Source organism: Lacrimispora xylanolytica (assembly GCF_026723765.1).
Classification (GTDB): domain Bacteria; phylum Bacillota; class Clostridia; order Lachnospirales; family Lachnospiraceae; genus Lacrimispora; species Lacrimispora xylanolytica.
In genome coordinates, this window is sequence record NZ_CP113524.1 from 1,434,043 (window position 1) to 1,664,728 (window position 230,686).

The 230,686-nt window shown below is 41.2% G+C and carries 212 protein-coding genes (2 of these 212 running past the window's edge); 175 read left to right on the plus strand and 37 right to left on the minus strand.

Going from position 1 to position 230,686, the window contains the following annotated elements; all coding sequences use genetic code 11:
• Together OW255_RS06790 and OW255_RS06795 are read right to left on the minus strand one after the other, a co-directional pair.
• Positions 1-225, minus strand: the 5' portion of a protein-coding gene (locus OW255_RS06790) for a M56 family metallopeptidase (RefSeq protein ID WP_268116098.1). The gene continues 885 nt to the left of window position 1, outside the view; only the first 225 of its 1,110 coding nucleotides appear in the window; the start codon lies at positions 223-225; the stop codon falls past the left edge of the window.
• A gap of 1 nt (position 226) precedes the next feature.
• On the minus strand, positions 227-619 hold the full coding sequence (locus tag OW255_RS06795) for a BlaI/MecI/CopY family transcriptional regulator (RefSeq protein ID WP_024836681.1): 393 nt from the start codon (positions 617-619) through the stop codon (positions 227-229).
• A 340-nt stretch (positions 620-959) separates the two neighbouring features.
• Here OW255_RS06795 and OW255_RS06800 point away from each other — a divergent pair, with 340 nt between their 5' ends.
• The 4 genes from OW255_RS06800 (at position 960) to OW255_RS06815 (ending at position 5,927) form a co-directional block, all read left to right on the plus strand.
• The gene (locus OW255_RS06800) at positions 960-2,000 is read left to right on the plus strand and encodes a DUF6765 family protein (RefSeq protein WP_024836680.1); all 1,041 of its coding nucleotides are present in this window, start codon (positions 960-962) and stop codon (positions 1,998-2,000) included.
• Positions 2,001-2,430: 430 nt separating this feature from the next.
• Complete coding sequence (locus OW255_RS06805; RefSeq protein ID WP_268116101.1) at positions 2,431-3,930, plus strand: radical SAM/SPASM domain-containing protein; 1,500 nt, start codon at positions 2,431-2,433, stop codon at positions 3,928-3,930.
• 19 nt (positions 3,931-3,949) lie between these two features.
• Positions 3,950-5,263, plus strand: a complete 1,314-nt coding sequence (locus tag OW255_RS06810; protein WP_024836678.1) for a radical SAM/SPASM domain-containing protein — start codon at positions 3,950-3,952, stop codon at positions 5,261-5,263.
• Between the two features lie 316 nt (positions 5,264-5,579).
• A complete protein-coding gene (locus OW255_RS06815) occupies positions 5,580-5,927 on the plus strand; it encodes a cupin domain-containing protein (protein WP_024836677.1) in 348 nt (115 codons plus the stop codon).
• A 139-nt stretch (positions 5,928-6,066) separates the two neighbouring features.
• Here the strand turns inward: OW255_RS06815 and OW255_RS06820 are convergent, their stop codons facing one another.
• Together OW255_RS06820 and OW255_RS06825 are read right to left on the minus strand one after the other, a co-directional pair.
• Positions 6,067-6,792: a hypothetical protein gene (locus tag OW255_RS06820; protein WP_268116102.1), complete on the minus strand. Its 726-nt coding sequence runs from the start codon at positions 6,790-6,792 to the stop codon at positions 6,067-6,069.
• Between the two features lie 379 nt (positions 6,793-7,171).
• Entirely contained in the window at positions 7,172-8,053 is an 882-nt protein-coding gene (locus tag OW255_RS06825; protein WP_268116104.1) for a LysR family transcriptional regulator, read from the minus strand.
• Between the two features lie 201 nt (positions 8,054-8,254).
• On the opposite strand from OW255_RS06825, the gene OW255_RS06830 reads away from it, so the two are divergent.
• Positions 8,255-9,286, plus strand: a complete 1,032-nt coding sequence (locus OW255_RS06830) for an epoxyqueuosine reductase (RefSeq protein ID WP_268116105.1) — start codon at positions 8,255-8,257, stop codon at positions 9,284-9,286.
• Positions 9,287-9,401: 115 nt separating this feature from the next.
• Here OW255_RS06830 and OW255_RS06835 read toward each other — a convergent pair whose 3' ends face one another.
• A complete protein-coding gene (locus OW255_RS06835) occupies positions 9,402-10,235 on the minus strand; it encodes an HAD family hydrolase (RefSeq protein WP_268116106.1) in 834 nt (277 codons plus the stop codon).
• 225 nt (positions 10,236-10,460) lie between these two features.
• Between OW255_RS06835 and OW255_RS06840 the strand changes: the two genes are divergently transcribed.
• From OW255_RS06840 to OW255_RS06855, 4 genes are all read left to right on the plus strand, one after another.
• Positions 10,461-11,420, plus strand: coding sequence for an N-acetyltransferase (locus OW255_RS06840; RefSeq protein WP_268116107.1), 960 nt, complete (start codon positions 10,461-10,463; stop codon positions 11,418-11,420).
• 103 nt (positions 11,421-11,523) lie between these two features.
• On the plus strand, positions 11,524-12,366 hold the full coding sequence (locus OW255_RS06845) for a hypothetical protein (protein WP_024836671.1): 843 nt from the start codon (positions 11,524-11,526) through the stop codon (positions 12,364-12,366).
• A 628-nt stretch (positions 12,367-12,994) separates the two neighbouring features.
• Complete coding sequence (arr, locus tag OW255_RS06850) at positions 12,995-13,420, plus strand: NAD(+)--rifampin ADP-ribosyltransferase (protein WP_268116581.1); 426 nt, start codon at positions 12,995-12,997, stop codon at positions 13,418-13,420.
• A gap of 38 nt (positions 13,421-13,458) precedes the next feature.
• Complete coding sequence (locus OW255_RS06855; RefSeq protein WP_024836669.1) at positions 13,459-13,809, plus strand: DUF2200 domain-containing protein; 351 nt, start codon at positions 13,459-13,461, stop codon at positions 13,807-13,809.
• Between the two features lie 133 nt (positions 13,810-13,942).
• On the opposite strand, the gene OW255_RS06860 is transcribed toward OW255_RS06855, so the two are convergent.
• Together OW255_RS06860 and OW255_RS06865 are read right to left on the minus strand one after the other, a co-directional pair.
• Complete coding sequence (locus tag OW255_RS06860; RefSeq protein WP_024836668.1) at positions 13,943-15,100, minus strand: macrolide family glycosyltransferase; 1,158 nt, start codon at positions 15,098-15,100, stop codon at positions 13,943-13,945.
• The gene (locus OW255_RS06865) at positions 15,090-15,731 is read right to left on the minus strand and encodes a TetR/AcrR family transcriptional regulator (RefSeq protein WP_024836667.1); all 642 of its coding nucleotides are present in this window, start codon (positions 15,729-15,731) and stop codon (positions 15,090-15,092) included. The genes OW255_RS06860 and OW255_RS06865 overlap by 11 nt, the downstream gene beginning before the upstream one ends.
• Positions 15,732-16,033: 302 nt before the next feature.
• On the opposite strand from OW255_RS06865, the gene OW255_RS06870 reads away from it, so the two are divergent.
• The 15 genes from OW255_RS06870 (at position 16,034) to OW255_RS06940 (ending at position 29,041) form a co-directional block, all read left to right on the plus strand.
• A complete protein-coding gene (locus OW255_RS06870; RefSeq protein WP_268116110.1) occupies positions 16,034-16,975 on the plus strand; it encodes an ACP S-malonyltransferase in 942 nt (313 codons plus the stop codon).
• Between the two features lie 14 nt (positions 16,976-16,989).
• Positions 16,990-17,730: an SDR family NAD(P)-dependent oxidoreductase gene (locus tag OW255_RS06875; RefSeq protein ID WP_024836665.1), complete on the plus strand. Its 741-nt coding sequence runs from the start codon at positions 16,990-16,992 to the stop codon at positions 17,728-17,730.
• 20 nt (positions 17,731-17,750) lie between these two features.
• Complete coding sequence (locus tag OW255_RS06880) at positions 17,751-18,143, plus strand: acyl carrier protein (RefSeq protein ID WP_024836664.1); 393 nt, start codon at positions 17,751-17,753, stop codon at positions 18,141-18,143.
• 1 nt (position 18,144) lies between these two features.
• On the plus strand, positions 18,145-18,597 hold the full coding sequence (locus tag OW255_RS06885; protein WP_024836663.1) for a hotdog family protein: 453 nt from the start codon (positions 18,145-18,147) through the stop codon (positions 18,595-18,597).
• Positions 18,598-18,623: 26 nt separating this feature from the next.
• On the plus strand, positions 18,624-19,880 hold the full coding sequence (locus OW255_RS06890) for a beta-ketoacyl-[acyl-carrier-protein] synthase family protein (RefSeq protein ID WP_268116112.1): 1,257 nt from the start codon (positions 18,624-18,626) through the stop codon (positions 19,878-19,880).
• Positions 19,870-20,286, plus strand: coding sequence for an ApeI family dehydratase (locus tag OW255_RS06895; RefSeq protein ID WP_024836661.1), 417 nt, complete (start codon positions 19,870-19,872; stop codon positions 20,284-20,286). The genes OW255_RS06890 and OW255_RS06895 overlap by 11 nt, the downstream gene beginning before the upstream one ends.
• Positions 20,256-21,305: a beta-ketoacyl synthase N-terminal-like domain-containing protein gene (locus OW255_RS06900; protein ID WP_268116113.1), complete on the plus strand. Its 1,050-nt coding sequence runs from the start codon at positions 20,256-20,258 to the stop codon at positions 21,303-21,305. The genes OW255_RS06895 and OW255_RS06900 overlap by 31 nt, the downstream gene beginning before the upstream one ends.
• Positions 21,302-22,342 (plus strand): 3-oxoacyl-ACP synthase III family protein, encoded by a 1,041-nt coding sequence (locus OW255_RS06905; RefSeq protein ID WP_024836659.1) that lies wholly within the window; start codon positions 21,302-21,304, stop codon positions 22,340-22,342. The genes OW255_RS06900 and OW255_RS06905 overlap by 4 nt, the downstream gene beginning before the upstream one ends.
• Positions 22,330-23,079, plus strand: a complete 750-nt coding sequence (locus tag OW255_RS06910) for an SDR family oxidoreductase (RefSeq protein WP_024836658.1) — start codon at positions 22,330-22,332, stop codon at positions 23,077-23,079. Before OW255_RS06905 ends, OW255_RS06910 begins: the two co-directional genes overlap by 13 nt.
• Before the next feature lie 25 nt (positions 23,080-23,104).
• Entirely contained in the window at positions 23,105-24,754 is a 1,650-nt protein-coding gene (locus tag OW255_RS06915) for a PEP-utilizing enzyme (RefSeq protein ID WP_268116115.1), read from the plus strand.
• A complete protein-coding gene (locus OW255_RS06920; RefSeq protein ID WP_268116116.1) occupies positions 24,729-25,229 on the plus strand; it encodes a 4'-phosphopantetheinyl transferase family protein in 501 nt (166 codons plus the stop codon). The genes OW255_RS06915 and OW255_RS06920 overlap by 26 nt, the downstream gene beginning before the upstream one ends.
• Positions 25,226-26,398 carry a beta-ketoacyl-[acyl-carrier-protein] synthase family protein gene (locus OW255_RS06925; RefSeq protein WP_268116117.1) on the plus strand — a complete coding sequence of 391 codons (1,173 nt, stop codon included), beginning with the start codon at positions 25,226-25,228 and terminating at the stop codon, positions 26,396-26,398. Before OW255_RS06920 ends, OW255_RS06925 begins: the two co-directional genes overlap by 4 nt.
• Positions 26,395-27,258: a beta-ketoacyl synthase N-terminal-like domain-containing protein gene (locus tag OW255_RS06930; protein ID WP_268116118.1), complete on the plus strand. Its 864-nt coding sequence runs from the start codon at positions 26,395-26,397 to the stop codon at positions 27,256-27,258. The genes OW255_RS06925 and OW255_RS06930 overlap by 4 nt, the downstream gene beginning before the upstream one ends.
• Positions 27,259-27,291: 33 nt before the next feature.
• The gene (locus OW255_RS06935) at positions 27,292-28,233 is read left to right on the plus strand and encodes a PEP/pyruvate-binding domain-containing protein (protein ID WP_268116120.1); all 942 of its coding nucleotides are present in this window, start codon (positions 27,292-27,294) and stop codon (positions 28,231-28,233) included.
• Positions 28,234-28,324: 91 nt separating this feature from the next.
• A complete protein-coding gene (locus OW255_RS06940) occupies positions 28,325-29,041 on the plus strand; it encodes a LytTR family DNA-binding domain-containing protein (protein ID WP_268116121.1) in 717 nt (238 codons plus the stop codon).
• Between the two features lie 26 nt (positions 29,042-29,067).
• On the opposite strand, the gene OW255_RS06945 is transcribed toward OW255_RS06940, so the two are convergent.
• A complete protein-coding gene (locus OW255_RS06945) occupies positions 29,068-29,667 on the minus strand; it encodes a TetR/AcrR family transcriptional regulator (protein WP_268116122.1) in 600 nt (199 codons plus the stop codon).
• A gap of 348 nt (positions 29,668-30,015) precedes the next feature.
• Between OW255_RS06945 and OW255_RS06950 the strand changes: the two genes are divergently transcribed.
• The 5 genes from OW255_RS06950 (at position 30,016) to OW255_RS06970 (ending at position 33,341) form a co-directional block, all read left to right on the plus strand.
• Positions 30,016-30,666: a GNAT family N-acetyltransferase gene (locus OW255_RS06950; RefSeq protein WP_024836650.1), complete on the plus strand. Its 651-nt coding sequence runs from the start codon at positions 30,016-30,018 to the stop codon at positions 30,664-30,666.
• 406 nt (positions 30,667-31,072) lie between these two features.
• Positions 31,073-31,564: a pyridoxamine 5'-phosphate oxidase gene (locus tag OW255_RS06955; protein ID WP_024836649.1), complete on the plus strand. Its 492-nt coding sequence runs from the start codon at positions 31,073-31,075 to the stop codon at positions 31,562-31,564.
• Positions 31,565-31,591: 27 nt separating this feature from the next.
• Entirely contained in the window at positions 31,592-32,065 is a 474-nt protein-coding gene (locus OW255_RS06960; protein WP_035317645.1) for a GNAT family N-acetyltransferase, read from the plus strand.
• A 20-nt stretch (positions 32,066-32,085) separates the two neighbouring features.
• Positions 32,086-32,511, plus strand: a complete 426-nt coding sequence (locus OW255_RS06965) for a VOC family protein (protein ID WP_024836647.1) — start codon at positions 32,086-32,088, stop codon at positions 32,509-32,511.
• A 326-nt stretch (positions 32,512-32,837) separates the two neighbouring features.
• Positions 32,838-33,341 (plus strand): nitroreductase family protein, encoded by a 504-nt coding sequence (locus OW255_RS06970; RefSeq protein WP_268116125.1) that lies wholly within the window; start codon positions 32,838-32,840, stop codon positions 33,339-33,341.
• 124 nt (positions 33,342-33,465) lie between these two features.
• On the opposite strand, the gene rsmH is transcribed toward OW255_RS06970, so the two are convergent.
• Entirely contained in the window at positions 33,466-34,515 is a 1,050-nt protein-coding gene (rsmH, locus tag OW255_RS06975) for a 16S rRNA (cytosine(1402)-N(4))-methyltransferase RsmH (protein WP_024836644.1), read from the minus strand.
• Between the two features lie 277 nt (positions 34,516-34,792).
• On the opposite strand from rsmH, the gene OW255_RS06980 reads away from it, so the two are divergent.
• Complete coding sequence (locus tag OW255_RS06980; protein WP_024836643.1) at positions 34,793-35,392, plus strand: acetate uptake transporter; 600 nt, start codon at positions 34,793-34,795, stop codon at positions 35,390-35,392.
• A gap of 57 nt (positions 35,393-35,449) precedes the next feature.
• Here the strand turns inward: OW255_RS06980 and fdhD are convergent, their stop codons facing one another.
• The 3 genes from fdhD to OW255_RS06995 are packed head-to-tail and all read right to left on the minus strand — an operon-like array spanning position 35,450 to position 38,352.
• A complete protein-coding gene (fdhD, locus tag OW255_RS06985; RefSeq protein ID WP_268116126.1) occupies positions 35,450-36,256 on the minus strand; it encodes a formate dehydrogenase accessory sulfurtransferase FdhD in 807 nt (268 codons plus the stop codon).
• 27 nt (positions 36,257-36,283) lie between these two features.
• Positions 36,284-37,618, minus strand: coding sequence for a sensor histidine kinase (locus OW255_RS06990; protein ID WP_024836641.1), 1,335 nt, complete (start codon positions 37,616-37,618; stop codon positions 36,284-36,286).
• Positions 37,615-38,352: a LytR/AlgR family response regulator transcription factor gene (locus tag OW255_RS06995; RefSeq protein ID WP_024836640.1), complete on the minus strand. Its 738-nt coding sequence runs from the start codon at positions 38,350-38,352 to the stop codon at positions 37,615-37,617. Before OW255_RS06995 ends, OW255_RS06990 begins: the two co-directional genes overlap by 4 nt.
• Positions 38,353-38,569: 217 nt before the next feature.
• Here OW255_RS06995 and OW255_RS07000 point away from each other — a divergent pair, with 217 nt between their 5' ends.
• From OW255_RS07000 to OW255_RS07225, 48 genes are all read left to right on the plus strand, one after another.
• Positions 38,570-38,713, plus strand: coding sequence for a cyclic lactone autoinducer peptide (locus tag OW255_RS07000; RefSeq protein WP_268116127.1), 144 nt, complete (start codon positions 38,570-38,572; stop codon positions 38,711-38,713).
• Between the two features lie 61 nt (positions 38,714-38,774).
• The gene (locus tag OW255_RS07005) at positions 38,775-39,305 is read left to right on the plus strand and encodes an accessory gene regulator B family protein (protein WP_268116128.1); all 531 of its coding nucleotides are present in this window, start codon (positions 38,775-38,777) and stop codon (positions 39,303-39,305) included.
• Positions 39,306-39,420: 115 nt separating this feature from the next.
• Entirely contained in the window at positions 39,421-41,475 is a 2,055-nt protein-coding gene (locus OW255_RS07010; RefSeq protein WP_268116129.1) for an aldehyde ferredoxin oxidoreductase family protein, read from the plus strand.
• 23 nt (positions 41,476-41,498) lie between these two features.
• The gene (locus OW255_RS07015; RefSeq protein WP_268116130.1) at positions 41,499-41,996 is read left to right on the plus strand and encodes a hypothetical protein; all 498 of its coding nucleotides are present in this window, start codon (positions 41,499-41,501) and stop codon (positions 41,994-41,996) included.
• Positions 41,997-42,009: 13 nt separating this feature from the next.
• Positions 42,010-42,813 (plus strand): sugar phosphate nucleotidyltransferase, encoded by an 804-nt coding sequence (locus OW255_RS07020; RefSeq protein ID WP_024836636.1) that lies wholly within the window; start codon positions 42,010-42,012, stop codon positions 42,811-42,813.
• Complete coding sequence (locus OW255_RS07025; protein WP_268116131.1) at positions 42,746-43,954, plus strand: nucleotide disphospho-sugar-binding domain-containing protein; 1,209 nt, start codon at positions 42,746-42,748, stop codon at positions 43,952-43,954. The genes OW255_RS07020 and OW255_RS07025 overlap by 68 nt, the downstream gene beginning before the upstream one ends.
• A gap of 22 nt (positions 43,955-43,976) precedes the next feature.
• Complete coding sequence (locus OW255_RS07030; protein ID WP_268116132.1) at positions 43,977-44,945, plus strand: 3-oxoacyl-ACP synthase III family protein; 969 nt, start codon at positions 43,977-43,979, stop codon at positions 44,943-44,945.
• Between the two features lie 27 nt (positions 44,946-44,972).
• Positions 44,973-45,191 (plus strand): hypothetical protein, encoded by a 219-nt coding sequence (locus OW255_RS07035; protein ID WP_268116133.1) that lies wholly within the window; start codon positions 44,973-44,975, stop codon positions 45,189-45,191.
• A 33-nt stretch (positions 45,192-45,224) separates the two neighbouring features.
• Positions 45,225-46,157, plus strand: coding sequence for a GNAT family N-acetyltransferase (locus tag OW255_RS07040; protein WP_268116134.1), 933 nt, complete (start codon positions 45,225-45,227; stop codon positions 46,155-46,157).
• Positions 46,158-46,182: 25 nt separating this feature from the next.
• Positions 46,183-46,602, plus strand: coding sequence for an SRPBCC family protein (locus OW255_RS07045; RefSeq protein ID WP_155857735.1), 420 nt, complete (start codon positions 46,183-46,185; stop codon positions 46,600-46,602).
• Position 46,603: 1 nt separating this feature from the next.
• On the plus strand, positions 46,604-48,343 hold the full coding sequence (iorA, locus tag OW255_RS07050) for an indolepyruvate ferredoxin oxidoreductase subunit alpha (protein WP_334308254.1): 1,740 nt from the start codon (positions 46,604-46,606) through the stop codon (positions 48,341-48,343).
• A 17-nt stretch (positions 48,344-48,360) separates the two neighbouring features.
• Positions 48,361-48,963: an indolepyruvate oxidoreductase subunit beta gene (locus OW255_RS07055; protein ID WP_024836629.1), complete on the plus strand. Its 603-nt coding sequence runs from the start codon at positions 48,361-48,363 to the stop codon at positions 48,961-48,963.
• Positions 48,953-49,813 (plus strand): hypothetical protein, encoded by an 861-nt coding sequence (locus OW255_RS07060; protein WP_024836628.1) that lies wholly within the window; start codon positions 48,953-48,955, stop codon positions 49,811-49,813. The genes OW255_RS07055 and OW255_RS07060 overlap by 11 nt, the downstream gene beginning before the upstream one ends.
• Positions 49,814-49,835: 22 nt before the next feature.
• Positions 49,836-50,138, plus strand: coding sequence for an acyl carrier protein (locus OW255_RS07065; protein ID WP_024836627.1), 303 nt, complete (start codon positions 49,836-49,838; stop codon positions 50,136-50,138).
• Between the two features lie 5 nt (positions 50,139-50,143).
• On the plus strand, positions 50,144-50,881 hold the full coding sequence (locus tag OW255_RS07070) for an enoyl-CoA hydratase/isomerase family protein (RefSeq protein WP_197029658.1): 738 nt from the start codon (positions 50,144-50,146) through the stop codon (positions 50,879-50,881).
• 61 nt (positions 50,882-50,942) lie between these two features.
• Positions 50,943-51,323: an acyl-CoA thioesterase gene (locus tag OW255_RS07075; protein ID WP_326498157.1), complete on the plus strand. Its 381-nt coding sequence runs from the start codon at positions 50,943-50,945 to the stop codon at positions 51,321-51,323.
• Positions 51,324-51,327: 4 nt separating this feature from the next.
• Positions 51,328-51,945, plus strand: coding sequence for a hypothetical protein (locus tag OW255_RS07080; protein WP_268116138.1), 618 nt, complete (start codon positions 51,328-51,330; stop codon positions 51,943-51,945).
• Entirely contained in the window at positions 51,945-52,649 is a 705-nt protein-coding gene (locus tag OW255_RS07085; RefSeq protein ID WP_268116582.1) for an enoyl-CoA hydratase/isomerase family protein, read from the plus strand. Before OW255_RS07080 ends, OW255_RS07085 begins: the two co-directional genes overlap by 1 nt.
• 17 nt (positions 52,650-52,666) lie before the next feature.
• On the plus strand, positions 52,667-53,779 hold the full coding sequence (locus OW255_RS07090; RefSeq protein WP_024836622.1) for a 3-oxoacyl-ACP synthase III family protein: 1,113 nt from the start codon (positions 52,667-52,669) through the stop codon (positions 53,777-53,779).
• A gap of 15 nt (positions 53,780-53,794) precedes the next feature.
• Positions 53,795-55,192, plus strand: a complete 1,398-nt coding sequence (locus OW255_RS07095; RefSeq protein ID WP_268116139.1) for a B12-binding domain-containing radical SAM protein — start codon at positions 53,795-53,797, stop codon at positions 55,190-55,192.
• Positions 55,193-55,199: 7 nt separating this feature from the next.
• On the plus strand, positions 55,200-56,306 hold the full coding sequence (locus OW255_RS07100; protein ID WP_268116140.1) for a 3-hydroxyacyl-CoA dehydrogenase family protein: 1,107 nt from the start codon (positions 55,200-55,202) through the stop codon (positions 56,304-56,306).
• Between the two features lie 9 nt (positions 56,307-56,315).
• Positions 56,316-57,542 carry a beta-ketoacyl-[acyl-carrier-protein] synthase family protein gene (locus OW255_RS07105; RefSeq protein WP_268116141.1) on the plus strand — a complete coding sequence of 409 codons (1,227 nt, stop codon included), beginning with the start codon at positions 56,316-56,318 and terminating at the stop codon, positions 57,540-57,542.
• Between the two features lie 2 nt (positions 57,543-57,544).
• Positions 57,545-58,546, plus strand: a complete 1,002-nt coding sequence (gene rfbB / locus OW255_RS07110) for a dTDP-glucose 4,6-dehydratase (protein ID WP_268116142.1) — start codon at positions 57,545-57,547, stop codon at positions 58,544-58,546.
• A gap of 14 nt (positions 58,547-58,560) precedes the next feature.
• Positions 58,561-58,803, plus strand: coding sequence for a hypothetical protein (locus OW255_RS07115; protein WP_268116143.1), 243 nt, complete (start codon positions 58,561-58,563; stop codon positions 58,801-58,803).
• A 5-nt stretch (positions 58,804-58,808) separates the two neighbouring features.
• Positions 58,809-59,507, plus strand: a complete 699-nt coding sequence (locus OW255_RS07120; protein ID WP_024836616.1) for a 4'-phosphopantetheinyl transferase family protein — start codon at positions 58,809-58,811, stop codon at positions 59,505-59,507.
• The gene (locus tag OW255_RS07125; RefSeq protein ID WP_268116145.1) at positions 59,504-60,373 is read left to right on the plus strand and encodes an NAD-dependent epimerase/dehydratase family protein; all 870 of its coding nucleotides are present in this window, start codon (positions 59,504-59,506) and stop codon (positions 60,371-60,373) included. The genes OW255_RS07120 and OW255_RS07125 overlap by 4 nt, the downstream gene beginning before the upstream one ends.
• Complete coding sequence (locus OW255_RS07130; RefSeq protein ID WP_024836614.1) at positions 60,370-61,002, plus strand: PIG-L deacetylase family protein; 633 nt, start codon at positions 60,370-60,372, stop codon at positions 61,000-61,002. The genes OW255_RS07125 and OW255_RS07130 overlap by 4 nt, the downstream gene beginning before the upstream one ends.
• Positions 61,003-61,029: 27 nt before the next feature.
• Complete coding sequence (locus OW255_RS07135) at positions 61,030-61,188, plus strand: hypothetical protein (protein ID WP_155857733.1); 159 nt, start codon at positions 61,030-61,032, stop codon at positions 61,186-61,188.
• The gene (locus OW255_RS07140) at positions 61,178-62,131 is read left to right on the plus strand and encodes an ACP S-malonyltransferase (protein ID WP_268116147.1); all 954 of its coding nucleotides are present in this window, start codon (positions 61,178-61,180) and stop codon (positions 62,129-62,131) included. The genes OW255_RS07135 and OW255_RS07140 overlap by 11 nt, the downstream gene beginning before the upstream one ends.
• A gap of 11 nt (positions 62,132-62,142) precedes the next feature.
• Complete coding sequence (gene moaA / locus OW255_RS07145; RefSeq protein WP_268116148.1) at positions 62,143-63,123, plus strand: GTP 3',8-cyclase MoaA; 981 nt, start codon at positions 62,143-62,145, stop codon at positions 63,121-63,123.
• A 56-nt stretch (positions 63,124-63,179) separates the two neighbouring features.
• The gene (locus tag OW255_RS07150; RefSeq protein WP_268116149.1) at positions 63,180-64,073 is read left to right on the plus strand and encodes an ABC transporter substrate-binding protein; all 894 of its coding nucleotides are present in this window, start codon (positions 63,180-63,182) and stop codon (positions 64,071-64,073) included.
• A gap of 14 nt (positions 64,074-64,087) precedes the next feature.
• Positions 64,088-64,750, plus strand: coding sequence for an ABC transporter permease (locus OW255_RS07155; RefSeq protein ID WP_268116150.1), 663 nt, complete (start codon positions 64,088-64,090; stop codon positions 64,748-64,750).
• Positions 64,734-65,402 (plus strand): ATP-binding cassette domain-containing protein, encoded by a 669-nt coding sequence (locus tag OW255_RS07160; RefSeq protein ID WP_268116152.1) that lies wholly within the window; start codon positions 64,734-64,736, stop codon positions 65,400-65,402. The genes OW255_RS07155 and OW255_RS07160 overlap by 17 nt, the downstream gene beginning before the upstream one ends.
• Positions 65,390-66,619, plus strand: a complete 1,230-nt coding sequence (locus OW255_RS07165; RefSeq protein ID WP_268116154.1) for a molybdopterin molybdotransferase MoeA — start codon at positions 65,390-65,392, stop codon at positions 66,617-66,619. The genes OW255_RS07160 and OW255_RS07165 overlap by 13 nt, the downstream gene beginning before the upstream one ends.
• Positions 66,620-66,647: 28 nt before the next feature.
• Positions 66,648-68,558: a molybdopterin biosynthesis protein gene (locus OW255_RS07170; RefSeq protein ID WP_268116155.1), complete on the plus strand. Its 1,911-nt coding sequence runs from the start codon at positions 66,648-66,650 to the stop codon at positions 68,556-68,558.
• 55 nt (positions 68,559-68,613) lie between these two features.
• Complete coding sequence (moaC, locus tag OW255_RS07175) at positions 68,614-69,108, plus strand: cyclic pyranopterin monophosphate synthase MoaC (RefSeq protein WP_268116156.1); 495 nt, start codon at positions 68,614-68,616, stop codon at positions 69,106-69,108.
• A gap of 22 nt (positions 69,109-69,130) precedes the next feature.
• A complete protein-coding gene (locus OW255_RS07180; RefSeq protein ID WP_268116157.1) occupies positions 69,131-70,063 on the plus strand; it encodes an MOSC domain-containing protein in 933 nt (310 codons plus the stop codon).
• Between the two features lie 239 nt (positions 70,064-70,302).
• A complete protein-coding gene (locus OW255_RS07185; protein ID WP_268116158.1) occupies positions 70,303-71,148 on the plus strand; it encodes a YwqG family protein in 846 nt (281 codons plus the stop codon).
• A 35-nt stretch (positions 71,149-71,183) separates the two neighbouring features.
• Entirely contained in the window at positions 71,184-71,636 is a 453-nt protein-coding gene (locus OW255_RS07190; RefSeq protein WP_268116159.1) for a metallophosphoesterase family protein, read from the plus strand.
• 72 nt (positions 71,637-71,708) lie between these two features.
• Positions 71,709-71,909 carry a YwbE family protein gene (locus OW255_RS07195; protein WP_024836602.1) on the plus strand — a complete coding sequence of 67 codons (201 nt, stop codon included), beginning with the start codon at positions 71,709-71,711 and terminating at the stop codon, positions 71,907-71,909.
• 389 nt (positions 71,910-72,298) lie between these two features.
• Positions 72,299-73,051: a LytR/AlgR family response regulator transcription factor gene (locus tag OW255_RS07200; protein ID WP_024836601.1), complete on the plus strand. Its 753-nt coding sequence runs from the start codon at positions 72,299-72,301 to the stop codon at positions 73,049-73,051.
• A complete protein-coding gene (locus OW255_RS07205; protein WP_268116160.1) occupies positions 73,048-74,394 on the plus strand; it encodes a sensor histidine kinase in 1,347 nt (448 codons plus the stop codon). Before OW255_RS07200 ends, OW255_RS07205 begins: the two co-directional genes overlap by 4 nt.
• Positions 74,395-74,633: 239 nt before the next feature.
• On the plus strand, positions 74,634-75,146 hold the full coding sequence (locus tag OW255_RS21065; protein WP_416861721.1) for an accessory gene regulator ArgB-like protein: 513 nt from the start codon (positions 74,634-74,636) through the stop codon (positions 75,144-75,146).
• Between the two features lie 5 nt (positions 75,147-75,151).
• Positions 75,152-75,289, plus strand: a complete 138-nt coding sequence (locus OW255_RS07210; protein ID WP_081752307.1) for a cyclic lactone autoinducer peptide — start codon at positions 75,152-75,154, stop codon at positions 75,287-75,289.
• Between the two features lie 83 nt (positions 75,290-75,372).
• Positions 75,373-77,178 (plus strand): ABC transporter ATP-binding protein, encoded by a 1,806-nt coding sequence (locus tag OW255_RS07215; RefSeq protein WP_024836598.1) that lies wholly within the window; start codon positions 75,373-75,375, stop codon positions 77,176-77,178.
• Between the two features lie 72 nt (positions 77,179-77,250).
• Positions 77,251-77,388, plus strand: a complete 138-nt coding sequence (locus OW255_RS21070) for a lachnocin family radical SAM-modified peptide (RefSeq protein ID WP_197029657.1) — start codon at positions 77,251-77,253, stop codon at positions 77,386-77,388.
• A 137-nt stretch (positions 77,389-77,525) separates the two neighbouring features.
• Positions 77,526-78,848, plus strand: a complete 1,323-nt coding sequence (locus OW255_RS07220) for a lachnocin radical SAM maturase (protein WP_024836597.1) — start codon at positions 77,526-77,528, stop codon at positions 78,846-78,848.
• Between the two features lie 49 nt (positions 78,849-78,897).
• Positions 78,898-80,562 (plus strand): S8 family serine peptidase, encoded by a 1,665-nt coding sequence (locus OW255_RS07225; RefSeq protein WP_024836596.1) that lies wholly within the window; start codon positions 78,898-78,900, stop codon positions 80,560-80,562.
• A 139-nt stretch (positions 80,563-80,701) separates the two neighbouring features.
• Here the strand turns inward: OW255_RS07225 and OW255_RS07230 are convergent, their stop codons facing one another.
• From OW255_RS07230 to OW255_RS07250, 5 genes are all read right to left on the minus strand, one after another.
• Positions 80,702-83,290, minus strand: coding sequence for an ABC transporter permease (locus OW255_RS07230; protein WP_024836595.1), 2,589 nt, complete (start codon positions 83,288-83,290; stop codon positions 80,702-80,704).
• Positions 83,287-83,973, minus strand: a complete 687-nt coding sequence (locus tag OW255_RS07235) for an ABC transporter ATP-binding protein (protein ID WP_024836594.1) — start codon at positions 83,971-83,973, stop codon at positions 83,287-83,289. The genes OW255_RS07230 and OW255_RS07235 overlap by 4 nt, the downstream gene beginning before the upstream one ends.
• Positions 83,974-84,053: 80 nt before the next feature.
• On the minus strand, positions 84,054-85,043 hold the full coding sequence (locus OW255_RS07240; protein ID WP_024836593.1) for a sensor histidine kinase: 990 nt from the start codon (positions 85,041-85,043) through the stop codon (positions 84,054-84,056).
• Complete coding sequence (locus tag OW255_RS07245) at positions 85,030-85,716, minus strand: response regulator transcription factor (RefSeq protein WP_268116163.1); 687 nt, start codon at positions 85,714-85,716, stop codon at positions 85,030-85,032. Before OW255_RS07245 ends, OW255_RS07240 begins: the two co-directional genes overlap by 14 nt.
• Before the next feature lie 156 nt (positions 85,717-85,872).
• Positions 85,873-86,757, minus strand: a complete 885-nt coding sequence (locus tag OW255_RS07250) for a LysR family transcriptional regulator (RefSeq protein ID WP_268116164.1) — start codon at positions 86,755-86,757, stop codon at positions 85,873-85,875.
• A gap of 170 nt (positions 86,758-86,927) precedes the next feature.
• On the opposite strand from OW255_RS07250, the gene OW255_RS07255 reads away from it, so the two are divergent.
• The 5 genes from OW255_RS07255 (at position 86,928) to OW255_RS07275 (ending at position 91,733) form a co-directional block, all read left to right on the plus strand.
• Positions 86,928-87,470, plus strand: coding sequence for a flavodoxin family protein (locus OW255_RS07255; protein WP_268116165.1), 543 nt, complete (start codon positions 86,928-86,930; stop codon positions 87,468-87,470).
• Positions 87,471-87,643: 173 nt separating this feature from the next.
• On the plus strand, positions 87,644-88,426 hold the full coding sequence (locus OW255_RS07260) for a TIGR00266 family protein (RefSeq protein WP_268116167.1): 783 nt from the start codon (positions 87,644-87,646) through the stop codon (positions 88,424-88,426).
• A gap of 295 nt (positions 88,427-88,721) precedes the next feature.
• Positions 88,722-89,192 (plus strand): flavodoxin domain-containing protein, encoded by a 471-nt coding sequence (locus OW255_RS07265; RefSeq protein ID WP_268116168.1) that lies wholly within the window; start codon positions 88,722-88,724, stop codon positions 89,190-89,192.
• Between the two features lie 78 nt (positions 89,193-89,270).
• Positions 89,271-89,720 (plus strand): YaiI/YqxD family protein, encoded by a 450-nt coding sequence (locus OW255_RS07270; protein WP_268116169.1) that lies wholly within the window; start codon positions 89,271-89,273, stop codon positions 89,718-89,720.
• 162 nt (positions 89,721-89,882) lie between these two features.
• On the plus strand, positions 89,883-91,733 hold the full coding sequence (locus tag OW255_RS07275; RefSeq protein WP_268116171.1) for a glycoside hydrolase family 3 protein: 1,851 nt from the start codon (positions 89,883-89,885) through the stop codon (positions 91,731-91,733).
• Positions 91,734-91,819: 86 nt separating this feature from the next.
• Here OW255_RS07275 and OW255_RS07280 read toward each other — a convergent pair whose 3' ends face one another.
• On the minus strand, positions 91,820-92,161 hold the full coding sequence (locus OW255_RS07280) for a winged helix-turn-helix transcriptional regulator (protein WP_024836583.1): 342 nt from the start codon (positions 92,159-92,161) through the stop codon (positions 91,820-91,822).
• Positions 92,162-92,315: 154 nt separating this feature from the next.
• Between OW255_RS07280 and OW255_RS07285 the strand changes: the two genes are divergently transcribed.
• The 6 genes from OW255_RS07285 (at position 92,316) to OW255_RS07310 (ending at position 95,851) form a co-directional block, all read left to right on the plus strand.
• Positions 92,316-92,642 carry a cupin domain-containing protein gene (locus OW255_RS07285; protein WP_268116172.1) on the plus strand — a complete coding sequence of 109 codons (327 nt, stop codon included), beginning with the start codon at positions 92,316-92,318 and terminating at the stop codon, positions 92,640-92,642.
• 44 nt (positions 92,643-92,686) lie between these two features.
• The gene (locus OW255_RS07290; RefSeq protein ID WP_024836581.1) at positions 92,687-93,067 is read left to right on the plus strand and encodes a VOC family protein; all 381 of its coding nucleotides are present in this window, start codon (positions 92,687-92,689) and stop codon (positions 93,065-93,067) included.
• Positions 93,068-93,073: 6 nt separating this feature from the next.
• Positions 93,074-93,484 (plus strand): iron chaperone, encoded by a 411-nt coding sequence (locus OW255_RS07295; protein ID WP_268116174.1) that lies wholly within the window; start codon positions 93,074-93,076, stop codon positions 93,482-93,484.
• Between the two features lie 230 nt (positions 93,485-93,714).
• Positions 93,715-94,653 (plus strand): phosphotriesterase family protein, encoded by a 939-nt coding sequence (locus OW255_RS07300; protein WP_268116175.1) that lies wholly within the window; start codon positions 93,715-93,717, stop codon positions 94,651-94,653.
• A 33-nt stretch (positions 94,654-94,686) separates the two neighbouring features.
• On the plus strand, positions 94,687-95,226 hold the full coding sequence (locus OW255_RS07305; RefSeq protein ID WP_268116177.1) for a GNAT family N-acetyltransferase: 540 nt from the start codon (positions 94,687-94,689) through the stop codon (positions 95,224-95,226).
• Between the two features lie 28 nt (positions 95,227-95,254).
• Positions 95,255-95,851 carry a hypothetical protein gene (locus OW255_RS07310; RefSeq protein WP_268116179.1) on the plus strand — a complete coding sequence of 199 codons (597 nt, stop codon included), beginning with the start codon at positions 95,255-95,257 and terminating at the stop codon, positions 95,849-95,851.
• 78 nt (positions 95,852-95,929) lie between these two features.
• Here the strand turns inward: OW255_RS07310 and OW255_RS07315 are convergent, their stop codons facing one another.
• Positions 95,930-96,532: a lysozyme gene (locus OW255_RS07315; RefSeq protein WP_268116180.1), complete on the minus strand. Its 603-nt coding sequence runs from the start codon at positions 96,530-96,532 to the stop codon at positions 95,930-95,932.
• Between the two features lie 258 nt (positions 96,533-96,790).
• On the opposite strand from OW255_RS07315, the gene OW255_RS07320 reads away from it, so the two are divergent.
• The 4 genes from OW255_RS07320 (at position 96,791) to OW255_RS07335 (ending at position 104,671) form a co-directional block, all read left to right on the plus strand.
• The gene (locus OW255_RS07320) at positions 96,791-101,656 is read left to right on the plus strand and encodes a leucine-rich repeat protein (RefSeq protein WP_268116182.1); all 4,866 of its coding nucleotides are present in this window, start codon (positions 96,791-96,793) and stop codon (positions 101,654-101,656) included.
• Between the two features lie 152 nt (positions 101,657-101,808).
• Positions 101,809-102,651 carry an AraC family transcriptional regulator gene (locus tag OW255_RS07325; protein WP_268116183.1) on the plus strand — a complete coding sequence of 281 codons (843 nt, stop codon included), beginning with the start codon at positions 101,809-101,811 and terminating at the stop codon, positions 102,649-102,651.
• A gap of 12 nt (positions 102,652-102,663) precedes the next feature.
• Positions 102,664-103,593 (plus strand): transglutaminase-like domain-containing protein, encoded by a 930-nt coding sequence (locus OW255_RS07330; protein WP_268116184.1) that lies wholly within the window; start codon positions 102,664-102,666, stop codon positions 103,591-103,593.
• A gap of 142 nt (positions 103,594-103,735) precedes the next feature.
• Complete coding sequence (locus OW255_RS07335) at positions 103,736-104,671, plus strand: helix-turn-helix transcriptional regulator (protein ID WP_024836574.1); 936 nt, start codon at positions 103,736-103,738, stop codon at positions 104,669-104,671.
• A 29-nt stretch (positions 104,672-104,700) separates the two neighbouring features.
• Here OW255_RS07335 and OW255_RS07340 read toward each other — a convergent pair whose 3' ends face one another.
• The gene (locus OW255_RS07340) at positions 104,701-105,357 is read right to left on the minus strand and encodes a flavodoxin family protein (RefSeq protein ID WP_024836573.1); all 657 of its coding nucleotides are present in this window, start codon (positions 105,355-105,357) and stop codon (positions 104,701-104,703) included.
• Between the two features lie 109 nt (positions 105,358-105,466).
• Between OW255_RS07340 and OW255_RS07345 the strand changes: the two genes are divergently transcribed.
• The 18 genes from OW255_RS07345 (at position 105,467) to OW255_RS07430 (ending at position 127,390) form a co-directional block, all read left to right on the plus strand.
• Positions 105,467-105,814 (plus strand): winged helix-turn-helix transcriptional regulator, encoded by a 348-nt coding sequence (locus OW255_RS07345; protein WP_024836572.1) that lies wholly within the window; start codon positions 105,467-105,469, stop codon positions 105,812-105,814.
• Positions 105,815-106,349: 535 nt separating this feature from the next.
• Positions 106,350-108,044 carry a collagen-binding domain-containing protein gene (locus OW255_RS07350; protein ID WP_024836571.1) on the plus strand — a complete coding sequence of 565 codons (1,695 nt, stop codon included), beginning with the start codon at positions 106,350-106,352 and terminating at the stop codon, positions 108,042-108,044.
• An 813-nt stretch (positions 108,045-108,857) separates the two neighbouring features.
• Positions 108,858-109,643, plus strand: a complete 786-nt coding sequence (gene motA, locus OW255_RS07355) for a flagellar motor stator protein MotA (RefSeq protein WP_024836570.1) — start codon at positions 108,858-108,860, stop codon at positions 109,641-109,643.
• Positions 109,644-109,654: 11 nt separating this feature from the next.
• Positions 109,655-110,440, plus strand: coding sequence for an OmpA family protein (locus tag OW255_RS07360; RefSeq protein ID WP_024836569.1), 786 nt, complete (start codon positions 109,655-109,657; stop codon positions 110,438-110,440).
• Between the two features lie 207 nt (positions 110,441-110,647).
• The gene (locus OW255_RS07365) at positions 110,648-111,613 is read left to right on the plus strand and encodes a glycosyltransferase family 2 protein (RefSeq protein ID WP_024836568.1); all 966 of its coding nucleotides are present in this window, start codon (positions 110,648-110,650) and stop codon (positions 111,611-111,613) included.
• Positions 111,600-113,138 (plus strand): glycan biosynthesis hexose transferase WsfD, encoded by a 1,539-nt coding sequence (gene wsfD, locus OW255_RS07370; RefSeq protein WP_268116186.1) that lies wholly within the window; start codon positions 111,600-111,602, stop codon positions 113,136-113,138. Before OW255_RS07365 ends, wsfD begins: the two co-directional genes overlap by 14 nt.
• Before the next feature lie 54 nt (positions 113,139-113,192).
• Positions 113,193-114,056: a diguanylate cyclase domain-containing protein gene (locus OW255_RS07375; protein ID WP_024836566.1), complete on the plus strand. Its 864-nt coding sequence runs from the start codon at positions 113,193-113,195 to the stop codon at positions 114,054-114,056.
• The gene (locus OW255_RS07380; RefSeq protein ID WP_268116188.1) at positions 114,049-115,650 is read left to right on the plus strand and encodes a DUF2334 domain-containing protein; all 1,602 of its coding nucleotides are present in this window, start codon (positions 114,049-114,051) and stop codon (positions 115,648-115,650) included. The genes OW255_RS07375 and OW255_RS07380 overlap by 8 nt, the downstream gene beginning before the upstream one ends.
• Before the next feature lie 41 nt (positions 115,651-115,691).
• Complete coding sequence (locus OW255_RS07385) at positions 115,692-116,993, plus strand: glycosyltransferase family 2 protein (protein WP_268116190.1); 1,302 nt, start codon at positions 115,692-115,694, stop codon at positions 116,991-116,993.
• A complete protein-coding gene (locus OW255_RS07390) occupies positions 116,938-119,259 on the plus strand; it encodes a cellulose biosynthesis cyclic di-GMP-binding regulatory protein BcsB (protein WP_268116191.1) in 2,322 nt (773 codons plus the stop codon). Before OW255_RS07385 ends, OW255_RS07390 begins: the two co-directional genes overlap by 56 nt.
• A gap of 22 nt (positions 119,260-119,281) precedes the next feature.
• Positions 119,282-121,258 (plus strand): glycosyltransferase family 39 protein, encoded by a 1,977-nt coding sequence (locus OW255_RS07395; protein WP_268116192.1) that lies wholly within the window; start codon positions 119,282-119,284, stop codon positions 121,256-121,258.
• The gene (locus tag OW255_RS07400) at positions 121,255-122,865 is read left to right on the plus strand and encodes a TlpA disulfide reductase family protein (RefSeq protein WP_268116193.1); all 1,611 of its coding nucleotides are present in this window, start codon (positions 121,255-121,257) and stop codon (positions 122,863-122,865) included. The genes OW255_RS07395 and OW255_RS07400 overlap by 4 nt, the downstream gene beginning before the upstream one ends.
• A 23-nt stretch (positions 122,866-122,888) precedes the next feature.
• Positions 122,889-123,992: a non-hydrolyzing UDP-N-acetylglucosamine 2-epimerase gene (gene wecB / locus OW255_RS07405; RefSeq protein ID WP_268116195.1), complete on the plus strand. Its 1,104-nt coding sequence runs from the start codon at positions 122,889-122,891 to the stop codon at positions 123,990-123,992.
• Between the two features lie 185 nt (positions 123,993-124,177).
• Complete coding sequence (ppnP, locus tag OW255_RS07410; protein WP_024836559.1) at positions 124,178-124,495, plus strand: pyrimidine/purine nucleoside phosphorylase; 318 nt, start codon at positions 124,178-124,180, stop codon at positions 124,493-124,495.
• A 128-nt stretch (positions 124,496-124,623) separates the two neighbouring features.
• Positions 124,624-125,235, plus strand: coding sequence for a DNA-3-methyladenine glycosylase (locus OW255_RS07415; RefSeq protein WP_268116197.1), 612 nt, complete (start codon positions 124,624-124,626; stop codon positions 125,233-125,235).
• 132 nt (positions 125,236-125,367) lie between these two features.
• The gene (locus OW255_RS07420; RefSeq protein ID WP_024836557.1) at positions 125,368-126,273 is read left to right on the plus strand and encodes a DUF2935 domain-containing protein; all 906 of its coding nucleotides are present in this window, start codon (positions 125,368-125,370) and stop codon (positions 126,271-126,273) included.
• A gap of 179 nt (positions 126,274-126,452) precedes the next feature.
• Entirely contained in the window at positions 126,453-126,779 is a 327-nt protein-coding gene (locus tag OW255_RS07425; RefSeq protein WP_024836551.1) for a PadR family transcriptional regulator, read from the plus strand.
• Positions 126,776-127,390: a DUF2812 domain-containing protein gene (locus tag OW255_RS07430; RefSeq protein WP_268116200.1), complete on the plus strand. Its 615-nt coding sequence runs from the start codon at positions 126,776-126,778 to the stop codon at positions 127,388-127,390. The genes OW255_RS07425 and OW255_RS07430 overlap by 4 nt, the downstream gene beginning before the upstream one ends.
• A gap of 28 nt (positions 127,391-127,418) precedes the next feature.
• Here the strand turns inward: OW255_RS07430 and OW255_RS07435 are convergent, their stop codons facing one another.
• Positions 127,419-128,396: a phosphotransferase enzyme family protein gene (locus OW255_RS07435; protein ID WP_268116201.1), complete on the minus strand. Its 978-nt coding sequence runs from the start codon at positions 128,394-128,396 to the stop codon at positions 127,419-127,421.
• Between the two features lie 202 nt (positions 128,397-128,598).
• On the opposite strand from OW255_RS07435, the gene OW255_RS07440 reads away from it, so the two are divergent.
• The gene (locus OW255_RS07440) at positions 128,599-129,102 is read left to right on the plus strand and encodes a pyridoxamine 5'-phosphate oxidase family protein (protein WP_268116202.1); all 504 of its coding nucleotides are present in this window, start codon (positions 128,599-128,601) and stop codon (positions 129,100-129,102) included.
• Between the two features lie 90 nt (positions 129,103-129,192).
• Here the strand turns inward: OW255_RS07440 and OW255_RS07445 are convergent, their stop codons facing one another.
• Complete coding sequence (locus OW255_RS07445) at positions 129,193-130,023, minus strand: MerR family transcriptional regulator (RefSeq protein ID WP_268116203.1); 831 nt, start codon at positions 130,021-130,023, stop codon at positions 129,193-129,195.
• Positions 130,024-130,147: 124 nt separating this feature from the next.
• Between OW255_RS07445 and OW255_RS07450 the strand changes: the two genes are divergently transcribed.
• The 17 genes from OW255_RS07450 to OW255_RS07530 all read left to right on the plus strand — a co-directional run bounded on the left by OW255_RS07450 (position 130,148) and on the right by OW255_RS07530 (position 156,654).
• Complete coding sequence (locus OW255_RS07450; RefSeq protein WP_268116204.1) at positions 130,148-132,223, plus strand: FAD-dependent oxidoreductase; 2,076 nt, start codon at positions 130,148-130,150, stop codon at positions 132,221-132,223.
• 17 nt (positions 132,224-132,240) lie between these two features.
• Complete coding sequence (locus tag OW255_RS07455; protein WP_268116205.1) at positions 132,241-132,924, plus strand: NADH-ubiquinone oxidoreductase-F iron-sulfur binding region domain-containing protein; 684 nt, start codon at positions 132,241-132,243, stop codon at positions 132,922-132,924.
• Positions 132,925-132,946: 22 nt separating this feature from the next.
• Positions 132,947-134,398: an FAD-dependent oxidoreductase gene (locus tag OW255_RS07460; RefSeq protein ID WP_268116206.1), complete on the plus strand. Its 1,452-nt coding sequence runs from the start codon at positions 132,947-132,949 to the stop codon at positions 134,396-134,398.
• Positions 134,399-134,600: 202 nt separating this feature from the next.
• Complete coding sequence (locus OW255_RS07465) at positions 134,601-136,532, plus strand: sensor histidine kinase (RefSeq protein WP_268116207.1); 1,932 nt, start codon at positions 134,601-134,603, stop codon at positions 136,530-136,532.
• Positions 136,529-137,593: a response regulator gene (locus OW255_RS07470; protein ID WP_268116209.1), complete on the plus strand. Its 1,065-nt coding sequence runs from the start codon at positions 136,529-136,531 to the stop codon at positions 137,591-137,593. The genes OW255_RS07465 and OW255_RS07470 overlap by 4 nt, the downstream gene beginning before the upstream one ends.
• 207 nt (positions 137,594-137,800) lie before the next feature.
• Positions 137,801-143,362 (plus strand): S-layer homology domain-containing protein, encoded by a 5,562-nt coding sequence (locus tag OW255_RS07475; RefSeq protein WP_268116210.1) that lies wholly within the window; start codon positions 137,801-137,803, stop codon positions 143,360-143,362.
• 336 nt (positions 143,363-143,698) lie between these two features.
• Positions 143,699-144,871 carry an NAD(P)-dependent malic enzyme gene (locus tag OW255_RS07480; RefSeq protein WP_268116211.1) on the plus strand — a complete coding sequence of 391 codons (1,173 nt, stop codon included), beginning with the start codon at positions 143,699-143,701 and terminating at the stop codon, positions 144,869-144,871.
• A 47-nt stretch (positions 144,872-144,918) separates the two neighbouring features.
• Entirely contained in the window at positions 144,919-145,908 is a 990-nt protein-coding gene (locus OW255_RS07485) for a 2-keto-3-deoxygluconate permease (protein ID WP_331485815.1), read from the plus strand.
• 174 nt (positions 145,909-146,082) lie between these two features.
• Positions 146,083-147,711 (plus strand): ATP-binding protein, encoded by a 1,629-nt coding sequence (locus tag OW255_RS07490; protein WP_268116212.1) that lies wholly within the window; start codon positions 146,083-146,085, stop codon positions 147,709-147,711.
• A complete protein-coding gene (locus OW255_RS07495; RefSeq protein ID WP_268116214.1) occupies positions 147,683-148,357 on the plus strand; it encodes a response regulator in 675 nt (224 codons plus the stop codon). Before OW255_RS07490 ends, OW255_RS07495 begins: the two co-directional genes overlap by 29 nt.
• A gap of 35 nt (positions 148,358-148,392) precedes the next feature.
• Positions 148,393-149,190 (plus strand): aminoglycoside phosphotransferase family protein, encoded by a 798-nt coding sequence (locus OW255_RS07500; RefSeq protein ID WP_268116215.1) that lies wholly within the window; start codon positions 148,393-148,395, stop codon positions 149,188-149,190.
• A 438-nt stretch (positions 149,191-149,628) separates the two neighbouring features.
• Positions 149,629-150,987, plus strand: coding sequence for an aldehyde dehydrogenase family protein (locus OW255_RS07505; protein ID WP_268116216.1), 1,359 nt, complete (start codon positions 149,629-149,631; stop codon positions 150,985-150,987).
• Between the two features lie 12 nt (positions 150,988-150,999).
• Positions 151,000-152,115, plus strand: a complete 1,116-nt coding sequence (locus OW255_RS07510; RefSeq protein ID WP_268116219.1) for a 4-hydroxybutyrate dehydrogenase — start codon at positions 151,000-151,002, stop codon at positions 152,113-152,115.
• Between the two features lie 69 nt (positions 152,116-152,184).
• Positions 152,185-153,633 (plus strand): 4-hydroxyphenylacetate 3-hydroxylase family protein, encoded by a 1,449-nt coding sequence (locus tag OW255_RS07515; RefSeq protein WP_268116220.1) that lies wholly within the window; start codon positions 152,185-152,187, stop codon positions 153,631-153,633.
• A gap of 41 nt (positions 153,634-153,674) precedes the next feature.
• Positions 153,675-154,991 carry an acetyl-CoA hydrolase/transferase family protein gene (locus OW255_RS07520; RefSeq protein WP_024836531.1) on the plus strand — a complete coding sequence of 439 codons (1,317 nt, stop codon included), beginning with the start codon at positions 153,675-153,677 and terminating at the stop codon, positions 154,989-154,991.
• Positions 154,992-154,995: 4 nt separating this feature from the next.
• The gene (locus tag OW255_RS07525) at positions 154,996-156,309 is read left to right on the plus strand and encodes an acetyl-CoA hydrolase/transferase family protein (protein ID WP_268116221.1); all 1,314 of its coding nucleotides are present in this window, start codon (positions 154,996-154,998) and stop codon (positions 156,307-156,309) included.
• A gap of 21 nt (positions 156,310-156,330) precedes the next feature.
• Entirely contained in the window at positions 156,331-156,654 is a 324-nt protein-coding gene (locus tag OW255_RS07530; protein ID WP_242842221.1) for a hypothetical protein, read from the plus strand.
• Between the two features lie 70 nt (positions 156,655-156,724).
• Here OW255_RS07530 and OW255_RS07535 read toward each other — a convergent pair whose 3' ends face one another.
• Positions 156,725-157,012, minus strand: coding sequence for a NifU family protein (locus tag OW255_RS07535; protein ID WP_268116224.1), 288 nt, complete (start codon positions 157,010-157,012; stop codon positions 156,725-156,727).
• 91 nt (positions 157,013-157,103) lie between these two features.
• Here OW255_RS07535 and OW255_RS07540 point away from each other — a divergent pair, with 91 nt between their 5' ends.
• The 21 genes from OW255_RS07540 (at position 157,104) to OW255_RS07640 (ending at position 179,600) form a co-directional block, all read left to right on the plus strand.
• Positions 157,104-157,994 carry a LysR family transcriptional regulator gene (locus OW255_RS07540; protein ID WP_024836527.1) on the plus strand — a complete coding sequence of 297 codons (891 nt, stop codon included), beginning with the start codon at positions 157,104-157,106 and terminating at the stop codon, positions 157,992-157,994.
• 20 nt (positions 157,995-158,014) lie between these two features.
• Positions 158,015-158,740 carry a MaoC family dehydratase gene (locus OW255_RS07545; RefSeq protein ID WP_268116227.1) on the plus strand — a complete coding sequence of 242 codons (726 nt, stop codon included), beginning with the start codon at positions 158,015-158,017 and terminating at the stop codon, positions 158,738-158,740.
• Between the two features lie 6 nt (positions 158,741-158,746).
• Entirely contained in the window at positions 158,747-158,983 is a 237-nt protein-coding gene (locus tag OW255_RS07550) for an acyl carrier protein (protein WP_024836525.1), read from the plus strand.
• Positions 158,984-159,002: 19 nt separating this feature from the next.
• The gene (locus tag OW255_RS07555; protein WP_326498147.1) at positions 159,003-160,079 is read left to right on the plus strand and encodes a LuxE/PaaK family acyltransferase; all 1,077 of its coding nucleotides are present in this window, start codon (positions 159,003-159,005) and stop codon (positions 160,077-160,079) included.
• Positions 160,069-161,280: an acyl-CoA reductase gene (locus OW255_RS07560; protein WP_268116229.1), complete on the plus strand. Its 1,212-nt coding sequence runs from the start codon at positions 160,069-160,071 to the stop codon at positions 161,278-161,280. The genes OW255_RS07555 and OW255_RS07560 overlap by 11 nt, the downstream gene beginning before the upstream one ends.
• Entirely contained in the window at positions 161,267-162,682 is a 1,416-nt protein-coding gene (locus tag OW255_RS07565) for an AMP-binding protein (RefSeq protein ID WP_268116230.1), read from the plus strand. Before OW255_RS07560 ends, OW255_RS07565 begins: the two co-directional genes overlap by 14 nt.
• 35 nt (positions 162,683-162,717) lie before the next feature.
• Positions 162,718-163,899: an acetyl-CoA C-acetyltransferase gene (locus tag OW255_RS07570; protein ID WP_268116585.1), complete on the plus strand. Its 1,182-nt coding sequence runs from the start codon at positions 162,718-162,720 to the stop codon at positions 163,897-163,899.
• Between the two features lie 36 nt (positions 163,900-163,935).
• Positions 163,936-164,712, plus strand: coding sequence for an enoyl-CoA hydratase-related protein (locus tag OW255_RS07575; protein WP_268116231.1), 777 nt, complete (start codon positions 163,936-163,938; stop codon positions 164,710-164,712).
• A gap of 43 nt (positions 164,713-164,755) precedes the next feature.
• On the plus strand, positions 164,756-165,595 hold the full coding sequence (locus OW255_RS07580; protein WP_268116232.1) for a 3-hydroxyacyl-CoA dehydrogenase family protein: 840 nt from the start codon (positions 164,756-164,758) through the stop codon (positions 165,593-165,595).
• A gap of 19 nt (positions 165,596-165,614) precedes the next feature.
• Positions 165,615-166,904, plus strand: coding sequence for a nickel-dependent lactate racemase (gene larA, locus OW255_RS07585; protein WP_268116234.1), 1,290 nt, complete (start codon positions 165,615-165,617; stop codon positions 166,902-166,904).
• A gap of 36 nt (positions 166,905-166,940) precedes the next feature.
• Positions 166,941-168,368 (plus strand): FAD-binding oxidoreductase, encoded by a 1,428-nt coding sequence (locus OW255_RS07590; protein ID WP_024836517.1) that lies wholly within the window; start codon positions 166,941-166,943, stop codon positions 168,366-168,368.
• A 31-nt stretch (positions 168,369-168,399) separates the two neighbouring features.
• Positions 168,400-169,536 carry an acyl-CoA dehydrogenase family protein gene (locus tag OW255_RS07595; protein WP_024836516.1) on the plus strand — a complete coding sequence of 379 codons (1,137 nt, stop codon included), beginning with the start codon at positions 168,400-168,402 and terminating at the stop codon, positions 169,534-169,536.
• 17 nt (positions 169,537-169,553) lie between these two features.
• On the plus strand, positions 169,554-170,330 hold the full coding sequence (locus OW255_RS07600) for an electron transfer flavoprotein subunit beta/FixA family protein (RefSeq protein WP_268116236.1): 777 nt from the start codon (positions 169,554-169,556) through the stop codon (positions 170,328-170,330).
• Positions 170,331-170,342: 12 nt separating this feature from the next.
• Entirely contained in the window at positions 170,343-171,326 is a 984-nt protein-coding gene (locus tag OW255_RS07605; RefSeq protein WP_268116238.1) for an electron transfer flavoprotein subunit alpha/FixB family protein, read from the plus strand.
• Between the two features lie 34 nt (positions 171,327-171,360).
• The gene (locus OW255_RS07610) at positions 171,361-172,902 is read left to right on the plus strand and encodes an L-lactate permease (RefSeq protein ID WP_268116239.1); all 1,542 of its coding nucleotides are present in this window, start codon (positions 171,361-171,363) and stop codon (positions 172,900-172,902) included.
• Positions 172,903-172,919: 17 nt separating this feature from the next.
• Positions 172,920-173,708 carry an electron transfer flavoprotein subunit beta/FixA family protein gene (locus OW255_RS07615; protein WP_024836512.1) on the plus strand — a complete coding sequence of 263 codons (789 nt, stop codon included), beginning with the start codon at positions 172,920-172,922 and terminating at the stop codon, positions 173,706-173,708.
• Between the two features lie 11 nt (positions 173,709-173,719).
• Positions 173,720-174,913, plus strand: a complete 1,194-nt coding sequence (locus OW255_RS07620; protein WP_268116241.1) for an electron transfer flavoprotein subunit alpha — start codon at positions 173,720-173,722, stop codon at positions 174,911-174,913.
• A 2-nt stretch (positions 174,914-174,915) separates the two neighbouring features.
• A complete protein-coding gene (locus OW255_RS07625; protein WP_024836510.1) occupies positions 174,916-176,319 on the plus strand; it encodes an FAD-binding oxidoreductase in 1,404 nt (467 codons plus the stop codon).
• Between the two features lie 91 nt (positions 176,320-176,410).
• Positions 176,411-177,241, plus strand: coding sequence for an alpha/beta hydrolase (locus OW255_RS07630; protein ID WP_268116243.1), 831 nt, complete (start codon positions 176,411-176,413; stop codon positions 177,239-177,241).
• 143 nt (positions 177,242-177,384) lie between these two features.
• Positions 177,385-177,450 (plus strand): hypothetical protein, encoded by a 66-nt coding sequence (locus OW255_RS20970; RefSeq protein ID WP_268116586.1) that lies wholly within the window; start codon positions 177,385-177,387, stop codon positions 177,448-177,450.
• Positions 177,451-178,091: 641 nt separating this feature from the next.
• Complete coding sequence (locus OW255_RS07640; RefSeq protein ID WP_268116244.1) at positions 178,092-179,600, plus strand: S8 family peptidase; 1,509 nt, start codon at positions 178,092-178,094, stop codon at positions 179,598-179,600.
• Positions 179,601-179,874: 274 nt separating this feature from the next.
• Here OW255_RS07640 and OW255_RS07645 read toward each other — a convergent pair whose 3' ends face one another.
• The 6 genes from OW255_RS07645 to OW255_RS07670 form a co-directional block, all read right to left on the minus strand.
• Positions 179,875-180,795, minus strand: coding sequence for a hypothetical protein (locus OW255_RS07645; protein WP_268116245.1), 921 nt, complete (start codon positions 180,793-180,795; stop codon positions 179,875-179,877).
• Between the two features lie 126 nt (positions 180,796-180,921).
• Positions 180,922-182,469: a DUF5605 domain-containing protein gene (locus tag OW255_RS07650; protein WP_268116246.1), complete on the minus strand. Its 1,548-nt coding sequence runs from the start codon at positions 182,467-182,469 to the stop codon at positions 180,922-180,924.
• A gap of 105 nt (positions 182,470-182,574) precedes the next feature.
• Positions 182,575-183,459 carry a carbohydrate ABC transporter permease gene (locus OW255_RS07655; RefSeq protein ID WP_024836505.1) on the minus strand — a complete coding sequence of 295 codons (885 nt, stop codon included), beginning with the start codon at positions 183,457-183,459 and terminating at the stop codon, positions 182,575-182,577.
• A 1-nt stretch (position 183,460) separates the two neighbouring features.
• Positions 183,461-184,282, minus strand: a complete 822-nt coding sequence (locus OW255_RS07660; RefSeq protein WP_286131059.1) for a carbohydrate ABC transporter permease — start codon at positions 184,280-184,282, stop codon at positions 183,461-183,463.
• A gap of 133 nt (positions 184,283-184,415) precedes the next feature.
• On the minus strand, positions 184,416-185,771 hold the full coding sequence (locus OW255_RS07665; protein WP_024836503.1) for an ABC transporter substrate-binding protein: 1,356 nt from the start codon (positions 185,769-185,771) through the stop codon (positions 184,416-184,418).
• A gap of 50 nt (positions 185,772-185,821) precedes the next feature.
• Complete coding sequence (locus OW255_RS07670) at positions 185,822-187,783, minus strand: alpha-glucuronidase (protein ID WP_268116247.1); 1,962 nt, start codon at positions 187,781-187,783, stop codon at positions 185,822-185,824.
• Positions 187,784-188,088: 305 nt separating this feature from the next.
• Here OW255_RS07670 and OW255_RS07675 point away from each other — a divergent pair, with 305 nt between their 5' ends.
• The 3 genes from OW255_RS07675 (at position 188,089) to OW255_RS07685 (ending at position 190,507) form a co-directional block, all read left to right on the plus strand.
• Complete coding sequence (locus OW255_RS07675) at positions 188,089-188,913, plus strand: AraC family transcriptional regulator (RefSeq protein ID WP_024836501.1); 825 nt, start codon at positions 188,089-188,091, stop codon at positions 188,911-188,913.
• A 2-nt stretch (positions 188,914-188,915) separates the two neighbouring features.
• Entirely contained in the window at positions 188,916-189,449 is a 534-nt protein-coding gene (locus OW255_RS07680) for an AAA family ATPase (protein WP_035317636.1), read from the plus strand.
• 77 nt (positions 189,450-189,526) lie between these two features.
• Entirely contained in the window at positions 189,527-190,507 is a 981-nt protein-coding gene (locus tag OW255_RS07685; protein WP_268116249.1) for an ABC transporter substrate-binding protein, read from the plus strand.
• 70 nt (positions 190,508-190,577) lie between these two features.
• Here OW255_RS07685 and OW255_RS07690 read toward each other — a convergent pair whose 3' ends face one another.
• A complete protein-coding gene (locus OW255_RS07690; protein ID WP_268116259.1) occupies positions 190,578-192,866 on the minus strand; it encodes a helix-turn-helix domain-containing protein in 2,289 nt (762 codons plus the stop codon).
• 231 nt (positions 192,867-193,097) lie between these two features.
• Here OW255_RS07690 and OW255_RS07695 point away from each other — a divergent pair, with 231 nt between their 5' ends.
• The 6 genes from OW255_RS07695 (at position 193,098) to OW255_RS07720 (ending at position 199,265) form a co-directional block, all read left to right on the plus strand.
• Positions 193,098-194,051, plus strand: a complete 954-nt coding sequence (locus OW255_RS07695; RefSeq protein WP_268116260.1) for an ABC transporter permease — start codon at positions 193,098-193,100, stop codon at positions 194,049-194,051.
• A gap of 16 nt (positions 194,052-194,067) precedes the next feature.
• Positions 194,068-194,931 (plus strand): carbohydrate ABC transporter permease, encoded by an 864-nt coding sequence (locus tag OW255_RS07700; protein WP_024836497.1) that lies wholly within the window; start codon positions 194,068-194,070, stop codon positions 194,929-194,931.
• Positions 194,932-194,978: 47 nt separating this feature from the next.
• Entirely contained in the window at positions 194,979-196,631 is a 1,653-nt protein-coding gene (locus OW255_RS07705; protein ID WP_268116262.1) for an extracellular solute-binding protein, read from the plus strand.
• Between the two features lie 42 nt (positions 196,632-196,673).
• Complete coding sequence (locus tag OW255_RS07710) at positions 196,674-197,768, plus strand: Gfo/Idh/MocA family protein (RefSeq protein ID WP_268116264.1); 1,095 nt, start codon at positions 196,674-196,676, stop codon at positions 197,766-197,768.
• Between the two features lie 5 nt (positions 197,769-197,773).
• On the plus strand, positions 197,774-198,940 hold the full coding sequence (locus OW255_RS07715; RefSeq protein WP_268116266.1) for a Gfo/Idh/MocA family protein: 1,167 nt from the start codon (positions 197,774-197,776) through the stop codon (positions 198,938-198,940).
• A 103-nt stretch (positions 198,941-199,043) separates the two neighbouring features.
• Positions 199,044-199,265 (plus strand): sulfurtransferase TusA family protein, encoded by a 222-nt coding sequence (locus OW255_RS07720; RefSeq protein WP_024836493.1) that lies wholly within the window; start codon positions 199,044-199,046, stop codon positions 199,263-199,265.
• On the opposite strand, the gene OW255_RS07725 is transcribed toward OW255_RS07720, so the two are convergent.
• Positions 199,255-200,154, minus strand: coding sequence for a LysR family transcriptional regulator (locus OW255_RS07725; protein WP_268116267.1), 900 nt, complete (start codon positions 200,152-200,154; stop codon positions 199,255-199,257). The two genes, OW255_RS07720 and OW255_RS07725, sit on opposite strands and share 11 nt — an antisense overlap.
• A gap of 238 nt (positions 200,155-200,392) precedes the next feature.
• On the opposite strand from OW255_RS07725, the gene OW255_RS07730 reads away from it, so the two are divergent.
• The 4 genes from OW255_RS07730 to OW255_RS07745 are packed head-to-tail and all read left to right on the plus strand — an operon-like array spanning position 200,393 to position 203,158.
• Entirely contained in the window at positions 200,393-201,085 is a 693-nt protein-coding gene (locus OW255_RS07730) for a YeeE/YedE thiosulfate transporter family protein (protein WP_268116268.1), read from the plus strand.
• A 25-nt stretch (positions 201,086-201,110) separates the two neighbouring features.
• A complete protein-coding gene (locus tag OW255_RS07735; RefSeq protein WP_024836490.1) occupies positions 201,111-201,338 on the plus strand; it encodes a sulfurtransferase TusA family protein in 228 nt (75 codons plus the stop codon).
• Positions 201,339-201,366: 28 nt separating this feature from the next.
• Positions 201,367-201,915 carry a YeeE/YedE thiosulfate transporter family protein gene (locus tag OW255_RS07740; protein ID WP_268116270.1) on the plus strand — a complete coding sequence of 183 codons (549 nt, stop codon included), beginning with the start codon at positions 201,367-201,369 and terminating at the stop codon, positions 201,913-201,915.
• Between the two features lie 16 nt (positions 201,916-201,931).
• Entirely contained in the window at positions 201,932-203,158 is a 1,227-nt protein-coding gene (locus OW255_RS07745) for an FAD-dependent oxidoreductase (RefSeq protein ID WP_268116271.1), read from the plus strand.
• An 80-nt stretch (positions 203,159-203,238) separates the two neighbouring features.
• Here the strand turns inward: OW255_RS07745 and OW255_RS07750 are convergent, their stop codons facing one another.
• Positions 203,239-205,737, minus strand: coding sequence for a glycosyltransferase family 2 protein (locus OW255_RS07750; protein ID WP_268116273.1), 2,499 nt, complete (start codon positions 205,735-205,737; stop codon positions 203,239-203,241).
• Between the two features lie 429 nt (positions 205,738-206,166).
• On the opposite strand from OW255_RS07750, the gene OW255_RS07755 reads away from it, so the two are divergent.
• Genes OW255_RS07755 through OW255_RS07765 form a run of 3 tightly spaced genes read left to right on the plus strand, consistent with a single transcriptional unit; the run spans position 206,167 to position 215,024 of the window.
• Complete coding sequence (locus OW255_RS07755) at positions 206,167-211,971, plus strand: glucoamylase family protein (RefSeq protein ID WP_268116275.1); 5,805 nt, start codon at positions 206,167-206,169, stop codon at positions 211,969-211,971.
• 5 nt (positions 211,972-211,976) lie between these two features.
• Entirely contained in the window at positions 211,977-214,370 is a 2,394-nt protein-coding gene (locus tag OW255_RS07760; protein ID WP_268116277.1) for a glycoside hydrolase family 94 protein, read from the plus strand.
• A gap of 36 nt (positions 214,371-214,406) precedes the next feature.
• The gene (locus OW255_RS07765; protein WP_024836484.1) at positions 214,407-215,024 is read left to right on the plus strand and encodes an HDIG domain-containing metalloprotein; all 618 of its coding nucleotides are present in this window, start codon (positions 214,407-214,409) and stop codon (positions 215,022-215,024) included.
• A gap of 84 nt (positions 215,025-215,108) precedes the next feature.
• On the opposite strand, the gene OW255_RS07770 is transcribed toward OW255_RS07765, so the two are convergent.
• Both OW255_RS07770 and OW255_RS07775 read right to left on the minus strand, forming a co-directional pair.
• Complete coding sequence (locus tag OW255_RS07770) at positions 215,109-216,056, minus strand: FAD:protein FMN transferase (protein ID WP_268116278.1); 948 nt, start codon at positions 216,054-216,056, stop codon at positions 215,109-215,111.
• 1 nt (position 216,057) lies between these two features.
• Positions 216,058-216,996 carry a LysR family transcriptional regulator gene (locus OW255_RS07775; protein WP_268116279.1) on the minus strand — a complete coding sequence of 313 codons (939 nt, stop codon included), beginning with the start codon at positions 216,994-216,996 and terminating at the stop codon, positions 216,058-216,060.
• Positions 216,997-217,169: 173 nt separating this feature from the next.
• Here OW255_RS07775 and OW255_RS07780 point away from each other — a divergent pair, with 173 nt between their 5' ends.
• The 5 genes from OW255_RS07780 to OW255_RS07800 all read left to right on the plus strand — a co-directional run bounded on the left by OW255_RS07780 (position 217,170) and on the right by OW255_RS07800 (position 224,751).
• On the plus strand, positions 217,170-217,769 hold the full coding sequence (locus OW255_RS07780; protein ID WP_268116281.1) for an NADPH-dependent FMN reductase: 600 nt from the start codon (positions 217,170-217,172) through the stop codon (positions 217,767-217,769).
• A gap of 14 nt (positions 217,770-217,783) precedes the next feature.
• Positions 217,784-220,207, plus strand: a complete 2,424-nt coding sequence (locus OW255_RS07785) for a flavocytochrome c (protein ID WP_268116283.1) — start codon at positions 217,784-217,786, stop codon at positions 220,205-220,207.
• 209 nt (positions 220,208-220,416) lie between these two features.
• Positions 220,417-221,784, plus strand: a complete 1,368-nt coding sequence (locus OW255_RS07790) for a jacalin-like lectin (RefSeq protein WP_268116285.1) — start codon at positions 220,417-220,419, stop codon at positions 221,782-221,784.
• A 229-nt stretch (positions 221,785-222,013) separates the two neighbouring features.
• The gene (locus tag OW255_RS07795; protein ID WP_024836479.1) at positions 222,014-222,289 is read left to right on the plus strand and encodes an ArsR/SmtB family transcription factor; all 276 of its coding nucleotides are present in this window, start codon (positions 222,014-222,016) and stop codon (positions 222,287-222,289) included.
• A gap of 38 nt (positions 222,290-222,327) precedes the next feature.
• Positions 222,328-224,751, plus strand: a complete 2,424-nt coding sequence (locus OW255_RS07800) for a CoA-disulfide reductase (protein WP_268116287.1) — start codon at positions 222,328-222,330, stop codon at positions 224,749-224,751.
• Between the two features lie 80 nt (positions 224,752-224,831).
• Here OW255_RS07800 and OW255_RS07805 read toward each other — a convergent pair whose 3' ends face one another.
• Positions 224,832-225,104, minus strand: coding sequence for a GNAT family N-acetyltransferase (locus OW255_RS07805; protein ID WP_024836477.1), 273 nt, complete (start codon positions 225,102-225,104; stop codon positions 224,832-224,834).
• Between the two features lie 163 nt (positions 225,105-225,267).
• Between OW255_RS07805 and OW255_RS07810 the strand changes: the two genes are divergently transcribed.
• The 3 genes from OW255_RS07810 (at position 225,268) to OW255_RS07820 (ending at position 228,612) form a co-directional block, all read left to right on the plus strand.
• Positions 225,268-226,104, plus strand: a complete 837-nt coding sequence (locus OW255_RS07810) for a hypothetical protein (protein WP_024836476.1) — start codon at positions 225,268-225,270, stop codon at positions 226,102-226,104.
• 136 nt (positions 226,105-226,240) lie between these two features.
• Positions 226,241-226,858: a gluconate 2-dehydrogenase subunit 3 family protein gene (locus OW255_RS07815; RefSeq protein WP_024836475.1), complete on the plus strand. Its 618-nt coding sequence runs from the start codon at positions 226,241-226,243 to the stop codon at positions 226,856-226,858.
• Between the two features lie 29 nt (positions 226,859-226,887).
• Complete coding sequence (locus OW255_RS07820) at positions 226,888-228,612, plus strand: GMC family oxidoreductase N-terminal domain-containing protein (protein WP_268116289.1); 1,725 nt, start codon at positions 226,888-226,890, stop codon at positions 228,610-228,612.
• Positions 228,613-228,709: 97 nt separating this feature from the next.
• Here OW255_RS07820 and OW255_RS07825 read toward each other — a convergent pair whose 3' ends face one another.
• Positions 228,710-229,408 (minus strand): AAA family ATPase, encoded by a 699-nt coding sequence (locus OW255_RS07825; RefSeq protein WP_268116291.1) that lies wholly within the window; start codon positions 229,406-229,408, stop codon positions 228,710-228,712.
• Positions 229,409-229,514: 106 nt separating this feature from the next.
• The gene (locus OW255_RS07830; RefSeq protein ID WP_268116292.1) at positions 229,515-230,399 is read right to left on the minus strand and encodes a DUF2935 domain-containing protein; all 885 of its coding nucleotides are present in this window, start codon (positions 230,397-230,399) and stop codon (positions 229,515-229,517) included.
• A 147-nt stretch (positions 230,400-230,546) separates the two neighbouring features.
• Between OW255_RS07830 and msrB the strand changes: the two genes are divergently transcribed.
• A protein-coding gene (gene msrB, locus OW255_RS07835; protein WP_024836471.1) for a peptide-methionine (R)-S-oxide reductase MsrB crosses the window boundary here: on the plus strand, positions 230,547-230,686 show its start. Its footprint extends 811 nt past the window's final position; 140 of the gene's 951 nt are visible here — the first part of the coding sequence; the start codon lies at positions 230,547-230,549; the stop codon falls past the right edge of the window.

The following is a 230,686-nucleotide window of genomic DNA, read 5'->3' on the forward strand; positions in this document are numbered from 1 at the left end:
ACTACCTATCATGTTGATAGTAGGCAGTATATTTTTTGAGGCTAGTGTATATGTGAAAGGGAATTCAAAAGGTATGAGCATCTTTCCAATAATTAAAAGTGTAATCGTCCAGATTGGAATTCCTTTTTTAAAATATAAGATTTCTGGCCGCTTTAGAAGAGGCAATATTAGTAGAGATGCAAGACTACAAAACATACTATTTGTTAAAATCAGAGAGAATGACATATTAATCGTCCTCCAGTTCCTTTTTGCGTTTAATAATATCCTCTAATTCATCTAATATGGTAGTATCATCATTTTTTACAATATGATCTATAAAATTTAACGTTGAAAAGTTAAGAGTATTTGCACGCATAGTTTGCAATTGGTATGCGGCATATTGTTCAGCACTTATTATAGGGATATAGCTTCTTGTAAGAACAGTTCCGCTATATACAATATCATCAACCTTTATATACCCCTTTTTTAATAAGTTTCTCATAGCTGCTTGAACTGTATTAATACTTAATCCGTTACCGCTTTCAGCAATAGCGGAAGAAGTCATAGATTTGCCAGTATGCCAAAAAATAGACATTATTTCTTTCTCTTTTTCACTTATTTTTGGTAACTTGGTTTCCATAATTTTCAAATAACTCCCGTCTGCTACATATAAGTAATATGTTTTTGTATTGTTAGTGTAACTTACATTATATTGGTATTTCGATACTGTGTCAATATATTATTCTTTACTATATCTCGAATTATTAAAAAAGTATTATCTTGCAGTTATAGAGGTTGACAACGAGAGATAAAGATGATATTATAATGCAAAGACAGTAAAAAAATACGGTATAAATAAAAAAATACAATAGAGTTATTACAATGAGGATAACTTAATGTACTGACAAGAATGCGCCATTAGTTTAAAAGACTTTTGGATAGCTATAACATAACCTAATATTATGGAGGTCAGAAAATCAATGAATATAAATTTTCATTATTTTGCAGTTAAAGTTCTTGCAGTAAAAGCTGGTTTTAATACCGATGACGCCCAAACAATTGCTAAATATTCACAATTTGTTGATGATTTTGTACTAGACGGCGTAAGAAACTATCAATATGTTCCCGAATTCGCCAGGTACCTTGCAACACAATCGGGAGAATACTGGCGTTTTAACAATGTGAGAACAGGCTTTGACACATTACAATCCGTAGATTTGTCAGGCAATGCAAGGTTGCAAAAGAGCATGTTGATTCCGTTTCACTTTATTACGGAAAAACCGCTAACAAATATTGATAAAAGTAACAGGAAAAATTACCGTACTAGACCTGTAAAGATGGATACTCCATCATTATTACAGGACTTATTAAAGAATGCCCGGAAAGAATATCTCCTATTACCTGCTCACAGTACTTTAATAAAAATATCTATTTTAATACATACTTTCGCCGATTCATACGCACATCAACTTTTTTCTGGTTTTAATGGGTGGGAAAATACCTCGTACATAATACAGTGTTTAGATAATAACGACAATTCTGATAAAACAACTTCTTATAAACCACAGGTTAGTGCCTCATTGCCCCATATTGGACACGCCAATTTATTGACTGCTGCAGATGACAGTAATATCACCTTTAGTATGCTACTAAAAAACTCAGAAACTGAAAGTTATCCGTACTCCTATCGTTATACAAGAAGTAATACGGAGGAATATTTAATTGCTGCAAGAGAAATATTAAATTATCTTCTTAGTATAAGAGGAAAGGATCAAATAGATGATGCAGATTGGAATACCTTTTCACCACTTTTGAAAAGGGGTCTGCTAGCAACGGAGAAAACCAATGTTGAGGTATTAAAATCCCATTGGAGAAATATTTTCCCCGATATCACCTTCTATTATGTAAAGGATGAATTATATTATATTGAATCAGGCTCACAACGGCAGAATGAAGATTTCTTTTATTATAACGTGTTTGCCGATGAAATAAGACGGCAGGTTGATTCTTCAATCACTTAAATCTGGCTCTATTAGCTAATTTCATGCATAAGTATTCCTGATTTATATCAGATTCTATACGATGCATTTAATTAAGATTTTAGGAAAGGAAGTGATTACATGATGAAACAGGAACATAGTACTGATTTGGTACAGGAAGTAAAAGATCTTCTTGTATGCAACAAAGTTGATTCAAACCTTATGGCAGATAATGACAGTGATTCATTTTCAGCATCCTGCCCTACATGCATTGCCTGCACTTGCATGATTTGTGTGTAATAGTACTTACAGCAAGGAAAACGACTTATTCTTACAATAAGTCGTTTTCTGCTTATGGCTACTTCATTGATGTATGAGCTAGTAGAGCCACATGTTAATATAATTAAATGCAATGAAATGTCCGCATGATGATGAAAAATCAATGCTTAATAAATATCCTTAGGAGGAAATTATGGTACAGGAAACATCACCGATCCGTTTTAAAGAATATGTTGCAATAAGAAATGATTTTATTTTAAAAAAAGACGAGGATCAAATTATTCTCTATCCCTTGGATTTTATAGAATCAAAATTCATTACGATCAACCCTTTTTATGGTTTTGTTCTTTCCTTGTTAGATGGAACCCGTAAATTTTCAGATGTTAAAGCAGATTTTAATCAATATTTCCCCAATTGTGAGCAGGATCTAGAAGACCTTTTAACGAGTCTGGATACTACCATTCGGAAATATCCGACACAATCAGGTATTGGAAAAGATGGACTTTATCTTATGTCCGATGAACCAATTACTCAATCATGTAGTTATGATCCAAGAGAATTTATTGTTTCCGCAGATAAATTTCGAGATCGTTCTTCGGATATTAGAAATAAAAAACGTCTTAAGACGCCTATCTGCCTCATGGCTTTTTTTACGGACCAATGTCAGACTAACTGTATTTATTGTTATGCTCACAGAAAAAGAGAACCAGAAATGTCCCTGGAGAATTGGAAAAAGATTATACAGCAAATGAAGGCATTGGATATTAAGCTTATTTCCCTTGATGGAGGGGATGTGATAGCCAGAAAAGACGGCATTGATTTCTTAGAGGAATTAGTAAAAAATGACATTCTATTTTTGTTATCCACTAAAGGCCATTTTACAAAAGAGCATGTTAGACGTTTAATGGATGCTGGTTTTAAGAATAAAGTCAGGTACGTGGGTGAGCGGAAAGTTCAGCTAAGCGTAGATGCATGGGATGATGAAAAAGTGAAGGTAATTACAGGAAATCCCAATTTCAAAAAAAATATAACGGAAACCTTTGATAATTTTATGGAAGTAGGCATTTCACCCAAGGTTAAGGGGGTCCTTATGCCTTATAATGTTGACCAAATGTATAAAATAGTTGAATTTTTCTATGCAAGAGGTGCAAGGCGATTTCAATTTGTAAAGTATGCCCGATCCTTCTTTAGGCATAAGGATGAATATTTTATGAATGAAGAAGCAATTAATGAGGCTAAAATCCAACTTGAGAAAATTCATTCCCAGTTCCCTGATATCGATATCAGTGATGATCTAAATCAAATGGATTTAGGCGGTAACTGGTCACTGGATCTTAAAAAGCAGGTGTGGACAAACCGTTCCGGCTGTGGGGGTGGTTGGACTATGCTTGGTATAGCTCCCAATGGGCGAGCCATTCTTTGTGAGCAAATGAAACAGGAAGAATCCTATTACGTAGGAGACTTAAACCGCCAAACTATCATGGAAGTATGGAACGGAAAAGAAATGCTTGATTTTATTTATCCCCCAAGAGATAAATTTAAGAATACCATCTGTGAGACCTGTGACGAATTTGAACCCTGTCACTGGGAAAAGGGGTATTGTTATCGTAATGCATTCTTTTCGTATGGCACTGTATATGACGCTCCTCCAAACTGCTACAAACAAATGAAACTTGGGTTAAGGTTAAATTAACAAAAGGGGGGTATGTAAAATGACAATCAGTGACCAGATAACATGGAAATGCTCTGCCTTTACCAGTATTTATAAGGTAAAGGATAATGTACTTCTATTTTCAAGCATTAACGGAAAATTATTAAAATTCACACCAAAACAATTTACTGTAATACAGGAAATTTTTGATTCGGTGAAAGAAACAGGGACTGCCAGTCAGAAAGAATTGATAGAGCTTCTTGCGTCACAAGCATTTCTAGTACCTGCAGATTTTGATGAAATAGAAGCGGAGCATCAGAAATACTTAGAAAATATCCATAATAATAAACGTCTGGTCTTGGTACTATCACCGACTATGAGATGTAATTTTTCCTGCTCTTACTGTTTTGAGAAAAACGCTGTAAAAGGCAATGACATGTCTGCTGGCACTCAGGAAAAGTTAATAGGACTTGTCAAAGATAAATTAGTGAAAGGGGGACTATTGGAGGTTCAATGGTTTGGCGGAGAGCCTTATATGGCTTTTCAGACGATAGAAAATTTAACAAAGCATTTTCAGCAAATATGTAATGAAAAAAATGCTATGTATGATGCAGGTATCATTACTAACGGCTCTTTGCTTAATCTTGATAATATCAGCCGATTAAAGCACTTACATATTACGAATATGCAGATAACATTAGATGGAACTCCAGAAACCTTTGCAAGGCATAAAGGAATTTCCCTTGAAAAAGGAATTCAATTTTATGACAGAATTTATACTCAAATTCCATATCTGATAAAGCAGTTAAAACATCTTTGTGTTAGAATTAATATTGACCGGGATAACTATAAAGAGGCTTATTATGTCGTTGATGAGTTGAAAAAACATGATTTAGTTGATGATCGGATCGATTTAAGGTTGGGACTTTTAGAGGGTAAAAACGGCATTGTAGATTGTATTCCTCACTCTTGTTTAACTACCGAAGAATACCTGGAATTTGATCTGGATTTTAAAGAATATATATTTAAACAGGGATTTACCGTCTACAGCTATCCGATGCCACAGCTATACCCCTGCGCTACTGTTACGGAAAACAGCTACTCGATTGACCCATCCGGTAATATCTACCATTGTGTGCCAGAGACTGGGCAAGGTCCGGATGTAAAAGCAACACTGGATCACATGGATGAATATCAGCCAAATGAATACCAGGGATTTGATCCATGGAATATTACGGACTGTAAGACTTGTTCCTTGCTGCCGATTTGTCTGGGGCGCTGTCCAAGACGGCAGATATACGAGAAACCATATAAATGCCTGACTAAATTTAAATTTGATGAGAGACTTCTGCTTTACTCCAATTGTCAGAGGTAATAGTAAAATGGCATCATTAATAAATTGAATAATATTTTATATTGGACTTGTGTCTACGTTATTGACACAAGTCCATTGTATAATAAAGGAAAGATATATGTATTTTGTTAAGTTATTTATACATTCCTATATGAATATCGTCATTCAACATTTATTAATAGAAAAAGCCGAGAACGCCCCGTGATGTGTGAATAATATTAAACCTAACTCAGATATAATTTGTGAAATGTTTTTATTTGCATGAAGTAAGTTATTTATTGTATACTATAGTTGGAATACTCTAAAAAATAAACTTAAGTTAAAGGAGGATTTACCTATGAACAAATATGTTTTTAATGATTATTTTCATGAGCCAGAAGGAAAAATAGCAAAAAGAATGCTATACAAAAGCAATGATGTGATTGCCTTTGTTCTAAACATAGCAAAAGGAGAAATACTACCAGGACACACCCATATGGAATCAACTCTATTCTTACAGGTCATGGAGGGCAATGCTAAGGTTGTCACGGACGGTAAAGAGACCTCTTTACAGGTAGGTGAATTAATGCAGGTTGATGGTCAGGAAAGCTTGCAGGTCATAAATATAGGCGACGATGTGCTGCGCCTTTATGTCACTATTTCTCCGATGGGCTCAGAAGCTTTTGCTACAGATGCTAATGTTTAGTGATATCCCTGCAATCATTAGAATAACCTATACGTAAAAAAGCCGGCTCTTTATCGGCTTCATGTATCATTAAAATTTATGAAAGGCCAGATGAGAAGAGGATTCTTTTCATCTGGCCTTAGTTATTTGTTGAGTTAAATTATCTTACCTTATTATAGATTACCAAACTACCGCTGTTGTTATCATCTGGAAGTAATACAGGCTTTCCATCTCTTTTACCTAATTCAAAGGTAGCAGTATAGGTACTTTTTCTATCATTATTAGTATGATCTATTAAATTGACAGTTATTGTAAATATATTATTTGTGATAGCAACGCCATTACTAAAGTCACCATTTATAGTGTAAAAATTGGAAAGAGGATTATAGTTTCCATATATCTTTCCATTTTCAATTTTAGTAATTGTAAGTTCCTCGAACCATTCAAATTTTCCTGTTTCATCATAAGAACCATCACTAAATGTACCAATAAATTCACTGTATTCGGAATTGGTGCTATTATTATTTATAATCAATCCGGTTTGATCCACTTTTTTTCCGTCAGGAGTTGTAGTATTTACATACATTGCTCCATCTGAACCTACATAGTATTTTCCATCGATCCATACGTCACGAGCCATTTCCCCATTTGCATTACAATAATACCATTTTCCACTTATAGAAACCCAACCAGTACTCATATAACCGTCTTGATTGAAATGATACCATTTGTTATCTACTTTCTGCCAATTATTGATAGTATAACTTCCGTTGCCGTTATCATACCACCAACCGTGTCCTGTTTGTTTCCATTCCCCTGCGAGTGAAACAATTGTGCTGCTTAGAGCAAATGTAGCTGTCATTAATACAACCAAAAACTTTTTCATGCATTTTCTCCTTTAGTAAAAATTTAGTAATATTATAACATACTTTTAAAAAAAATGCCATAAATATAGCGAATACAAATCTTAATAAAAAGAAGTTGGAAAACTATAGATAAAGTACATAAAAAATGAATATTTCAAAAGATTGAAATAAAATAATTGACAATTAATCCAAGTGATTGCATTCCCCTACGAATATACGGAGTGGTTGACAAAAATTGGATTTGTAGATATAAGAAGTGTGGAGCTTCCTTCTACGGCAAGTAATGGGATTCTTATTAGACGTAAGCCATAGATTATATCAAAATTTAAGTTTGAGCATTAAGATAAGGCAGCCCGGTCACATGACATTATGTCCAGGCTGCTATTTCTTATATAACAATTATTTTGCCGTACAAAGATCTATAAAAGCCTGCATCAGTGGACTGATCCATTTGTTTTTATGATAACCGCAGACAGCAGAAACCTGTACATTGAATAAATCTGTGGGTATCTCCACCAGTTCTCCGCGGTCAAGTTCCTCCTGTACGGAAAATTTGGGCAGAAACGAGATACCGACAGAGCTCTTAACCAGATTTTTAATCGTAGGGATACTCCATAATTCTATGGTGTGATCTAAAAGAATAGATTTTTCACGTATGTATCGTTCGAAAAGTTGTCTGAAAATGCTATTAGGTTCATTAATTATAAATGAAATTGGAATTTTCTGATCGGGTGTTATAAAATCCGGATAACGATTTTTTGTTTCAGGGGAAGCCACTAATATGATTGGAAAGGTCCCCATTGGGATAGTGATCAAATTGGATCCATATCCACTTACATTTTCGTAAAATACCCCAATATCCAGAGTTCCATTGATAAGCTCATCACGAATATCGTAGCAATTCATGGAACGCAGAAATAAACGGGCATTGGGAGCCTGCTGATGAAATTCCTTGAGAATTGGCGGCATTTTATAGCATAACTGGGTTTCTGCAATACCTATCTGCAAATCTCCCTGACATTCTGCAAGATCATTTTCAAAGTAACGCATTTTATTGACGGATGTAAGAACATCATTTACATATGGTACGAGCTGCTTTCCAGCTTTTGTAAGCATCATGCGCCTGCCGATTTTTTCAAACAATTTCGTTGATAATTCCTGCTCCATCTGTCCCATCTGAAATGTAATAGTAGATTGGGTATAATTAAGTTTTGCTGCGGCCTTTATGAAACTGCCTTCTTCTACAATTGTTTTAAAGGTATAAAGATATTTAAAGTCCAAAGTAGTCACCTCACTAATAGTTCAATTATATTGAATTATAAATACAAATATATCAATTTGAATGAATCATATATGAATGATATCATATCACTAAGAAAGAATAAATGCAATTAAGCATTTCTTATAGAAGCTGGAAACTATGATGATTACAAATGAAGTTTGATATGGGTAAAATAGAATAGGGGAGGATATAAATCTAAAATGGATAAAAAAGCACAGTTAATACATAAAAAGGCTCTTGAGCTTGGTTATGAAAAATGCGGTATCATCCCGGTGGAAATGATGTCTGGATACGAAGAAAAGTTTCATGAACGGACACAAAAGATACCAGGGTCCCAACCCTTTTATCAAGGTCAGGAGCGCCTTTTAAAATTCAAAGAGGAGTATCCTTGGGCAAAATCAATCGTGATTCTGGTAAAACCATATTCTAAATACGAGGTGCCAGAATCATTGAACGGACACATTGCAAAACATTATTTAATGGATACCCGTGTGAATGAAAGTACAACGGAATTTCAAAACAGCATTCTGCTGGAACAATATATGCAGGAGTTGGGAATGCGTACAGCGGTCAACCGAAAGTTTGGAATCGTTGGGGTGCGTTGGGCTGCTTTACAGGCTGGGTTAGGAATCATTCGACGTAATAACTTTTTCTATACAGAATCAGGCTCATGGATTGGTTTGGAAGCATTTCTAGTGGATTGTGAAATGGAGCTGATTGAAGAGACGAAGCTGAAACCTTGTCCTCCAAACTGTGACCGCTGCATGAAAGCCTGTCCGACCCAATCGCTTTGCGAAGCGTATGCCATGAATCCTTTAAAATGTGTCTCTTTTCTAACAACATTTGGGGGAAGAGATCTATTAAATGAGCCTTTGGCTGCAGAGTTTGGGGATTGGATTTACGGCTGTGATATTTGTCAGGATGTTTGTCCCATGAATCATGGAACATGGGGAGGCACCGAAAAATTCCCTAAGTTAGAAGAACTAGCAGACGTAGTAACGATAGAAAACATATTAAACATAGATGAGGAGATCTATAAGGAGAAAATTCAACCTAAATTCTTTTACCTTGCCCCTGATGAGCTATGGAAATGGCAAGTAAACGTACTAAATTACATGAATAATCATTTTGATCAAACATATATTTCAGCTATTTCAGAGGCACGCAATAGTAAATATCCAAAAGTGAAGGAAATGGCAGCTGCCATATGTTTGAAAAGAGAAATTTCTTAAAAAAGATTTATTACAATTCTTCTCAAGCCAGCACCTCAAATGTCTGCTTTCGTTCAGTCCACATTTGAGGTGCTTTTTGCCGCAGCGGGTCCTTTCTATCGAGCAATCTGGTCTCTTAAATCAATTTCAACTTGATAAATGCCTGATACAGTCCATCCTGATCTACATCATCCGTAATATAATCAGCCATTTCTTTAATTTCATTTCCTCCGCTGCCCATTGCAACGCCATAAGAGCAGTATTGTAGCATTGGTATATCTATCTTTGCGTCGCCAAAAGCTATCGTGTCTGAAAGATCAGCCTGTAAAAAGGTTAGTAAATGCTTGATTGCATTGGCTTTACTGATCCCTTTTGTGCTCAAATCTCCAAACAGAGCTTCTTCCCCCTTCCCGCCCCATGTGCCTGATTCCAAGTCAGGAAAATGTTCTTTCGTATCCAGGAAATCTTGATAGGAGTCCAAAACGTAACTGACTTTATTAACATCACTGCGATAAAGTTCTCCGCCGAATATCATATCAGGGAAGACATCCCGAACGGTCAAGTGATTTGTGTCTTCTTTTCCTTTTCTTTTGGAATATTCCTGAATCGTCACCTCTGCTCTGGTTTCAAATGCTTCACTAGCAAAAAGTCCATTGTTACTTTCTAAATAGAATTCAAGTCCCCGAAGATGTAACCAATCCACAATATTTTTGCATTGTTCCTTTGTAATCATCTGATGCATTATGACATGACCATGATCTTCCACATAGCTTCCATTTCCGCCGATCATACCATCCAGGCCTATATCCCAGATATCCTGATATACTTCTGCTTTGCTGCGGCCTGTACTTATATAAACCTTATGACCATTTTCTCTGGCTCTTCGGATCGCTTCTACAGCTGACTGAGGTAGATTGTTTTCGTAATCCACCAATGTTCCGTCTACATCTATGAATATTATTTTTCCCATTATTAATCTCCTTTATCGTAATTAGTATTGCGTCTCCTGAAAATACTCCACATCGGTTTAAAATAACCGATTTTACGAGAAATGGCAAGTGGTATCATATATAATGTTGATCGTACTTGATTTAATATCACAAATTATTTTTAAAGAAAGGCAGTGATATATGATACAATGTGTGAAAGGAATAAGTAAAATTTGTATTGGAATTTGTTTAAGGGGGATATGATAATGAAATACAGGTTTGATTTTTATAAGAAAGAATATTTTGACGATATTGAGGAGTTGATTTTAAATTCATATCAATGGGAGAATCCCACTTTTGGTCTGAGCCGACTGGAATTTACCAATGGATTGCACCCATCTTTTTTACGTTATTCAAATGTGTGGGAGCGAACCGTTGGCGTGTATTTTCTTGATAATACCATCTTTGCCTGTGCAATGAATGAAGGCAATGATGATGGAACCGTCTTTTTTCTATTTAGAGAGAAGAAGTTTGCCCAGGATAAAGAACTGCTAAATGATATGATTCATTTTGCCAAAACAACCATGTCATGTGTGGAAGATAAGAATAAAATCAAACGTTTTGTTCGTATCCTGATTCCAGAGTGGAACGTTACTCTGTCAAAGCTGATTTTAGAGGAAGGTTTTGTAAAAGAAGAGTGGGGAGAGCGGATACGCATTCGTACATTTGATCCGTATCCATATCCTGTTAAGCTTCCAGAGGGATATCGATTTGCTGATGGAAACGAAACACCTGCATTTTATTTAGCAAATGTACATATGGCATCATTTAACTATAGCATTCGTGAGGTGCCGGATTGTGCAAAAGCATTTTTTGAAATGCGCAAAGAAAAGCATTATGATCCATACCTGGATCTTTGCATTTTAGATCCTCAAAACAGACCTGTAGCTATGGCAATCATATGGTATGATAAGAGAATGCCCTATAGTGAATTAGAACCACTGGGAGTTGCTTTTTGGGAACGGAGAAAAGGATTGGCGACTGCGTTATTAAATGAGGCTTCCAATCGTGTTATGGAAAAATATCCGGATTGCAAAGGCATGACTGGTGGAGATCAGCCATTTTACGAGGAAACAGGTTATTATGTGACGGACCATGTACCTGCATATCGCTATGATATGGAAATATATCCATCCTGGGATGAGAGATCAAGGAAGAAGATATGAAATGACATAAATGTCCCCGCCATCGCATAAAATGATAAGGTGAGTTATTGAAAGATTGTCCAAATTAAATATCTTACAGTATTAAAATGTGGAGGTTGGTTCAATGATAAGGAAAACCAAAAGCTTTAAAGTATTAACTACAGTTGCTATGGTCAGCTGTATGCTATGGGTAAGTGGTTTCACTGCGAAAGCACAAACTGTAAATGAAACAGAGCCGAATGATAGTATGGAAACGGCACAACTTATCCAGGCGAATTATGAGACAGCTGCCCAGGTTGCCAGCGGCAGCAGACCGAACCAATATGTAGTAAAGGGAAATACAAGTAAAACAGATGAAGACTGGTATAAGGTTTATTTAAATGCTGGGATACAATACGTTACCTGTAACGATAATCCATTTGATTATGAAATATATAATTCTGATGGTAATTTAGTAACTTCAGGTACATATATTAAGAGTCGGTTATTTCCAATCGGATATCCTTTTAACGTATCCTCAAACGGATTTTATTATGTTAAAGTCAAAGGTATGACATCTGCATCTTCAAGCTATATATTATTGGTTGGCGGACCTACTTATTCAGTCGCAAGCTGTACTGTCTCATTAGGAAGTATCAATATGAGTGGCAGGGATGTTACAGTGCCCTTTGATTTGCGGTCAAAGGATACGATACCGGAAGGTTCCGTCGTATACACCATATCAATGAGTGGGGTAAAAAGCACTTCTGTCAATGGAATTACAGTAAAAAATCTATCGAAAAGCAGTACGGTTTCTTTGAACAACTATTCATGGGATAAGAACGGCCTTGTTTCATTGAATATGCCGCTAAAAAGCAGCTGGCAAGTAATTTATAAATATAATAAAAATACAACTTTTACACCAAAGATTAATTTGTTTTTTGCATATCCGGTAACATCAATGTATGTAAATGATATACAATTTTAGAGGGATGAATAGTTAGGCCCCCCAGAAAGGTTATTTGATATAGGGTGTCTTAGAGGATTAAATGTTTGTGAAGACCTTCAAACTGATGTATAATAATATAACTCAGTTTGAAGGTTTTATTTATGACGAAAATAACAGATAAGCATTAAAACATCCCATATTTGTTAATATAAAACAGTTGTAAATCAATCATGACAGGAATGATTGCTTACAGCTAAACCAAGTGATATGAAAATGAAATTAACGAAAGGTCAAATAACAGAAGGCAATCATGTACAGAATATAAGAAGAGAGGTATGATAAAATGAAGATCCAATTTGATCCAAGCAATAACATTGTTAAATTATGTATGATAGGAATGGGTATGGAAGACAACGGTAAACTCAAAGAAGCAGGTGAATCCTTTCGTAAAGCATGGAGTGAAGCAACCAATGACTTTGAACGATTTATTTCAGCGTATTATGTAGCCAGGCACCAATTGGATAATTTAGAGAAATTGAAATGGTTTGAAACATCTTTGCAGTTCGCCTTAAAATGGAAGGATGAAAGCGCTAAAAGTGCCTTCCCGGCATTATATCAAAACATTGCAAAATGCTATGAGGATATGGGCGATTTAGATAAGGCAAAAATGAATGAGCAGCTATCAAAAGTGCATGAGGCTCCCCCCACTGATAAAGGTCCCTTTTATCATGGAACAAAAGCAGATTTACAGGTCGGTGATTTATTGACACCAGGAGGAGAATCCAATTATAAACCCGAATTAAAGATGAACCATATCTATTTTACTGCTCTTTTAAATGGAGCAGGGCTTGCAGCTTCCTTAGCAAAAGGAGAGGGAAGAGAACGAATTTATATCGTGGAACCAACCGGGGAATTTGAAAATGACCCTAATGTTACAGATAAGAAATTCCCTGGCAATTTGACACGTTCTTACCGCTCATCAGAGCCTCTTAGGATTGTAGGAGAAGAAACAGAATGGTTAAAGCAGACCCCGGAGCAAGTGCGTCAATGGCGTGAAAAGCTGGCTAATAGCAAAGGGGAAATCATTAATTAAGGATATGTTAAGCAGAAAGAGAAAGGGAGAGTAACATCATGACAAATGAGCGTGTATATCAAATGGCGTTTTCCTCTGTCTATCCGTTGCTTGTTAAAAAGGCAGAGCGAAAAGGGCGTACCAAATCAGAAGTTGATGCCGTGATTTGCTGGCTGACGGGCTATGAGATTTCCAGCTTGCAGGCACAAATTGAAAAGGATATTAGTTACGAAACCTTCTTTTTGGAAGCCCCTCAGATAAACCCCAATGCAGTCAAAATCACAGGTGTGATTTGTGGTCATCGTGTTGAGGAGATTAAAGACCCGCTCATGCAGAAAATCAGGTGGCTTGACAAACTGGTGGACGAGCTGGCAAAAGGGAAATCAATAGAAAAGATTCTTAGAAATTAAATCACAATGCATGGACCGCAGTTTTTCATTGAAACCATCGTTTATATATAAGCCCTTTTTATCTTTGAACGAAAATCAATAATGAAAATACTGCGGTTTTGGCATTTAACTAATAAGCTTGCTTAAAAGTGTATCAACCTAAATATTCCAGGATTTCTTCTGCGATCTGATTGTTGCCACCGGCATGAAGCATGCTTTTTTGATAGATTTGAATGCTTTTTTGATAGGAATCATCATTTAATATACGCAATGCATTATCTGCCAGGATTTCAGGAGTCAGATGTTTTTTTGACAGTGTTTTCCCCATGTGCAGGGTCTCTATTTGTTTTGCCACTGCAGGCTGGTCGTTTCCCACTGGGATTACAAGCATAGGAACTCCATAATAAATCGATTCGTTGACACTATTCATTCCGCCATGTGTGATAAATACACTTGTTTGTTTTAAAATTTCTAACTGGGGTACAAAGGGATAGATAAAAATGTTATCAGGGATGGAACCTAGCTTTTCTGCTTTCACAAGCGATCCGATTGATATAATTACAGTCACAGGTTTATCCTTGAATGCCTGAATACATTTTTTAAAAAAGGATGTGGAATTATTTAAAAGTGTGCCTAGAGAGATATAAATTAAGGGAGAGCGCAGCTCGGGGAAATGAAAGGATGGATCAATCGGCCTGTCACTGATTGCTGCTCCTATGTATTTATAATGAAATGGATCAAATTCTTCAGAAAAAATTTGAAATTCTTTGATTGTGTAGGTGAAGTTTAAAGGGGGAGCATTGTCGACCATTTCTTTTGCAATGCTGTTATAGCGCAGATGAAACTTTTTTTGAAGTCTCCTAGAAAGCAGGCTGCATAAAAAAGGATGCCGGAAAATACAGGTCATATACCATCCCCCTGTTTGACCAAAATAATGGAGAACGTGCTCATTTAAGGAGAAGGTGGAAAACAGCCGGAATGCCGGGATTCCCAGTTCATCAGCCAGAGACTTGCCAGGTAAAAATAACATTTCATAAATAAGACAATCATAATCACGGCCAATTCGTTTCACTGTTTGATAAGCAGAGCCCCAGCTTTTCAGCTCTTTTTGAGAGGGGGATAATGTTTCAGGATAATCATCATAGGGGATAAAGTGAGCCCCTGTTTTTTCCACCTTTGTCTTCCAGTCAGGAGCCTGTACATAGGTGACTTCATGCCCTAAGCTGATTATGACTTTTGCGAGTCCAAGGGTGGGGTTGGTATGACCGGAAAAGGGCAGGTTGACCATTAGGATTTTCTTTTTACTGTTCATAATATTCTTTTAACCTTTCTTTTATTATTTTTTCACTGGTCTCACTAATGAGAGGTGTCTCGAATTTTTGCAGCATTGTCACAATAAACTGGATTCTATGATATACTTCAATATATGTGCTGTTGACGATGATAGGATCCAGCCAAATATCAAATAGAAGTATAAATATTTCTGCCACCTCTTTGGGATACCTGCAGTTAAATTCCGAGGACGCGTTTCCCTGACGAATTATCTCTTCCACGTATTTACTTAAAACATTGATGGAATTTCTTAAGGTATCCAATAAAGCATAAGGAACCTTTTCCGCCCAATGATTTTGGGTTAGATTAAAAAGAGTGTCATCCCTCTGTAATTCTCTTACAAGCAGGTCAATTTTTTCTACGGAATTCAAATCCCTGTTCTCAACTAATCTCTCAAACAAAATTTTTATAGCCTCTTTTCTTTGAGCAATGATATATTCCATAATTTCCTGCTTGCTGTTAAAGTGATGGTATAAAGCGCCCTTAGATAATCCGGTAGATTTCATAATATCCATCATGGTCGTGTTTTCAAATCCCTTTTGGGAAAACAGGACGGTGGCTGTTGTTGTGATCTTCTGTTTTGTAATGCTGGCTTTGACTATTCTTGACATCTATTTTTACCTCTAAAAAAGACCGCTGGTCGGTTTTTGTAATTGTATCAAAACGAATAATATTTGTCAACTAAAACATGCAATAATGATAAAAAAACAATGAAGACTTAATATAAATAAAAATAACAAATATTTATGTGTAATTAAAGTGGACAAAAAACGACAGAAAGTGGACATTTTTTTAAATTTGTTCATTTTTATGCTTTAATCCATAACAGATAAAATAATCTATCAAATAAAAGAACAGGATTTGAAGTATTCGGTAAGGAATACTCTGTGAGAGAGAAAGGAGGATATGGATCATGAAGTTTGCAATGTTATTTCCGGGACAGGGTGCTCAATATGTTTCTATGGGAAAAGGACTCTATGAAAAGTTCGATTGGGTAAAAAAGATTTACCAGGATATCAGTAATCGCTTTGCATTGGACCTTTACAAGTTGAGCTGCGAAAGCGATTTGGAATATCTGACGAGAACGGATCATGCTCAGATAGCCATATTTGTGGTCAGTTACATAAACTATCTTGCTTTTTTAAATGAATTTAATATCAGGCCTGCATACATGGCTGGTCACAGCCTTGGCGAATTTACTGCGCTTGCAGCATCAGGGGCATTATCTTTTGAAGAATCCCTGGAATTAGTACTTGAAAGAGGAAGACTCATGCAGGTAGAGGCAGATAAATCCCAGGGCGGAATGCTTGCAGTAAAAGCAAGCTATGATAATGTAAATCTTATATGCAACGAATTTATGGAACAGCATCATTCTAAAATCAGTATATCTAATTACAATTCAGCAAATCAAATCGTATTGTCTGGTGACTCGGATACCTTAAATATAATAGAAAAGACATTGGAATCGAATGGTATATTAACGACCAGATTGAATGTTGGTGCTGCATTTCACAGCAGTTATATGGATATGGCATCTAGCGAGTTCTCATCCTTATTATCAAACATAAACTTTTCAACTCCCAATTGTGAAGTGATTTCAAATGTCAGCAGTCTTCCGTATCGAGGAGATATTTATAGTCTGTTGTCAAAACAGATGGTTTCCACTGTCCGGTGGCATGAAACCATAAAATATCTGGAAGGGGAGGGAGTAGATGTTTACATAGACTTAGGCCCAAAGAGCATTTTAAAAGGCATGATGAAAAGAAGCCTGGGTAAGGGGAAAGTTTATTCCTATGAAGATGAGGAAGACAAAGTCTTACTAAATCAAATTTTAAACAAGCAGGAGCAATCATAGGGAAGAGGTGAATTATGAATAAGGCAGCAGTCGTAATTGGAGGTTCCGGTGCCATTGGAAGTGAAATATGTAAGCGGCTTGTAGGAGAAGACTATCAAACCTATTTTACTTACCTGAAAAATAAGGATACTGCCATTGCATTAGAGCAGGCATTTCCCGGTTATCTTCATGGCATTCCCTGTAATATCCGCAATCATGAAGAGGTGGAATTGTTAATAGACAGGGTGAAAAAGGAATGTGGCAGAGTTGATGTTTTAATTAATTGTGCAGGAATTTCAGGAGAAAGTCTTTTTGTGAACAAAAGTATCGATGAATGGACAACTGTTTTGGAAACGAATCTGTTCAGCATATTTTATTCCTGCAGAGCAGTGGTCCCAATTATGCTGGAGCAGTATGAGGGAGTGATAATCAATGTATCTTCTATCCTGGGTACCTTTGGCATTCCCGGAATGGAAGACTATTGTGCCTCTAAAAGCGCTATGATCGGATTTACACAATCACTTGCTTCAGAGGTGGCACGCTTTGGAATACGGGTCAATTGTATAAGTCCAGGAATGATTGATACCCAGATGTCAAAAGGGGCTCAAAAACAAATTGGGAAAAGTGTTAAAAAATTAATTCCCTGCAAGGAATTTGGCTCTGCTGAAAATGTTGCAGATTTAATGGGATTTTTAATTTCTGAGAAAGCAAGTTACATTACTGGTGAAAATATACTGGTTGGCGGTGGTCTGGGAAGAACACTTCCAGTCAGTTAATAAGAAAGGTGGATAAAGCGATGGAGAACAAGGAATTATTTGACATGGTACAGGAGACGGTTGCAGAGGTACTTGATGTTGAGAAGGAGGAAATCAGTGAAATAACAAGACCTGTTGTTGATCTGGATGCAGAGTCTTTGGATTTGCTGGATATTTTGTTTAAGTTAAGCCGTCAGACTGGTAAAAAGGTAACGATGCAGGTGATTCAAAAAGATGTAAGAGGTGGCCTGACAGAAGATGAATTTATAGATGAGGCAGGATATATTACCAGGGAGGGAGTAGAAAAAATAAAGGCTGCGATTGGAGATGACAATATTCAGGCTGAAAATATTACGTCAAAAGAAGTATTAAGGCTGATTGATATTAAATATATTATGAAAATTTTTAATGAAACCCCGGCTGGAGAAGTGTAACATGCGGTTTCATCTGATTGATAAATTAATCTCCTTTACGGAGTGGAAAGAAGCTTCAGCATTAAAAAATGTCACTTATGGAAACCCGGAATTTATAAATGAGAATCATTACATGGATGATACCCTTTTGCTGGAGAGTATGTTCCAGTGTGCCGCATGGCTGATTGTTATATCATCCGGTCAAAAATTAAGACCAACCATAGTAACGGCAGAAGGATACCAGATATACGAGCATGCCTCTCCGGGCGAACAGTTGATCATTACCATCACCATTGAGGATTATAATGCAGAGTACGCTACCATTCGTGGAGAAGTTTATAAAAAAGATAAGTTATGTGTGACTTTAAAGAATGCCATATTAAAGCTGGTTGATACCTGGGAGTTAGAGGATCCGGAAATAACCAAAAAGTATATAAAGTACTTAACTCAAAAAAGAGGGGATGTTGGAATATGACATCCCTTTTTTAGAAAGGCGAAACTATGATAGCAAAGGAAGATAGAAAAGTAGTCGTTACGGGAATGGGTATGATTACACCGATTGGCAATAATGTGGAGCAATCCTGGAGGAATTTATTAGAGGAACAGTCGGGGATAGAGCGAATCACATTATTTGATACGAAAGGATTCTCCTGTAAAATTGCTGGACAGGTAAAGGATGAGACTTATCATACTGATTTGCCATATAGCAGAGGCACATATTTTGGACTGGCTGCATCAAAAGAAGCGCTTGAGGATGGGAATGTGATCAATGATGCAGATATACTTGATGAGATGGCTGTTTTTCTTGGCAATTCAGGAGCAAGAACCGGGCTTGATGAGTTTTCAGGAGAGTTTAAGGCCCGAAATTTAAAAGAGTTAACTTTAAGAAACTTAAACAGTGACCGCCAGTTTGATAAAAGCAGATATTCAGCTGCCGCAGAAACAATAGCCAAGGAATTTAAACTATACGGCGGCTGTTACTCCATTACTACAGCATGTGCATCAGGCACTCAGGCAATTGGCATGGCTTATGAAAGCATCAAAGCGGGAGAAAATACGGTTGTGCTGGCAGGAGGGTGCGATGCCATGATAACGGAGATTGATTTAATGGGGTTTTGTATGTTGGGAGCTGTAACAAGCGAATACAATGAAAAACCATCAAAGGGAAGCAGACCCTTTAATAAAGACAGAAGCGGTTTTGTTCTGGGAGAAGGTGCAGGCATGTTGATTCTTGAAGAAAAGAAACATGCTTTGGATAGGAAAGCTAAAATCTATGCTGAAGTTGTGGGGTTTGGTAATGCCATTTCCGGCTATAGTATTCTGGATACGCCTCCCAATGGCGAGAATCTTGCACAAGCTATGGAAATTGCCTTGGCTGAGGCTGGAATCAACAAAAAACAGATTGGGTATATCAATGCTCATGGAACCTCAACACGTGACAATGATTCCTCAGAATCCGCAGCTGTAACCAGAGTGTTTGGTGAAGATACCATGAATATTCCTATAAGTTCTACAAAGGCCTCCACCGGTCATTTAATCTCTGGTGCTGGAGCCATAGAAGCTATCTTTTCCATTATGGCTTTGAAGGATCAATGTCTTCCACCAACCCTGAATCTTGAGGATATAGACGGAAAATGTTCCCTATTACATATTCATAAACCATTAAAAAGCACCATTGATTACGCCATGTCAAACTCTTTGGGGTTTGGAGGGTCCAATGCAAGTGTCATTTTCAGGAGGGCGGAGAATGAGCTTTAAAATGGTTGATAAAATCTGCGAAGTCAGCTATTCCAGCATAAAGACTATAAAGCTGCTGTCAATCGCCGAGCCTGTATATGAAATACATTTTCCTTTTTTTCCAGTACTTCCTGCTGTGCTCTTATTAGAAAATGTCAAACAGAGTATTGATTTATTTATAAGAAATAATGAAGAAGAAAAGATATGTTTATTTCAGGGAGTCAAAAAGTTGAAGGTATATAAAGCCCTGTACCCTGGAGATGGAATTTTCACGGAAGTATTCTTAATCAGTAAAGCTGAGGATTGCTATGTGTTTGATGCAACTATTTATCATAATGAAACGATAGCAGCTAAATTAAAAGAAGTTAAAGTTGTTGTGGAAAAGGAGAAAACTGCATGGGAAAAAGAGTTGCAATCACAGGTCTAGGAGTCAGCCTTAAACCAGCCCCTTCTGAAAATGAAAAAGCCTTTAAAAACAGAAAAATAAAAAAATTATTATCTAGAGGAGAAAAAATCTTTTGCCGTTCAGCCGTGGATGCCGTTCTTGATTCCGGAATTCTGGAAACGGATACTGCAAATGAAAAAAGAGGAATATTTCTTGGTACAACAAAAGAGTCATCCTCCAGAACGGAGCTGTTAAATGTTTTAAAGAGCATTTATGATGGAGAAATCAGACATAAAGAGTTTGCAGAAGCCGTGGCAGAAAATATGTCTCCTCTTTTTGTAATTAAATCTCTGCCCAATGCCTGTCTTCATTATGCCGCAGAGGAATTTGGCATAAGAGGAAGTAATTCTTTATTTATAACAAATGGAGCAGCAGGTTCTCAGGCAATCGCAGCCGCATATCACACGATACTTAGGGGTGACTGCATCTGGTGCCTGGCTGGTGGATTCGATTCGCACCTGGATGATGAAGAAGCTTATAATTTTAAACAATATGGATTTAAAGTGGATACCATAGGCGAAGAAAAAAGCAGTGAGGGATTAGGAGAAGGAGCAGGTACCTTTATTTTGGAAGATTATGACCATGCTGTTTCAAGAATGGCAAAGATATATGGTGAGATTATCGGACATGGTGAGACTTTTTTGGATCTCGATCAGGAAGAGACAGAGAATATCAGAGTTTTAAAAAAGGGGATATGTAAAAGCCTGGCATCTGCTCATGAAGATGTTACTAACGTTGCATTTATTCATGCCGATGGCCTGACCTATAAAAATTATAATGTGATTGAGGAAGCAGCCATAAAAGATATCTTTCACGACATACCGCAGATAAATTCAAAAAATCAGATTGGAAATCTGCTGGGGGCAGCACCTATGGTAGAGATTGCCGAGGATCTGAGTGGAAAGGAAATAGATCAAAACAGATCACAGGTATTTATGAAACTATCTGCTGGTTTTGGGGGAGAAGTATCAATCATTGTGTTAAGGAGGAATGGGCTATGAATTCAAAAATATCAGGAGTAGGTTCTTATTTTCCAGGTACTGCTATATCAAATGAGTTATTGACCAAAAGGTATGAAATAGATCCCTGGCTTTTAAAAGAATTAGGAGTGGAGAACCGGTTTTGGGCCTCTGATCCTGAGAGTCTTATTTTAAATGAGACACAAAGTGAGATGATGGCAAAGGCGGTAGAAGAGGCAATTGCTGATTCACAGATTCAAAAGGAAGATATTGATCTGCTGATTACCACATCCACGGTTCCGGATTATACCCTGCCAACAACTGCCACTCTGGTACAGGAGCTGTTAGAAATCAAGAAGTGTAATGCCCTGGAGATTCATTGCGGCTGTGTTGGAGCCCTTCAGGCAATTGATATTGCAAATTGTTATATTAAATGCGGGAAAGCCAAAACAGTGGTTATTGCAGCAGGGAATCTAATGAGCACCTATTGGCTTCGGGAATGGAAAAATAAAGAAATAGAGGGGATGGCAGATCAACTGAATATGGCGATGTTTTCAGACAGTGCCAGCGCCATTGTAATCCAAGAATCCAAAGAAGAAGGAATTTTATATAGTTTTTCAGAAAGCGTTGGCAGTGGAATTGAGAAGGGGATTTTTCTGGATATGGGCGGAGCAGTATATCCAGGAGACCAAGTGGATTTTTCCGAGAACCGGCATAAATGGAGTCAAAGGCCTAAACTGATTAAAAAACATGGCAGTGCTTTATCAAAGAGTGCAATGGAAGAGCTGGCAGAAGGGACGGGCCTGGCAATAAAAGATTTAAAGTGGATTATTTTTCCTCAGGCGAATCCTTCCTTACTGTTAAATGATATAGAAGCATTGAAATCCAGCGGATTTCCAGTAGAAAAAATCAGATATAACGTAAATAAAGTAGGAAATAGTGCAACTGCATCACTGTTTCATGTTCTATATGAGATCGATCAAAACGGGGAGCTGGCATACGGAGACAAAATAGCCATAATTGGAGGGGAAGCTTCCAAATGGATGTATGGGGGCGTGTTGATCGAATGGAAAAAATAGCACTTGTTACGGGAAGCTCCAGAGGAATCGGGAAAGTAATTGCTGAAAAACTACTGTTAGAAGGCTACACGGTGTATCTTCATTATTGCATGAATGAGGAAATAGCAAAGAATACGTATATGGATTTTTTGAAACGGGATCTGAAAGCAAAGCTGATTTGTTCTGATATATCAAATGAAGAAGAAATAAAACAGATGTTTCAAACAATTCAGGAAGAATCGGGATATTTAGATGTACTCATAAACAATGCAGCAACTGGAGTCCATAAGAACATTACAGATATCAGAAAGAGAGATTGGGATTTTACATTTGAGGTAAATGCAAGAGGAACATTTCTCTGCAGTAAATATGCAGTTCCTTTGATGAAAGCAGGTACTAAAGGTTATAAAGCAATTGTGAATATCACCAGTACGGGAAGCCAAAGATTTATTCCAGGATATTCTCTTATAGGAGGAACCAAAGCCTACATAGAAAATCTTACGAAGTATCTGGCATGTGAATTATCCGGCTATGGAATTAACGTAAATGCGGTTTCAGGAGGCTTGGTTGAAACAGACTCTTTAAACTATTTTCAGGACAAAAAGCTGGTAATGGAAGAATTTATAAAGAGAGTTCCAGCTGGACGCATGGTTTTACCGGAGGACATTGCAAATTTGGTATTAGTTCTATGCGATTCAAAGTCTGAGATGATAAGAGGGCAGACGATTATCGTAGACGGAGGGGCATCTTTGGTTTGAAACTAAAACCCAGGAGGAGATGAATATGAAATACAATGGCAAAAACAAAAATGAATTATACACGGGAGGCAAAAGCTATCCCGGAAAAAAGTCTCCATTTGATGTCTGGACAAGGGGAAATGTAGCGGAAGCATTTCCCGATATCATGACACCCCTAAGCTGGTCGCTGTGGGGAGAGACTATGAATGAATTGTTAAGAAATGCTTTTCGGTATTATTCGTTTTCATCAGAGGTGAAAGAAAAATGCTTTATTATGCTGAAAAATGGGAAGCTTTACTACAATATCGGATTGGTCAATCTTTATATGAAACGAATAGGCCTCTTCTCTATGGATGAGATTGTTGGTGGAGAAACCGCATATAAAGAGAAGAAGCAAAAGAGACGAATTCATTGGCTTAAGTTTATGGTTCATTTACCCGGCAGTATAAAAGCGGAAAAAAACAACGGGAAACTGGAAGCAGAATCCCGTCTAAAATGGAGAGAGTTTTATCGCTATCATAAGAAATGGGCTGAATTGGATTATAATTCTATGAATTTAGATGAGCTTTTTCATTTATTCAATGAAAGAATTGTCTATGGAAAAGCAAACATGCATTTACATACGGATGCGACAACCGCAGCATTTTCTAAAATGGCAATGCTCCAATGGAAGCTTAAGAAAAATGGCTATGATGATTCAAGCTTATTAAAGCTGGTAAATGATATTGAAGGGATTGAGATGGCAGAGATCAACCAGCATATGGAGCTTTTAAAAAATATGATTGAGCCATTGGAACAAAAGCAGCAGATATTGGAATGTCTAAAAGGTGAAAACTGGAAACAATCCTTGATGGATTCAGGCTTTACACAGGTCTGCATTTTTATAGAGGAAAATCTTATCGGCAATTATGGTCACCGGGGAAAGAATGAGCTTGAAATAAAAGAACCATACTGGGCTGAAAATCCGCGTATGCTTTTAAATATGATAATTGAAAGATGTGAAAATAAAGAAGCAGGCAGGACAAGAGAACAGGAAAAAATAAATGTAGAGGATAAGAAGTTCGGGAAATTAATCGAGCAGTCCAGAACCTTTACCATGCTGAGAGAAAATAATAAACATTACTTGTATTTTATCATTGCAGAGATTAAAAGAATCATAAGAGTCATAAATACAAAATTATGCAGCACCATACCCCAAATGGAGCAGGACGACATTTATTTTATGGAATATGAGGAGCTGGGCCGGCTGATTGGGGATATTTCTGAATTTGAGAAAATAAAGGCAAATGTTATCGTAAGAAAGAAGATATACTCTGAGTTTCTGGTAAAATGTGACGAGCCTGAAACAAAAACACCAGGAAAGAAAGTTCTTCGAGGAATACCGGCCTGCTATGGACGGGTAACGGGAAGGGTTAAGGTAATAAATCATAATTATGCCGGGGATATAAAAAAGGGAGATATTATTGTGATAAAATCCCTTGATATTAGCTGGACTCCTTTGTTTTCCGTTGCAGGAGGCCTGGTTACTGAACTGGGAGGAATCTTGTCACATGCAGCTATTATAGCAAGAGAATACAATATACCTACTATCGTTAATGTAGAGAATGCTACTTCAATCCTAAAGAATGGAGACCAGATCGTATTAGACGGAGAAACTGGAGTAATCCATTATGATAAAACTATTTCTACTTCATAAAAATGTGTATTCCCATCAGACGGTCCTCTGTATTGTTCAGTCTATCAATGCCAGGGGAATGGTGATTTATAATAAGAAAGGACAGGCTGTCATTAAACAGGCAGATCTTTTTCTTAGTATTTCTCATTCCGGCGAATGGGCGGTAATCGGTGTAGGAGCAGAGAAGATTGGAATTGATATCCAGCATTATAAAGCCAAGAGCAGAGATTTTATAGAATATGTAACTGGTGAAACGGACATATCAGTGCCGCTGTTTAGTAAAATATGGTCCATTAAGGAAAGCTTTGTTAAATGGCTGGGCACTGGCTGGATTGGAATAGAGCCCAATGAGATTTACATAGACTTTAATTTGCAAAAGGTATACAGCAAAACAGAGACAGCCTATTTTATTACCTCTGAGATATTTGAATCTTATGTTGTTTGTATATGCAGTGAATTATCATCTATTCTGAAAGAAAGGATCATGTTTGAATGAGTAATCGTGTCTTTATAACGGGAATGGGTATGATATCACCCCTTGGTGATGATGTGGAAGAGAACTGGAAGAACCTGATACAAAGAACAAACCACTTTATGCCCTATCAGCTGTTTAAAGGAAAGGGCAAAAAGATGGAAGAATTCTATGTTGGAAGGGTTTCGTGCAGTTTCGAACAGGAAAAATACAGTAAATTAGCGGAAGACGCTTTGGTTCAGGCAATTAAGGATTCAGGAATCAACCCGGAGAAAAATCCTGGGAGATGCGCATTGATTATAGGCAGCAGCATAGGAAACAGCGAATACATATCTCAAAACACATCTGATCGGTACGGCAGGCTTAATTTAGACGAAGTATTACCTGAAGTTCTTGCTCATAAATTGGCTGATAAATATTTTGTGAATTCCATTGTAATGGTGATAAACAGTGCCTGTTCCTCCGCTTCAAATGCAATAGGGAAAGCATACCGGCTGATTAAAAACAATAGGATTGACTGCGCTTATGTCATCGGTATTGATGCGGTGCTTTCAGATATAGGTCTGGCCAGCTTTTCTGCATTAGGGGTACTTAGCACTGATGAATCAATGAGACCGTTTGATGTACATCATAACGGATTTATCCTAAGTGAAGGATCCGGAGCTTTAATATTGCAGCGAGAAGATCACATGAAAGAAGAGCATTTAAACACTTGTACAGAAATTATCGGGTATGGTTCCAGTTGTGATGCATATCACATCGTTGCTCCTGATATAAAAGGAGAGGGAGCTGCATTGTCTATGAAGAAGGCACTAAAGGATGCAGGTATAAAATCCGTAGAAGTAGACTATATCAATTGCCATGGGACCGGAACGAAGTTAAATGATGAATCGGAATACAATGCAATGGAATTGGTTTTCAATCATTCGGTCTATGCAAGCTCAACCAAAGGAATGACAGGTCATTTACTGGGCGCTTGCGGAATCATTGAAACAATTTTTTCCTGTCTGTCAATAAAACATAGCTTGATTCCGGGAACCGTGAATTTAAGAGATCCCATAAAAAACAATTACATTCGATTGGTATCTGAAAATCTGCAGACAAAGTTAAATGTTGTAATGAATAACACCTTTGCCTTTGGAGGACAGAATGCGTCTCTGATATTAAAGAAGTGGGAAGGAGAATCTATTTGAATCGTATATTTATTAAAGATATCGTCTGCCTTTATCCGGACGCGGTCAGTGATTGCATAGATACAGATTTGTATCTGCTTCCCAGGGAGAAAAGAAAGCTTGACCGGTATTCTCAAATATCCTTAGCAATCTCCAAAAAGATACATGAATGTAACCCGGATTTTTTTGAACATGGTGAAGATATTTCTGTTTTATCAGCAACCTGTTTTGGGGCAATGAATACAATCACCGATGAAGTCGCAAGATACCATGATACAGGACTGGTATCACCTGTTTTTATCACGAAAATACTTTCCAATATGCAAGCTGCCGTTATTGCAATTGCATTGCAGCTGAAAGGTGCTAATTATACGGTATCAACAGGAGTAAACTCATCCTGCGATGCTGTGATAGACGGATATGAGCTAATCATGGAAAACAGAGAAGGCCGCGTAATGGTTGTTAGCAGTGATTCCTGTGATAGCGAATTTGGAGAAGCGGTACATAGAAATTACTCCCAGGATGATGTGAAAGGCTTTGGCGAGTGCGGGGCTGCATTACTGCTGGACACACAGTCTGGAGATGGGGCCTTAGGGGAAATCACAGATATACAGAGAGGTATTCTTCATCAGAACGAAAACATTTTTAAAAGGTTAGATATAGAGGTTGAGAAGAAGGAGAAAGGAAGTCATGGTATCTACCTTAGAGAATCCAGGAAGCAGATTACTGATCTCCCGTTTTCCTCTGGTTCCCAAACAATTTTTGATATAAAAAAAGGAATTGAGTATTGCAGAGATAACAAGGAGAAGGAGTTTATTGTATATACCATTTCTAAGAAAATGATATATAGTGCAATTACCATTCAATGCGTCCCCAATTAATTACTTTTAGGATAATGAGGAGATTTATGACGTATGTATGTTAGGAACTTAAAAGAGTTAAATATTCGTGACAATATAAATGTTGGTGGCAAGGCTGCAAACCTGGGAGAATTATATTCGTTAAAAATAAATATTCCAATGGGATTTTGCATTACCTACAATGCATATGAAGACTTTATCAAGGAAAACGGAATTAATGAATCAATAAAGCATTATCTAAGTGAAAATTTGAATGGAAAGATGTCTCTGGAAGAGTGCAGCAATTACATCTTAGAAAGTTTTTTACATGGAAACATCCCCATTCATATAAAAATAGAGATTATCAGGGAATACAGAGCTCTGGGAAAAAAGGCATGTGTAGCAGTCAGATCCTCGGCTAATGTGGAAGATAGGAAGGAGGCAAGTTTTGCAGGGCAGCAGGATACATTTTTAAATATCTCCGGAGATTTTAATGTGTTTCAACATATAAAAAAATGCTGGGCATCCCTCTGGTCACCGAGAGCAATCGATTACAGAAGGAAAAATAATTTTGATGATCATCATATTCAAATGGCGGTTCTTATACAGAAGATGATTTCTCCTGATGCAGCAGGCGTTGTCTTTACCTGTAATCCAATGAATGATCAGAAAGGAGAAGTGCTGGTCAATTCAACATACGGCTTGGGCGAGGCAGTTGCTTCCGGTACAGTTTCTCCAGATACATATGTTTATGATATGAACAAAAAAAGAATTATTTACAGACAAAAAGGAGGAAAAGAATATAGGTTTATTAACTCTGATAATGGTATAAAAAAGGTACTTAACAACAGGAAATTTAAGCAAACATATTCTTTAAATTATCTGAATGTTTTAAGACTCGTTAAGGTATGCAAAAAGATCGAGGGGAGATTTGGCTGTCCTCAGGACATCGAATGGGGAATTGTAAATGGAAAAATATATATTGTACAATCAAGACCGATAACGAATATAAGATAAATGAGAAAATTACAATAAGATAAGGAATTTTTACATGCTGCTAATTATGAAGATAAAACAGGATAACCTATAACCTACGGAGGTGAATAGGATGAATATTGGGTTTTATACAAAAGATGTTAGTTTCATGAGCTCGATCAATAAAGTGATACATTCCCTAATCAAATCTAAATATTCCCCGTTGGAACTAAATGTCTGGGAGGATATTAAGAGCGCACTTTTCCTGATCGACGAGGAGTATTGTGATGGCTTTATCATAGATATTACCAATAATACCAAGGAAGAGTCATGTGGATTTATATCAAAGCTCATGCATCAGTATCCTCATACAAAGATAATTGTTTTAATTGATAATCTGGATTGTATCGACTGGTTCTTAAAATATAAAATATTTAAATATATGTCCAAAAAGAACATAATAAAGGAATTGGAAACCATACTTTCCATTTTGCATCATAGTGTTGCTGGTAGAAAAAACAGAACACTTGAATTAGTTACGAAAAAAAGATATGATAAAATTTATTTCAATGATATTTTATATATCAACCGGGAAGGTAAAAATGTAAACATATTTACTGCGGACAATCGCTGCGTGACTTATCGTATGAGTTTACTGCACATTTATGAAAAATTAGACGAAAAGACCTTTATCTATGTTGATAAAGGCTGTATCGTGAACAGCTCGTTTGTAAGTGAGTTTACGGCTCAGCAGTTGCAGTTGATCAATGGCACTAAATTACCTGTCAGCAGAGATGGGATTAAAAGACTATCAAAGCTGCTTCAATTTGATCATGTTTTAACCAATTAGATATCATAAGTCTCATTCGTCAAGTATTACTTGAATGCGGCATCCATTTTCTGCTTTTTCATAACAAAATATTCCATATTTCTATCGATCTCAGCGATTATCTCTATCACCTGATTCATAGGATATGTGAAATTAGATTCTACCCATTTGCTGATGATAGCAAGGCAGCCCTGAACATGATAGCGGACTTTAAATTTCAATTCTTCGCTGATTTCAGAATGCTGCCATTCCTTACACCAGGTTTCCATGCATTTTTCCTCCAATAAATCATTTAAACGGGTCACAAAGCTTCCTTCCCCGTTTGTACCAAACAACATATGGCATATTTGCTTATTCTCCATAATGTATTCAAATATAATTTTATAAAAATGAACAGGAGGCTGGGAATAGTTTAGCATAATCAAATCATTGAGCTCTGTAACTACCTCCTCCTCCATTTGTTCGTAGAGATCGTAGATGTCTTTATAATGGGCGTAAAAGGTGGCTCTGTGAATATCCACCTTATCCGTTAATTCCCGGACTGTTATATTACGAAGGCCTTTATGCACCATTAATTCAGCAAGACCGTTTCTCAATGCTTTCTTTGTTTTTTTTACTCGTCTATCATCTTTCTCAATCCCAGGCATAACTGAATCCTTCTTTCCATAATTTTTGTTATTATATTGAATCGATGAACCTCATCATAGTGTAATGAAGAAAAACGACTCTAGTATAATTATAATACACCCGTATAGCTAAAACAATCCTGTTTCCATCATGGAAACGGTATTTTTTATATCCTCAGCTATTACACACCTATTTCCGACACTTTCGTATTATTCTGCCGTTTAACAGACATTTAACGATGCAATTGAATATAGAAAAGCGACTATAATTAGAATATCATACATATGTAAAGATAAATAATAAAGCATTTATTAGCAGAGGGAATGGTTTGATCAATTTCAGAAAAATAATCGATAGGAGGAAAAAGAATGATACGTTATAGAAGACCGAAATATGAAGAATTAAAAGATATCGCAAGAATGTGCGCCTTAACATTTAGTGATTATCCCATTTGTAATGATATAAAAAGTGGGTTCCCCAATTTAGATACCTTTCTAGACTTTATGAATGATGTGTATTATGTTTATATCAGGGCTTATTTTAGAAAGAGCGAGTTTTTTGTAGGTGAGGATAATGGGAAAGTGAGGAGCTTTGCTGTTTTGGTACGCCCACGCAGTTCTAAGGTGGGGCTGGTGGATTACTTCCGATCCGGTGCACACTTGTTATTAAAAAAAGTCAGCCTGCCAAGACTGTTAAGTTTTTTAAATGTTCTTGAACAAGGGCACAAACCGTGCAGTGGAATTAAGGAGCACTCCTGGCTCCTGGAGTCATTAGCAGTAGACAGATCCTTAAGAGGCCAGCAATTGGGGTCTAGAATGCTGAATGAATGTATTATACCATATATAAAAGATCATAGCATTGGTAACAAACCAGAAACATTTCTTACATTTACAAATACGGAAAGAAATAAAAAGTTTTATATAAAAAATGGGTTCTCCGAATTCGATTACAAAACCATACCGATGAAAGATTCGTCGATTGGTAATTGGAGTTTCCGTATGACCATTAACCCTGGCTGATAAATCATATTTCTTTGTCATATATATTACCAAAGCTGATAATGAGTTCTATCTAAAATAGTATTTAAATGCTCCTATTAAGGTAATCGAGTGAATGAATAAAGCTAGTCACTTAATTGGGAGCATTTTTACGCAAATATTTGGATAAAAATTGAATTTATTCTTGTAAGTATTTAAAAGCTGTAGTACAATAGAAACAGAACATACATTCGATGTTGGAAAAACCATTCGATCAATCATAGATACATAATGATTTCCTTTCAATTTAAGTAACGCAAACCACCCATACAAAACAGACCCATAAGAAAACTGCTGATAGTAATATAAAATTAATAAGTGGAAAATCGAAAATCTCATTCAGTTAGGGTAGATTTTCAGGTTATATTATTTTAAGGAGGGTATAAAGGTGAGCAAGTATGAAGAAGGATTAAACGTAATTGAGGAGAGGTGTGGCAACGGAAAAGATAATATCATATCACTTTCGACCATTGCAATGGAGCCAAGCGCAGATGGCGCTCCCCGCCCATATATTCGTGATGTGGATGCTTATTACGAAGATGGTGTATTCTATACTGTTACATGGGCAAAATCAAAGAAAATGCAGCAGATAGCGAAGAACCAGGAAGTTGCATTTTCTGTTTGCGGCCAATGGTTTTCCGGCAATGGTATTGGTATAAATTTAGGCTGGGTCTTAGATCCCAATAATGCTGAGATAAGGTCTAAGCTTCGTAAAGCATTTGCCGATTGGTACGACGCTGTAAATAATGAAAAGGATGAAAGCTGCATTATTTTAGCCATTAAAATTACAAGAGCTATAGCCATTAAAGATCATGGTGCTGTTTGTTACCACATGGACTTTGTGCATAAAGTGGAAACTGCAGAAGGAAAAATTATATAAGATAGCAAGAGAGAACGGAGTATTAAGATGTTTATTGAGAATCCAGGCAGAACGGAACAATTAATCAAGGAACTGGTTGTTATATGGGAAGCATCTGTAAAAGCAACGCATATCTTCCTGAAGGAAGAAGAACGGATTTCCTTGCGCCCATATGTACAAGAAGCTCTCAAAGAGATAGATCAGTTAATTGTGGTATATCAAGGTGAGAAGCCCTTAGGCTTTATGGGAATCGAAAACCAAAAAGTAGAAATGTTATTTTTGGAACCCGCTTGCATTGGACAAGGAATAGGAAAGAAGCTTATCACAAAAGCCATAGAAGAATATGGAGTATCATATGTAGATGTGAATGAGCAAAATCCTCATGCCGCCGATTTCTATAAGCGTGCTGGTTTTGTTGTATTTGAGCGCACAGAAAAAGATGAGATGGGGAATCCCTTTCCCATTTTAAAAATGAAGCTTGGATCAATAATGAAAACGATTGGTGTTAAAAGTAAAAATTAATAATATTGGAGGTTTTTCGTATGGACGATGGATTAAAAATCAAGATGTATTCTTTTACTATGGATTGCAAAGACCCACATGAATTAGCAGCGTTTTATGGGGCACTGCTCAAGTGGGAGACAATGGCCATTGATGAAGGGTGGGCATGTGTATATGCTCCAGGTACGAATCAGGGAGCATATCCGGGTATACTGTTTCAAAAAAATCCGGAATACAAACCACCGGTATGGCCAGATGAGCCTGAAGCCCAACAGCAGATGGCACATTTAGACTTTGCCGTGAATGATTTGGAAAGGGCAGTTCAACACGCGCTCCTGTGTGGAGCATCGGTCGCAAAAGAACAATTTTCCAATGAGTGGACCGTTATGATTGATCCCGCAGGACATCCTTTTTGCTTATGCCAGATGAAATCAGTTATGGAGAGTTCCCATTTTGCGTTGTTATAAAAAGTTAAAATCATAGTATTTTTCATTGATTTTAAAATTGTTAGTAAATTAATATCGTTGTTCTAGAAAAAGGGGTATCCTCTATGGAAGAAGATATCTCTTTTTTGTATTGAAAAGAATGAAAGCGGCATTTACAAAAATCATAGTGAAACATAAATGATTCATAATACGCCAACCATCTGATTTTTCGATTGCATAGATAAAAATAATTGGTTTTACCTATGATTCTTAACATGATATGATGATATCAGATGTCAGGAATCATAACCAGTACTTATTATTATTGTTGTTGTAATATAGAAAAACAGAGAATGGGAGGTATAACTGTGAAAGAAATATTCAACCGAAGAAGCATTCGGAAATTTAAAGACTTACCTGTGGAGAAAGATAAAATAGATAAACTGTTACGGGCAGCGATGCAGGCGCCTTCTGCATTAAACCAACAGCCATGGGAATTTATTGTAGTTGAAGATAAAACAGCTTTACAAAAACTATCCAAAGCTATGCCAGACGCGAAGCCAGTAAGTAACTCCGGATTAACACTTATTTTGGCAGCGAATAGCGAAACATTCAGATATGAACCGGATTGGGAGCTGGACATGAGCGCTGCGGCTCAAAATATATTATTGGAAGCCGTCTATTTGGAACTGGGAGCAGTGTGGATGAGCATTTCATCAGTGGATACTGCGATAGATTACGTACGAGAGATGTATCAACTACCAGCCCATATAAAACCTTTTTCATTCATTGCAATCGGTTATCCAGAGAACCAACAGAATCAATTTATAGATCGATACCGTAAAGAAAAAGTCCATTATGAAACGTGGTAATATTGTGATTGATGGCGTTATAATTCATGGACTTAGCGGAGAATACAAAAGAGCAAGCATAATAAGTGTGCTGATACTTATTATGCTTGCTCTCTTTTATTAAAAACAATAGATTGGCTTTACATTATGCTTTGATTGCCCAACGTAATTTCGCACATTTTGCACGACTATTGAAACTGCATTCGGCTGCTGATGGGCGAATGGGCTCAGGAGCGATTTCTTTATAAAGACCTTCACGATAGAAGCGCTGGAACGATTTTTTGACCAGCCGGTCTTCTCCGGAATGAAACGTAAGAATGGCAACTCGTCCACCCTCAGCCAAAGCAGAGGGTAACTTTTCCAAAAATTCATACAACACTTCGTATTCTTTGTTAACATCAATTCGAAGTGCCTGAAAGCATCTTTGACATGATTTTTTGATTGCAAGATCCTTATCTTTTTCAGGAATGAATTTAAGGGCATCCTGTATGATTTGTTGCAGCTGGCTTGTTGTAATAATCTCTTTTCCTTTTTTTATTGCAAATACGATGGCACGAGAAATCTCTGCAGAATAAGGCTCGTCTGCATTCTCCAACAACATTCCCTGTAATTCGTCTTGGGAAATGGTTTTCAGCCGATCCGCGGCAGAGATGCCTTTGGAAGGGTTTAACCGTAAGTCCAAAGGTCCTTCTGTTTTAAAAGAAAACCCCCGATCGGGATTATCAATCTGCATGGAAGAGACACCTAAATCGGCCAGCACAAAGTTAAGAGGACCAGATTCGGAAACGATCTGATCGATATTGGAGAAATTCGTATTTCTGATGGTTAATATTTCCGGGCCATATCCTAATCGTTCCAAACGCTCCTTTGTTCTGGGCAACTCGATAGGATCTTCATCGGTGGCATACAAGTGTCCCTTTGAATCTAAACATTTAAGCATTTCTAAGGTATGACCACCATAACCTAAGGTGGCATCCATACCAATTTGTCCCGGAGTTATTTGTAAGAACTCCAGTATCTCATTCACACAAATGGAACGATGCATGCCAGCAGGAGTGCTGCCCTTTTGAATTACCTTTGCAATCGTATCCGCATATAGCTCTGGCTGCAGTTCTTTATATTTTTCCTTAAAAGTCTTCGGGTGAGTGCCTTTATATCTGGGACGGCGCTGATGTTTTTGTTCCTGATTATCCATTCCTTTATCCACCTTTTAACATGTAATGATTATTTATGATCCAAAGTGCCATTAAAACTGACTGCTTGGAATTATCCTATTACTACATGATATCAAATACAGGTCATAATAGCAAACCTATAATCAAAGAACCAATCCAATCCTTGTGAAAAATAAAATAAGTACAAAGAATTCCCTGGATTCTTACAAAGAATTATGTTGAATTTTGTCATAATGGATGATATTATATGCCAGGTGCGTATTCGCATATTTATATAACGAAAGGATATTTCAAATAATGTCAACCAAAACAGCACAATCCATTCAGACAACACCAGCAGCACAATCAGCTACCGCTGCTATAGCGAATCCAGCTCCTCTTGGACTTTTAGGATTCGGAATGACTACCTGCCTGCTTAATCTTCACAATGCAGGAATCATACCTTTATCCATTGTTATTGTAGCGATGGGATTTGCATTAGGCGGTGCCGCTCAGATCATAGCTGGCATTATGGAATTTAAGAAAAATAACACCTTTGGCGCAACGGCATTTACAGCCTACGGTTTCTTCTGGTGGTCTTTGATTATCATCTGGATCAATCCATTTAAAGGAATCGAAGCTGCAGATCCTATGAGTATGGGCTTTTACTTAGGTCTCTGGTGTGTGTTCACTCTCTTTATGTTCATTGGAACTTTGAAACATAACCGTGCCAGCCAGGTGGTTTTTGGCTCACTTACTGTTTTGTTTTTCCTGCTTTCCATGGCAAACTTTACTGGTTCTGAATCCATACATACATTAGCTGGATATGTAGGAATTTTCTGCGGTCTTTCCGCTATTTATAATTCCATGGGCCAGGTTTTAAACAACGAATTTAAAAAGACAATTTTACCTTTATAAATTGTGGATAGAAAAAAGGATTTGAAACGCTTCGTTTCAAATCCTTTTTTCTTGGAGTTAATATAGAAGCCTTTGTTCGTTGGAATATAAATTAAGTTTCGCTCCTCTCGCAAAGCCCGCCAGGGTAATATTGTATTTATCCGCCATTTCAATGGCCACATCTGTGGGAACCGATCGGGCCACCAGGATAGGGATTTTAGCCTTAATGATTTTTAATATCATATCACTGGGTACTCTGCCGCTGGTAATGAGGACGGTCTTTGATAAGTCAACTCTGTGGCCCATGGCGTAGCCCAGGACTTTATCCACTGCATTATGTCTGCCGATATCCTCCATCAGATAGAGTAAGCCTGTTTCATTATACAATGCGCAGGAATGGATTCCACGGGTTGATTTGTAAATTTCACTGCTTTTTTGAAACTCATTCATATATGACAGAACCGTCTCAAATGGGATCCTATAAGAGTGCTCCAGAGGAGTCAAGTCACTGTCGTTCATGAGATAATAAGCGATGGAGTGCTGTTTCCCGCAGGCGGTGGTAACGGTACGGATTCCTTCGGTTGCCTCAATCATATCTTTAAACATATCATTGTTCGTTAATGTAACAAACGCTTTTCCCTCATCTTCCAGGATTTCAATGGATTCGATCTCCGATATTTCTCCAATGATTCCTTCCGTGTATAAATTTCCCAGAACCAATTCATATAAATTCTTATGGGTACAAATAAGATTTACATAACGTATCCCGTTTACAAAGATAGATAGCTTGTATTCTATTAGGATGTCCTGATGCTCTTCGGACTGTGAATCAGTGCTGCATACTAAAATCTTATAATTTTTGCTGACGTGGTTTGTATCTGACATGGATTCTCCTATTCATCAATCATATAATCAGCAGGCTTCATCAGGTAAATATAGTAAAACATTAGCTGTAAATATATTTTTTTCCCCTCTTTGCTGTTCTCCGTAATTAAATTCAAGAACTCCGTTATATTTTTTGACGGTATGGCTAACAGAATTCAGCCCAATTCCATGCCAGGTCTTATCCTTTTTGGTTGAGTATGGTTTTCCGTCTTTGATATTTAGCTGGGAGTAATCATAGGAGTTTACCACCTGTATGGTAAGAACTCCGTGGATGGCAGAGACATGGATTAGAATCTCTCTTTGCTCTTTTGGAAGCTTGATACAAGCTTCCAGCGCATTGTCCAACAGGTTTCCTAAGATAATGGTGAGATCCATCTTGTCGATGTCAAGAATTTTAGGCAGTCGGATATGCACTTCCGTTTTTACATAAAAATGCTGGGATAGATAAAGCTTATTGTTAATCAGTGCGTCTATGACCGGGTGCCCACTGTTGACACCAGCTTCCTGAGCTTTAACATTGACCGTAAGCTTTCTTATATATTCGATCAATTCTTTGTTCTGCCCTTGTTCTGCCAGCCCGGATATGGCTGCCAGATGGTTATTTATGTTGTGGCGGTCTTCCCGCAGACTTTTTTGAAACCGTTGGATCAGAACCGATTGCTTTTCATATGCATTGTTCTGTTGAGAGAGAAGGAGGTTTTCATACTTTAGATTCTCTTCCAGCAATAGCTTATCATATAAGTAAAACAGCAAAATATTAACGACTAACAAAACAAGAGACGCACTGGTTAATAAAAAAGAAGATTCGGCTTGATTGGAAATAATCTCTAACGTCATACTGTTTAAGATATAGATACTTCCTGCAGGAATCAAAAACATAGCCAGCCAGCGGGGAGGTCTTATATCTGCGTTATAAGTTGCCTGTTTGTAAAAAAAGATTTTACTCCATTTTACCAGACCGAACATCATCATGTTTGATAAGATGATTCCAATGATGACAAAGAAATCTTGTTGTATGATGGTATTAAAGGAACCTCCAATAAAAAGAACGAGTGCCGCCGCCGTACAATCTTCACTCGCAAGAGAGAGGATATAGATGAAGGAAGCAGCGAGGAGGCGCTTAAATACAGATGTCTTGTAAAAATAGCATATGAGAAAAAATGCAGCCATATTAAATATGATGTTTAACATGGGATTAAATAAATAAAAGTACAAATAAGCCCCGGCAAGGTAATAGGCTGTAAAAGCAATTCCGATGGCCCAGACAGGGGTCCTCCTTTTCTTTAAAAAGGTATCAATAAAATCATATATTACATAAGTCCGAATGATATTCATAATTAAATATGTAATGACTACGTTCATTTGTTATCTTCCTTATTCTTCCTAAGCTGCAAATACCTCGCTCTTATTTCCTTTCTCTTTGGACCGCTGATTGCCAATTCAGCCTGATTGGACATGTGGACTTTATCATAGGACATTTGCCGAATATGGTTGTAATTAATTAAGATAGAATGATGAATCAATAAAAATCCTTGTTTTTCTAACCTCTCAGATACTTCCGTCAGCTTTCCATAGAAAATATATCCGTTATTTTTTGTAATTACACTAATTTTATGACCTTTGGATATCTCCATATAAATGATATCTTCCATGGGAATATTGCAATGTCCTTTGTCAATGTCCTTAAAACAAAAAAAATCGTCCTGTGTTTCATTTAACCGTTTGTAAGCACTCAGAAGATCTCTTTTAAAAAGCAGAGGATCTATGGGCTTTGATAAAAAGCGAAAGGTGTCTAAGCAAAAAACCTCTTTTGCCCGGTTATCGTAGGAAGATATGTAGATAATAATGGTTTTTTTAATTTGAAAATAATCTCTTAGTTTCGTTCCGACTTCAATTCCGTTCATGCCATTCATGCTTATATCCAGAAATGCCAAGTCATAAAAAGTACCTCCTTTTAGTTTTTCACACAAACTCTCCCCTGATGTGAAAGAATCGGTGAAGTAAGAGATATGCGCCTCTGATAATGTGCTATGAATCATGGTTTTAATCTGCTCAATAAATATGGGCTCGTCATCACAGATAGCAATTTTAATCATAAATGTCTCTGTCTCCTTCCATTCTTTTACTAAAAAATATTTTATCATAGGTATGTCAAAAAAAGTATTAAAAAAATGTTGAAAAAGGGGATATAAGAGAATTTGCTTATTTTATAAGAGAAAATGAAAAGATATTTTGCAAAAAAAAAGATTATGCTATACTAGGCAAAATTAAGTATCTATAATTCTATATTTTAAAACAAAGGAGAGTATTAAAATGAAAAAATTATCTGTTGTAATGGGAAATGTTGTAGTTGCTCTTGCTCTTAAATCAGCTGTTACCACAAGCAATTTGGCGTGCGGATATATTTATTATCAGCCTGAGATGCCAAAAGAAGCAAAGAAATTAAGAAAATTCTAATGTCATGTTTAGAAGATTAAGTATCAGGATAGCCGACCAGCTGATCTCAATGGGGAGATTCATGGAAGAGGACAGGGCTATCTACCAGTTTGGTCTTGAGATGCTGTTCCTCAATCTTGTTAATTTGTTATCAGCAGCTTTTATAGGACTTTTTATGGGACAACTGTTGGAATGCTTTATGTTCCTGGCACTTTTTATTCCACTTCGCTGTCATGCAGGAGGATATCATGCAGAGAATCCACTGTGCTGTTATTTTTTGTCCAATGCAGTCATTGTTTTCGCTCTTTTACTCCTTCGCACCTCTCCCGTAATGATGGCGAGGGGCGCAGGGGTGGTCTTCTTACTTTTATCCGCAGTCATGGCAGCAATTCTGGCCCCTGTGGAAAACTTAAATAAGCCACTGGATGAAGCGGAGAAAAGGGTTTATGGATTCCGGACCCGGGTTGTATTAATTATCCAGGTTCTTATTGGTCTGGTCTGCTATGCATACGCCTATTACCAGGGAGTATGGATTATTTTACTAACCATTGTTCTCGTGGTAATAACAGAACTACTGGGGCTTTTACAAAATACCTTTAGCCGCAGCCGATGACCCTCTTTTTTTACAGACCACAATATGCTGCAAAGTACCACCCCACGTTGGATGCACATGACGCGACGTGACTTCACCACCGAAAAAAGCGGATACAGCAAGGAGGCTGATAATCGTGGAATATATTCATGACAATCAGATTGCTACCATTAACTTAACCACTGGTGATGTGAGATTGGAAGAAATCACCAGAGAGCTTAGAACGAATTACATAGGCGGTCCGGGAATCAATACGAAGATTTTATATGACTCTGATGCTGCTGACCATGATGCTCTTTCAGAAAAGAACTTATTGATCTTTGGCATCGGGCCAAGTGTAGGCACTGGGCTTCCAGCCAGTAACCGTTGTACCATTACAGCAAAAAGTCCCATTACCGACGCGTATGGTGATTCTAATCTGGGCGGAGAATTTAACGTCAGACTCCGTACAGTAGGAATCGATCACCTTGTATTTTCCGGAAGATCCGATCATCCTGTGTATGTTCTTATAAAAAGCAACCGTGAGATTGAGATACTAGATGCCAGCGAGCTTTGGGGAATGTATACGGAGAAAGTGACCGAGCTTCTTACGGAGCGTCATGGAAAAGGTTCAGAGGTTACCTGCATCGGGCCGGCGGGTGAGAATCTGGTACGGTTTGCAAGTGTCATCATGTCAAAATGCCATGTGGCAGGAAGAACGGGTATGGGATGTGTCATGGGGGCAAAAAAATTAAAAGCCATTGTAGTAGAAAAAAAGGTTGGAAAACCCCAGGTATATCACCAGGAAAAGGTCAAGGAAATCCGGGATCAGTGGATTAAGAAATGCAGGGCATCGGTTATCTTAAAATCCGGAAGCATTCAGGGAACCTTAATGTTAATCAAACGGTATCACAAGCAGGGAGCACTGCCCATCCGTAATTTTCAGGCGGCTGATGATAAAAAGGTGAAAGAGTTATATGCTGAGAACTTCCTGTACAAACATGAGACAAAACGTAAGGCTTGTATTTACTGTCCCGTTGGGTGCGCCAGAGAATATGAGATTAAGGAAGGGCGGTATAAGGGAGAAAAAGGAGATCGTCTGGACTATGGTGCAGTAGCGGGCATCGGTCCATTAAATGGGATCTTTGACTGGGCAAGCATTCTTCATCTAAAAAATCTAAGTGATAATCTTGGATTTGATGCCATTGAGGGTGGTTCCACCATTGGCTTCATCCTGGAGTGTTATCAAAGAGGTATCATAAAAGATCCAGAAAAGATATATGAATTTGGCAATGCAGATGATGTGGAGGAATTAATGCACAAAATCTGCCGCAGAGAAGGAATCGGAGACATTGCAGCAGAAGGTGCTTACCGGGCTTCCATTGTGTTACATGCCGAAGAGTATGCATTTTGTATCCGAAAATCTTCTTCTGGTCTTCATTCTAATTCCCATCTGGCAAAATCTTTAAGCTATCTCACCTCCACCAGAGGGGCAGATCACTTAAAGGGTTATGTATTTACTGCAGTCTTTGGCGGATTTTTCTCCGAGGTGGTTTCAAAGCATATCTTTAAAACAAAAGCGGAGAAAAACTTTTCTAAAGTTGAGAAAAAAGGCCGTGTGGTGTGCTGGCATGAAAATTATAAGTATGCGATTGATTGCCTGGGGCTGTGCCTGTTTGCTATCACAGCACTTCCAAGTGCAGGCGTTGCTTATTTTAATGAATTTGCAGAGGTTACTAACGCAATCCTGAATACGGATTTAACCGACGAAGATATATATACTGCCGGAGAGCGTATTTATCAGCTTCAAAATGCCTTTAATGTGGCATGTGGCTTAAAGCTGGAAGATTATCACTGGCCGGAGCGTAAAAAGGAAGATGGTGTGAAAGAAAAATTCCTGAAAGACACTACCATTAAGGTGGGGGGAGAGGAAGGAATGCTTCCGGAATATTTCCGGTACAGAGGTCTGACGCCAGAAGGGCTTCCTACGGTCAAACGATTTCAGGAATTGGGCATTTCCATGTATATAGATAAGGCTAAAGCCACAGATCTTAAAGATGTTATGTCCATAGAAGCTTTATTAAAAGAAGTTGGTCTAAATGCAGAGCTGACGAAAAAAGAAAACAGGATTAATGAGGTCATGAGTTCCCTGATTTGTAAGCTGATGACAAAACAGGACGAAAAAGCACTGCGTAACATGAAACATGAGTAGTATTTCACAGAGGCGGATAACCCATGGGTTGGTTAGATAATAAAGAGAAAATAGAGATACGGTCGCAGGTTTTTATTCCCATTTCGGAGGATCAGGCAGGCTTAGTATTTTATCATGTGTATGACAGAGAAAAGTTCCATAAATGGTTTGACTTTATGCCAGTTCTTTGGATCAGTTTTGACCGGAAACAGCTGGAGCCAGGCTGCATTGGAACCATCTGCTTTACCATGCCTTTATTCTATTACAGATTGAAGGTAACAGAAGTGATAAAGGAAAAATCAATTGTCCTTAAGGGAGATGGCGGCCCCATGAGAGGAAAGGCATATTTTAATTTACATCCTGCTGATGGCGGTGTCATATTGGAAAACATTCATATTCTATCTGGTAAAAATAAGTTTCTGCATAAATATTATGTTTATTGCTTGGTTCCCAATCATCTGGCTTTTATGAATTGGAGATATTCTGTGTTAAAAAAGCAAATAAAAAAAGAACTTGAGAGAAACAAAAAATTACATAAGTAGAGAGGTGCTGATTATGAGAGGTGTTATTTTAGCAGGCGGTCATGGAACGCGTCTGAATCCGTTAACGATCATTACCAACAAGCATTTGCTTCCAGTTTATAAAAAGCCTATGATCTATTACCCCATAGAGACCCTGGCTAAAGTGGGAATCAAAGATATCCTCATCGTAACGAGCGGAGAATATCTAGGGCATTTTTACAAGCTTTTAAAAACAGGCGAAGAGTTTGGCGTCAAGCTTCATTATGAGATTCAGGAAGGCAACGAAGGAACCGGAGCAGCTTTATTGTGCGCAGAAGAATTTGTTAGAGGTGATGAGTTTATGGTCATTCTTGGTGACAATATTGTGACGGAAGATTTAACATCATTTGTAAAAGAGTTTGAATCTGAGAAAAAAGAGTTCAGTGCCAAGATTCTTATTACCCAGTCGGATAATCCAAAACTTTACGGAGTGGTGGAATTTAAGAAAAATAAAATCACCAGGCTGGTGGAAAAGCCCAAAGAACCTTTCTCCAATTACGTCAACACCGGCTTATGGATCTTTAAGCCAGAGGTATTTGAGCTGTTAAAGCAGATGAAGCTAAGCTCAAGAAATGAATATGAAACCACGGATGTTCTCCACCACTATGCAGAACAGGGACAGCTTACCTATGGGATTTTAACTTCCAAATGGACCGATGCGGGAACCTTTGAACAGTTATTTGAGGCAACTGTATTGATGAAAGAGTTAGAAGAGAAGGAGAAAAAGGAAATTGAAAAAGATCATGTTTATCAGTCTTCCGGTATCCGGGCACGTAAACCCGCAGCTCAACCTGTGTAAAGAATTATCCCAGCGTAATGTGAACCTGATTTATTATACCTTTGAGCAGTATTTCCATAAGTTTGACCAGATGGATGGGGTGGATTTGAGGAAATACCCCGATGATTTCTATCATTATTATAATAAGCTTGCGGCAGATGAGAAGCTTCAGTCACAGTTTATGAATCTGCTTTATGTATTTTATACATTTACAGAGAAGCTCCTCCCCTTCATGATGAAAGAAGTGGAAAAAGAGAAGCCGGATCTTATTATATGCGATACCCTGGCCATCTGGAGCAAGATTGCTGCCAGATACTTTCATATTCCTTATGTGTATTTTGTAAGCAGCTTCATGGGAGATAAGATCATGATGAAAGAAACACCTGCCTTTACCATGAGCCTGGTAAAAAGTGCAGCGGTCTCCATTCCCTATATCATGAAGTTTAACACCATTATAAAGCGGTTGGAAAAGCAGTATGGCAAGGTGGTTGATAAGCCATGGAATATCATGGAGCCGGAAGGGAAATTTACGATGGTAGTGACCTCCAAGGATTTTCATCCCGGCGGGTATAAGTATCCCTCCAATGTTAAATTCGTAGGCCCTGCTTTTGTGGACAAAGAAGATCTCACGGAAAAAAAAGATACTATATTCATCAGCCTTGGTACCATATGTTTCAGCCATACCTATTGGGATATCTGCATTGATGCTTCCAAAGACTTAGGATATCAGGTGGTGGTATCCTTTGGCGGCAACAAGAATAATAAAGTAAATGAAGAAAACTTACCGGATCACGTAACGGTTTATGAGAATCTAAGCCTGGAGGAATACCGCAAAGTATTAAAACGGTCTGTATTATTCATATCCCACGGTGGGTTTAACAGCATCAGTGATTCCATTCTTTATGAAACACCCCTCATTATATGCCCTGGTCATGCAGAGCAGGCCAGCAATGGAAGAGTGGTGGAAGCAGATGGCTGCGGTAAGCTTTTTATGGCAAATACAGAAGCGTTCCAGAAGGATAACTTAAAGGCACTGATTCTTCAGGTAATTGAAGATGATACCATGAAAAAGAATTTATCCAAATATCGCAAGTCTTTTTTAGAATCCCCTGGATTTCAGAAGGTAGTAGATGAATTAGACCAGGAATTTCAATTGTTCTGAACATACTTAAGGGAGATGGATTATGGCTTTTATCGTAAATACGGCGCAGTATCTGCCTGCCAATGAGATATTCAATGATGACTTGACCCAGTTTCCGCCAAAATACCGGCAGCTCATTGAAGAAAAAGCTGGGATTAAGACAAGAAGGCACGTGACAGATGAGTGCACTTCGGATCTTGGAGCTTTGGCGGTGAAAGAGCTTTTACGTAAGACCGGGATGAATCCCGCAGAGGTTGATGTTCTTATTTGTGCAACATCATCCCCTGACCGGATACAGCCTGCCACTGCTACCAGGATACAGGAAATGTGCGGGTTTAAAAATGCCTATGCATTTGATATTAATTCAGTCTGCAGCGGAGGAATCTACGGACTAAAGATTGCTTCTTCTCTCATAAATGACGGGGCGAAGAATGTAATCGTGGTGGCTTCAGAGGTATACAGCAAGTTATTAAATCCAAAGGATATTGCTACGTTTCCTTATTTTGGGGACGGGGCAGCAGCCGTTCTTTTATCCGGTCATGGAGCTTTTGAACTAAAAGACATCCTGCTTTTTTCCGATGGAAGCGGCTGTGATGTGATTCAGGTTCCGGCAGGAGGAAGTATGCTTCCGGCAGCCAACGTTAAAAAGGAGCGTGATTATTATTTTTCCATGGAGGGACAAACTGTGTACCGTTTTGCCTGCGAGAAGGGAAGCGAGCTGATTGGACTCCTTTCTAAGAGGAATGAGGTGGCGGCGGACAGGGTCATCACCCATCAGGCCAATTTAAACATTATCAAAGAAATTGCCAGACGCACAGACGTTTCTGATGAGAAGTTCTTTATCAATGTGGACAAATATGCGAACACAGCCGGTGCTTCCGTTCTCATTGCCTTAAGCGAATATCTGGAGTCGGAAGAAGCGAAAAAAGAAAATCATGTATTTCTTGCAGCCTTTGGAGGCGGTCTTTCCTGGGGAGGATGCTATTTAAAGAAAGAACATGATATCAAATAAGCGGAGAAGATAAAGGGGAATGAAACCATGTTAGATATTATTATGACACTTGCTACTGATATTTTTGAGGATGACGATATTCTGTCCACCTCCAGATTGGAAGAAGCTAAGAGATTTGATTCCATGAACCTGGTTCAGTTCATTATTGAACTGAGCGGAACACTGGATATGGATATTGAGGATGAAGAAGTGGAGAAGACCATGACATTTGCTGAGCTGGCAAAGAACCTGGAAGCTAAAAAATAACTTGGGTAAAACCAATAAGGTGAGGTAAATGCCGTGGAATTTAGATTGTTAATGGAAGATTCACAAAAGCTTAAGTTTGTACATGGCTGGGAGCATGCATTTAGCCGGTCCTTTGAAATGCGGGATTATGAATGGATCTTTGATCCCCGTAATCTTGTCTATGGAGCCTTTGAACAGGATACCTTGTGCGCAGGATATTGTATTCTGCAAAGCCAGGCTGTGTTTCAAGGGAATCTGGTAAAGAGCGGACTATGCAACAATGTGTTTGTCACGCCAGAATATCAGGGATGCCATTTGTTTACAAAGCTTGGGCGGTATGTACTTTCAGCGGTCGGTGAAATGGGAATACAGATTTTAGTTGGATTGCCAAATGAAAGCTCTCTTCCGGGACATCGAAGAGTGGGGTGGACTACATTTCCTCCAAATTTCTATCTGGAAAAAAAGATATTAGAAGATGAGAGCGTAACTCAGTTAGAGGATGAGAGGATTACTCTCATGACCTCTCTTAATTTTCCGTTGTGGAAAGAGGCTTTTACTGAATTTGCCTTTAAAATCTCCTCTGGAAGATCATTTTCCATTATTAAAGAGGCAGATTACTTTTCCTGGCGATATTTAAGACGTCCTTCTGGAGATTATAAAATATTTATCTATCAGGAGCATGGAAGGGTGAAGGGATATGTGGTGTATAAGTACTACCAGCCTTTTAAACGGATCCATATCCTTGATGTAGAAGCAGAGAATGAGACTGTCTTTTTCGAATTATTGAAGGCGGCAGGAACCATAAAAGAATCGGTTTCTCTCATTAACGTGTTAAGCTCTACCATTTATGCAGATTATTTTAGTCGTGCTGGATACTGTAAAAGCGCAGAATACAGCAACTTAATAGCATATGATCCTCTGTCAAAGGCCCCGGTTTCTCTTGGAGATACCTGTAATCTGGTCATAGGGGATAATGAAGTTTTTTAATTCCAATGATAAAGGAGATAGCGCGGTGGCATATGCAAACGCAAGTGTCGTGTTACACGGAAAAATAGAAGAAATATTTGAATTTATATTAGATGGTAGAAATAATAAAAAATGGCGGCCTGGTGTAAAATCTGTTGAGTATCCGTCAGAGGAGTCAATTGGAGCTGGAGCCCTGTTTTTGCAAGAGATGAATGGCCCTCCCACAAGAACCATCAAGGCAGATTATAAAATCATAGAATGTGATCGTTATAAAAAGATTTCCTTCCTAATCTTAAACGGTCCTTATACACCTACAGGCAGCTTTTCCTTTGAAGTGAATGACGATGGGGTATCTGTTGATTTTTCCATGGAAGAAGCCGGTGTGGACAGCACGGAACGGGAAAACCATTTTCAAAAGGTGGTAAATGACATTTATAATCTCCAGGAACATTTCGAAAGGAAATGAAATACATATGAAACATATACTCTTAGGAAATGAAGCGGTTGCAAGAGGTGCTTTTGAGTATGGAGTGACAGTTGCATCTGCCTATCCGGGAACACCCAGTACGGAAATTACAGAGAATATTAAAAAGTATGAATCCATTAATACAGAATGGTCTCCCAATGAAAAAGTAGCCTTAGAAGTAGGGATCGGGGCTTCCATCGCAGGAGCCAGAACCATTGTATCCATGAAGCATGTGGGACTGAATGTTGCGGCTGATGCCCTGATGTCCATCTCTTATCCGGGTGTAAATGCCGGTCTGCTCCTTGCAGTCGCAGATGATCCAAGTCAGCACAGCTCTCAGAATGAGCAGGATACAAGATATTTTGGAATGGCGGCAAAGGTTCCCATTCTGGAGCCTTCCGACAGCCAGGAATGTAAGGATTTTGTGGGTATCGGGCTGGAAATCAGTGAGACCTTTGACACCCCGGTCATCTTAAGGTTAAATACGAGAATCTCCCATTCACAAAGCATGGTGGAGCTTCTCGATCAAGTACCCTTCCAGTTAAAGGAGTATGATAAGAATCCCAATAAGTACATCGTGGCTCCGGCAGTAGCAAAAAAGAGACGAGTGGTAGCAGAAGAGCGGTTAAGAAAGCTGGAGGCATTTGCTGAGACCACAGAGCTTAATACAGTGGAGTATCAGAGCAGGGACATTGGAATTATTACAAACGGCATAGCGTATCAATATTCCAAGGAGGTGCTTCCGGAAGCTTCCTATTTAAAACTGGGCCTTTCTTATCCTCTTCCCAGAAAGAAGATTACGGAATTTATAAGGAGCTGTAAGACCGTCTATGTCATTGAAGAACTGGAACCCATAATAGAAGAGAAGATTAAATCCTGGGGGCTTTCAGTCATTGGCAAAGACGTGATTCCTGTTATTGGAGAGTTAAATCAGGAAATCATCCGTGCCGCCGTGCTTAAGGAAAGGATTGATGGAGTGACATCAGAGCTTACAAAGGATATTCCTGTAAGACCTCCGGTTCTCTGTCCAGGCTGTCATCACAGAGGGGTGTTCTATGTCTTAAATAAACTAAAGCTTCATGTCTCGGGAGATATCGGCTGTTATACTCTGGCGGCTTTTGCACCTTTAAGCTCTATGGATACTTCCATCTGTATGGGAGCCAGCATTGGTATGGCCTTTGGGTTTGAAAAGGCAAGAGGAAAAGAATTTTCAAAAAGAACGGTTGCGGTGATAGGAGATTCCACGTTTGTTCATTCCGGCATTACAGGTCTGATTGATGTGGTATATAACCAGGGTAATACTACGGTCATCATACTTGATAATTCCACCACTGCAATGACCGGACACCAGGATCACCCAGGAACTGGCTGTACCATTCGGGGGGAGAAAAGTCAGGCGGTTGATTTTGTAGCTCTGGCAAAGGCCATTGGAATCAAACGGATCCAGACCGTAGACGCCCATGATATCACGGAGCTGGAGCGAATCGTCATAGAAGAGACTCAAGCGGAAGAGCCTTCGGTAATCATAACGAAGCGTCCCTGTGTCCTCCTTAAAAACTCCTCTTTGATCCATAAGCCTCTGAGCATCAAGGAATGCAAAGGGTGCAAGGCATGCATGAAGATTGGTTGTCCTGCCATTTCTTTTTCCCACAGCAGGGCAGAGATAAAAAAAGAGCTTTGTGTTGGATGCGAGCTTTGCACCAGAATCTGCAAATTCGATGCCATTAAAAAAGAGGCGTAAGATGAGGGGGATTTGAGATGAATATATTGTTATCAGCAGTTGGAGGTCAGGGAGCTGTGCTGGCCAGCAGAATTCTTGGTAAGATGGCTCAAAACAGCGGACTGGATGTGAAAGTCTCTGAAGTGCACGGCATGTCTCAAAGAGGCGGAAGTGTAGTTACATATGTGAGGTTTGGTGAAAAGATTCATTCTCCCATTATAGAGAAAGGAACTGCAGATATCATTCTTGCCTTTGAGATGCTGGAAGGCGCCAGATATGTGGAATGGCTAAAGCCGGGCGGAACCTTAATTACAAGCAGCCAACGGATTGACCCTATGCCTGTAATCACCGGCGCAGCGGAGTATCCAGAGGATTTGGAGGAGCGGTTTCAAGCCTTACCAATCCATTATAAGATCATTGATGCCCTTACCTATGCAAAAGAAGCCGGAAATCAAAAGACGGTTAACGTGGTCCTCATCGGGGCATTGGCAGCTATTACTAGCATAGAGGAAGAAAAATGGCGTACAGCCATAAAGGAAGCAGTAAAGGAAAAATTGGTGGACATCAATTTAAAAGCCTTTGAACTCGGATATGAAAACAGTAAATCTATGAAAACGAATAGGAAGAATCATGAGATATAGAAAGTCGATCAGTTTCTTAACCATATTAATTGTTATACTGGCTGGAATTGCCGCTGCCTCAGGCGTTTTCTTACGGGGTGGAGGAAAAGAGATACCCTTACGTTCCATCCATCAAGATCTGGTGATGGCGTATGGACAGGGACTTTATAAGAATGAGTCTGTATCCATGGCATTGCAGGCAAGAGCTCAGGATTTGATAACCCTTGTTTTAGGAGTTCCCACACTACTGTGGTCGGTCCTTCTTGCAGGAAAAGGTTCTCTAAAAGGCAGATTTCTTCTGCTTGGGCTTTTAGGATACCTTCTCTATACGTATACGACTTACTCCTTTGGAGCCATGTATAATGGACTGTTTTTAGTCTATGTGGCATTGTTGTCGGCCTGCTTTTTCGCTTTTATACTGACGTTTTTGTCTTTATGGGAAGAAGATATACAGTCCAGATTAGACAAAGGATTTCCTGAAAAGTTTGTAGGAATTATCCTCATTATAACGGCAGCATTGGCTTGCATGATGTGGTTAAAACGGATTTGTGTTCCCCTGGTCAAACAGGAAGTTCCAGGTGAACTGGAGCATTACACCACACTGGTGATTCAGGCTTTAGACCTGGCCATCCTCCTTCCCACAGGAATACTGGCAGGCATTTTACTTATGAAGAAAAATAAGTTTGGCTACCTCTTAGCACCGGTTATGGTGATTAAGCAGATGGTACTTGTCATCGTGATCATTGCCATGTTCATCAATCAGTCAATCAATGGAGTTGCGACAGATATATCTGAACTCGTTGGTTTTCTGGTGATTGCGGTTATTCTAAGCAGCTGCCTTTACTTATTTCTAAAAAATATTAAAGAATGAGAAAGAACAAAGGAGATATCATATGAGACAATTAAATGAAGAAACAAAAAAAGAAATTAAGGACATGGTGTACTCATTTTTAGCTGATGAGTGTGAGGTTTCCATCAGTGAGCTGAAAGAGGACCTATCTGTCATTGATGATTTAGATGGTGATTCCCTGATGTTTGTAGAGATGATCGAGCAGTTAAAGAAGAAATACAGTTTAAACATCCAGATGCAGAACATTGGGAAATATTTGCTTAAGAATCCGGCAAACACCATCAAAGAGGTGGTTGAGACAGCCTATCTGGTTTATGAAAAGGAAAATGATATCGTAGAGGTATGATAAACATGAACAGAGTATCGTCGCCCATGGTGGAATATGATACGGTGGGAGAAAACATCGGAGTGTTGAGACTTCATAACGGAAGAGATAATCTGGTGGATCATGCCGTTTTTCTGGATCTTACAGAGCTTAAACAGTGGCTCCAGCGAAATTCCTTTCAGGGACTGATTATAACAGGGAACGGAAGGAATTTCAGCAAGGGTGCCAATGTGGAGCGGATCAAAGGGTATAAGCACTGCCCGGAAATACTGGAAGAGGAACTGAATGAAGGAAAGAAAATCTTATCCTACATAGAAGAACTGCCTCTTATCACAGTGGCAGCCATTGAAGGTGCCTGCTTTGGTGCCGGTCTTGAAATTGCTCTTAGCTGCAATTACCGCCTGGCGTCTGAATCCGCTTTATTTTCTTTTCCAGAGGTCACTCTGGGCTTGTTACCTGGGTTTGGCGGAACGATCAGACTTCCGAAGCTAATCGGGCAAAGGGCAGCAAAAAAGCTGATTTTATCCGGAGATATGATTCACGCTCAGGAGGCACTGCGCCTGGGGCTGGTGGATGAGACCACGGGAAAGAAAGAAGCGTTTTTTAAAGCAGTGGAACTGGTGGAAGGACTGGCAAAACGCTGTTCGGCCAGACAAATGGAATGCTTTGATCACATAATGGATCAGCCGGGGTCTGATTACTGGCCCGTGTACGAGAAAGAAAGCAGATACTTTGGCGAACTTATAAGGGCCATGGATATCTGACTGGACAGGAGATGATATTATTTTAACCAATCAGTGTTGGTTTGAAGTTCAGGGGCATGAGCTGGATTCTTTCAAACATGTAAATAATTCTGTTTATTTAAATTATTTAGAGACCGTGCGCTGGAATTTCTTTCGGGAGTTTTCCATGATGGAGGACTTAGAACGGGAGAAGCTATATCCGGTTGTCATAGAGGTAAATGTCAAATATATCAAAGAATTGCGGCTGTTTGACCGGTTTGTGATAAACAGCCGTTACTGGATAGAAAGCAATTATATTGTATCCGACCATAAAGCGGTATGTGAGGGTCAGAAAACCACCATGATGAAAGCAAAGGTAAAAATGCTTCTTGTGTCAGAGGATCGGATTGTATATGATATACCTCCCCATATCAGAGAGGTGTTTTCAGCCGAAGAACCAGTCATAGCCCACAAGGGGGAATGATTTGATGGATAACCATATGTTAATCTGCCAGATCAGGAACAAAAGGGATCTGGAACCATTTGTAAGCGGAGTGATTGAGACAGGAGAGCATAACATCATTATCCTGCACTTAAAAGAGGACTGCTTCAGTGACATATCGGGCAGTGATTTTCTAGAGATAAAAAAGGTTCTTTTTGATCCTTATATCATATCTGTTTTAGTCATTGATTGTGAGTTTTCCATGAGTCTTTGCGAAAAGCTGTATGTATTTGATTTGTGCTTTCTCTGTGAAAAGGGAGCTATGCGGTATGATCCAAAGCATTTGAGAGGTGTTCATTTTTTAAAGCTTCTATTCGCTCCCAAAGCTTCATTTGGTAAAGAAGCCCGGATTATGAATTGTGAAGAACTTATCAATCATGGATTTGCCAATACAATACTAAGGAACGAAAGCTTCTATAAAGAATTGGAAACAGAAATGTTAAACCTGACTCTGGAGCGGACGAAAGAGCAGCTTCATGGAATTAAAAGCTGTATGAATGCCTACAAAGATTGCTGCCTGTCAGGAACCATATTAACCACCGATCCTGAGACTGGTTATTTTTGTAAACTGGCACTTATAAAAACTGAGGAAGATACAAAGTGATGAGACATAAATTTGAGACGATTATTTACGAAGAATCGGAAGGAATTGCATATATCTGCATTAATATGCCTCCAGCCAATAAAATGCAGTCCCAGTTTCTGATAGAGATTTCAAAGGTCATAGAGGAATATGCTCTGACCACAAGTGCATCTGGAATCATAATATATGGAAGCGGAAGGCATTTTAGCTCTGGGGCAGATGTGGGAGAGCTGTTAGATTTTATCAGCTCTCATACCACAGTGGAAGATGAAGTGGTAACTCATTATCCAAAATGGTATGTGGATTGTAAAGAAAGCTTTAAAAAGCTGTTTCATATGGAGATTCCTGTGGTAAGTGCTATAGGAGGTTTCTGCATTGGATCTGGATTTGAGCTGGCGTTATCTTCCCATATAAGAATTTGTGAGTCAGGTGCCAGGCTTGGATTGCCGGAATCAACCTTTGGACTTCTTCCTGGGGTAAACGGAACTTTAAGGCTTTCGGAAGAAGCAGGTTTTTTTCATGCCTATGAAATGATTGTAAAGGGAAGTCTCATTGATTCCCAGGAAGCGGACAAGCTGGGAATGGTCGATCTTCTGGTACCGAGAAAAAGCTCGTTAGATTATGCAAGAAAGCTCATTGCTTTTATCAAGGAACATCGATGTGATTATAATTTTGCCAATCGGTTTCGTTTCTTGGATGGGTTTAAAGAATACTATTTTACTTAGAGAGGGGAGTCCATCCGATGGCTATCAATGTAAAATTATCCGGCGCAGGTACATACCTTCCGGGAAATCCCATTGATTTTGACCAAATCAATGATTATCTGGGAGAATTTAAGGAGGCGCCTAAAAAGATTAAAAACTGGGCAGGAAGAGTCCAGCCTATTATTAAAGAAATGCTTGGGATCAATCACTGCTACTATGCCTTTGACAATGAGACAAGGACATTTACCGACGACAACTTAACAATGTCTGTCAAAGCAGCTAAAAAGGCCATGGAGGAAGCTGGTGTTTTGGCAAAGGATATTGATCTCTTAATATACGGTGGTGCTTATTCCCACCAGATTCCGCCCATTACAACAAGAATACAGGAAGAACTGGGGATTGATATGTGCGGAGAAATTCACATTCATTCCAACTGTACCTCCATCTACAAAGCAATTAAGCTGGCCCACGTCATGCTGGCCTCAGGGGAATATAAAAATGCTCTTGTGATCTCCTCCAGTGTAGCAAGTTCCTGCTTTATTCCGGAATTTTATAATCAGACCCTGATTACCAAAGAAGACATCTTCCTGCGCTGGTATCTTTGTGATGGGGCAGGCGCCATGGTATTTACAGCGGCAAAGGATGAAAAGGAAGGGCTTTATCTGGAAGATACCTATTTTGAATCCACGGGAAGTAAGAAGCTCTCAGCCATGGGAAACAGCTATCCCTATCACTGGACCAATCCAAGGGAGGATTATGAGAACGGCTACCATCATATCCGTCAGATTTATTTAAATGAAATGAGGGATTATGCCATGGAAGAAAATGGGAAATCCATCTTCTACAATGCTCTGGTTCGTATGTTAAATGAAAAAAACATTGATTTAAAAGACTTAAAGCATTTTGTGGTAAATATGCCTTCAAAGTTTGTGAGAGAGCTGATTATCGAAGAATGTTTGGGCCTCGGGATCCGCAAAGACCAGTTTTACAGTGCCATCGAAGATGTTGGATATGCAGGACCTCCCGCTGCTCTAATTTCCATTGACAATCTGTTAAAGGAAGAAACCTATGAGAGCGGGGATCTTATTTTCAGCTTTGTCATGGAGGTAAGTAAATTCATGCAGGCAGGTTTTACACTAAGAAAAATATAAAGTGAGGAACAAGGAATGAAAATACTATTGGTAAATCCTCCCATTCCCAGAGTTTTCCGCATGTTTGATTTTGCTGATGACGCCGTAAGAAAATCTTTTGGGAGAAGAGTCATGGTGGGACCGCCTCTTGCTTTAAATGAGCTGGCGAGCATGGTACCTGACGATGAAGTGGTGATTCTGGATCAAAAAACAGAAGAAGATAATATTCCGGGATATGATTTTGCCCAGGTGTATGCAGAAGAATTAAAACGGTTTTCCCCTGATTTCGTGGGAGTTACCTGCATTACTGCCCAGTATAATTCCGTACTGAAAATCTTAAATATCACAAAGGAGTATGACAAGAGCATCTTAACCATGGTAGGTGGCATACACCCAACCCTCTGCCCAGATTCCTTTGCAGGCTCCAAGGCCGATCTTGTTACCGTTGGAATTGGAAAATACAGCTTTAAAAAGATGATAGAGATGTTTAAGGCAGATGGCTGGCTGGCCGATTTCAGTAGAATTCCAGGACTTGGGCTTAATAAAGGGACCAGCCTTTTCTATACCCAGTCCATTTGCAGTCTTAGCACCGAGGATATTAAGGAGCAGCATATTCTGGATACAGTTATGCCGAACCGGAAGCTGACAGATAAATATAATTATACCATTCGTCAGATGGGGAAGAAGATTCACTATATCAGCACTTCCCAGGGCTGCACCCACAAATGTAACTTTTGCAGCATATGGCAGACCACAGGCGGACGGTATTTTCATAAAGATGTGGAATGCATTATCCGGGAATTAAAGACAATGGATGAATATCCTATTATCCGTTTCTGCGATGCCAATACCTTCGGTGATATTAAAAAAGCCAGACTTTTATTTACCAGAATTATCGAGGAAGGATTAAACCATCATTATTATCTGGCAGATGTGCGGACGGATACAGTCATCAGGCATCCGGATATTATTGAGCTTGCCGTTAAAGCAGGACTTCGAATCACAATCTGTGGATTAGAAGCCACCAGCAATGAAGAACTGGAAGCTTATAATAAGCAAAACACCATCGAGAACATTTCCGGTGCCTTAAAGTTCTTAAACAGCCTTGGTATCTTAGTCAACGGCAACTACATAGTAAGACCGGAATACGTGGAATCAGACTTTGACCGGGTGGCACAGTTTGTAAGCGACAATCCCATCTATCATGCCGGATTTACGGTGCTGACTCCATTTCCTGGAACAGACCTTTATGAGACTATGAAAAAGGACATTATAAACCACAACCTGGATTACTACAATTTAACCAATGCAGTCGTGGAGACCGTGCTGCCGGAAGCGAAATTTTATGAGCAGGTTGGAAAATTATATAAAACCAGTAAAGTTGCGGGAGACGAATATCGCCTGAAATATGGAAGTGACCTGCTGGTAGAATAGGATAAGAATGACAATAGGAATTGTTGGATCAGGAAGAATGGGACAGGATCTTTTCTATTCCTTCATGGAGTATGATTGCCAAGTCATACTGGTATCCAGGAACCCGGAGCAAATAGAAAAGATCACGAAGAAAACCCGGAAGATATTAAAAAGAGACCCAGGGCTTATGGGAAAAGAAACTCCTATCATTACAGACAAGCTGGCTGACTTAGCTGGTTGTGATGTAATTATAGAGACTGTAATCGAAGATTTAGCTGTAAAGCAGGATATCTTTCAAAGCTTGGAAGGGATTGCGAAAAACACTTGTATTTTTGCAACTAATTCTTCTTCTCTTGACGTAACAGATGTATTTTATGGTGTAAAGGAAAAAGAGCGATGCCTGGGACTTCACTATTTTTATCCATTAAAATTAATTTCCACAGCAGAAGTAAATGCAGGCCCTGATACAAGTGAGGATACGGTAACGGAAATGGTTAAATTTCTTTTAGTGACTGGCAGAAAACCTTTGGTATTAAGAGGAGAAAACCGTCTGGTGCTATCAAAGCTTTTAATCTCACTGGCCGCATACGCCTATAAGCTATCTTTAGACGGAGAATTGTCCTTAAATGAGCTTGACCAGATTACAAAGCAGGTACTTTTATTTGGAATATTTGAAATGGTGGATTCCACCGGTTTTCCAGTTATTTCACAGTGTCTGACCAATCTGCCGGACAAACTCCATTCAACCCTTTATAAGCCTCTTCTTTTAGAAATTTCTGATCTCATGAAGCAGGGGAAAGAGGGAAGAAGGGGAGAGGGACTTTTATCCCTGGAAGATTCCCGTAAGAGAGATCCTGCATTTACTGGAAGCAGGGAAGAGTGTTATGAAAAATATGGGATAAGATTTCTTGCCTTTCTGCTGAATGAAATTGCGCGGTACATGGAAGACCCTCTCTTAGATAATAAGCAGGTTCAGGAGAGCGTAGAGGAAGTCTTAGGCCTGTCTGCTTCATTAAAAGCTCTTTATAAGGAATTAAAAGAGGAAAAGCTTTTAGAAACCTTAAATGCAGAATATAAAAAGTCATTGGATCCGTTGTTTCTTCCGGCAGATTTAAAGGTATATGGTGAACATTAGGGGGTATCCATGAAAGAAAAAAAGACCGTTATTACAGGTATGGGAATGATAAATGCTTTAGGAAATACCATGGAAGAAAGCTTTTGTAACATGATAAAGGGGGCTTCTGGAGTAAAGCAGATCACGCTGTTCGATCCGTCTGAATTAGAGACGCAGATCGGGGCTCAGGTAGATGACAGCTTTTTAGAAAAGGCAAAAGAGCTGATAAAAAAGAGAGAACGAGGCAAGATGACCCGCTTGACCCAGATGGCGTTGGTTGCGGCAGATGAGGCGGTCAAAGACAGTTTCATTGATTTTGAAGCCTGTGACAGAAGCCGGGTGGCCGTAATCTTGGGAATTGTAACCACTGCTTACGGTGATGTGGAAAAAGAACAATCAGAAAGTAACAGCATTGTGAAATCCATGCCCAATGCTCCCAGCGCCTGGATCTCCATCCGCTATGGGCTGAAAGGACCCAATTTTAATGTATCCACTGCCTGTGCTTCATCTGCCTATGCAATTGCACTGGGGCAGCAGCTGATTCAGTCAGGCCTTGCTGATGTGGTCATTACAGGGGGGGGCGATTCCCACATTCAAAAAGACTATATCAGGGGCTTTAATCAGATCATGACTCTTTCCGTAAGGAATGAAACGCCCAAAACGGCCTGCTGTCCGTTCTCCAAAAACCGGGATGGATTTGTAATGGGAGAAGGGGCTGGTATCATGATCTTAGAATCCGAGGAGCATGCAAAGAAACGGGGAGCCAGAATCTATGCAGAGGTAGGTGGCTGTGCCATTACAAGCGATGCAGGAGATATCACTGCACCGGAAGCAGATGGTGTGATGATGGCAAAGACCATGCAGCTTTCTATGGAACAGGCAGGAGTGAAGCCGGAAGATATTGATTATATCAACGCCCATGGCACCTCCACCTATTTAAATGATAAATACGAGACCATGGCAATTAAATCCTGCTTTGGACCCCATGCGGATAAGCTTTGCGTATCCTCAACCAAATCCATGATTGGTCATACCGTGGGGGCTTCCGGAGTTATCGAGGGAATTGTTACGGTTTTAACAATGGATAGGGGCATCATAACCCCCACCATTAATTATAAAGAGCCGGACCCGGAACTGGATTTGAATTACGTACCCAATGTTCCTATCCAAAAAGCGGTGAACGTGGCAATCTCTAACTCCTTCGGTTTTGGAGGCCATAATGCCAGCATATTATATAGAAAATACGAAGGAGAATGAAGATGAGAAAATATTTAGTTACTGGCGGTGCCGGATTTATCGGTTCAAACTTCGTGAAGTATTTATATGAGAAGGAAAAGGATATTCATGTGACTGTACTGGATAAGCTTACCTATTCCGGTAATATGGACAATCTGGCAGATGTCATAGACCGGGAAGATTTTGAGTTTGTAAAAGGAGATATCTGTGATTCCAATCTGGTAGAGACACTGATGGAGGGGATTCATGTAGTGGTCAATTTTGCAGCAGAGGTTGCGGTGGACCGCTCCATTGGAAACACACAGGACTTTTTAATGACGGATGTGATCGGGGTGTATGTACTCCTTGAGCATGCCTTAAAGAACCGGGAGACCCTTGAAAAGTTTATTCAGATCTCAACAGATGAGGTGTATGGACAGATTCAGGAGGGAAGTTTTTATGAGACCTCAGAATTAAAGCCAAGAAATCCCTATTCTGCCTCAAAGACAGGAGGAGATCGTCTGGCATACAGCTATTTTGCTACTTATGGACTTCCTGTCTGCATTACACGAGCTTCCAATACCTACGGACCCTTTGCATATCCGGAAAAGGTTATTCCCCTTTTTATCACCAATCTTTACGAAGGAATTCCGGTTCCCGTATTTGGTGACGGCAGTCAGATCAGAGACTGGCTTTATGTAAAAGATCATTGCAGCGGGATTTATCAGGTAATAAAAGAAGGCAGAAGTGGAGAAGTGTATAATGTAGGTGGTGCCCAGGAAGTCACAAATCTGGATCTGACAAAACGAATTCTGACTCTTATGGGAAAAGACGAATCCCTGATTCGCTATGTCAATGACAGACCGGGCCACGATCTTCGCTACAGCTTAAATACGGATAAACTAAGGGCTCTTGGCTGGCAGCCCCAATTTGATATCACTTCCGGGCTTTCAAAGACAGTGGATTGGTATGTCAATCATGTGGAGTATTGGAAAAAATTAAGAGATGGAATGGATCAGCGCTATTTCAAAGGTTTTTGGAATTAAGAGCAGGAGGCAGCATGAAAAATCTGATACTGTATGCTTCAAGAAATAATACCACAGAGGAAACGGTTTTAAGGATTAAGTCACATGCAATAGAACCCATTGATATCTATAAGATATCAGAGACCGGGGATATCTCCTCTCAGAGCTTTATTATAAAAATGATTTTAATTGAGATAGCAAATAAGAATCACTTTGATTCCAATAAGGCGGATACCCGTAAGGAAGAGGCTATTTCAGAACTGATAAAGCGGTTTTAGCCGGTATGTATGGACTTTTTACTCTGGTGGAACGTGGTGCGGTGGTTCTGATAAAGGAACATGTGTATCTGGCAGACTTAGACAGGTGCAGAAAAGTAAGTGAAATCCCTTTTGAAGCTTATTTATTAAAAGAAGAGAAAGAACAGTTAGATCAAATTACGATTCCAAGGTCAAGAAACAGGGCAATGCTCCGGCGTTCCCTGACCAGAATGATAATAAGCAGTTTTTTAAGCTGTTCCCCTGATACGCTCCGGTTTTGCAGAAATTCCTACGGAAAGCCCTATGTTTTAGAGCCTGTCACTGATTTGACATTCAATCTATCCCACAGCGAAAATTATCTTGTCCTGATTGCTGATAAGAACCGGGAGATAGGCATAGATATAGAAACAGCCCATTCCTTACAAAAAAGAAAGTATAAGAATCTGGAGGGGATTTATTCCGGGAAAGAGTTTGCCTCTTATGAGAGACTTTTGCCAGGAGAAAAGTATGAGATGTTTTGCAGAACCTGGGTCATGAAAGAAGCGATCACAAAGGCTCTCTCATTTGGTCTTACCGCTGATTTAGGTGAGATATCACTTCCGGTAGAAGAGGTTTCTTCAGACGCCATACAGTCTTTTGAATGTTACGGTAGAGTGTTAAAGATTCAATGGATCAAAAGAGAAGATTATCTGATTGCAATTGCATATGGGGAGGAAATTATATGAAAGTGCTGATCACAGGCGTCAATGGATTTGTGGGTGGGTATCTTTTTTCCAGACTCAAGACACTGGATCATAAAATCTATGGACTGGGAATGGAACCGTCTTCTCCTTATAACCTTGACGAATACTACTCGGTTGATATTACAAAGAAATTTCAGCTGAATCAGGAGTTTGATGCAATCATTCATCTGGCGGCACTAAACCGTACTACCATTGGTGCAGATATTGACAGTCATATCTTCCATCAGATCAATGTGGAAGGAACAAGAAATCTCATTGAGTCCTGCGGATTTTCTAAGTTTATTTATATTTCCACTGCTGCGGTTTATGCAAGGGATGATGAAGTTATCACAGAGGAATCTCCCATCGCTCCTATGGGAAATTACGCTAAGACAAAATATGAAGCAGAGCTTCTCTGCCAGAAGCTGATTCCCCATAAGAAGCTGATCATTCTTCGTCCTGTCAACATATCCGGAGCCGGACAAAGGAATATTGCGGCAGTTCCTCTGTTTTTTGAGCGGGCGTTGAATCACGAGGCTTTGGAGCTTTCTGTAGCTCCTTCTAAAACCATTCAGTTACTTGATGTAGATGATTTTGCAAAAGCCATCATTCAATGCCTTGAATGTTCCGGCAGTGGGATTTATAACCTGGCCCCAGAGGATTCTATGACCATGCTTCAGCTGGTTACTAAAATTCTTACTCTGTGCGGCTCCAAATCTTCGCTGATCTTAAAGGTAGATAAGGAGGAAGCGCCTTCCGTCATTTGTGCAGGAAAGGCTGGGCTTAAGATAAATTTTCAGGCATCAAAGTCCATGAATCAAATACTGGAAAATTATTATGAATCACGAAAGAGAGGAACGAAAGGATGAAAGTACTGGTCATAGCATCCCATATTGATGATGAAGTGTTAGGATGCGGAGGAACCATTAAAAAGCATACAAAAGCAGGAGACCAGGTCTATGTGGTATTTATCAGTTCTAAAGATTCCAAGCGCTTTGATGAGGCGATTATGAACACAAGAAAAGCTCATGCAAAAAAAGCTGCAGATGTGCTGGGAATACAGGCGATATTTTTCGCAGACCATCCCCTCATCATGTTAGATACCATTCCGCAGCTTGATATCGTAACATCTCTGGAGCGCATTATCTATGAAATAAAGCCGGAAGTTCTGTACTGTCATTATGATGCTGATATGAATTCAGACCACCGTATTGTTTCTCAGGCAGCCATGGTCTGGTGCCGTCCGTCAAAAACTCCCTTTTTAAAGAAAGTATTGTTTTATGAAATATTTGCTTCCACCCAAAAGTTTAATCCCAATTACTATGTAGATATCAGTCACGAGATAGAGGATAAGCTGGAGGCTCTTTCTGTTTATTCCACAGAAAACAATGCCCAGACAAGAACCCTGGATACCAGCAGACTGGTGGCAGGATATCGGGGAGCGGAAGTCAATACGGCCTATGCGGAAGCATTTTATTTATACCGGGAAATAGGATAGAGGAACCACTTTTAATTGGAGAGGAGTGTGGAAGTGTTGTTAAAAGGAATCAAACTGTTATCAATGTGTATCACAGCTATTATTTTATCTTCCGTCAGCTGGTTTCTATGGGACAAGCGGACCAATAAGATCTATTTTAAGACCAAACGGAATCATAAAGATATAGGAGACACTTATGGAACGTAACCTTTTAAAGAAAACCAGTATGGCAATGATGTTTGCAGGAATCGGTACGGATTATCGAAAGGCAATTCAAAAGCTTCCAGGAGAGGAAAGAGAAAAAATCCGTCAGCTTTCCGCCTTATTAAAAGACAGATATGAGCTTGATATTGATTCCTACTTAGATGGTAATCCTCTGGATACCGTAAACAATTTTTATAACTGGCTATCCATCTACACCTGTGACTATGTGATCTACCAGTGGTATGCCTCTCAGGGCGTGGTGCCGGACTATCTCATCGGATACAGTATGGGGCTCATAACAGCACTGGCCTGCAGTCATGCCATTTCATTTGAAGATGGGGCTTTTTTGCTATATGAAATCAATCAAAAGGAAAGTAAAAAAGAAGGTATGGCTACCATCATCGGGTTTGAGAAGGAGGCACTTTTTCAGATCATAAAGGATAGCCATTGTGAGGATAGGGTATTTATAGCCTGCGAAAATAATCCCTATTGTTTTGGAATCTCAGGATATGAAAGTGCGATCCGGTCTGTTTGTGAGATGGCAGCAGAAAGAGGTGCTCTTAATATCTATGCCATTGATTCTAAATTTGCATTCCATACTCCTCTTTACCATACAAAGGAGAGAGATTTATCCGTCAGTGTAGAAAAAATCAAAATGGTTGATTCTGCCATTCCCGTGATATCCAGTATTGATCAGAGCATTCGATGGACAGCGAAAGATCTTTCGGAGGAATTGATACGGAATATGTATAGCACCATGAAATGGGGTAAATCAATTTCCCTTCTCTCTCAGTCAGGTACCAAACGTTTTATTGAGGTGGGATTGGGAAAGGGATTGACGAAAATATCAAGATCCATGGAAGATACCTGCCGGTTTGATACCTTTGATACGGTAAGTAAAGACATTGCCAGTTATGCCACTGTTTTAGTATCGGTGCAAGCTTAAAAGGATAAGAAATGATAGATCAATTCAAAAGAGACATCAATTACATAAGAATATCAGTCACAGACAGGTGTAACCTCGCCTGCGTATACTGTATGCCAAAAGACGGTGCTGTCTTTCTTCCAAAGAGCGAGATATTGACTTTTGAAGAAATCATCAGGCTATGCCGCTGCTTTGCCCGATTGGGAATTAAGCATGTGAAGATTACAGGCGGGGAACCACTCGTCAGTAAGGATATCATTTCCCTGGTGGGAGAGATGAAACGGTTGGAAGGAATCAGCCGTGTTACCCTGACTACCAATGGAGCACTATTAATGGAGCACCTTCCCGGCCTTATTGAAGCAGGATTAGACGGGGTAAATATCAGTCTTGACACCTTAACCTCAGACCGATACAAGGAAATTACTAGAAGAGATTGCTTTCATCAGGTGTACTCTGCCATAGAAGAAGCGGTTAAGTACAACGAATTACAGGTTAAGATCAACTGTGTTCCCATGGCTGATACATCAAAAGAAGATATAAAAGGCCTTGCGGGACTTGCCAGAAGAAATCGGTTAAGTGTAAGGTTTATCGAGATGATGCCCATAGGATTAGGTAGGAATTATACCTTCTGTAAAGAAGAGGAGCTTCGCGCCCTGATCACTCACACCTACGGAGAGATGACTCCCATTTCTTCTGCAAAAGGGGGCGGCCCAGCCAATTACTATTCCTTACCAGGATTTGTTGGTTCCATCGGGTTTATCAGTGCCATGTCTCATAAATTCTGTAACGAATGCAACCGGATTCGACTGACCGCGGACGGGTATTTAAAGACCTGCCTTCAATATGAAAAAGGCTGGGATTTAAAATCCATATTAAGACGAGAAACCAGTGATGTTACCTTAGAACGGGCCATTGCACTTGGTATTTATGGAAAGCCGGATGGACACAGCTTTCATACTCCCCAGTACCCGGAGTACTATGAGCAGGAGTATATGTCCCAGATTGGCGGATAAGGAAAAGGAAGTCTCAAAGCAATTAATAATTATAAAAGGATAGGATGGAACAAACGATGAAAGATGTACGAATGATATTATTAAGTCTTATGGCATGTATCTTATTAATGGGATGCAACACTGTCAAAACCTCAGAAACAACAGCGCAGACCCAGCCTGTAACAACCACTGCAGCAGGTAAGAGTAATGAGGCAGTCCCGGTAAAAGGTAAAATTATCCTATCCACGACCACAAGTACCCAGGACTCCGGGCTTTTAGATGTGATTCTTCCTGATTTTACAAAAAAGACAGGCTGGGAAGTGGATACTGTAGCGGTTGGCACCGGGGAAGCATTAAAAATGGGAGAAAGCGGTGAGGCAGATGTTCTTCTTGTTCATGCCAAGGCCAAAGAAGAGGAATTCATCAAAGCTGGGTATGGTGTAAAACGATACGATGTCATGTATAATGATTTTGTGGTGGTAGGACGAACTGGAAAGATAGAGCCTAATGAAGACGTTAAGACAACGTTCCAGGCTATTTTCGACAATCAGTATCCCTTTGTTTCCAGAGGAGATGATTCGGGTACCAATACAAAAGAGCTTTCTATTTGGAAATCCTTAAATCTTACACCCGATCAGAATCCCAATTATCTAAGCTCTGGTCAGGGAATGGGAGCGACGCTTCTCATGGCAGATGAAAAAGGTGCCTATACCTTATCTGACCGTGCCACCTGGCTGACTACCAAAGAGAAAACTTCCATGGATATCATCTGTGAAAAGGATACCCAGCTTCTTAATTATTATGGAGTCATTGCGGTAAATCCTAAGCAGAATTCCAAGATCAATGAGGAGGGAGCAAAGGATTTTGTAGACTGGATTCTGTCGGAAGATACCCAAAAGCTCATTGGAAGCTATGGAATGGATGAATATGGACAGTCCTTATTTACTCCCAATGCAGGGGCCAATGAGTAAAGGAGCAGATGAATGTGACTCTTAATCGGGAAACCATGGATATCATATGGCTGACTATGAGGCTGGGGCTTGTTTCCACTTTTCTTTCTGCTCTTATTGGGATTCCCCTGGGACTTATATTAGAAAGCAGAGACTTTTACGGCAAGAGAATTATTTTAAGGATCAACCGGACGCTTATGGGATTTCCTCCAGTGGTGGTCGGCCTGATTGTCTACCTGCTATTCATGCGCAGAGGACCCTTTGGAGAGCTTTCCTTGTTGTTTTCTTTCCCTGCCATGGTCATAGCTCAGTTATTCATTATTACTCCCATTGTCAGCGGAATGGTGTGTACAGCAGCAAAGAATGTGGCATCGGAGATCCGTACATTTGCTACCAGCATGAATGCCAGCCGAAGCCAGACCTTTTTTTTGCTGATAAAGGAAATGAAGCACGATATTTATTTTACAATGGCGGCCTGCTTTGGGCGGTCCATTAGTGAAGTAGGTGCCGTTATGATCGTGGGAGGCAACATTCAGTATAAAACAAGAACCATGACCACTGCGATTTCTTTGATGAGGAACAAGGGGGATTACAGTGAGGCAATTACCCTTGGAGTGGTTCTGTTACTTCTTTCATTTTGCATACAGACACTAATGGATACGTTAAAAAGGTACGAAAACAATGGTGAAAATTATTGAATTGGAAAAAAGAATAGAAAGCTTTCAACTGGATATTAAGAGCCTGTTATTTCAGGAAAAAAAGATACATGGACTGATTGGCAGTAACGGAAGTGGAAAATCCACGTTGATAAAGCTCATCACCGGACTGATGAGACCGGATCAGGGAACAATTGATCTTGGCAGCCTAAGGAGTAAGGACATTACCTTTACTACCCAAAGACCCTATATGCTTCATGACACGGTTTATCATAATCTGATCTATCCTTTAAAAATAAGAAATCAGATTCCTGCAAAAGAAGTGATTGGAAAATGGCTTGATCTGTGCGGCCTTACAGGAAAAGAGGAGCAGTTTGCTCCCAGCCTTTCCAGTGGAGAACGCCAGAAGCTTTCCTTTGCCAGAGCTCTCATATTTAAACCGAAACTGGTTTTTATTGATGAGACCATGGCAAACATGGACCCAGATAGCATTCGAGCATTTGAACGCATTATTACAGACATTCAATCAGAAGACCCTATCACCTGGGTGATTGTAAGTCACCAGCCCACTCATATCTACAATCTATGCCAGGAAGTTCATATGATGGAAGCCGGAAAGCTCCTCTTTTCGGGAACTCCAACGGAGACGGGATATTTTATGAGGGAAAGGCATGAAAAGCAATGGAGTTATTAAAGGTTCATACCTTAGAAGCTGCGAGAAAAAAACTGGTTAATGCCATGGAAGGGAAGGAACCTAAGAGCATACGGCTTAATCTCTTAAAATCGCTGGATCGCATACTGGCTCAGGATATTATGGCAGAAGAGCCAGTTCCAGCTTATCGCCGTTCCATGGTTGATGGATATGCTGTAATATCAGGAGATACTGGGGGAGCCTCGGAGGGGCTTCCCGTACTGCTTAGGGTGGTTGGAGAGGTATCCATGGGAGGCTCGTCTGATTTCATTGTAAAAGCCGGAACCTGTGGATATGTGCCCACTGGAGGCATGATTCCTGAGGGAGCCGATGCCGTGGTCATGGAGGAATACTGTGAGTTGTTCGATGAAGATCACCTGGCAGTCTATGATTCCGTGGCTCATGGTAAGAATGTGGTCTCCCAGGGTGAGGATATCTGTCATGGTGAGGTGGTCATAAAAAAGGGAACCAAAATCCGTCCGCAGGAGATTGGTGTTATGGCTAGTCTTGGAGTTTTAGAGGTGATAGTATATGAGCCTTGGACCATAACCATTATCTCCACCGGAGACGAGCTGGTACACCCATCGCTCCAGCCGTTACCTGGAGAAATCAGAGATATTAATTCCTACGCCCTCAGTGCCAAGGCAGAAGCATACGGTCTTAAGGTGTTAAATGTTATGGTACTGAAAGACGATAAGGAACCTTTAAAAGAAAAGGTGCTGCAATCCATGAAGACCAGTGATCTGGTCATGATATCTGGTGGTAGCTCCAAAGGGAAAAAAGATGCCACCAGCCAGATCATTGATGAAGTGACAGGGGGAAATTCTCTCATTCATGGATTGGCGTTAAAACCGGGAAAGCCATCCATCTTTGGATTTGACCCGTCAACTGGTACTTTGGTCGTTGGCCTGCCGGGTCATCCGGTGGCTGCCATACTGGTATTTGAGCTTATGGTTGCTTGGCTTTATAAACATATGACCAATCAGAAAGAAGATCATTCCCTTTTTGCCCGAATGACCACCAACCTGGCCGGAGCGCCGGGCAGGGCCACCTGTCAGCTGGTAAGGCTTATAAAGAAGGAAGAGGAGTATTATGCAGAGCCTGTGCACGGAAAATCCGGCCTTATCAGTACTTTAACAAGAGCAGACGGCTATTTCATCATGGGACAAAATCAGGAAGGAATAAAAAAAGAGCAGCGGGTGGAAGTATTTTATCTATGACAGGAATCCCCATGGAAAGGCAGAGATTATGGGTAAAAGGAATTTATACTTAAACAATACTCCGGTAGAAGAAGCTCGCATCATTTATGAGAATGCCTTGAAAAACCGGATCAAGATGGATTACGAAGAAATTCCAACGGAAGCAAGCTTAGGTCGAATAACGAAAGAAGCTGTTTTTGCATTATGTTCTTCTCCTCTGTTTAACGCAGCCGCCATGGATGGAATTGCTGTAATCGCCGAAAGGACAAAGGGAGCATCAGACCGGGAACCCTTGGAACTGAAAAAACAGGAGGATTTTATTATCGTGGATACCGGTGATCCTGTGAGATATCCATATGATGCTGTGATTATGGCAGAAGACGTGATAGAGATGGATGACAGCTCCATAAAAATCTTGGAAGCAGCGGTACCATGGCAGCATATCAGACCAGTGGGAGAGGATATTGTTGCTGGAGAGATGCTTTTAGCCAGTATGCATAAAATCCGCCCCATTGACATCGGGGTTCTTTTTTCCGGAGGAATTACAAACGTTAAGGTGGTAAAACAACCAAAGGTTGCCATTTTCCCTACTGGTACGGAAATCATAGAACCTGGAGAAGCGCCAAAAGAAGGAGATATCATAGAATCCAATTCCAGAATGTTTGAGGCAATGGTAGCCTCTTACGGTGGAATAGCAGAGCGTTTTTCTCCCATTGAAGATGATTACGATAAGATTAAAAATGCGGTATCCGGCGCTCTGGATTACTGCGATATGGTCATTGTAAACGCTGGCTCCAGCGCCGGAACAGAAGACTATACGGTACATGTTTTAAGGGAGCTGGGGGAAGTTTTGGTACACGGAGTTGCTATAAAGCCAGGAAAACCTGTTATACTTGCTGTAATAAAGAATAAGCCAGTCATCGGACTTCCCGGCTATCCGGTATCCGCCTACATTGGATTTGAAACCTTCGTAAAGCCAATTTTAGCCATGTTTACGGGAGAACACGGCTATGAAAGTAACAAAGTAAAAGCCGTACTCTCAAAGCGCCTCGTCTCTTCCTTAAAGCACAAGGAATACGTGAGAGTAAAGGTCGGTGAGGTGGATGGAAGATTGGTGGCATCCCCCCTTTCCAGAGGTGCAGGTGCGGCAATGAGTTTAGTACGTGCAGATGGCTTTTGCGTGATTGATCAGAACTGTGAGGGCATAGAAGCAGGAGAAGCTGTAAATGTGGAGCTGTACAGAAGCTTATCAGAGATCAGACATACCCTGGTTTCCATTGGGAGCCATGATCTTATTCTTGATCTCATCGGAGATTTGATGTCCATTCACAATCCGGGAATTTATATGTCCAGCACTCATGTAGGGAGCATGGCAGGTCTTATGGCCTTAAGGCGGGGAGAGGCACATATGGTTCCGGTTCATCTGTTGGATGAGGAATCCGGAGTATATAACATCCCTTATTTGCTCCGGTTATTCAAAGAACCAATGGCACTTGTAAAAGGAGTCAAACGGATTCAGGGCCTGATGCTCCAAAAGGGCAATCCCTGTATGATAAAAGGAATAGAAGATTTGGCTGGTTGCCGTTATGTAAACCGACAAAGAGGGGCCGGGACCCGTGTGCTTTTTGATTACAGGTTGAAGCTTTCAGGCATGGATGCTTCTCTCATCTCTGGTTATGAAAGAGAAGCAGCCACCCATATGGCAGCAGCGGCCCTGGTGGCCAGCAACAGCGCGGATGCTGCCCTGGGAATATATGCGGCTGCAAATGCCATGGGACTGGAGTTTCTTCCGATCGGGGAAGAAGAGTATGATTTTGCAGTGCCGGTCGAATATTTAGACCTTCCTGAAATGCAATCCTTTCTTCAAGTATTGAAATCAAAAGAGCTTCACCATCGTATGGATGAGATCGGCGGGTATCAATATGATATGGCGGGTGAAATAATTTTTATTCATCAATGAAGTAAGCATCCAGATGCGCAAAGGAAGCAGTGGATAAGAAAGGAAGTCAGAGAATATGGAGAAAGAGACTGGTTTTACACATTTTGATTCCAATGGAAACGCTGTCATGGTAGATGTGACACATAAAAAAGAAACCGTCAGGGAAGCAGTAGCAAAAGGAAGAATCAAGGTCAGCAAAGCCATCTATGAAGCAATTAAGAATAAAAACATAGAAAAAGGTGATGTGCTGGGAATCGCCAGAGTAGCTGGAATCATGGGAGCCAAAAAGACCCCGGACCTGATTCCCCTGTGTCACATCCTTCCTATCACCAAAGCGTCAGTGGATTTTAATATGGATTCCTGGAGCAATGAGATTGAAGCCGTCTGTACCATAAAAACAACTGGAAAAACCGGTGTTGAAATGGAAGCACTTTCCGGTGTGAGCATTGCTCTTTTGACCATTTACGATATGTGTAAGGCAATGGACAAAGAGATGGTAATTAAGGATATCTATCTGGAGCAGAAATCAGGCGGGAAAAGTGGGGATTTCTTATCAGATAGAAATAGATAAATGACTTTGATTGAGGAGAGCTATGGGAATAGTAAAGGCAGTTTGTATCAGTGAAAATCGGGGAACCCAAAAGGTAAATGTGAAAACAGCTGAATTTGCCATGAACTATGGGATAGTAGGAGACGCCCATGGAGGGGACTGGCATCGCCAGGTAAGTCTTCTGTCTAATGAAAAGATTGAGGCATTTCAGAGAGAGGGCGCGGATGTGCTCCCCGGTGCTTTTGGAGAAAATTTGATTGTGGAAGGCTTTGATTTCAGTTCCATTCCAATAGGTACCAGATTTCAGTGCAAGGATGTAATCTTGCAGCTGACACAGCATGGCAAACAATGCCATTCCCATTGTCAGATCTATTATAAAATGGGTAAATGTATCATGCCCACAGAGGGAACGTTTGCAGAAGTTATAAAGGGAGGGATCATTTCTGTGGGAGATGAGCTGATTCAGCTTAAGGACCGGGATGACAGATTAACAGCTGCCGTTATAACCCTCAGTGATTCTGGTTTTGCTGGACAACGGGAAGACAGGAGCGGATTGCTGCTAAAAGAGCTATTAGAAGAAAAAGGCTACCGTATGGTGGAATCCTTGCTGCTTCCCGATGAGCAAAGCCAGATTGAGGAAGAACTGATCAGACTTTCCGATCAAAGAGACGTGAATCTAATCGTAACAACCGGCGGAACCGGATTCTCACCAAGAGACTGTACACCAGAGGCAACTCTTGCGGTAGCCACCAGAAATGCTCCCGGAATTTCGGAGGCCATAAGACTATACAGCATGGCAATCACAAAGAGAGCCATGCTCAGCCGTGGAGTCAGTGTAATTCGGGGGAAGACATTAATTGTAAATCTTCCCGGAAGCCCTAAAGCGGTAAAAGAAAGTATGGATTGTATTGTAGATCAGTTACCCCATGGACTGAATGTGTTATTAGGCAGGGTATCGAATTGCGCAAGGCCATGAAGCTGATTTGGTAGTTTCTCAATATATGAAACCCCGATAATAAATTTCAGATGAGATTAATAAAGTTAAAGCAGAGAGTCTTTTAAAACAAAGCTCTCTGTTTTTTCATATGGTGATTTCCTTTTGCTTTTTAGCAATTATGGAATGTTCCGGTAAATTATGATAGAATAATCCATAAGAGAATAGAAACAGGGGAAGTTTTATTCGCTAACATACAAGTACAAAGGAAGAGGTGCATAATGATGAACTATAATGATATTAAGCCAATCATAGAAGAATTGAAAGTAAGGACTAAAAAGGAAGCATTTTCTATTAAAATCTGCAATGATAGGGTGCCAGATTTGCGGGACAGTAAGTTAGGCGGAATTCCGTATTGGGATATAGAAAAAGAATATCCCGTAGATTCCCAGGGAAAGAAGCTCATGTTATTAGCTCAGATAAATCTGGAACAATATGACTTTGGGCAACGGCTGCCTGGTAAAGGTATGCTGCAGTTCTTTACTGGACTTGATGATGTTTTTGGTATGGATTTTGATGAGCAGGACAAACCGGATACGTTTCGAGTAATATATCATGAAACAATAAATGATACCATAACAAAAGAAGCTGTTATGAGCCTTGGAGTTCCAACGAATCTGGAAGAGATTTTAGAGGAATATACACCGGTCACCAAGGAGTATGCCTTGGAGTTTACAAAAAAAGAAGTATACTTAGGGGAATGTGATTACCGGTTTGAACCTTTATTCCGTGAGATTGCGAAAGAAATAGGGATTGACCTCCAGGAAGAAGAAAACCTTTATAATTTAATGGATGATGAAGTATATGAGCAAATGATTGAGGAACTTTCCAATACAGGTCACTGGCTGTTAGGCTATCCATTCTTCACACAGACCGACCCCAGACAGTATAATGAGAAATACAGCTATTACGATACTGTGCTGTTTCAATTGGATTCTGATTATGACAAGGAAAATGGCGACCTGGTGTTATGGGGAGATTGCGGTGTAGGTAATTTCTTTATCAACAGTGAAGATTTAAAGAATAGAAAGTTTGATAAAATTCTTTATAACTGGGATTGTTGTTAAGAAAGAAGAAAACGGTAAATTAGAAAGAGGTTTCTATGAAACACATTGCAATCTTATCGGATACTCATGGTTTGCTGCGAGAGGAAGTCAGGGCTCATTTGTCAGTCGCTGATTGTATCATTCATGCCGGTGATATAGATAATTCCCTCATCTATCATGAGATGGAGCGGCTTGGGGAAATCTATGTAGTTCGTGGTAATAACGATAAGAATTGGGCAGAAAATCTGCCTGAAAGCATTACAGTCACGATAGAAGGCGTATGTTTTTTTATCGTTCATAACAAAAAGGATGTCCCGGAGGACCTGTCAAATATAGATGTGGTGATTTATGGACATTCTCATAAGTATTCTCAGGAAATGATTGATGGTGTGCTGTTCTTAAATCCAGGCAGCTGTGGAAAGCGGCGTTTTGATTTAGAGCTTACCATGTGTGGTATGACAGTAAACGCGGGGCAATATCAGTTTGAAAAGATAAGTATTTCGTATTAAATGATGTTGTTTGAATATTACAGACGTGTATGAAAAAATAGATATAAATGACAGAATGAAAGGAACGATAGAATGGACGGAACCGTAAGAAAAGAGATTAAAATCGGTGACCGGGTGATGGTCGTACAAAAGCAGGACCAGAGAACCGGAAAATTAACAGAAGGTGTAGTACAGAGAATATTAACCAATTCCCCCAATCACCCAAGAGGCATTAAGGTGATGTTAGAAGGGGGAATTGTAGGCAGAGTACAGAGTGGAGTGAATGATAAATAAATACAATTATAAACAGATAAAACAAAGGAATCAGGTTGAATAAATCTTGATTCCTTATTCTATTTATTGAAATATTAAGAAGTAGTGTTTCTCAATAAAAATTGAAATTTATTATTTATTGGCTCATACAAATTGAATAGATTCTATGGTAAAATATTTACAGTTACACTCTTCAAATATCTTATATACGCGATAGCGTAAAATGAAAAACAGAAAGGATTGGTAAACATATGAAATCTACCACTGCATCTGCCTCCGGATTTTTATTAAGGATCGGAGGAAAGCTTCGTAAATGCAAATATCTTTACGATAATGAGCAGTTAATTAAGTACGCAGCAAATCTTTACAAAAAAAATAAAATAGTATAAACAAAGTAAGGAGGGGGGGAAATGCTGCTTAATTTAGCCTTTTGCGATGATGATAAAGCCTTTCTAGCAAAGCTTATACCTGAAGTAGAGACTATATTCAGATGTTTAAAAGTTGAGATCCAAAGTTATTCATTTGAAAAAGGAGATGATTTAATTGCTGCTTTTTCAAAATATCAGCCTTATTATGATGTGATATTTTTAGATATTGATATGCCCTATAAAGATGGAAAAGAGGTTGCGAAAGAATTACGAATACTTGATAAGAGGTTCAAATTAGTTTTTGTTACAGCCTATCAGCGGGAAGCATTGAATACATTTCAATACGATGTCATTGGGTTTTTGCCTAAAATGTCCATGAAAGAACGTTTACCCGAAGTAATTAAAAGAGTTACGAAGCGAATAAGTGAGGACAATCCTCGCATGCAAATATTTAAGGTCATAAAAACAGTGGCGAATAAAGGCGTTATGGATATTAAGGTACCACTGGATGACATTATGTATTTTGAATGTATCAACCGTCAGGTGTACCTATTTACGAAACGTGAGACCTTTAATCTTTACCGCTACCAGTTTTATGAAATTGTTTGTAAATTCACTCCTCTTTACTTCGTGGATATTCATAGAACCTGTCTCGTAAATTTAAAATACATTTTTTCAATTGATGAAACGGAAGTTCGTTTGGACAATGGTATTCGATTACCATTAAGTCGGCGAAAGAGACAAAATATTTTTGATAAATTCTCAGAGATGATAGTTGGAGACCATATGGAATGAATGGCATGTTGAATTTTGTATTCTCTCTAATCGAGTGTATTTTAATTTTCTGGCTAATAGACTGTTCTATGCTTAATCGTTTTTCAGGTGCTATAAAGTTCGGTGCATTTATAATAGTAATTATATTGAATACCACAGTGATACAACATATGCCAGGCTTTCATATTACCTTAAAATTTTTTCTTTATTTTATAATTTCATTAACTTCCACTCACATAATTTATAGAGGGAAACTATTAATGAAAGCATTTTTTATTCTTGTTGCAAATTTTATATTCCTAATCAGTGACATCATAGCTGGCAATATTTCATCGTATGTAAATAAGTTAAATATACAAAATATATTGGAGGTCTTGAATAAATCTATTTCATTTTCCATTTTTGCAAAGCTTCTAAATGTGATTTTTATTTTGCTATGTATCAATATTTTTAAGAGAATACAGTTTAAAATTCCTCAGAAATATGTGATTATTATGGATATTATAGTGTTTCTTTTAATTGTCACCCTGCAATTTATCATGCATATTAGCCCTATTCTACAAAAAGACTCAAATAAATATTCATTATATATTTTGGGAATTTCGCTGGGCCTGATCATAATAAGCGCTTTGATCATATTTTTCTTTGGAGAGATTTGCTACTATTATGAAAAAGAGAAAGAAAATTATAAATTGAGTGCCCGCAACCATATGTTGGAGCAACAACTTTCATATCACGAATCAGCTACTTCTGATTTATCAAAAATAAGACATGATATTAATAATAACCTAATTAATATATCCAGCTTGTTAAAGCAAAATAATATTAATGAATCTGTTACCTATATTCATGCGATTACCGAGGCATTAGAAGGAACTAAAGCCATAGTAAATTGTGGAAATGACATCATAGATTCTATACTGAATTATAAAATTGCAGTTTGCAAACTGCATCATATAGATATTCGGATAGATATCGATCATGTACCAAACCTGTCCGTTAATCCAATTGATTTAACTGCCATTCTTGCAAACATATTGGATAATGCCATTGAAGCACTTGAATTAATGGAAAAAAAAGAGCGTTATATTTCAGTTAAAATATTCTGCTATAAAAACTATTTGTCATTCGTTATAAAAAATCCTTTTTCTCATGAAATTAAAAGGGTGAATGACAGAATTGACACTCATAAGGAGGACAAATCACATCATGGTTATGGGTTAACATCAATAAGATCTTCAGCAGAGAAAAATGGTGGTTCCTTTAAGATATATACTAAAAATAACGTTTTTAGTGCTATTGTCATGCTTCCTATTGAAATATGTCTGGATCATTCTAAAATGAAAAATGAAATATCGGTCTAATAAATATATTCGCAAATAATTGAATACAACCAAAACTGTAAAAACAGGAAGGATAAAAAAACCTTCCTGTTTTTACCATTCGGTATCTCATAGCTACCACTGAGTGCTAAAGCATTGAATTATATGCATAACTGTATTATAGTTTATCTAAATTTAGAGGAGGTGCAAATGTGTTCAACTCTATTTCGGAAGAAATCAGTTTAAGGTTAGTTACGGACCGATTAATTCCAATTGATAAAATGAAATATTATACTTATGGAATCGAGCTGGTGCTGAATAATTTACTTATCTTTCTATCCATTGCTGTGATAAGCATCTTAACCGATAATATAAGGATCAGTTTCGCTTATATTCTAACATATTGCCCAATACGTAATTATGTTGGAGGCTATCATTGCAAAACATACACCAAGTGCTATTTCACAACCTTAATCTTATATATCTTAATGCTTATCTTTGACACATATTTGTTTGACAACAGATTAATTGTTTCTTGTATTTTACTTGTAATTACAATTCCTATGATACTAATCCTAACACCTGTAGATTTTGGCTATGGCCCAATCAGTGATAATGATCGTAAAAAATACCGAAAAAGGAGTACAGTGCTGATTGCACTTGCACTGCTCAGTTTTATTTTCTCAATAGTAACACATCAGCCGAACGTGGCATTTGCAATTTCATGGGGAATGTTTGTTGTATTTCTATTAATGATGCGCTCATTGTTTGAAAAATTATCTAAAGTGAGGTGAGAAAGATGCAAAAAAACTTAATACTTAAGCTAGTGTCCCATATGGCAGAACACGCAATTAAAAAGGCAAATAATACCTATTGCATGTACTGGTCTTATCAGCCAAAGGCTCCGGAAGGCATCAAAGAGTTCAAGCGTAAATAAGGCCTTGGGATTGGCAGAGGGTACGATTTATCCGTCTGCTGATATTACAATTTATATCAAAAATTTTTATTGCAGGTGAAATAATGAAATCGATAAAAGACTATATTATAAAATTGGGTTTTATTTTTAAAGAGATATTTAAAGCAGGTTCAGGTGTATTTTTCCTTTCCATTGGCTCTATGTTTATTACTGGTATCAGCCCAGTTGTGACAATCTATTTAACTGCTAAGTTAATAGAGGAAGTAGGGCAAAATGTGGGGAACGAATCCTCAATTGTGCTCGTAAGATTATTGATTATTCTACTTTCAATGCTTGCATTTATCGTAATATCATTTGCTACGGAGAGTGTAAAAACTATTATATGTGCCATTGCAGGCTTAAAGCTATCACATAATATTGAAAATCTGGTTGCAGATAAGTTTCAGAGTATTAAGCAGGAAAGAATCGATGATCCCGCCTTTCTGGATTTACATTCCAATACATTGACAAAATGCGGTTCAGAACCACTTAATTTAATGGAAGGCCTGTTTGGCATGGTCGCCAGTCTTATCAGTCTTGTGGGGTACGCCGTAATCATCATTCGATTAAACTTACTTGCATTTCTTTTTATAATGGTGTTTACCTTGCCTATTATATTTTATAAAAGAAAATTTCAAGGTATGATGTTTCGGTTTTTCAGTGAGAGGACTATGCAGACAAGGCGCATATGGTATTATCTTTCCTTGATTACCGACCCCATGTATGCGAAAGAAGTTAGGTCCTTTCGGTTATATGATTATTTTAGAAGTAAAAGAAAAGAATCCTTTGATGATTTTATGAAAGGTAACAGCAAGATTGCTGCAAAAGAAATCATAGTATCAATAGTAACTTGCTTTATCTCCATGATAGGAGCAATCCTGGTTGGCATATGGCTTGTAAAGATTGCAATTGCGGGTTATGTAACTGTGTCAGAGTTTTACTTATTTATTACAGCCATAATTACGATTGTAACTAAGCTGATCGGGTTATCCAATCAAATTGCATCTAATAGTAAGAGCATGATGTTTATTAATTATATTTTTGAATTCATGCAGGAAAAAGATACGATAGAAAGCAATCATTTAAAAATCAAGGAAATACCCGTACATATCATTCGCTTTGAAAATGTCAGTTTTAAATACACAGGCTCTGACAATTACGTATTAAAAGATATCAATGTTACGTTTAATACAAAGGAAACGGTATGTTTAGTAGGTGAGAATGGAAGCGGTAAATCAACCTTTGCCAAGCTTTTACTCAAAATTTATAATCCGACACAAGGCAGAATCCTATTAGATGATATTGATTTAAGAGAATATGACATAAATGAACTAAGATTATTTTTTGGAGTTCTGTTTCAAGACTATGTTAAATTCTCGGATAGTGTAAGCAACTGCATTGGGTTTGGGAACATTGATAAAATACAAAGCGATACAGACATACATAAGGCTGCAGAAATAACAGGCGCAAATAAATTCATCGAGAATTATAAAAATAAATATGATACTTATTTAAGTAAAATGTTTTATAACGATGCCATAGAGCCTTCGGGTGGTCAATGGCAGAAAATTGCAATATCCAGAGCTGTATTCTCAGATGCGTCTGTATTAGTTCTGGACGAGCCAACCGCAGCACTTGACCCGAAAGCAGAAGTAAAAATGTTTGATACGTTTAAAACAATCAGTAATCTAAAAGCTACCATAATCATATCTCACCGAATGTATATTACTAAATTAGCGGATAAAATAATTTTACTAGACAAAGGTGAACTTGTAGAAGAGGGAAGCTTTGAACAATTAATCGATTTGAAAAAAGAATTTTACAATATGTACAAAATTCAAGCAGACAGTTATTCCATGAAGCTTGATTAAAGATAATAATAGCAAGAGTTATTGATTATTTATATGGCCTACTACTAAAAAATAAGAAAGGTTGTGGATATTATGAAAAATAAAAAAGTTAGTTTAAAAAAGGTTAACAAAGCAAACAATTCAACCGTAAGAACTCTTGGATGCCATTGTGGATGTCAGGGCAAGCCTTGGTCAGCAGTTGGCGGCGGCTACATGGGACAATTTCTGTAATCATACATCATAGGAATTAAGACCTGATATAAGTTACATAGATTCTTTATTGCATTGAACCTGTCACTATAACACGTAATTTCAGTAGTAGGCTGTATAAATGGTCAATAACTCGCTTGAGAAAGGATATTATAAAGATGTATTTAGCTAAAATTATTAAGTCAAGTGGAAACACTTATATTTATGACGCACTAAACAATAACTTTGCTGTTATTAACTCAGAGGCTGATATCCTAGATGATAATAATTATGAAGATTTTTTAATAAATAACGATTTTAGGGATGTAAAAAAATATTCTGAGTTTGAATTAATTTATCCCTATAGCAAAGAAGAATTGAAAAATATGTGTCTCAGTAAAATAAAAAATATGACATTGGCACTTACGGAGCAATGCAATTTAAGGTGCAAGTACTGTGGATATATGCCTAAATATATGGATGATGATCATAAATTAAAAGATATGCCTAAAGAGATCGCATTTAAAGCAATTGACCTCCTTATGATGAATTCTCATGATAGTGAAGTCTGCAATCTTAGTTTTTATGGGGGAGAACCTTTGCTTAAGCTGGATCTTATAAAGGAGTGTATCGATTATATAAGCAATAAGTATCCTTTTAGAAAACCTTCTTATAACATTACAACCAATGCAGTTTTATTAGATGATAAGGTGGCAGATTTTATTATCGAAAATGACATTAAGTTAAACATAAGCTTTGATGGCCCCAGAAAAGATCAAAACAAATACAGAGTTGACTGCAATGGAAATGATAGCTATGAAAGGGTAAGTAAAAATGTCCAGGCTCTTTACCGGAAAGATCCAAAGTTTTTCAGGGAAAGCGTTACATATAATGTTGTTATGTTTAAAGGCGCAAACAATGATCTATTCCAGTCTATTGATAATCTATGGAAATCTAATGTTAATATGATAGATCTTTTCCCAACAGAGTATTTTATGAGTGTGAGAGATAAGAGCGATGATAGTGATATTAATGAAATGATTGATGTGAAATCCTACGATTTCGCTTATAGAACTATGCTTAAGGGGATGAAAAAGTATCACAATTCATTAAAGGGGCCAGCTTATGGCAATGCCATTCTTCCCGGAGGTTTTTGCGTTCCTGGCGTAAGAAAAAATTTTGTGACAACAGACGGTAAAATTGTAGTTTGTGAAAAAGTTGATGAGAGCAAGGAAGTTTTTGAAATTGGAGATGTTTACAATGGCATTGACAGCAATAAAATAGATCGTTTGGTAAATCAGACTTTAAAAAGCTTAGAAAAATGCAAACATTGCTGGGCAGCTAAATTCTGTAAAATTTGTTTTAAAGATATTTTGGATAACAATAGCGATTTTTGTGAAAAGGCCAGAAAAGGTGTGGAAGGCGAGTTGGGATACTATCTAGAGCATGTTAATCATGACAGAGACTTAGTTAATTATGTGGAAAATATCTCTCTGATTTAAATACGAGACAGAGGTAAGAGAAAACTAAGATTTGATAAGGAGTATAAAAATGAAGGTTGCGTTGATTGATACCGGGGTTTCTAACAAGAATATCAATAACAGGCATAAAGTGAGGCATTTTTCTTTATTGAATGAAGAACTGGTAGAAGTGTACCAGGAACCCAAAGATTGCCATGGTACAGATTGTTACAAGGAAATTGTGTCAAATACGAAATATGAAGATATTGATATTATTGATCTAAATATAATGGACGAATCTGGAAGATTAAACATATCTCATATTATAAATGCAATGACGAAAGCGATTGAGGAAAAAGTTGATATTATCAACATCAGTCTAGGCCTGACCGTATATTCACAGGAATTAAATGATATATGTGAGAAAGCAGTACAAAATAATATTGTTATATTATCGGCGGCATCTCATGCCAATACGATTTCATTTCCTGCTGATTTTAAAAATGTAATATGTGTAAAAGTAGATCAGCAGCAAACGGAAGATATTAAAACAATTGATCATACCACCATCTCCATTGCAATGAGAGATTTTATTATTAAAGAAAATGATACTGAATTTGATTTTAGTTCTTCCAGTTTAGCGTGTGCCAGAGTATGCGGCTTTTTTTGTAATGAGCTCAGCCATATGTCTTTGAATGATAAATTTAAAATACTGCTTCAAAAATATAATATTAATCCTTTTCTATCAGACGATATTGGCTATCAGATGAAATTAAAAAAGAGTGGAATAGCTGAAATCTTAACAAACCATCGAGTGGCAGTTGTTCTTTTTCCTGCGAATGCCCTTAATCATATTGATAAAATTCTTATAAACGAGAACATAGTAGCTTATTACGACCATGAAAGGTTTGATTTTTACAGCATTCAAGATGATAATCCTACAAAAGATTTTGATGTTATTATTATTTTAAATACTGCCTACTTTGATTTGGAAGTGCCAAAAAGTATAAAAGAAACATATAGCAGCTATCAAATAATATGTATCGGTAATTTTTTAAATATAGACGATAACAAATATCTGTATCAATATAGTGACTTTGAATCTTCTGAGATCTCTGTTTTAGAAAAGCCTGTTATTGCAATTACAAGCTTGTGCAGTGGATTAAATAAAACAGAAGTTCAGTCCTCCTTGTTAAAAAGTTTAAAGGAGGATGGATTAGAAATAGGTTCCATTTCAAACAATCCTATCGGGTTGCTTTACGATGCAAATATATTTGATTTTCCAAGCGAACTTAAGTTTCCCAATATTGTTTATTCTATTAATAAATTTATGTATCTTAATGAAATTAATACGGATATGGATGCGTGGGTACTTAATATTGGGGGAGCAATCGGTCAGGTTAACAGCTTAAATACATACAATTTTGGAAAACTTGCTGATGCTTATTTTTCTGCCGCAAATATTGATGTAGCTATTATGTGTGTAAATCCTTCTATCGACGTCTCTAATTTAGAGTTACAGTTATCACACTTGTATAAGCATGGAATAGAAACTGTATTTGTTGTTCTATCCCATAATGATATTGATGCTACGACGATAGATTATAGAGATGGCTTACAGACATACTGCATTGACGATGTCAAATACGGAGATGCTTATGAGTATTTAAAGATGAATATCAAGGAGAGTGTATTCACTTTAGAAGAGGTTTACAACGGATTACTTTATGAGAGTATCATAGAAACATTAAGCTAATGCATACGAAATTTGTCTTTATGGTGTGGGTTTGATATTGGCTGAAACAGAATCAGATAATAAAGGACTGGTAAAATCGGTATAAATACCGTATGTTACCAGTCCTTTTTACTAATTCTTTCATAGTAGTTCTTATGAATTAAGTCATATCATCTCGAAGTGCATCAATAATATTTTCCCTCTGGATTCGGCGAATGGCATATAGCATTGTGACAAAAACGATAAATAATACGCTGATTACACTAATTGCCATACTACCCCATGGAAATACAAAAACGAAATTATCGATCTTTTCTACAGAGACCAAACCTAGGTAAATCAGCCACGATATGATTCCTGCTATAGGAAGTCCGAATATCAGGGCTCTCATGCCATAGAAAACACATTCAAAATTCATCATTTTATTAAAATCACGGTCCGACATCCCCACGGAGCGCAGCATAGCAAGTTCCCTTCGGCGAAGCCTGATATTTGTGGAAATGGTATTGAACACATTAGCAACTGCAATCAGGGAAATCATAATGACAAAAACATAGGTAAACACATCAATAACAAATGTTAAACTGCGGTACTGTTCAACAATTTCGTACACGTTATATAAAGTATAAGGAGATGTAATTCCAGCATTCTGGATAATGGACTCCATTTCTGCTACTGTTTGAGTGTGATCTTTTGATAGAAAAGAGAGGCCTGTAATGGAATGTATATCCGGGGCTTCAAATCTTTCTTTGAGAGAATAGGGAGCCACCACCATAAATACATATGAACTCTTTTGAGATTGCTGCTTTGGAGGAGGGTCCACAGGGTACGTATCGGTGAAGGTGACATTTATAGTTTGATCATGCTCCGAACTTGTTTTGTTGTCTCTTTCAGGAGAGACATGTAAGGTCATGGAATGACTTGCAAATAGATCAAGTGGTTCCTTTGGCCCATCGTTCTGCTCCACTCGCTGTTTGGCAACTGCAATTAATTTTCCATTCTGCCCGGAATATTCTTCTGGAGGCAGCCCCAGTTTCTTAATAAAATGCAAATATTCACCGTCTTCAATAAATTGAATGTCCGTTGGAAATGAAATCGTTTCATCGGGAGTGGTAACTCCTCTGTATTTCCGATACGAGTCAGATAATTCACTCTCTTTGACTGTGGAAGTATAGGAATAAACAGTCTGATAGGAGCTATCGTAAACACCGTCTGTGCTTTTTAGCTTGTCATAAAGCTGAAACATTTCACTGTCATCCATATTTTCAGCCGTTAAAAGGATATCATAATCAATGTCCATGATTAGCCGGTCTGAGAGCCGTTTTAAGGTGGTTCGAAAAGCACTTCCTGATACGAACAGAACCATGCTTAAAACAAGTGAGAGTACAATGCTGCGATAGCGTCTCTTGTTTCTTTTGAAATTTTTAAGTGCTAGTGTGCCTTCTAATCCGTACATACGCTGAGCGAGCAGAGAGGTTTTCACTGCTTTTGCTTCCGTTTTAATCTCGTTGGTTTGACGAATGCTCTCCACAATGGGAGTATTTGCGGCTTTCCTGGCAGGGATATAGGCGGAAATCAGTATGGTGATCAAACTGACCACAGCTGCTGCTGCTATTGCTGACAAGGAGACAGACAAGCTTAATGGTACGGTACTGTAAAGGATGCTTTTAAATTTCTCTGCTACAATAGGAATCACAAGTCCAATACTACCTATGCCTGCAAGAATTCCAATGGGGATACCAACGATACCAATGCAAAGGCCTTCAAATAAAACTGAATTTCGCAACTGCTTTGCCGTTGCACCCACCGATGAGAGAATACCGAACTGTTGCGTGCGTTCATTCAACGAGATATAGAAGGAATTATAAATTAAAAAAATCGAGCCTACCATAATGATAGCAACCAATATTGCGCCAACCGTGTAAAGGAGAGCGTTAAAAAGCTTATTGTCCGAAACGCCCATGAAACGCAGAATATAATCATTGAAAACAAAATTCTGTGTTCCATTTATGTTGTTTGTGTATGCCTTAATCTGACGGGGGTTTTTAAGAGTGACAAACAGGCTGTAGCTACTTGCCGAATTCTTGGCATCATCTTTGGTGATCAGGGTGTAGCCCGGTGCGGAATGCTCCTCGAAACCTGGTCTTTCATAGATTCCCACCACGGTGTACATTTTTTCTGTGTTTGTCACAAGCGCTTCTTTTGCCTCACCCGGCTTCTCACCGGACCGAAAGGCATCGTGCTGGCCTAATCGTTTATTTCCATCCATTCGGTTTCCAATATCAAGTAACATGGTGTCGCCCACCTTGAATCTTACTCCGGCCTTTGCAGCTACATGAGATGGTATGAGAATCTCGTTGCTGTTTTCTGGAAACTGGCCGGAGATCAGTCTTACAGGCAAAACATCGAAAGTTTTGTTGTTGAATCCTGCAATAAAGAGATATGGCTTGTCGGGACTTTTACTGCCGTCAAGCGTTGCATAGCCTATGTTTGTGAACTCTGCTGTATCTGAAACGTAATTGTTATTTTTCTGCGCTTCTACAAAAGAGGACGTAACATCTAAAAGTTCGATGTGCCAACCACCGTATTTCGCGATAGAGCTCTTGATCAAGTAATTTAGCAGGGAAGTGCCAAAGGTAGCAATTGCTGTAATCATAGCGGTGGATAGAACCACCCCTATGATTGTCACGATAGTTCGTGTCCGGCTTTTTTTCATACTTTGCAGAGTGACCTTGTTAAATATATTCATAACCGTACCAACCTCTCATCCCGTGTGACTTTGCCGTCAGAAATTCCAATGATGCGGTCTGCCTGTAAAGCGATATTCTCATCATGGGTGACGAGTAGAAGGGTTTGCCCATATTTCTTATTGCTTTCTTTCAAAAGCTTAATTATCTCGTGTCCATTACGACTGTCTAAGCTTCCCGTAGGCTCATCAGCGAGCATGACAGCAGGGGCGTTCATTAACGCTCGACCTATAGAAACACGCTGTTGCTGACCACCCGAAAGCTGATTGGGCAGATGATTCTTACGTTCTTCAAGACCGAGCATGTGTAGCAGGTCATTCAGCCGTTCATCATTGATCTCTCGTTTATCCATCAGGATGGGCAACGTGATGTTTTCCACCACATTTAAAGTCGGAATGAGATTGTGGAACTGGTAAATCAGTCCGACCTGCCGCCTTCGGAAAATGGCCAGTTTTTCATTGCTTTGAGCGTACACATCCTGCCCTTCCAGATATACTTTTCCGCTTGAAGGTACATCCACGCCCCCAATCATATGTAGCAATGTAGATTTTCCTGAACCAGATGAGCCAATGATTGCGGTAAACCCCCCTTTTTCAATTGTGAGTGAAACGTTGTCAAGGGCGGTAACCTGGTTTTCACCCTTTCCGTAGACTTTACTTAGATTTTCAATCTTTAGAAACTCCATGAGTTGAGTCTCCTTTCATCTTTTACCACTATCTTAAAACCCGCAGCTTACATCCCCGTGACTTTTGAGTGAGAGATTCGTCACTTTGGAAAACGGATAGAAAAGACCGCCCCGCCATTTGAATGATTTTTGGCTGTGATAGAGCCACCCTGGTGGGAGACAATCATCTTACAGAGAGCCAACCCAATTCCGTAACCCGTTTCCTTTTGATTTTTCCCACGATAATATCGGTTAAAGAGGTGTGGTAGATCTTCTTTGTTAAAGCCTTTTCCGCTGTCATGAATTTCAATCTGGGCATGTAATGGGGTGTCCGCACAAATAATTTCAATCGTTCCGTTATCGCCTATACTTTCAATGGAATTTTTAAACAGGTTTTGAATGGCTTCAGAAAGCCAACTTAAATCTCCCCAGATCATCATTTCCTTAGGCGCATGTATTTGGAACTCTATGTTATGAAGTTCCATTGAAATCAGGAATGGGCGAAGGGCGTTTTTTAACAGGTTATTTATATTGATCGGTTCCCTTTGAAAAACGACAATCCCAGCGTCCAGGCGAGATAATTTCAGGAGAGATGTAATCAGCCAATCCATGCGGATAAGCAATTCTTCTGTTTCCCGTACAAACGCTTTTTGTTGGTTTTCATCAGGATTATTGGCTAACAGTGAAAGAATGAGGTTTGCAGACGTGAGTGGGGTTCTAAGCTGATGGGCAATGTCGGCAAGTGAGTTGGCAAGATTTTCTTTTTCCTTTTTCAGTGCGTCGTTTTGTTCCCGAATACGCAGCATCATTTTAGATATCTCACTTTGAAGAATGGATAACTCGCCTTCTTCAGTTTTGTTAATTGAAAGCTGGTCAGCGTTGTGAAGAAGAAGATCAATCTGTTCCGAGATTCTTGCAATGCTTTTATAACGTGCTCTTGTGTAAAGCCCAAACAATGTACCGAAAGTAATGGAAGAAGCAATTGCTAAAATTCCTGCAGCAGTACTGAACCTAAAGCCAAGAAATACGTAAACGGTAGCGATAAAGAAGAAAAATATGATAAACTGACGAAATTCTCTATTTCGTAGCATACTCATCCCCCAATCGATAACCCATACCGCGAACCGTGAGAATTATTTGAGGGTTTGCTGGATCTTTTTCTATCTTCTCTCGTAGACGTTTTATATAAACGGTCAATGTATTGTCATGGACAAACTCACCAGCTGCATCCCACAATTCATCTAGGAGTCGGCTTCTTGTAATAATACTTTTAGGATTGCTGATGAACACCAGCAGCAAACGGTATTCTAAGGCGGAAAGAAAAACCTCATTCCCCTTTTTTTTCACAACGCCGCTTGCCGTATCCACATGTAGCTCTTGTATCTCAAAATCTGTTCCCAACCGCTCGTTTTTCCGCAAAGCAGTTGCAATCCTTGCAATTAGTTCACGTGGACGAAATGGTTTGGTGATATAATCGTCAGCCCCCATGTTAAGACCAGTAACAACACTTGCCTCATCTCCGGATGCAGTAAGAAATATAACGGGAATATTCTGTATTTCTTTAACCTCTGTGCAAACCGTAAAGCCATTACCGTCTGGCAGTGAAATATCAATTAAAGCCAAGTCAAATTTATTATCGCTAATAATAGCAAGGGCCTCATTTCGCGTAGGGGCATGAGTGACTGTAAATCCTTCCGAACGAAGCAAGAGTGTTAGATTTTTGGCGATTGCGTTATCATCCTCAACTAAAAAAATTCGTTTCATTCCTGTTTTCCTCCCCTAACGTTATCCCTTAGCTGCCATTTTGTTTTATCCATCTTCTTCGCAGTTAAATTTGTTACGATATCATTCAAATGAAACACCTCCATAAGACCATTGTATTTCTTTTAACAGAAAATTACAAGTTTTGTCTTTTGTGTATCACCAATTCACATTCTTGCATATGTCTAAAAATGCCTCCAGTGAGGGAGAGAGCCATTTGTCTCTGTGATGAACCACCTGAACGTATAGTTCTAATTTTTTTCCTTTCCAGTCAAGAATGGAAAGCTTACCTGATTCCAGTTCCTGTCGAACGGCGTATAACGGTAAGACTGCAACTCCAAAGCCAAGTATGGCAAATTGCTTTAAATCGGAAATACTTGCTGTTTTCAGCATAATTCTATATGATTCATTTGCTTCTTCCATGACGGCCTGGAAAATATTCTTCCAGCAACTGCTGTGGGAAACCAAAAGCATGGGCTGGTCAGATACGTCATGGGGAAGTATATGTTTTACGTCTATTAGAGGGTGATTTGGGGAAACAAAAAAGCCCAAAATTTCTTCCTCGCAGATTTTAACCGTAAGCTCTGGAACATTCCAGAGTTTGTCCAATAGGACTGCCACATCAATCTGGTTTTCGTTCAGCCACAATTCCAATTCATCTGTGGAACCGATTTTAATATGAAATTCCACCTCTGGAAACTGTCTGCGATATTCTTCTAACAGCTTCGGTAATTTCACAGAGCAAACCGATTCATTTACCCCTATGGTCAGTATTCCATGTGGAGAATTAGAATGAGAGAGTGAGCCTTTTGCCTTTTCCCATGAAAAAAGCAGCTGTCTTGCGTCAGTCAAAAAATGTTCTCCTTCTGGAGTGAGAGAAACCTTTTTGCCTAATCGGTCAAATAATCTCACACCCAACTCTTTCTCCAAAAGCTGAATTTGAGAGGTAATTGTTGATTGGGCATAACCAAGCTGTTCCGCCGCCTTTGTGAAGTTATGAAGGGAGGCTACTGTTACAAATGCTTTCAGTAAACGTACGTCCATGCTCATAATCCTTTCATCGAATATATTGATAATAATAATAGAAACAATCAATTTTACTGATTAAAAAAATCATGTTAGTATGATACCACAGTTGGGAGGTAAAAAGCAACGCTGCTTTAACTGTTGAACTTTACAGCGTCTCATATCTTGAAAAAAGGGGGAAATTAATCATGGCAAAACGAATTGTTTTACTGAATGGAAGCCCAAGAAAAAATGGGAATACAGAACTTTTAGCAAATGCATTTATAAAGGGAGCTAAGGATAGTGGAAATACTGTAACCAGTTTTCATGTAGGAAGAATGAAAATCAGTGGTTGTATGGATTGTAAATATTGCCATTCTCATCCTGGGGAATGTGTGCAAAAAGATGACATGCAAGAAATTTACAATGCTTTATACCGCGCGGATATACTGGTGTTTGCAAGTCCGGTTTATTGGTTTGGAATGACAGCTCATATAAAGTCAGCCATTGACAGAATGTATGCTGCGTCCTACAAAGAAATGCCCATCACATCTACCGCACTGCTGGCTGTTTATGAAGATACAAATACCGACACAATAAAACCAACGATCAGTCAATATAAAGCCATGATACAATACTTAGGGTGGAAGGACTGTGGAATTATTACTCAATCAGAGGTTTTGAATAAGGGGGATATCGAAGGAAAACAGAGTTTAACAGATGCAGAAAATTTGGGAAAGAGTATACAGTAAAGAATACTATCGTCCGATATAGAATATATGATAATCGAGGTTACCATGAAAGCATATCGGGACTTAAGTTCCCCTGTGGAACTATTGATAAAATAGAGTTGCTTTAAAGCCGTATAGTATCCTCATATATCCATAATAATAGTTTAAGAAATGCGAAGGCAGGAGGATTACTTATGAATCACGAAATTGATTATGAGATTATCGGTCATGAAATGCAGGTAGCTGAGATTGAGCTGGACCCAGGAGAGAGTGTAGTTGCAGAAGCTGGTGCCATGATGTATATGGATGAGGGGATTTCCCTGGATACGATTTTCGGAGATGGCTCAGATAAGAGCAGTTCAAACGGGTTGATGGGGAAGCTCATGGGAGCAGGAAAACGTCTTTTGACCGGGGAAAGCCTGTTTATGACGCTGTTTACCAATCAGGGCTATGGAAAGCAGAGGGTCGCATTTGCTGCTCCATATCCAGGCAAAATTATCCCCATGGATTTATCTGAATATGGCAATGAGCTGATCTGCCAAAAGGATTGTTTTCTATGCGCCGCCAAAGGCGTTTCCATTGGAATAGAATTAACGAAAAAGCTGGGGGCCGGTTTTTTTGGAGGAGAAGGCTTTATTTTGCAAAAGCTGGAAGGCGATGGTATGGCTTTCGTTCATTCTGGCGGCACCGTGATACAGCGTCAGTTAGCCCCAAGAGAAAGACTTCGGATTGATACTGGCTGCCTGGTGGCCTTTACAAAAGATGTCACCTACGATATTCAGATGGTAAAAGGCGTGAGATCTGCTTTGTTTGGCGGAGAAGGATTGTTTTATGCAGTGCTTTCCGGACCTGGAACGGTGTGGATTCAGTCTCTGCCATTTAACCGGCTGGCAGCTCGTGTTGTCCAGTCCATGCCTTCCCAAGGGGAGGAAAGCTCTCTTGGCGGAAGCATTGGGAATTTCTTAAGCGGACGATAAGCAAAATGTATATGATTTTTTTATGGTTCGGTACAGGTTTTTTCTGTACCGGACTTTTTATATGGTCGGTAAAAAAGCATAAGACTTTTAATAGTTCTGTTAAATTATGGATAATTGATACTTGCTGATGAGATATACACATGTTAAAATGAGAGTGAAAATTTTATGTTTCATTCTCATTTACAAGTTTATCAACAAGACAATTCATAAAAACTCACATCATGACGAAGTAATCTAAGTTATAAATCCTACAGTACGAAACCAAAGGCAAATATTAAATATGGAGGTTTTAATTATGAGTACATTAATTGCATATGCAAGTAAATACGGATTTACAAAAACATGTGCCGAGCATCTGGCTAGAACGCTTGGTGATCAGGTGGAACTTTGTGATTTAAGCAGCAGTCAACCGGATCTTAAAAAATATGATAAGGTCATTATTGGTGGTTCTGTTTATGCGGGGAAAATCAGAAAGCCCGTGACGCGCTTTTGTTTGGAGAATTTAAAAGACCTTACAGAGAAAAGGTTAGGGCTTTTTATCTGTGGAATGGCAAAGGAGGAAGATGCAAAGAAGCAGCTTGAGGCCTCCTTTCCAAGGGAGCTGTTGTCTGTTGCGGCCGCCAAAGAATCATTGGGCGGGGAATGCAATTATGATAAGATGAATTTCCTGGAGAAATTTATCATGAAAAAGATAACCGGCTCCAGTCAAAGCCAGAGACATATGGCGGAAGATAATATAACACGTCTGGCCAGTCAGATGAAGTAAATGAATGACATTTTTGCAGATTTCATTCCTGTTTAGGCGGAACAGTTTCATTTTTGTAAACATGAGGAGGAAGAGGGAATGAAAATATACGTGGATGCGGATGCCTGTCCTGTGGTCGGTATTGTTGAAAGAGCAGCAAGGGATCATAAGATAGAAGTTTGTCTGCTGTGTGATACCAATCATGTACTGCAGTCTGACTATAGTGAGATAAAGATCATCGGGGCAGGAGCGGATGCCGTGGACTTTGCACTGATAAACCTTTGCAGGGCTGGTGATATTGTGGTAACACAGGATTATGGTGTGGCGGCAATGGCGCTTGGAAAGAATGCTTATGCCATTCATCAGTCTGGAAGATGGTTTACCAATGATAATATCGACCAGCTATTAATGGAACGGCATGTGGCAAAAGCGGCAAGAAGGGCAAAATCAAAGCATCATATAAGCGGTCCAAGAAAAAGAACGCAGGAAGACGATAAACATTTTGAGGAATCGTTCCGTAGGTTAATTGCCTATGCAGTGGAATCATAAGGCGTCATCAAACAAGCTTTAGAATCTCAAAATGTAATTGGGTATCATGGCTGAAAGAAATAATATATTTGAAATGGTATCACATTGTTACAGTTATTCCGCCATTTTAAGGGGAATGGTTTTTGGTTTCTGAAACATATTATAATGAGGGGGAAATTAGGGATGAAGCGTAGGTTCATTGGGGTATTTTTGATGTTGTCACTTATTTTGTCGGGGTGTGCCGGGAAGCAGGTCAATTCTGGGGAAACGACGATAGAGAGCACAGCTGTTGCATCAGATAACAAGGAAAACAGTACTTCCGTAGACGATATTCTTGCCAGATTAACCTTAGATCAAAAAGCCGCCCAGATGGTACAGGGGGCGATTTACAATGTATCAGATGAGAGTATGAAAAAGAACTGCTACGGCAGCATACTTTCTACCTTTGGTGAGAATTCCTTTAATGCCAACGAGTGGAAGAACATGATTCTTAAATATCAAAAATACGCGGTGGATTCAGAAGCTGGCGTCCCATACATATATGGAAATGATGCGGTTCACGGGGTCAATACCTGTGAAGGCGCGGTCATATTCCCTCATAACATTGGTATTGGTGCTGCCAATAACAAAGAATTAACGTACCAGATGGGCCTGGCTGTAGCAGATGAAGCAAAACTGACAGGCATGCTTTGGAGCTTTTCTCCCTGTTTAACCACTGCCATGGACCCAAGATGGGGGCGCACCTATGAAAGCTATTCCTCCGAAACAGGTATTGTAACGGAGCTTGGAACTTCATTTGCCAGGGGGTTAATGGATGGGGGAGTTCTTCCCTGTGCAAAGCATTTCTTTGCTGATGGAAATGTCTTGTACGGAACAGGGGAAACACTGGACGGTGAAAAAAGACTCATCGATCGTGGAGATGCCAAGCTGACAGACGGAGAGATTAAGGAGCTATTAAAGATGTATCAAGCTGCAATTGATGCTGGTGTCAAGACCATCATGATCAGCCACAGCAGTGTAAACGGAGTTAAGATGCATGCCAATGAAACCTATATCTCCATGCTTAAAAATGAAATGAATTTTAAAGGCTTTATCGTAAGCGATTGGGACTCAATCCACAATATACCCGGTGATAATCGAAAGGATCAGACCATTACTGCAATCAATGCCGGAATTGATATGCTGATGGAGGCTGACGAATTTGAGGATTGCCGGAAATATATTGTTGAAGCAGTCAATGAAGGCAAGATATCCAAAGAACGTGTAGACGATGCGGTGAGAAGGATTCTGACGGTAAAGAAAGAGATGGGAATCTTAGATGACCCTATGATGGAAAAGGTAACAACAAAGGAGAGCAGCGTAGGTTCTAAGGAATACCGGGATCTGGCGAGAAAACTGGTGGAAGAAAGCCTTGTCTTATTAAAGAACGATAATTCCATACTGCCCATTAAAAAGGGAACCAAGGTATTTGTAACCGGGCTTGCAGCCAATGACGTGGGAGTACAGTGTGGCGGCTGGACCATTACCTGGCTTGGAAACACCGATGCAGGAAACAGAAATCATAAGTGGATACCAGAAGGAAAAACCATCCTGGACGGTTTAAATGAGCTGGCGGCAGAATATGATCTGACGATTATCACTGATCCGGAAAAGGCAGGAGAAGCTGATCTTACCTTATTATGTCTTGGAGAAAGGCCTTATGCTGAATGGAAAGGGGACAGCACCAGTATCAGTATTACCAAAGAATCCGGTCTCAGCACCAATGCAGATGCAATCCAATTGGCTAAAAGCTTGAATCACCCTACCGTGGCTTTAATTGTAGCAGGAAGAAATGTAATCATCACTGATTATATGGACCAGTGGGATGGAATTGTTATGTGTTACCTTCCAGGAAGCGAAGGGAATGGCGTAGCAAATGTGCTTACGGGAAAGAGCAGCTTTAAGGGAACTTTACCTATGCCATATTACTCACGGGTAGAAGATATCAGAACAGATAAAGTGTTGTTTCCAGTGGGATTTGGATTAAAGTATTAAAGATATTCTTGTATATTAATTTTGAATAAGTCAAAGGGAATGCTGGTGTTATTTTCTACACCAGCATTCCCTTTATCCATGAAAAGCTATTCCTCTTTTTGCTTTTTGAGATCAATGAGCTTCATATGCTCTTTTCCCCAAATGTTCATTTCTTCCATTATGGGACTTAGGGATTTTCCAAGCTCCGTAAGGGAATATTCTACCTTTGGAGGTACTTCAGGATACACATTTCGTTGAATGATTCCATCGGCCTCCAGCTGGCGAAGCTGTTGCGTCAGCATCTTTTGGCTGATGCCATTGATTCCTTTACTTAGTTCGATAAAACGTTGTGTGCCGTTGTTAAACAGATTTCTCAGAATCAGCACCTTCCATTTGTGGCCGATTAAGTTTACAGTATGCTCAATGGGGCATGATTTATCACAAGGCATTTCTATTCACTCCTAAAAAAGATCAGTTTCACTTACCATATGGTTAGTATAACACAAAAAAGTGCCTTCTTGCAAAAGGTTTGTAACTTTATTATAGTAAGTCTACAGAAAGAAATACCCATAAATACTAATAAACTTATAGGAGGTTTTCCAAATGGAAAAAATAAATATTAATGATATTCTTGAATTTGCAGCAGATAGAAGTGCACGTAAGGCTCTTTTTAAAGAGGGGCATTTGGACTCAGGACTTTTGCTATATGCACCAGGTCAAACCACACCGGATCATAAACATTCTGACATTGATGAGGTCTTTTATGTAGTTTCTGGTGAAGGTACCATTACCATAGATGATAAAGAAGTACTTGTAAAGGAAAAAGATGTCATTTTCTCACCTAGTGGCGAGAAACATGGATTCTATAATACCAGTTCGGATAACTGGGTCGTACTGCAAATTAAAATTAATACGGGTAAAATGGATTAAATGAAAGAATACTAAACCAGGAAAGAGTAAAGGAGGTCAATATTATGTTTACAAGAATAGACCATGTTGCGTTATCTGTAAAAGACAGAGAAAAATCCATTGACTTTTATGAAAAACATTTTGGATTTAAAAAATATTATGAGCACGATGTTCCAGGAGTATCTGATCTGGAAAAGGTAGTTTACTTGCAATTAGGTGATACTGTGTTAGAATTTGAACACTGGACAAATGGTAAGGAGAACAAGGGATATCATTTTTGCCTCATCAGCGATGATTTTGAAGCTGATTATCAAAGGCTAAAAGAGGCCGGCATTCCGGTAATTACAAAGCCACATATTCCAGAGCCCAGAACACCAAAGGAAACAGGCTGGAAACGAGTTGTTTTTCAGGGGCCAGACGGGGAAATGATTGAGTTTAGAGGATAAGAAACTATGTGGAAATGTCCAACATGCGGAAAAGAATTTGTACGTCAAAACGAGAATCATACTTGTGAGGAAATAGAAAAAACAATCGATGCCTATATCAGTGCCCAGGCAGAGGCGGTTTGGCCGTTATTGCATCAGGTTCGCAATACCATAAGAACTGCTTTGCCAGAAGCCCAGGAACGAATTTCCTGGCGAATGCCTACTTATTGGAGCGGACATAATATCATCCATTTTGCAGCATTTAAAAAGCATATCGGGGTGTATCCCGGGGAAGAGGCAATCGTGCATTTTGCAGACCGATTGACCGAATTTAAAACCAGCAAAGGTGCAATACAATTTCCTTATGATAAGCCCCTGCCCCTGCCACTGATTGCGGAGATTGCAACATGGTGTTATAAAAGGGAGATCAGCAAATAACTTATTAAAGGGGGGGAAAGGTACAGTCAGGCTCTATCAGTATTCAGAGCCTGGCTTTTTTCATTGGAGAACTCTCATTGAAACTCTTTTTTTTATGTGTTATGCTTACCATAACACGTGAAAGTAGCAATAAAAAGGTGACTTCCCTGACATACTTATGTCAGAGTTTATTTGTTATGATGAGAGATATCATAAATAAATCTGAAGGAAAAGAGCAGGGAGGAAGTAATATGATTTATACAGTTAGAGGGCCAATTCATAAGAGTCAGCTTGGAGTTACATTAGGACACGAACATATGAAGTGGGAAGACGATGAGTCTCATGCAAATACCATGTATCTTGATAAAAGGTATAAGGAAGAGGAAATTCTTTCCGATAAGAATTACATTTTGCCAATCCTACTTGATATGAAAGCGAGAGGTGGAATGAGTGTGGCAGAAGCTTCCCCTCCTATCGGTGGTCAAAATGTCAGGTTATTAAAACTACTATCCGAGCAGGCAGATATACACATCATCCCCTGTACCGGATGGAATATGACAAAAAAGCTTTATGACGTATTTCCCATGCAGTTTGAGGAACAACTGGCAAACCGCTGGATCAAAGACTTTAAGGATGGCCTGGATACCATCGATGGGGTAGTCATTCGTCCTGGACATATAAAGCTGTTGTTAGATAAAGGAGATTTGTCAATGGCAGATAAAGGGATGCTGGTGGCAGCCGTTAAGGCCAGTAAGGAAACTGGTCTGCCCATACATTGCCACATCATGGAGGCAAAAATGGTTCTCCAGGTTATTCAGGTACTAGATGCAGAAGGCGCAGATTACCATAAATTTCTCTGGGCTCATGCGGATAAGGAGGCTGATAAGGTAATTATAAAACTGGCAGCAGAAAAAGGAATGTGGTTGGGGATTGACAGTATAAGAAGGGGGACAAGTCCTGTAAAGTATGAATTATTAAAGAATATCATATCACTTAACTATGGACACAAAGTACTGCTTTCCCAGGATTACGATTTTTACTCGGAAGGGAAAGAATCCTTAACAACTCACCCCTGTACGACCATTTTTGATGAATTTATTCCTTATTGTGCGGAACATGGGATTGATAAGCAGGTAATCATAGGTATGATGACTGAAAATCCCGCCAATTTTTACGATGTGAAAAATTAGTTTTATCATCCAGAATATTAAGGGAGAGCGGACATGATCATTGATAAGACAAAGAATGGAATTGAGGTAAAGCTAAGGCTTCCAGAAGAAACAGATTCCAAAAAAATCATAGAGTTCTATAAGCAGGTTGGCAAAGAAACAACCTATTTAGGCTTTAGCGATGGAGAATATCAGGTAACAGAGGAACAGCAATCAGCAAGTATTAAGGAAATCAATGCCTCTCGTAATAACCTTATGATACTTGCCATGGTAAATTCAGCTATCGTCGGAATAGGAACCATATCCTCAAATAATAAGAGGATGAAAAGTAAGCATGTTGGCGTACTGGGCATTGTTATAAAGGCAGAATATTGTAATATGGGGATTGGTTCTATCTTAATGGATTATTTAATTGAGTGGTGTAAAAGCAACAAGGAGACTGCCAAAATCAGTCTGACTGTAAGAAGAGATAATCCAGTGGCAATTGCTTTATATGAGAAGTTTGGTTTTGAAACAGAAGGGATTCTGAAAGGAGAAACTTACATTAATGGAAGGTATTTTGACTCCGTTGTTATGGCACTCATGATTCCATGATAAGATGAAAGTAATATGGAGGGAAAATATGAGACGAAAAGCAATGATACTAATATTATTATCTATGATATCTGCCAGTGTGGCCGGATGCAGCAGTGCTTCAATGTCAAACAATAAGCCTGGGCTGGAAACTTCAATGGAGGCAAGCACATCATCGGATATGACTACTAATACATCAGAACCCATGATAGGAAGCAAAGACCTGGATCCTGAAACAGAGAAATTTTTCTATGGAACCTGGGAGATAGAAAAATTATTGGGATTTGCAGATTCTTATAATGATGCATCGGAATATCCAACAGGGCAAAAGGTCATAGGTGATCAGATTACCGTTGATAAAGATATTTTTTCATCAAAGGGATTTGAAGCTTATAGTGCGTATCAATTTAAGATGGAAAACCCGGTCTATCAAATCAGAGAAATTCATTATAATGCAGATTCTTTTTATAGAGTAGATAAGATTGATTTACCAAGTTTAAATATGAATGACCAGATAAAGGTATTGAGTGTATCTGACCCATCTACGGGCCTTGCTATTCCTATAAGCTTCCTGGATGTAAATAATACCAGACTGCTTCTGGTATTAGAAGCAACGGTATTTGAACTTAAAAGAGTGGCAGAGTAGAGAGCATAATTAAATTGTAAGATATCAAAAGAGGAAAGGCCAGCCAAATGACTGATCTTTCCTCTATGATTTTGATGATTACAAACTATACACAGGATACTTATGTGTGTATTTCATATCTGTACAAAATAAAGTTGCCTCTTTATCTCTTCTGGTTTTTAAATTTTTGTCATAAGAGAATGCCTTGCTCACTAATTTAGAGCAGTTATCACTTTCCGTTGTTGAAAGTTTTTTTGTGTAGGTTGGATATATTTTGGGATCTTTTAGCATGGTAACAACATCGTTGGTCTTTAATACTCCAGAGCCTGCATTAAATGTTAATGAGACGAGAGCATCGAATTGTTCCTGGGAAAAAGAAGAGCCGGATGGAAGTGTTAGATTATTTACTGCATCAACCGCACTCTTTGTATCACTGGTGAAAAAAGCATCTGCTTTCTTCTGCGTAATTGGAGAGGTATAATCTAAGCCAAGAGACTTTGATAATGCATCTGCTTCTTTTTGTGTCAGCAGAGAGTCCTTTGGATCACCAGTTTTATTTTTTGTATATACTTTACTTTTTGTAATTAAATGTCCCCAACCAACGGTTGGATATCCTTTTGGATCACCATAAAATTTCAAACTAAAGCCTTCAGATTTCTTTATTATATCCGCACCTTTTGTTCCTAATGAGTTAGTTGCCATAATTAATCTCCTTTACATATTTGAATTTTGATATGAGGTTTTGAATGCATTCACTATGTAAAAAGTAATTTATATGAAAAATGTAAACACAGTGGATAAGGTTTCACAGATATTTTAGATGGTATCCGTATTTGATTTTATTGACCTGTCTGTTTATTCTTTGTTGATTGGCGTGCTGTATAATGTTGCATGTATGTTAAAAGGATACTGGCTGTTATTTACGGCCAAGAAAACCGCCATTTATAAGGAGGAACAGATATGAAAAAAGACAAAACTTCCCAGCGGGTCATGGCAATGACCTTGTCCATTGTCATGGTGCTGGGAACGACGCCATGGAATGTGCTGGGATATCCACTCTCAACAGAAAAAGGCGGAGAGATAATCTCATTTCAACCATTGGAAAAGGATTTAAAAAAACAAACAGTACCCTTAGGTACCTCAATGGAAGAATTGAATCTACCGGATACATTATGGGCAACAATGCTTGCACCGACAGATAATGGTAATCCTTATCAGCCAGAGGAGGAGCTGACAGAAGCAACTCCAAGTTTTGCAAGTAACAAGTATAATGAATTTTTGGAAGAAGAACAGGAGTACGATACTGGACAACTAAAAGAATATGAGGTTTCCATTCCAGTGACCTGGCATTCAGAGCCAGAGTATGATGGCGAGCAGGAGAGGGATTATCTTTTAACGCCAGAGCTTTTGAGTGATTACACATTGGCAGATGGGTTACAGATTCCTGAGATTACTGTGACAGTAGATGGTTCAGTTTTGTCAGGTTCTTTGAATGCAAAGGGGAATAATTTAGCTGGAAAGCAGCCAGAAACTGGTGATGGATGGACTCTCGAGGACGGAGTGCTAACCATTGAAAGTGATGTCTACATGATGGATTGGGCTTATAATGAAGATATAAAAAGAGTTGTGATAAAAAGCGGTGTGACTAGAATAGATGACTTTACCTTTTTCAATTGTACAAACTTAACAGAAGTTGAAATTGCAGAATCAGTTACAAGTATTGGTAGTCAATCATTCGGCTATTGTACTGTTTTGGAACAAATACAAATGCCTAATTCATTGATTAGCCTTGGCATTGGAGCTTTTGTAGGTTGTACAAAATTAGTTAATGTTCATATACCTGCTTCTGTAACTAGCATGGGCAATTATGCATTTGCAGACTGTACTGCTCTGAAAGAAGTAACATTTCTTGGAGAAACGCCCCCAACATTCATAGATAAGTCTTTATTTTATTCGTGTACAGCGCTGAAACATATCTATGTTCCCACAAAAGATAGTGTAGCAGCATATAAAGCCATGAATAACTTAGCAGAGTATGGAGATTTAATATCAGTTGAAAATGAACAAACCAGCATTGTAAAGCGTACAGCTGGTCTTAATTTTAATAGTGCAAATATAGATTATCAAGATAAAAATGGTGATGCGGTTACTGGTAATCCTTTGGACAATGATATTGTCAATACCAGTGAAGGCTGGGCATGGTATCGCTATGAAAATGAGGCGCTAGGCTATTCAGCAAAAACATTGGTACTTGATGGAATAGATTTAGAGACACATGATCAGACTGCTCTTGAGCTTCCCTCTGGAAGCACCATCGTACTTGCTAATAAAAGTGAAAATATAATTAGTACGGCGAATGAAGGTTATGCCTATGGTATTGATGTCGTTGGCAATCTTACCATAGCAGGGAACGGGAAACTATTCATTACAGCTGGGAATGCTAGCGCTTTAGGAAGTATCGGTTTGTTTGTAACAGGATTATTTTCATTAGAGAGTGGAACTGTATTTAGTAAAGTTTATGGTTCTAATATCTCTGATATAAATTCAGCCTTTTTAAAGAATATGAACCCAGATATAAAAACATATCACAACTCGGGGGATGATTACGATCTACCTGTGATGAGAGACATAGGAACTTATATTCTAACTTATCAAAGTGGAGGTTCCATCCTTCGGGCCACTGACGTCATGTTTGTAAATGGTATGATATCAATACCATCGGCTTTGGTAGCTGACAAAACGGTGTCAGGTATAACTGGAACTCCCCTTTCAGAGGATAGTACGATAACAATTTCCCTGACAAATGATGTATATTCACAGATAGAGGAAGGAGAAGACGTATCTGACTGGTTTAGCTTCTTGCCGATGGGCGTTACAGCAAAGGTGAAAAGTCTGGATTCGGAATCAGTTGTGAGCATTATATTTTCTGGAACTCCAGGTGAAGTGTCTGACGATGTCATGGAAATCACGATTCCTGCAGATAAAGTAATGAGTGAAAGCAGCCTGACGGTAACTTCCAATGATCAGGCAAAGTTTGATATTGTAAAAGCTGGACTGCGTAAAGAGCCCCTGAATTTACTGGATAGTGAAATAAAATACCGAGATGTCAATGGCAGCCTGGTGAGTAAGGATCCGACGAAAGAAAACATTACTGATACCTCCGAAGGCTGGAAATGGTATCGAACAGCCACCGGTTCCTATGGGGATAATACACTGTTACTGAATGGTATAAACCTGAAAACTTACGATGCCTATGCCATTAGTCTTCCTGACAATGCTGTTGTTTTACTGGAGAATGGCAGTAACAACACTGTAAAAAGTATCTATGAAGGATTTTCTGGCAGCTTTGGCATCTATGGAGATGGGAATCTGACAATCAGAGGATTTAACGGCATATTAAATGTGACGGGCGGTTTTTCTACTAATTCTAATTACCCAAGTGCAGGAATTGGAAGCGTTTCTTCTGTTACTATTCAGGGTGGTATCATAACCACCGAAGGTTTCCGTGGCTCTTGGCGTAACTATGGTATTTATAGCGGCGGCAGTGAAAGCTCTCAGGGTGTATTTCTTCAGGGAGGAGAAGTAAATGCAATTGGACAAAATGCAACAATGCTTAGCTGCGGCATTTATTCTGAGGGAACGGTGTCATTTTCAGGTGGTACTGTATATGCAAGCTCAGGAGAAGTGAGTAATTCAGATGGAAAATCTCTTGCCGTTTCTTCGGTAAATGGGATAATAGAAAATGGTGTGGCTGCTTTTCAAAAGGTGGAAGATACATATACAAAAAATGTGTCCATAACTCATAATGATGGGTCATTTTATAGTTATATTTTTGACGATGCCAGACAGGCTACTGATATTAGGGTATTAAAATCCCAATTTCCTGTTAACAATGCAGGAGGCACAGCGACAGTTGCTTATCCTGGAGAAGACATTGATCTTACTGCAATCGAAGGACTATTTTCGTTAGATAACAATGCAGGCCCTCCCACATATACAGTGGAAAAAGGCGGTACAGGAGAAGGGAGCATTACAGGAAACCGGCTTACAGTTACAAAAGCAGGAACTATTCATATTGGACTTGTAACCTCAGAAACAGACACCCATCAGTCAGGGCAAAAGGTGACAGGTGTACTAACCGTGAACAAAGGAGTACAACCAGCACCAAAAGGCTTAAATAAAAGTGACGTAACTGCCATTGGAGGTAATGACGGTAAAATCACAGGTCTTCTAGCGAATCAAACATATGAATATAAAAAAGATGGTGGGTCTTATGTAACAGTCAACTCCAACGAATTGGGAGAGATTACAGGACTTTTTGCAGGCACCTATGTATTGCGCCTGAAAGGCAATGATCTCTATGATGCTGGTGAGGAGTCAGAAGCTATCATAATAAAACTTCCAACACCAAATAAAAGCTCTGAAGGAAGCAAGGGAGGAAGTTCTTCCAGCTCCCAGACCAAACCAACGGCACCTGTTACCGGATCAGCAGAAAATAAAGCTATCATAGATAATAAGGGAAATGCAAGTACAACGGTGACGGATAAAAATATTACAGATGCCATCGTAAATGCCAACGCAGAAGCTTTAAGAAGAGGAGTAAACGCAGGTGAGGTAACTGTGGCAATCCGTGTTTCCGCAGATGGAACAGATGCCAAGGAAATTACTATAAATCTCCCTAAAACAACACAGCAGCAGATTTTAAATAATAAAATTTCCGGTGTAGAGCTAACGATTGAAAGTCCTGATATTGTAGTTGGAATGAACCATACAGCAATTGAGGAAATCTACCGTCAGGCCAATGGGGATGTGCAGATAATTGCAACTAAAATAGACAGCTCAAGTCTTTTAAAAACAGCAAAGGATGCCATTGGTGGCCGCCCGGCATTTGATTTCAAAGCCAGCTATGAGAGTGGAACGGGAAATGTGACAGATTTTGGAAACGGTACAGTTTATGTAAGTATTCCGTATACTCCCCAAAGCAATGAAATGGTTGGACACTTATATGCCGTTTATGTAGACAGCAAGGGAAATGTTAGCCGTGTTCCTGGATCTGCCTATGATGTTAATACAAAAAGTATCATTTTTACCACCAATCATTTCTCCGTATATGGAATCAGCTATGAAGAGCCAGCTGCTATGATAACGGACACTTCACTTCATTGGGCGAAAGATTCCATTGATTATGTGGTAGGAAGAAGACTTCTGGAGGGAACTTCAGCAACTACCTTTGATCCGGATAAGACCGTAACAAAGGGAGCCGTGATAACAGCTCTTGGAAGGCTTGCAGGATTAGATGCATCTATATCTGCTATAGAATGGGCAAAGAATAAGGGAATCATTCTGTCAAACGAAAGAGAGCAGTTTGCACCGGACAGTACTGTTACCCGTGAAGAAATGGCAGTTCTATTAGCAAACTATGCCAAAGCCACAGGTTATAGCCTGCCTCTGAATCGTGATGCAGTAGCTTATTCCGATGCTTCTAACATTAGCACCTCTTATAAAGACTCTGTAAAAGCCATGCAGCAGGCTGGCATTATAATGGGTGAAGCTGGCAATCAATTCAACCCGAAAGGGAATGCCACCCGTGCTTTAGTTTCTGCTATGCTGCATCGTTATGTAAAATTGACCATTCATTCAGCTACCGCAAGGGGCTGGGCTATAAACGATGCTGGACAAAGCATGTATTATAAGGACGGTATCGCGGTATCTGGAAAATGGTTTACAATAGAAGGGAAATATTATTATTTTAATGCCGATGGTTCCTTAGCAAAGAACACTAAAATAGACGGCTACGAGGTTGATCAGGACGGCGTGAGAAAATAGAATCATAAGAAGCTGCAAAGGGCCTGCTGAATAAATCAGTGGGCTCTTTGTTATTAGATGTTTTGCTTCATGTTTTTTCCTTAAATATGATAAGATTCATCGAGATAGGTTTATAAAAAAGTGCTATAATTTTTTTATAGGGAGGTGAGAAGATGCATAATAGCCAGTGTCTGCAAAAAGCATTGGATTACATTGATAGCAATATAACAAAAAATCTAAACCTTTATGACATATCTAATGCAGCAGGATTTTCCGTACCTCATTTTTATAGACTTTTTAAAAGTCTTACAGGGGATACGGTATATGCCTATATCTTAAGATGCAGGTTGTCTATGGCAGCCAGTCAGTTAATAGAAAACGATCAGCCTATTGCTGAAATTGCTTATAACTACGGATTTGAATCTCATGATGTATTTACACGAGCATTTCGAAGAATATATGGAATTACTCCAATTAAGTACCGTAACAGTAAAGGCGTACCACCACTAAAAAGAAAAGAAGTGCTGAGTGGGGAATCAATATCAGATAGTCAACAAATGAAATTTAGCATATTACACTCAATCGGTTTTTATGTTATAGGAATGGAAAGACAGGCCCGGCAGTGGGATAGTGATGGGGCTGTCGGCAGGCTATGGAATGATTTTTTAGAGAGGGTGGAGGAAATAGAAGAAGCATCAAGGTCAAACGTCATGTACGGCATATGCGAACATGAATTCTGCAATACAGAATCATTAAAATATATGGCAGCAATTGGCGTTGACAAGGTGACCATGATACCGGAAGGTATGATTAAAAGGTACATAAAGCCCCACTGCTTTTTTTCTGCTTCTGTTCCAGATTCTATCAGTGTGCCAGACGCTTATGCCGGAGCCTTTGGCTATGCAAAGAGCTTGGGTTATAGTATAGAGGACTACGATACAATTGAAGTTTATAACCATATGTTCTATGACCCTGAATTCTATAGATTTCAGCTTCTAATACCGATCCGGGAATAGAATGGAGGTAAAATGTCAGATATTTTGAACTATTATAAAGAGCCAGGTCTGATTACACGTTTAGATAAATATAAGTATTTCACTGATTGGCTAACGGATAATCCCAATGCAATATGCCAGGTGGTTCAGGGGCTTCTCCTACATGATTCCTGGGTTAGTATGTATGGGGAAGATTATATTAAGTCACATGAATATGGACAAAAAACGGCTTATATGGAAGATATACTGGACAAAGCTCTTGAGCTGGACACAAGCAATTTTTCCATACCACGCCCTCCACGAAACCGTGTAATCGCATGTTGCAGGGAATTTGCTACGTTAACATGTGCGATGCTCCGTGCAAAAGGAATCCCTGCAAGAAGTCGTTGCGGTTTTGCAGCGTATTTCGGCTGGAATGGTCAATATGAAGACCACTGGATATGCGAATATTGGCATGGAAACAGATGGATTATGACAGATCCTCAACTTGATCCGTTTCAGGAAAGCATGATTATAGAATGGTCGGTGCAAAGAAATAAAAACTTCAATCCTCGAGACCTTATGTCTGATGAGTTTATTCCCGCAGGTCTGGCCTGGAAGCTTTGCAGGGACGGGAAAATAGAAGAAAATCGTTTTGGAATTGGTTGTCCAATTAAGCCGGAATGGGGGATTCATTCCCTGCATGGTCTTTGGTTTGTGCGGGGACAGTTGTTAAGAGACTTTGCTGCACTTAACAAGATAGAAACGGTTCCCTATCTTGTTAGAATAAGTAAGGGGCTTGACTGGAAGCCGTGGCGTCTCATTGATAAAAAGGATGAGGAATTAACAGAACAGGATTTACTACTTCTTGATACCATAGCAGAACTATCTATAAAGGCAGATGACCATATGAATGAAATATGGGACATGTATGAGTCAAATCATGAATTAAGGGTTCCGGCTGAGATAATTATGAAAGGTTAGGTACAAATATCCCTCTTCCTATAGACGAACTAATGATTTCTTTAAAAGCAGTAATATGATATGATGGAATTAGATACTGTAGATGCTTTGCCTTCGATTCTGCTGGGATCGTTTGAACACCATAATGAATTGAGATAATTTTATGAAGAAAACAGAGAGACAAAATGGAATTGTACATTTACTAAGAGCCCGGAAAAAAATGACGGCCAATGAGCTGGCTGCTTACTTTGAAGTGAGTGAGCGAACGATATACAGAGATATTGATGCACTTAGCCAGCTGCGTGTTCCAATCATTTCCCATGAGGGCCTGGGCGGTGGCTATGAAATAGATTCTTCTTATTTCTTTCCCAGCATTAAGCTTAGTGAGAGGGAAATTTTAATGCTGTTAATGGTGTTAAAAGCAGGGGAAGAACTTCGTGTCCCCAACATGACAACCGATTATAATCTGCTAAGCGGTAAGCTGATTAATGTTCTGTCAGAAGATGAGAAGAAACAAGCCTTAGAGGTTATCTCCCGCATCGAGTTTGACTTAATTCGAATTATGCCTAAAGGTTATGTGGAGGACGTATTAGAACCTATATTAGAGGCGTTTTGGAGATCCTGTGATCTGCAAATAAGCTATTATCATCCGGAGAGGAACACAACAGAGCTCCGTCAGTTTTCTCCTACCAAGCTGTTGTTTGGAGAAGGAGGGTGGTATTTGAATGGTTACTGTCATCTAAGGAAGGAAAAGCGAACCTTCAGACTTGACCGAATTATATCAATTACCTGCCTGAAGGAAGAAAATCGCTATAGGGACAGTCAACTGCCTGCGCCTCAAAAAGATAAGTTTAAGTTGGATACCTACGAATTGATTCTTGACCCTGCTCTTTATCGGATTATTAAAGAAGACTTTTATCTTCAAGATGCTGAGATCAAGTATTTAAAGGATACCCTGCATCTGATGATCCGGACGGAACACAAAGATGAAATAAGTAAATTAGTTTTGTGCCATCCGGAACAGGTAACGCTCTTAAAACCAGATTATTTTGTGGAAGAGATTAAAGTATTAGCAAAAAAAATATATGAGAAATATTAAAGCTCTGTTACTTTAAGCAAATATAAGCTTTAAATGGAATCTAACTGTTCGGCAAAACGCTGCCCCATGTCAAAAGCCTTTTTGCAGTCCTTTGGAAACTGATTTTCTCTAACCTTGGCTTTTTCATGTTTATCGAAAACGGTAGCCACGTACTTATCATAATCATTAAACTGGTAAGTATCATAGGAAAATAATGATTCACAATGGCCAAAGGCTCTTTCCATGTAGCTTTCATTACAGCTTAAGGTGGAGCGAAAGCCCATTTCCTCCATTTGCTCAGCAGTCATATTCATGGTGTATATAAATGCAGTTTTTATATTTCGCCCAAATATAGATTTGTAGCCTTCCGTATATGTAATATAAGGGTAGGCCAATCGCTCTAAAAAGGAATGCATCTCCCCTGTGATATCGTAAAAGTAAATGGGAGAGCCCAGGATAATGGCGTCAGCCTGCTGGATTTTCTTTAGTACTGGGTTTAAATCATCCTTTAAAGCGCAGGTGCCGTAGCTTTTTCCATCCTTAAGTTTACAGGCAAAGCAGCTGATACAGCCTTTATAGTTTAAATCATACAGATTAATCAGCTCTGTTTCAGCCCCGTTTGATTGTGCGCCCTCCAGAGCCTTTTTTAGAAGAGTTGCAGTATTGTGATTATTTCTGGGACTTCCATTGATACCTATCACTTTCATATTAAATTCCTCCTTGATTTTTATAGCTAAATTATATATCCTTTTATTAAAAGAAAAAAGAATGCACTATATTGTTAGATACTAACAAATTAGTGAGCATGGAGGAAGCATGTCAGACTTTAATACCCATTATGGAAATTGTCCAATGTACTATGCCATGTCAGTTGTAGAGGGAAAATGGAAGTGGATTATTCTGTGGACAATCTATCAGGCAGGCATTGTGCGATATAACAAGTTACGTGGAGAGCTGCAACCGATTGCACATAAAACATTAAGTACCCAGCTGAAAGAGCTGGAAGCCAGTAACCTGATACATAGAGAGCAATACAATGAAGTACCTCCGCGTGTGGAATATTCTCTGACAGAGGAAGGGAAGACAATGATACCAATTCTGGAGCTGCTGTATCAATGGGGAGAAGAACATATGAAGTCTCCCTATGAAACAGGCATTTCATAAAATACAAATGGATAGGCACGTAATACCGTCAGGAGTGTAAAGCTCTCTGGCGGTATTTTTTTACCATCGCTCAAAACCCTGACATTCTTATGGCATAGTTTGTCTGCTATGATGATCAAAAGCAATTGTAACATCTAACATAGCAGCAGGGAGGATATATAATTGAAACAAATATTAAAAATAATTGTCAGGATATTTCTAAGGATCTTTTGGGCCATCTTTGGATTGCTCATCCTATCAGGATTATGCCAGGCACTAATCATGTTTTAAACTAATAATCAACCGGTTAAATCAGCCAAACTGTTGATTTTTGAAGGGACAAGAAATGGTACGTTATAGACAAGGTTGACAAGAAAAAAAGTTTTATAAACGGAAGATTTTAACCATATAGAAGAGGTTTCCATGTTATAATGTGAAAAAAATTTCATAAACTTATGTCCAATTGAATAGAAAATCGCACAGAACCATTTTCATACGAATAAACTGAACTAAGAATAAAAATGAGTTGCATTTCAGGCAGTTTTCAGGAGTTCATATGGATAATAACAGTTACACAAATGAAACCATGGTAACCACTGGTCTACCTTATGATAATATAAACTGGTTTAATGTAGAAGGCCAGCCTTTTGGTCCTGCCTCCGGGTTTAATGTTATTGTATTTAATGATGCCAATAACATAGTGGATATTGAGGGACCTGTGGCAATTGGCGGAAGTTTTTACAGCCCAAGAGGCTTAAGCGTTGGCTTTGCCAGAGACAGCCGTTTCAAAGAAATCGGTTACTCCCCGGATTTGGTACGTTTTTTAGTTGGCGGTAACGTATCAATGACGAAACCTCTGGTTGTTATTGGCCACGTAGTTGTCGGCGGTGGATTCCGTGCAGGCAATGGAAGTACCTACTTAATAGGAAAAGATGGCACCACAGATGGGATACCGAGATTAAAGGAATTATATCAGGCCAATGGGGGCAGCCAATACTGGACCCCTACAGATAAAGGAGATCATTATGTGGTTCCCAGCTATGATGTTCCAAGGTTTATTCCTGCAAGCAGAGTAAATGCCAATTTACAGAAGTTCTTTGGCGATGCAAAAGAGAGCATTGGATACTATAAAAGCTGTATTGAAGCATTAACTCCCAATGGTTCCGTCATAGATAATAATTATGAATGGATTTTACGGGGAAATGATCCTGTTCAGAATGTATTTCTTGTGGATGTTAGGCCCAATGGTTTGATTAACAAAGGATTGCGTGCTGAAGTTCCTCAGGGAAGTACTGTAATTGTAAGGCTGAGAACAGGTCCCAATGCACATCTGCAATACGGTCTTTACGGAGAGAGCAGTAAGGCGCGTAATACATTGTATGTGTTCGAGGATGCGACAAATATTTATATGGAGAAATCTTCTGATTTCTGGGGTAGCATTTTGGCACCTCAGGCCATGTTCCACGCCCACCCAACGGGAGGTCATGTAAGCGGCAATGCGGCATTAGGATCCTTTGCGGTCAATGCAAACAGTGGGTTTGAATTTCATTTTTATCCCTTTGCCGGGAGAGTGAATTGTCAGGCTGTATCACCAGCTCCCGAACAGCCAGCCCCCGAACAGCCAGCTCCATGTCCTACATGCCCAACCTGTCCTGCTCCTGTTCCCTGCCCTGCCCCTGTTCCATGCCCTGCGCCTACCCCATGTCCCGACTGTCCGACACCCAAACCGTGTCCGACCCCAGAGCCCTGCCCCTCTTGTCCGGACTGCCCTAAACCAGAGCCTTGTCCAGAGTGCCCGGCACCGAAACCTTGCCCCGCTTGTCCGGAATGTCCAAAACCAGAGCCTTGTCCAGTCTGTCCGGCTTGTCCGGAATGCCCGACCCCAGAGCCCTGTCCAGTCTGTCCGACTTGTCCGGAATGTCCCGCCTGCCCAGAGTGTCCCGCTTGTCCGGAATGCCCTGTTTGCGAGGAATGCTTGATCAAACCTTGCATTATAAAAGGATGTATCTGGGGCTGTGGATGCAATAAGTCTCATCAATGGGATGTGAAGCTATATAAGAGATGTGACGATACGGATACTTTATTGTATTGGATTCCCATTAACTGCTGGGGAGAGTTTGAATTCACAGTACCATATGAAGGCTTTTATATCTTAAAAATAAGAATGGTTGAAACTTGTTGCAAGTCTTACTGGTGCAAACCTATTATTACGCTTAAAAATATTGGGGTATCTGATTTTATGGTGGAATAGTTTGAGACTGATTGTAACATTGATGCACTTTAACAAAAACTGCTGCAAGTGGGGGATATCCCTTCATTGCAGCAGTTTTTATACTGAGAGAAATGTATTGTGCAGATACGATAACTGGTGTGGGCATGGACAGGCTAAAGAAAAGATACTATTTAAATAAGAAGAAACTGGAAAAAAGAGGAAATGGAATCAATTAAATTGTTCCTTAAAAAATACAGAATATTTTATGAGAGACCATTTTTATTGAAAAAAACCAGGATTTGTAACCATTTTCCAAAATAATACAATAAATGACAAAATATTCCTCTTTTTTCCCTGTTGAAATACGGGGTACCGGTCGATATAATATACATAAGATTAAAAAAATAAATCAGCTTGCAATAAAAAGCCCATATTTTGGGTCTAATGAAGGGCAGTCAGGCTGATTTAGAAATCCTGATTGAAAGCAAGGGGATCATGGGATTAAGAAAGAATTTCCCATAGAATGGAGGTTTTTGATCTGATGTAATTTGTGAAATTATTAATTATTTAGGAATTGATTGGTTTTAAAGTTAAAATGTGGTAGACTATATAAAATCTATGACGGCAGCATGTAATTGCCTTTGTTCCTAAGTTCAGATGTATTTTTACATTCGACAAACAATTAGAGTGAAAAAGTGTGAATATGTCGAAAAACAGTTAAAAAACGAGATTTAACGATTATTTAACACAAGATTAGTAACAAATATATTATACTAGAACGGATTGGCACATTGGAATTACTAAGTTTAGCCACATACATAACAACTAAACTGTATTTACAAAGGAGAAACTATGGAATTAACTACCATCCTAGGCGTTATCGTCGGAGTTGTCGCCGTTGTTGGAGCGATGATTTTTAAGCACATTGATTTTGCTGTACTTTTAAATCCGGCAGCCTTTTTTGTAATTATTGTTGGCACCATCGCGACGATTTTAAATTCATTTCCAGGCAAAAATTTAAAAAAAATCGGCTCTTTGTTCAAGATCCTTTTTACAAATAAGAAGGAAGCATCAGAGGCTGAGTTGATCGACTTAATCTATAATTTATCGAAGCAGGCTCGTTCCGAAGGTCTTTTATCCCTGGAAGCTAAGGTAGAAGAGATTAAGGATCCTTTTTTAAAGAAAGGGGTTCGATTGCTGGTCGACGGTACTGGAGCAGAACTGATCGAAGAGATTTTGGAAACGGAAATAGCGGGAATCGAAAAGCGTCATGAAATCAATTCAAGTATTTTCTCCTCAGCTGGTATGTATGCTCCTACCCTGGGTGTATTGGGTGCGGTTTTCGGTCTGATTGCAGCCATGTCTCATATTAATGATACAGACCAGATGGCGGAAGCGATTTCTGCAGCATTTATTGCTACTATTTTAGGTATCTTTACAGGCTATGTATTATGGAATCCATTTGCAAAAAAGCTTAAAGTTAAAAGCCAGCAGGAAATAATGACAAAAGAAATGATTATAGTAGGTATCTTATCCATGCAGAATGGAGATTCTCCGTTTATATTAAAAGAGAAATTACTTGCCTCTTTACCGAAATCTACTCAGAATAAAATTAACGGACAAGATAAAAAGGGATAAGGTGATTACGAATGTCAAAAAAGAGAAAGCATGCACATCAGGAAGAGGAAGCTGGAGAAGCTTGGCTGCTGCCTTATTCCGACTTAATGACTCTTCTCCTGGCAGTTTTCATTGTACTTTTTGCGGTTAGTAAGATTGATGCCAGTAAAGCACAGGAGATGTCAGAACAGTTCGCCGCAGCCAACATGGATAAGAATTACACTGGCAATGGGTCAGGAAGCGGCAGTGGCGGTGGTGGCGGTGGTCCCCAGTCAGGAGGCCCCTTAAATATTGAAACAAAAAGTGAGCTTGAGAGCTTTTTCGGAGAATATGAACTTAAAAAACTGGAAGCTTTAAAGGTAGAGCTTGATAATAAAATCCACTCAGATGGTATGGACCAGTCTGCTTCCACCATGATTGACATGCGTGGTCTGGTAATCCGGTTAAACAATGCGGTACTGTTCGAATCGGGAAGTGCAGAGATAAAAAAACACGAGGATACTTTGATAGAAGTTGCAAGTATTCTGAATACAACAGATAACTACATACGTATTGAAGGCCATACAGATAATACTCCCATCAGACGAAGCCCTTATGCTTCCAACTGGGAATTATCTACTGCCAGAGCAGTTAATGTGGTAAAGCTCTTTATTAACAAATGCAATTTTCCGCCGGATAAGCTGATTGCAGTAGGCTACGGAGAATATAAGCCGGTAGCGGATAATGGAACAGCAGAAGGAAGATCAAGCAACAGACGTATTGATGTTATTGTTTTAAGTTCTAAATATAATAATCTGGAAGAACATCAAGTAAAGTAGAAGCAGCCACTTCTGGTTACAGATGCAATTTTCATGTTTAATTTAATACCGAAAACAGATATAAGATGAACCAGTATCAGGATGGAATTCCTGGCACTGGTTTTTTTATGTGTTTAAGGAGTATTTTACAGAGAATATGTGGCAAAATAAAACAAATCCATTTGATTTGACTAAGGCAGAGAACTTGAAGCAAAAGAGGGACTTTGTATGAACAGACTTTGTATTGTAGTACCCTGTTATAACGAAGAAGAAGCACTTGCATATACCAATAAGGAATTGATTAGCATCATACAAAGGCTGGTGGAAGCGGGGAAAGTGGGGCGCGGCAGCTTTATTCTTTATGTGGATGATGGTAGCAGAGACAAGACCTGGAATATCATAGAGGAGTATCATAAAGAGTCTCCCTTTGTCTATGGATTAAAGCTGGCTAAAAATAGTGGTCATCAAAATGCGCTTACAGCAGGACTTCTTGCGGCAAAGGATTACGGAGATATGATTGTATCCATTGATGCTGATTTGCAGGATGATGTTTCTGTCATAGAGGAGATGGTAGATAAATTTATTCAGGGCTATGACATTGTTTATGGAGTCAGAAAGAAAAGAGATACCGATACTTTTTTTAAAAGAACAACTGCCCTTGGTTTTTACCGGTTAATGCGGGCAATGAAGATTGATATTGTATACAACCATGCAGATTACAGGCTCATGTCCAAACGGGCCGTAGAGGTATTCTCCCGTTATGAGGAGAGAAATCTCTTTTTAAGGGGAATCATCCCCTTGATTGGATATCGATCCACAGTCGTTACGTACGACAGGAAATTAAGAATTGCCGGAGAATCCAAATATCCTTTCAGCAAGATGCTTTCTATGGCTTTTGAGGGTATAACTTCCTTTAGCATTCAGCCCATCCTCATGATTACGAATCTTGGCCTGTTGATTGTGCTCTTTAGCATTCTGGCAGCGATCTATGGGTTTTATTCCTATTTATCGGGAAGAGTAGTAGCAGGCTGGACCTCTATTATTTTGTCCATATGGTTTATCGGCGGGGTTCAGCTTTTGTCGGTTGGCCTCATAGGAACTTATATCGGAAAGATTTATATAGAAGTAAAACAGCGTCCCAGGTATAACGTGGAAACAAATAATCTTTTGGAGAAACAGCATGAAGAATCGTGAAGAGTCGTTTGCAGCCAGGCATCTTACCAGATTCGTGACGTTTCTGAGTAAGATCAGGGGATTTTTAAGAAATGTGAATTTTAAGATGGAAGGCAGGTATTCCCCATCCCGGCTGGCTCTTCTTGTTACAGTCATAACTGCGATAATTGCTTTTGTCATTCTCTTTTTACCTAATTATCTTGGAGTGGCAGGAGACGGTTCCACCGATGAGGTGATGAGATCAGCTGGTATTTACTATATAGAAAGAGAGCCGGACCTCATTTATAACAATTATTTTATAAAAACCTACTCAACCGTTGCATCGGGGGAGGATATGCCGGGCAAGACTATAAACAGTCAGGTAATCATTTTAAGGATAGCGAAGTCACTGGATTATTTATTTACAAGAGACCATTATTTTGATATCCGGTTTTTAGGACTTCTTTATCTGATCCTTTATCTTCCAGCCGTGTATCTCTTGATTCGGGAGGTATGTAAGCGGGTGAGGCAATTTACCGAGGGAGCATTGATTGCGGCAGCCGGACTCGTAATTTTTTCTGATATCGGATACGTAACCTACTTTAACTCCTTTTATCCGGAAGCCATATGGCTCATTGCAATGCTCTACTGTGTTGGTGCCTCTATGTCTTTTCAAAAAGAACGGTCCGGCTACCGGGATTTTTTTAGTCTGATGCTGTTTTTATTCTCGGCTGTCATTTTACTCAGCTCCAGACGTCAATGTGCAGTTCTTGGTTTTTTATTTGCCATATATGTCATCAGGCTTATTTTTGTAAGAAGAAATTTTATCTGGGGAGTTAGCTGCATAGGAACTGCTTTTGTTCTCAGCCTGATTTCTATTTTATGTATTTTCATCTATCCATCTGATTTCGGTGAGACCAGCAAATTGCATGCAATGACAAGAGGGGTATTATTTGTATCATCAAGTCCATCAGAAACCCTTGAGGAGTTCGGAATCAATCCTTCTTATGAGCTGTTGACCGATTCCTCGGCTTACGATTATCTGCCCCTGGTAAAGGCAGGAGATGATTCCTTGTACCATGGGTTTCTGGATCAATACTCGGCTTCTGACATAGCCGTCTATTACCTTCGCCATCCGGGAAGCATGTTAGGAATGATTGATGTCTCCATTGGGGCAGGAATGGATATCAGAAGAGGAAGCTGCGGAAATTATGAAATATCTGCGGGAATGCCCCTAAAGGCGAAGAGTCTTTTCTGGTCAGGCTGGAGCACCTTTAAGATGATGTCGGCGCCTAAAACCATTGGTTATCTTATTGTGCTTACGGGGTTTATCTTCTTCCTGTTTTACAAAGGGTATTCCATTCGGCCTGGAGAAAATCGGAGCAATACCATTTTTTTAGATATGCTTATTACTGTTTTAGGGGTGCTGTTATCCCAGTCAATCATCGTAATTATTGGCAGTGGTGATGCTGAAATGGTTCAGCGCACCTTCCTGGTGGGACTTTCCCTTGATATTATGACATATTGTGTGTTTGCGGAGCTGCAGCATAAGATAAAGATCGTTTAAAAAGTATGGAATCTGGTTGTCTTAGGTGTAGAAGAATAGGAGGAAAAAGGACAAATGACAAAGCATAAATCGTATGGCTATCTGTTCCAGGATCTGGGGCTGGTCTTATTGCTCGCCTGTCTGTTTACAGGGGCTTTGACCGTGAGCTACACGCCCAAACCATTGCTTTTTGAAGCCGTGCTTATGCTTCTTTTCATCTTTTTAGCAATACTTCTCACTGGCTTTAAGCTGTTTGGTCTGTCCATTGTGCTGTCAGGTCTGGAGGTCCTCATTTATACGGCTTACCGCTTGTATCTGTTTCTTGCCTATGAGACGGAAATTCCACTGATCAGCTTTGTGTGGATATTTCTTCCTATACTATCCGTAGCAGCCATGTATTTGTTTGTTTCCGGCAATCGAAAGCTGGAACTGGAAAATGATATCTTAAGGGAGCAGGTGGAGGAACTGGTCATGGTGAATCCACTTACAAAGCTATATAACTTAAGAAGCTTGTATCATGATCTGTATATTCAGGTATCCTATGCAGAAAGAAACAAGCTCCCCCTGTCTCTCATGGTCATCGTGCTTAAATATGAATCAGAGCTTAAAAGCATTTTGTCACGCCAGAATTATGAGAGGGTGATACAGCGTCTGGCTCAGATTGTATCCGACACCGTCCGGGTAGAGGACAAGACTTACTCTACCGATCACAAAGGAAGTCTGGCAATCATTATGACCTGTGACAAGGAAGGAAGCGAAATTGCTATGGGGAGGCTGCGAAGCCGGATTTCAGAAAGGGATGCTTTTTCTGACATTGCCGATCATGCCATTAAGATAGAAGTGAAAATGGCCAGCATGGAATACAGTAAGGAAGAGTTTGGAGATGACATGATGCAATTTAAGCAAAGGGTAGAAAATGAACTTCAATACGATGTGTAAAAGATGGATAATTGGTTTTGCCATGTATGTCTTATCCGCATTATACTGTCAGCCAGCGGTTTGGGCCGCGGATCAAAAGCAGATAGAAAAAGGCGATATTCTCATTATTTACAGTGACGGTTCTGATAAGAATACTGGGAGGATGGTCTCTGATATGGTTGAAATCCTCACGTATCAAAGCTTTAAAGTAAGCTATGGAACTGCTTCTGAGTGCATGGATGACCTAAATAAATTCTCTTATGTCATCTGTTACGATATCACCACGTACCCCAGTGAATTTCCAGAAAAGCTTAGATTGTACGAGGAGAATCACACCGGGGAGACGAAAGAAGCAAGTCATATCTTTTTTGTTGGCAATGAATTTTTAAAGGCATACCTTGATCAGACAGGAAGGGACCAGTCTTATGAGTACATCAAAAGTACAACGGGTAAGATTCGTTATAATTTTGATGATCTGAGCCAGCGGTCCAGTATGGCAAAGGAACCGTTTTTTCTGTTTTTAAAAAACTTAAGTTATAAAAATGGAGGACTTACTGTAAGTGAGAAAGAAGGATATGTTTGTGCAAGAGAAGGGGCTTTGACTCATTTACCGGTAACGGATTTCGATGATCCACTGATAAAGGCTGTATTCATAAAAGAAGTGGCCCAGTGGAAATGGCCCTTTAACGGAAGTCCCAATATATTTCCTCAATATATTATAGTTAATAAGGTTTACCCTTATGAGGATCCAGAAAAGCTGATGGGCGTGGTTAAAATGCTGGTAAAAGGAAAGACACCATTTGTCATATCAGTCATGCCCATGTATGTGAATGGGGATTATCCGGCTATGGTCCGCTTTTGTGAGATTCTACGGTATGCCCAGGCAAATGGAGGGGCAGTTATTATCAATACTCCCATCAATCAGATGAATCCCCTTGATAAAAATGTTGTTCTGGATTATCTGGCACAGGCCCTCTCAATCTACAACAAACAGGGAGTGTATCCTCTTGCCTTACAGGTGCCCCGTAATTGGATGTTTCACCCGGATACCATTGAGATCATGAGGCATTTTAAGACAATCGTTACCTCCAACGAGGAGGATTCTTATCTTGATGCATCAGAGGGAAACACCAATGAGGTCTATAAAGACGGCCATCAGTGGATTGGCAGTTCTGTGGCTCTTGACGACCTTGGTACAAGCTATGTTTCCGCTTATTCCACTGCAGTTTGGATTTCCATGGAAGCGGATCCATCTGAAATCCTGTTAAAAATCAATGCCTGCCGCAGCTCCAGGATTCCTTTAAAAAGCCTGTGGGACATGGAACACAGCTACTGGATGGAAAAGGATTTAATGACGTATGGAAATCAAGGTCTGATTCTCAATCAAAAGAAACAGGATTTGAGCTTTCTTCCAAGCACTTATGTGAAAAATTTTGATTATCACAGAAATATGCTCCAGCGGTTTTCCAAGGACTTAACATCTCAAAACCGTTTGCTGATTTTCATGGTGGGTATTACCTCTCTGGTTTTTCTCCTGTTTATCTTGTTTGCCAGATACAACAACCGCAGAAATTATTTCTTTGGGAGTGGAGAAAAAGAGAAAGACCAGGGTTAAAAAATCTGTTTCTTTGAATGTTTTAATTTGTGGGAGGGTATATGTCAATTGTCGATGTACTGGCGTTGTATTCCATCTTTGCCATATGGGGACTGATGTTTTTAAATATTATGCTTTCCATTGGCGGTTTTCTCTATATTATGAGGATGTACCGCACAGATGGTCATAAAGCAATTCCGGAATATCCAATGGTAACTGTCATGGTTCCTGCCCATAATGAAAGTATTGTGATTCAAAAGACCATGGAAGCCTTGATAAAGCTTGATTATCCCAGGGATAAATATGAAATCATTGTGGTCAATGACAATTCTACGGATAATTCCAGTGAGGTGCTGAAACAGATACAGCATGACAATCCGGAGTCCAGAATCATTGTAATCAATACGGACAATATTGTGGGAGGAAAGGGAAAATCCAATGCATTGAACATCGCACTTTCCGTGGCGTCAGGTACAGTAATCGCAATCTATGATGCAGACAACACCCCGGAACGGCAGGCGCTTAAAATTCTCGTAGAGAATCTGATGTCAGATGATAAATTAGGTGCTGTAATCGGTAAATTCAGGACCAGGAATAAGTATGCGTCTCTGCTTACCAGATTTGTTAACATCGAAACCCTTGCCTATCAGTGCATGAACCAGGCCGGACGTTTTTTCTTTTTTAAGCTGTGTACCATACCTGGTACCAACTATGTAATCCGAAGAGAGCTGATCGATCAAATGGGTGGCTGGGATGTCAATGCACTTGCAGAGGATACGGAAATCAGTTTTCGCTTGTACCGTATGGGATATTATATTAAATTTATCCCCCACGCAGTCACCTGGGAGCAGGAACCTCAGATCCTAAAACAGTGGTTCAAACAAAGAACCCGCTGGGTAAAGGGAAACTTATATGTGTTGAAAAGCAATTTTAAATATGCGTTTGATCCGGAAGCCGGAAGAATGAGGCTTGATGTGATTTACTATGCTTTGGTCTACCTTCTGATGTTTACTTCCCTTGTTTTTTCCGATTTGATCTTTGTCATGGGAATTCTGGGTTTTTGGTATGTGACCCTGGGAGGCTTCTCTTCCCTTCTTTGGGAGATGGCCATTCTGTTATTTGTGTTAAATGTTGCAATTACCCTATCGGTAGAAAAAAATGAGTTTAATTTCAGCAACCTGTTACTCACCTTTGTTATGCTGTTTACCTATGCAAAGCTATGGGTGCTGGTGGTTTTAAACGGAATGATACAGGGCGTTCAGGACAGGCTTTTTAACAAGGAAGTCATATGGGATAAAACAGAGCGCTTTGAAGAAGCAGGTGGGAAGAGGAAAGAGAAAAAAACTGGGAATACTAAGCAATAAGCTGGAGAATATGCCGCCGTTTGCGGAAGAATCGAGGATGATGATGAAAATACAAAAAAAGCTTTGGGTATCTCTGGTACTCGTCCTTTTCATCTTAGAAGGGCTGGCACCCAGAGTATATGCAGAAATAAGGCCAACTGCTCAGACTGTGATAAGTAAAGGACAGCCGGAAACTGAAAGTCAGGCGCCCCTCCTTCCGGTTGCTGATCCGGAGGGAGCGGCCCCGCCGGAAGTGACTGAGCCGGCCCATGAGCCCACCACCTATACCCAGGATGATTTTTTTACTCAGAAAACCTTAAAAGGAATTTATTCGTCTGCTGATCTTTATTTCTTTGCGCCCAGTTATTGGGATGTAAAGTATGTTTATGCCCAGCTTCAGTATGATGTCAGCCAGCTTTTGGAAGGAAAGGCCTCCTCCATAACTCTGTCAGTCAATGGTGTGCCCATTCAGTCTTACCGTCTGGAGTATAAAAATGGCAGCCCTCAGATTCTCTACGTAAAGATACCGGTAAGTGAAATTCGTACCGGTTTTAACTCCCTGACCATTTCTGCTTATGCCAGGCTTTTTGATGAGGAAGGCTGTGTGGATGATGCTTCGGATGCCAACTGGCTTCGGATTTATGATACATCCCATATCAGGAGCGGTTATGAGGTCAAAGACCCGGAGCAACGGATTTCATATTATCCCTATCCTTTTATGTCCACCTATAATCCCACAGGAAAAGGTCTTACTATTGCTGTTTCCGATCAGGCTGTAAGTGGAGAGGTAGCTGCGGCTATGAATATAATGGCGGACTTAAGCTCTGAGACGAAAGCTAAGAATGAGATTGAAGTATGCCTTTTATCTGATGCAGCAAATAAAGATACCACCAGAACCATACTGGTATCTGCCTACGATAACCTTCCTGCGGAATATAAAAATCTGGTAGGCAAAGCTCCTGATTCCACTGGAAATGCCACCGTAACATTTACCGATGATTCTCAGGGCAGACCGCTTCTCATTATAACGTCTATGGAAGAAGATAGCCTGATAGAGGCTTCCAATATGCTTATGGATGAAAACCGGGTGATGCAGGAGAGCGGTCAGACTGCTGTCATAGAAAAAGGAAGCGGTCAGATCGCCATGAACGCAGGGAAGCAAAGCGACATGATGGCAGGAAATTATACGCTGGAGGATATTATGGGCAGCGGACTGATGTTTGTCGGTCCCTTTCACCAGGACAATTACGTCTATCTTCCCGTAACTGGAGATTATGTGCTTTCAGAAGGGGGAAAAGTAGCATTAAAATTCAGATACAGCGAGAATCTTGACTTTACAAGATCCCTAGTCACTGTATCCTGGGGAGAGATACCAATTTCCAGTAAACGCCTAAGCAAGGAAAATGCCTCCGGAGACGAGCTGAATTTTGAAATGCCAGGGGATATTTTAGGTACGGCTGCAAGCAGCATAAAGATATCCTTTGATTTAGAGATTGCAGATCTGATCTGCACACCTAGACAAAGTGATATGCCATGGGCTTATGTTTCCAAAGAATCCACTCTTTTCTTACCTCCTTCTAATGGGATAAATCTTTCCTTTGATGTAAAAGGTTCCCCGTTTCGAAGTCAGGGGAAATTTAATCAGGTTATGCTAATAATACCGGATAAGCCTTCTGGAGATGAACTGAACCTTCTTGGGCAGGTTGTAGCTATGTATGGCAGCGGAATAAAGCCCTATGGAAGCCTGCTCGTAAGAAAGGGAAGTGAGTTTCAAAAGGATGATGGGGATTATAATATCATAACTGTGGGGACGTTTCTTGATAATAGCCTGATCGCCCAGATCAATGATAGCTTAAGCTTCCATTATACCCCCGATGGGACAGGATTTGAAAGCAATGAGCAGCTTATTTTATCAAGAGACTACGCAGGCCAGATTGGAATCATGCAGCTGATAAAATCTCCCTTTTCCTTAAACCGGGGATTACTTGCAATTACCGGGTGCAGCAGCGAGTCCATATCTCGCGTCCAGGAATATCTAAGGCAAAGCAAAAAAAGGGATGAGCTTAAGAAGGATTGTGTGATCATTGCACCTGATTCCAGCATCACTGCCTTTCAATTCATTCAAGGCACAGCAGCGAATGCAGAACCAGCGCCTATGGAAAAACTGGTTCAAAACAAAAGGTCTGTGATATTTACCATTGTCGCAACTTCAGCCATGTCCTTGATTCTGGTTGCGGTTATCATCATATTGCTGCGTATCCGTATGTATCGGAAACGAGACGAATAACAAGTTTTGAATGAGGAATGGTATGAAATTAGAAAAAAACTGGTTCTATTATTTATGCATCTCATTGTCCATTGTGGGCTTTGCCTATATTTTGATCTGTGGCGTTTCGGAGATAGGAAATAGTCAGGAATATCCCTATGCAAGGAAAGGCATGCTCATTCTCATCTTTTTCCTTACCTGGGTCGGAGTTCATTTTATCGCATTGCTGTTAGCAAGGCTTGATATTGGGACGAAGCTGGAAAAGAAAAAAACATTCATGTCTGTGATGGAAGGTGCTTATGTAGTTTTAATCCTGTGGGCGGCTTTCTTCCTTCGCTATGCAGTGATAACCCATCTTCCTATGGAGCCGGCCTCTGACTACAAAACTTATTATGAAGTGGCAGAAATGATGAAACGTGGTACGTTACAGGAGAAAGGGGAGGGATATTGCAACTACATTGCCATGTTTCCTCATATCATTGGTTATTGCTACATCTTAAAACAGGTGTTTGTTCTATTTGGAACCAGTGTATGGAATGGACAGCTTGCCAATGTTCTGTTTTCTGTTGGAACCGTTTTAGTTATTTATCGAATCGCCAGGAAAATAGGTGGCAGGCTTCCAGGTGTAATTGCACTGACTGCAGCAGCTTTTTGGCCGTCTCAGATCCTTTATATCAATATGCTGGCATCTGAGTATTCCTTTTCTTTTTTCCTTTATTTATCTCTCCTTTTATTTCTTCATCTTGTTATGGATTATCACGGGGATACCAAGCATGGAGTGAGAGGGCTTCTCCTTCATATTCTGTTAGGCTGTCTGATTGCAGTTACTTCTGCCATAAGGCCGATGGCATTGATTCTTTTAGTAGCCATTCTCATATGTATACTTCCCCTGAAAATGAGGCTGCCAAATATACCTCAGAACAGCATTCCTGTTTTGGTGCAGCTTTTGGGAAAAGGCTGGGTCCGGGGGATTTTAATTCTGGCCTCCTATCTGATCCTGTCAAACGTCTTAACTACAAATACGGAGCTTACCATTAACCGTTCCGTTCCTTCCTTTTCAGAATCCGTTGGCTACAATCTTCTGGTGGGGTTAAATGAGAAATCAAGGGGCGGCTGGAATGAGGAGGATTCTAAGTTTTTATATGAAAATCTGGAACGTACCGGTTCTCCTATAGAGGCTCAGATTGCCTGCCGGAAGGAAGCGATGAAGCGTATCAAGGAAGATCCAAAGGCTTTGTTTGATTTATTTATCAACAAATATGAATTACTTTGGGGAAATGATGATTACGGTGTTACCTGGAATCAGGCGTTTTTAAAGGAGCAGAATCATCTGACTCCAGAGCGGGCAGGTTTTCTCATTGAGTCCAGAGAAACAAACCATATGGTCTATATGGTATTTGCATTATTTTCCTTTATGACCTTCATTTATCTGCTAAAGAGAAGGGCTTCTTATCTGTATGTCCCTATTCTTATCTATCTTGGAACGGTAGGAATGCACCTTTTGGTGGAGAGCCAGAACCGGTATCATTTTCATGTGCTTCCGGTCTTTATGATCGTTGCTTCCGTGGGAATTGGATATATCTTTGAAAATGCCGTAGGATTTGTAACCTCCCAGGATCTTATAAAGCAGGATAGGGATAAAATAAAGCTTAAGGAAGAACTTGCGTTAAAGCATTTTGAGGAAGAGGAGCATGAGGCAATTAAAACCCGCTACCATAAAATGACCAATGCCTTTGATATGAAATCAGCCATTGATAAAGGGAATGTGATTGTAACCGTTTCTAAGAAATACATGGAAGACGCTCCTGTAAAAGAAAATGATGTCAATAGGGAGACAGAAGCAATACCTCCTAAATTTCATGAGAAGGAAAGAGACAAATTAATCAATAAGATACAAACCCTGGAAAGGTCTAATCAGGAATTATTAAAAAAAGTGAATGCTCTTAAGAAAAAGACAGCAGGAAACTTAAAGCATACGAGAAAGCCCCCCAAATTAAATCTTTGGAGAAAACCAAAATGAAACCAGTTCATCCATTGTCAAAACCAGAAAAAATCTTATTTGCCATCCTCTGTATTCTGGCTGTCACTGTAATTTCAGGCAGCATACTGCTTCTTGTATACCCGACAGCAAAAAAACAGGTGCTAAATCAAAGGGAGGAAGAAAAGACAGAGGATAATTTTCTTGATGATACAACAAGCCTGCTGCCGGAATACTGTAATTTAAATGAAAAAATACCGGATATCTCATTTCAGGATGAGAGCGGAAAAAAGGTATCCATCCGGGACTTTGAAGGAAGAACGACCATCCTTACATTCTGGGCCAGCTGGTGCCCGGATTGTCAAAAGGAGCTGTCGGTTATGAAGGAGTTACTTAAGACGGCTGAAAAATACGGGGATATTAATTTTTTACTGATCAATAGGCTGGATCATAAGAAAGAAACAAAGGAAAGGGCCAGTCAGTACTTAACTGAGCAGGGAATAGACTTAAATACGTATTATGACGATGGTCTGTCTGCCTATAAAACATTGGGATTACACAATATTCCTACCTCCTTGTTTCTTGATGAACAGGGAATCATCCGGGCATGGAGTCCCAGACAGATCATAGAAACTTCTGTATTGGAAGGATATTTAAAGGATACCATAGAAGGAAGCGGTAAGGTGACCTGTGATTTTATTACAGGAAATATGATGGATGACAAAGGCGGAATCCACACAAGCTATGAAAGCTCCAGAGAAGAAACAGAAAGGAGCGACGTTCTGAGCGAGTCCCAGGGGGGGATGCTGGAATTTGCAGTATTAAATAATAACAAACAGCTGTTTGATAAAGTCTTTTCCTTTATTACCGGTAAGATGAATTTATATGGGCTGACCGCCTGGAAGATTTCAGGAGATATGCCTGCAGATTCCAATGCTCTGCTTGATGATTTCAGAATTGTAAGTGCCCTCATAGCAGCAAACCAGGTATGGGGCGGTTATGAGGAAGCAATTAAAGATTACACCGCAGCAATTGTCAGGTATGGGGTAAACAATGGACAGTATGTGGATTTTTACGACAGGAAGTACAGGCAGTACGCAACGCGGTTCACTCTATGCTACGGAGATCTTAAGACAATGTCTGAATTAGCAAAGCGGGATGAGACCCTAAAGGAACCATATGAAAAAGCCAGAAAGCTGATTGAGGAAGGCAGAATCAGTGACAGCTTTCCTTTGTATTATAGCTGGTATAATTTTAAGACCAGGGAGTATGAGAGGGACGATTTAAATACGGCGGAGGCATTGGTCACGCTGTTACATCTGGCAGAAGCTGATATGCTTCCTAAGGAAAGCATATCCTGGCTGAAAAAAGAGATTTCAGGGGAAGGAATCAAAGCACGCTATACGGTGGAAGGACAGCCAGTAAACGGCTATCAATATGATTCAACAGCTGTCTATGCTCTGACAGCTATGATCGCCAGAGAAATTGGGGATAGAGACCTGCAGGGAAAAGCCTTAAAGAAAATGGAGATCATGAGAATTGTTAATACATCTTATGCCTACCATGGAGCCTTTGGCATGACCGATGGAACCGGTATCATTGCCTTTGATCAGATCATGGCTATGCTGGCTTATGAATATACCAGATGAAAATGAAAACGAGGTGATATAGCATGAAACGCATTATGGTGGTGTTTGGGACAAGGCCGGAAGCCATTAAAATGTGCCCTCTTATCAAAGTGTTAAAAGAACGGCAAAATGCCCGGGTAAGTGTTCTGGTCACAGGTCAGCACAGGAAAATGCTGGATCAGGTGCTAAATGCTTTTGATGTAATTCCGGATTATGATCTTTCCATTATGAAGGAAAAACAGACATTGTTTGAAATTACAGCCAACATACTAAATGGGATCAAAGCCATTTTGGAAAAAGAGCAACCGGATCTGGTACTGGTTCACGGGGATACCACCACGACCTTTGCCACGGCCCTTGCCAGCTTTTATTTACAGATTCCGGTAGGCCATGTAGAGGCAGGGCTTAGAACCTATGATATCTATTCTCCTTATCCGGAAGAATATAACAGACAGGCAGTCAGCATTGTGGCCCGGTATCATTTTGCACCGACGGAACAGGCAAAACTAAATCTCATAAAAGAAGGAAAAGATAAGGACAACATATATGTGACTGGGAATACCGCCATTGATGCCCTAAAAACAACCATAAGAAAGGATTACAGCCATGAGGAGCTGACATGGGCCTTGGGAAGCAGAATAATCCTTTTGACTGCTCATAGGCGGGAGAATATAGGAAAACCCATGGAGGGTATCTTTCACGGGATTAAGAGGATTCTGGAAGAAAATCCTGATGTAAAGGTCATTTATCCCGTCCATTTAAATCCTCTCATCAGAGAGATTGCAGGTTCTGTTTTTCAGGATGAGGAACGGGTTCATCTGATAGAGCCTCTGGATGTACTTGACTTTCACAATATTCTTGCAAGAGCCTATCTTGTATTAACGGACAGCGGAGGAATCCAGGAAGAGGCGCCAAGCCTTGGAAAACCAGTACTTGTCCTGCGGGATACTACAGAACGGCCGGAGGGAATCAAAGCAGGTACACTTTGCCTGGTAGGAACGAAAGAAGAAGCAATTTACCAATCCATAAGAAACCTGCTTCATGATAAAGCGGCCTACAATAAGATGTGTCAGGCCAGTAATCCTTATGGGGATGGCTTTGCCAGCAAGCGAATCGCGGATATTCTGCTTAGAGAGAACGAATCATAGAAATGTCCAATTATGGAGCAGAAAATTCCGAAAATTCGTGAATTATGAAATTGCATGAATGAAATATATAGTGTAGAATCTTCTTTAAGATCAGGTGCTTCCTATGTAATTGAGAAACAGCGGACTCATGATTAGAATTAGTAACATCATAGCATAAGATTTGAGTGGAAAGCGGAGGATTCATCATGAATATGTTTGAGCATGTAACAGTCATTAAAAAGGCAAATGTATATTACAATGGGAAAGTAACCAGCCGTACCGTATACTTAGAAGACGGTACAAGAAAAACACTTGGAATTATTCTTCCTGGAGAATATGAATTTGGTACCGACGAGAGAGAGAAGATGGAAGTGCTGGCAGGAACACTGCATGTTTTATTGCCAGGGGAAGAAAATTGGACTAGCTATGGGGAAGGACAGGCATTTGAAGTTCCTTCTAACAGTAAATTTAAGGTTTCTGCCGATGATGTGGCAGATTATTGCTGTTCCTATATCCATGAATAATTTTTTGAACGTAGAATAACATAATACAAGGAAAGCCTTCAAAAACAGAACTATTTTGAAGGCTTTCCTTCTGTTAAGAGATGGACGTTTGAATATAAATGAATGTGAATAAATAAAAGGCGGTAAGAATGAAAAAGCTGGACAGAGAGTTTTATAATAGGGATTCGATTGTAGTAGCGAGGGAGCTTCTTGGCAAGGTACTTGTTCATGAAATTGACGGTAACAGGATTTCTGCCAAAATCGTTGAAACAGAAGCATATATGGGAGTGGAAGATAAGGCAGCCCATTCCTATGAGGGAAGAAGAACGCCCAGAGTGGAAGTCATGTACGGAGAGCCTGGATTCACCTATGTTTTTATGATTTACGGCATGCACTCCTGTTTTAATGTGGTAGTGAATAAGAAAGGAACGCCCCAGGCCGTTTTAATCAGAGCAGTTGAACCTATGGAGGGATTGGAATGGATGGCACAAAAGCGATTTGGAACGCCATATGAAGTACTGACTAAAAGCCAGAGAAAAAGTCTTACAAACGGACCGGGAAAACTATGCAGAGCATGTTCCATAGACAGAAGTTTAAATGGAATGGATTTGTGCAGCAATGAGTTATATATAGAAGGAGGAATCAAGGAAGAGTTTGACATCGTAACAACAAAACGTGTTGGTATTGATTATGCAGAGGAAGCAAAGGACTTTCCCTGGAGATTTTATATAAAAGACAATGAAAATGTCTCAGTGAAATAGAAGTTTGATGAAAATATGAAGATTTTAAAGCTGATGTCAGGACTGATTGCAGCAGAGATGTTTAGTGAAGACCAAGGTACGGAATCATTCTTTCAATCATATTATATTAAAAACTGTTTTAGGAAGTTATGAATGATCGATCAACAGCAATACGTCATTTTATCTCTGGAATTACATTTGTTTTTCGGCCGCATCATGAAAGAACATTCTATTTTTCTGGAAGCCGGATTTACGCCTGCAAACCCCAACTTTAGCAATGTAGCAGATCAGTTCAAAGAACAATTCGAGAATGTTTTGTATCATGCAGTCGTTTTAGGCAATGGGATCATTACTCCCAACGTGGTATCTTCCGGTGAAATCGTAACTGAATATACCTTAGGTACGGAACAAAAGACCCAGAATTTTACTGGTATCGTAATCAATCAGGATATTACGAGAATGGAAGCGGACCTTTATGGTCTTGAGAATCCTCAAATCACATCGGATATGGTACAGCAGGTAAGACAGTTAAATACTCAGACCATACCATTGCTGGACGGCCTGATTGAATTTAAGACAAGAGTATTAAATGAAGTATTGGCATGCAATATGTTTACCATGAATTATCCGCTGCTCATTGATCATATTTTGAGGGAAGCTAATATGTACCGGAGTCAGCTTGCCGCGCTGGAAAGTGGAGAGTATCCCTATAACGATGTAAAAGATACAGAACTATTCTGGGATCAGATCATGATGGAGCATGCTTTATTCATCCGGGGATTATTAGATCCCACGGAAGGCGAGCTGATTAATACATCAAACAACTTTGCTCATGAGTACGCAGATCTTTTGGAAATGGCCAGAAATGCCACAGATGCAACCATGGAACAGATTACAGGAGAGACTCTGGAGGAAACTCTTAGGTATCAGAACTTCAAGGAAGCCGGTACCAGTGGAATCTCTGAATGCAAAATACGCAGTATTATTTTACCCCTTCTTGGTGACCATGTGCTTAGAGAAGCCAATCATTTTATCCGTTTGTTAAACCAGTTTCGCTAAAATCATATACTGCAATTTACTTATTTATAGTGGATACAGAAAAGAGGTAATCTTTGGTAATTCAAAGAATACCTCTTTTTTACTTGACTTATACAGTTGGACGATATATAATCAAAATGTACAGTTTAACTATATATAATTAAACGATATAAAGTCATACGATATAAAGGAGAATGATAATGAATTATAACAAGCTGTTACCTCTCACAGAAACGACGTTTTACATTATGCTGTCTCTGGCAACTCCGTCCCATGGCTATGCCATCATGCAGAACGTTGAGTTATTAAGCGAAAACAAAGTAAAGGTAGCTGCTGGAACACTTTACGGAGCCATAGAAAATTTATTAAAGCAGAAACTGATTATTGAAGTAAAAAGCGAAGACAAACGCCGCAGGGTTTATACTCTGACCCCGGATGGAAAAGAGTTATTGAAACTAGAAATTGAGCGGTTAAGACACCTGATTCAAATATCAGAAGGAATAGAGCTTGGAGGCAAGGAACGATGAAAAAATTTAAAATTATTCCAGACTTTGTAAATGAAGAAAAGTTTTTGAATGATATGGCACAACAGGGATATTATCTGGAAAAATACAATACCCTTGGTGTATATACGTTTCGGGAAGCGGAACCACAAAGTCTCAGTTACAGAATTGATTACCGTACATTTTCTGGCAAAAAGCAGTTTGAAGACTATTGTGCCTTATTTGAGGACGCAGGCTGGGAACATGTTTACGGAACTCGTTATTCCGGTTCCCAATACTTTCTTCCCATACCAGGAAGGGCACAAACAGATGATATATTTTCAGATAAAGAATCGAAAGCTGGACGGTACAAACGATATTCCTCCCAATGCTTTGCTTCCCTGATGTTAATGATCACCTGGCTGTTTCTATTAAATTCAGATAACTGGAAAATCTGGAATGTGAAAAGCTGGTATTTTACTCCCGGGCTTTGGGATATGCCTGGTTCTCTGTTTTGGAAGGCATTTCTCTTTGAAACACCCTTTGTAATTTTGAGGGTTGCGCCGATGATACTCTTTTTCTTTATGGCAATTTTATATGGATATTGGTCCTTTAAAGCGAAGGATCTCTATAAAAAGGAGCTTGACGTCCACTGATTTTTATCATTGGGCGTCAAGCTCTTTTCTACAGTTTACGGAATATCTCTGGTTTTGATTCTATCATGAATAGAAAGTTCTTTTTCAAATCTGGATTGTGGTTTAAATAATTCTGCATACAAGTAAATAAAAGAAGCCTGCGGTATTGAAAAAAGACATCAATCTGATCCAGCCATAGCTCATCCAGATGGTTTTCTGTTTCATAGCCGTTGATAAAATAGTCAAAATAGCGTTTCAATGGTTCCTTGTTATAAACCTCATTCATCATACCTCCAGATAAGTCGAACATGATCCCCTGAGCAGGAACCGTAATATCCTGAAGGAAAAAGTTACAGGAAGAACAGTCAAAATCAATCAGTGTAATCTGATGATTCTTAGTTATGATATTATTTTTGTGATTATCATTATGAATAAAGCCATAGGTATTCCGGTCAATGGGAAGTTTCGATAAACCTGCTTCCATGCTCCGCCATTCTTCCTTTACCCCTTCGTCTTTGCACCAATTGGTAAAAAAGTGTATTTCGTCCTGGTGCCCGAACTGGGAGGGATTTACGGTAATGTTTTTCCAAATAGGATAGTTCTTTGTTAAACGATGGGCTTTTCCCATTAATTTGCCCCAGTGCCAGCTTAATTTTGTAGAAAGCAGGCTGGTATCCGGACTTTTGCCTTCACAAAACTTCATGGAATAGGCAAGAAAGATATGTTTCTCATCCTCGAACGTCTCATAGAGCCTGCGGCTTTCATTTTTTTCCGGATAAGCGATGTCAATTCCATTTTCTCCAAGATACTGTACAAATGTCAGCCGTTCTTCCAGTGCAGCAAGTTCCTTGGTTCCGGGTGTTTCAAAGGCTAAAATCTTCAACACCTTTTTCTGGCCCTTACTATGGTAGGAATATGCAATACCATCAGAATCCTCCCGTCCGCCCCCTAAAAAGCTAAGATCGGCCTCTTTGATTCCATAGGAATGGCAAAGATGAGACAATGCTTTTTCAGATACTGTTATCATATAGTTCTCCTTATTGGCTAAGATAACTATAGTATATCGTATCAGCCGGAATAGAGAAAGCTTAATTATGGAACCATTAGATCGTTTCACATTTTGTCTATGCCCTTATGATTGAGCACATGACAAGAAAAGTAAATACATACAATGAAGTAATATGGTTACTTACAGGTGGGTACTGGACGAAATCAAAGGAGGATTTTTCATGGATTATAAGAAAGCTGCCAGCTATTGGCTGGATAAAGAGAAGGAGTCCGTCCGAATGGACGAGATTACTCTATGGCAACATATGGAATCATTTATCAAGGGGCACAACACCTGTGCACTCTCTACGGGCTGTAACGATTTTGTTCGCTGTACTCCCATTGAGTACGAATTTAAGGATAAGAAATTTTGGCTGTTTTCTGAAGGCGGGCTTAAATTTCGGGGACTGGAAGGAAATCATAATGTTTGCCTTGCCATTTTTAACAGCTATACTGGTTTTGGCCAGCTGGGAGGAATGCAGGTCACGGGCACAGCCGCGCTTGTAGAACCATGGACGGCAGAATACATGGATTTACTGGCATATAAAATGATTCCGCCGGAGAACTTAAAAAAATTGCATACTGCCTTATACCTGATTAAAATCACGCCTTTGCGCATTGATTATCTGTGTTCTGAATTTAAAACCCTGGGCTTTGATCCAAGACAGTACCTGATTTTTTCCTGATACCATGGGGGAGTGAAGTCTGCCATGATGACCGGAATGAAAAAGCTTTTTTCATAAATGAAAGAGGCTTTTTCATTCCGGTCATATTTTTTACTCATTTTCATTCAGCAAATGCAGCAGCTGTAAATCCATATAGTAATTGTACTTGGAAGCTGCGGATACGTTTACCATTTTAGAGACCAGGTATGCGTGATTATCAATACAGATATTCCGCTCCTTTGTATATTCAATCATCTCATTGAGTGCAAGAACCAGATTTTCCTCAGAGTATAAAAAGCGTTTCGTCAGATAACGGCCTTCGGGAAGAATTCTGCATGACAGGCCAGGTATTTTCTGATCGGAAAAGATACCAAACCCTTTCACTTTAAGGTGATTGTCCGCATTCAGCTCTGGAATGGAATAATAAGTACACATGATATTTGTTTCGCTGTTGCTTTTATTAAAGCCATCCATGGTATTGCGGCTTACATGTTTATCCAGATCATAGATGGAAACATCCAGTTCATTATAGTATAGATTTCTGGTAAGGAGATACTGTTCAAATATTTCAATTTTTTCTGGATATTTCATTCGATGCTTCAAATCATTGATGAGACTGCCGGTTACTTTTCTGGAATATTCCAGGTCACTGATTTTTTGATTTAGCTGGTTCTGATGGGACTCTAAAATCGTTAACAATTTATCAATTCCGTTGCCTTCCTGGATTAAAATTTTAATATCTTCCAGTGGAACGTTAAGTGTTTTGTTTAAATAACGGATTACGTCAATAATAAAAAACTGATCATAGCTATAGTAACGGTACTTGGTGAAAGCGTCTGTTTGAGAGGGTTTCAGCAAGTTGATCTGATCATAATTCCGAAGTGCCTTTATCGGAATATTTAAAATACGTGATACTTCCCCAATTGAATATAGTTTTGTCATTTTTTTCACACTTTCTGGTTGACTCTGCCCCTATGGCAGACCATATAGTCTATTATAGATTATTAATAAAAAGAGTCAATAAGAGTTATTTTGTCAAATGAAAGGAAGAGAACGGAGGGCTTTAATGGAAAAGGTGTCAATTACGATTGATGGATATTCTTTGGAGGTTGATTCAGGAAAAAGCATACTAAGCGCAGCTTTGGAAGCAGATTTATATATACCCCATCTGTGTCATCATCCTGATCTGCCGGATGCAGGCGAATGCAGACTTTGCGTGGTGGAGATTGAAGGCCAGGGTGAAATCAAAACATCATGTACCACCCAGGTGGAAGATGGAATGGTAATACATACAAAGACAGAGAAATTAAATAATATGCGCCGGCTTTCCATGGAACTGATGCTGGCAAATCATGTGGATGACTGCACCACCTGTCCTAAATATCTAAAGTGCGAATTGCAGTCCTTAATTCAATATTTGGAGGTCAGCACCTCAAGGCTTCGAAGAACCTTAAACAGTGTGCCTGTAAATACGGTAAATCCACTGTTTGTCCGGGACTTGAACCGCTGTGTATCCTGTGGCCGCTGTGTAAGAGCCTGTAAGGAATTACGTGGTGTTGATGTATTAAATTATGAAATGACAGAAGATGACAGGGTCGTGGTAGACGTTAAAAATCACCACACCATGGCAGAAGAGAACTGCCGTTTCTGCGGAGCATGTGTAGAGGTATGCCCGACGGGAGCCTTGCAGGATAAGGAAGGGGTCTTTAAGCCGAATTTAAACCGGGAGCTTGAACTGATTCCCTGTAAAGCAGAATGTCCCATTCATACGGATGTTCCAAAATACGTCCGCGCCATCAAGGAAGGAAGATATCAGGATGCCATTGCCACCATCAGAGAAAAGGCACCTTTTCCCCATTCCCTGGGATATGTGTGTATGGCATTTTGTGAAAGTGCGTGCAGGCGAAAGGAAATCAACCAGTCCCTGTCCATCCGTGAGCTTAAGAAATTTGCAGCAGCAAAGGATGAGGGGCTTTGGAGAGAGCACGTGACCTACAAACCGAAAACAGGAAAGCGGGTAGCAGTGATAGGAAGCGGTCCAGCAGGTCTGACCGCTGCGTATTATTTAACAAAGCTGGGCCATGAGGTCACTGTCTTTGAGAGATCGCCGGTGGCAGGGGGAATGCTGTCTACGGGAATTCCAAAATACCGGCTTCCAAGAGAGGCCGTTCAGGCAGAGATTTTGGAAATAGAACGGACAGGAGTCACCATATTAACCAATACAAAAGTAGAATCCTTAGAGGATCTGAAAAGAGAGGGCTTTGATAAAATATTACTGGCGGTTGGGGCCGGGAAGGGAAACCGTCTGCCCATAGAAGGAGCTGATTATAGCAATGTCTATGAAAATATTGAGTTCTTAGAAAGAGCGTCCTTAGGAGACTCAGAGCCTGTGGGAGAAAAAGTAATCGTCCTTGGAGGAGGAAATGTCGCATTTGACTGCGCCAGACAAGCCCTGCGCCTGGGAGCGAAGGACGTGGTAATTGCATGTCTGGAAAGCAGGGAAGCCATGACTGCCAGCGAAGAGGAGATTTCAGAGGGACTAAAAGAAGGAATCAGACTGATGAATGGAAGAACCTTTCTTGCAATCGAAGGTTCTGAAAATAAGGGCACAGGAGTTAGGTGTCAGGAGGTATCTTCCTTTACCTTTGATGAAAACGGGAAATTGCAGTTAGAAGTAAAACCCGAATCAGAACATGTATTAAAAGCGGATACCATTATCTTTGCTGCCGGACAAAAGCCAGAGCTGCCAAAGCAATGGGATGTTCCAGTAAAGAAGGGCAATCTCATTGATACAGACGATGATATCAGAGTAAAAGGCAGAGAGGATTTATTTGCTGCCGGAGACGTTGTTTATGGAACTCATTCCGTGGTACAGGCCATTGCCGCAGGCCGTAAGGCTGCTTTAGTCATTGGCAAGGAGTTAAATGGGGATGGGGATATTGAAGATAAGCTTGCAAAAGACGTGACACCAAATCCATGTTTGGGAAAATCGGAAGGCTTTTTAAAGACCGAACGACAGGGCTGCGTGGATTCGTGCTACAAGGAATCAGCCGCGTGCACAGAAGCCGGAAGATGTCTGCAATGTGATTTAAGAACCCAGATCACAAGGCCTAAGCTTTGGGTACATTATAAAATCAAGTAGGAGAAGGAGGGCGGATTATGGTATTAAAAGAAAGAGAACAGTGGAAAGAAAAGTCTGTGGATGAGATCAAAGACTTTGTATCAAGTGCGTACGAAGAAGCAAATAGCCCTTGTCCGGTGGATCGGCTAAAGGCCCTTTCTGACTCCCTTCGCCGCAAAAGCTGTGGGGAATGTGTCATCTGCAGGGAGGGGATCTTGCAGCTTTCCGTTCTCACAGAAGCCATTACCCAAGGAGGCGGCCGGGAGGGGGATATAGACGTAATAAATGAAATATCCCAGGATATGTCCATAGGCTCAGGCTGCGATTTTGGCAGGGAAGTGGGAAAAATAGCAAAAGATATCATAGACAATGAACGAGAGCAGTTCGAACGCCATATTAAGAGAAAGCGCTGTGACTCACTGGTCTGTAAAAAATTCATTACTTATTATATATCACCGGAAGCCTGTATTGGCTGTAACTTATGTGCTAAGGCATGTAAGGAAGAAGCCATAAAGGGCAGCAACGGACTGATTCACATCATTGACTCAGCCTCCTGCACAAAATGCGGGGACTGCGTACTGGCCTGTGAGTCTGGTGCCATAAAAAAATCGAGTACTTCTGTGCCCAATCTTCCAACCATACCGGTGCCAGTGGGAAGTACTCCTTCCGATTCAAGTCAAGGCAGCTTAATGTCTCCAAGGAGACGTAGAAGAAGCGAATAAATCAAAAACAGGAGGAAGTATCATGAGAGAATTCGATGCAGATATCGCCGTAATAGGCGGTGGGGCAGCAGGACTTGCAGCAGCAATTACAGCAGCAGAAAAAGGGGCAAAGGTTATTGTACTTGAGAAGGCCAATACCACAGGAGGATGTGCCAATATGGCAATGGGGCTTCTCGGTGTGGAAACAAAGCTTCAAAAGGAACGTCTGATTGACCTTACAAGGGAGCGGGCGTTTGAAAAATTCATGGATTATACTCACTGGAGATGTGATGCAAGGCTTGTGAAAAACTATATTTACCAGTCTTCAGAGACCATTGAATGGCTTCAGGATATGGGCGTTGAATTTGCATTGCCATCCAAATACTTTCCTGGTTCAGAGGCTACATGGCACATCATCAAACCGAAAACCGGAAATCCAGGGCTTCGTGCAGCTGCAACCATGATAAAGGCAATGACAGAGCGGGCAGAAGAGCTTGGTGTTACGATAATGCTGGAAACTCCCGTGAAGAATCTCATCAAAGACAATGGAGATATCATCGGTGTGACTGCCAGTGATAAGGATGGAGAGCTGGAGGTATATGCCGGTGCCGTTATTATTTCAACCGGTGGATTTGGTGACAGTCCTGAATTCATTAAAAAATATACTCCTTATGAATGGGGAAAAGATCTTTATTCCTATCGGATACCAGGACTGACGGGTGACGGCATTCAGATGGCCTGGGATGCTGGCGCTGGAAAAGATTATATGGACATGGAGCTGGTATTCTTTGCGCCTAATACAGGCGGCTACGCACCCATTGAGCTACCCTTCCGTCAGCCAAACCTGTTTGTAAATCTTGATGGCAAACGTTTTTATAATGAAGAGGTGGTGGAGAATCCTGTTTTCTCTGTTAATGCCATTGCGCGCCAGAAAAACCGTGTTGTATTTTCCATTGTCGATGATAACATTTTAAAGCGGTATGAGGAAAATGGTCTGGACCTCATTAATGTGGTAACGTCTTCCATGGACATGTCTTATTTTAATCAGGAAATGGAAGAGCATGTAAGAAACGGCAGTGACGTTTTGTTCGTGGCAGATACCATAGAAGAGCTGGCAGAAAAAACTGGTATCGATAAAGAGGGATTAGCAGAGACCTTAAAACAGTATAATGAGGCGTGTCAGTCAGGGCTCGATGAGGAATTTAATAAGAAGAAGAGATATTTAAAGCCCATTGATGGTCATAAATTCTATGCGCTTAAATTTGCTCCAAGTGCTTACGGCAGCATGGGAGGAATCAAAATAAACGAGAAGACAGAGGTCATCACGGAGCAGGCAGATATAATTCCAGGTCTTTATGCGGCTGGTACGGATGCATACTCTATCTGTAATCCTGATTACGTATTTGTGCTTCCAGGAAATAGTCTTGGATTTGCAGTTAACAGTGGAAGAATGGCAGGAAAACATGCAATTGAGTACATTAAAAGCCTGGATTAATGAGCGGAAATAACATAAAGACAGGTTAGCTATGATACATCATAAAAAACAGGGACAAGCATCTTGGGTCCCTGTTTTTTTAAAAATGATTTAATAAGTTCTTCTTGTCGAATTATGGTATTTTAGGTATAATTAAGCATACTTTTTTCTGGCCGCATGCAGAGAGTGCGGTCTCGTTGATGTTTCCATTGGAGGTAACAGCTTGGTTAAACGATCCATTACAGCCCTTCTTATGCTATTCTTTTTCAGTTCCCTGCTTTTTCTGTCAATGCCAAAGCACATAGACCGGTATGTAAGTAATCCCCGGGGAGTGCAAGGAGTCATTGACTTATCCAATTGGAATATGGATGAGACCAAAATTCTGCGATTAGACGGAGAATGGGAATTCTATTGGAATCAACTCCTTACACCGGAAGATTTCCATTCAAAAGCCCAGCCTGAACTGTCTGCTTATATGCAGGTACCAGGATTATGGAACGGAACGGAAATTGACGGCAAAAAACTGCCGGCATTTGGCTGCGCCACCTATCGGCTCAAATTAAATCATGTTCCAGAAAGTGAAGTACTGGGGCTTAAGAGGGGCAATGCCCGATTTTCCAGCAGGGTCTTTGCTAACGGCTACGAAATAATCTCAGATGGAGTTCCGGCTTACCAGGCGAAGGATTATAAATCCGGGAATACACCTAAGCTTGGATTCTTTCAAAATGATAGTGAAAACATGGAGATTATTGTACAGGTAGCTAATTATGAATATATGAATTCCGGAATTCCTGTCTCCCTGGAGCTTGGCAGAGAAGATGCCATGCTGTATCAGCATCAGAAAAACAATATGCTGGCACTTGGGATTTTTGTAATTTTATGGACCATCGCATTTTTATACCTGATATTCTTTGTGGTCGCCCGGATTAAAGGAATCAGGGAATATATATTACCGCTGTTTTCCTTATTTTGTTTTGTGTTTGCACTTGGCAATGGATTATCCGATCAACGGCCTCTATTATTTTTCTTCCCTGATATCTCATTTACTCTGGCGTTTAAAATGAAGGATTTCTTTTTATCCTTTAATTTTATTACCCTGATGTGGGTGTTTCATAAGTTTGAAAATGGACTGTTGCCATTGCGTCCTGTGAAAATCATATCCTTACTATATGGATTCTATCTGATGGCGGTGCTGTTACTACCAATACACGTTTACTATGAAATACACCAGGTAGTCATGATCTGCAACACAATTATACTTTTGGCGCTGCTGATTCGTGCCGTACAATTATACATAAAAGAAGCAAAAGGGCTTTTGCTCTATGTTTCCGTGCTGGCAGTTAATCTGTATTCTCTTGATTGTATTTTGTTTTCTCTGGGATTAAAAGCCAATTCCGGCTTTTCCCAGGTATTTATGATGATTTTTGCTGTAGTAATGATCTTACTGCTATCTATGCATTATCTTACGGCAATCTCTCAGCTGCAAACCTCTGTTTTACGAACTCAGGAAGCGGAAATCGCTTTTTTAAGAGCTCAGATTAACCCCCATTTCTTGTATAATGCCTTAAATTCCATCGCTGCTTTATGTGCTACCGCACCGGAAAAGGCAGAAGAGGTGGTAGTGGAGCTATCTCAGTATTTAAGGCGCAGCTTTGATTTTAAGCGGATTGACGCCATGACCACCCTGGGAAAAGAACTGGAATTACTGGAAGCATATCTTTACATAGAGAAAACACGTTTCGGGGATCGGCTGAATGTAGAATATGACATCGATGAAACCTTAAATATTCCGATTCCTCCCCTTATTTTACAGCCTCTGGTTGAGAATGCAGTTCGACATGGGCTTATGAATAATGTTTTAGGCGGCACTGTAACCATATCCATAAAACGTCAGCAGGAAGAGGCGGTCTTTACGATTGAGGACAATGGCGTTGGAATAGAAGCGGTAAGAATCAGCGAGTTGCTGGAGGAAAAACCGAAGTCAGGTGGTATTGGGATGTGGAATATCAATCAAAGGCTTCACATGCTTTATAACAGAGGGCTGACCGTTTGCAGTGAAATCGGCCGTGGAACCAGGATTAGCTTTTCCCTGCCTCTGACAAAGGATAAAAAACCGGGAAAAATATGCCGTTTGAGAGGAGGCAGCCATAGATGAAGGCAATGATAGTAGACGATGAAGAGCTGGCTCGCAGCCGCCTTTCCATTTTACTGGCAGAGGTAGAGGATATTACTCTTTGCGGCTCCTTTGGCACGGCGGCAGAGGGACTTAATTACATTGAGAAGCAACCTGTGGATGTGGTTTTTCTGGATATCACCATGCCGGAGATGGACGGCCTGGAGTTTGCAAATCTCCTGTTGGAGCGGGGGCACTCTGCCAGTGTTGTATTTGTTACCGGTTACGGAGAGTATGCACTGGAGGCCTTTGAGCTGGAAGCATCGGATTATCTCCTTAAGCCTATTAGCAGGGAGCGTTTGGCAAAAACCATAAATCGTCTTACCAAGATGAAACGGATGGAAGCCAGCCGTCTTTATATCACCTGTTTTGGAGGATTTCGTGTTTCCGTACAGGAGGAAGGTGGACACGTCATCAGCTGGCGGTCTCCAAAGGTAGAGGAGCTGTTTGCCTATCTGGTCTGGAAGGGCAGCGTCAGCCGGGATGAAATTGCAGATACCTTGTGGGAAGGCTTTACCTTAGATAAGGCCATGAAAAATTTAAATTCCACGGTCTATTACATCCGTAAGGCCCTGCAGCAGTATGGGTTAGAGGATTGCCTCATAACCACCCGAAAACAGATTTCCCTAGATTCCAAACGAGTTTTTTGTGATTTATATGAGTTTCAGCAGATGCAGAATTCAGCGTGGAAAACGGAAAAAGACCTGGAACGGCTGAGTGAACTTTACCGGGGAGGCCTGTTTCAGGGGAAAACATATGAGTGGTCCTTTGGAAAAGCGCAGACTCTTGAAAAAAGCATGATATCCAATCTGTTAAAAGCAGGAGAAAAAAGGGAGCAGCTAAAGCTTGAGGAAGAGGCAGAGCAGCTCTATCTTCGCGCCCTGGAGCTGGATCCCTTTCACGAGATTGCCTGTGGCCGGCTTTTGAATTTTTATATGCGGCTTGGAAGAAAAGAAAAAGAAAAGCAGCTTCGAAAGGAGATCGAGAAGCTGTTTTCCGACGATGCACCGCCCCCGCTGTTGATTTTTAAAAATCGTTTATAATAAAATACAATAAAATTTTAATACCCGTATCATGGACAAGTCTGTTTAAAAGTCCTTGATATGGGTATTTTTTGTTATCCACAGCCCTTTGTTGTTTATTCTCCGTTGATTGTAGTGTTGTATAATATCGCAAGTAATATTAAAGGGGGATGATTGGTGAAAGGCCCAGTCAGGTAATACTACATAACTTTACAAGGAGGATAAGATATGAAAAAACACAGACCTTTCCAGCGTTCTTTGGCATTGGCGTTATCAATGGTCATGGTGCTGGGCGGAATACCGATTCCGGTATCAGCGAATGTTCTGCCGTCAGAGAATGAACAAGAAATCATCTCATTTGAGCCATTGGCAGAAGAAACAGAATATCAATCCGTGCCAATCGGCACGAAGCTTAGGGAGCTTGACCTGCCTAAGAAATTAATGGCAACCATAGAAATAACAACTACCGGAGAAATTCCTTCCGAAACCGTGGAAGAGCCAGTGGAAGCTCCAACCGAGGAAACTGAAACGGATGGCAGCTCTCAGGAGCCCACAAAACCCCAGGAACCTGAGGAAACCAATGAAACTGAAACACCTGATGCGACCAGCAGTAACGCATTTCGGGCATATAGCGTCAGTGTCGATTCCTTTGATGAAAATGATACTGAGATTACAGATGTAGAGGAAACTCAGGTAGTGGAAAAAATTATTTCCGTACCGGTAACATGGAGCCCAGAGCAGGATTTTGAATCAGATGTGGCAGGAGATTATATTTTTGAGCCGACAATTTCTGATGAGTATGTGATTGCAGCGGGTGTAGATCTGCCGACCATTACGGTATCAGTTGGTAATATGATGCTTAGAGGAAACGGTTGGTATAAACGAACAAATGTGCTGGATTTAACAGCTGATATGGTCATGTTTCAAAATGCCATTGGGGGAATGACAGGAGCAAATCCCTTAGACTCAGATATCACAATTACTGGTGAGGGCTGGTATTGGTATTTAAATGGTTCTGAAGATTACAATTATCCTGAAAAAACTCTTTTACTTGATGGTATTAATTTAGATACTGCAGATTTCAAAAGTTTAATCGTACCTGAAGGAACGACCATTATTCTTGCGGATGGAAGCCACAATTTTATTAATAATACCTATGCATATACCCCTGAACTTAGTGTTGGTATATCCGGGGATTCCCTTACAATTGCAGGGGATGGTGAATTATATGTAACACTTGGAAGTACATCTAGTTATGGAAGCATCGGAATCGATTCTAATTCAGATTTTACGTTGGAGGATTCTAAGGTTTACATACGATTCAATAATAGTAGTGAAAATAACTATACCTTACTAACGCAGGATGGTGGCTCGGGCTTCACCGTTTATCAAAGTTCCAATAGCGGTGATTATAACATAGAAGCTACTTGGGACGAAATCCAAAGAAAGTATACCTACAATGGTGGCACTGCTGTCACTGCAGTTATGCTTGTAAATGGAACTTCCTTACACCCTGCTGCAACCATTTCAGATAAGACCGTATCTGGCAGAGCTGGAAAAATGCTCACTGGTGAAAATGATGTTACAATTTCAATCCTTAATGACTCATTGATAGAGTTACAGGAAAATGATAATGTATCCAGTTGGTTCAGCCATCTTCCAATTGGACTCACTGCAACCGTGAAAAGTTTCTTACCTGAAAGCGTTACCATTGCTTTCTCCGGAACTCCAACTGTTGAGACAGATGAAGTAATGAATATTACAATTCCAGCTGATTACTTGACGAATGGCATGTTACCTGTAACCGTTAATAACAATGCCAAATTCTATATTACTGGCAATAATCCCCGTAACAGTGACCTGGATTTGACAGCGGAAGTGTTGACCTATGCAAATACATCTGGAGGTATAGGAAATGCATCTCCTATTACAGATAATATTACAAATACGAGTGAGGGCTGGTCATGGTATTTATATGGAGATGAGGTTGCAGGGTATCCTGGGAGAACACTTGTATTAGATGGTTTGAATCTTCATGGTAAAATTAAATTACCTAGCAATGCAACAATCCTATTAGCAGATGGAAGCTTAAGCTCGGCATTGGCTCCTACAAATGTGATAGAAGGAACACAAGTAACAATCAAAGGGTCTGGTCAATTGATTGTTGAGGGGACCAGTACGGAGGGTACAACAGGGATTCGTACGACTACACTGACAATTGAAGATGGTATCGTAAGAGTATCAGCTCCATTAGCAACTAACGGTTTCATTATCAATACTAGTACCTTGAATATTACAGGCGGAACTCTTTATGCTAAATCAAATATCGGTGGTTATGCGGTTGGTTTACTAAATTTGACTCCAAATCAAGGACTTACCGTATTACAGAAGGCAGATGATGATTATGTTGAAGATGTAAATTTAAAATACATTGGTTATTGTTATACTTTTTTTAGAAATGATGGCAGCAAAGCCAATGACTTGAAATTCACCGTAGAAAAGCCAGCTCCTTTTGCCACTGTGGAAAATAAAGTTATATCCGGTATCACGAATAATGCACTTACCGGACACGATTTTATAACAGTATCTCTGGAAAATGAAACATATGACAACTTAAATGAAGGTGACGTTGTATCAAGCTGGTTCCAGAATCTACCTAAGGGAATCACTGCGAGATTAGAAAATAATTATTCTAATAAAGAAGTTACCATTCGATTTACCGGAACACCAATGAAAAAATCAACGGAAGCTATGAATATAGTTATTCCCGCAGGTAATCTGGCCGGAGGTAAAGCATTATCCGTAAAGGCCAATAGCGATGCCAGGTTTGATATCGTAGAAGCCGGAGTTCGAACCACTACTTTGGATTTAACGTCGGATATTGTTTGGTACCGCAACATAAATGGTGAACTGGTTAGTAAAAATCCTGCCAGAAGTGACATCGATGACACATCAGAAGGCTGGTCATGGTATCGTGGCCATAACGATCTTATATTAGATGGTATAAAACTAATTACCTCTGATAGTGTTGGAATCAGGGTTCCAAATGCAACAAGGGTCTTTTTGGCTGAGGAAAGTGATAATAATATAAGTGTTTTAGATACCGACAGCGATAATGCCATCAAAGGCATTTATGGTATTGGAGATATGGAAATATCAGGCAATACTGGTATCCTTCAAGTTACTGCGGGGAACACAATTGGGAACTTTAGTGCCGGCATCCATGCGATAGGCAGCATTTATTACTACGGGGGTAATGTCACAGCAACCGCAGGAGATTCTTCTTCTATGAGTTTTGGTATTGTCTCAGATAGTGGTATTTCTATTACAGGTGGTACCATATATGCAAAAAGCGGTTCAGTCACTGATATTGATGGAATAGCTACAGCCATCCGTGCAAGATACGGGATTACCAATGAAGGAATGGAAGTATTCCAAAATGTGGAAGGAGATTACACAGAACCAGCAATTGTAAGAGATAATGGCAATACAACCTCTAATTATGTATTTGCAGGAGATAATATTGCTTCCGATCTTAGAATTACAACCCAAGGAACCATAAACAATACAGGAGGTTCCGCAAACATTACGTTCAAAGGTACTACCATAGATTTAAAACAATTACCCTCATTATTTACCGTGGATCAGAACGCAGGTAATCGAATTTATGCGGTTGAGGAAGGCGGTAGTGGAGCAGGTACAATCACTGGCAGCATACTTACAGTGACAAAAGCAGGAACCATCCGCATCAGTCTTTCAACAGAAAAGACACAAACTCACCCGGCAGGTGCAAAGGTATATGCAGTCCTTACGGTGAAAAAAGGAGAGAAGGCCACTTCACCAGTTCACTTAAGTGTCGTAAATGCGACTACAAATGGCGGAAGCGATGGAAAGATTACAGGTCTTACCCCCAATACCAAATACGAGTACAAAAAAGACGGAGCTTCCTACCAAGAAGTAACTACCAATGAACGTGGGGAAATCACAGGACTGTCTACTGGGTCCTATGTGGTGCGTTTTGCAGAAAATGAACTGTATGGCGCAAGCTCTGATTCATTGGCTGTCACAATTGGTCAGCCAGATGATGACAACGGCGGCAACAACGGCGGAAATAATGGCGGTAACACAGGAGGAAACTCCGGCAGTGATTCTGACAGAGACTCCGGCAACTCAACCACAAACGGATCCCGGCCCACTCAGGCAGTCACAGGTGCTGCTCAAAATGCAGCCGAAGTTGACAGTAAGGGAAATGCAGTGGTAAGTGTATCTGATAAAAATATCACAGATGCAATTGCAAATGCCAGAGCAATCGCAGCCCAAAAGGGTGTGAACGCAGGCAATATCGCAGTATCCATCCATGTATCAACAGGCGGTCAGGATGCCTCTGCCGTTACGGTCAATCTGCCAAAGAACATTCAGCAGCAGGTAATCAGTAACAAAATTTCCAGTGTAGAGCTGATGATCGACCGTCCGGATATCACACTTGGTATCAATCTGGCAGCAGTAACCGAAATTAATAAGCAGGCAAATGCAGACGTGCAGCTTACCGCAAAAAAAGTGGATCCTTCCACACTTAGCGGTGCAGCTAAAAATAAAATCGGCTCACGTCCTACCTATGATTTAAAAGCAAGCTATGAAGGCGGAGCAAAACATGTATCTAATTTTGGAGCAGGTTCTGTATTCGTAAGCATTCCTTACGCTCCTGCATCCGATGAAGCCATTGGTGGCCTGTATGCCGTTTATGTGGACGAACAGGGAAATCCAACCCGGGTGGAAGGTTCCGCATACGACAGCAACAGCAAGAGCCTGATCTTTAAGACCAACCATTTCTCCGTATATGGACTGGGCTATGAATCTCCGGCAACAAAATTAACGGATACCAGTGGAAACTGGGCCAAAAATTCCATTGACTATGTGGTAAACAGAGGACTTATAAATGGAAGCACAGAAACCGTATTTTCACCGGATCAGGCAATTACCAGGGGAGTCCTGGCCGCAGCACTTGGCAGATTAGCGGCCATTGACGTAAACGCTTATGGAAATAACAGCTTCACTGATGTAAAGGCTGACAATGGATACCGTCCTTATATGGAATGGGCCAATGAAAAAGGAATCATACAGGGCAATGTAAATAATCAGTTCGCTCCAGATCAGGCAGTGACCCGTGAAGAGGCAGCTGCAATTTTTACAAATTACGCAAAAGCAACTGGTTATGAACTTCCAGTAGCCCGTGTTCCCTTTGCTTTTTCAGATGGAGCAAAGATTGAAAACGGATATCAGGAAGCAGTAGCTGCCATGCAGAAAGCTGGAGTTATCATTGGCAAAGAAGGAAGCAGCTTTCAACCGAAAGCAAGTGCAAGCCGCGCAGAAATATCTGCTATGCTTCACCGTTACATTAAACTGACCATCAATCCAATCACAGCACAGAACTGGGCAAAGAATGACAGTGGTCAGTACATGTACTTCAAAGATGGAAAAGCAGTTTCTGACTGGCAGACCATTGATGGTGTAAGATATTACTTTGAACCATCTGGCATATTAAAAACCGGTTGGGTCAAGGACGGCCAGAACTGGCGTTACTACGACCTTAAAACAATGATGGTTGGTTTTAAAAATATCACTGACAATGGCATGGAAAAAACATACTACTTTAGCAACGAGGGCATTATGGTATCTGGCAAATGGCTGGAGATCGAAGGGAAATGGTATTACTTTAACAAAGACGGCTCCCTTGCCAGAAGCACAAAAGTAGATGGCTATGACATTGACGAAACAGGTGTAAGAAAATAAAAAATATGTAATTAGCCAAAAGGCCGCAGGATTCTCTCCAGAGTCCGCGGCCTTTTTCTATCCCCACAGTAACCTAAAAACATGGAGATGAAGCGCTGGTCCTGTAGAACTCTGGATTGGGAGTCATTTATGGGAGGGTATAAGAACAAGAACTTTAATTGGTTAAAGTATATAAAAAAACAATAAAAAGCGTTTAATATTTCACAAAATATACAATATGAACTTAAATGTTTCTTTATGGCCTTAATATTTTCATCATCAGAGGTTTGTGTTATTCTCGTTTTGTAGCAAAAACAACAAAAGATAGAATCGAGTTGAAAGGGAAGGGGATTAATTATGAATTATTTTGAGGAGAGTTTAAAGTTACATGAACGTCATGCAGGAAAGATGGAAATCAGATCTAAGGTTCAGGTAGTCACAAGAGATGATTTAAGCCTCGCTTACACACCAGGTGTTGCTGAGCCTTGCAGGAAGATCCATGAAAATGAAGACGATGTTTATAAATACACTTCAAAAGGAAACATGGTGGCAGTGGTCACAGACGGTACTGCAGTTCTTGGTCTTGGAGATATCGGTCCAAAAGCAGGTCTTCCAGTTATGGAAGGAAAGTCCATACTGTTTAAAGAATTTGCAGGTGTTAACGCATTTCCAATCTGCCTTGATACCAAGGAAGTGGATGAGATTGTAACCGCCGTTAAGATGATTGCTCCAGGCTTTGGCGGTATTAATCTTGAAGACATTTCCGCACCAAGATGCTTTGAGGTAGAAGAAAAGTTAAAAAAAGAGCTTGATATTCCAGTATTCCACGATGACCAGCATGGTACTGCTATCGTAGTGCTGGCTGGAGTGATCAATGCCTTAAAGGTTGTAGGTAAGGATATTAAAGATGTAAAAGTAGTGGTAAATGGAGCAGGAGCAGCAGGTACCGCCATCTCAAAGCTTTTACTTGTATGTGGAGTATCCAATTTAATTGTTTGTGATAAAGTGGGAATTTTGTATGATGGAATTGAAGGCGTTGATTATGCAAAACAGGATCTTGCAAAAATCACAAACCCGGATCATTTAACAGGAGATTTAAGTGTTGCATTAAAAGGCGCTGATGTATTTATCGGAGTATCGGCTCCTGGTATTGTAAGTAAGGAAATGGTCAGCTCCATGAACAAGGATTCCATTCTCTTTGCCATGGCAAATCCAACTCCTGAGATCATGCCTGATCTTGCCAAGGAAGCAGGAGCAAAGGTTATGGGAACCGGACGCTCTGATTTCCCGAATCAGGTAAATAACGTTCTTGCTTTCCCTGGAATCTTTAAGGGTGCCTTAGAAGTAAGAGCCAAGGAAATCAACGAAGAAATGAAGCTTGCAGCAGCATATGCCATCGCTTCCATGATTCCAGATGACGAGCTGAATGATGAAAATGTTCTTCCCAACGCACTGGATAAAAGCGTATCTGAAAATGTGGCAGAAGCCGTGAAAAAAGCAGCCAGAGAGACTGGTGCAGCCAGAATATAGATGACCATGACTGGAAGGTAAGCTTGTATGAAAAATAGGAGGATTGAATGATGCAGATTCCAATAAAAAAGACCCTCGATAAAATTCCGGGCGGTATGATGGTAGTTCCTTTATTCTTAGGCGTTATCGTAAACACGTTTTTTCCACAGTTCTTAGAGTTGGGTGGATTTACAACAGCCCTGTTCAGTAAATCCGCTTCACAGCCCATTTTGGCTTGCTTTATGTTTTTAATCGGTTCCCAGATCCATTTTAAACTGGCTCCTAAGGCAATTAAAAAAGGTGCTATCCTGATTACAGGTAAGTTTATTGTAGGAGCAGGAATTGGTATTCTTGTTGGTAAGATCTTTGGCCCGGCGGGTGTTCTTGGTCTTTCCCCCTTAGCAGTTTTATCAGCACTGACAAACTGCAACGGCGGCCTTTATGCTTCCCTGGCATCCCAGTATGGAGATGAAACAGATGTAGGAGCATACGCTATCCTTTCCATTAAGGATGGTCCCTTCTTTACTCTAATTGCTCTTGGAGCCTCCGGTCTTGCCGTAGTTCCTATAAAAGCGGTAGTTGCAGTAATGATTCCAATTGTAATTGGTATGATATTAGGAAACCTGGATAAAGATATGAGAGCATTTTTAGGAAGCAGTAAGCTTTTACTTATTCCATTCTTTTCCTTCCCACTGGGTGCTGGAATGAATCTGGAGACCATTATAAAAGCAGGCGGCCCTGGAATTATCCTTGGTCTTGTGGCTTCCTTTACAGGAATCGGCGCTTACATTCTTTTAAAGCTGTTTCGGGAAGAACCGATTATTGGTCTTGCAACAGGCTCCACAGCTGGTAATGCAGTAGCAACACCTGAGGCAGTAGCAATGGCAGATCCTTCACTTGCAGTCGTAGCGGCAGCAGCAACGGCTCAGGTAGCAGCAGCCTGTGTTGTATCAGCCATTACCTGTCCCTTCATTGTATCTTTTGTATTTAAAAAGCTTAGGGATAGGCAGATGAAAGCGACCCAAAGAACCGGTGTGGGTGGTGAATTAGCCAAATAAACAGTTTGAACGCGTTAACATAAAGATACTCCCATGGAGGCAGACAATATACATTTAAGTCTGTGTCCACTGGGAGTGTCTTTTGTGCGTGATTGCTGGTTTGCGGTCTGTTTTAAATTATTGTGGTGCAGTAGATAATTTGGTACAATAGGGGAAGAAAGGAATTACGAGGCGATGGATAGAAAAAAACCAATGAAGCTGCAGACAATGATGATGTTGCTGGTCATTGCAGTCGTATTTGTTTCAATCACTATAATAATTACATTTGTTGCTACCTGGATGACCAGGAACATAGAAAAAGAAGCAAGGACCAATGTTATGAATGTGGCAGAGCTGGTGGCACATTCCAATGAAGTGGTGGATGCCCTGGAGAAAAAGGATACGAAGGTCATTTCTGCGTATGTTGATATGCAGCTTAAAAATCTGGAGCTGGTGGATTATATCACTGTGGCAGATAACAAGGGTGTCCGGTATTCCCATCCCAATCCTCAGATGATTGGAAAAAACTTTGAGGGTGGAGATGAGGACCGGGTGGTACGCCTTGGAGAGACCTACGTCTCTCAGGCAACGGGAACCTTGGGAAAATCACTGCGTGCCTTTGCCCCGGTTTATGATGAGAATCATCAGGAGATTGGATTTGTCTCTGTCGGTACTCTGATTGAGCGTATTGAAAAGGCAAAGCATCTGGCTGTTTTTTATATTATTTTAATTGGGTTTGGTGGTTTGTCCGCTGGCAGTGTGGGTGCATTTTTACTGGCAAATCATATTAAAAAGATTCTCCTTGGTCTGGAACCGGATGAGATTACAAAGCTTTACCATGAGAAAATCGGTATTTTAGATGCCATACATGAAGGCCTGGTTGCCATTGACCAGGAAGGACGGATTACTCTCATGAACGACTCTGCCCTGCAGATTCTTGGGTTTGATAAGGATGAGATGAAGAACCAGGTCATAGGACGGGATGTGGAAGAGGTGGTCCCCAATACCCGTATGATGAATATCTTGAGCACCAGGCAGGCGGAATTTGATGATGAGCAGAAGCTGCAGGATACGGTGATACTAACCAATCGGATCCCTATCATGAACAAAGGGCAGGTGATTGGAGTAATTGCCAGCTTCCGTGATAAAACTGAGGTGAGAAAGATGGCAGAAGAGCTGACCGGAGTAAAAAAACTGGCGTGGTCCTTGCGGGCGCAGAACCATGAATTCATGAATAAGCTTCATACCATTGCAGGTCTGATTCAGCTGGAGGAATATGAAGAAGCACTGCAATTTATCTCTGATGTTGCCAGGATCAGAACTGAGGTCAGCCATATATTGACAAATCAGATTAAGGATTCTTCCATATCAGCTCTTTTGTTGGCAAAGTATAACAAGGCAGAGGAATGCAGAATTAAGCTGACCATTGATGAAGGCTCCAGGCTTAATAAGCTTCCGGAAGGTGTAAATGCTCAGGATCTTGGTTCGGTCATAGGAAATCTGATTGAAAACTCTCTGGATGAGGTGAAAAATGACGGAACAGGCAGAATTGATATCCGCATTGTAGAGGAAACACAATTTCTGACCATTCAGGTAAAGGATAACGGAGGAGGAATCCCTCTAGAGCTACAGGAAAAGATATTTGACCAGGGCTTTTCTACCAAGGAGGGTCAGAGAGGTTGTGGATTATCCATTGTAAAGAAGATTATTGAGGAATGTGGGGGAGCAATTTGTCTGACTTCAGAAGGAGGGGCACAGTGGGATATTGCTATACCAATGGAAAGGAGGGGGGAACTTGATTGGAGTCATGATTGTGGAGGATGATCCCATGGTAATGGAAATAAACTCCAAGTTCTTAAAAAGAGTGGAGGGATTTTCCTTATACAAAGGAGTATCCAATCTAGAAGAGGCAAAAAAGGTGATGATGTCAAAAAAACCGGATTTGATCCTTTTAGATGTTTATCTTCCCAATGAAAATGGAATGGATTTTCTAAAATGGATTCGTAGTCAGGGCCTGGATGCGGATATTATATTAATAACTGCGGATAAATCCATCGAGCGGATTCAGCAGGCATTTCGCTATGGGGTGGTGGATTATCTGATTAAGCCTTTTCGGTTCGAACGTTTTAAAGAGGCTCTTTTGCAGTATAAAGACAGGTTTGACAGCTTTAAAAACAGCGAAGTCATCGAGCAAAAGGATTTGGACCGGTATTTATCTGGTCAGATTGCCGCCCAGAACGAAGAGGATTTCACCAAAGGTTTTAATAAGTATACATATCACGCTATATGGGAAAAGATTGAAGAGGGCGCAGAAGAATATTATACCGCAGAAAATCTGGCTGAGATGCTTCAGATTGCCAGAGTTACCGTGAGAAGATATTTAGAGCTGATGGAAAAGGAAGAAAAAATATATAAATTAGTGGAGTACGGAAAGGTGGGAAGGCCACAGCATAAATACCGGAAAGCTTAAAGAATGAACCAATCAGATGGAGAGGAAGATTTTAAGTGGATACAGTAACGGAGTTAAGTGGTGGAAATATGTCCAGGGTTTATAAGAACGAGGGGGCTGTCTACAGAGATTTAAAGCCTCAAAGCAATACGATTCACCGGTTGCTTCAGCATCTTGAAAACAAAGGGGTTTCTTTTACACCACGTTTTCTTGGCCTTCAAGATACGACTCAGGAGGTGCTAAGCTTTGTGGAGGGAAATACCCTGGACGATTATCCCGCTGCTCACGATATGGAACAAAAATGCCTGACAGTCCGATTGGCTGCTGAGCTATTGAGACAATACCATGATGCAACCCTCGATTTTAAAAGACTTCCAGATGATATCTGGTTCTTGCAGTATGATGGTCCTCTAAAGCAGGAGGTTATTTGTCATAATGATTTTGCACCGTATAACGTTACCTTTCAAGAACACACACCTATCGGCATTATAGATTTTGATACGGCTTGCCCAGGACCGAGAATATGGGATGTGGCTTATGCTGCGTATCGCTTCGTACCTTTAGGAATAGAAGTCTATGATCCGAAGAATAAGGAATACAGGAAATACCATAAGGAAAAGGATGCAAACGAACGGAGAATCTTGCTTCATGAATTTTTAAGCGCCTACGGCATGGATGATACCTTTGAATTGCTTCGTCAGGTATTATTACGACTGGAGGCATTGGTGGCGCTTTTTGACTGGGAATGTAAGAAAGGGAATGCAGCATTTTTAAAAATGAAAGAAGAAGGGCATCAGGATTTTTATAGGAATGAGATTATATTTATAAAAGAATCTATGGCTGATTGGATCTAAGAAGTTTGACCGCAGCTCATCATATGTTACAATGATTCATCCAGGCAGTTGAGAAGGATTAATTTCCTCTCTCTGCCTGGATTTTTTTGGTGTTAATTTTTTGACAATACAGCCTGTGATAAGAATATAATCCCTTATGATGAAAGGAAAAACATGGGTTTATGTTGTCAAAAACAAAAGAAATGGAACGGAATAATGAGATAAAAAATTGTTTAAAACGTCAAATGAAATAAATAAATGTGGACAAATAATAGTAATAATTTAAATGATTGTGTGATAGAATTATAAAATGTTGTTTAATGTGCATAAAAACAAGTATATAAAAATCCTATCGTTTATGATAAAAAACTAGTATTTCTAATTATTGAGAAAAAGAGTTAAACTATTATCAAGAACAATGTTAAAAAAATCACTAACAACGATTAGGAGGAAGCGAAAATGAGTCAATTTATTCAGTCATTGGTAGAACGTTCCAGAAATGCACAACAGATTCTATGCACCTATGATCAGGAAAAGACGGACGAAATTGTAAAAATGTTTGCAAAGGTTGTCTTTGACCATGCGGAGCCACTTGCAAAGCTGGCAGCGGAAGAAAGCAGAATGGGTGTTTACGAGGATAAGGTAACAAAGAACAAGGGGAAATCCAGAAATATCTGGAATGCTTTAAAGGGTAAGAAGTCCATTGGAATCATCGGAAGAGATGAGGAGGCAGGTCTCATTGAAGTAGGAAAGCCCATGGGAGTCATTGCAGCGGCCACTCCATGTACCAATCCGGTAGTTACGCCCATGTGCAATGCCATGTTTGCAGTAAAATGTCAGAATTCCATTATCATAGCACCTCATCCAAGAGGTAAGAAATGTGCCATGGCTCTGGCAGAGCTATATTACAAAGAATTAGACCGCATGGGAGTTCCCAGAGACATTTTCCTGGTGATTGAAGCTCCTACCGTGGAGCTGACCACGGAACTGATGTCAGCCTGTGATGCTGTAATTGCAACTGGTGGTATGGGCGTTGTGAAATCAGCTTACTCCAGCGGTAAACCAAGCTACGGCGTGGGACCAGGTAATGTTCAGGGGCTTGTAGATGAAGGAATTGATTACAAGGCAGCAGCAGGACGAATGATTGCAAGCCGTATCTTTGATAATGGAATCATCTGTTCCGGAACTCAGAGCATCATCGCACCGAAGAAGGATTACGATATCATTATAAAAGAATTTGTATCTCAGGGTGCTTACTACATTGATGACCCGGCAGTACTTGCAACTTTGGCAGAAGTGGTATTCCCAGGCGGTATTATCAATAAGAATGTAGTAGGACAATCGGTAAGGACCATTGCAGACCTGGCAGGCATTACGGTACCGGAAGGCACCAAAGTTATTATCGTGAAGCCGGAAAAACATGGGGCTGGCGTGGTATGGAGCAAGGAAAAGATGTGTCCTATGATGGCTGCCTACAGCTATGAGACATGGGAAGAAGCAGTGGAGATTGCCTATGATAACCTTTTGGTAGAAGGGGAAGGCCATTCCGCAGATATTCAGTCTGACAATCAAGCTCATATCGAATATGCAGGAGTCAGACTTCCAGTCAGCCGGGTGGTTGTCAATCAGACCTGTTCCAGCATGGCAGGAGGAGCTTTTGCAAATGCTCTAAATCCAACCACAACGCTTGGATGCGGAAGCTGGGGAAACAATGCGATCAGCGAAAATCTGTTCTACACTCATCTGATGAACAAGAGCCGCATCGCATTTGTGAAGAAACATTGGAACCAGCCGTCTGATGAAGAAATTTTTGCATAGGAGAATCCGCTTATGAAGGAAGTAATTTTAAAGTCACAGATTTCATATTACGATACCTGCGCTGAATTCGCTAAGGATTTTAATTTAGGAAGCGATGATCTGGTATTGACCAATGAATACATATATAACCCTTACTTCGGTGAAATGGGATTAAAGGTTCATACCATTTTTCAGGAAGCTTACGGGAGCGGAGAGCCTACAGATATAATGGTGGATGCCATTTTAGAAGAGGCTGCAAAGACGGATTGTAAACGAATCATAGCCATCGGAGGCGGTACGGTCATAGATATTGCAAAGATTATGGCAGTATCAACAGGGGAGTCTTTGGATTTTCTGTATGAAGCCCCTGATCGGATAGAAAAGAAACGGGAACTGGTCATTCTTCCTACCACCTGTGGAACAGGAAGCGAGGTAACCAACATTTCCATCGTGAACCGGACCAGATTAGGGACAAAGGTGGGGCTGGTGTCACCCCATATGTATGCCGATGATGCGGTACTGGTGCCAGAGCTTTTAAAGGGGCTGCCCTTTGGTGTATTTGCCACCAGCTCCATCGACGCCCTGGTCCATGCGGTAGAATCCAGTTTATCACCAAAGGCCACTCCTTATACCAAGCTGTTTGGCTACAAGGCCATTGAGATGATTATAAGGGGATACCAGAAGATAAGAGCAGAAGGAAAAGAAGCCAGACTTCCCATTATGAAGGATTTCCTCATTGCCAGCAATTACGCAGGTATCGCATTTGGCTCCGCAGGCTGTGCCGCGGTTCACGCCACAAGCTACCCCCTTGGAGGAACCTATCATGTGGCTCATGGGGAAAGCAATTACGCCATGTTTACCGGTGTTTTAAAGAATTATATGGAAATACGCCAGGATGGGGAAATCGCAGTGATGAACCAGCGCCTTTCTAAGCTTTTAGGATGCAGCGTGGATACGGTTTATGACCAGCTTGACGATTTGCTTGGAACTATACTTCCTAAAAAGCCTCTTCATGAGTACGGTGTTAAGCCGGAAGACCTTTTCGTCTTCACAAAGAGCGTCATGGAGCAGCAGGGAAGGCTGATGGCAAATAATTTTGTGCCCTTGGATGCACAAAGAGTTCTTAAAATTTATCAGGAACTATTTTGAGCTTATTGATGGAACAACGCTTTGCATCGCTGACAGTCAGTCTGCAAAGCAAAAAAGGAGAAGATAGTTATGGCTTTGATGACAGGGGAAGAGTATGTAGAAAGCATGCGTAAAATGAAACTCAATGTTTATATGTTTGGGGAAAAGATCGAGAACCCGGTTGACGACCCGATTTTAAGACCGTCGCTGAATTCGGTAAAGGCCACTTACGACTTAGCTCAGATGCCGGAATATGAAGATCTGATGACAGTGACTCTGGAGGACGGAAGAAAGATCAACCGGTTTGCCAATATTCACACAAGTACAGATGATCTGATGAAAAAGGTAAAGATGCAGAGGCTCTGCGGTCAGAAAACGGCTTCCTGCTTTCAGCGCTGTGTCGGTATGGACGCATTTAATGCGGAATGGTCCACCACCTATGAGATTGACAAAAAGTATGGAACTCATTATCACGAAAATTTCAAAAAATATCTGCGAATGGTTCAGGATGAGGATTTGACCGTTGATGGTGCCATGACGGACCCAAAAGGGGACAGGGGTCTTGCTCCTCATGAACAGCCGGATCTTGATATGTATTTGAGAGTGGTGGAGCGCAGGGAAGACGGTATCGTGGTAAGAGGAGCCAAGGCTCATCAGACAGGTATCATTAACTCTCAGGAAGTGATTGTCATGCCAACGGTCGCCATGGGCCCTGATGATAAGGATTATGCGGTATCCTTTGCGGTTCCTACGGACGCTGATGGAATTGTCATGATCATCGGAAGACAGTCCTGTGATACCAGAAAGCTGGAGGGAAGCCAGATTGACGTTGGAAACAGCCAGTTTGGGGGCGTGGAAGCTCTGGTGGTATTTGACGACGTATTTGTACCAAATGACCGCATTTTCATGGATGGGGAATATGAATTTGCAGGAGTTTTGGTGGAACGGTTTGCCGGGTATCACAGACAGTCCTACGGTGGATGCAAGGTGGGAGTTGGCGATGTATTAATTGGTGCTACAGCTTTGGCAGCCGATTATAACGGAGTGCCAAAAGCGTCTCATATTAAAGATAAACTGATTGAAATGACCCATTTAAACGAGACCCTTTATTGCTGCGGTATCGCCTGTTCTGCAGAAGGTACGCCTACGGAATCCGGAAATTATATTATCGACCTTCTTCTTGCCAATGTCTGCAAGCAGAACGTGACCAGATATCCCTATGAGATTGCCCGTCTGGCAGAGGACATTGCAGGTGGCCTTATGGTAACAGCTCCATCTGAAAAGGATTTAAAGGATCCTGTGGTGGGCGGTTACGTGGACAAATACTTAAAAGGGGTAGAAGGAGTCTCTACAGAAAACCGGTTAAGAATTCTTCGTCTCATTGAAAATATCACCTTAGGAACTGCGGCAGTCGGATACAGAACCGAATCTCTTCACGGTGCTGGCTCTCCACAGGCACAGAGAATCATGATTTCCCGCCAGAGCAATATGGGCAGGAAGAAAGAGCTTGCAAAGGCAATTGCCAATATTAAGGATTAAGCTCTTTTATCAAATTAATATGCCAGGGAGGTCATATAGGTATGGATTGGAAAGAGATATATTTATCAAGACTGAAAACCATGGAAGAGGCTGTTCAGCTGATCAAATCCGGTGACCGGGTAGTCATCGGCCACGCAGTGGGAGAACCCATGAAGCTGGTGGATACCATGGTGGACTATGCCGCTAAGGCTGATTTAAAAGACATTGAGATATTCCAGCAGGTGGATATGGGGCATTCCCTTTATGCACAGCCTGGAATGGAAAAACATTTCAGGGAGAACAGCCTGTTTTTAGGGGCTAAAACAAGGGATTGCGTCAACAGCGGACGGGGTGACTTTACACCATGCTATTTTTACCAGACCCCTTATTTCTTTAAGGAAGTTAAAAGGCCAAATGTGGTTTTAGTAACCTTATCCCTGCCCGATGAACACGGTTATTGCAGCTTTGGAGTATCCTGCGATTATACAAAGCCGGCAGCAGAGGCAGAGGGGGCAAAGGTAATCGCTGTTGTAAATCCCAATATGCCAAGGACTCTTGGAGACAGCTTTATCCATGTAAATGATATTGATGTCATCGTAGAGGACGATACCCCTATTCCGGAGCTGGGGCTTCCACACATCGGAGATGTGGAAATGGCCATTGGGGAGCATATCGCCTCCCTGGTCAATGACGGAGACTGTCTCCAGCTTGGAATCGGAGCCATTCCCGATGCTGTACTTAAATTCCTTGGTAATAAAAAGAATCTGGGCATTCATTCAGAGATGATCTCTGATGGGGTGGTAGATCTTTATGAGCAGGGAATCATAAATTGCAGCGCAAAGAATTTCAATCGGGATAAGATGGTGGTATCATTTCTTATGGGGACCAGGAAGCTTTATGATTTTGCAGATGACAATCCAGGCCTTTTCATGGCTCCTGTTGACTATGTCAATCACCCGGCTATTATTGGAAGAAATGACAATCTGGTTTCCATTAACTCTTCTATAGAGGTCAATCTTATGGGAGAGGCCTGCTCCGAGGCCATGGGCTTAAAGCAGTTTTCCGGAATCGGCGGGCAGGTGGATTTCATTCGTGGTGCTTCTTTTTCCAGAGGAGGAAGATCCATCCTGGCCTTTCCTTCCACCGCGAAAAAGGGAACCATATCAAAGATTGTGCCTTATCTGACCCAGGGAGCCACGGTTACAACTACAAGGAATGATGTGGATTATATTGTGACCGAACATGGGATTGCAAAAATGAAGGGAAATACGTTAAGAGAAAGAGCACGTCAGCTGATTAGGATTGCAGCACCTCAGTTTAAGGAGGAATTGGCGGAGGAATTCCAAAGACGTTTTGCCGAAAAATATCAGGAGGTGTAACTTCGTGGACTGGAAAAAAATCTATGCTTCAAAGTTAAAATCCCCTCAGGAGGCTGTAAAAATCATTTGCTCAGGGGATACGGTATTAATCGGTCATGCGGCATCAGAACCGGATCTTCTACTTAGTGCCATGGTTGATTATGTAGTAGATCAGGATTTAAAAAATATCCATATTGTGCAGCAGCACGATATGGGAGCATGCAGGTTTTTTGAGCCTGGTATGGAAAAGCATTTTCGGTATACATCACTGTTTATCGGAGCCCGAAGCAGAAGCTTTGTTGCAGAGGGGAAGGGAGATTTTACCCCATGCTTTTTCAACCGGATTCCAAACTACGTGACGCAGACCGATTGTGCAGATGTATTTTTAGTAACACTTTCACCACCGGATGAACACGGCTATTGCAGCTACGGGCTTTCCTGTGATTTTGCCAAAGAAGTGGGGGAACAGCAAAATACAAAGGTCATCGCAGCGGTGAATCCTAATATGCCTAGGGTCATGGGAGATAACTTCATCCATGTCAGCAATCTGGAAGCAATCGTTGAAAGCAATGAGCCCATCCATGAACATGGCCGCCCAGTCATCGGAGAGGTGGAGGAAAAGATTGGGGAAAACATTGCAGGACTTGTCCGGGATGGGGATTGTCTGCAGCTGGGAATTGGAGCAATTCCCGACGCGGTCTTAAAATTCCTGGGAGATAAAAGGGATCTTGGCATTCATTCCGAGATGATCTCTGATGGAATCATAGACCTCTACGAAAAAGGAGCCATTACCGGGAAAAAGAAGAACATTGACCGGGAGAAGATGGTGGTTACCTTTATGATGGGAACCAGAACTCTTTATGATTTCGTCCATGACAATCCAGCCATCTGCATGATGCCGGTCAGCTATGTAAATGATCCCTTTGTCATAAGCCAGAATGATAATGTGGTATCCATTAATTCAGCATTGCAGATTGATCTTATGGGGCAGGTGTGTGCGGAAGCCATTGGCTTAAAGCAGTATTCAGCCGTAGGCGGTCAGATGGACTTTGTAAGAGGCGCTTCTGCATCAAAGGGAGGCCGGTCCATCATTGCCTTTGGCTCTACGACAAAGGGAGGAACCATTTCTAAAATCGTTCCGTTCCTTACCGAGGGGGCTGCAGTTACAACCAGCAGAAATGATGTGGATTACATTGTAACAGAAAATGGGATCGCTCGTTTAAAGGGAAAATGTCTAAGGGACCGGGCAAAGGAACTCATAAAGATTGCCGCTCCAGCATTCCGGGATGAGTTATCCAAAGAATTTGAGAAGCGTTTTGGAGAAGTGTTATTCGTTTAAGGAAGATTGGGGAGGGGATATATGAATATTGTCATGATTTCTAATTTGCTGGAAACCCTTATGATTGTATGCTTTGGCTTGTCTTGGCCATTTTCCATACATAAATCTTATGTTTCCAGAACGGCGAAAGGAAAGAGTCTTTCTTTTGAGTTTTTCATCTGGCTGGGATACATATTCGGGATTGTAAGAAAATTCTTGCTGTACAATGCGGACCCTACCGGGAATGACTGGCTGTTTTTCTTATCCTGGTTCTTCTACTTTTTGAATTTTGTTGAAATTACTTTCGATATGTATCTTTATAAGAGAAATGTAAGATTAGATAAAGAGAGAGAACTGGAGAAGTAAAAAATACCATGTTACGGCCCGGATAGGATTCCGGGCCAGGATAACATGGCAATTTTAGTATCTTTTTGTATTAAAGCTGATGATTAAGTATTTTATGTGCCATTGTAAGCAGTTCGGGATTGGTTTCTTCTACTAAAATGATATCCTTTATAGCAGGAAATGCCTGGCTGATCTCAAGAGAAATCAATTCCTCATTGGTACTGTGAGCGGCAGGACACCCGGAACATTTCCCGGTGAGCCGGACCCTTAAAACATCGTTTTCAAGGCTTAAAACAATAACATTGCCGCCGTGGGCCGCTAAAGAGGGCCGCACCTTTGCATCAAGAACAGATTCAATTTGTTTCCGTGTGATATCCATAGATAACCTCCTTTGCATAGTAGTCTATCAATGCATGGCCGGTTTGTCAATTGGGGTAACGATATCAATATCTTATGAAAGAAGTGATGGTATGACTGCCAATTTTGAACACTATAAAGTTTTTTACTATGTAGCAAAATATAAGAATTTTACCAGAGCGGCTAATGCCTTGGTCACAAGCCAGCCATCCGTTACATACTGCATGCAGAACTTAGAAAGTATGCTTGGGTGCAAACTGTTTATACGGTCCAGAAAAGGCGTGACTCTTACGGCAGAAGGAGAATTGCTCTACAGCTTTGTGGCTCCGGCCTGCAAGCAGCTGATGCAGGGAGAAGAAAAACTTCGGGAACTGATGGGGGAGCAGCATGATCATATCAATCTAGGGGCTACCCAGATGTCCATGCGTTCCTATCTGGTAGAGAAGCTTAAGATATTCCAGGAACAGTATCCTCAGGTGAAGTTAAATATCTTTAACTATAATACAGAGCAGACCTTAAGCGAATTAAAGGCTGGAAAGATAGACCTGGCAATTATCACAACTCCCATTGACAATGAACAGCGGTTAAAGGTGGTTGATGTAAAGCCCTTTAAGAGCATTTTAGTAGGGGGAGATAAGTATCAGGAATATGGAGAGAGGAAGATGTTTCTCTCAGAAGTGGTGAAGCTTCCTCTCATTACCATGTGCAGTACCTCTACTACCTTTGGTTTTCTTCAGGAATTTTACCGCTCCTGCGGCCTCACCATGCAGCCTGCCATTGAGGTAGCTACCATGGACTTAATCATACCGGTAATCAGAAAGAACCTTGGCATCGGCTTTGTACCGGAGGAATTTGCGATTCCCTTCCTGGAGAGAAAAGAAATCATGGAAATCAAGCTTCATGAACAGATTCCTGAGCGTAAAATCTGCATTGTCAGTGACGAGAACAGGCCTCTTAGCACAGCAGCCAGGGAATTACAAAACATGCTGGAGTGCCAGAAGTAGCCGGTTGTCTGGAGGATTTCATGATCATTGGAATTAAGTATTGCGGAGGCTGTAATCCATTTTATAACAGGGCAAAACGGGTGGAGAAATTCAGAAAAGACAACCCGGAACATGAATATGTAAATTCTGCTGAGGATATGGTCTGTGATTATTGGCTGGTGGTCTGCGGCTGCAGCCGAAGATGTGCGGATATAAAAAATCTGAACGCCCATAAGAAAGTAGTTCTGTTATGGGATGAAGAAAGCTTTCAAAGTCTTCAAGGGGAGCTGCGGGCATCAGGGAAAGAAGAACCGGAAAAAGCAAGGGAAAAAAGAATTCTTTCTCTTTGTGAAGAGGCATCCATAAAACGAACCATATCCAGGGAGGATGCAGAATGCTTTGCCCGGTTAACTGGAGATGAAAGTAAGCTCCATCTGGATGTGCAGACGGCATTAAAGGCTGGTTTTGAAGGACCTCTGGTACACGGAATGCTATTGGATTCCCTGGTCTCAGCCCTTATGGGGACCAGACTTCCAGGAAGTGGTACCGTCTATGTGGAGCACAATACCAGGTTCATTCGTCCTGTTTACTGGGGGGATACTGTGGAAATCACCGTCCGGTTCGTTTCCTTTGAGGAAGAGGATGACCATTATATGGGGCTTTTTTACGGAACCTGCAAAAACCAGCTTGGGCAGAGGATTCTTTCGGTAAGCTGCAGACAGAAGATGATGAAAACCCTATTTATAGTGGCAGGAGAAAAGGAGTGAGGCAGTATGACAAATCTGGAAACATACAACCGGCTGTTTATCCGGGATTTAAGGGTAAAGGAAGAGGACCTTTCCGGTCTTAAATACAGAGGAACCCGTTCCTGGGATTCTCTGGGACACATGGACTTAGTCGCAGACTTAGAGGAGGCGTTTGATATTCATATCTCTACATCGGATGTCATGAACATTTCTTCCTACGAAAAGGGAAAGGAAGTCCTGCTAAAATACGGGGTCGTGATGTAAAGGAAAGGAGCAGCCATTTATGATAGATTATGAAGGCATTCTGAAGAGAGGGCCGTTTTCTGTCACACAGGCTGAAAAGAGAAGGCTTTACGGAGAATGGCTGACAGAGCTTACGGAGCATCACAGACAGAACTGCAGCCCTTACGATCAGATGCTGACGAACCTGATGATTCCGCGTCTTAAAGATATGGAAGAGGAAGAAATCCCCATGGTTCCAGTAGGTATTTTTAAGGAAATGAAATTGACCAGTATCGGAGAAGATAAGGTGTTTAAAGTCATGACCTCATCAGGAACCAGCGGGCAGAAGGTTTCTAAAGTCTATCTGGACCGGGAAACAGCCGAGTACCAGCAACGGGCACTGGCAAATATCGGAAGCGATTATTTTGGAGATTCCAGGCTGCCTTTCCTGATCATTGACAGCCCTCAGGTATTAAAGGACAGAAACATGTTCTCTGCCAGAGGAGCGGGGATTCTTGGTTTTTCGATCTTTTCTTCCAGGCTCTTTTACGGGCTTGATGAAGATATGAACCTTGATTTAGAGGGGATAGAGAAATTTCTGGAGCAATATCAGGGGAAAAAGGTCCTCATCTTTGGTTTTACCTATATCATCTGGACCTGCCTTTATCAGGCACTCAAGCAATCCGGGAGAAAGCTGAATCTTTCAGACGGCATTTTGATCCATGGAGGCGGATTTAAAAAGCTGAGGGATCAATCCGTGTCTCCGGAAGAATTCAAGGAAAGGCTATGGGAAGTCACTGGATGCAGAAGCATTCATAACTACTATGGAATGGCGGAGCAAACAGGAAGCATCTATATGGAATGCTCCCATGGGCATCTCCATGCAAGTATTTATTCTGACATTATCACCAGAAGAGCCAGGGATTTTTCTATCTGTTCTCATGGAGAAAAAGGAATCATACAGGTGCTCTCACCACTGGCTCATTCCTATCCCGGTCACTCTATACTTACGGAAGATGAGGGTATCATTCTTGGAGAGGATGATTGCCCCTGTGGTCGTAAGGGAAAACATTTTAAGGTATGCGGAAGGATTCACCAGGCGGAAATAAGGGGGTGCAGTGACACCTATGAAGGCTGAGATTACCTATCTGGCAGGAGTGGAAAAACCAAAGGCAGAGCCTTCGGCCCCATTTGACACATTGGTTTTGAATTTTCTGGAGGCGCTTTCTAAGGAAATACGAAGGGATAGAGAATCATTAAAATATCCGGAAATGGCTGCATTTGGGTTCTGGATAAGAAGGGCTCATGTGGAGGAATTTAAAAAGCGGTATGAAGATGGCCGGGTCCGTATCGGCAGAGGTGTGGTTTTTCATATGGCAGCTTCCAATGTTCCCTTGCTATTTGCATACAGTATGGTCATGGGTCTGCTGGCTGGAAACAGCTGCGTTGTACGAATCTCAATCCGATGTCAGGAAGAGGATTTCAAACTATGTGAAATCATAGACAATCTTTTGAACATACCGCCATTTGCCTCTATAAGGGACCGAATTTCAGTTTTTTCCTGTGAAAGAGACCATGAAATGGTAAGAAGCTGGGCAGAGGCTTGCGATGGATTGATGGTATGGGGCGGTAATGAAACCATATCAGCCATTAGAAAATGGAATTTAAGGCCCGATGGAGTTTCCGTCATGTTTCCAGACCGGTATTCCATCTGTATTCTGGATCAGAAGAGCATCGCCAGAATGCAAGGAGAAGAATTAAGGAACTTAGCACACTCCTTTGTTAATGACACCTATGCCATGGATCAGAATGCCTGCTCCAGTCCTCGTTATATCATATGGAACCAAGGGGAAGAGAAAGAAGAGGCAGAAGCAGTTCACAGAATGTGGTGGGAAGCCGTAGAAAAGGAAGCTGTTTCCTATGATTTAAGTCCTCATAAAGCCACAAAGAAGTATGAAGCACTGTGCAGATATACCATGACAATGGAAGGCATTATAAAAACAGAGAGGTATGGTAATCTGGTTTATACAATTCTTCTGTCCGGGATACCCAAAGCTCCAGAAACGTACCGGGGAACCTGGGGATTGTTCTTTGAGTATCAGGGAGATTACCGAAAGGTTCTTAAGGAACTGGCAGTGAGTCAGCTCCAGACGGTGACCTATTATGGATTGGATTCAAAGGAACTCATGGATTATGTAATGGATCACCACCTTTATGGAATCCACAGAATAATACCTGTGGGAAATGCCATGAAGATGGATCTGATCTGGGATGGGCAGGATACGATTCGTATGTTGTCCAGGGAAATTATCCGGGAGGAAGAGCATGGGTCTGTTTGAAAACGAATTATTTTATGAAAAACGTTTGCTGGCAGAAGATGATGAGGGCGGCAGGGTATCCTATCAGGATTTAAACTCTTTTTCAGAGGAATTGATCCGGCGCGTGGGAGGAAAAAAGCTGATTTTTATTCTATGCGAAAATACCATAGGTTCCCTTCTTGGTTATCTTGGCTGTTTAAAAACAGGAGTTGTTCCCCTGATGCTGGAAAAACAAATCAATCCCCAGCTATTGGCCCGGCTGATGGAAGAATACTGCCCCGCCTTTTTATATGTGCCGGAAGACTGCCTCACAAAAACAGGGGAATGTGAGATTGTCTGGAGAGTCAAGGGATACTGTTTATGTGAGAGAAAAGCCTTTCATTCTCCCTCTCTTTACGGAGAGCTTTCCCTTCTTCTGACCACATCAGGAAGTACGGGAAGTCCCAAGCTTGTAAGGCAGAGTAAGGACAATATTGTTGCGAATGCAGAATCCATCTGTTCCTATTTGAAAATCCAGGAGAAGGAGAGGCCTGTCACCACGCTTCCCATGAATTATACCTATGGATTATCCATAATAAACAGCCATGTAAAAAAAGGCGCTGCCATTTATCTCACCACCAAAAGTATTGTGGAACGCCCGTTTTGGGATTTTGTAAAAGAAAGGGAGATTACATCCTTAGGCGGTGTTCCATATACGTATCAGCTTTTAAAAAGGATTGGATTTCTGGAAATGGAGTTACCGGAGTTAAGAACCCTGACTCAGGCAGGAGGAAAACTTCCAACGACTCTCCATAAAGAATTCGCGGTCTACGCCAAAGAGACAGGAAAGCAATTTGTGGTCATGTATGGGCAGACAGAGGCCACTGCGAGGATGGGATACCTTCCGGCTGACAGCGCTGTGGAGCGGTGCGGCAGCATGGGAGTTGCCATACCAGGAGGGAGATTCTGGCTGAGAGATGACATAGGAGAAGAAATCAAAGAACCTTTCGTCCAGGGAGAGCTGGTGTATGAGGGAGATAACGTAGCACTTGGCTATGCTTCCAGCAGAGAGGATTTGAAAAAAGAAGATGAATGGAATGGAATCCTTTATACGGGAGATATGGCAGAACGAGATGCCGATGGCTTTTATTACATAACAGGAAGAAAGAAACGTTTCATCAAACTCTTTGGCAACAGGGTAAACCTTGATGAGGTGGAGAGGCTTTTAAAGGAACATTTTGAAGGAGTTGATTTTGCTTGTCTGGGAAGGGATGACAGCCTGATCATTTATACGGATACCAAAGGGGAAGAAGGCTTTAAGGAGATCATGGAATATCTATATGAGATTACCGGGATCAGCCCCAGAGCCATGACGATCAGATCGGTGAGTACAATTCCTAAAAATGAATCAGGAAAAACCCTTTACAGTGAGCTGGAAATATAGAAAGCAAATAAACAGATCAAACAGGAGGTCTAATGATGGGGGAAAAGGTTGTTTTAGCTGGTGCATGCCGTACGGCAATCGGATCAATGGGAGGAGCTTTAAGTACAGTTTCTCCAAAGGATTTGGGGGCGGTAGTGATCCAGGCTGCATTAAAGCGGGCAGGGGTCCCGGCGGAACAGGTTGATTTTGTATATATGGGTTGTGTCATCCAGGCGGGGCTTGGACAAAACATTGCCAGGCAGGCTTCCTTAAAAGCAGGCATTCCCGTGGAAACTCCAGCCGTAACCGTCAATGTGGTCTGCGGTTCCGGATTAAACTGTGTCAACCTGGCGGCGGAAATGGTTCTCAGTGGAGATGCGGATATCGTGGTAGCCGGAGGAGCCGAAAATATGTCCATGGCTCCATATCTGTTAAAAGATGCCCGTTACGGTTACCGGATGAATCATGGTCAGATTGTAGATTCCATGATTAACGATGCCTTATGGGATTCAACAAACGATTATCATATGGGAGTCACGGCTGAAAATGTCGCAGAGCAGTGGGGGCTCACAAGAGAAGAGCTGGACCGCTTTGCAGCCTCCAGCCAGCAAAAAGCTTGTGCCGCACAGGAATCCGGTCGGTTTGATGATGAAATCGTACCCATAGAAATCAAAAAAAGAAAAGAAACCATAATTTTTGATAAAGACGAAGGTCCCAGACCTGGAACTACCTGGGAAGGTATTTCAAAGCTGAAACCAGCCTTTAAAAAGGAGGGAATCGTGACGGCAGCCAACTCCTCCAGCATAAATGATGGGGCTGCGGCCATTGTAGTTATGAGCGAAAAAAAAGCAAAGGAGCTTGGGATTAAACCTATGGCATTCTGGGAAGCCGGAACTCTGGCAGGTGTGGCCCCTGAAATCATGGGAGTCGGCCCGGTAGCTGCCACGAAAAAACTGTTAAAAAAGACGAATCATTCGGTAGAGGACTTTGATCTCATTGAGGCAAATGAGGCATTTGCAGCCCAGTCTCTGGCTGTAGCTCGTGATTTAAACCTTGATATGTCTAAAGTCAATGTTAATGGCGGAGCCATTGCCTTAGGTCATCCCGTGGGAGCATCCGGCTGTCGTATCCTAGTGACCTTACTTCACGAGATGGAGAAACGAGATGCGAAACGAGGGCTTGCCACCCTTTGCATAGGAGGCGGTATGGGCTGTGCCACCATAGTGGAGCGAGAGTAAATCCGTTACGATTAAAATGGAAAGAGGGGTCAGCTTATGAAATTTGTTACATACGAAGTGGAAGGCCAGACAGGATTGATTACCATTAACCGTCCAGATGCACTCAATGCCTTAAACAGTCAGGTGCTTGAGGAACTGGATCACATACTGGATGAAATAGATCAAAGCTCAGTAAGAGCACTGATTTTAACAGGAGCCGGAGAGAAATCCTTTGTGGCAGGAGCAGACATTGGAGAGATGAGTTCTTTTTCAAAGGAAGAAGGAGAGGCCTTTGGAAAAAGAGGAAACGATATTTTTAAACGCCTGGAAACCTTTCCGATTCCCATCATAGCGGCTGTCAATGGCTTTGCCCTTGGAGGTGGCTGTGAGCTCTCCCTAAGCTGTGATATCAGAATCTGTTCGGAAAATGCCGTATTCGGTCAGCCGGAAGCAGGTCTGGGAATCACTCCAGGTTTTGGAGGCACTCAGAGGCTGGCACGAATTGTAGGGCCAGGAATGGCAAAACAGATGATCTTCACCGCAAGAAATATTAAGGCAGAGGAAGCATACCGAATCGGCCTGGTGAATGCCATCTATCCCCAAAATGAGCTTTTGACCGAGGCGAAAAAAATGGCAAAAGGGATTGCAGACAATGCTCCCATAGCAGTGAGAAACTGTAAAAAGGCCATCAATGACGGTCTCCAGGTAGATATGGATCAGGCAGTGGTAATCGAAGAAAAGCTGTTTGGTGACTGCTTTGAAACTTACGATCAAAAAGAAGGAATGGGTGCATTTTTAGAAAAGCGGAAAGAGAAGAGATTCATGATGAAGTAATGTGATAAAAGCTGCATTGGTAGAGTGAAAAGGAGGTATTGGGATGAAAGTGGGAATTATCGGCGCAGGAACCATGGGCTCAGGAATCACCCAGGCATTTGCCCAGACAGAGGGTTATGAGGTTTGCTTATGCGATATTAACGAGGAGTTTGCGGCAAATGGGAAAAAGAAAATTGCTAAGGGCCTGGAACGAAGAGTGTCAAAAGGAAAGATTACACAGGAAAGTGCGGATGAATTGCTTTCCAGAATCACAACCGGAGTAATAGGCATTTGTGTTGACTGTGATCTGGTGATTGAGGCAGCCATAGAAGATATGGCAGTGAAAAAGCAGACATTTCAAAAGCTTCAGGAGATATGTAAAGAGGAGTGTATGTTTGTAAGCAACACCTCATCCCTTTCCATTACAGAATTGGGAGCAGGTCTTGACCGTCCCGTAGCCGGCATGCATTTCTTTAATCCGGCTCCGGTAATGAAGCTGGTGGAGGTCATTGCAGGTCTCAATACCCCCTCTGATATGGTGGAAGAGATCAAACGAATTGCAACCGATATTGGAAAGGTTCCGGTACAGGTGAAGGAAGCTGCCGGGTTTGTAGTCAATCGAGTCCTGATCCCGATGATTAATGAGGGGATAGGAATTTATGCGGAGGGAGTCGCTGATCCGTCTGGAATTGACAGCGCCATGAAGCTGGGAGCCAATCACCCTATGGGACCTTTGGAGCTGGGAGATTTAATCGGCCTTGATGTGGTTCTTGCCATTATGGAAGTCCTGCATTCCGAAACAGGAGATCCCAAATACCGTCCTCATCCCTTGCTGAAAAAAATGGTTCGGGGCGGAAAGCTGGGACAAAAGACGGGAAGCGGTTTTTACCAGTACGAAGGATAAGACATAAGGAGGAAAACGTATGGCAACAGTTAATCTTCCTTTTGGAAGAGACAAAATTAGTGTAACCATCCCTGACAGCAGATTAAACGGGATTCTTCTCTCAGGTGCCCACAGCTATCACCCTGATGGCGGCGAGGAAGAGATTGTTCGAAATGCTATGGAAAACCCCATAGAATCCCCACGGCTTAGAGCACTTGTTAAGGGGAAGAAAAACATAGTCATGATTGCAAGCGATCACACCCGTCCGGTTCCAAGCCGGGTGATCATGCCTGCGGTTATGGCAGAAATCAAGGAGGGAAATCCGGAGGCAACCCTCACTATATTAATTGCTACGGGATTTCACAGGCCCACCACAAGGGAAGAGCTCATTGATAAGTTTGGTGAGTCCATTGTGGAAAGAGATGATATCCGCTTTCTCGTACATGAAAGCCAAAAGGATGAGGATATGGTTTTCATCGATACCCTGCCTTCCGGCGGAAGGCTTTTAATTAACCGGGTTGCAGCAGAGGCAGACCTTTTGATTTCCGAGGGCTTTATCGAACCTCATTTCTTCGCCGGATTTTCCGGTGGCAGAAAGAGCGTATTACCAGGAGTTTCAAGCGGCGTGACAGTTATGGCAAACCACTGCTCGGAATTCATTGACAGCCAATATGCAAGAACCGGAATCCTTGAGGGAAATCCCATACATAAGGATATGATCTATGCCGCAGGCAAGGTGAATCTGGCATTTATCATCAATGTAGTGCTGGATGAGAATAAGAAGGTAATTAAGGCCTATGCAGGTCATTTTGATAAAGCTCATAGGGAGGGCTGCAAATTTGTAGATGTCTTATCAGGAGTGGATGCCCTTCCCGGAGATATTGTTATCTCCACCAATGGAGGCTACCCCTTAGATCAGAATATCTACCAGTCGGTAAAAGGAATGACAGCCGCAGAGGCAACCTGCAAGCCAGGAGGCGTGATCATCATGGCAGCAAGCTGCAAGGACGGTCATGGAGGAGAGTCCCTTTACGATACCTTTGCAGGGGGAGCGGATAAGAATGAAATTATGAAGCGTTTTCTTTCCACTCCCAGAGATAAGACCGTACCGGATCAGTGGGAATCACAGATTCTATGCAGAATCCTTCTAAAATATAAGGTCATCATGGTCACAGAGGCCCCCAGGGAAATGGTCCATGAGATGCAGATGGATTACGCAGACAGCGTGGAAAAAGCCATCTCCATGGCAGACGCCTATCTTGGAAGGTCTGACGGGACCATCACAGTGATCCCGGACGGGGTATCTGTAATCGTCAGAAATAAGGAATAATAAATAACTGATAACTACCGCAAAGGAGGCAGAAAAATGGAAGATGTAACTTACAATCAGGTTACTCCCCAGTTAATACAGGAGCTTCAGGCAATCGTTCCTGGGAAGGTCCATAAAAATGAAGAAATCAACGAGGACTATTTTCATGATGAAATGCCCATTTATGGAAAGGGAATCCCGGAAGTCGTGATTGAAGCCACCACCACGGAGGACATCGCAGCCATTGTTAAGCTGTGCTTTGAACACAATATTCCTGTGATTCCAAGAGGAGCAGGCACTGGTCTTACCGGGGCAGCCGTAGCCATTCATGGGGGAGTTCTTCTTGACATGAGTAAGATGAACAAGATTCTTAATTACGATGAGGAGAATTTTGTGGTCCGCGTCCAGCCTGGAGTGCTGTTAAATGACCTTGCTGAGGATGCAAAAAACAAAGGGCTTTTATATCCCCCGGATCCAGGAGAGAAGTTTGCCACGTTAGGAGGCAATGTCTCCACCAATGCAGGTGGAATGAGGGCGGTAAAGTATGGCTGCACCAGAGATTATGTCAGGGCTATGACTGTAGTCCTTCCCACAGGAGAGATCATTCATCTGGGGGCATCGGTTTCCAAGACCTCCACCGGCTACAGCTTAATTAATCTGATGATCGGATCTGAAGGAACTCTTGGCATCATAACAGAACTGACGCTTAAAGTAATCCCGGCTCCCAAGGAAACCATTAGCCTGATTGTTCCTTTTGAAAATCTGGAGGACTGCATCGGCGCCGTACCAAAGATATTCCGGGCAGGCTTAAAGCCTCAGGCTCTGGAGTTTATGGAAAAAGAAATCGTTCTGTCTTCCGAGCGGTATCTGGGAAAACACGTATTTCCAACAGAGGTGGAGGGCGTGGATATTGGCGCGTACTTACTCATTACCTTTGATGGTGACAGAGCAGATCTTTTAGAGGAGCTTTCCGAGCAGGCAGCAGAGGTGGTACTGGAAGAAGGGGCTGTAGATGTTCTGGTGGCAGATACTCCCATAAAGAAAAAGGAAGCCTGGGAAGCCAGAAGTACTTTCCTGGAAGCCATTGAAGCAGAAACAAAGCTTCTGGATGAGTGTGACGTAGTGGTTCCGGTCAACCAGATTCCATCTTATCTTTCATATGTCAAATCACTGGAAGACCGGTACGATTTTACCATTAAGAGCTTTGGTCACGCAGGAGACGGAAACTTACATATCTATACCTGTGCCAATGAAATGGATGAGGCTGAGTTTAAAAAGCAGGTAGCAGAATTCATGGATCTGATCTATAAAAAGGCAGCCGAATGCGGTGGAATGATTTCCGGTGAGCACGGCATTGGTCACGGCAAGATGGAGTATCTGGCAGCGTTCGCAGGAGAGACCAGCATGCGCTTAATGAAAGGTATCAAGGAAGTATTTGATCCTAAGATGATCTTGAATCCAGGGAAAATCTGTTATAAGCGATAACCAAAAATGAAATGTCCAGGAGGCGAAAAAAATGGCATATTTAATATCAGAAGAGGCACAGGACTTATTGCAGGATGTGAAGAATTTCTGTGAAAAGGAAGTAAAGGAACCGTGTAAGGAGTTTGATGTTTCAGGAGAGTGGCCAAGGGAAATTTATGAAAAGGCCTTTGAACAGGGGTATCAGGCCCTGGAGGTGCCGGAGGAATACGGGGGACCTGGCTTAAGCCGTGTGGATGTGGCTGCCCTCATTGAGCAGATGGCAATTGCAGATGCTGGTTTTGCCACCACCATTTCCGCCAGCGGCCTTGCTCTTAAGCCAGTCTTAATTGCAGGCAGTGAAGCCCAGAAAGAGAGAGTATGTGAGCTGGTCTTAGAAGGCGGCCTTGGTGCATTCTGTCTCACAGAACCGGGGGCAGGCTCTGATGCAGGCGCCGGTAAGACTACGGCAGTAAAGGATGGAGATTCCTATGTTCTAAATGGCAGAAAATGCTTTATCACCAATGGGGGAGTTGCCGCATTTTACTGCGTGACTGCCATGACAGATAAGACAAAAGGCGTAAAGGGAATGTCCATGTTTCTCATTGAAGCAGGAACGCCGGGGCTTAGCACAGGGAAAGAAGAAAATAAGATGGGAATCAGAACCTCCAACACCTGTGATGTAGTTTTAGAAGATGTAAGGATACCAGCCTCTCACTTAATCGGTGAGGAAGGAAAGGGATTTTCCATTGCCATGAAGACCCTGGATCAGGCCCGTACCTGGATGGGATGTATTGCAGCGGGGATTGCGCAAAGAGGCATTGAAGAGGCAATCTCTTATGGTAAAGAACGAATTCAGTTTGGCAATCCAGTCATCAAGAACCAGGGGCTCCAGTTTAAGGTGGCAGATATGCAGATCAAGACCGAAACTGCCCGTCAGATGGTAGCCCATGCCCTTACGAGAATGGACCTTGGTCTTACCTATACCATGGAATCCGCCATTGCCAAATGCTATGCCTCAGACATCGCCATGGAAGTTGCTTCAGAAGCCATTCAGATCTTTGGTGGTTATGGATACAGCCGGGAATATCCCGTAGAAAAGCTTCTAAGAGATGCAAAAATATTCCAGATCTTTGAGGGAACCAATGAAATTCAGCGAATCGTCATAGCCAATAATATCATCGGCAGATAAAAAGGAGGGAGAAAGGGATGGAACTATTAGTTTGTATCAAACAGGTGCCAGATGATTCAGTGGAAATCTCTCTTGATCCAGTTTCAAAAACGCCTGCTTTACAAGGAGTAACACCAGTGGTTAATGCCTTTGACACCTACGCTCTGGAAATGGCCGCGAGGTTAAAAGAAGCCCATGGAGGAGAAATCACCGTGGTTTCCATCGGTGGGGAGGATGTCAAAAATTCCCTGAAGAACTGTCTGGCCGTAGGTGCTGACAACGCCTATCTGGTAAAGGATGATGCTGCTTTAAGTCATGATCCCGCTGGCATTTCAAAAACCTTAAAAAAGGCAATTGGAGATATGGAGAAGGATAGGGGGAAACCCTTTGACCTGATTTTCTGCGGAAAGGAATCCACAGATTATGCTTCCAGTCAGGTGGGACTCTTTCTTGGAAAGGAGTGTTCCCTGCCCGTGGCTGCCAATGTTATAGCTGTGGAGCCAGTAGAGGGCGGAATCAAGCTAAAGCAGGAGACAGAGGAAGGCTATCGGGTGATGGAGGCGGCCCTGCCTTGTGTGGTTACGATTCAAAAGCCCAATTACGACCCCAGGTATCCCACCATCAAAAGTAAGATGGCTGCCAGAAAAAAGGAGATAACGGAATTATCTCCATTGGATCACTTAGAAAGTCAGTTTAAGGTGCTTCAGATCCTGGAGCCGCCAAAGCGGGCAGCCGGAGTGAAAATAAAAGGTGATAATATCCAGGAAGCAGTCACTGAGGCCATGTCTGTGATGACAAAAGCCAGGATTTTTTAGGAGGAGAAAGAAATGAGTGTTTCAGTTGGAAAGAATATCATGGTTTATGTGGAAACCGTTTCTAAATCTCCAGTCAGTGGCGCCCTGGAGGCGCTTTCAAAGGCCCATAAGCTGGCAGCAGACCGGGGGGAAAAGGTCATTGCTGTACTTATTGGCTTGGATTTAGAGGAAGCAGCCCGCACCTCCATTCTGGCTGGTGCAGATCAGGCGATTATGGTCAACAGGGAAGCCTATAACATGGAGGTGTACGGAGAAGTTCTCACAAAGCTGGCAGAAAAATACCGTCCGTCTTTGATTCTGTCGGCAGGAACCCTTGCAGGAAAGGACATAATGCCAATGGTTGCCTGCCGGCTTCATACCGGATGTGCCGTAGATGTCATGGATATCACAGAAACGGATGGTCAGCTGGTCTTTACCTGTCCGGTTTATGGGGGAACCGTTCTAAATCAGCTGATTATAAAAGGAACACCAGCAATTGCAGTCGTCAGATCCGGGGCATTTGCAAAGGAGCTAACTTCTGAAAGAACCGGTGAGATTTTTAAGGAGAAGGTAGAGACAGAAGAAACCAGTCGGTTAAAAATTGTAGATGTGGTGAAAGAGATGGCAGAGGCCGTGAATCTGGAAGAGGCAGAGGTCATTGTATCCGGCGGAAGAGGAATGGGAAGTCTTGAGAATTTTAAACTGGTGGAGCAGCTGGCAGAGGCCTGTCATGGCGTTGTGGGGGCAACGAGACCGGCCATTGAAGCAGAGTGGGTACCCCGTTCCCATCAGGTGGGGCAGTCTGGGAAAATCGTAGCGCCAAAGCTATACATTGCCTGCGGAATCTCAGGAGCCACCCAGCATGTATCGGGCATGATTGGTTCCGGGTATATCGTAGCCATCAATAAAGATGAGGATGCGCCTGTTTTTGATATTGCAGACGTAGGAATTGTGGGGGATGCGGTTAAAATAATTCCCCTTCTCATAGAGGAGATTAAAAGGATTTCGTTACGGTAAGGTAAATCTTTTAAGGTGTATGGAGGGGTCGGTTATGAATGGTATTATCTTTCTTCTTGCGTTATCACCTATTTTATGGCTTATGACAGCACTTAGTCTGTTAAAGCTTCCGGCATTTAAGGCATGTCCCATTGCCCTTGCCATTGCAGTTGTTTTGTCCCTGACCTACTGGAAGATGCCGGCCTGGGACTGCTTTACCGCAGGGGCCGAGGGGGTGGCCCTTGCCCTTTGGCCCATTAGTCTTGTAATCCTTGCAGCCATATTTACATATAACCTTTGCATTGATACAGGAAGCATGGATGTCATCAAAGAGATTCTTGCGGGAGTATCCAGAGATAAACGGATTCTGCTCCTGATTATCGGCTGGTGCTTTGGCGGCTTTATGGAAGGCATGGCTGGCTTTGGGACAGCAATTGCCATACCGGCAAGTATGTTATGCGGCATGGGCTTTCCACCCATTGCAGTTACTGTAGCCTGTCTGGTAGCCAATGCATCCCCCACGGCCTTTGGGTCCGTAGGTATACCCACGGTCACCGTAGCCCAGATCGCTGGACTTCCAGCTGGGGAAGTGGCCTTTGCCACTGCGCTTCAGTTATTTCCTTTTATGATCCTCGCTCCATTTCTAATGGTATGTATCATTGGAAACTCGGTAAAGGCATTAAAAGGAGTCTGGCCGGTAGCTCTTGTTGCAGGCGTATCCTTTGCAGTACCAAATCTCCTTGCAGCCCGTTTTCTCGGAGCAGAGCTTCCGGTCATCATCGGCTCCATCTGTTCTCTGGCTGTCACCATTGGTGTTTCAAAGAAATGGTATCAGAATCCTGACCCTGAGTACTTGATTGAAGGAGGTGCGCCGGACCGGGAAAAGAAAATAACCTTTAAGGAAGCGGGAAAGGCCTGGATGCCTTTTATCTTAATCTTTGTATTTCTCCTTCTGACCTCTAAGATGGTGCCGTCCATCAACCGGATACTCTCCGGTGTAAAGACCTCTGTTCCTATTTATTCCGGAGAAGGAGGAAAGCCATATACCTTTGTCTGGCTTGCCACTCCAGGTGTCTTAATCGGGGCGGCGGCAGTGATCGGAGGTAAGATACAGGGGGCAGATTTTAACAGCATGAAGAAGGTATTTATCAGCACCATAAAGCAAATGTGGAAAACCATCCTGACCATTGTAACCATAATGGCCATGTCCAAAATCATGGGATACAGCGGTATGATTGCCGCCATTGCAGGTACCATGCTGGCACTCATGGGAAGCCTATATCCTCTGACGGCTCCCCTGGTAGGAGCGCTTGGGGCTTATGTGACAGGAAGTGGAACGTCCTCCAGTGTCCTGTTTGGAAGCCTCCAGGCCCAGACAGCTTCTAACCTTGGAATCAGTCAGGTGTGGCTGGTATCGGCAAGCACCGTAGGCGCAACCATTGGAAAAATGATTGCTCCTCAAAGCATAGCCATCGGCGCTGCGGCAGCCAATCTGTTAGGCAGTGAAAGCAAAGTGTTAAATAAAGCAGTAAAATACAGTGCTGTCTTTATCGTAATTGCCGGGTGTATCGCATTTTTTGGAAACTGGATTTACTAGGAAAGGAAGTAAAAAACATGAAGATTCTAGTTTGTATCAAACAGGTACCTGACAGCAATAAGGTAGAGGTGGACCCTGTTACCGGAGTATTAAAAAGGGACGGAGCAGCCTCTAAGATGAATCCTTATGATCTCTATGCCATTGAAACAGCGCTTCGGATCAAAGAGAAAACAGGAGGAGAGGTCGACGTCATCTCCATGGGGCCGCCTCAGGCCAAGCAGGTAATCCGGGAGGCATTTTCCATGGGAGCAGACCATGGGACCCTTTTATCGGACCGGAGATTTGGCGGAGCCGATGTTCTTGCCACCAGCTATACCCTGTCTCAGGGCATAAAGGCCATGGGAGAGTATGATTTAATCCTCTGCGGCAAGCAGACCACAGACGGAGACACCGCACAGGTAGGGCCGGAGATATCTGAATGGCTGAATATACCAAGTGTATCCAATGTGGTAAGCATCAGATCTCTGGAAGAGGATGGAATCACGGTGGATATGGACCTTCCAGGTGAAGTAGAGGTAGCAAAGGTAAAATTCCCCTGTCTGTTAGCCCTGGATAAGGATATCTTTCAGCCAAGACTTCCCTCCTATGTAAAAAAGTCAGAGACAAAGGACCGGGAGATCCGGGTCCTTTCCCTGGATGATATGACGGATCAGGATGAAATGAATTACGGCCTTAACGGCTCTCCAACACAGGTACAGAAGATATTTCCTCCGGAAACCAATGACAAAAAGGAAGTCTGGGAAGAATCAGGAGACGTGCTTGCCAGGAAACTGTTTGACAAAATTGTGGAACTGAAGTTCGTTTAGGAGGGAATATCATGGCAAGATTAGTCGTACATCAGGAAAGAATTCCTGACAATCAGGAACTGATAAAGATTTGTCCCTTTGGGGCATTGGAAGAGCAGGACGGAAGCGTAGTGGTCAATGCCGCCTGCAAGATGTGCCGTCTCTGCGTGAAAAAGGGACCTGCAGGTGCCGTTGAGTACGTGGAAGACGGAAAGAAGCCGGAGATTAACAAAGGGGAATGGAAGGGAATTGCCGTTTACGCAGACCATGTGGATGGAGTGATTCACCCCGTTACCTTTGAGCTCATTGGTAAGGCGAAGGAAATGGCTGCTGTTACCGGACAGGAAGTATCGGTCCTGTTTATGGGAAAGGATATCCGGGAGAAGAGTGAAGAAATCCTTCATTACGGCGCTGATAAGGTCTTTGTATACGATAAGGATGAGCTGGAGCGTTTCAAAATTGAGCCGTATACAGCCGTCTTTGAAGACTTTATAAGGAGGAATAAGCCCTCTTCTATTCTTGTAGGGGCCACCACCGTAGGACGCCAGCTGGCACCAAGGGTGGCAGCCAGAATGAAAACAGGACTTACGGCAGACTGTACTATTTTGGAAATGAATGAAAACTCGGATTTGTCCCAGATCCGGCCAGCCTTTGGGGGAAATATCATGGCTCATATTAAAACTCCCAACCATCGTCCCCAGATTGCTACAGTGCGGTATAAAATCATGAATGCCCCGGCTCGTTCCGATTCCGTATCAGGAGAAATCGTAACCTGTGACATTTCAAACGGTGCCCTGACAAGCCATGTAGAAGTCCTTGATATTCTGCCAAAGGAGAAGGAGTCCTTCATAGAAAATTCCGATGTTCTCATCGTTGCCGGACGAGGAGTAAAAAAAGAAGAGGATTTATATATGCTGAACGAACTGGCAGACCTTCTTGGCGGACAGGTGGCATGCACCAGACCCATGGCAGAATCCGGCTGGCTGGATGCAAAGTATCAGATTGGATTGAGCGGACGTACGGTGAGACCAAAGCTTATCATCACCTGTGGAGTCTCCGGAGCCATTCAGTTCGTGGCAGGCATGAATCATTCGGATACCATCTTTGCCATTAACAATGATCCCAAAGCGCCTATCTTTAAAGCGGCTCATTACTGTCTGGTAGGCGACCTTTACGAAATTCTTCCTAAGCTAATCGCAAGGGTAAAAGAGAAGGAGGGAATGTAATCATGGGATATAAGAAAATAGATCAGGAAGATATTGCGTACATCAAAGGTATCATTTCCGATGAAGAACGTATCTTAATTGGGGATTTTATCAATGAAGAATACAGCCATGATGAATTAAGCGGCACCAGCAGCTACCCGGATATTGTGGTGAAGGCGAAATCAGCCGAAGAAATATCTGCTGTCATGAAATATGCCTATGAAAACGTCATACCAGTTACCCCAAGAGGTGCCGGTACCGGGCTTGTTGGCTCTTCCGTGGCAATAGAACACGGTATTATGATTGATACCACCTTGATGAATCAGGTGCTGGAGCTTGATGAGGGCAATCTAACCATAACCGTGGAACCGGGCGTCCTTCTTATGGAGCTTTCCGCTTACGTGGAAGACCATGATTTGTTTTATCCGCCGGACCCAGGGGAAAAATCAGCCACCATCGGAGGCAATATCAGCACCAATGCAGGAGGCATGAGGGCCGTAAAATACGGAGTGACCCGTGATTATGTAAGAGGACTGGAAGTGGTGCTCCCCAATGGAGAGATTACGGAGTTTGGAGGCAAGGTGGTCAAAAACAGCTCCGGATATGCCCTTAAGGATCTGATGGTAGGCTCAGAGGGAACCCTTGGCTTTATTACAAAAGCCACCTTAAAGCTGATTCCCCGTCCCAAGATGGTCATCAGTCTTTTAATTCCCTTCCCGACCCTGGAACAGGCAATTAATACAGTTCCCTTAATTGTCAAGGCAAAGACCATTCCAACCGCCATAGAATTTATGCAGAGAGAAGTTATCATTGATGCAGAGGAGTACCTTGGAAAGGCATTTCCGGATAAGCAGTCTGACGCCTATCTCCTCCTTAAGTTTGACGGCAACACTCAGGAAGAAATTGAAAAGGCCTATGACAGCGTTGCAAAGCTCTGTCTGGAGCAGGGTGCTCTTGATGTCCTCATCTCCGATACGGAGGAAAGGGAGGAATCCATCTGGAAGGCCAGAGGTGCCTTCTTAGAGGCTATCAAAGGCTCAACCACCTACATGGATGAGGTGGATATGGTAGTTCCAAGAAGCCTGGTCAATGAAATGGTCACTTACCTACACAGCCTTCAGGAAGAATTTGATCTAAGAATCAAGAGCTTCGGCCATGCGGGAGACGGAAATCTTCATGCCTATTTGCTTAAGGACGATTTAAGCGATGAGGAATGGGAGAAACGGATGAGCGGGGCAATGGAAAAGGTGTATGAAAAAGCCAGAAGCCTGGGAGGCCAGGTATCCGGAGAACACGGAATTGGATTTGCAAAGAAACCATATTTGAAAGAATCACTGCCTGAGGTTAATTTAATTCTCATGAATGGCATTAAAAAAGTATTTGACCCCAATAACATTTTAAATCCACATAAGGTTGCCCAGATGTAATCTTGTCACGTTCCCCTTCCTGTAGTATGATGAGGATAACAGATCGCTGTGTCTGTATCAAAATTCATACTTACATGGAAGGGGAATTGCTATGAAAAGAGAAGGGATCATAAAAGAGGAAATGATGGTTGTCTCTGGGGACGGGACAAAGCTGAGATTCAGGAAAGATGTAGTGGAAGATCCGAGGGCCTTGATTGTTATTGCCCATGGATTGTGTGAGCATTTAAACCGTTATGATTATTTTACAGAAAAGCTCAATGAAAATGGATACAGCGTTTACCGGTATGACCAAAGAGGACATGGGAAGTCCGAAGGCAAGAGGGTTTACTTCAGCGATTTTAACGAGATGCCAGATGATTTGTCCACAATCATTGCGATTGCCAAAAGAGAGAGTGGGGGAAAAAAGGTATTTTTATTTGGTCACAGCATGGGAGGAGAGACGGTAACCCTCTATGGCACCAAACACCCAGGGACCGTGGACGGAATCATTACCTCTGGTGCCCTGACTCATTATAACAATCCTATTATGGGTGATTCTTTTCCAATTGCGGCTCCAGAGGATACATATCTGTCAAACGAACTAGGGGACGGTGTTTGCAGCGATTCTAAAGTCATAGAAGCCTATGCCAATGACCCGCTGGTGGAAAAGCAAATCAGTATCGGTCTTATTAACCAGATTTATGCAGGTGTGTTATGGTTAAAAGAACAAATTGGAAACTTCTCAGACCCAGTGCTCATACTTCATGGAGCGGATGACGGACTTGTCTCAGCCAAGGATTCCCTGGAGTTTTTTGAGGAGATCAGTTCTAAGGATAAGAGTCTGAAGATATATGCAAATCTTTACCACGAGATTTTAAACGAACCAAGCAGGAACGAAATTATTGCTGATATTCTTTTGTGGTTAGGGAAACATAGGGGATAAGATAAAGAATCCCACTATATAAGAAAGACCGGACTGAGCCATTACACGCAGTCCGGTCTTTTTGAAAATTTCATTATTTATTCATTGCTTTTTCTGCCCACTTGGAATCCTTAAAAATAGCCCTTCCCAGAATTACTCACAAAATGCTAAGTAATCAGTTAAAAGAACTAGAATCAGACGCTCTTATCATCCGCCTTTGGTTTAAGTAATTTGGGGTACGTTATTATTCCACGGGTGAAAGAACCAACTTTTAGGTTGGATCATATGCAACTGTCTTGTGTAATTGATCAATGTGTCAGATGATTTCAACATTTATTAATGATTCATATATGAAATAAAAGTATGATGTGATAAAAGCAGGCTGGCTAATATAGCGGTCTGCTTTTATTAATCGTAAAGAATCAGTTTTAAAAATTTTATTTTTCATCAAAATGAAGCAATTTAACCTTAGCCATCACGCAATGTGGTGGCTTTTTCTTTGCCCAAATTAAAAAAAAGAAAGGGAGATAAATCTTCACAGCAGGAAGATATAAGAGTCCGTGAATTTTTTAAACAGGGAGCTCATTGGTTATCTGATTTGGAACCGATATCAACAGGTTCAAGCTATAAAGCTGAGATGAACCAATGAATCAAACAATACAGAGGCACCAGGGTACTTAGGTAGATCATCAAACTCAGCCAGCACATCCGCTTTTTAAATAACATATTATGTCCATTAGAAGGAGGAATTAGAGATAAGATAGACCCCAAGCTGCTGCTTTGGCAGCCTGAAATTTGACGCGGAAGAGAGCATGCACCAACTTGGCCTATCTTAAATATATTAATATTAAAAAATAAAAGGAGAATTATTATGGAATTATTTTATTGGAGCAATGAAAAGAAAATACCCTTAAAAAAATCCGATTTATATAGAGCATTTAAAGACAATGGTAATGTGGAAAGTAAAAACAAATCTTTTTCTTCTAACCTAAATTCAAATTTCACTGATTTAAAAAATGGTATCATTTTAGAAACGATAAGTGGCAGTAATGGGAATGAAACGAATTCATTTAAAAGCAAAAATCAAAGTGAAAATGATGATCTTCTGGTAGTGGAATCAGAAGATAAAACACCAATGATTCTAACAAATCAGTTTATTATCCAGTTCAAACCCGATGTAACAAGAGAAGAAATTGATACGATTAATAGCCTTAATAATGTCAGCGTTATTGAAAGTATTAAGGGGGAAGATAATACCTTCCTGGTGGAAACCGCAGAAGGCAACGCAGAAAATGCACTGGATCTGGCAAATACCTATCATAACGATGATAAGGTAATATTTGCACAACCAAATTTTGTCCGGTTGATGAAACCTATGGCATCATTAAGTAACGATCCGGATGTAAAGAAGCAGTGGGCTATTAAAAATACCGGACAAACCGGAGGAATTGCAGGGGAAGATATCAAGGTTTTAGAGGCATGGGATATAACAACAGGAAGTAAAGATATTATCATTGCTATCGTAGACGAAGGGGTTGATTACACCCATGAAGACTTAAATGTAGCAGATAAACTGGTAACCGGGTATGATGCCTGTTACAAGCGTGATGATCCCAATCCATTGACTGCCGATGCCCATGGAACCGCTTGTGCAGGGATAGCGGCAGCAAAAAGCAATAACAACAAAGGAATCGCTGGTGTGGCTCCGGATTGTAAACTGATGGGAATCAGAATAGCCTATGGAGCTGGTACGGCATGGGTTACTGATGATGCAAAAATTGCAGATGGAATTGTAACAGCTGTGGACCGGGGAGCCGATGTCCTTAGTAACAGCTGGGGAGGCGGAAGTAAAAGCCAGACAATTATAAATGCAATCAATTATGCGAAACAGAAAGGCCGAAATGGAAAAGGCTGCGTTGTTTGCTTTGCCGCTGGTAATGATAATGGTAAAGTTTCTTTCCCTGGTAATCTGGATAATGTTATCACAGTTGCAGCATGTAACGAGTATGGTGAAAGAAAAAGTAAGACAAGTAAAGACGGGGAATATTGGTGGGGCAGTAACTATGGTCCTCAGGTTGATGTGGCTGCCCCAGGTGTTCACATTTACACAACTGATATTATGAATAAGGCAGGGTACAGCACTGGCAATTATGTAGATGGATTTAACGGTACGTCTGCTGCGACCCCACATGTTGCAGCAGTTGCTGCGCTTGTACTTTCCGTTGCTCCAGAACTAAAAGCGAGTGAAGTGGAAGAAATAATTAAAAATTCTGCAGATGACATTACTCCTAAAGGTTTTGATAATTATACCGGTTATGGAAGAGTAAATGCATTTAAAGCTGTTTCAAAGGCACTTGAAATTGTTAATGCAAAAAAATAGTTTTATATTCTACATCAGAGCCTAAAGTTTGCCTAAATACGAAATGAGGTCGTCACACTGGGAATAGATTCTATAGAAATTAGGATTTTCTAATCAACAGCTTTTTGTAAGATATGGACAATCTGAGTTGTCCATCGAATTGCATTTTTTATCTGCTGTCATTCCCTCAGTCATGACCAATATACCGGAAGGTCTGGATAATCGTCTATCTCCTGATTACAGTGGGATAGGCGATTATCCTATATTTAAGGAAAAGATTATACTCTATTTTATTTTAATTATTAATTGCTATGATTTTTAATCCTTTGTCTTCCAGGGAATGAAACCATACGTCCCCATTTCCCATCATAACCCCCATATCGTTGCTGAATAAATATCTGGTATAACTAACATCTATCCTGTATTTAAAATGGTCTGTTATGATATCTTCATAGGATTGTATAAATTCCTGAGGATTGTTAATGGTTTTATTGGCATTGTGTATTTTGACACTGATGGGATACTGAATCAGTTCCGCTAATTTTTCTTTCTCGTCACTCTTTATATATGATTTTATTTCTTTTGCAAAGTTTTCAACATCTTCTGTGGTTCCCTCTATGAGAGGATATCTTTTGTCAAGTGTGCTTCCAAAGGAATGGGAGAGTACCAGGTAAAGATTCACTTCAGCTTTATCCTTTTTATTGATAAAAATTCCTGTCAGAATATCTCCTTTTTGCGTCCCTGGCTCTATTACGCCTTGAAATGAGATACTCTCGTCTTCATTTGATAATATAAACGAAGCAGTTTGAATATCAATGGATCCTGTTAAATTTGTTTCGGTGTCGTCATCAGAAGTTATGTAGGAGGCGGTCAATTCATTTCCATTTCTGAATATGGCCATATATATTTCTTCAAATATTTTTATATTTCCTTTCAATACGCTGGTATTCTGGTCACTGATAATCTGATTAATACTTTCTATATCCTCTGGAGGTACCGTCACTGTTTCCACAGGAGATGGAGTGCTGGTAAGTGGATCGGACTGGGCGAGAGAATCAGTCTCACTATTTATATTGGGAGCCGTATTGGATTCATAAGTTACCGGTGTGATCATATCATTTGGCGTATTATACCTTTTGCCAGAAAAATTATGTAATAAAAATAGACATAAAATAACGATATGAAGCACTAATATTATTTTTGTGATTGGTTTCAAGTTTATATCCTCACTTTCATTTAAGGGTATTATGGGAACCTTTTTATCATAATAAGTTATCATAATATCCAGAAAATAACAAGACATCATAAGCCTGTTATCTCCAAATGAAGGATTATAGCTTTTTTACGAAAGAGACTTCTTAACTCTAATTGCCATAAAAGCTCTTCCTGGGAGTGCGATATGAAATTTTCCTTTATAACGCCCTCTGGATTCTATGGTCATATTCCAGGAATCAATGACCTCCACATCATATTCGTTCTTATCATCAAAATAAAAAGTCCGGAAGGAAGGACGCATAAAGCTGTAATAAAATAAGTAATAATCCTTAATTGGTTCCTCTTTTTCTTTCTCTGGCACTCCGCATATCTCATCCCAGCCGCATTTTTCATAAGGCATTAAACCATAACCTGGTGTATCCAGCATGATATCATGAAGAAATTGAAACCGTTTCCAGCTTTCCCCTTTCAGCTTTCCGCCGTGGGACCACCACAAAATATTATCATGGCTCATAAAGCATTCACTATGTCCAGGATACCCACCTCGTAGGGCTGCTTCCCAGAATCGCCTCAACATTTCTTCTCCGCTTATATTTCCCCAGCCATGCTGAATATTTCCTTCATAAGCAATTTCATCTAAAACCACTGGTTTTCCAAACTGTGTCCGCCACTCATTGACCAGTTCCGATGATCGGTAAAGCTCTTGTCTTTGGATGCTGCAGTGGGTGATCCAGGGGCGGGTATGGTCGTAAAAGCCAAAGCAATTGTGAATGGAACGTAAATGATGATAGGGATCCTTCTCGCAAATAATGGATGCGTAACGCTCCCAGTCTTCCATAGACTTTTCAGGAAGTAAATCATATTCGTTTGCTAAGGACCACCATACGTTATGAAAGGCGGCAAAGCGTGCAATTACATAGTTAAAGTAAAGATCATCCTGTTCCTTTGTCATCTGGGAAAACCCCCATCTGTCGTAAGGGTGCATGACAATAAGATCGGCCTCTATTCCTCGTTTGCCCAATTCATAAATACAGTTTTCTATATGGGTAAAATGTTCCGGATTAAATCTTGTAAAGTCCCAATCATTTCCCTTTTTAAGATTTCCCAGGGAAGCAGTATAATCATTGAAATTATCACTGGTCAAGATACTGCTGTCAATGGGCGTCCCCTCATAAGGGTAAGACCTTGGTTCCCCCAGATTATAATCATAGTGTTTCGGAAAGATGCAGAATCGAATTTTATTAAATCCTGTTGCAAAAAGGCTCTTCAGGGTCTCTGCGATCAGTTCATCTGATTGCAGCTCCCATACATAGCATGTGGTACCAATGGAATAATACTTCGTGCCATCCTCATAGGAAAAGTGGAATTTATTTACCACCCGCACCGGACCGTGATTCTCCTTTCTGGCGGCTGATACCAGGAATTTCCCTTCTGCCTCTCCCTCTGAAAAATCACCTGTGATGACAAACGTATACTCGCCTTCATAAGAAGGCATAAATCGTACCTTATAGCTTCCATCTCCGTTATAGAAGCCATCAGCTGTAACCTGTTCTTGTTCTCCCTTAAAATATCCTTGAATCCTGTAATCCGTAAATGGGTTTCCTTCTGTTTTCCCCTTAAGCTCCACTTCAAAGACATCCCATTTAGCAACCTGTGGTTTAAATATCACGTCCATAATACCTCCTTAACCTTTCCTTTAAATCATTGGTCTGACAGAGACTCAAAGCTGAAAAAGGCTCTGCGCAGTACGTGCGCGAGAGCCAAGATGTTAGTTATGATATTACCCTTTTACTCCTGATGAAGTTACGCCCTCTACAAAGTATTTCTGTGCAGAGAAGAATAGAATCAGCGCAGGTACAAGAGCTAAGAAGGACATGGCAAGAATCTGATTCCATTCCACGATACCGCTGCTTTGATCGATGGACATCTTTAAGGCCAGGGCAACGGGATACTTTGCCAGACTGGTCACATAAATAAGTGGTCCTAAGAAATCATTGAAGCTCCAGACGAACTGGAAGATCATACAGCTGATTAATGCCGGCTTTAAGGCTGGCAGCAGGATTCGGATTAAAACCTGGAAGGAGTTACAGCCGTCGATGGTTGCCGCCTCATCAAGATACGTTGGAATTGAGCGTAAAAACTGAATCAGCATGAACACAAAGAAGGGTTCATTGGCAAAAATAGTGGGTGCAACCAAAGGTACATAAGTATCCAAAAGTCCAAACTGCTTCCACAAAAGGTAAAGAGGGATTCTCGTTACCACAGCAGGAAGGAACATGGTTGCCATTAAGATAGAGAAGAAAATCTTCTTAAGTGGAAACTGGAATCTTGCAAAGCCATAGGCGACTAGGGTGCTGGATACGAGACAGAAGATAATCTTCGGTATTACAAATAAAAAGGTGTTAATGAAAAACGTGGTAAAGGTATACTTGGTTCTTGTTTTCCAGCCTTCGATATACGGTGTAAAATCAATCCGCTTGGGAATGAAGTTTACAGAGGTAAAAATCTCGTTGTTGGTCTTAAACGTAGCGCCCACCAGCCAGAGAATGGGATAGATCATAACAATGGCTACGATGGTTAAAATGGCATAGCGGAAGATTGCGCTGATTGCCTGCTGCTGACGTCTGCGCCGCTCTATTTCACTGAATTTGTATGTTTTTTCCATGTTAGTTACCTCCGTCAGAATAAAATACCCACTTATTCTGTGTGGCGAAAAGAATCAGTGTTACAGACACGATTATGACAAACAGTACCCAGCTTGCCGCACTGGCATAGCCCATATTAAAATATTTAAAGGCGTTGTCATAAATAAACATGGAGGTAAGGTAAGTTGAGTTTAAGGGGCCTTTGCCTGTTACCAGATACGGACCGTTAAATTCCTGGAATGCATTGACAAGCTGCATGACCAGATTGAAAAAAATAGTTGGTGTTATAAGTGGAATTGTAATGTGAAAAAATGAGTGGAATTTTGTCGCGCCATCCACACTGGCGGCTTCATAGAGATCCTGGGGTACATCCTTTAAGGCGGCCAGGAATATAAGCATGGCAGAACCAAACTGCCATACCTTAAGTAAAACAATAATGCTCATGGCACCAGAGGGAGAGGAGAGCCACGGAACTGGTTCACCGCCAAATAAGCCGATAAAACGGTTTACAAAGCCATCCTGCTGGAATAAAAAACGCCATAAAACAGCAACCGCCACGTTTCCTCCCAAAAGAGATGGAACGTAATAGGCAGTCCGGTAAAAATTAATGAATTTCAATTTAAAGTTTAATATGTAGGCAATAAATAACGCAAAGGTAAGCTGCAACGGTACCGTAATCACTGTGTACTTTAAGGTAGCAAGCAGCGTGCTTAAAAAGTCTTTATCCTTGAAAAGATTCGTATAGTTAGTCAAACCAATGAAGTTAGGCTCTCTTACCAGATTGTAATCCGAAAAACTGATGATAAGTGCGTTAATAAACGGATACAGGGTAAGAAATACCATTCCTATCAGCCATGGAAGAATATATACAAGTCCTATTTTACTGTGTCTCAAGAAGCTTCCTCCTTTTACCAATGGATTGCAGGAGAAGACGAAGCTTCGCCTGCAATGCCATCTAACGGATTTTAATAATGGATTATTTTCCGTACTGCTGTTTTAATTTTGTAACCTGTTCGCTTGTTGCATCAAAGATTGCTTTGGCTGCTTCGTCTACCGTGCTCTGACCAAACTCAAATTTTTCATAATTGCTGTCGTATGCATTGGTGAAGACAGCGCTTTCAAAAATAGGAGAGTTGTTGATTACCTTAGCATCTTTTGTAAAGTCATAAGCCTGCTTTACGGCACCTGTAATCTGTCCGTCTGCCTCTAAAGAAGCTTTTGCAGCCTTGGAGGCAACCATACCACGGGTAGAACCCATGAGCTTGGTGCCTTCCGGATCATTTAGGATGTACTGTAAGAATTCAGCTGCTTCCTTTGGATGCTTGGTATCCTTTGAGATTGCCATTGTTAAGGATGGTTTAGCCATTGTGCCTTCAAATTTAGCTCCTTCAATGACTGGAAGAGGAGCAACGATCAGCTCGTCCCCTTTATCGGCAAGAGTCTTTGCATTGGAAGCAATTCCGCCGGTCCATTCCAGTACACCAACGTAGCCGCCATTAATGAACTTGGAGTTCTGAGCGATGGAAACAGGATCATTGCCTACATTTTCAATGTAATCTTTTCTGGAACAGAATACGTGAGCATCGGCGAGGTCTTTGTACCATGCCAGAGCTTCCTTGTAATCCTCTAAGGTGTAATTCATGGTCAGATCGTCTGCAAATTCGCCTTTTCCGGTTTTCTGCTGTAAGTAATAAGTAGCAGCAAAGCGGAAGGTTGGGCTGACGATGAGATACGAATTAGGATCATTCTTGGTAAAGATCTTGGCAGCTTCCTTATATTCTTCGAAGGTCTTTGGAATTTCCTTGATTCCTGCACGGTCAAAGGCAGACTTATTTAAATATACGCCCAGAGTGTTTTGTCCGTATGGAATGGCCTGCATCTTTCCGTTGCTCTTACCAAATTCCAAAAATCCAGGCTCATACTGAGTGAAATCAAATACATCCTTTACCTGATCCAGATCATAGAATCCGTCTCCCTTTGGGCTGTACTGTAAAATCCAGGGATAGTTTACTGTCATGATATCAGATGCAGTTCCGCCTGCATAACGGGTTGCAAACGTTTCTTCTAAGTTACCGAATCCGGAAGGCTCGCCTGTTACAACGATTTTGCCTTCATGAGCTGCATTGAATGCATCAATTGCTTTTTGGGTTGCCTGATGGCGGTCGTCATTGCCCCACCAGGAAAAGCTTAAAGCTACCGGCTCGTCGCTGCCCTTAGCCTTTGTATCACCGCTGGCTGATGTATTGCTAGAGCTACCCCCGCAGCCTCCCAGCGTAAGACTTGCAGCCAATGCTGCCGCACACATAATACTTGTTTTTTTCCACTTCCTCATGTTGATACCTCTCTTCCCTATACTTTCATTCATATATCCAATTAACTAAGTTAATCAAATATCCTTCTGCCTCGTTCATCCTCAATTCCGGATTTCCGATAAAAATAGGTGTTCACCTGGTCCCGCCAGTCGGTTGCATTTTTTTCCTGCTGGATTAAGCGGGTCTTTACATTCTCATAAGCTTTTTCATCAAGTACTTCCTTTAAGCTGTCCCAGATGGCCTGGTATTCCTTTACCTTTTCCACTCCTTTAAAATGAGTGTCGTAGATGTGCTGAATCACCGTCTTTCCAGAATGCAGAACATGGGTATATGGAACATGGTGAAAGAAGAGCAAAAGCTCATCCGGACATGTCTCAAGGCTTTCATATTCCTTGCAGCGTTCCTCGGAATACTGTCTGGTAAAACCAGTTCCAGTGGCCATGGTCCGGTCTCTTCCTACGCCGTCTCTGTCGGCGTAATGATACGTTCCCCATTTGTCATATTCATAGCCATCCACATCAGGTCCATAATGAAGGGAAGGCTTGCACATAAATCCAACAGAAAGAGGGCAGGTGTAATCTTCATACGTGTCTCTGGAAGTAGTAAGAATGGAAGATACTTTCCGTAAATCCCCGTCATTTAAGTCAAAGCTTAAACGAGTCCATTCTTCTGAAATTTCCTGAGAGGATAATTCGTTGTTCCAGATGAGTCTGCCATAGCCGTAAAGATTGGCCTGAGCCAGCTTGTTGCCTGTCCAGTTGTAATCCATACCTACATTGACCACGGCTGCGATGCCAGAGCAGCTCTTATTAGGAGAATTTTCCTTGATGATGTGTTTCACCAGGTCGTTATCCCTGTGTCTGGTATCAAAGTCCAGTACCTCCTTCCACATGGGAACGAGATAGCAGATATCCTTTTGATGGCCCGTATATTCCTGGGTGATCTGGAATTCCAGAATCTGGTTTGTCTTTTTCAATGCCCCAAATAAAGGTGAGATGGGTTCCCGAATCTGAAAATCAATGGGCCCATTTTTAATCTGCAAAATTGCATTCTCTTCAAAACACCCATCTAAGTCCTTAAATATGTCATAAGCAGCCCTTGCTCTGTCAAGGCTACGGTCTCGCCAGTCCTGGGTACAGTCATAGACAAAGCAGCGCCAGATAATAAGTCCGCCAAATGGCTTTATGGCTCTTGCCAGCATATTGGCTCCTTCGTCATGATTCCTTCCATATGTAAATGGTCCAGGTTCCCCTTCGGAATCAGCCTTTACTAATAGTCCGCCAAAGTCAGGAATGATGCGGTATAGATTGCTTATGACTTCCTTCCACCAGTTCCCTACTTCCATAGAAAGGGGATCCGCAGTGGCCAGCCCCCCAACCGTGATAGGGGCGGCAAAATTAATGGAAAGGAAGGTCTTTATTCCATAGGAAGAAAAAATCTCCGCTATTTTCTTGATTTCTGTTATTGCTTCTTCTTTAATAAAGAAGCTTTCCAGCTTGTGAACATTTACATTATTAATGGATACTGCATTGATTCCCACTGAGGCCAGAAGTCTTGAGTACTGCATGACCAGTTCCATATCACCCCGGAAGGAGTTGTTGTGGTAAAAAATGGAGTTTCCAGCATATCCCCGTTCAATGGAGCCGTCATAATTATCCCAATGATCGACCATGCGGATATTTTGATCCGGCCTGGATTCATAAGGAAATAAAGTCGTATCTCCAGCCAGCAGCAACCGGTGGAGACCATACATTCCGTAAAGGAGACCTTCATAGGAACCACTTGTGACCCGGTAGCCATGCATAGTCTTTTCAATAAGATAGCTTCCGTTGGTTTCCGCTTTATTGGAAAGGGAAAAAGTAATGGAAGCATCTGGTTCCTGGGACTGTGATATGCCTTCAAACAGAAGTGGCATCTCACGTACTATGGTCTTTAATATAGGCGATTCGCTTTCCTCAGTCATATACCAGGTGGAAATCCCGGGGTTTTGCACTTTCTTAGTCAGCCAGCACAAATCTCTCGTCTCAAACATGTTGTAAAATCCTCCTAATTGATTGGTACTTTTCTCATAAAGCCGTCGGCATCCCGGAAATGCCTTCTAGTTTTTCTTCTTCGATATAATTTGATTAAATGGTTAACAAATGAAGTTTAAAACTAGCTCCATTATAGCAATTTGCACAAAACAAATGAATGAATTTATCAAAGGTGATTTGTACTTTTTAAAGATTGTTTTTGATTGATATCATAGAGTTGCTAAAATTCATGTCTTATTTTATAATATTCTTATAACAGAAACATGGGAAAAACCGCGATTTTTGTCGATAAGGAGCGCTTGTTATGGATTTGGATTTTAATAATATGGTTCCAGAGCTTCATTACTACATTCATAGAAAATGCACGGTCAACTGGAAAATAGAAGCGGGAATCACCCCATTTATTGATATTACCTATGTGATCAAAGGAAAGGCAAAGTATACCATAGGCAACCAGGAGTATATTGTCAAGAAGGGAGACTTACTTTGCATCCCAAAGAAAACCTACCGTGCGGCGACCAATATTCCGGAGGACTTGATGGAATGTTACGTGGTCAACTTCTTTTTACGGGATTTAAACGGTCAGGATGTGTCCCTGCCCTTTCCAGTCATCAGCCATATTGGAATTCACCCCCGGCTGATTACCCTCTTTCATGAGATTCATGGAGAGTGGATGCAGCGTGAATTTGGCTATATGCTGAAGGTGAGATCCAACATGTGCCTCATCCTTTATCAGGTATCCAATCTTTTGTTGAATGAGAAGCGCATCAGTCAGGAAGACCCCAGAATCAAAAACAGCATCCGGTTTATGAGCAGCCATTATTCAGAGCCTTCACTGACCATTGATAAGCTGGCAAAGCAGTTTGACCTCCATCCCGTTTATTTTGGAAGTCTGTTTCAACAGTCTACTGGCATGACCTTTAAACAGTATTTGACCTCCCTTCGTCTTAATTATGCGGAAAGCATGTTAAAAAGCGGGGAGTACGGAGTCAGTGAGGTGGCAATTCAGTGTGGGTTTTCTGATATTTTTTATTTCAGTCGGTTATTTAAACGTAATAAGGGCATATCTCCTTCCGAGCTGTTTCCGGAGAAGGGGAAAGGATTACAAGTAGAACAGGGGGAAGAGTGAAGATGAAGTATCAGGTCATTCATATTTATGGGGCTTCCGGGTCTGGAACATCTACTCTGGGGGAGGCGATATCCAGAAGATACCATTATTTTCATATGGATACAGATGATTATTACTGGCTGCCAACGAATCCCAGTTTCACCACAAAGCGTGATATTGAGGAGCGATTATTCCTGATGAAGCGTGATATAAAGGATCATGAAGGAGTGGTTATAACAGGCTCATTGGTTGATTGGGGAGATGAGCTTATTCCGTATTTTGATTTGGCAATCCGTGTGGTGACAGATCAGAGTGTTCGGCTGGAGCGGATTAAAAAGAGGGAAAAGGAACGATTTGGTTCAAAAATAGAAGCTGGGGGCGATATGTTTGACCAGCACAGGGTATTTTTGGATTGGGCATCCCAGTACGATACTGGTGATGCAACCATGCGCAGTAAGGCCATGCATGATCATTGGGAGAGGCAGTTAACATGCAAACGAATTTCAGTGAATGGTGGAAAACCGGTGGATGAGATCTTGAAAGCTATCTTTTTCTAATCTGTACAAAGGCAGATGTTTGTGATATACTAACTCCTGTTAGTTGAGACTTACTTAAAGCGGGAGGTACTCATATCATGAGTAAATACAAGAGAAAAGGTATATTAGCAGCCGCAGCGTTATCTGCCATACTGCTTACTGCCTGCGGAGCGGCAAAGAAAGGAGCAGCTCCGGAAGCTGGTACAAAGGTGACCGAACAAACTACTGAGGTAACCGCAGATAAAGGCAAGGACACCAGAGTCATAAAGATGGAATATGGAGATGTGGAAATACCGGCAAATCCAAAACGGGTGGTGGTTGCATTCTTCCAGGGAGATTTACTTGCACTTGGGATTCACCCCATAGGCACCACATTTAACGATGACGCTGTGTTTGAACAGGAGCTTAAAGATGTTACCGTTGTAGATGCCTTTGAATTAAATCCGGAAGCTATTATGGAGTTGGATCCTGATCTTATTATCTGGAACAATACAGATCATTATGAGAGCCTGTCAAAGATTGCACCAACTCTGGCCAGGAATTACTACGATATGGAAGTAAAGGACCGGGTGGCATTTTTTGGAGAAGTATTTGGTGTACAGGAAAAAGCGGAAAAGATTATGTCAGACTTTGAAAAAAAGGCGGGAGAATCCAAAAAACAGCTTTCTGAGAAGGGGCTGGCGGATAAGAATGTCATTCTATTAGAAAACCAGACCAAGGGAGTATTAAGAGTTTTTGGTGATGATTATGGACGAGGCGGCGAGATCATCTATAAATACCTAGGTTTAAAAGCACCGGAGAGAGTTCAAAAAGAGGTCATGGATAAAGAGGGTGTGAATTACATAGATATTTCCTATGAGACTCTTAAGGATTATGTGGGAGATTACATATTTTCTGATGAAAGGATAGCTGAGATGAAAGATGTGGAAGTGTGGGAGAGTCTTCCGGCCGTCAAGGAAGGACGACTGGTGCAAAACTCCAGCGGTATGTTCTGGTTCAGTGATATTACTTCCATGAATGCACAGATGGATTTTGTTATGGATTCCTTACTGAAGACAGTGGAAGGGCAGTCCCGATAAAGGAAAGCATTGTTATAAAGGACTCATGCCAGGCATTTATGTCAGGCATGGGTCCTTTCTTTTCGTTTTTTTACAGGGAAAGATCTGGAGTCTTATATTTTCTGTATTCTCCAGGGGTCATGGCTACATATTTCTTAAAGAACCGCTGGTAGCTCTGGACGTTATTGTATCCCACTTTTTCCGATATTTCTGTGAGAGTAAGAAAAGAGCCGGTCAGGTAATCCTTGCTTTTTTCAATCCGGGTCTGATTTAAATAATCGGTTAAAGTAATTCCTGCCCTGGCACGAAAGATCTTGCTTAAGTAGGAGTAGCTGATATTTAGATAATCAGCAGTGTCGGTGATGTTCATATCCTTCATATAGTGTTCACTTAAATACTGTTTTGCCATTTCACAATAGTTGTTTTCCTTGGCGTCGTTGCTTTTATACTGAACCGAGATGTTTCTTAGGAGCGCTTTGCTGTCATGGATCATATCAGCCAATGTCTTGTATTCATTCAGAGCATCCAGTAAGCTGGTCTCCATGTGTCTGGTGAAATGAAACTCGTGATCCAGCTCTACTAAAATCCGATTATACACATCCTTTACCTGAGAAACATTGTGGATTGCCATAAGCTTCTCCTCTAATTCCAGAAAGAGCCGTTCAATTCCCGGTTCGTTCTGAGTGACGATACTTCGGATAAAAGAGGCGTTGATGTTTAAAAGCATACCGTAAAGCTCATCAGAATCCATGACCTTTTCCGTTTGACCGCTGGTGATCAGCTCATTGCTCCAGTGAAAGAAACAGGCGTTCTTCACTGCTTCCAGACACTTTGGAAATTCCTCCAGGATTTCCTTCGCGTGATGTATGGTCTGGCTGAGACCGAAATAGGCGTTCCCATTGATCAGCTTGATTACCGTATCTGTCAGGACCCTTCTGGTCTGCTCCAGATTCTCCCCTTCATTTCCCTGATAAAGAAGGACGAAGGTCTCTTCCTCTATCTTCGTTAAAATCCCCTTTTGAGAGGAAAGAAGATAGCTTCGCAGCACTTCCTCTAAATTCAACCGAAACAACAGCTCTTCTTCAGATGTCATCTTCCTGTGGGAAACGTCAAACCGAACCAGTAAAAGCTGGCAATGGCAGAAGCCGTCATTATCAAACAGATAAGGATGGTCGCCTATGAACTCCTGTTTGTACTTCCGGTTCTCTAAAAAGCTTCGGAATGTAAAGGATTTACTTAATTCATCAAAACGCTTTAATTTAATCTTCACATTAGAATTATAGGTGTTCATTTCAGTAAAAATCTGTTTCAGAAGCTCAATTTCATCGGTGACTTTTTCCTGACTGGTGTTTTTTCCCCCTTTTGCAAAATCAGAATACAAAATATGTATGGGGCGGTACAGTCGTCTGGCCATATAGCCGGAAATTATGAGAGAAAACAACATAAGGCCAGCACATACCAGCAGAATGTATTTGCCAAGATAAACCGCTTCCATATAGGAATCACCAAGAGGGTAGGAGATAACTGCCAAGGCATTAAAATCCACAGGCTTTATAAAATAAATACGGCCGTTTCTTATGACATAAGAAACCTGATTGTCAGACGATTTATAAGGCTGTAAGACCAGCTCCTTAGAGTCCAGATAGCTGCTGTTTCCTTCCATCAAAGTTCCATCAAGGGCAGTAAGAAAAAATTCGCCCCGGCCGTTTCCTAAGTGATAGGAGTCAAAAATGTCATGATACAATCCTTTCATGCTGATATTAGCCACCAGATAAAAGTCCGGTTTTCCCTTTAAGACCAGTGACAGGACCAGGTTGTTCCGCTTGTTGTATAAAAAACTGTATTTATCAAACAGCGATTCATCGTCAAAGATAAGACGGGGAGGCAGCTGTTGTATCGTACAGGAATTTTCCTTAATGTCATGAATCCACCCGGTATCATAAAATTCCGGGAAAAAGTATTGTCCTGTTTTTGAGTTGTATATTTTGCGTGTGGTCCTGTCGTAGAAATATACGGAATCAATGAGGTGATACTTTTGTGTCATGGCGGATAACCGCCTTGAGATCATGGTCAGGTCCGTATTATAGCTGCCGGAATAAGTATAGGTGCTATACCTTTTTTCACTGATTTCAGTTGCAAGCTCCAGCTTTATATTTTTAATTCTCTGATCGATGCCGGAGGCAATTTCGTTAAGGGCGATGGATTTTTGCTGGTAGAATTTCTGAGTTGCCTGCTGGATCATCATGTGGTACCAAAAAAGCCCCAGGATGCTGATGGGGATAAGAATTAAAAGAATATTGGATCGCAGGATTTTTGTAAAGTACCTTCGAAAGCCTCTTTTTTCTCTTCCTTTTAAATTCCAGATTCCAAATCCCTTCATAAAAGCATCCCCCGTTATAAAAAGTCCAATCGTTGCCAATTGTAAAATAAGCCATCTTTTACTATAGCATAGGTTTTCCTGAATTTTCAATAAAAAGCAGATTCCTACATGGTTATGATAGATATTCATAGTACAGGATAGTTATTCATAGCCCCAAATAGAATCCTACTGTTGTAATTAGAGGGGATTTCTGGTTAGAGTGGAGGAAACGACAGATTACGGAGGGAAGCTATGAAAGGTAAGTTGTTATCAGTCCGCCGGGCCGGGTGCCGGTCTGGGGATAAAAGAATCTGGTTTTATTTATGGAGAGACAAATGGCTCTATCTGATGCTGGCGCCTGTCATCATCTACTATATTGTATTTAAGTATGTACCAATGTACGGTCTCATCATAGCCTTTCAGGATTATAATGTGTTTAAGGGAATAGGCGGAAGCAAATGGTCGGGACTTCTTAACTTTAAGCAGGTATTTACAACGGATCTTTTCTGGTTATCCATCCGCAATACCTTAATTCTTAATCTATCCACCCTGGCAGTAAATTTTCCCTTGACCATTGTGGTGGCACTCATGTTAAATGAAGTACGATGCAGCGTATTTAAGCGGATTTCCCAATCCTTTCTTTACCTGCCTCATTTTATGTCATGGGTGGTGGTGGCAGGCATTGCTACCAATTTATTTGCCCAGACAGACGGAAGCATCAATCATCTCATTAAGACCCTGGGATTTGCCCCTGTTCCATTCTTAAACAGCAAGGGCTGGTGGATTTTTACCTATGTAATCTGTAACGTGTGGAAGGAAATCGGCTGGGGAACCATTATCTATCTGGCGGCAATTACAGGCATTGATGAGTCTCTTTATGAAGCTGCATACATAGACGGCGCCAGCCGGATTCAGAGAATCCGTTATATTACCCTTCCTATGATCCGGTCGGTCATCATCGTCATGCTGATTTTATCCATCAGCAAAACGATGAGCATAGGTCTTGATGCTCCCTTGCTCCTTGGAAATACAAAGGTCATCAACGTCTCGGAGGTAATCAGTACCTATATATACCGGCTGGGAATCGTAAAAGCCGAATACAGTCTGTCAACGGTCATCGGTCTCTTTCAGTCTGTGGTCAACATTATCATACTCATCCTGGCAGATCGCTTTGCCAAGCTGATTGGCGAAGAAGGCATACTATAGAAAGGAGCAGCCTGTCATGAAGAAAAAAATCCCATCCTGGGGAACTGTGATAAACTATATCTTGTTGTCCCTTTTAGTCATCATATGCTTTTATCCCTTTTTAAATGTGGTTGCTTATTCTCTTAGCAGCAACCGGGCGGTTCTTTCCGGGAGCGTCACATTTTATCCGATCGAAATGCAGTTAGATGCCTATAAGGAGATTATACATCGAAGTCAGATCTGGACGTCCATGAGGGTGACCATACTTGTAACCTTATTAGGCACTGGCCTTGGTCTGATGCTTACGGTGTTTGCGGCCTATGCTCTGTCTAAGGATAAATTAAAGGGGCGCAAATGGATCTCTGGAATGATCCTTTTTACCATGTATTTCAGCGGAGGCATCATTCCTACCTTCCTGGTGGTGAAAAACCTGGGGATGTTCGATCAGCTTACCTCCCTTTACATACCATCAGCGGTCAATGTATTTAACTTTATTGTAATGAGAACTTTTTTTCGGGAGATTCCAAAAAGTCTGGAGGAGGCAGCCTATCTGGACGGAGCCACGGACGTACAGATCCTTTTAAGAGTGGTCCTTCCCCTATCCATGCCAATTATCGCTACCATCGGACTCTTTTACGCCGTTTATTATTGGAACGATTATTTTAACGCCCTGATTTTCATTCAGTCTCCTGAAAAATTCACCCTTCAGCTGCGCCTTAGGAGCCTTTTGTTTGAAGGAGAGCTTGGGGCAGCAGGTAATGAGGGCTTAGCCCAGCAGGTCATGGCAGAATCCCTTAAAATGACCTGTATTGTAGTAGGAACCGTTCCCATACTGGCTGTTTATCCATGGCTTCAACGGTATTTTGTAAAGGGTGTTATGCTTGGGTCTGTCAAGGGTTAGCAGATCCGGATTTTAAATACACTAATTATATGATTGGAGGAAGGTATATGAAAAAGGCAAGACGTTTTCTGGCGGGGGCACTAATCTGTACAATGGGAGTGAGCTTATTTGGCTGCAATGCTTCCAGAGAGACAGGAAAAAAGACAGAGGAAACGAATACGGTTGGCACAGAGACCAAAGAGGAAGGCAGTGAATTTAAGACCACCTATGGTTCAAAGAAATTTGATGATGTGACCATAACCGTAGAAGTATTTGACCGGAGCAATGCGCCGGAAGGAAGCACAGTCATTGATAACAAATGGACCAAATACATCAATGAGGAAATGAACAAGGTAGGTATTACCGTTAAATTCGTAGCGGTTCCAAGAGCCGATGAAGTAAATAAGGCCCAGCTTATGATGGCATCAGGCACAGGGCCGGATATCATGATCTGCTATACATCATCCATTGTAGAAGGATTTTATAAGGACGGGGGAACTTATGACCTTTCTCCATACGTGGACGGAATGGAGCAGGCGAAAAACTTAAAGGATTACATAGGAAAAGATTGTATAGACCTTGGACGAAATCAGGAGGGAGAGCTTTGGGCCATTCCGGCAAGACGTTCCACCACCGCCTCCACCAACTTATTCATCCGTAAGGACTGGCTGGATGCTCTGGGACTAAAAGCACCTACCACAAAGGAAGAGATGTACCAGGTATTAAAGAAATTCCAGAAATACAAACCAGACGCCTTTGCAGCCAGCTTCTGGGTATGCACCAAAGCAAGCGATATCCCAGGCGTAATGGCAGCCTCCTTTTTAAAGAACATTGCAGATGAAAAGGCTTATGCCATTGAGGGCGATTCTGCAACCAGCCTTTTGTATACAGACCCAGGCTTTGGGGAGTATTTCAAATGGATGAATGGGTTGTATAACGAGGGACTGATCGATCCGGAATATTATGTGGATACCACGGAAAATGCCTTAAAAGAGGATTTTGTAAACGGAAAAGTAGGCTGCTTTGAATCCAATGTAAATTACAATGTAGACAGTCTTAGAGGCAGCTTGTTAAAAGTGCTCCAGTCCACAGACCCAAAGGCAGATGTCATCAGCATTCCTCCTTTAAAGAATGAAAATGACGGAGAGATCTATAACAAGAATTACCCCATTAACGGGGCCTATCTTTTCATTCCTCAATCCGCTAAGAACGTGGAAGCAGCAGTTACCTATCTTGACTGGCTTGCCACCAAGGAAGGCGGCTTTACCCTTTTCCATGGTTTTGAGGGAGAACATTTTAAATATGATGATTCAGGGGTTCCATGCGTCATAGATGCAGGGTATAATACAAAGGACAAAGACTGGACCAGACACGATTTATTCCTCATCGGAAACCAGGGCTATTATAAGACCCCCGATGAATTTGCGAAAGCAACCTCCAAGGAGTGTCCCGGGTACGAGAACTATGTGCTTGATAATTATAAGAATGCATCCATGGGAGTCGTCAGGCACGATCCTACCTTCACAGCTCCAACTTCTACAGAGAAAAACACGGAAATCAGTGTTATCCGGGAAGAGTATTTCGTAAAATTAGTTACCTGTCCTCCTGATAAATTTGATGCCACCCTTCAGGAATTTAAGGATAAATTAAAGAAGGCTGGTTACGACCAGATTATGACGGAGCGGACAGAATATTATGACAAAGCCTTTGCCGGGAAATAAGCTGGTCCAGACAATCGGGTAAAAGGCGAAAGGAGATACAACATGGGAAACGGGAACGATGGCATGAATTATGCACCGAAAGGAAAACCAGAACCAGTGGTTTCTAAGGGAACCTTCTGCATCGCAGCGGTGGCGCTGGATCATGGACACATCTACGGCATGTGCAATGGCTTAACAGAGGCAGGCGCTACGCTAAAATGGGTCTATGACAGGGACCTAAAGAAAGTAGCTGACTTTATCAAGGCGTTTCCTCAGGCGCAGGCAGCGGGAAGTGAAGAAGAGGTGTTACGTGATCCTGAGGTAAGGCTTGTTTGTTCCGCAGCAATAACCAGTCTTCGAAGTGCTCTGGGCATCCGGGTCATGAAGGCAGGAAAGGATTACTTTACAGACAAGGCCCCCTTAACGACCCTTGAGCAGCTGAGAGAAGTAAAGGAAGCCATTAATGAGACGGGAAAGAAATATATGGTCTACTACAGTGAACGGATTCATGTAGAGGCAGCCGTTTTTGCCGGTCAGCTCATAGACCAGGGAGCCATCGGAACGCCCATACATATCGACGGCTTTGGACCTCACCGGGTGGGAGCTCCAGAAAGCAGACCGGAGTGGTTCTTTCAAAAGGAGAAATATGGCGGCATTCTCTGCGATATCGGAAGCCATCAGATCGAACAGTTTCTCTATTACTGTGGAGTAAAGGACGCTAAAGTACAGTACTCTCAGGTGGGGAATTTCAGTCATCCCGATTATCCGGAGCTGGAGGACTTTGGAGATGCGGTGCTTTTAGGAGACAATGGCGCCACCCAGCATTTCAGGGTAGACTGGCTGACACCAAAGGGGCTTTCCACCTGGGGAGACGGAAGAACCTTTATTTTAGGGACCAGGGGCTACATAGAACTGCGTAAATACGTAAACATTGGAACCGGAGACGGAAGCTCTGATCACGTTTTTCTGGTAAATGATGACGGAGAGCAGCATTTTGAAGTCACGGGAAAGGTGGGATATCCATTTTTCGGACAGTTGATCCTAGACTGCATCAACCGGACTGAGAATGCCATGACTCAGGAACACGCACTAAAGGCGGCTGAGCTGTGCGTCAGGGCGGAAGATCAGGCAGTCATCATCAAAGAAGCCGGGAGGTAGGGACCATGTTGCAGATTGCAGTTGTGGGGATCGGAAATATTTCACCAGCTCATATCGAAGGCCTTTTAGCCTTCCCGGACCGATGCCAGATCGTAGCTCTGTGTGATATTTATCCGGAAAAGGCGGAGAGAGCGAAGGAGAAATATCATCTGGATTGTAGGGTGTTTGACGACCATGAAAAGATGCTAAAGTCCGGCATGACCATTGATGTGGTACACGTTTGTACACCTCCCTATGTGCATGGGGAAATTGCCATACATGCCATGGATTCAGGCTGTCATGTGGTGGTGGAAAAACCAATGGCAACCTGTTTAAAAGAGTGTGATGCTATGCTGGAAGCAGAAAAAAGAAATAAGGTTACAATGGCATGCATTGCACAAAATCGTTTTCGTAACCAGATATACAAATTACAGAAGGTACTGGAAAGTGAGTTAGCTGGTAAAATCTGCTGTGCTCATGTGAATTCCAACTGGTGGAGAGGCCATTGCTACTATGATCTGTGGTGGAGAGGGCTTTGGGAAAAGGAGGGCGGAGGGCCTACCTTAAACCATGCCGTGCACCATATTGATATGCTTAACTGGCTGGAGGGAAGGCTGCCCTCTGGAGTTATGGCCATGCTTGCCAACCTAATGCATGACAATGCAGAGGTGGAGGACTTATCCCTTGCTATGTTGGAGTATTCGGATGGAAGCCTGGCTCAGATTACCAGTTCAGTGATCCACCATGGGGAAGAACAGGGCATAGAGCTGCAGTGCGCCAATGCAAAACTCTCTTTTCCATGGAGCTTAAAGGCGGAGGTCTCAAGGTCCAATGGTTTCCCGGAGGACGGAGGAAACCGGGAGCTGATGGATAAACTTCAGACTCTCTATGAGGAAATTCCAGACCTTACTTATGAGGGGCATACCGGGGAAATTGATGACATTCTTTCTGCAATCGAGAGCGGAACCAGGCCTCTGATTACTGGTGAAGATGGCAGAAAGACCGTGGAGCTTATTACAGCCATATATAAAGCAGGATTTTTAAAAGAGAGAGTAAGTCTGCCCATCTCACAGGAAGATGAATATTACTCCTTTGATGGGATCTTAAATCACGCAGTACGGTTTCATGAAAAATCCGCATCCGTTGAAAATTTTATGGATGCCGGGATTACTCTAGGGAATTATAAACGTTAATGAAAGCAAAGAATATCTCTGATATGACAAAAGGCTCCATTCACACCCGTGGTGAGTGGAGCCGAATCAGGTAAGAGAGCAAATTGCCACAAGGAGGTATGGTATGAATAAGATTGACTGCCTTGGTGAGATCTGTCCGGTTCCGGTTATGAAGCTTCGTAATGTCATGGATTCCATAAAGAAGGGGGAGGATTATTTAATGGTCACCGATCACAGCTGCACCATTAAGAATCTGGAATCCTTTTGTAAGGCCAATCACTTGAAGTATGATTCGGAAGAAGTGATGAACGGGGTATGGGAAATCACCATTACTTCTAACAGATAGTTTCCTTTAATACCCGTTCCATATACTTAATCAGCTTTGAGGACTCATGGTTCACAGGAGTCTGACTGCTGTGGCGAATGGAATAATAGTCATTTTCAATTTCCAGGCAAGGACAGTCTATAATCCTTAGCTGCTTGTGGTAAAGCTCTTTTTTCATTGCCATATAAGGGAGAAATGCCAGTCCGAACCCATTGATGGCAGACAGCTTAATGGATTCTGTGGATTCTAAGGTATAGGGAATATGAAGCCGATGAATCTGAATTCCATTTCTGGTCAGCACCTTATCAATGATCTGTCTTGTTTTCTGAGTTTTTACCAGCATCAACAGGGGATAGTGGTAAAGATCCTCGCAGGATAAAGAATCAGGGACCTCCATCTTTTCCCCGGCAACCAGATAGAAGCGGTCGGAAAATACTTTCTTTGAGGACAGGCCTTTCATCTTTGGTTTCCCTATAATAATCCCCATATCAGCATAGCCTTTTGCAATTTTTTCCTCGATCTGACTGCTGGACATGACCTCCATCTGAAGGGTGTACTGAGGGTAGCTGTTCTTGACGTGAAACATGGTGCAGGGGAGTGCGTAGGAATAGACACAGGGATTTGCAATAATATGTATAATTTTGTTCTGGTTCTGGGCATTGGCGATCTCAAGGGTCATTCTGTCGTAGGAGGAGATCATTTCCATGGCGTGCTGATATACGATAGAGCCGGTGTGAGTGGGGATCACGCCGTTGTAGCTCCGTTCAAAAAGACGGGAGCCGATTTCCTGTTCCATGACCCGAAGCTGCTGGCTCAGTGCAGACTGGCTGATGTTCATTTGTTCCGCTGCCTTTGAGATGCTGCCTGATTCCACAATCTTTAAAAACATCTTCAGATTCTGAATATTCATGATAACCGCCTTTCTAATAAGATATTTACATGCCATATCTGGACAGTTTCCGAAAAATTTGACCTAATTATAACAGAGAATCAGCCTTGTGACCAGCGTTAGGCGTTTTTTCGGGTATAAGGAAATCTTATAGCCTATAAAAATGTTGATTAACTGAAAAATCCTGGTTGTGTTATAATCAGAACTGTAGATTGTTATATAATTATCAATGTCTGCCATAGCAGAAGGGAGGATTTAAGTGTCAGAAACCAACACAGGTACCGTATCAGGTACACAAAGAGTGCGTAAGCCAAGAAAACCAAAAAAGAGTCAGATTCCTTATGCCATATTGCTTACGGCTCTTATCATCGCTTTTGGAATTTACTTGGGGCAGGGGAACAACAAGCTTCCGATTTACTGGGGATTTGGTATTGCCTTTGGCTACATCCTGCAAAGATCCAGATTTTGCTTTACAGCTGCCTTTCGTGATCCCTGCATTACAGGAAGCACATCGGTAACAAGAGCCGTTTTGGTGGCATTTGCCGTATCAAGCGTAGGATTTTTAGCCATCAAGTATGCCAGCGTCCTAAAGGGAGCAGAGACCAATCTAAACATGGCAGGAGTATCTCCCATCGGATTACCCCTGGCATTAGGAGCTGTGTTATTTGGAATCGGTATGGTAATTGCAGGAGGATGTGCATCGGGAACATTGATGCGGGTCGGAGAAGGCTTTCTCATGCAGATGCTGGTGCTGGTATTCTTCATAGCAGGTTCTGCCTGGGGAGCCCATGACATGGGATTCTGGGGAAAATTCAATGAACATGCACCGAAGGTATATCTGCCTGATGTATTTGGCTGGTTCGGGGCAATTCTCGTACAGGGGCTGATTATCGTTCTGCTATACATAGCAGCCTTGAAGTGGCAGCAGAAGAAAATGGGCACCATGGATTAAATGAAAAAGAAAAGGAGATTAAAAAATGGCTGAATTTACATTAGACTGTCTGGGAGAGGCTTGTCCGGTTCCCTTAATGAAAACTGAGAAAAAAATGGGTGAATTATCCGTAGGAGATGTGCTGGTGGTATCCATCGATCACAGCTGCGCCATGAAGAACGTACCGGAATGGGCAAGAAAACAGGGGCACAATGTGGAAATCGAAGAAGTGGATGATGGAGAATGGGAAATCGTTATTGAGAAGACTAAGTAAATGTCCCTGTGAAAGTAGGTGAATCAATTTGAAAGAGTTTTTTATAAAACTGGGTGACCACCCCATTTACAAAAAGCTGCTAAAGGAACCTTTGACCTATGTGGCAGGAGCTGTTTTGCTTTCTGTGTTCCAGATTGCTCATTTCACTGTATTTGAGAAAGGCTGGGGCGTAACAAGTACCTTTGCCGTCTGGGGAACCTGGGTCTATCAGGCAATTGGCGGTGATGCCAGCGGCTGGGCATATTATGCGCCGGAAAAGATGCAGAAGGAGCTTTATACCAGCTTTCTGGTTGATGGAGGGTCCATTCGAAACCTTGGAATCATCATAGGGGCTTTGGTAGCTACCTTGTTCGCATCTCAATTTAAGATTAAAAAGATTAAGACCTTACGACAGGTAGTGGCTGCTGTTCTTGGAGGCCTCTTCATGGGATACGGAGCGAGACTTGCCAATGGTTGTAACATCGGTGCCTTATTTACAGCCATTGCTTCCTTCTCTCTGTCTGGTTGGGTGTTCGGAGCCTTTCTTTTGGTGGGAGCGTTCATCGGAAGCAAACTGCTTGCAAAATACTTTATGTAGGAAATGGACGGTTACCATGGAAAAGAAGACGGAAAGCTATGATGTAGTTATCATAGGAGGCGGAGCGGCCAGCTTAACCGCTGGAATCTACTGCGGAAGAGCAAAGCTTAAGACACTGATTATAGAAAAAACTCTGGTGGGAGGCTTAGCCACTTACACCAATGAAATAGAAAATTATCCAGGATTTCCTGATGGCACCACGGGCCTTGGCCTGATGGATCTCTTTCATAAACAGGCAAAGAAATTTGGAGTGGATTTTAAATTAACAGATGTCAAAAAGGTTTCTCTGGAGGGAGATATAAAAAGGGTAGAAACCTTTCGTAATGTATATGAAGCAAAAGCTGTTATTATCGGAAGCGGCGGAAAGCCCCGGCTAACCGGTGCAAAGAACGAGGAAAAGTTTCTCTATGATAAGGGGATATCCTTTTGCGCCACCTGCGATGCGGCAGCCAACACAGGTAAGACGGTAATGGTGATTGGAAGCGGAGATGCAGCCATAGAGGAAGGCATGTTTTTAACGAAGTTTGCTGATAAGGTAATTGTTTCAGTCATGCATGACTATGGGAACATGGACTGCAATGAGATTGCAAAGGCCCAGGCTTTGTCAAGTCCTAAGATGGAATTTTTATGGAATACGGTAGTGGAATGCTTTGAAGGAGAGGAAAGACTGGACACCGTGGTCTTAAAGAATGTAAAGACGGGAGAAAATCTTCCTGTTAAGGTAGACAGCTGCTTTTTGTTCATTGGATATCTGCCGAACACAGAATTGTTTCAGGGGATTTTAACGATGAACCGGGGTGGATATCTCATCACCAATGAGCGTATGGAGACCAACCTGCCGGGAGTCTACGGCGTTGGTGATGTACGGGATAAATTCTTAAAGCAGGTTGCCACTGCAGTGGGAGACGGAGCTGTAGCTGGTTATGGGGCAGAAAAGTATCTCTCAGAATGCGAGATCTTTGAAAAACAGGTCCTGAATGAGGGGAATCCCTCCCTTGTCTATATCTATAATGGCATCGATGCTCATTCCAGAGAGCTTCTTCCTGCTTTTAAGGAATTAGAGGAAACAAGAAAAGATATGAGAGTATCCTGTATCGATATTTATAAATCTGACGGAATCGCAAAACGTCTTGGCGTTCATCACAGCCCCTGTGCCCTGTGGATCAAGGGTTCTAAAATCCAGGGGAAAATTGAAGGTGAGATTACACCAGACCAAATAAAGAATATGTGTAGAGAATCATAAAGAAAGACCCGCTGGGAAACAGAAGGAAGAAACGTTCCTGTCTGATTTCTGGCGGGTCTTTTCGTTACGATAAGCAGCCGTTATACAGCATATCTGCTCAGCTCTTCTAACAGCTCCGGATCAAAGGCAATCAAGTCACCCTGAATCCGGCGTATCAGTTCATCAATCTCATCGGTATCCTTATCTGTCAGCTCATAGACAATCTGTTCCCCTTGAATCCGTCCGATGATGTTATCAATTTCATCCGGATCATCAGCTTCCTCAAGGATTGGAATGGACTTTTTAACAGATGGAAGCTCATGAGGCGTCATGCCATATTTGCGCCCATCTGTAATTTCAGCCAGAATGGTGTTAATCAGTGATTTGGATACCAGATCCTTTAAATTCATCACTTCTAACAGCTCTTCCTCGGATTGGTTTAAGTATTTTCCTGTCCGTTTCAGCACCATGACGGTGCCTGCCGGAGTGGTAAAGGTATAGGTGGCATCCATTCCCTTGTCCGTTTGAAAATCAACGGCTGAAAAATAAAGGTAGTTAAAGCTTAAGAGACGGCAGCTGGAACCATCTGCAAAGACCACCAGCTTATCAAGCTGGATTCTGGGCTGCTTTCTTTTATCGTAAAAGGGCTGTGAAACTCTTTTCCTAATATTTCTAAGGATATCATCGTAGGCAGTGATCCACATATCCATCTGCATGGGCAGCGTATGGGTCCTGTCATAAATGATCTGCATGTACTGCCGCTTATTGGCCTCATCAACCGGCGTGATCTTTGCCGAATACTGCCAGCCGTCCCGGTGTTCCTTTACATAGACGATTTTCCCAATGAGGCAGGCTGTGTAAAGAGGCGTGGTAATCACCAGCTTAATGGTTTCATTTTCCGGAAGATATATGGGCATCTTTGCTTTAAAGGCAACCCCATTTTCCGATACATCAACGGTTCTGGCTTCGTGGCTGGACTGCTGGTACTTCACATGAACCTCTTCATCCGCACGGATTCGTTCGTTGCTTCGGTAAGCAGGACGTCCCAGCATAAAGAACAGGGCATATAACAGCGCCACCATGTTATAGAAGATCCAGAAAATAATAATGCTGCTGTAAAACAGGGCCCAACCGTATTTTCCATATACGAACCGCACCATGGCGGCAACGGAAAGGACAAGAAGCACGGCGTGTGGGATAGCAAAGAGGGAAACCTGAAAGCTTTTAAAATCCCCTTCCTCCTTCTTATTGGTCACCTTAAAGGTTCTCTGATGAATGTGAAGGGATTCCAACAACACGGGCACAATCAGATAAGGCATAAATATGGTATCAATAATCTGGCTCCATCTCTGATTTCTGATATTGCTTGATAAATACCGCATGGAAATGCTGTAAAAAAAGTAGGCCGGAAGCCAGAAAATCACAATCCCCCAAAAGCCCGTGTTCACAATTTGAAAATCAAACAGGGCAAAGAGAATGGGAGAGAGAATGAAAATAAGCCGGTTAAAAAAGGACCACCAGTAAAGATAGCTGTTTAAGTATGTAATTCTGGACAAAATCGGAAGCTTCGGCGTAAAGATGGCATGAGTATTTTGAAGGCTCTGTATAATTCCCCTTGCCCACCGAATCCTCTGCTTTAGCATGCTTTTTATGGTCGTGGTGGTAAGACCGGCAGCCTGGATTTCGTCGGTGGCATACGTAATATAGCCTGCCTTTTGAAGCCGTATGCTGGTCTCAAAATCCTCAGTAATGGTTTTTATAGGGAACCCCCCAATTACCTCCATGGCCTTCCTGGAAATCACCGTATTGCTACCGGTATAGGCAATAGCATTGGAGGAGTTTCTCATGGTATTAATTTCTTTGGAGAAAAAGTCCTGCTCGTTTGGAATGTTGCCCTCTGCATACAGATTAAACTGAAAGAGGTCGGGATTATAAAAGCTTTGAGGTGTCTGTACCAGTCCAAGCTTTAAGCTGTCCTCTTTCTCATCCTCCCTTCTAAGTCTCCAAACACCATTGTCTTTGATCATCTTTGGCAGGAGAAAATAAGGGACTGTTTTTAAAAGAAAGGTATGCTGGGGAATCATATCCGCATCAAAGGTGGCGATAAGAGGAGATGAGGTATGGCTCATGGCATAGTTATAATTACCGGATTTGGCATGCTTGTTTCCGGAAAATCCCAGGTACCCGATGGAAAACTCCTCCGCCAGCTTTTTAATTTCCTCCCGGTTGCCGTCATCACAAAGATAGATATGTACCTTGCTTTTGTCTGGATAGCTCATAAAGGTGCAGGCATTTACCGTCTTATATAGAAGGTCCTTAGGCTCGTTATGGGTGGCGATAAAGACATCCACATCGGGATAACATTCTTCCGGTATCTCTGGGCATTCCAGCCGGTAATGGTTCATTCTCATCTTCTGAAAGAAAAGCTCAAAGGTGGTAAAGACAGTGATTGTTTCCGCTAATATAAGCAGCACACCAAAGATGACGTTTAACACTCCCTCTTCTAAAGGCAGGGTAAAGAGCATACGCCATACAAGATAAATCGTCATTAAAATAATGGTAATAACAAATACCATATTTCGTTTTTTTTCTACACTCATGTTGTAAATCCTTCTGTTCCTGAGCTGACAATGTCAAATGCCAGGCAAATGCAGCCGGCAGCTCAATTCATAATTCTGCTGTCATTATATCAAAAATAATTGGCAATGCAAAGAAAATAAATCCATAGACAAATATATCACTTCGATGATGTAAGAAATGAAAAGGACAGACCCTTTCTATCAATATCTGATATAATCTCAACCAGCTTGTCTATTGGATATGCAAAGCCGGAATTCACCCATCTGCTGATAATCGCCAGGCAGCCCTGAATATGGTAACATAATAAAATTTAATTCTCAGGCCATTATAAAATTCGTAAAAAATGTCACAATACTATATTGTGGCATTTTTTTGTAAATACAGGCAAACTATGTAAACAGAGATGCCATCATATGGGAAGGATTCTTAAATAAGGAGGAGCGCTTCTATTGCAGATCTTAATGGGAAAAATTAATTTTAATATAAATTCACCGTTTCTTCCGGTGGTTTTAGTAATGCTGAGTTTGTTCATCTGCTTTATTTTATGTATGCTCTATTACCGGTTCTATCATTTTGATAAAAATGTATGTTTTCCCTCCTGCTTTCAGGTAACAGGAGATAAGCCGGGACCGGGTGAATGGGAGAAGCAGATGCTTTTACTGGCTAACGGGCACAGTCAGGTCCGGCTTACGGGAAACAGTTTTGTATTGAATGATTATAATCAGGCTGCTTATAAAAAACTAAATCGGATCAGAGACAGAATTTCTGCTCTGTCTCCAGGTATTATTTCCCTGATTCCAGCTGCACGCTGGCTCTATGATAATTTCCAACTAATGTACCGGGAGATGAAAAAAGTACGTACTTCCGGAACCAGCTATGCCGTGCTGCCAATTCTGAAGGCGAAAGAATACCATAATTTTCCCCGGATCTATATTGTAGCAAAAAAGATGGTGGCTCTTTCCGGCGGGCATCTAAGTGAAGAAAACATATCACTCATGTTAAATGCCTATCAGCAGAAGATTGCGCTAACGGACAAAGAAATCTGGGTTTTACCGGAAATGCTGGGCTTTTGCATTCTGGAAGAAATCATTGCAGTTGCGGATGAAATTCTTGTTATGATTGATGTAAAATCTAAGGCAGAAAAATTCCTCACGGAAAAGCTGGAACGCAAACAGGAATCCGCCGATTTATCAGCGCTGCTTTGCAAAACAGAGGATAACTTAAAGCATAACTATTCATTTCATGCTCACGTGATCTATCTGATGAAAAATATGTCCTTTGATGAAGCTTCCATTCAAAGATATTTAAAATATCATTTTGCTTCAAAGGACAAACAGATGAAGACTTCTTCTGTATACCAGGAAGAAGGAAGAATACAATCCTTTTTGGAAACAAATATCAGGACATTAATCGTCAGCTTAAGAGATATTAATGAATTGGATGAGGAAAAGTTTTTTGAAACCTATTCTGCACTGGAACAGATTTTATCCCAGGATCCGGCAGGCGTTTATTCTAAGATGGATCTGGAGTCCAGAGGAATGTACCGCGGGATAATCGTTAAATTATCTCTCCGCTACCGGCTGCTGGAAGAAAAGATTGCAAAAGACTGTCTGGAGCTGGCGGTTCGGGGGCAGAATGGTCTCCATTGTTCTCATCACGTGGGGGCCTATCTCCTGGGGAAGGGATATCCCTTTTTAAAAGCAAAGGCATTAGGAAAACCAATTCCCCAAAAGATCAGGAAAAAATGGAATGCAGTAGGATTCCTTTATTTCTTATGTCTGATTTTCCTGTTTCTGGGACTGGAAGTTTGTTTACTGTATCTGTTCAGGAATATTGGCGGCATCCGGTCTGCAGGAAGGTCTGTAATTATCGTTTTGACGGCTATGCCGCTGTTAATGGGCATTTCCATGGAAATAATTAATTACATTTTCACCAGAAGAATAACGGTGAGAAAGATACCCGCTCTTGACTATCTGGAAGAGATTCCGAAAGAGGCAAGAACCTTTGTAGTCATGCCGGTTATTGTATCCTCAAAGGAGCAGGGACTTCAATATATGGAGCGCCTCCAGAAGCATTATCTTGCGAATCGGCAGCCAAATCTTTTTTTTGCATTGCTCCTTGATTTTGAAGACTCTAAGGATCAATCCATGCCAAAGGATGATAGTATCCGAAATGCCCTTGTGGAGCGCATGAAAGAGTTAAATGAACTGTACCCATCAAAGGAACAGCGTTTTTCTCTGTTTTTTCGCTGCCGTAAATGGAATCAGGCAGAAAACTGCTATATGGGCTGGGAGAGAAAGCGAGGAAAACTGGAAGAGTTTAATAACCTTTTAGACGGGGCTGGAAAAGACAGTACCACATTTACAGACGTTTATTGTGATGAAAATCTTCTTACCACCTTTCAATATGTGATTACACTGGATGCAGATACCAATCTGATTCGTGACAATGCATCAAAACTGGTGGGATTGATTGATCATCCGATAAACAGACCGGTTCTTGATCCGTCAGGCAGGAAGGTAGAAGAAGGTTATGTCATCATTCAGCCCTCCGTCAGAAATCATATTGCGGATAAGAATGCCAGCTGGTTTACAAAAATATTCGGGGGAGAAACTGGACTTGCTCATTACGGAACAGTCATATCAGATATCTATCAGGATATCTTCAACCAGGGAATCTATATCGGGAAAGGGATCTATGACAGGAAAGCCTTCCGTACGGTACTTCATAACAAGGTACCGGAAAACAGGATTCTCAGCCATGACCTTTTTGAAAGCTGTTATGCCAGAACGGCTTTTTCCAGCACAGCCAGGATTATGGATAATTTCCCAAACAGCGTTTTATCATTTACAAAAAGAGAGCACCGCTGGCTGCGAGGAGACTGGCAGCTGGTACCTTGGCTGTTTATGAGGAAAACTGCGGATGGCAGCAGCCTAAGTCCTCTATCTAGGTGGAAAATTTTTGACAACTTAAGAAGAAGCCTGGTTCCCTTTAGTAAGACCTTGTTTATACTCCTGAACTTTTTGTGGCTGCCAGATGCATATTATCTTTGGCTGCCCCTTATTTTCTTCAATGATCTGTTTAATTTGATTATTTTATTATTGGCCGTGATCACTCAAAAGCTCATCCGGCCAAAGCTTGCGTTTGTATATAAAGGATTTTTAAAAGAGCTGTCGGTTATGCTTGTCAGAGCATTTCTGGAATTTACAATTATGCCCTACCGCGCTTATGTGGCACTGGATGCAATTGCCAGAACCCTGTACCGGTTAATGATCAGTAAGAAAAATCTGCTTTGCTGGAATACGGCTGAATCCGTGGATGCCTCCGTGATTAATACCAGAAAAGGTTATTTCCTTACGATGTGGAGTTCTATTCTCCCGGCATTTTGCCTTTTATTACTCTTGTTATCTGACAATCTGTCCCTGGCAGGAATGTGTCTGGCAGCGCTTATCATGGCAGACTGGCTTCTGGCATTTGAAGCCGCTTACCGGATCAGTCAGCAAAAAATCATACACCATCAAAAAGATCAGGCAGATACTCAGGAATTTCTCATGGATACCGCCCGCAGAACCTGGCAGTTTTTTAAGGATTTTTCCTCAAAGGAGACGAACTGGCTCTGTCCGGATAATTATAAGGCCTCAAAAGCTGAAAGAATCAGTGATAAAACATCTCCCACCAATATCGGGCTTCAGTTTCTGTCAATTCTTTCAGCCATGGATCTTGGATTTGAGACATTAAACTCCACAGTTGGAGCAATCGAAAACCTGATGGAGACCGTGCAGAAGATGGAGAAATGGAAGGGGCACCTCTATAACTGGTATCACATTGAAACATTGGAGGTGCTTAACCCTGCCTATATATCAACGGTAGACAGCGGTAATTTCTGGGGTCATATGATTGCACTGAAACATGGTCTATTAGAACAGCTTGACAAGCCGGTAAGCCCGGATGAGATGCTGACAGCCCGAATCAGAACCTTATGCAGTAAAATAGATAACATGCTGGCAAATGTTGATTTTCGATTTTTATTTGATGAAAAGAGAATGCTGTTTCATATCGGATATCATGTATCATCCCATACGTTAGACGATGGCTGCTACGACCTGATGGCATCGGAATCATCACTTACAAGTCTTCTTGCCGTGGCCATGGGAGAAGTGCCATTAAAGCACTGGTATAAACTGGGAAGGCCGCTAACGGTAGTAAAGGGGATTCCATGTTTCGTATCCTGGAGCGGTACCATGTTTGAATATCTGATGCCGAATCTTGTACTAAAGGAGTATGAAGGCTCTGTCTATGAACAGACCTCAAAAGCAGCAGTGCTTCAGCAGATGAAGTATGCAAAAGAAGCAGAAATCCCCTGGGGAATATCAGAATCTCAATATTATCGTTTTGATTTAAATGCCAATTACCAGTATAAGGCATTCGGCGTTCCAAAGATAAGGCTTCAGCCAGTCCGTAAGGATTCCCTGGTAGTGGCACCTTACGCGACAATACTGGCACTTAATACAGCAGAAAAGGAATGTATCAGCAATTTAAAGAGGCTGAAAGAATTAGGTGCTTACGGTGATTATGGCTTCTATGAATCCATTGATTTTGATGTGCCCAGTTCCGTGGATTTAAAACCTTACTGCATTGTGAAATCCTATATGGCCCATCATCAGGGGATGAATCTGGCTGCAATTAATAATTATCTGAATGAAGGGATTTTAAAAGAACGGTTTCACGCGGAAATGATGATAAAGGCAACTGAGGTTTTGCTGGAAGAAAAACGCCAGTCTTATTTGATTTCCATTGCAAAACAGGGGTATACCATAAAAATCGGAAAACCTCTTTTTACAGAAGATCGCTACAATAACCGGTATATCAATCGTACAGGTTTAACCACGCCCATTGTAAATTATTTATCAAACGGGAAGTATTCCCTATTGATTACCTCAGACGGGGATGGGTTCAGTCAATATGAGGACAGAATGCTTTACCGCTGGAGATCCGATGTCTATGGGAATACAGGGAACTATATTTATATTAAGGACAAGAGTCAGGGCAAATACTGGAGTGCAGCCTACCACCCCACCCGGATTGAGCCGGAAGAGTATCAGGTTATTTTTAGCCCCCACCAGGCGGAATTTAAGCGAAAGGATGGGGAGATTAAATCTCATATGATTGTCAGCCTGAATGCAGATCGCAATTATGAGGTTCGAAAAGTCACATTGATCAATCTTGGAACTGAGGAAAAGCAGCTGGAGGTGACCAGTTATATGGAAGTAGTAGATGACACTCATATGGCAGAAATCAGCCATCCGGCATTTAATAAACTTTTTCTTGAAAGCGAGTATATAAAAGAACAGAATATTTTCCTGTCGAAAAGACGTCAAAAAAATGAGGACAACAATCCTTATGTTATGCATATGGTAAAAACCGATGAAAAACGGTGCAAAAAGATAGAATTTGAAAATGACAGAAAACGTTTTATCGGCAGAAACAATACGCTTGAAAATCCGGATTGTGTCGCAAACAGCATTGCTTTTTTTAATGATCCAGGTTTTTGCAACGATCCCATTATGAGCATACGGGTACATCTATGTATCGGTGCAGGAGAATCAGCCGATTTGACTTTTATTACCGGTGTATGCAGCAGGAGAGAAGAGGCAGTAAAAATTGCGGAGGAATTAAATGTAAGTTACCGGATTGATGATCTTCTGGAGAAATTCCGGCTTCAAAGCAATCTGGAGTTAAAGTACCTGGAGATTACCAAAACTCAGCTTAACTCCTTTCAGGATATGATCAGTCCTATCTTTTATCCTTGCGGTATTTTCCGGGGACCTCATGAAAATATCCGCAGAAATTTTAAGAATCAGAGTTTCTTATGGAAATTTGGCATTTCCGGAGATAACCCTATTCTGCTTTTTGTAGCCCGGTCCATTGAAGAAGAGCGGATCATCAAGGATGTATTAAAGGCGTACGAATATTTAAGAGTAAATCTTGTGATGGTAGATCTGGTTATCCTGGTGGATTCCAAATATGGTTATCTTCAGGAGGTGGATCAGTTAATCAATGATCTGACCAGTTCTCTGCGTATCTATGATTCCGGAAGCGGTAAGACCAGCTTCTTTACCCTGCATACGTATGAGCTTCTGCCGGCAGAGATTGATTTGCTGTATACGGTTGCCCGGGTGGTATTTTCAGAGAAAACAGGTATTTATTTTACAAAACGGAAAGAAAATCAATTGGAGCTGCTGGAGGAATATTAGGACTTATGGAAAATTATGAGTTTTTTAATGGCTTTGGAGGATTTGTCTGTGATGGCAGAGAATATGAGATTCTGCTGGATGGAAATAACAGGCCGCCGGCACCCTGGATTAATGTGATCTCAAACAAGGACTTTGGTTTCCAGATATCGGAGTCGGGGGCAGGCTTTACCTGGAGCATTAACAGCCGGGAGAATAAGCTTACACCCTGGTCCAACGACCCGGTCAGTGACAGGGCGGGGGAGGCAATCTATATTATGGATGAAATAACCGGAGAGGTAATGACGCCTATGTCTCTGGGAAGATCTGACAGAGGCATATACCGGGTAAGACATGGGTTTGGATACAGCCGGTTTCTTCATGAGGAATCAATGGTTGAGCAGGAGCTGACTGTATTTTGCCCTCTTCATGAATCATTAAAACTATGGAACTTAACCCTTAAGAATCATTCAGATAAAGTGAAATATTTAAGCCTGACCTATTATGTAGAGTGGGTGCTGGGAACCCAAAGAGAGCAGACCGACCCCTATATTCTCACCTCCTATGACAATGAACATGAATATTTGTACGCAAAAAATATCTACACCATGAACTTCCAAAATAACTATGCCTACCTGTTTTCCAATGAGACAATTGTGGGTTATACCGGAGACAGACAGGAGTTTCTGGGACAAAAGGGCAGTATCAGAGAACCAAGGGGAGCAGAAGTCAAGCTCACCTTCAATACAGGAGTGTGTTATGACTCCTGCGGCGCAATACAGGTATCCATAGCAATTCAGCCTCAGGAAAGTAAAACGGTGGTATTTGGACTGGGACAGAGCAGTAGCTTAAATGAGATCAATCAAATCAGAAACAGATATAGAGATGTGACCGCGTCACAAAAAGAACTGGAAGATGTCAGAGCCCACTGGGACAAATTATTAGGAACCATTCAGGTTAAGACAAAGGACCGGGCAGTTGATATCATGGTTAATGGCTGGCTGCTCTATCAGACAGTATCCTGCCGGATTCAGGCAAGAGCAGGATTTTATCAATGCGGTGGAGCTTATGGATACCGGGATCAGCTTCAGGATACCCTTTCTCTGGTTTTTACCGATCCGGGTATTTTGCGCAGTCAGATTCTCATAGCCTGCAGCAGACAGTTTGAGGAAGGAGATGTCCAGCATTGGTGGCATCCTCCTATGGGAATCGGGGTGAGGACACGAATCTCCGATGACTTGCTTTGGCTGCCTTATTGTACTGCTGCTTATATTCAAAACACTGGAGATTATTCGATTTTAAAAGAAACAGTGCCTTATATTAAAGGTCCGGTACTAAAGGAGGATCAGCATGATGTCATGTTTACTCCTGAAGTATCGAAACAATCCGGAAGCGTTTATGAACATTGTAAAAAAACGATTGAGCGGACATTTTTCGGAGAGCATGGACTTCCCCTCATGGGCGGAGGCGATTGGAATGACGGTATGAATGAGGTGGGAATACAGGGAAAGGGCGAAAGTGTATGGCTTGCCTGGTTTTTGTATACCGTATTAGGGGATTTTATTCCCTTATGCAAACAGGAAGGGGAAGAAGCCTACGGACAGGAACTGGAGCAGAAACGGGAAACTCTGCTGAAAAGCATTGAAGAACATGCCTGGGATGGGGAATGGTATCTGCGTGCCTTTTATGACGACGGCTCGAAGCTTGGATCAAAGGAAAATGATGAATGTAGAATTGATTCCATCAGCCAGTCCTGGAGTGTAATCTCAAAAGGAGCCCGTGAAGAGCGTGCCAGGACCGCAATGCAGTCGGCATGGCGTTATCTGGTACGGGAGGAGGATGCCCTTTCCTTACTTCTTGCTCCTCCTTTTCATAAAACAAATAAAAATCCGGGCTATATTAAAAATTATATTCCAGGCATCCGGGAAAATGGAGGTCAGTATACTCATGCAGCGGTGTGGCTTGCAATAGCAACAGCAATGCAGCACGATTATGACATGGCACAGACATTGTTCACCATTCTTAACCCCATTTATATTACACAAAAAAAGAAAGAGGTTCTTCGTTATGAAAAAGAACCTTATGTGATGACCGCTGATATATCATTAAGTCCGCCTTATACTGGAAGGGGTGGCTGGAGCTGGTATACCGGTTCTGCTGGCTGGATGTATCAGGGGCTGTTAAACTGGTTTCTGGGGATACGAAAAGAGGGGAATGAACTGGTGATTGATCCGGCAACGCCTGCAGATTTCGGAGATTTTACCATTGAATATAAATATGGAAGCTCTTACTACGAAATTAGGGTTGAGAGCAGAAGCAAGGGGAAACTGACAACAGAATCCATTATTTTAGACGATAAGCCGATTCAGGGAAACAGAATTATACTGGAAGATGATGGAGAAAAGCATTTTATCATGGTTTGATTAAAAAGGAAGTTAATAGGAAGAAAGGCAAATTTCATGTCAGACAAAGAATATAGAAAAGAGCAGTTTCTTAAGATAGATGAGCACCTGCTCCATGATAACTATCCATCCGAATATCTGGAACAAATCAGCGGGGAACCGTGGTTTTCCGATTATCCGTTTTCCATGCTGTTAAAACTAAAGGACACACCCCAGTCAAAACGCTACCATCCGGAAGGCAGTGTGTGGGCTCATACGATGATGGTGGTAAATGAAGCAGCAAAGCGGAAACGGGAGAGCAAAGCGGAACGAACCCTGATGTGGGCAGCTCTGCTTCATGATATTGGCAAACCGGGGACCACAAAAATAAAGAGAGAAAAAATCACCTCCTATAATCATGATTTTGAGGGAGAACAGCTGACAGAAGATTTTTTGTCCTGTTTTACTGGTGACGTTTCCTGGATTAAGTCAGTGGCTAAGCTGGTCAAGTATCATATGCACATTTTGTATGTTACGGAAAAACTTCCATTTGGAGATGCCGGTAAAATGAAACAGGAGACGGATGTGAATGAAGTTGCCCTGCTGGGGCTTTGTGACCGTATTGGCAGGGGAAATAGTGATCCGGATTATGAAAAGGATATAATAAGACAATTTCAGAAAATGATGTTAAAATAAAAGCTATACTATAAGTAGCAAGCCATAACACAGTGCTAGGACTTGCGTCCCGACAATGATTTGTCTAAAGCCTGAGACAGACCCTTAAGAGTCTGTCTTTTGAAATGGATATATTTTTCCCATAAGATTATCGGTACAGGCCAGATGTCCATCTTTTGTTATCACAATAGCGCCCATATCCTTCCGTTCATTGACCATGTGGATGATAGAGATCGCATCGTATCCAAACAATTTTGTCGTGTAGATATCACAGTCCAGAGAGGTATCTGCAATGATTGTGAGAGAAGCGATATCGCTTTTTATGGGATAACCTGTTTTGCTGTCAAATATATGGTGGTATTTGCTGCCTTCCTTTTCAAGCACTCTTTCGTATATGCCTGATGTTACAACGGATTGGTCTTTTACTTTAACGATGGCGGCCGCATTTCCTCTAGGTAAAAACGGATTTTGAATTCCTACGTTCCACTCGTCCTCATGGGACGGGGATTCTCCAAAAACAAGAACATTGCCTCCCATATCCACCTTAGCAGAGACAGCTCCATTTTTCTGAAAGAAATCCATGACTTTATCCGCAAAATATCCCTTTGCAATTCCTCCAAGGTCTATTTCCATACCATCCTTTAAGAAATATACGGTTTTAGCTTCATCGTCCAGTTGTATATTATCAGGATTTAACAGCTCCAGCACATTCTCAATGGCTTCTTGTTCAGGTACATGCGCTTCGGCAAAACCGATTCTCCATAGCTTTATCAATGGGCCAATTGCAATATTTAAATAAGAACCTTCACTAAGACTATGCTTTTTTCCTGTTTTTATCAGTTCATAAAGCTGTTCATCCACCTTTTGTGGAGAGAATGCAGCTCTTTTTTTCAACATGGAAAGCTGGGAGTCCTCACGATTGGCACTAAAGACTTCGTTATAATGAATCAATATGTCCTCAGCTTTTTTTAACAGAATCTCAGAATTGTTTCCCTTAACATAGAGGGAGATTTTAGTGCCCATAAGATATATTATTTTTGTATGTTCAGTCATTTCAGTCTCCTATCGAGGTTTCGTCCTGCCCATGAGTTAAAAAGGCATCAATCAGGTCATTATCAATCTTGGTCAGTATTCGTTCCGTGTGATATGCTATAAAATAATCTAAGCTCAGCTCATCAATGGGAATGGGATATATATTGTATTTAGTGGGACATTCCTTAACGTATACACTTTCCGGTATAATGGCAAGTCCCAGATTACCAGTCGCCAGCTTAAGTACAGTATTGATATCAGTGCTTTCCATAATAATATTGGGTTCCACCTTATAAACGTTTAATAGCTGATCAATCTGTTTTCTGATGGCAGAACCCTTAGAGGTCAGCACCAGTCTTTGGCATAAGAGTTTACTTATGTCGATGGTTCCCTCTGGAATAACAGCAACATTTTCCTGATAAAGATCACAGCAGCGGGGAATTACGGCCCGGTATCTGTGTCTGCCCCAGCTGACGGAGTTTAGGTTAGGTGATATGTTTCTGGAGTTTTGTCCGATCCAGAAATCCAATTCATTGTTTTGAGTAAGCCTCTCACTTTTTTCCGGCAGAACCTCCGTAAGCTCAATTCTGCAGTTAGGATGCATGTCCAAAAATTCCGGGATAAAAAGAGGCAGAAGGTAGGTGCCAAGGCTTGGCAGTACCCCTATCCTTATGACCGTTCTGTCCATATCCGAAACATCGGAGATATCCTTAAGAAGCTTTGCGTATTTATTTTCCAAGGAAGTCAAATACTGATAATATATCTTCCCCTGCTCGGTCAATCGATAAGGCAGTTTGTTGCGGGTAATCAGCTCACAGTTTAACTCGCCTTCCACACGTTTAATCACCTGCGTCAGATAGGGCTGGGAAATATAAAGGGATTTGGCAGCCTTACTGTAATTGCTATATTTTAAAATGGCATCAATATAATACAGGATGTCCTGAGAGGAGAATTTAGACATTTGATTCCTTCCTTTGAAAAATAATTTACTTTTTAACGTTTATTTCTGATTATAACAAATTTGTTATTAAACTTCAATAAATTACTATTAGATAATATAGACACAATATGTTAAAATAATATCAAACACATGATTATTACTGTGAAAGCTTAATGTACAGGAAGGGGATTACTATGAAATATTTAGCAATCGTAGGCACCAATTCAGATGTGTCAACCAATCGTATGCTGCTTCAATTTATGCAAAAGCATTTTTCTGGTGAAGCGGAGATTGAAGTATATGAAATTAAGGATTTACCTGCCTTTATGGAACCGGAAGATTCTGAAGTTCCTGAAAAGGTGGCAGAGTTATCTGATAAAATTTTAAGCGCTGATGGAGTCATTATAGCGACCCCAGAGTATGATCATGCCATCCCGGCAGTGTTAAAAAGTGCTCTTGAATGGATTAGTTACACGAGTCAGGCACTTACGGACAAGCCTGTTTTAATCGTAGGAGCATCTCATGGTACTCTTGGTTCCTCCAGAGCACAGGCCCATTTAAGACAAATACTTGATTCCCCTGAGCTTGCAGCCAGAATTATGCCAAGCAGTGAGTTCCTGTTAGGAAAATCACAGGGCGCTTTTGATAATTCAGGCAATCTTATCTATGAAGATAAATTGTCAGAGCTTGATGAAATTTTCAGAGAGTTTGTTCTGTTTACGGATATCACATCAAAGCTTCTGGAAGAGAAAGTTTTGAATAAAAAAGTGAAAAAATACACTTGGCAAGAGTAGGAGGATAAATATCAATGAAATTTATAGCTATTGTTGGAACGAATGCAAAAAAATCCTATAACCGTAAACTCCTTCAGTTTATGAAAAAGCACTTTGAATCAAAGGCAGATATAGAAATACTTGATATTACAGATGTTCCTATGTTTAATCAGTCTGATAATCAGTCTTACGGTCCTGTATTACAGATGTTCAATGACAAGATTACGGAATGCGATGGTGTTATTATGGCTACTCCTGAATATAATCATTCCATCCCATCCAGTCTTAAAAGCTTGATTGAATGGTTGAGCTTTGACCTTCATCCCCTTGCAGGAAAACCAGTGATGATCGTTGGTGCTTCTCTTGGAACCCAGGGTTCCTCCCGTGCACAGCTCCATCTTCGTCAGATCCTTGATGCACCGGGTGTGGATGCCAATGTAATGCCAGGCTATGAGTTCTTACTTGGCAGCGCGGATAAGGCATTTGATGAAGCTGGTAACTTAAGCAATGAGGGAACCATAGATTTCCTTGAGATATGCTTCCTTCGGTTTATGCGTTTTGCAAAAATTGCAAATCAGCTGAATGTGGAAGAGGAATTCTCCTTTGAACCGGGTGAATATGAGGTAAGTGCAATCGGTCACAGCGGAAGTCTTCCAATGAAGGTATCCTTTAGTGAGAAACGAATTGAAAGTATAAAGATTGATACCGAGGGTGAGACAGAAGGTATCGCCGATGTTGTATTTGTAAGAATACCAGATAAAATTCTGGAAGGACAGACTTTAAATGTAGATGCCCTCTCCGGTGCATCAGAGACCAGCAATGCAGTTATTGATGGTGTGGCAAAAGCCGTAAAGCTTGCCGGAGTCAACCCTGATATTCTTAAGAGACGTCCAAAACCTGCCAGCAGCCGTATCAGAGAAGACGAAGAGTATACTTGTGATGTAGTTGTAGTAGGCGGAGGCGGTGCTGGTTTAAGTGCGGCTGCTACCGCATTACAGAATGGTTCCAGTGTCATTGTTCTTGAGAAATATCCTGCAGTGGGTGGTAACACCATTCGTTCCGGTGGTCCTGTCAATGCCGCAGATCCAGAGTGGCAGAGTAAGTTTGATGAAAACCCAGGAGAGAGACATACCATTGAGTCATTGCTAAATACGGATGAGAAGGAGATCCATGCAGAGTATCTGGAGGATTTCCGGGCTCTGAAAGAAGAATTTGCTGCTTACCAGAAAAAGTTTGGCACTGAAAAAGGCCATTTATTTGACTCCCCTCTTCTTCACAGAATGCAGACCTACTTTGGAGGCAAACGAACAGACTTAGAAGGCAACACCATATACGGACAGTATGATCTGGTAAAAATAATGACAGACAGAGCGTTAGAGAGCGTTAACTGGCTGGAGGAAATCGGCGTTGAATATGATAAGAGCATCGTATTTGCTCCTGTTGGTGCATTATGGCGCCGTGGTCATAAACCTGTAAAAAGCTATGGTACTGCATTTATCCTGGCTCTTCATAAATACGTTGAGGAGAACTCCGGAAAGATCATCACTGACAGCCCGGTAAAGGAATTAATTATTGAAAACGGTGAAATCAAAGGCGTCATAGCAACTGGTGTCAATGGCCAGAAGATTACGGTCTACGCAAAAGCAGTTGTTCTTGCAAGCGGTGGCTTTGGTGCCAATACAAAGATGCTGAAAGAGTATAACACCTACTGGAGCAATATTGACGATGATATAAGAACCACCAATTCCTATGCCATGACTGGTGATGGAATCGTCCTTGGTAAAAGCGCAGGAGCAGCGCTTACTGGAATGGGCTTTACACAGATGATGCCTGTATCTGATCCTGATACCGGCGAGTTATTCAGCGGACTTCAGGTACCACCGGAAAACTTCGTAATCGTCAATCGGGAAGGAAAACGATTCGTCAATGAATTTTCCGGAAGAGATGTGTTAACAAAAGCTGCCATTGACCAGGGTAGTTTGTTCTACCTGATCGCTGATGATGAGATAAAGAAAACAGCAGCTAACACCAGTCAGGAAAAGATTGACCGTCAGGTAGAAGCCGGCACCTTATTCAGAGCTGATACCATAGAAGAGCTGGCAGTGAAAGTCGGTATGGATCCGGCAGTTCTTAAGGATACGGTTAATAAATACAATTCCTATGTTGACGCGGGTTTTGACCCTGAGTTCCATAAGGACACCTTCAGCTTAAAGGTGGAGAAGGCTCCATTCTATGCAACTCCAAGAAAGCCAGCGGTTCACCATACCATGGGCGGACTTAGAATTGATACAAACGCCCGTGTATTAGATGAAAATGGCCAGCCAATCAAACATCTTTATGCAGCCGGAGAAGTTGCTGGAGGTATCCATGCAGGCAACCGTCTTGGCGGTAATGCGTTAACTGATATCTTTACCTTCGGACGAATTGCAGGAAAAACCGCTGTAGATGAAATGAAATAACAGCAGCCTGATTAAGAATAAGATCATCTTACCCTTGCCTATTTTGGCAAGGGTATTTTAATGCGACAAAAACTATCATTTGTTCTTGCGAATAATGTTGAAATGGGTCAATTGTTGCGTTTTGATTTCATTTATTAAGTGGGGAAAAAGCTATATAATAGAATTGTTACTGAAGTGATACTTAGAGGTACAAAAGGAGGTTATAAGCAATGACGAAACACAGGAGTAAAATAAGAAATATGGCTCTATTTGCACTGACAGCCGTTCTCATGACCGGTAATTCTGTTTCCGCTTTTGGAGGTACCGGCAACCAGCAATCAGGTACCTTTCGCATCCTCACTTATAACATTGGGGGTCTGCCATCCATGTTCTCCAGCAGCGGAGATCCAAAGAATTACATTCCCCAGATAGGAGCTAAGCTCCATGCCTATGATTTAATTCATGTGCAAGAGGACTTTAATTATCATGCAGCCCTTTATGCAAACGACACTCATCCATACAGGACTCCAACCTCAGGTGGGGCAGGAATTGGAGATGGCATGAATTTCTTATCCAGCTTTCCCTATGAAGATATGGACCGGGAGACATGGACGGATCGTTACGGGCTCATTGGCAACGGCAGCGATGAGCTGACACCAAAAGGATTCATGTACAATCAGGTGAAAATCGCAGACGGAGTTTATGTGGATGTTTATAACCTTCATGCTGATGCAGATACGGATCCAAAATCCCAGGCTGCAAGACGCAGCAATTTGTCTCAGCTGGCCACATACATAGAGGAATATTCCAAAGGACATGCAGTCATCGTTTTCGGTGATACCAACTGTCGCTATACGAGAGCGGATGATAACTTAAAAGCCCTGTTCGTAGACCGGCTGGGAATGAAAGATGTGTGGATTGAAAAAATTAGAAATGGAGATTATCCGCAGATGGGAGCAGATGCACTCCTTGGAGTCTCAGGTTCTACAAGTCCTGACAATGAGGTGGTGGATAAGATTTTTTACCGCAGCGGCAACGGGGTGACCCTGACCCCATCGTCTTATAAGGTTGAGAATACATATTTCACCGACTCAGCCGGAAACCAGCTGTCGGATCATTACGGGATCAGCAGTGAATTTTCGTATACCACTGACAGCCGTCTCACCTACAGTAATTTATGGGGAGGATCCGGCGGCATTGCCTTTAATTTCTTAAGAAGTATGGCGCCCTTAGATAGTAAGCCAGTTTCTGTATCCATACGTGGAGATAACCGGGTGGATGCCGTCTCCATGACTTATGCAGATGGGACCGTACTAAGGAATGGAGGAACCGGAGGAACAGAAAAAACACTGGCTCTGGATTCGGATGAGTATATCACGAAAGCCGTCATATATAAAAACGCCTATAACAAAGGGGATCGGATCTTCTATCTGGAGCTGACCACAAGCAAAGGACGTGTGTTAGCGAACGGTGTAAAAAGCGGAACTTCCCTTACGTTAACGGCTCCTCAGGGAACGTATCTTGCAGGCTTTTTTGGACGAGGGGAAGCCAATGTGGATAAACTGGGAGCAATCTGGCGAACCATAGGGTCCAGATAAGATGATTACAGGGGCTGTCACGACCTTTAAATTTCCACAAGATATGGCTTTTAATTCCTGATTCAATCTCCATAACTTGTTTGAAGAAAACCGTCGTTGACAGCTCCAAAATCTCATGACTTTCTATTACAGATTATTTCAGGTTGACATTTTAATCTATATATCGTAATATTATAATATATAGAAATATAGATTAGTTGAAGTGTTTTCTTACAGAAAAGAGGTCTTTATGAATAATAACATCGAACATTATACAGAGGCAGCGGAGCTGTTAAAGGTGCTTGCCCATCCGGTCCGTTTATGCATGGTCAACGGATTATTGGAAAAAGGAGAATGCAACGTAAGCTTTATGCAGGCATGTCTTAAAACGCCTCAGTCCACCGTATCCCAGCACATACAGAAATTAAAGGCTTCCGGGATTATAGAGGGCCGAAGGGAAGGACTTGAAATTTATTACCGGATCAAGGACCAGAGAGTGGCAGAGCTGATGAAGCTGCTGGTGTAGCACTTTATTTAAAATAATTTATCTGGAGGATAGTAATCATGGGTAAAAAGGTTTTAATCGTAGGCGGTGTTGCAGGCGGAGCCTCAGCAGCAGCCAGGCTTCGAAGGCTTGATGAAGAAGCTGAAATCATACTTTTTGAAAGAGATGAGTATATCTCTTATGCTAATTGCGGCCTGCCATATTACATTGGAGGGACCATTGCAGATCGGGAGAAGCTCCTGGTGCAGACACCTCAGGCCATGAAAGATAGATTTGGAATTGACGTGAGGACTCACAGTGAAGTAATATCTGTGGATATTAATAATAAGACAGTTCGGGTAAAAAATCCGGAACGGGGAGAGTATGAAGAAGCCTTTGACAGTCTGATCCTTTCACCGGGAGCAAAAGCTCTGCGTCCGGATATACCGGGGATTAACAGCCCCTTTATCCATACCTTGAGAAATGTAGGGGATACGGATCGGATCAAAGCCTGGGTGGATGAAAAAAAGCCCTTAAGAGCAGTGGTAATCGGCGGAGGCTTTGTAGGCGTTGAGATGGCGGAAAATCTTAAGGAACGGGGAATTAAGACCACGCTGGTGGAAGCGGCTCCCCACATACTGGCTCCCTTTGACGATGATATGGTACTGGCGGCAGAACAGGAATTAGAGCAGAATGGGGTCCGTCTTATTTTAAAGGATGGCATTACAGCCTTTCACGAAATTGAAACCGGCATAGAGGTTCATTTAAAAAGCGGGAATACACTTTCTGCTGATCTTGTAATTCTGGCTATGGGTGTAAGGCCTGATACCTCATTTCTTTTATCCAGCGGTATTGAGCTTGGGGAAAGGGGACATATCCTGGTAAATGACCATATGGAGACAAGTGTCAAAGACATCTATGCAGTCGGCGATGCCATCCAGGGAAAGGATTTCGTTACAGGAAAGAAGAGTGCAGTGGCACTGGCTGGCCCGGCTAACAAGCAGGGGAGGATTGCCGCAGACAACGTAGCTGGTCTCAGTTCCCGCTATGACGGCTTTCTTGGTACGTCCATTATCAAGGTATTTCATTTGACGGCAGCCCGAACAGGTGTCAGTGAAAGAACTCTGAAAGCCGATGGAATGGATTATAACATGGTACACATATATCCCATGTCCCATGCTTCCTATTATCCCGGAGGACATAACATATCCTTAAAGCTGATGTTTGATAGGAATGGAAAGATACTGGGGGCGCAGGCAAGCGGATACGACGGAGTCGATAAACGGATCGATGTGATTTCTACGGTCATCAGTATGAAAGGCACGGTAGAGGATTTGACCAGACTTGATTTATCCTACGCTCCCCCTTATTCCTCCGCAAAGGATCCGGTCAATATGGCAGGCTATGCAGCAGAAAATGTGCTTCGTAATTTAAGCCATATCACAACCTGGGATAAGGTGCTTGAAAACAGAGAGGAGATACTTCTCCTGGATGTGAGAGAGGAAGTGGAATACAGCTTAGGCCATGTGGAAGGCTCCATAAATATTCCTCTCAATACCTTAAGAAGCAGACTTTCCGAACTTAAGAAGGACCAGAAAATAGTCGTATACTGCCAGGTGGGGCAAAGAGGCTATCTGGCGGACCGGATTCTCACCCAGCATGGATTTCAGGCGGAAAATGTGACCGGCGGCTATAAACGCATAAAAGATTATCTTCATAAGGAAGAGATTGAGCCTGCCATTTCAAATGCGAATGAGCCGGGTAAAGAAACAGCCAAAACCCTGGATGCCACAGGACTTTGCTGTCCTGGCCCCCTTCTAAGAGTAAAGCAGGCCATGGACCAGCAAAAAGAAGGTGAGATTTTAAATGTCACGGCATCAGATCCCGGATTTTATGAAGATGTGAATGCATGGTGTAAAAGCACGGAAAACCAGCTTTTGAATCGCAGCCGGGAAAATGGCAATGTAACAGCTGTAATCCGCAAAGGAAAATCAGTGATCCCAAGCCCTAAGGAATCTGTCGAGGAGAATGGGAAAAACAACAAGACCATGGTAGTATTCAGCGGTGATCTGGATAAAGCCATTGCTTCCTTTATCATAGCCAACGGCGCTGCATCCATGGGAAGAAAGGTGACCATGTTCTTCACCTTCTGGGGACTTAATATATTAAGAAAGCCGAAAAAGGTAAGGGTGAAAAAAGGACTGATGGACTCCATGTTTGGCATAATGATGCCAAGAGGCAGCAAAAAATTAAAGCTATCCCAGATGAACTATATGGGAATGGGAGCTCAGATGATACGTTCCGTCATGAAGAACAAGAACGTGGATTCCCTGGAAAGTCTTATAGAGGCGGCAATTTCAAACGGTGTGGAACTCGTGGCTTGTCAGATGTCAATGGATGTTATGGGATTAAAAAAGGAAGAGCTGATCGATGGTATAAAGATAGGCGGAGTAGGCTATTACCTGGGAGAAGCGGAAGAGTCTAATGTAAATCTATTTATATAAAAATACAGACAAATAAAACGGGAAGCCTGGGACAATTAACTGCCAGGCTTCCCATGTTTCATTGCTTTAAAGATTTAAGCTTATTTTAACACATCCTGATATTCCGGGTGCTTCTCAAACCATGCAATTGCATAAGAACAGGTAAGAACTGCTTTTTTTCCCTGAGAGCGGAGATGATCAGCTACCGCTTCCATAAGCTTTCCAGCCACGCCCTGGCCTCTTAAAGAATCATCTACAAAAGTATGGTTGATATCTACGGTGTCCGCATCCACGTTGGGAAACGTAACTTCGGCCAGCAGATTATTATCGGAATGAAAATAAGCGATCTGATTTGGATTATACGTAAAATTCATATGATTTCCTCCTTACATGTAATAAAGAAATTATATCACGAATGGGGGAGCCATTCAACAAATCGGGAGAAATATTTTCCTTGTCTGTCTGTCTTAATGTGACAAAAAAGTTTGGTTTGCATACTATATTAATCAAAGAATATAAAAATGGTAAGGTGAATCTATGGGAATTATGAGTCTCTTCCTGCAAAAGATAGCAAGATTACGTGAGAAAGAGGCCGAACAAGGGGAGGCTTTCTATGAGGAGCAGGTGACAAGGTCGGTAAATGATTTTGTAAATGTACTGCAACTTACCCTGAAAAAGACAGCAGAGGAATTTGCATCAAGAGACGGGGCAAAGATATTTCATAGTGACCTCGCGGCCTTAGCAGAGGAAAGTAACCCCGATGTAAAAGATGTGGAAGAACTGACCCAAAAGATACATAATGAAATCAAAAGAATACAGTCCATCATATCCCTTCATGCAGGCAAGGTACAAAAGGCAGAGGGAATCCGCACTGGTCTTAAGCTATTGGAAGACATTGAGACGGGGCTTAAGTCGATTTACCCCTTTGAGGAAGAGGTGCTTGATAAAGATACCATAAAGGAATCTAAAACCGTAAAGGATTTAGATATTCTGCTTACGAATCTATCGGCCCTCATAGAAAATAAAGAGGTATCAGAAAGATACAGTGAGCTGGAAGGCCAGCTTAAGGAGATTTTTGCATCTGCTCAGAAGCTGGTGCAGTCATTTGAGGATGTCACTCCGGAAGAATCAATCGAAGAGCTAAAACAGAATGCCACTGAAGTATTCAGCAGCTTTCAGGAGCTTCTTCCCCTTGTATCTTCCTGCATTGAAGAATTTATTGCCGCAGTTCAACGTGAGAATGAAGAAGTGCTGAACGAAGAGGAGCAAGGCGAACAATTTAAGGAGTATAAAAATGAGCTGATTCAGTTGATTGTCTTAAATGAAAGACTCAATAGCTGTATCCATTCTGTAAAAGACAACAACCAGTCATAGCTTTTAAGACGAGGGTAAGATTTCGGACTCATGAATCCGGAATCTTATCCTTTTCTTTATCTGTATTAAAAAGTGCTATATGGTACAGGACCATCATAAGATGGTATGAACAATTTATTGTAAAGCAGGTGGAAGATTGGATTGGACAAATCGTGATTCGGACTTAAGAATGTGGGAGGCAGTTCCTCAAACTGGCTATCTGGAAGAGGCATACAAAGCTTTTGTGGATTCCATAGTTCCCCGTTCTCCAGATCTTGCGGAGCTGTATGGGATGATCCAGTATTACGGTGCATTGGATTTTAATACAGATGAGTATCTTATCATGTCAATGGGCAGTCTCTACGTTCCCGTGGCAATTTTAGGAGCCGAAGTCTTAAACACGGCTGCCAGACAATATCTCTATGAGAGGGATGGAGAAGCTAATGTTGAGCCTCCTCTCAATGGATCTTACTTTGCCAGGCTTACCATGAATGAACGGCTTGCCGTCATGGCAGTGCTTTTGGGACCGGATCGAATCAACTATTTTCCTGTGCAGGAGAATTTTGAATTGGAAGACATCCTTCCTATTTTCCCGATTATGAACCGGCTGACTTTTATGGGGTATTATTCTGAATGGTGGGGGTATGGTTCCACCAGGATTCTGCCTCCCAATCAGAGAGTTCTTGAGTATTTCCCCGGAAGCTGGGAGCAGATTGGATATCCAGGCCCATCCCTTGGTTACAGGGCTGCAAGGACTTATGATTATACTAAGTAACCGGAAGAAACTAAGAATTGGAGGAAAATATGGCGAACGGATACGATGCAGATGTAATTGTAATAGGTGCAGGAGGCGGCGGAGGGGTAATCGCAAAGGAACTGGGAGAGAAAGGAATTAAGGTTCTGGTCATAGAGGCTGGTCCCTGGTATGGCAACAGCAAGTGGCCAAGGCCCAACGAGGAGCCTGGGGCAGAGCGTGGTTCCAGCATGGATGATCTGGATATCAATCTCTTAAAGGCCACCTTTACGGATCTGGAAGATGATATGAATGATTCCATATCCGGCAAATTTCGCTGGGGTGTGGCAAACAGGGATTTGAGTCCCTGGATCAGGGTATTACCTAAGGGAGGCTTTACCTGGCAGTCGGCAGGAGTGGGTGGAACAACACTGTTGTATTGGGCCAATTCCCCCAGGGCATATCCGGAAGCATTTGAAAAGGAATGGCCTATTTCCTATGAAGAAATGATTCCATATTATGAGAAGGTGGAAAATACCCTTCCTGTTCGGGAAGCTACGGGAACAGCCAAAGAAGATTTATTTTACTACGGTGCAAAAAAGATGGGGTGGAAATACATACAGGCAAAAGATATAACAGAACCTGGCTACCGGGCCCAGCCCAATGCCATATTAGGGGTCAATCCCATGCTAAATAACCCTGATTTTGATATCCAGAACAATCAATCCGTTGGCTGTACCTTAAGGGGACACTGTGTCAATGGCTGCAGTCTTGGTCCCAGTGTGGATACGGTGGCAAAGAGATCCACTCTGGTCAGCTATATTCCCATGGCGCTCCGGACCGGCAATGTGGAAATCATGCCAAATTCCTTTGTTATAAAAATCAATACAGGGGAGGATAGCAGCCAGGGTATCTACGCGCAAAGCGTTACGGTGAGAAATACCTGGACGGAAGAGATTCGGGAGCTGCGGGCAAAGGTCATTGTTATGTCCTGCGGTGCCATTGAATCACCAAGGCTATGGCTTAATTCCGGTCTGCCTGAGAATGAGTGGGTGGGAAGGGGTCTGACCAATCATATGATTGACTGTGTCTCCGGTATTTTTGAAGAGGAAGACTTAATGAATGCCCTTGGAATGTCAGAAATAAATCCTTTTGTGGGACAGAACTCAGCCGCCCGCTTTGACTATCCCGGTCTTGGAGCCTTTGAACCCTTTGGAACAAGTCCTGGCATCAATTCTCTTATGATCTATGGAACCAGCCAGAAGGGCTATTACTTCCAGAACCAGACCACAGATGAGGAGCCTTGGGACAGAGAAGGGATTATAGCCGGTGAGCTTTTAAAAGAATTTATGAGAGATTACAGAAGGACCCTTAGCATTGTTGTTTTTTCAGATGATTCCGTCAATCAGAACAATGGTGTTTACTTAGACCCGGAACAGAGAGATGAAAACGGGTTCATTCCAATTATATCTTATGAGTTAAGTGAAGAAGATACTTTAAAAAGGGATCAGCTGGTAGGCCTTGCCTGCGATATCTTAAGAAGCGCAGGGGCGAAGACCGTTTCCCGTGCCAACTGGCCGCCGGATGTGTGCGCCCATATCATGAGTACCATGCGCATCGGATATGTGACGGATACAGACTGTGAGGCAAAGCAGGTCAAGCGGTTGTTCATTGCAGATACCAGTGTATTATGCAATGGACTGGGAGGCCCTAACCCAACCCTGACCAGTCAGGCGCTGGCTACCAGAACGGCAGAGAAAATTGTTGCAAAGTATTTTACCCCTGCCACTACATAAATAAAGGGATTCAGCCATATTTTAAAGCTGGATCAAACATGGGAAAGAGCCGATTGGAGTGAACATTCCATCGGCTCTTTGATTGTAAGAAAAAAACTTAATCCAATAATTTGCCTAAAAAGTAATCTTTATTTTCTATAAATAATTTGGTTATCTGGTAGGCTTCTGTCTCCTCGTAAGAAATGGGAAGAACCGATGAACCATCAAAAGAGTAGATTAATGCATCGGGAAATGCCAGCAGAATGGGAGAATGGGTAGCTATGATGAACTGTGACTTACTTTTGACCAGTCGGTTGATTTCGCAAAGTAATGTCAATTGCCTTTGAGGAGATAGTGCGGCTTCCGGCTCATCGAGAATATAAAGCCCCTTTCCACCAAATCTGTCTTGAACCATGGATAGAAAGCTTTCTCCATGAGACTCTTCATGTAATGACGGTATGATGCCCTCATATATATCATCAATTTCCGTTGCAAAATTATAAAAACTTTCTGCTCTTAAAAAGAAACCATCCTTTGCATGCTGGAAGCTTTTTGAGAGAAGTAATTGCTTATACAAAGAGGAATGAGTATTTCTTGAAGAAAAGTTATGGTCTAAGCTCCCTCCTTCCGGATTAAATCCATAGGCGATTGCAATTGCTTCCAGCAGAGTAGATTTTCCGGCTCCATTCTCCCCTACAAAAAATGTCACTGAATCATTAAGAACCAATTGGTCGGTATTTTTAAGTGCTTCAATCTCCTCATAATAGGTACAGGATTCTTCCTTGGGCCATCGAAAGAGGACTTCTTTTATATACATAATGCACCTGCTTTCCTCATTAAAAAATCAGAGGGTGTCATTTCTCCCTCTGATTTCATTATAACATGAATGATATGTATTCGATAGCTTTCTTCTATCCATAATTTTATTTCATAAGATAAATAAAATGGTTTGCCTCTCTTAATAAGTGATCCGTGTAAAGAGCAAGCATGATAGACTGGACCTTGCAGCGCATAATAGCATCGGTTGTGTTTGCTTTAAAATCCCGAATCTCATTGGTGCTGATTAAAAGCTCCTGATTGGTGGGGAAGGTATTCGTTCCCGTTTCTTCCTCGGATAGAGTATCAAAAAGCTCAGCAAGCTGGTTTGCCCTGTTAAAATATGCGGCTTCCGTTGGATCAAATTGGCCTCTCATGACCTTGGCGTGATCTGCCATGTTATGGGTCCAGAAGATCTTATAATCCTCTATGGCATTTTCATCTCTGTTTTGAAGCGCGGAAAGAATCATCTGATATCTCTTTGCTTCCATTAGTACGTGTAAGATATCCCCGGTGTACATCATGGTAAAGAGACGGCAGGAGGCTCTGTCATTTAAAAGATCAGACTGGAACTGAATAAAGGAATCGGTGAGGGTAAGAACACTCTGGTTTAGATGAATGACATCCTGCTCTAAGCTTCCTGTAATTGTTAAATTGCCATAAACAGGAGCGATATCGTATTCCTTTACCGTAATATCAGGCCTTGTGCTGATACCGGTATAATTTTCTGCATCCTGCTCGGCTCCTTCGGTAAATTGGGTATAATACTGACCGGACTCCAGTGCATCACGGGGAATCATCCCGTTGGATAAAATAATTGTGGTCAATAAAAACTGATCATAATTCTGTTTGTAGGCATCAGCCTTTTGTGCAAGGGATTTTCCGGGAGGCGGCATGGTTGCTTCAATGAATATGGCATGTTCTTTCATAATACGGAGCCAAAAGAGATGATATTGCAGGGACCATTGTACGAATAATTCTTGGGATAACATATACATTACTCCTATGAATACTAATTAGTGAATCTTATGCTTGTTGTCCAGTAAGTATTCAAAAAATCGAACAGGCAGATTTTGCTTGTTTTCATTCCCTGTTTTTGATATTATATCAAGAAAAAACATGTAAGAGAGGTGGTTCCTATGAAAAAAGAAATTTATTTAGCAGGCGGGTGTTTTTGGGGAACAGAACAATATCTTCAGAACATTCCGGGTATCCTGGCAACAGAAGTTGGCTATGCAAACGGCAACACAGAACACCCCACCTATGAAGAGGTATGCAG

Bases quoted from the DNA above. Each gene is read 5' to 3' on its own strand.
- OW255_RS07595 (WP_024836516.1), top strand. From the start codon at position 168,400: ATGGCATATTTAATATCAGAAGAGGCACAGGACTTATTGCAGGATGTG.
- OW255_RS07070 (WP_197029658.1), top strand. From the start codon at position 50,144: ATGAACAGAGTATCGTCGCCCATGGTGGAATATGATACGGTGGGAGAA.
- OW255_RS07765 (WP_024836484.1), top strand. From the start codon at position 214,407: ATGTCAGACAAAGAATATAGAAAAGAGCAGTTTCTTAAGATAGATGAG.
- OW255_RS06920 (WP_268116116.1), top strand. From the start codon at position 24,729: ATGATAAAACTATTTCTACTTCATAAAAATGTGTATTCCCATCAGACG.
- OW255_RS07710 (WP_268116264.1), top strand. From the start codon at position 196,674: ATGGGAAACGGGAACGATGGCATGAATTATGCACCGAAAGGAAAACCA.
- OW255_RS07395 (WP_268116192.1), top strand. From the start codon at position 119,282: ATGAAATTAGAAAAAAACTGGTTCTATTATTTATGCATCTCATTGTCC.
- OW255_RS07770 (WP_268116278.1), bottom strand. From the start codon at position 216,056: ATGACTGAACATACAAAAATAATATATCTTATGGGCACTAAAATCTCC.
- OW255_RS07160 (WP_268116152.1), top strand. From the start codon at position 64,734: ATGGTGAAAATTATTGAATTGGAAAAAAGAATAGAAAGCTTTCAACTG.
- OW255_RS07290 (WP_024836581.1), top strand. From the start codon at position 92,687: ATGTTTACAAGAATAGACCATGTTGCGTTATCTGTAAAAGACAGAGAA.
- OW255_RS07020 (WP_024836636.1), top strand. From the start codon at position 42,010: ATGAGAGGTGTTATTTTAGCAGGCGGTCATGGAACGCGTCTGAATCCG.
- OW255_RS07550 (WP_024836525.1), top strand. From the start codon at position 158,747: ATGACAAATCTGGAAACATACAACCGGCTGTTTATCCGGGATTTAAGG.
- OW255_RS07255 (WP_268116165.1), top strand. From the start codon at position 86,928: ATGGCAAAACGAATTGTTTTACTGAATGGAAGCCCAAGAAAAAATGGG.
- OW255_RS07325 (WP_268116183.1), top strand. From the start codon at position 101,809: ATGCATAATAGCCAGTGTCTGCAAAAAGCATTGGATTACATTGATAGC.
- OW255_RS06865 (WP_024836667.1), bottom strand. From the start codon at position 15,731: ATGTCAAGAATAGTCAAAGCCAGCATTACAAAACAGAAGATCACAACA.
- OW255_RS07825 (WP_268116291.1), bottom strand. From the start codon at position 229,408: ATGTATATAAAAGAAGTCCTCTTTCGATGGCCCAAGGAAGAATCCTGT.
- OW255_RS06945 (WP_268116122.1), bottom strand. From the start codon at position 29,667: ATGCCTGGGATTGAGAAAGATGATAGACGAGTAAAAAAAACAAAGAAA.
- OW255_RS07790 (WP_268116285.1), top strand. From the start codon at position 220,417: ATGACGAAACACAGGAGTAAAATAAGAAATATGGCTCTATTTGCACTG.
- OW255_RS07575 (WP_268116231.1), top strand. From the start codon at position 163,936: ATGAAATTTGTTACATACGAAGTGGAAGGCCAGACAGGATTGATTACC.
- OW255_RS07055 (WP_024836629.1), top strand. From the start codon at position 48,361: ATGAATATATTGTTATCAGCAGTTGGAGGTCAGGGAGCTGTGCTGGCC.
- OW255_RS07490 (WP_268116212.1), top strand. From the start codon at position 146,083: ATGGATAGAAAAAAACCAATGAAGCTGCAGACAATGATGATGTTGCTG.
- motA (WP_024836570.1), top strand. From the start codon at position 108,858: ATGGAATTAACTACCATCCTAGGCGTTATCGTCGGAGTTGTCGCCGTT.
- OW255_RS07515 (WP_268116220.1), top strand. From the start codon at position 152,185: ATGGCTTTGATGACAGGGGAAGAGTATGTAGAAAGCATGCGTAAAATG.
- OW255_RS07235 (WP_024836594.1), bottom strand. From the start codon at position 83,973: ATGGAGTTTCTAAAGATTGAAAATCTAAGTAAAGTCTACGGAAAGGGT.
- OW255_RS07350 (WP_024836571.1), top strand. From the start codon at position 106,350: ATGGATAATAACAGTTACACAAATGAAACCATGGTAACCACTGGTCTA.
- OW255_RS07360 (WP_024836569.1), top strand. From the start codon at position 109,655: ATGTCAAAAAAGAGAAAGCATGCACATCAGGAAGAGGAAGCTGGAGAA.
- OW255_RS07080 (WP_268116138.1), top strand. From the start codon at position 51,328: ATGGATAACCATATGTTAATCTGCCAGATCAGGAACAAAAGGGATCTG.
- OW255_RS06810 (WP_024836678.1), top strand. From the start codon at position 3,950: ATGACAATCAGTGACCAGATAACATGGAAATGCTCTGCCTTTACCAGT.
- OW255_RS06935 (WP_268116120.1), top strand. From the start codon at position 27,292: ATGTATGTTAGGAACTTAAAAGAGTTAAATATTCGTGACAATATAAAT.
- OW255_RS06915 (WP_268116115.1), top strand. From the start codon at position 23,105: ATGAAATACAATGGCAAAAACAAAAATGAATTATACACGGGAGGCAAA.
- OW255_RS07190 (WP_268116159.1), top strand. From the start codon at position 71,184: ATGAAACACATTGCAATCTTATCGGATACTCATGGTTTGCTGCGAGAG.
- OW255_RS07030 (WP_268116132.1), top strand. From the start codon at position 43,977: ATGGCTTTTATCGTAAATACGGCGCAGTATCTGCCTGCCAATGAGATA.
- OW255_RS07650 (WP_268116246.1), bottom strand. From the start codon at position 182,469: ATGGACGTGATATTTAAACCACAGGTTGCTAAATGGGATGTCTTTGAA.
- OW255_RS07680 (WP_035317636.1), top strand. From the start codon at position 188,916: ATGAAGTATCAGGTCATTCATATTTATGGGGCTTCCGGGTCTGGAACA.
- OW255_RS07295 (WP_268116174.1), top strand. From the start codon at position 93,074: ATGTGGAAATGTCCAACATGCGGAAAAGAATTTGTACGTCAAAACGAG.
- OW255_RS07800 (WP_268116287.1), top strand. From the start codon at position 222,328: ATGGGTAAAAAGGTTTTAATCGTAGGCGGTGTTGCAGGCGGAGCCTCA.
- OW255_RS06895 (WP_024836661.1), top strand. From the start codon at position 19,870: ATGAGCTTTAAAATGGTTGATAAAATCTGCGAAGTCAGCTATTCCAGC.
- OW255_RS07555 (WP_326498147.1), top strand. From the start codon at position 159,003: ATGATAGATTATGAAGGCATTCTGAAGAGAGGGCCGTTTTCTGTCACA.
- OW255_RS07510 (WP_268116219.1), top strand. From the start codon at position 151,000: ATGAAGGAAGTAATTTTAAAGTCACAGATTTCATATTACGATACCTGC.
- OW255_RS07115 (WP_268116143.1), top strand. From the start codon at position 58,561: ATGAAAAATCTGATACTGTATGCTTCAAGAAATAATACCACAGAGGAA.
- OW255_RS06980 (WP_024836643.1), top strand. From the start codon at position 34,793: ATGTCAACCAAAACAGCACAATCCATTCAGACAACACCAGCAGCACAA.
- OW255_RS06855 (WP_024836669.1), top strand. From the start codon at position 13,459: ATGACAAATGAGCGTGTATATCAAATGGCGTTTTCCTCTGTCTATCCG.
- rsmH (WP_024836644.1), bottom strand. From the start codon at position 34,515: ATGGATAATCAGGAACAAAAACATCAGCGCCGTCCCAGATATAAAGGC.
- OW255_RS07320 (WP_268116182.1), top strand. From the start codon at position 96,791: ATGAAAAAAGACAAAACTTCCCAGCGGGTCATGGCAATGACCTTGTCC.
- OW255_RS07210 (WP_081752307.1), top strand. From the start codon at position 75,152: ATGCAAAAAAACTTAATACTTAAGCTAGTGTCCCATATGGCAGAACAC.
- OW255_RS07105 (WP_268116141.1), top strand. From the start codon at position 56,316: ATGAAAGAAAAAAAGACCGTTATTACAGGTATGGGAATGATAAATGCT.
- OW255_RS07570 (WP_268116585.1), top strand. From the start codon at position 162,718: ATGGGGGAAAAGGTTGTTTTAGCTGGTGCATGCCGTACGGCAATCGGA.
- OW255_RS06830 (WP_268116105.1), top strand. From the start codon at position 8,255: ATGGATAAAAAAGCACAGTTAATACATAAAAAGGCTCTTGAGCTTGGT.
- OW255_RS07365 (WP_024836568.1), top strand. From the start codon at position 110,648: ATGAACAGACTTTGTATTGTAGTACCCTGTTATAACGAAGAAGAAGCA.
- OW255_RS07470 (WP_268116209.1), top strand. From the start codon at position 136,529: ATGAAGGCAATGATAGTAGACGATGAAGAGCTGGCTCGCAGCCGCCTT.
- OW255_RS07165 (WP_268116154.1), top strand. From the start codon at position 65,390: ATGGAGTTATTAAAGGTTCATACCTTAGAAGCTGCGAGAAAAAAACTG.
- OW255_RS07750 (WP_268116273.1), bottom strand. From the start codon at position 205,737: ATGAGTGTAGAAAAAAAACGAAATATGGTATTTGTTATTACCATTATT.
- OW255_RS07660 (WP_286131059.1), bottom strand. From the start codon at position 184,282: ATGGTATTTCTTACCCTGTATCCGTTTATTAACGCACTTATCATCAGT.
- OW255_RS06795 (WP_024836681.1), bottom strand. From the start codon at position 619: ATGGAAACCAAGTTACCAAAAATAAGTGAAAAAGAGAAAGAAATAATG.
- OW255_RS06835 (WP_268116106.1), bottom strand. From the start codon at position 10,235: ATGGGAAAAATAATATTCATAGATGTAGACGGAACATTGGTGGATTAC.
- OW255_RS07475 (WP_268116210.1), top strand. From the start codon at position 137,801: ATGAAAAAACACAGACCTTTCCAGCGTTCTTTGGCATTGGCGTTATCA.
- moaC (WP_268116156.1), top strand. From the start codon at position 68,614: ATGGAGAAAGAGACTGGTTTTACACATTTTGATTCCAATGGAAACGCT.
- OW255_RS07625 (WP_024836510.1), top strand. From the start codon at position 174,916: ATGGGATATAAGAAAATAGATCAGGAAGATATTGCGTACATCAAAGGT.
- OW255_RS07600 (WP_268116236.1), top strand. From the start codon at position 169,554: ATGGAACTATTAGTTTGTATCAAACAGGTGCCAGATGATTCAGTGGAA.
- OW255_RS07340 (WP_024836573.1), bottom strand. From the start codon at position 105,357: ATGAAAGTGATAGGTATCAATGGAAGTCCCAGAAATAATCACAATACT.
- OW255_RS07240 (WP_024836593.1), bottom strand. From the start codon at position 85,043: ATGCTACGAAATAGAGAATTTCGTCAGTTTATCATATTTTTCTTCTTT.
- OW255_RS07675 (WP_024836501.1), top strand. From the start codon at position 188,089: ATGGATTTGGATTTTAATAATATGGTTCCAGAGCTTCATTACTACATT.
- OW255_RS07230 (WP_024836595.1), bottom strand. From the start codon at position 83,290: ATGAATATATTTAACAAGGTCACTCTGCAAAGTATGAAAAAAAGCCGG.
- OW255_RS07480 (WP_268116211.1), top strand. From the start codon at position 143,699: ATGAATTATTTTGAGGAGAGTTTAAAGTTACATGAACGTCATGCAGGA.
- OW255_RS07180 (WP_268116157.1), top strand. From the start codon at position 69,131: ATGGGAATAGTAAAGGCAGTTTGTATCAGTGAAAATCGGGGAACCCAA.
- OW255_RS07195 (WP_024836602.1), top strand. From the start codon at position 71,709: ATGGACGGAACCGTAAGAAAAGAGATTAAAATCGGTGACCGGGTGATG.
- wecB (WP_268116195.1), top strand. From the start codon at position 122,889: ATGAAACGCATTATGGTGGTGTTTGGGACAAGGCCGGAAGCCATTAAA.
- OW255_RS07380 (WP_268116188.1), top strand. From the start codon at position 114,049: ATGTGTAAAAGATGGATAATTGGTTTTGCCATGTATGTCTTATCCGCA.
- OW255_RS07140 (WP_268116147.1), top strand. From the start codon at position 61,178: ATGGAACGTAACCTTTTAAAGAAAACCAGTATGGCAATGATGTTTGCA.
- OW255_RS07090 (WP_024836622.1), top strand. From the start codon at position 52,667: ATGGCTATCAATGTAAAATTATCCGGCGCAGGTACATACCTTCCGGGA.
- ppnP (WP_024836559.1), top strand. From the start codon at position 124,178: ATGAATATGTTTGAGCATGTAACAGTCATTAAAAAGGCAAATGTATAT.
- OW255_RS07485 (WP_331485815.1), top strand. From the start codon at position 144,919: ATGATGCAGATTCCAATAAAAAAGACCCTCGATAAAATTCCGGGCGGT.
- OW255_RS07615 (WP_024836512.1), top strand. From the start codon at position 172,920: ATGAAGATTCTAGTTTGTATCAAACAGGTACCTGACAGCAATAAGGTA.
- OW255_RS07085 (WP_268116582.1), top strand. From the start codon at position 51,945: ATGAGACATAAATTTGAGACGATTATTTACGAAGAATCGGAAGGAATT.
- OW255_RS07265 (WP_268116168.1), top strand. From the start codon at position 88,722: ATGAGTACATTAATTGCATATGCAAGTAAATACGGATTTACAAAAACA.
- OW255_RS07695 (WP_268116260.1), top strand. From the start codon at position 193,098: ATGAAAGGTAAGTTGTTATCAGTCCGCCGGGCCGGGTGCCGGTCTGGG.
- OW255_RS07715 (WP_268116266.1), top strand. From the start codon at position 197,774: ATGTTGCAGATTGCAGTTGTGGGGATCGGAAATATTTCACCAGCTCAT.
- OW255_RS06960 (WP_035317645.1), top strand. From the start codon at position 31,592: ATGTTTATTGAGAATCCAGGCAGAACGGAACAATTAATCAAGGAACTG.
- OW255_RS07435 (WP_268116201.1), bottom strand. From the start codon at position 128,396: ATGATAACAGTATCTGAAAAAGCATTGTCTCATCTTTGCCATTCCTAT.
- OW255_RS07460 (WP_268116206.1), top strand. From the start codon at position 132,947: ATGAGAGAATTCGATGCAGATATCGCCGTAATAGGCGGTGGGGCAGCA.
- OW255_RS07580 (WP_268116232.1), top strand. From the start codon at position 164,756: ATGAAAGTGGGAATTATCGGCGCAGGAACCATGGGCTCAGGAATCACC.
- OW255_RS07015 (WP_268116130.1), top strand. From the start codon at position 41,499: ATGGGTTGGTTAGATAATAAAGAGAAAATAGAGATACGGTCGCAGGTT.
- OW255_RS07415 (WP_268116197.1), top strand. From the start codon at position 124,624: ATGAAAAAGCTGGACAGAGAGTTTTATAATAGGGATTCGATTGTAGTA.
- OW255_RS07505 (WP_268116216.1), top strand. From the start codon at position 149,629: ATGAGTCAATTTATTCAGTCATTGGTAGAACGTTCCAGAAATGCACAA.
- OW255_RS07560 (WP_268116229.1), top strand. From the start codon at position 160,069: ATGAAGGCTGAGATTACCTATCTGGCAGGAGTGGAAAAACCAAAGGCA.
- fdhD (WP_268116126.1), bottom strand. From the start codon at position 36,256: ATGTCAGATACAAACCACGTCAGCAAAAATTATAAGATTTTAGTATGC.
- OW255_RS07520 (WP_024836531.1), top strand. From the start codon at position 153,675: ATGGATTGGAAAGAGATATATTTATCAAGACTGAAAACCATGGAAGAG.
- OW255_RS07120 (WP_024836616.1), top strand. From the start codon at position 58,809: ATGTATGGACTTTTTACTCTGGTGGAACGTGGTGCGGTGGTTCTGATA.
- OW255_RS07100 (WP_268116140.1), top strand. From the start codon at position 55,200: ATGACAATAGGAATTGTTGGATCAGGAAGAATGGGACAGGATCTTTTC.
- OW255_RS07665 (WP_024836503.1), bottom strand. From the start codon at position 185,771: ATGAGGAAGTGGAAAAAAACAAGTATTATGTGTGCGGCAGCATTGGCT.
- OW255_RS07280 (WP_024836583.1), bottom strand. From the start codon at position 92,161: ATGCCTTGTGATAAATCATGCCCCATTGAGCATACTGTAAACTTAATC.
- OW255_RS06925 (WP_268116117.1), top strand. From the start codon at position 25,226: ATGAGTAATCGTGTCTTTATAACGGGAATGGGTATGATATCACCCCTT.
- OW255_RS06905 (WP_024836659.1), top strand. From the start codon at position 21,302: ATGAATTCAAAAATATCAGGAGTAGGTTCTTATTTTCCAGGTACTGCT.
- OW255_RS07270 (WP_268116169.1), top strand. From the start codon at position 89,271: ATGAAAATATACGTGGATGCGGATGCCTGTCCTGTGGTCGGTATTGTT.
- OW255_RS21070 (WP_197029657.1), top strand. From the start codon at position 77,251: ATGAAAAATAAAAAAGTTAGTTTAAAAAAGGTTAACAAAGCAAACAAT.
- OW255_RS07685 (WP_268116249.1), top strand. From the start codon at position 189,527: ATGAGTAAATACAAGAGAAAAGGTATATTAGCAGCCGCAGCGTTATCT.
- OW255_RS21065 (WP_416861721.1), top strand. From the start codon at position 74,634: ATGAAATATTATACTTATGGAATCGAGCTGGTGCTGAATAATTTACTT.
- OW255_RS06885 (WP_024836663.1), top strand. From the start codon at position 18,145: ATGCGGTTTCATCTGATTGATAAATTAATCTCCTTTACGGAGTGGAAA.
- OW255_RS07130 (WP_024836614.1), top strand. From the start codon at position 60,370: ATGAAAGTACTGGTCATAGCATCCCATATTGATGATGAAGTGTTAGGA.
- OW255_RS07260 (WP_268116167.1), top strand. From the start codon at position 87,644: ATGAATCACGAAATTGATTATGAGATTATCGGTCATGAAATGCAGGTA.
- OW255_RS07690 (WP_268116259.1), bottom strand. From the start codon at position 192,866: ATGAAGGGATTTGGAATCTGGAATTTAAAAGGAAGAGAAAAAAGAGGC.
- OW255_RS07035 (WP_268116133.1), top strand. From the start codon at position 44,973: ATGTTAGATATTATTATGACACTTGCTACTGATATTTTTGAGGATGAC.
- OW255_RS07000 (WP_268116127.1), top strand. From the start codon at position 38,570: ATGAAAAAATTATCTGTTGTAATGGGAAATGTTGTAGTTGCTCTTGCT.
- OW255_RS07720 (WP_024836493.1), top strand. From the start codon at position 199,044: ATGAATAAGATTGACTGCCTTGGTGAGATCTGTCCGGTTCCGGTTATG.
- OW255_RS07345 (WP_024836572.1), top strand. From the start codon at position 105,467: ATGTCAGACTTTAATACCCATTATGGAAATTGTCCAATGTACTATGCC.
- OW255_RS07700 (WP_024836497.1), top strand. From the start codon at position 194,068: ATGAAGAAAAAAATCCCATCCTGGGGAACTGTGATAAACTATATCTTG.
- OW255_RS07125 (WP_268116145.1), top strand. From the start codon at position 59,504: ATGAAAGTGCTGATCACAGGCGTCAATGGATTTGTGGGTGGGTATCTT.
- OW255_RS07445 (WP_268116203.1), bottom strand. From the start codon at position 130,023: ATGACAAAACTATATTCAATTGGGGAAGTATCACGTATTTTAAATATT.
- OW255_RS07305 (WP_268116177.1), top strand. From the start codon at position 94,687: ATGATCATTGATAAGACAAAGAATGGAATTGAGGTAAAGCTAAGGCTT.
- OW255_RS07630 (WP_268116243.1), top strand. From the start codon at position 176,411: ATGAAAAGAGAAGGGATCATAAAAGAGGAAATGATGGTTGTCTCTGGG.
- OW255_RS06805 (WP_268116101.1), top strand. From the start codon at position 2,431: ATGGTACAGGAAACATCACCGATCCGTTTTAAAGAATATGTTGCAATA.
- larA (WP_268116234.1), top strand. From the start codon at position 165,615: ATGGCAACAGTTAATCTTCCTTTTGGAAGAGACAAAATTAGTGTAACC.
- OW255_RS07450 (WP_268116204.1), top strand. From the start codon at position 130,148: ATGGAAAAGGTGTCAATTACGATTGATGGATATTCTTTGGAGGTTGAT.
- OW255_RS07060 (WP_024836628.1), top strand. From the start codon at position 48,953: ATGAGATATAGAAAGTCGATCAGTTTCTTAACCATATTAATTGTTATA.
- OW255_RS07610 (WP_268116239.1), top strand. From the start codon at position 171,361: ATGAATGGTATTATCTTTCTTCTTGCGTTATCACCTATTTTATGGCTT.
- OW255_RS07425 (WP_024836551.1), top strand. From the start codon at position 126,453: ATGAATTATAACAAGCTGTTACCTCTCACAGAAACGACGTTTTACATT.
- OW255_RS07455 (WP_268116205.1), top strand. From the start codon at position 132,241: ATGGTATTAAAAGAAAGAGAACAGTGGAAAGAAAAGTCTGTGGATGAG.
- OW255_RS06990 (WP_024836641.1), bottom strand. From the start codon at position 37,618: ATGAACGTAGTCATTACATATTTAATTATGAATATCATTCGGACTTAT.
- OW255_RS07670 (WP_268116247.1), bottom strand. From the start codon at position 187,783: ATGTTTGAGACGAGAGATTTGTGCTGGCTGACTAAGAAAGTGCAAAAC.
- OW255_RS06820 (WP_268116102.1), bottom strand. From the start codon at position 6,792: ATGAAAAAGTTTTTGGTTGTATTAATGACAGCTACATTTGCTCTAAGC.
- OW255_RS07205 (WP_268116160.1), top strand. From the start codon at position 73,048: ATGAATGGCATGTTGAATTTTGTATTCTCTCTAATCGAGTGTATTTTA.
- OW255_RS07830 (WP_268116292.1), bottom strand. From the start codon at position 230,399: ATGTTATCCCAAGAATTATTCGTACAATGGTCCCTGCAATATCATCTC.
- OW255_RS07005 (WP_268116128.1), top strand. From the start codon at position 38,775: ATGGAAGAGGACAGGGCTATCTACCAGTTTGGTCTTGAGATGCTGTTC.
- OW255_RS07745 (WP_268116271.1), top strand. From the start codon at position 201,932: ATGGAAAAGAAGACGGAAAGCTATGATGTAGTTATCATAGGAGGCGGA.
- OW255_RS07065 (WP_024836627.1), top strand. From the start codon at position 49,836: ATGAGACAATTAAATGAAGAAACAAAAAAAGAAATTAAGGACATGGTG.
- OW255_RS07095 (WP_268116139.1), top strand. From the start codon at position 53,795: ATGAAAATACTATTGGTAAATCCTCCCATTCCCAGAGTTTTCCGCATG.
- OW255_RS07810 (WP_024836476.1), top strand. From the start codon at position 225,268: ATGGGAATTATGAGTCTCTTCCTGCAAAAGATAGCAAGATTACGTGAG.
- OW255_RS07725 (WP_268116267.1), bottom strand. From the start codon at position 200,154: ATGAATATTCAGAATCTGAAGATGTTTTTAAAGATTGTGGAATCAGGC.
- OW255_RS07245 (WP_268116163.1), bottom strand. From the start codon at position 85,716: ATGAAACGAATTTTTTTAGTTGAGGATGATAACGCAATCGCCAAAAAT.
- OW255_RS07640 (WP_268116244.1), top strand. From the start codon at position 178,092: ATGGAATTATTTTATTGGAGCAATGAAAAGAAAATACCCTTAAAAAAA.
- OW255_RS07375 (WP_024836566.1), top strand. From the start codon at position 113,193: ATGACAAAGCATAAATCGTATGGCTATCTGTTCCAGGATCTGGGGCTG.
- OW255_RS07590 (WP_024836517.1), top strand. From the start codon at position 166,941: ATGGAAGATGTAACTTACAATCAGGTTACTCCCCAGTTAATACAGGAG.
- OW255_RS07275 (WP_268116171.1), top strand. From the start codon at position 89,883: ATGAAGCGTAGGTTCATTGGGGTATTTTTGATGTTGTCACTTATTTTG.
- OW255_RS07565 (WP_268116230.1), top strand. From the start codon at position 161,267: ATGGGTCTGTTTGAAAACGAATTATTTTATGAAAAACGTTTGCTGGCA.
- OW255_RS07545 (WP_268116227.1), top strand. From the start codon at position 158,015: ATGATCATTGGAATTAAGTATTGCGGAGGCTGTAATCCATTTTATAAC.
- OW255_RS07285 (WP_268116172.1), top strand. From the start codon at position 92,316: ATGGAAAAAATAAATATTAATGATATTCTTGAATTTGCAGCAGATAGA.
- OW255_RS07225 (WP_024836596.1), top strand. From the start codon at position 78,898: ATGAAGGTTGCGTTGATTGATACCGGGGTTTCTAACAAGAATATCAAT.
- arr (WP_268116581.1), top strand. From the start codon at position 12,995: ATGAATGAGCAGCTATCAAAAGTGCATGAGGCTCCCCCCACTGATAAA.
- OW255_RS07785 (WP_268116283.1), top strand. From the start codon at position 217,784: ATGAAATTTATAGCTATTGTTGGAACGAATGCAAAAAAATCCTATAAC.
- OW255_RS07315 (WP_268116180.1), bottom strand. From the start codon at position 96,532: ATGGCAACTAACTCATTAGGAACAAAAGGTGCGGATATAATAAAGAAA.
- OW255_RS06900 (WP_268116113.1), top strand. From the start codon at position 20,256: ATGGGAAAAAGAGTTGCAATCACAGGTCTAGGAGTCAGCCTTAAACCA.
- OW255_RS07200 (WP_024836601.1), top strand. From the start codon at position 72,299: ATGCTGCTTAATTTAGCCTTTTGCGATGATGATAAAGCCTTTCTAGCA.
- OW255_RS07780 (WP_268116281.1), top strand. From the start codon at position 217,170: ATGAAATATTTAGCAATCGTAGGCACCAATTCAGATGTGTCAACCAAT.
- OW255_RS07530 (WP_242842221.1), top strand. From the start codon at position 156,331: ATGAATATTGTCATGATTTCTAATTTGCTGGAAACCCTTATGATTGTA.
- OW255_RS06995 (WP_024836640.1), bottom strand. From the start codon at position 38,352: ATGATTAAAATTGCTATCTGTGATGACGAGCCCATATTTATTGAGCAG.
- OW255_RS07775 (WP_268116279.1), bottom strand. From the start codon at position 216,996: ATGTCTAAATTCTCCTCTCAGGACATCCTGTATTATATTGATGCCATT.
- OW255_RS07330 (WP_268116184.1), top strand. From the start codon at position 102,664: ATGTCAGATATTTTGAACTATTATAAAGAGCCAGGTCTGATTACACGT.
- OW255_RS06815 (WP_024836677.1), top strand. From the start codon at position 5,580: ATGAACAAATATGTTTTTAATGATTATTTTCATGAGCCAGAAGGAAAA.
- OW255_RS07535 (WP_268116224.1), bottom strand. From the start codon at position 157,012: ATGGATATCACACGGAAACAAATTGAATCTGTTCTTGATGCAAAGGTG.
- rfbB (WP_268116142.1), top strand. From the start codon at position 57,545: ATGAGAAAATATTTAGTTACTGGCGGTGCCGGATTTATCGGTTCAAAC.
- OW255_RS06800 (WP_024836680.1), top strand. From the start codon at position 960: ATGAATATAAATTTTCATTATTTTGCAGTTAAAGTTCTTGCAGTAAAA.
- moaA (WP_268116148.1), top strand. From the start codon at position 62,143: ATGATAGATCAATTCAAAAGAGACATCAATTACATAAGAATATCAGTC.
- OW255_RS07185 (WP_268116158.1), top strand. From the start codon at position 70,303: ATGATGAACTATAATGATATTAAGCCAATCATAGAAGAATTGAAAGTA.
- wsfD (WP_268116186.1), top strand. From the start codon at position 111,600: ATGAAGAATCGTGAAGAGTCGTTTGCAGCCAGGCATCTTACCAGATTC.
- OW255_RS07300 (WP_268116175.1), top strand. From the start codon at position 93,715: ATGATTTATACAGTTAGAGGGCCAATTCATAAGAGTCAGCTTGGAGTT.
- OW255_RS07705 (WP_268116262.1), top strand. From the start codon at position 194,979: ATGAAAAAGGCAAGACGTTTTCTGGCGGGGGCACTAATCTGTACAATG.
- OW255_RS06910 (WP_024836658.1), top strand. From the start codon at position 22,330: ATGGAAAAAATAGCACTTGTTACGGGAAGCTCCAGAGGAATCGGGAAA.
- OW255_RS07400 (WP_268116193.1), top strand. From the start codon at position 121,255: ATGAAACCAGTTCATCCATTGTCAAAACCAGAAAAAATCTTATTTGCC.
- OW255_RS06875 (WP_024836665.1), top strand. From the start codon at position 16,990: ATGAATAAGGCAGCAGTCGTAATTGGAGGTTCCGGTGCCATTGGAAGT.
- OW255_RS06870 (WP_268116110.1), top strand. From the start codon at position 16,034: ATGAAGTTTGCAATGTTATTTCCGGGACAGGGTGCTCAATATGTTTCT.
- OW255_RS06845 (WP_024836671.1), top strand. From the start codon at position 11,524: ATGATAAGGAAAACCAAAAGCTTTAAAGTATTAACTACAGTTGCTATG.
- OW255_RS07760 (WP_268116277.1), top strand. From the start codon at position 211,977: ATGGAAAATTATGAGTTTTTTAATGGCTTTGGAGGATTTGTCTGTGAT.
- OW255_RS07250 (WP_268116164.1), bottom strand. From the start codon at position 86,757: ATGGACGTACGTTTACTGAAAGCATTTGTAACAGTAGCCTCCCTTCAT.
- OW255_RS06880 (WP_024836664.1), top strand. From the start codon at position 17,751: ATGGAGAACAAGGAATTATTTGACATGGTACAGGAGACGGTTGCAGAG.
- OW255_RS06860 (WP_024836668.1), bottom strand. From the start codon at position 15,100: ATGAACAGTAAAAAGAAAATCCTAATGGTCAACCTGCCCTTTTCCGGT.
- OW255_RS07430 (WP_268116200.1), top strand. From the start codon at position 126,776: ATGAAAAAATTTAAAATTATTCCAGACTTTGTAAATGAAGAAAAGTTT.
- OW255_RS07310 (WP_268116179.1), top strand. From the start codon at position 95,255: ATGAGACGAAAAGCAATGATACTAATATTATTATCTATGATATCTGCC.
- OW255_RS07735 (WP_024836490.1), top strand. From the start codon at position 201,111: ATGGCTGAATTTACATTAGACTGTCTGGGAGAGGCTTGTCCGGTTCCC.
- OW255_RS07655 (WP_024836505.1), bottom strand. From the start codon at position 183,459: ATGGAAAAAACATACAAATTCAGTGAAATAGAGCGGCGCAGACGTCAG.
- OW255_RS07620 (WP_268116241.1), top strand. From the start codon at position 173,720: ATGGCAAGATTAGTCGTACATCAGGAAAGAATTCCTGACAATCAGGAA.
- OW255_RS07820 (WP_268116289.1), top strand. From the start codon at position 226,888: ATGGCGAACGGATACGATGCAGATGTAATTGTAATAGGTGCAGGAGGC.
- OW255_RS06965 (WP_024836647.1), top strand. From the start codon at position 32,086: ATGGACGATGGATTAAAAATCAAGATGTATTCTTTTACTATGGATTGC.
- OW255_RS07540 (WP_024836527.1), top strand. From the start codon at position 157,104: ATGACTGCCAATTTTGAACACTATAAAGTTTTTTACTATGTAGCAAAA.
- OW255_RS07795 (WP_024836479.1), top strand. From the start codon at position 222,014: ATGAATAATAACATCGAACATTATACAGAGGCAGCGGAGCTGTTAAAG.
- OW255_RS06950 (WP_024836650.1), top strand. From the start codon at position 30,016: ATGATACGTTATAGAAGACCGAAATATGAAGAATTAAAAGATATCGCA.
- OW255_RS07215 (WP_024836598.1), top strand. From the start codon at position 75,373: ATGAAATCGATAAAAGACTATATTATAAAATTGGGTTTTATTTTTAAA.
- OW255_RS06890 (WP_268116112.1), top strand. From the start codon at position 18,624: ATGATAGCAAAGGAAGATAGAAAAGTAGTCGTTACGGGAATGGGTATG.
- OW255_RS07605 (WP_268116238.1), top strand. From the start codon at position 170,343: ATGAGTGTTTCAGTTGGAAAGAATATCATGGTTTATGTGGAAACCGTT.
- OW255_RS07805 (WP_024836477.1), bottom strand. From the start codon at position 225,104: ATGAATTTTACGTATAATCCAAATCAGATCGCTTATTTTCATTCCGAT.
- OW255_RS07220 (WP_024836597.1), top strand. From the start codon at position 77,526: ATGTATTTAGCTAAAATTATTAAGTCAAGTGGAAACACTTATATTTAT.
- OW255_RS06940 (WP_268116121.1), top strand. From the start codon at position 28,325: ATGAATATTGGGTTTTATACAAAAGATGTTAGTTTCATGAGCTCGATC.
- OW255_RS07385 (WP_268116190.1), top strand. From the start codon at position 115,692: ATGTCAATTGTCGATGTACTGGCGTTGTATTCCATCTTTGCCATATGG.
- OW255_RS06840 (WP_268116107.1), top strand. From the start codon at position 10,461: ATGAAATACAGGTTTGATTTTTATAAGAAAGAATATTTTGACGATATT.
- OW255_RS07440 (WP_268116202.1), top strand. From the start codon at position 128,599: ATGGATTATAAGAAAGCTGCCAGCTATTGGCTGGATAAAGAGAAGGAG.
- OW255_RS07150 (WP_268116149.1), top strand. From the start codon at position 63,180: ATGAAAGATGTACGAATGATATTATTAAGTCTTATGGCATGTATCTTA.
- OW255_RS07420 (WP_024836557.1), top strand. From the start codon at position 125,368: ATGATCGATCAACAGCAATACGTCATTTTATCTCTGGAATTACATTTG.
- OW255_RS07335 (WP_024836574.1), top strand. From the start codon at position 103,736: ATGAAGAAAACAGAGAGACAAAATGGAATTGTACATTTACTAAGAGCC.
- OW255_RS07170 (WP_268116155.1), top strand. From the start codon at position 66,648: ATGGGTAAAAGGAATTTATACTTAAACAATACTCCGGTAGAAGAAGCT.